This window comes from Dyadobacter sp., assembly GCF_039919315.1.
GTDB lineage: Bacteria > Bacteroidota > Bacteroidia > Cytophagales > Spirosomataceae > Dyadobacter.
Window position 1 is genome coordinate 1 of the sequence record NZ_JBDSFX010000067.1, and the last position, 177,317, is coordinate 177,317.

Below are 177,317 nucleotides of genomic sequence, written 5' to 3' on the forward strand. Positions count from 1 at the left end.
AGATGGTCAATACTTTAAACCCCGTTGCGCTGGTAGGAGATGCAAATGATTTTTTATTGGAATTGCAGATCGACGAATATGATATTACAAGAATAAAGGTGGGGCAAAAAATGCTGCTCACGATGGATAGCTATAAAGGACAAATTTTTCAGGCGGTAGTTAGCAAAGTAATTCCCGTCATGAACGAGCGGTCCAAATCCTTCACTGTTGAAGCCGGATTTATAAAACCGCCTGCGGTTTTGTACCCCAACCTGACCTGTGAAGCCAACATTGTGATCCGCGAAAAAGAGAAAGCTTTGACGATACCAAGAAATTACCTGATGCCTGGCGATTACGTGTTGCTCGAAAACAATAAAAAAAGGAAAATTGTAATCGGACTTAAAGATTATCAAAAGGTCGAAATTATTTCAGGCTTGCAGGGTAGTGATGTCATTATAATGCCTCAGGAATGAACTTCAAACTAATTTTCGATATCGCAAAAGCGCTCCTGCTGGCAAGGTGGAGACAGACTTTGGTTGCGGCTATCGGTGTCACTTTTAGTATCGGCATGTTTATTACCCTGCTTAGTTTCATGAATGGCCTCAATGATATGCTCGACGGCCTGATCCTGAACCGGACACCCCATATCAGGCTATACAATGAAATAAAACCCAATGTGAATCAGCCCATCAATCTGGCTAAATCTTATCATAACCATTACAATTTCATCCGTTCCATCAAAGCTTCCGGGAGCCGGCAGGCCATTTATAATAACGGTGCGGTCATGCAGGCTCTTTCGAATGACAAAAGAGTCCTGGGTTTTTCTCCAAAAATAACCGCCCAGGTGTTCTTTAACGATGGTGTCGTAGATATAACAGGGGCAGTAAACGGAATTGACGTGCAAAAGGAAAATAAACTTTTTCATTTCGGTGAATACATCATAGCGGGTACGGCTACCGATCTGGATAAAATACCCAATAGTATTGTGTTGGGAAAAGATCTGGGTGACAAACTACTCGCTGAGCTGGGGGATGTGGTGCAGGTGACCACTGCAAAAGGCGAAATTTTTCAGTTAAAAGTAGTAGGCTATTTTCAGTCAGGCATTCAGGAACTTGACAAAACACAAAGCTACGCCTCTATCATGACCGCTCAGAAACTCCTTGGTCAATCAGCCAATTACATCACCGACATCCAGATCAAGCTCAAAGACATGAACCAGGCACCTGGTATTGCAAAAGAATACAGGCAGCTTTTTGTATCCGATGCGGAAGACATCCAAACAGCAAACGCGCAGTTTGAGACCGGCAGCTTTGTCCGTACGCTCATTTCCTATGCTGTTGGTGTAACGCTGCTGATCGTCGCCGGATTTGGGATATACAACATTTTGAACATGATGATCTTCGAGAAAATGGATACGATAGCGATCTTAAAGGCCATTGGCTTTTCAGGGAAGGATGTGAAAAGTATATTTCTGGTCATCGCGCTGAGTATCGGCTTCTTTGGCGGATTGCTTGGCCTGATGCTTGGCCTGGGTCTTTCGGCCATCATTGACCAGGTTCCTTTCACAACGGCATCCCTGCCCACGATAAAGACCTATCCGATCAGCTACAGCATTACTTTCTATGTCATCGGCACCGTGTTTTCATTGGTTACCACTTTTTTGGCCGGCTGGTTTCCCTCGCGAAAAGCAAGTCAGGTGGATCCGGTCATCATCATCAGAGGGAAATAAAATGGGAGAAACGATTTTGGAAGCCCGGAAAATCAACAAATATTTCCGTGACCCGGTCACTGTCAAAGTACTGAGCGATATTGAATTTTCTATCAATAAAGGTGAGTTTGTTTCCGTAACCGGCAAGTCCGGGTGTGGCAAATCGACCTTGCTATATATTCTATCGACCATGGATACAGATTTTGAAGGGGATCTGCTGATCGACAACGTTTCGATGAAAAACAAAAAAGAGCCGCAGCTTGCCGCTGTCCGCAATGAGAAAATCGGGTTTGTGTTTCAATTCCACTATTTGCTCAATGAATTCACAGTGTTGAAAAACGTGATGTTGCCCGCCTTGAAACTAAATCAATTCCCTCTGAAAGAAATAGAACAAAAGGCGATGGACAGGTTAAAAATGCTGGGTATCGAGCATTTGGCACAAAAAAGTGCCAATCAGGTTTCGGGAGGTGAAAAACAACGTGTCGCCATTGCACGCGCACTGATCAATGATCCGGATATCATCATGGGTGATGAGCCGACAGGAAACCTCGACAAAAAAAATACCGAAGTGGTATTTGATATTTTTAAACGACTGGCCGAAGAATTTAACCAGACATTACTAATTGTCACCCACGACCAAAGTTTCGCCGAAAGGACGCACAGGATTATCAATATGGAAGATGGTAAAATTATAAGCTAGATCAACTTCATTTTTCAACAGATTAGTTAAGGTAAATTTTCAGAAAGTGACGAACGTCATTAAAACCTGAAACCTCCGTCATCAAAACAGCCTATTGAACGTGTTAGTTTTGATCAGATTATCAATGCCACTTTCATCCATTTAACATCCTGATGCCCATGGATATTTTTCAAATTCCCCTTGCATCGCTTATGATTCGCCATGGGCTTACCAGCCAGCAAAGCCGATCTGCGGTAACAATCCATTAATTTTGACCCTCATTGCATATGCCTAGCTCGGAACGAATTCTTCATGAGGCTTTAAAACACCAAATCATATCGGCTGACAAAGCCGCTTCATTGTTCCAAAACGGAATGGTGGTAGCTTCCAGCGGCTTTACAAAGGCTGGCGACAGCAAGGTCGTATTAGGTGCAATTGCAAAGCGGGCAGCTTTGGAGCCTTTTAAAATCAAGCTGATCACCGGCGCTTCCCTGGGCCACGGAACCGACGGGGCGCTCGCCAGCGCCGACGCAGTCTCTCTCAGGGTCCCATTTCAAACAGACCCGCTGATGAGAAACCGTATCAATGCGGGCGACGTGATGTTTATTGATGAAAACCTGGGAAAAATGGCCGAATTGTTGAAAAACAACCATTTGCCAAAAATTGATATTGCTATCATCGAAGCCGCCCAGATCAGGGCAGACGGAAGCATTGTTCCCACCACATCCGTGGGCAACTCCCCTGTATTCGCTCAGCTGGCAGACAAAATCATTATTGAGGTCAACACAGCCGTGCCGCTTTCGCTGGCCGGATTGCATGATATTTTCCTCACCGGAATTTACCCGGCCCATGCTATTATCCCGATTACCGCCGCCGGTCAGCGGATTGGAACTGATGCCATATCGATTGATATTAGCAAAATCATCGGCATTGTATTGAGTGACATTACCGATAGTCCGGCAGATATTGCGCCTGCGGATGCCAAAACGGAAGCCATCGCCGGACATCTTATGGATTTCTTCAGTATGGAAGTTCAAGCTGGCAGAATGACCAGATCATTGCGGCCGCTTCAGGCAGGTATAGGCAAAGTCGCAAATGCGGTGTTGCAAGGTTTTGTGAATAGTGATTTTGAAAACCTGACCATGTATTCAGAGGTTTTACAGGACAGTGCATTCGATCTTTTCGATTGCGGTAAACTCCGCGCTGCGTCGGCATCGGCCATTACTGTATCCGCTCCCTGTTATCAGCGTATTTTCAACGATTTTGAGCAGTACAAAAACAAGGTCGTCCTGCGGCCGCAGGACATCACCAATGCACCTGAGGTGATCAGGAGGCTCGGCGTCATCGCTATTAACACGGCAGTCGAATGCGATATTTACGGAAATGTAAATTCATCACATATAGGTGGCACAAACATGATAAACGGGATTGGCGGATCGGGTGATTTTGCCCAGAACAGCTCCCTGAGCATCTTTGTAACACCTTCTGCCGGTAAACAGGAGACGATTTCCAGGATCGTGCCGATGGTTTCGCATGTGGACCACACCGAGCATGACGTTGATATCATCGTGACCGAGCAGGGCCTGGCCGATCTCAGGGGACTTGCACCGCGTCAGCGCGCGAAAGTGATCATTGAAAACTGTGCCCACCCGGATTATAAATACTCTTTACTGAAGTACTTCACAGATGCCTGCGAACGAGGTGGACATACCCCCCACATGCTGGAAGAGGCATTTAGCTGGCACGAGCAACTTCGGCTACACGGGACCATGCAATCCTCCCCTGCACTGGTGTGAAATGTGTTCGGTTCGAAATTCAAAAAATGAAAAGCTCCACAATTTAATCCAATAGGTAATGAAAAATATACTTGTAGCGATAGACGCTGAGAATTTCAATGCCGGGCAGATCGAATTTGCCTGCTACCTCGCCAAGCTCACACAGTCCCGGCTCTGCGGGATCATTACGGAAGATCTGTCGCCGGTCAGCGATTTGAACTTGCTTTACCAAATCCCATACTCAGAAACCTTCGGCATAAGCGATTCGTCCGCTTTTCCCGACAGCGCCGCACAAAGGGCTAAAAGTGTTGAAGCTGCCTCAAAAAGTTGTGCAACCGCCCGTACCCCTTTCCATATGCTGACTGCGAACCCTGCAAGCACAGAGGAGATTATCAAGGAGAGCCGTTTTGCAGATTTGTTGATTTTGGGAGTAAACCAAGACGAAAGCGAGCGGGCACTAAGCCAAGCGGTGCAGATGATCGTTTCGAAAGCTGAATGTCCCGTTATCCTGGCCCCCAAAGAGTTCCAGGAAATAGACCAGATTCTCTTTGCCTACGACGAAAGCGCCTCTTGCGTTTATGCCATGAAGCAGTTTACTTATCTGTTCCCTGAGCTTGATGAAAAGAAACTGACGATTATTGAAGTCCGTGACCAGGCCAATGATCCAAAACCTGACATTGAAAAACTGCACCGGCTGATCAAAGCACATTATAATAACATGGACTTCCATGTGCTGAACGGCGACATCGTTGAGGAGCTGTACGCTTTGCTGAATGGCAGAAAAAGAACAATGGTTATCATGGGTTCTTTTGGGCGTGGCCGCTTATCAAGGCTGCTGCTCCCAAGCACTGCCGAGTTGTTACTCAAAAATATTTCACTGCCCATTTTCATAGCCCATACCTAAGCTTCCCGACATAAAAAGGATCGTCGCCGACGATCCTTTTTTTATGTCACAATCATTAAAGAACCTCAATCATTTTCTCGCTGCAATACTGTGAGCGGCCGTCGGACCAGTTGAGCATGGCACGCCAATGCCCTTTTCCAAGTTTTTCCGTTGAGACCACATGTCGCGGTGTATCGCCTGACGATATATGCACCGTGTAATTTTCAGATTTTGAAGCTTGCCTGGTGAATACAATTTCGGCCTTCCAGAAATACAAAGGCAGTACAAAAGTGATTTGATGTGTAGCAGGTTGGTAAGTCATGGGATATCATTTTTAAGCGTGCAGGTCTACCGACTTTCACATTGCTAAACTACCATCCCTTTACAGCACTTAAAATGACTTGGATACGCATTCAATATGATCTTACTCATGATTGAGCGCCAACCACGAATCCGTATAGCTTCTCATCAAATCCAGGTATTTCCGGCATGCTTTAAGTTCCTCGCCATTTTCACTTTCACCGTCTTCCATCGCACTTAAAGCATGCACTTTTGCCCGGATGTTGGCGCGTACGATTTTGTAATAGGTGAAGATCCGCTGATCATCCGGGGACGTCATACAAGGCAGCCGATCTGCATACTGGCCCATAAATAACCCGGAAAGAGCGGACTGGTCCCAGTATTCCAGGTCCATGCAAAAGAAAGCCACTTCACTCAGCACGTCGATCTGTCTGAAATGATCATTGAACTCAATGCAATCAAAAATCACCGGCTCTTTGTAAATGAAAATATTGCCGCTGTGAAGGTCCCCATGCAGGTCTCTCTGGTAACCCAGCCGGACGCGCTCCCGCATCCTTGTCCCATATACATTCAAAAACGAATCGCTGCATTGGATCGAAAGATCAATGATATCGGCGTAGTTGCCGCCCAACTGTTTTTCAACAAACGGCCGGACACTTTGCAGATCATTGAAGTTACTGGCGGCTTCTATTGCATCAAAGGGCCTGTCAATGACGGCTGCATTCTGATGAAATGCAACAATCTGATCAACGAGGCTCAGAATATGGCTGGTTTGAACACGGCCTTGCCTTAGCATTTTGTCCATCCGCTGGGAAGCCGCCATCTTTTTCATCCTGACGGCATAATCCACAATCTTGCCATCGCCTTCCCCGATTTGCCAGCTATGATCGGTTTGTCGTACCGGCAATACATCCAGGTAGATCCCTGAAAAACGTTGATTTAACCGTAACTCCTTCTCACAGAAGCCTTTTCTTTCTTTAAGTCGGGAAAAATCAAGAAAATTGAGGGCGACCGGCTTTTTAATCTTAAAGGCATTTTTGCCAGAGATAATTACCCAGGAAATATGGGTATGCTCCACTTTACCTTTAAGGGGCGTTGCTTTGTACACCCCATTTTCGGCCAGATCCGTAATCTCAGTTTCCGTCATGCGCTTTCGATATATATTCCTTCGCCTGCTTGATCATGTCCTCAATGTTGTCGGTACCCGACTTCAACCTGAGGCAGGGCATATCTATTTTCTCAAACTGTTCCTTCAAGCTCTCGTATACCCCAAAATCAGCTTCGCTGAATTCACGCGGCTTGCTCAGCCGCTCCCGGATCAAGGCTTCGTCGGCTTCCACCAAAATCATAAAAATCGGGGTTTGGTGCATGGCTGCAAGTTCAATAAAAAGGTCCCGCATGGCATGATGGTAAAAAGTGGCGTCGACCACTACATGCTGCCCTTTGTCTACCGCTTTTCCTGTCTGATCAGCGATATATAAATAAATGGAAAGTCGGTCTTTGAATGAGTACTTGCCTTTTGCGTCCCGTTCGGCCCGGATCTTGTCACTGTTGAAATAAAGCGCGTTGGTAACGGCGGCAAGCCGGGAAGCAAAAAAGCTCTTTCCCGATCCTGGGAGTCCTGAAACGATGACAATCATAGCGGTAATCCGTTTACCTGTGCGAAAAAATCAAACCCATGATTTGCATGCACCATTATTGGGCCAGGTACCCGCCGTCGACAGGATAGTAGGATCCTGTAACAAATGATGCCTTGTCACTACTCAGCCATAATACCAGCTCGGCAACTTCTTCCGGCTTTCCCAGCCTTCCTATTGCATGTTTTGTGATCAGCCAGTCAATCGTGGCAGTGTCGAGATCTTTCAATAATGGGGTATCAATAAAAGCCGGGCCGACCGCATTGGCCCTGATCCCTTTCATTCCGTATTCAAGCGCGATATTTTTTGTTAGCCCCACTACACCATGTTTTGCAGCGACATAAGCCGGGCTGCCCGCAAAACCAACATTGCCCAGGATCGACGCCATGTTCACAATCGCCCCGCCCCCAGCTTTAAGCATTTCCGGAATCTGGTACCGCATGCCGTAAAATACACCCGACAAATTGATACCGATCACCTTGTCCCAGGCTTCTACCGGATATTCCCCCGTAGGCGCAGTGACGCCATCGATACCCGCATTATTGCAGGCGATGTGCAATGCCCCAAACGCCTCAACCGCGGCATTAACAAGTTTTTCATTGTCGGCAGGCAATGAAACATCCGCTTTTACATAGATCGCCTTCCCTCCTTTTTCACCGATCATCGCCACGGTTTCCAGCCCAGCTTCGTCCTGAATATCGGATACCACTACGCTGGCCCCCTCTGCCGCATAAATAAGCGCAACACTACGCCCTATCCCCGATCCCGCGCCCGTCACAATGGCTACCTTTTGTTCTAATGATTTCATACGTTTTTATAAATTTCAATTTGTAATGCCCAAAACTTCGCGACCACGGTAATGTGATCGCAGATGCAAAGGTTTTCTTTTAATGCGGTGGGAGGAATGACCGTTGACATGGAAAAGGGTGACGAGCGTCATGGGGCTTGCGGCAGTAAATCTAGTTTCCGGTTGATGCTGCGGATTTGCATTTGTGTGTCGATAGCTCCGCTGGTGAGTTACCAACGACAGGCCCGACCATGGGAACCCCAACGAACTTGAATTTACTGGAAGAGTTTAAGATACCGCTATTGAATAATGCCAGCCGTATGCTAGGTATCTATGAAATTTCCATCTGTGGAATTTCGTACTAATATGGAAATGACAGGTCCGTCAATATATCCTGGTGTATTCTTACCTATTAATTGGTAGATTTAGTTCATATGCCTCTAATATATTTGTTAATTTAAAATGCCGATCGCTATTTCTTAGATGGCAATAAGCTTTAATATATTTTACAAGACGTTCTGTACTTTCTTCAAAATCTTCCCCACTGATTATCTCATATTGACTTATGGTTCTTATGGTAAAATTACCATATTGATCTCTATATTTAATCTTAATATAATTGCGATGCTCACCTTCTGATGCTTTTGTAAATAAGTCTTCCACGCTAGTGGTAATCCTTAAAGTCTTTTTGGCTTTCTTTCCTCTCTTCTTAAATATTGGAGCAAACCTCTTTATTGGATCCTCAATCGTTTCTGGAAGAGCCTTAAAGCTTAAGAATGAAGCAGTCGTATCGGAACACTTGATGTAGTCGAAGAAAGTAATGAAATATAATCCACTTCGATTAGATATCTGTTTGGGTTTTATAATTGTTCCCTCAGAAGTTAAATGGTTGCCGTGCAGGATTGAATCGCTGAAAAGACTTATGAGATTATTTTTTAAATTCGGTAGCTTAGACAACGCATTAATTGCAATATGCCGTTCTGAAAATTTCTCTGATACAGAATTGAACCACTTGCACTTAACAGCCGTTTCTGGATAGGTTTTTTTGGGCTTGACACCAGCGGGCGTGGACTTATCTTTACTTGGATCAAAAGGATCGATGGCCACTACAAGCATCACCGGACTCACAAAACTCAATAAGGCCGTTATAGAATTAGTGCTTTTTGAAAACGTAGAATCTGTTTCAGTTTGTAAAAAACTCCTTCTCTTTCCAAGCTCTATCGGCATAGTCTTTAATGTGACAAGGTCACCCACTGATATGTCAACAGAGCCGACATCAGCCGGGAAATCAAACTGCTTAAGTTCTGGTTCAGGAAAATAGCCGTCCTTAAATGTATTTTCCTTCGTTGAATACCATATACATGCATATTTATCGTGAATGTCTTTTTCTATTAACACAGAATTATCTATGATCTCTGTTATAACCATGAGTGGTGGAATCATCGAATATTCACCGCTGATTAAAACATCCTTTGTAATAATATCAAAAGGATGCGTCTTAAAAGTAACAACATCACCAATAGAAAACTTCGCCATAATGGAAAGTATATACAAATCTTATATCTTTGAGCAGGACTCCGGAAACAGATATGATTAGCACTTGGAATGGACCGCTGTTACTTTGTGTGGATTAGTACACGAAGGCTGTAAATTGTCATAACTGCCCTTGTAAACGGTTTCGATGCAAATCATCTGAAGCTGATTGAAGGTATTGTGAAGCACAGTCACGAGCATGCTCAAGACTTGTACTTCCCCTGTTATACAGTTAACAAATATAGTGATAAATAGCATGAATGTCAATTGTGTAACCATGATTGATGATGTTGTTTGATTAATTACTTTATTATTGGAAAATGTCGCGTGACTCAAGAAATTGGGTAACGGTCTGCCTCAACAGGCGTATGCAATCTGTAATCTGATACGCAACTTACTTCCGGAGTCCTTTATGATGCGGCCAAAAAGAAAGTCAACTTGGTTGAAAAACCGTGGATATTTGCACCTTACCAGACAAATCAATGTCGGGAAGGAAAGAGCCGAAGTATTGGGAAAGGTGAGCAATCCAGTTTTTGTCCAAAAGCATGCCTTCTTTCCATTAATCCACACTAACATAAAGGTTCGCCGGTTTAAAATAGCGGAAGGTAGAGACGTTAGATCGCATTCGTTTGCTGGCAAATCTCATTCGAAATTGCGTCCACTTCATTACGCAACACACATTGATTCAATGATCTTCGGTTATTATGGTGAGCAAATCCAGAAAGCCTACCTGCAAGAACTGGAAAGCACCGAATATTTATGTGATTGTGTCACTGCCTATCGCAGAATCGAAAATGGCGCTAAATCAAAATCCTATAAGAGTACTATCCATTTTGCTCACGAGGTTTTTGAAGAAATCCGAAAGCGATCGGAAGATCATTGTTGGGTGCTTAAGTTTGATATAGAAAAATTTTTTAGTTCTATGGATCATAAGCTTCTTAGGCAAGCATGGATGCAAATATTTGGCTACACAACACTTCCTCAGGATCATTATAACGTTTTTAAAGCAACGACTCAATTTCACTATATTCTTAGAGATGACCTGCGAGTTAGAAAAGGTAGTTTTGGTTTCAGGAGTGGCTTTGATGAAAAAAATCTAGCTGAAATTAGAAAAGATAATGTTTCCGCATTTTTTGACAGTCCCACTTCATTTCGAAAGGCTGTGAAGGATGGAAGATTCAAAATTTATAAAAATCAATTTATAAACTCAACGGGAAAAGTTGTAGGCATTCCCCAAGGTTTGCCAATTAGTGCAACACTTGCGAATTTGTATTTACTTAAATTCGACAAAGATATTGTCGATGAAATTGTTGTAAAAAGGGGTGGTTATTATCGGCGATATTCTGATGATATTATAATCATTTGTAATGACGTGGATAAGGAGTTCATTCTCAAATACATTGAAAATGCCCTTAAGAGTGATAGCAAAGTCGAAATTAGTAAGGATAAAACTGAACAATTTTTTTTCACTACCATAATACAGGCTGATAGCTCAAGAAAGGTAACTTGCAACTTGTTCAAAGATGGAGCTTGGTTGTCCGATCGAGCACTGACCTACTTAGGATTTGAATTTTACGGATACAAAACTCTCATCAAGTCTGCGAATCTCTCTAAATTTTACCGAAGATTGATTCTTGCTGTTAAAAGCAGATCGAAGAGAGCTGCGTTGGCAGCTGAAAAAAATCCAGTATCTCCCAATGCTTTGTTTAAAAGAAGGTTGTACAAGCTATACACAAATATAAATTTGGATAAGATAAAAACGCGAAGGAGGTTCAAAATTTTGACCTATAACCGTTACGGCCGATTTGTATATAGTGGGAAACAGTTAGAAGAGGAATTTAAGAGCAATTATTTTACATACGTGAAAAGAGCGTCGCAAATAATGAACGAGCCAAAGATTCTTAACCAAGTTAGACGTCACCGAACGATCTTCGATCAAGCTGTAAAAAAGTACTTTACGGACAGCGTAAGGCGGTAGGTTGAGTTTACGTTAATTGTCAGTTTTTTCTCCTCCCAATAGATTCGATATGAATTTATCAATTTTATTTGAATCATAACTGATCATTTTTTTAGCAGTTTGGTGACTTGCAAATTGATTAAGAGCGAAGAATTCTATCCGCCCTGCATCAATCAGCATCTGTCTACCGCCCCCCAATCAACCGCTCCAACCTTTCCATCATCTCATCCTTCTCCTTCAACATCCGCTCATACAAAGCAATCTTCTCCTCATGAAGTTGAATCATTTTGTCAATGGGATGGATTGTAGAGTTATTGAAAACTGAGGCTGGTTGAACACAATTATCAAAAGTATTATTCGATATAATGTTGATTGCTTGCTGCTCATCAAAATTCCGAATCGCCTCAGCCGGAATTTTCAAAATCGCCGCTACCTGTTCCAATATGTCGGAATCGATCTTTTCCCTTTGTTCGAGTAGGGATATTTTTTGCTGGTTCCAGTCTTCGCCGAGCTCAAACGCGATCGCGTCTTGTTTGAGGCCGAAAAGTTCTCGAAATCTTTTAAGATTGCGGCCTTCGTGGATCTTCGGGTTGGAGGTAGTATGTGCCATGTGGAAAGGTGTTTGGTTAAAAAAAGCAATTTATATAAATCCGCGGGGAAGTGTCGAGATAATTTACGGGATCGGGATGTAAGTTACCGGGTCGCGGTGCCGGGTACTCTCATACCGCGGGATTTGGACCTGAAAAGATTAGATAATGTCAGAAGATAAAGGGAATCAGCATTTTCGATCGTTGCATATAGGCGGGATATTCATCCGGAAATTGAAGGAGCATCATTTTTTCTTCTTTTTTTGCGCTATAAATAAAAAAAATGGCAGCCAAAAGCAGCCAAATAAGCGTCATGAAACTTCCACCAATGTTGGTCCCCAGGATGGCCGCCAAAAGACCTGTATAAATAGGATGACGAACAAAATGATAGGGACCGGTCGTTATTAAATCTGGTTTTTCCTTCAATGACATCGGCATGCCCCAGTTCTTGCCCAAATGAATTCTTGCCCAGATCGCAAATGCGATTCCGGCAGCGCAGATAAAAACTCCCATGTATTGTATAAATGGAGTAGACGGAAATAAATGATAGGTAATGAGATACTTGAACCTCTCAGTGTGCAATAAAAACGCGACAATTGCAATAACGATGACCGTCCAGACAGTCGGACCGCTGAGGTGTCTTTTCCTGTTTATGTTTTTTTTGGCCAGCCCGCCCATGACAAGCCAGACTAGAATAAATGTGATCCAGCAAGCCGCAATGATCGAAGTGTACATATGTGCGAATATTTAATGATCGAAAGCGTATCCTGTCTGTTTGTCAATTTGCCTGAGGAGCTTTGATTTGCAAAGCAGCCTGTTCTCCCCAGGTATATGCCATTGAAACCGCAACCTCGATGTTGGATTGGTTCATTTTTGATTCATCATTTGGCCTAAGGAGCCATACGGATCGGGAATCCAGCAGTTTCCCTTTATTTTCAACGATCAATTTTTCAAGTATCTGTTGTGAAGCCTCTGTGGATCCTCCTCCCAAAGTAATGGCGACTACTGATTTACCATCCAGTACCACCTCTTTTTCTATAAAATTGCTCACGGCCCAATCTGGCCGCCAATTATAGGTATTGGCACAAAAGATATACAAGTCAACCGGCTGATTGTCCAAATGTCTGGCTGCTGCGACCGTGGCAACGGTCACCTGCATACCCTCATCGGCGAGGGCCTTGCCGAATGAGCGGCTTACCTGCTCGTCCAGGTTATAGAACGGGTCAGGATCATAGATAATCAACGCCCGCTTCTTTGCCGTCTGACTGCCCATTTTCCAGCTTCGTTCTGGCCCGGTACCTTCGGCCCAGAACGTCAGGAATGTCCAGATGGCCCCAATTGCCAGGACGGCGATACCTGTTACTTTGAGTAGTCTTTTCATAGTTATGCAAAGTTCCTCGGATTCAGCGGACAGATTGTTACAGGAAAAATGAAGATGGTTGCATGATTCACTGATTCAGGTTAGGAAATTACGACTTCAAACATCATTTCTCATTGCTGACCCTTTCAAGCCTTAGCGATACTTTGAAGGGAAAAGGACGGGTGATTGTAAATACAAAAACCAGTGAAATTTGCAATTTATAGATCTCAGGATGTAACCTTTCCGTATTAAACAAATTCACCTTTGCAAACAGGGTAATACGCAAAAAGTCGAACCGATTTGACTTTGCAAAAAAAAGGCCCCTTCAACATCAAATATGGAAAACACACTGATCCGTGAAAAAGTAGTTCTGCTCAGAACAGGAAAAATGGTCAAAATCGTGAGCAGACAGCTACAAGACAATGATTTACACAAGACTGATAATCAGGTCGATGTCCTAGTCAGGGAGCAGGATCAGGAAAATTTCAGGCCTTTTCTGAGCATTAGCCACCCCAAATACTGGAAGTTCATAAATCTAAATCCCCGACAGTCGATTATTTTACAATTGAAATATTCCGGTTTATCAAAAAAAGAAATAGCGCTAGTAATTGAGGAGTTTGTTTGAACTTAATTACACAAGTACAAAATGCTTAACTGTCCGGAATTCATTTATTATGAAAAGAATTCTAGTACCGTGTGATTTTTCGAAGTATAGCGAAACAGCCCTGATTTTTGCCTTACAATTGGCTACCCAAATCGAAGGAGAGTTGCTTGTGGTGAACGTAGTCCCTGAATCTTCCAGCACCCCGATAACATCGGAACTTAAAATCCATGCCCTGGAAAGCTTAACCAGGCTGGTTAAATCCTGCCAGAGTCCGGGGGTTATTGTCCAAAAGAAAATTCTAAGTGGAAGGTTCCTGACCTCCGTTCTAAAATCTGTCAAAGACGACAACATCAATCTGATTGTAATGGGAACCCGTGGCTCGCGCGGATGGGGCGAATACTTTATGGGATCAAACATCGAAAAGATCGTCCGGACATCACCCGTTCCGGTCTTCGCAGTAAGAGGCTCAATGAATCCCAAATCAATCAATGACATCGTATTCCCATGCGATATGAAACTTAATCAATTAGAAATGATTGAACAGATTAAACATCTTCAGACGCTTTTTCACGCAAGACTTCAAATCCTGCGCATCAACACCAGCAGTACTTCCAGCGATGGAAAAATCATAGAAAAGCTTGAACAATATGCAAAGCATTACCAGCTTAGCAATTTTCGGATTACCGTTTTAAAGAATAAAAATGTGACAGAGGGTATACTCCATTTTACACGCGAAGCCAATGCAGACATGATTGCGATGATAACCCGTAGAAAACGGGATTTGAAACATCTGTTCACCAATAGCACCACGGCCGATGTTGTAAATCACGCCAACGTATTGGTTTGGACTTGTTGCAGTGACCAATTACCGGCCAAAACTTCTACTAAAAATGACGATCAATGAAACCGGGATTACCTCAATCAAAGATATTGACCTGGCCCCAAAGCCTGGTAAAACTTACTGGAAAAACTCCGGAAGGGAATGGAGAGAGGAATTCATCTACTTTTTGCTGGTTGACCGGTTTCACGATGACCTGAACAGAAAACCTGCTGCAGATAACGCCCGAAGAAGTGGTTTTGGAAGTCCGGAGCAGCTGCAAAAAATATGCGGCGGGACTTTGAAAGGAATCACCAACCATCTGGACTACATCAATGACCTGGGTTGCACCGCGCTTTGGCTGAGCCCCGTTTTCGAAAATAACCCGACTTCCTACCATGGTTACGCGATCCAAAACTTTCTGAACATTGATCCGCGTTTTGGAACAAAGCAGGACCTGGCAGATTTGGTTGATGCTGCCCACGCCTTGGACATAAGGGTATTTATGGATATCGTTTTGCACCACAGCGGAGATAACTGGTCTTATCCCAATGATGAAAATTATTACTATAACCAGGGCGCCATCTTCCCGTTTGGAGCCTGGCGTTATGACCAGAGACCGTTGCCGATCGAGTTTCGAAATCCGGAGATTTATTCGAGAAAAGGGCAGATACGGAACTTCGACAGTTACCCGGAAACAAGGGACGGGGATTTTTTGGCATTGAAAAGCTTCAAAAATGACACTTCTCCCGAAGCACTTTATGTGCAGCAAATGCTGACTAAAATTCACTGTTACTGGGTGAAGGAAGTCGACATTGATGGGTTTCGGATCGATGCCGTCAAGCATATGGGTGAAGACTATGTCAGCCAATTCTGTTCCCATGTGAGAGAATATGCTTACAAACTCGGGAAACGCAATTTTTTTCTGTTTGGCGAGCTTGTCGGTCCGGAAGATATGTACAATAAATACATTGGCTCTAAAACTTCCGTGGTCGTCGAAGATAAAGCCATCTATTTCGGGCTTAATTCTGTGCTGGATTTTCCGCTGTACCACATTCTGGCAGACGTAATCCATGGCGTAGCAACACCCGACAAACTGATCGCCAGATATGAATCGCTCCGAAAAAATGCCATGAACCGAGGTGAATTCGGTGAATTTCTGGTAACATTTATTGACAACCACGACCAGGTTGGGCAGATTTTCAAAAAACGGTTTGGAAATGGTGCTACCGAAAATCAGATCATTGCAGGAATTGGCTTTTTACTTTGTGCCCTGGGAACCCCATGTATCTACTACGGCACCGAACAGGGTTTTGAAGGATCAGGCGAAGGTGATTCCAATGTGAGGGAAGCAATGTTCAGCCTCGAAGACGCTTCTTTAAATGCACTGAATAAATCGGCCCGGATTTATAAAGAGATCGCCTTCATTGCGGCTTTTCGAAAGCATAGCCCGATTTTGAAATTTGGACGGATGTATATGCGTGAACTGTCCGACGATGGCAAAAGTTTTCATTTGCCATCATTCAAAAAATGCTTGCTCGCTTTTTCAAGAGTCCTCTATGACCAGGAAATCATCGTGGCCTACAACAGCTCCCTTACTGATCAGGACGAAGAATATGTATTGGTAGATCCGCTGCTGAACCCAGAGGGAAGCAAGTTCAAATTTATATACGGCCAGTCGGGACACATCAGTGTGCTGCGCAACGAAGAAGGGAACCGGCATTTTATCAAACTAAAACTTGAACCGGCCCAATTTGTCATTTTAACGAATAGTGAAGACCCTAAAATGATGGGTCAATTGGCAGAAAAACAGGAGTAGCCCAAGATGGCAGATACGCGTTGCATATTAGAAATAAGGGAATGCGTAATTCGAAATATAAACTAGCAACATGTCAGAAACACCGCGCCAAAATACCTCCGAGGAGCCTGGCAAGCTCGCTATTACAGATTTAAAAACGGGATTGTCCAATCAGGAAGCATCCTCACGCATTCAGCAATTTGGCCTGAATGCACTGGAACAAGTGAAACCTGAAAGCATCTGGTCCATTCTTTTGCGGCAGGTGAATAGTGTGATCGTCTGGATCTTGGCAGCCGCCGCAGTCGTATCCTTTTTTCTTGGCGATTCGCTTGAAGGCTTTGCGGTGATTGCTGTCATTATCATCAATGCGGCCACCGGTTTTGTGCTCGAATACAATGCAAGGCAGTCCATGGAAGCATTGCGAAAACTAGACACAACGCCTGCAAGAGTCCTTCGCGACAAACTCATTATCGAAATCCCTTCCGAACAGGTGACCATAGGCGATATCCTGATTTTAGAAGCCGGGGATTTGATACCCGCCGATGCATTGATCCTGGAAGTCAACCAGTTGACGATTGACGAATCTGCATTAACAGGCGAATCTGTCCCATCTCAGAAAAATACTGATGCATCTGCCGAAGATGCGCCGCTTGGCGACCGGCACGACCGGCTGTTCAAGGGAACTGCCATCACCAATGGCAATGCCAAAGCAATGGTAACCGGTATCGGGCAAGGAACAGAGCTGGGCAAGATCGCAACCATGGTCAGCGAAGCCAAACGCACGGCTACACCTTTGGAAGCAAAACTGGATGCATTAGGAAAAGTGCTGATCTGGGTCACATTGGGTATGGCGACATTGTTTTTGATCGTCGGCTTTTTAAGAGGACAGGAAATCAAACAACTTATTGAAACCGCCGTTGCGCTGGCTATTGCGGCCATTCCGGAAGGTATGTCGGTAGTGGCAACTGTCGCGCTGGCCTACGGAATGCTCCGCCTGGCTGAGAAAAAAGTGATTGTGAAACGTCTGTCTGCAGTGGAAACACTCGGCGGTACCAATGTTATTTTTACCGATAAAACCGGGACACTCACCCAGAACAAAATTGAAGTCCATGCGCTAAGGGTAGCCGGAAACGACTTTACCGTTCGTCTGAATTCGGACAACAGTGGCGCTGCAACACTTGAAGTCACACAAGGAGACCAACAGCTGATCCATTCACCCGAACTTGAAATGCTTGCCCGAATTGGCGCGTTGGTTAACAATGCACAATTAGACTCAAAGAAATCGGACCGGAAAGAATTGGGCGATCCGGTCGAAGTTGCTTTGCTTTCGTATGGACGTGCGGCAGGTATAGATCTGCACCAATTACATCATGATTACAAGCGGCAGGCCGAACATGCGTTCAGTTCTGAGACGCGTATGATGGCAACGCTGGATCAGGTTGGAGCCGATTATTTTATTGGTGTAAAAGGTGCGGTGGAAGAAGTATCTGCACTTTGCAGTTGGAACAATCAGCAAGACAGGGACAAAGAATTGGAAGTATCCGAGCTCATGGCAGCCGACGGGCTTCGCACCCTGGCCTTCGCCTACCGGCAGACCAATGTAAAACCGGGAGAAAACTTTACACATGAAGGAAATTTGACTTATGCAGGACTGATCGGGTTCCTGGACCCGCCGCGTAAGGAAGTGATCAAATCATTGAATGCGTGCCATGATGCAGGCATCAAGGTCATTATGGTTACGGGAGATCATCCCGCCACTTCGCTGAAAATCGCGAAACAGGTAAATTTGGTCGGGCCGGATGAGCAGCTTGTCCTCACGGGGAAAGACCTGGAATCATTCGATTTTTCATCTGCTGATGACCAAAAAAAGATGATGGAATGCCGTGTATTTGCCAGGGTAAATCCCGCGCAAAAACTGGATATGATCGATTTCTACCAAAAACAGGGAGACATTGCCGGTATGACGGGCGATGGTGTGAATGATGCCCCTGCGCTGAAAAAATCGGACATTGGTATAGCCATGGGACTTCGCGGCACGGCAGTAGCCGCCGAAGCGGCCGATATGGTTTTGAAAAATGATTCCTTCGCATCCATTGTACACGCGATTGAGCAGGGACGGGTGATTTTTGAAAATATCAGGAAATTCATCGTCTTTCTGCTGTCCTGCAATATGAGTGAAATCTTCGTCGTCACCTTTGCCGGTTTTCTCAATGTGGGGAGCCCGCTCCTACCCTTGCAAATCCTTTTTATCAACATCATTACCGACGTGTTCCCGGCGCTCGCACTCGGGGTAGGAAAAGACAACAAAAAACTAATGAAATCTCCGCCCAGGGATCCCAAACAGCCCATTTTACAAAAAGCGGATTGGAAAAGAATTGTATTTTATGCCCTCGTCATGACAGCCTCCGTACTGGGTGTATACTGGTACGCAATCAATCGATTGGGAATGAGCGCGGAAGAAGGAAATACCATCACTTTTTTCGCGCTTTCGCTTGCGCAGCTGCTCCATGTGTTTAATATGTATTCCGGAAAGCTTCGTTTTTTCAACAATGAAATCACCCGTAACAAATTCATCTGGATGGCGCTGGCCTTATGCATCCTGATTATGATCGCCACCTTTTTTATACCATTCCTCCGACAAATATTGTCCCTTCAAATGCTTGATATAGAAACACTGGAACTGATTTTGGCCGCCGGGATTGCGCCTGTTTTGGTGATACAAACTGTCCGTTTACTTTTCCCGATAAAGTAGTACAGGCGTTGATCACACCTGTGATTAATGCAACTTGTAGCGGCAGATCTGTAACAAGTTGCGGTCAAAATAGGCTGACCTTTATTCAAACTTATTCTTCCCCACCAGCCGATCATCCATCAATCATGAAAAAAATACTTGTTACCACCGATTTCTCGTCGGGCTCCAAAGCTGGCCTACGGTTTGCCATTCAATTGGCTTCGCAAAGTAAGTTTGCCCTGACTTTCTTTCATTCCTACAATATTATGTCGCCCACTGCCTGGCCTACAACTAAGATCAAGGAATATGAAAAATCAGAAGCCGCGAAGGTTCAGCAGAAGCTTGACCTGTTTGTTGAAAAGGTTTACCAGGAACTTGCAATCAAACCGGAACACAGCAAATGTGTGATCAAAAGTTCGGTTTTCGCCCAAGGCAATATCATGGAATATGCAGGTGAGCACAACTTTGATTTTATATGCATCAGCACACGCGGAGCAGGCAAATTGCAAAGACTTCTGGGCACGAATACAGCCAATCTGATCAATAATTCCGACATACCCGTGATCGCTGTGCCCTATACGTATAAATCCAGAAAGGTTACGAGTATCCTCTATGCTTCCGATCTTACGAACCTGGATAAAGAATTGGAAACCGTCGCCGCATTTGCCACTCCTATCAAAGCCGAAGTACAACTGCTCCATTTCACCACTTTCCTGCAAACCCACATCGACCCTGAAAAGATCGAGCAGGCAGCCAAAAAGTCGGACCACTTGCACCTGAAACTGGACATTAAGTTTTTTGAACCCGCCGAAAGTCTGGTTTCACATATCGAAGCAGCCATCCTGAGGACCAAGCCATCCATGCTAGTCATGTTCACCGAGCATCACAGGAATTTGTTTGAGAAGATATTTCTGTCCAGCAAATCGGCTGAGTATTCGTACCATCCGGCGGTGCCTTTGTTGGTTTTTGGGAAGAGTTGAGGGGGAGTCGAGACGGTTAATCTTCGCAATCCAGCCATGCGCCATTATTTTCGTCTTTGGTGATGATCCGCCAAACTATCTAAAATCAGCAGCCATAATGTTGCAATATTTGGAAACTTTCTGCATCTTCGCCTGAAAAACGAATGCGATACTTTCAAACCAGGTTTTTAGAAGAAGCTGACAAATTCATTGCCGGGCTTGACCTAAAATCTGCGAGAAAGGTATTTTACAATATAGACCTTGCTGAACAAACTAACGATCCTAAAATAAAAGATGGCAGCGAAAGAAATGAAATCATATTCACTTGCTGAAATGAAAGATAAGTATATCGGTCAGGTCGGTTCAACTGAAAGGGATGAATACGAATATGAACTTCGTATGGACGTTTTGGGGCGAATGATAAAAACAGCACGGCAAGAACGTAACCTGACACAAGAACAATTGGGACAGCTCGTTGGCGTACAAAAATCTCAGATATCCAAATTAGAAAGTAGTACCAATAGTGCGACCATTGACACCATTTTAAAAGTCTTCAAGGCTTTGAAAGCGGATATTCATTTCAATGTGACGTTGGAAAATCAGTATGTTAAATTGGCCTAATGAACAACGGAATGCAAAATAAAAAATCAACCTCCTTCTACTCACATTTGGATGACCAATACGGAAAACGAGGAATGGCTGCGGGAGAGCAATTCGAAGAAGAATTCGAAGCCTTTAAATTGGGGGCTATGATTCAGGAATTGCGCAGGAAACAAGGTTTGACACAAGAACAACTTGCGACAAAATGCGGTACGACGAAAACTTACATTTCGCGCATTGAAAACAACGCGAGCGACATCAGGCTTTCAAGGTTGATGCGGATTGTTAGGGAAGGTTTGGGTGGCAATTTGAAACTGAGTGTGACGGTATGACAAAGAATATTATAAATGTTGCACCATTATTGGCTGACCATTTTGTGGATATCGAAATTGACGCAAATACTTTTGAGGAAAATGAAAAATTGGTTACAGAGAATGCACATAGACTTGGACTCTATTATAAGTACCTGGGGTTGTTACATGACAGTTGGTTTATCGGGACAAAAATTACGGCAAATAAACTCACGATCAAGCTTAACGATTTTACAACTCATGTTTTTTCAGAAGTAATCGTTGACAAGAAAAAGCTAGACATTGACCATGAAAAGCTTGTCTTCCCAATTCTAATTGAATTTGAGATAACGAACCTGACATTTAACACTGTGGACGAAAATGGTGAGATTCAGAAAATCAGATCGACTTCAATTGGCGAATATCTCTATGAGCACATCATTTCAATTGATAATGAGAAAATAGAAATCGGCTTGGTTGTTTGGAAGGATGGCATTGGTAATAAGAGAGGACAGCACATTTTGCTTTTAATAACCGCCAAAAATATAACTGTTACTGAGTTGCAGGATGACGCCTGGAAGGAAATATTTGGAAATGCTTATGACGATTATTATAAGTATTTCAAAGCTCAACTAGCAACTGGGCGATATTTATCCGATCAATCACTCTGCTATGATTTATACGAGGAATATGAACAGCAAATCTTCACACACCCATGAAAACCACCCTCTCCCACCTCCCGGACGACAAGCAAGAAGAATTAAAACCCTTACCGAAATCATCCTATCCAAAGTCCCAGCCGAAATGATCATCCTTTTCGGCAGTCGTGCGCGTGGCGATTGGGTGGAGGATTAAATTTCATTAACACACTGTTTCCCAATTGGGAAATTTCATACCTTTGACAAATTTGCGAATGAGGCCAAACTTTGAGATAGCATTGTTACCCGAAGCCGTCGAGTTTTTAGAAACCCTTGACGAGAAAACAAGAGAGAAAATTTACTATAACATCAAGAAATCTCAATTTGTGAACGACAATGAGCTTTTCAAAAAACTGAATGACTGCATTTGGGTTTAGGACGCTCTACAAAAGCAAGGCTTTTCGGCTTTTTTCGTTTTGGGACAAAATTGATGGTAAAGAAACATTGATCGTGGCGACACACGGCATCCTAAAAAAGACGCAGAAAACACCATCAAAAGAAATTAAGAAAGCCGAAGAAATAAGGAAACAATATTTGGACAATAAGGCAAAAATGAAATGATTATGGATAAATTTAAAACAGTTTCGCTTGACCAAATGATTGACAAACACATTGGCGAGCCTGGAACAGAGAAACGGGAAGCTTTTGAAAATGAACTGAGAATTGATTTGTTGGGGCACGCCATCAAACAAGCAAGACAGGAACGCAATCTGACACAAGAACAATTAGGCGAACTTGTAGGCGTGCAGAAAGCCCAGATTTCTAAAATAGAGAACAGCGTAAAAAATGCAAGGTTTGAAACAATTCTAAAAGTATTTGACGCATTGGGAGCCAAGGTTCACTTTAACGTAGAACTCAATCATAAAAAATTCGCTTGCTGACAATCTCACACACTAACGCCCACACACCACATGAAAACCACCCTATCCCACCTCCCCGAAGACAAACAAACCGAACTAAAAACCCTCACCGAAATCATCCTATCCAAAGTACCCGCCGAAATGATCATTCTTTTTGGCAGTCATGCGCGCGGCGATTGGGTGGAGGATTTTCAGGAGACGTACGAATATGTGAGCGACTATGATATTCTTGTAATTACAAAAGATAGAAAGGCGGCGAGAGGACAAAAAAAGTGGCAGGATTTGGACAAGGACTTGGCGGCTAATCAAGACATTACGAAAACCAACATTATCCAACATAGCGTTTGGTTTGTGAATGATAAGATCGAACGGAACTACTACTTTTTTGTAGATATTTTGAAAGAAGGGATTTTGCTTTTTGACTCCGGAAAATTTAGTTTATCCGAGCCGAAACAGCTGAGTCCTCGGGCAAGACACAAAAAAGCTAGTAATGCATTTAAGCATTGGTTTGAAAGCGCAAGCCGCTTTTTGGAAACCTTCAATTTTGCCTTTCAAAATGGAGAGAACAACTTAGCCTACTATAATGAGGCTGCCTTTTTGTTGCATCAAACCACTGAACGGTTGTACGCTGCAATTCTCCTCGTTTTTACGGATTACAAACCCAGAACGCACGACATTGAGGAATTAGGAAAACAAGTCGAAAAACTTCACCCTGACTTTGTAACTGCTTTTCCTAAAAATACAGCCGAAGAAGCACGGCTGTTTAAACTTCTCAAAAAAGCCTACATCGATGCGCGATATGACATGAATTACAAGATCGAAAAATCGGAATTGGAATATCTGGCCGAGCGCGTGAAAATCTTGAAAGAATTGACCGAACGGATTTGTACTGAGCGGATTGCCCAGTTTGGCACCGATTAAACCTCCCCACATGCCCACCCCTACCACCCTCCATCAAGGCCTCACAACCGACCAAGTCAACCAATCCCGCGCCAATCACGGCGAGAACAAAATAGAAGATACGGGCAAAAACGGCCTTTTAACTGCCGTGCTGGGTTTGGTCAAAGAGCCAATGCTAATCCTTTTGATCGCCGCCTCCGCCATTTATTTTGTGACGGGTTCACTGGGAGAAGGCTTGTTTATGCTCGGGGCCATTATTGTCATTTCTGCAATTTCGATCTACCAGGATATCCGAAGCCGTAATGCGCTTGCGGAGTTGAAAACACTCACACAACCCAAGTGTAAAGTGGTCCGCAATGGTGTCGAAGTCGAAATTCTCAGAGAGGAGCTTGTGATCGGAGACTATCTGATATTGGAGGAAGGCAACAAAAATCCTGCGGATGCATCGATCGTGGAAGCGCATGATTTTTCTGTAAATGAATCTATTCTTACCGGTGAATCGCTTCCGGTTATCAAAAACGATGCAAAAACAGAAGTTTTTCAGGGAACACTCGTAACCAGCGGCAGGGCAATCGCGGAAATCAATGCGATTGGGAACAAAACCCGGCTCGGACTGATCGGAATAAGCCTGGAATCGATTGAGCAGGAACCTACCCCACTGCAGGTACAGATCACCAATTTCGTCAAGAAAATGGCGATCATTGGCGGCGTTGTTTTCCTGATCGTTTGGGGTATCAATTACATTCGCACTGGGCAGTTTTTAGATAGTCTTTTGAAAGCGTTAACGCTTGCGATGAGTATTTTACCCGAAGAGATCCCGGTGGCATTTACTACGTTTATGGCGCTGGGTGCGTGGCGGCTGATGAAAATGGGGATCATCGTCAAACGAACGCAGACCATTGAAACGCTCGGCAGCGCCACAGTCATTTGCACAGACAAAACCGGAACGATCACAGAAAATAAAATGGAGCTGGTCAGTGTATATGTGCAGGCGACAAATTCTATTCAAATACCAGACGAGACATTAAAAACGGAAGGTCAAAAACTGCTGGCCATGGCAATGTGGTCCAGCGAACCAGTGCCTTTCGACCCCATGGAAATTGCGCTGCATGAAGCATATGGAAAACTTTCAGCGGTGGATAGCAGACCGGAATTCAGGCTCGTTCATGAATATCCGCTGGAAGGCAAGCCACCCATGATGACGCATGTATTCGAGAATACGGAGGGCGAACGCATCATCGCAGCCAAAGGTGCGCCGGAAGCATTAATGGCACTTTCGGGATTATCGGATAGCCAGCAGACCGACATACTCGACGCAGTTAATGGGCTGGCAGCCAAAGGTTACCGAATATTAGGTGTGGGTGAAAGTACATTTTCCGGTGATGTATTTCCCGAAAAACAGCAGCAGCTTTCGTTTCAATTTCTGGGTCTGGTTGCTTTTTATGATCCTCCGAAAGCAAATATCCGTTCGGTTTTTGAATCATTTTACAAAGCCGGTATCCAGGTAAAAATCATTACGGGTGACAATGCGGCCACAACGCAAAACATTGCCAGACAAATTGGGTTCGAGGGTGCAGAAAACGTTTTATTAGGCGACGAGCTGGTTGCTATGGACGACAATACCTTGCAGCAGAAAGTGATGCAGACAAGCATTTTTGCAAGAATGTTCCCGGAAGCAAAATTAAAGGTTGTTAATGCACTGAAAGCGCAGGGACAGATTGTCGCCATGACCGGCGACGGCGTTAATGACGGCCCGGCACTGAAAGCCGCACATATCGGAATTGCTATGGGCAAAAAGGGCACGGAAATTGCGAAACAGGCTTCCTCGCTGATTTTAGCAGACGATGATCTGGCCAAAATGGTAGATGCTGTGGCGATGGGCCGCAAAATTTATGTCAGCCTAAAAAACGCAATCCGCTACATCATTTCCATTCACATCCCCATTATCCTCACCGTTTTTATTCCACTAGCATTGGGCTGGATCTATCCGAATATTTTCACGCCGGTCCATATCATATTCTTCGAGCTGATCATGGGCCCGACCTGCTCCATTATTTATGAAAACGAACCCATGGAAAAGGACCTCTTACTACAAAAAACAAGACCCTTTACATCAACTTTTTTCAGTTTAAAAGAGCTGTCAGTCAGCATATTGCAAGGACTGGTAATCACAGCGGGAATGCTGCTGCTATATAACTACGCGGTGATGCAATCCTATGATGAAGCGCTTACCCGATCCATGGTTTTTATCGGACTTTTGGCTGCGAATGTATTTTTGACGCTGGTAAACCGTTCATTCTCCCACTCCATTTTCACGACATTACACTATAAAAACAGCCTGGTGCCGCTGATCATTGGCATCACAATCCTGCTTTCGGTTCTCATTTTTGTGATACCAGGCATTACCCGGTTTTTTAGTCTTGAAATGGTGAGTGTTAGCCAGTTGCTGATCAGTATCAGTGTGGGGTTTGTGTTTACGGTTTGGTATGAAGGGGTTAAGTTTTATGGTCGGAGGCGGGATAAAATTCTCATCGAAAAGTAATCTCCGGACCAAGGTCGCTTTACGATCTCACCTAATTTTAAATTTCATTCCATCTTTGAACTTGTTGCTGGTACCCCTATCACCGAATTAAAGCAGCGGCAAAGAAACCCTGAATTCAGTAGCAGTTTCGTCCACGGTAACTTCACGGGGCTTACGTAACGATAAAATGACTTTAGACTGCTCAAACCCTGCTGGCTGACCGTTAATCAGATTGTGGTATTGGATTTCAGATTTGTCACGCAAATGAATTGGGCCGTCAACTAACTAAGCCTCCAAAACGAACCCACTGTCCGGCTCCATTCCGCCACTGTTCAAGACCTTTGGGAAAATACTGTTGCAGCGAAATCCGAGTTATGGCTTTGATATACAAGTAAATCCAGATTTGTTCATTACCACAGGATAATTCGCCAAATTATTCTGCGGGCTACATTCTAAATTGGGTTTGGCCAGAGACCAGCAACTTATCCTGACTTATCAGCTTACCAAAACATCATCGAACTGATGCGGCGGGAATTTGAGTGTGCTGAATAGAAATCAATGACCGCCTGAAAATCAGGATCAATACGATTACTTACAATTTCAAACCCTTCCAGAATGGCAGGAACGAAACAGAGAAATTCACGTAAGGCGCGCTTGTGCTCTTTGTTTTGATAAAATAATCTGATGAGCTTCCATAGGTGTTCAGTGCTTTCGTCATGGGCGTGGACATGATCCCTGCACTAACGCCCAATACTATACTTTTAGAAAGTAAATGCTCGAACGTAACCCCCGATTTGATGGTGAGTGAAGTACTGATCGCATTGGTAGGCAGATCCGATTGTTTTGGATTAAAAAAGAACATATTCCCTCCCAGTTCACTACCTGCTGATAGGAAACTTTTAGCAGAAAGCTCTTTCCTTACGATAACCCGCGCTGGTAGATCTGCCAAAAGTTCAAGGCCAAGATTGGAAAATTTTCTGCTGTAACTGATCAGCAGGTAACCAGGGACAATTGACGAACGGTCAGCAATCAGCACAGCACCAACAGACAAGCTGGTAACCGGATTTCTGATTAAATTAACTGTTGCAAATCCCATACCTGTCAATCGCATCCGGTTCAATGAAGCATTTGTCACAGCCGAGACAGTCGCACTGTACGTGACGGGTTTACCGAAAACTGAATCCGACCGGCTAAAACTTCCTGAAAAGTTGAATGTGGTAAAATTCGTATCCATGTTTTTAATTCCAAGCAGCGAGTTGGGGTTAACGACATTACTTATGCTGGTATGCTCATTGATCACACCAAATGTCGCAGATACGGTGTTCTTGCCCCAGGATGATATCGGCAGATTAAAATAAGCTTTTACCCGGGTGATTTGGGCCTTTCCCTGAAACAACTCTCCGTCCCTCAGGTTTGAACGCACATTTGCCTCCGATATAATATCAGTCGAAATACCCGCCTGTCGGATCGTGGGATACTTCAATGCGGCCATCCGGTAATAGACGAACCGGATCGAATCCAGGGTTTCAGCGCTGGGCTGGCTGGTGGGAGTTTGGCCGAATCCAGCAAACCCCATTAAGCCAAGCAGGATACAAGCAAGCAATTTTTTCATTTTGAAATTATTTAAAGTTTCGTGGTCAATTTCTAAGGATGAGGTCCGAAAAGATGGCCTCACCTATTGTCCTAAACCAAGACAATAGACATTAGACTTACCCCCACGTCTTTTTAAAAATACTTTCAAAAAGAATTAATATTCACCGTGAACCTGAATTTTACCGGCGGTTACAGTTCCAACTCAGCCAGCCAAACAAGCTCTGCGCGGCGCTGCTGATGGAAAATCGATTCGCGCATCGCAAAATCAATAAGTCTTGATGCGGACTTCTCCCACTTTCAACCCTTCCACCTCTGCCCTAATGACGATTTCACCCGCCACTTTCGTAGGACGGACAATCAACAAACCCCTCCCCTGAAACACTTTTTTCTCCGGTTTCTGAAAGCTCGACATATCCTTTGGATTTCCGTTGCCAACGCCAGCCAGGACGCCATTTCCGGATATTTGATATTTGACTAAAAAATCATCCGAACTCGGCACGACCTGACCCGCTTCGTCCACAATTTCGACGGCGATGTAGGCAAGATCATTCTGGCTGGCTTTGGTTGCTCCTCTTTCTGCCTTTAAACGGATAGCAGCTGGTTTTCCGGTTGTTGAAAGTATTTCAGAAGCGATTTCTTTTTCTCCTTCATAACAGCGGGCCACCAGTTTTCCAGGTGTATACGCAATTTTGAATGTAGCAATAATTGAACCCTCCTGCACGGTCTGTTCTGCAATCACTTTGCCATTCAATTCCAGTTTCACTTTTGGACTTCTTGTAAAAACCCTGATTTCCAGGGAATCATTCTCATGTCCTGGCCAGGTCCAGCATTTCAGTTCATCAGGAAACCCGTAAAAGCCCGGCATATCTTTCATGCCTTTCGGAATTGGCCGGTGAACCATCGTTTCAATGAGGCTCCGTCTCCAGACCACATCCAGATAATACGAGGCAGACTTTTTATTTCCGATCAAATCCAGTTCGCCTGTGTAGGAATTAAAAATTGGCCATTGGGGTGACATAAAAGCTTCGACAAAACCGCCAGGTTTCTCATCCACTGGTTTTAGCCGCGCCAGGCCAATTCCTGCTTCACCCAAATAATCGATCGCTGCCCAGCTGAATGTCCCGATGACATAATCGTTTTTCTCCACAGCATTCCAGTTTTCAAGCGCTTTGGGTGGGAAATATTCGGTTGCCACCATAATCCTGTCTGGATACTTTTTGTGGTCGTCCTCATATTTGCCCATCGTATAATTGTAGCCGCTCACATCCAGGCTCGCAAAAGCTGGCGCTGTCATATTCCAATTTTTTCCTTTGGCCATCGCCAGATAAAATGGCACGGCATTGGTTACGGCCCGGGTCGAATCCAGTTTCCGTACCGTATTTGCCAATAAGGCGGAGGTTTTATAACCCAGCGAGTCGACGATCTCCGGGATTTCATTGCCGATACTCCACATGATGATGGAAGGATGATTTCTGTCCCGAATCACGATGGATTCCAGATCCCTCACCCCCCATTCCTTGAAATATAGCGCATAGTCGTCCGGCGTCTTGGTTTTGTTCCACATATCAAATGCCTCATTCATGACCAAAATTCCGATACTGTCACACGCATCCAAAAACTGTGGCGAAAATGGATTGTGCGCGAGCCTGACCGCATTGTAACCATTCTTTTTCAGCAGCTGCACTTTTCTGATTTCCGCCCGGTCAATGACTGCCGCACCAAGCGGTCCGTTGTCATGATGCACACAGCCGCCCTTGATTTTTAGACTTTGCCCATTCAGCAAGAATCCTGTTTTCGCACCGAAATTGATGCTTCGAATCCCGAACGCTTGTGTATATTCGTCAACCTTTTTACCATTCTGTTTCAAAATGATTTTGGCCTTGTATAAAACAGGATGATCAAGATCCCATAGATCAGGGTTTTTAACCGTGATCTTTTGCTGTATCTGACTTACGGATGTAATTTCAGAATTTTGAGTCGCGATCAATTTACCATCACGCGAATACAATTCTGTGGTGACCAAATAAGGTGTACCGGTTTTTAACCCCACAAAATCCGTCGTAACATGAATTTCGGCTGATTGTTTTGAAACCTTGTCAGAGATGATATTAACACCCCAGTTTTGAATATGCGCCGGGCTCACTACGGACAGCCACACATGGCGGTAAATACCAGAACCTGTATACCAGCGGGAATTGTCCCCTTCATTTTTAACACGCACAGCGATGACATTAGGTTTATCCGCAGGGTTTAAAAACTGGGTAAGATCATAACTAAACGAGGTATATCCGCTGGGATGATTTCCCAAATGATGGCCATTAATCCAGACATCAGCATTCATGTAAACACCGTCAAACTGGATGAAAACATTTTTGCCAAACGCCGATTTATCTAAAACAAAACTTTTCCGGTACCAAGCCGTTCCGCCGACGGTAAAAGCGGTAGCATTCTTGCCAATAGCGCCTTTATAAAACGGCCCGATCGTACTATCAGAGGGACTATTAGTTAAATCTTCAATACTCCAGTCATGCGGCACGTCCAGTTTTCGCCAGTTAGCGTCATTAAAATCAAACCCTTTTGCATCAAGGTCCTTCCCTTTTTTGAATTTCCAGTCCGCATCAAAAGAGATCATTCGTCCCGGAACGATAGGCTTACTTAAATCTTTACCAAAACTGTTTGTAACCAAACCGAACGCAATGATCCCTATTATAAAAATGTATCTTTTCATGATCTAATTTCTGATTTCTAAAATTTTGACAGGTCCTACGAGTCCGTTCGACATGAATTGCCCTTCTGATTTTTGGAACTGTTTGTATTGCTTGTTACCCGCCGTCGCCTGGCCTATGAAATTATTCAGCTGGGTTGGCAATACGCGGATTTCAATTTTGTTCGGACCTTTTTGCAGCAATTTGCCCAGATCCAATATGTATGGGGCAAAAATTCTTTTGCCTCCCAACTTACCGTTGACCTGCACTTCGGCAGTATGATAAACTTTGCCCAGATCCAGTAAGTAGCTGATTTTAGGGTGAATATCCTTTAATTCAAAAGTACTGGTGTAGACAATTTCACTCCCTGCTAACTTAAATTTATCGTTGTTCTTAAAATCAAACAATCCACTGTCGGTAACTTTTACACTATCGGCGACAATGGTCCATTTATCCAGATTTAAAACTGTTGCCGCTTTTGAAGGATCGTAAACAGACTTCGATAATAACGGATTTTCTACCCCTTTTTTCACAGAAGCATAGAGTACCACAGAGCTGTACGGCGGGATTTGGCAAGTTGCCTTTCCTCGTTCCGGATTAGCGGTTCTACTCCCGTCCTCGGCATTGAGCCAATAGCTGTTCACATATTTTTTATCCAATGAAAATGAGATCGTCTGCCATTGATCGCTTTTGTTCCATACAAACTGCACGCGGCTTCCATCAGTCATTTCCCGCTGAACCTGACGGGTAAAAGTGTAGTCTCCGTCGAATTTAACGGTTTGTTTCAGCGAAGAAATCCAGTCGGTTAGTCGCTTGTGATCAGCAACTTGCACGCTGTTTTTTTGCCTTAGCGCGTTTTTCAAAAGATTTCCTACCAGCTTGTCATTTTCTTTCCAATTCAAAAACGAAGGTTGTTTGCCCGGTAAAACACCGGAATTTAAGAGCTTCATTCCTTTGCCGGCCAACAGTTTAATTTGCTGTGCTGTTTTAATTTCCATCGTCACGTTGTCCGACAGGATCAGTGCCTGATACATATTGCCGCGGATATTGATCTGTTTATCAGTTGTTAGCGCCGCTTCCTGTATAGAATTATCATTGACCCATTCCCAGGTAATGCCTTTTGCTTCCAATTGATTGATTAGTTTCCAGGTTTTTTCTGCCCAGATACTTTTATCGCCCGAAATTTCTTTGCGTTTGGCCAGTGGCGGCTCAACGCCAACCATTTCGCCCATCGTCATAATTTCTTCCGGATTGTCAGGCATCTGCTCCACGCTCATGTATGGAAAATAAATCAAAACATCTGTTTTCGGCTTTCCAGATCGCAGCGCATATTGAGTGCGCTGAATGTATTGGTTGATGTCCTTCTGGTATTTCCAGAAAATATCGGTTTCGCCGTACTGCGATGCAAAATTGGCAATGGCCAGAGCTGCACTTGAAAAAGGGTACCAGCCTTCTTTGGCAAAATCTTTCGGCGTATACCGGTAAGGAATGCCGTGATAAATAATTTGCTGAGCCCCGGCTGCGAATAATTTATCCACGGCTATTCTGGTCTTTTGCGGGGTGGTCATATAGGCCCTGTTGGCAAATACGACCGATTCTGATGAAACCAGCGGACGGTTATACAAATGCGCGCCGGATGACACAATTTTCATATTCGCTTCGGATGCCAGCATACTTTCCATTTCGGGAATGGAAGCCAGGCCTGCGATAGACATCATATCCATGTGTAGCCCATAAGCCTGGGTCCGGTGCAGAAGGCCTTTTGGCTCCATGAAATTTTTGCTTGTTTTCAAAAAATGCGCCCCCATAAGCTCGCTTAAAGTCAGGTCATAATCATGGCGTATGCGCTCGTCTGCCTCCGCATCAAATGTAAAATCCTTAGGCGCATTCGGGTTCATAAACTGGACATAATTATAGCCCCGCTGCATGTTGGCCGCCAGATAAGGCGTTGGATCATACCCTCTTCTTTTTTTGAAAAAAGGAATAAAATCTGCGGAGTAATGCCTGTCGGCTTTAAACTCGTAGCTATCATTAAAAATCGCCCGCATGGGATTTCCAAAATACGGCTTCAAACCCGTGCGCTCTCCGAACAAATGGGTATAAAGTTTCAGCACTTTTGTCGAATCAAAATGATCTACCACGTAACCTTGTTTGGGTTCTGCGGCCATTGGCATTTCACCGCTCGGCAAACTCCAGTATGCAATGATTTTCCAGTTGCCTTCCGGTAAATTGCATTTGATGGAGTCGTTCTTCACCTGATCCGTAAGAATCACAGTGGCATTAATGTCCAACGGAACGGTTCTGAGCGATACCGCTTCCTTTGTCCCAACCACTTTTGAAGCCACAACTGCCTGCAATACAGCACTGCCAATTTTGCTTACTACTTTGGGTAATGCAATCGTCAATGCTTTCCCGCCTTCGACGTTGACCGCGGCAAATTTCAGATTTCGAAAACCATCATTTGCCTCTAAAATAACGCTACCAGCAGGCCAGCCGCTGCCGTTGGTCATGTCCACGATCAGTCCTCTTTTGCGCGACTGCTCCATCACCGTTTTTAAATTTTCATAATACTGCGGCGTATCCCAGCTCAGCACCTTATCCCGGTTTTCGTCTGACAAGGGTATGCCCAATTTCAGCGGCTGTATCTCAACACCGGCAAAGGTATTGTCAGCAAAAAGATCAATTTCCCGTTGCAACTCTTTCGTCTCCACGTCATTTCCCGGCCACCACCAACGCGCCATCGGCCCGAATTCCTGAGACGGGTTTTGGAATTTTTCGGGATCGAAATCGTACTTCGGAAACCATTTTGAGGGCTGCTCGGTGACAGGTTTAAAGGCGAGTGTTGCCAGCAGAACTGCCAAAACAGCCATTGTTTTTTTGGTCATTTTAATTTTGATTCTTTTAGCCACGAATACACCAATTATCACGAATTGATTAGTCGCCGCTGATTCGTGTAAATTCGTGTATTCGTGGCTGAAATTTTTGGTAGCTAAAGCTGTAACCGTTGATAACGAGGTTATTTGCTATTCTAGATATCTCCAAGTTCCTGTCTTCACGTCGAGCGTCCAGGGTTTTGGTTCCGGCACCCAAAGTTTACCGTCCCCGATCTCAACCGGCATCCACAGATAACGGGAATCCCACTGCGTTTTTGGTTTCCATATATCTGCTAGAAATATCACCGTGGTGTCTTTTTTCCCGACGACCTTTACAAACATCGTTGATTGTGAGCCATACGTTTTGGCTTTTTCAGGAGCAATGTCCACGAATTCACTCCACGGCCCTGACAGACTTTTGGAAGTAGCCACCTTATTCCGGTTAGGCGCCCAGCCAGTCAATCCCGAACCTACTGCATAATAAAGTCCCTTGTAATGGACAATCGCGCCACCTTCCAAGGGGGATTTTATAAAACAAATCTCCTTTTCCACATTCAGATAGTCATCCGAAAGCTTAGCGATGTAAAAGCCTTTTTCTGGTCTGGATTCAAAAATCAAATAAGCACTGCCGTCGTCATCAATAAACTGCCCGATATCCCGGCTTTCCCTATCCAGTGGCCTGAAAGTTTTTACCAGCTTAAACGGACCGGTGGCCTTATCGCTGATCGCAACGCCCACCCTTGCATAATCGTAACTGAAATTATAACGTGAATCTTTTAGCGCGCCATCGATGTGCATGTACATCACAAATTTCCTGGTTTTGCCATTGTAGTAGACTTTCGGCCGTTCTAAAACCCACTTGTTATTGACCAGTGCAGTATCCGGTTTTGCCAGCGCAATGACATCGCCCTGATTTTTCCAGTTGGTCAGATCCTTTGAGGAGTAGCAACTGACGTACCGGAAATTTGTATCCAAATCCTTTCTTCGCTGTTCACCATACCAGTAATACGTTTTTTGCACCTTGATGATCCCACCGCCATGTGCCTGAATGTGGTTTCCATCGCTATCAGGCCAAATTTCACCGGGGAGAATGGCGGCCTGTTTTTGCGCAATGGCAAATGAGCCAACCAGTAGGCTGAAAAACGCAATCATCAGATGCCTTAAGAGTGTTGCCATTTTTTTGACTACCGGATAGTTACGACAGAATTTTTCATATCACTCCTGATAAAACCGGTCACGTTTTCAGCATGACCGGTTTCTTTGTTCATTTCTGACCCAGGGAAAATCAGCAGGTTTATTCTTTGATCCTTTTCGCCTTCGCGTCAAACATGCTCATCATCGAACCTTTAAGATTCTCGTCATCCACTTTGTTTAGTTCGAGGGTGATATCGTAACCGGATGCTGAAAATGCAATGTCTATTTTACCTTCACTTTCTTCAATGGAGGTGATAGGGATCGCTGGTTTTCCAGCACCCGTACCATCTAACAGCTCCCCGGTCAGTTTGCCATCTTTGCGGACCAGATTGGTGATCATTTTGCTGTCACCGTCGGGCGTTCCCATGATGGTTATTTCCCATTTACCTGCAAAAAAATCAGCTGGGGTGCTGGTTTGGCAAAACCCGTTGATTGTCAGACCGATCAACATGGCGAAAAGAAATACACTTAATTTTTTCATTTTTTGTTTGTTTAAAATTTGATTCATTGTTTTTCTTGATTTCAATCGAACCATGGCCGATATACTTTTCCAGTTATACCAGTGGTAAAAAGCGACTTTATAGGTTCGCTCAATTCCCAAAACGGACAATTTGCGATCAAATATAAAGCAAATTTTTTTTAATGTCTCATTTTAAGACAATAAAGTAATTTTTAATTTTATATTTGAATAGTCATGTTATAAAAACAGCATTTGGATGCTTATAGCGTAACTTTGCCAGCAGGATTTACTAAAATTTAATAATGAGCTTATTTAACGGACAAGACTTAATTGCCCAGGTTGCCATCGATTGTGTGATATTTGGATATCAGGACAAGCAGTTAAAAGTCCTGATCAACAAGCTAAATTTTAAAGGGGATTTCTTTTCGTTACCCGGTGGGCTCATTTTCCAGAATGAGAGTGTAACGACGGCCGCATACCGAATTTTAGAGGAAAGAACCAGTCTGTCCGAAATCTACCTGGACCAGTTTTACGTGTTTGGGGACGCGGAAAGAACGAATGCGGATGTTTTTAATCAATTGGTCGCCATGAACCCTGAGAGTTTTGGTGTCGACAAACTATCCAAGTCTGACATGGATTGGATCACCAGCCGGTTTATATCAATCGGTTATTATGCCCTGGTAGATATCAACAAGGTGAAACCTAAAAAAACAGCACTAGATCAATCCGTTGAGTGGTACAACATCAAGGATTTACCATTGATGATCGTTGATCACAATGAAATAGTAAAAAAAGGCCTGGATGCACTCAGGTCCCATCTGGATGAAAAAATATTGGCATCCAACCTTCTTCCGGATACTTTTACGATCAAAGACCTCCAGCAACTTTACGAAGCTATTTTTGATAAAACTTTTGCCCGGAATAATTTTCAAAGAAAAATCCTTGACCTGGATATCCTCGAACGTCTGGAGAAAAAATTTACCGGTGCCCAAAACAAAGCCCCCTACTTATACCGGTTCAAAAAAAGAGAAGGGTATTAACCTCATTACTTTTTGTGATTCCATGCTCAGTCCAATACTGACATGCATGCGTCAGTGGTCGCTACTTGATAAAACTTATACCCTGATTTTTTGATACTTCTGGTTATTGTTCGCAATTTTGACAGTGTGTAATAATTATAGGCCGCTGCAAAAGTCAATATCATCATAGGTTAATGTGACCCAATTGACAAGTAAAATAATTTAAATCAACCGGTTATAACAAAAATATCCTTTGGCATTCGCCCTGCCAGGGCGGGTGAAAAGCAGATAAACAACAATGGAAGCTAACAAAGACATAAAATCGATTGAGAATATTGAGCTGGTTTTTCTAAAACCGGAAGATTACGAAGAGATCAAGGAAATGATGATTGAGACGTATTCCAGCATGGCAAATGCCTATTGGAAAGAACATCACATCAAAAGACTGACCTCGATTTTTCACGAGGGGCAAGTAGGAATAAGAGTAGATAATGAACTGGCTGGCTGCGCTTTATCAATTATTGTTGACTACGAAAAAGTTGAATTTAAGCATACGTATAGAGAAATAACGGGCAACTATAGTTTTAATACGCACACCAGCAAAGGGGATGTTTTATACGGAATTGATGTATTCATACGCCCCAAATTTCGAGGCCTGCGATTAGGAAGGCGTCTGTATGATTACAGAAAAGAGCTTTGTGAGAGATTGAACCTGAAAGGAATCGTATTTGGTGGCCGTATCCCCAATTACCATCAATATTCCGATACCTTCTCCCCAAAAGAGTACATTGAAAAAGTAAGAAATAAGGACATACACGATCCTGTTTTGAATTTTCAATTATCCAACGACTTTCACCCTGCCCGAATACTGCAAGGGTATCTTGAAGGCGATACAGATTCAAATGAATATGCAGTACTGCTTGAATGGGACAATGTATATTATGAGAAAATTTCAGATCAGGCTGCTTTTAAAAAGTCGATCATCAGATTAGGGCTCATACAATGGCAAATGAGGTTATACAGCGACTTGGATGAACTGATGCAGCAGGTTGAATATTTTGTGGATGCGGTGTCGGGTTACAGATGTGATTTTGCACTGTTTCCTGAATTTTTTAATGCGCCACTCATGTCTGAGTACAATCACCTCTCAGAACCGGACGCAATTCGGAAGTTAGCAGAATATACAGAGAAAATTGTTGATCGCTTCTCGGAGCTTGCCATCTCCTACAATATCAACATTATTACCGGAAGTATGCCGGAAGTGGTGGACAACACGCTGTACAATGTGGGCTATTTATGCAAAAGGGACGGGGGCATTGAACGATTCGAAAAGTTGCATGTAACGCCGGATGAAGCAAAGGTATGGGGCATGCAGGGAGGTACCACAATCAAAACCTTCGATACGGACTGTGGAAAAATAGGAATTCTTATTTGCTATGATGTTGAGTTTCCAGAGTTAGGCCGCATTTTAGCCGATGAAGGGATGAATATCTTATTTGTACCCTTTCTGACGGATACCCAAAATGGTTATTCAAGGGTACGAAACTGCGCACAGGCAAGAGCCATTGAAAATGAATGTTATGTTGCCATCGCCGGCAGTGTTGGTAACTTACCGAAAGTTCACAATATGGATATCCAATATGCCCAATCAATGGTCTTTACCCCCTGTGATTTTTCGTTCCCCACTAACGGAATAAAAGCCGAAGCCACCCCGAATACAGAAATGATTTTAATTGCCGATGTTGATATCGATATGTTACGGGAATTAAATCAATTTGGAAGTGTTCGCAATCTCAAAGGAAGAAGGACCGATATTTATTCGATCATACGTAATAATAGCAAGGAGAGCTAATAACCAGCAGTTCAGGATGTGGCGAAAGTTTCCTGGGCCTGGCCCAGGAAACCGCATCGAACGTTCACTTAACACCTGATTTAAAACTTTTCTTTCTTACTTCGATCTTTTTTTTCATCCACTCGGGATATTCCGAATGGTCTTCCGCAGAATAAACACGCAGATTTTGGCTGCCGTCCTTTTTCAGTAGGTCTCCTTGTGAGCAACCCAGGATTTTCGCGGCCGTTTGCACGCCGGAGTAAGTCGCTCCCGCCACACCATTGGATAGGATGCTCGCACCGCACAAGTAAAGATCAAGGATCTCGCTCTCAGCTTTAAACCCCAAAGCCCCTATTTGCCAAAAACTCTTTTCGGTGCCATAAACACATCCATTGGTCGCATTGATGTAATGCATGTTCGTCATGGGCGTACCCAGTTCCTTCTGCACAATTTTTGTGCGAATGCCCGGTAGTACTCGTTCCACACTTCTGAGCATTTTTTCCATCAGATCCTCTTTGAAGTCCAGGTACTCTTTTGAACCACGGCCACTTCCCGCCTTAAAACGGTTGAACGACTCGTGGCCAACGAAGGTCACCACTTCCAGATTATGGTATCTCCCATCAAAGCTGGTAGGGTCTTTCAGGGTAGTGCAGCTGATGAAAAGCCCCGAAAAAGTATCCACAGAGTCCAGGTATCCCTCTTCGAGGACTTCATTAAAAACTTCGTCAGGGTCTCGGTCGGGCATAACCCAGATGTTACCTGAGTCCAGTCCGGCAAGTCTGACATCCATATCAACGGTTATAAAAAGCATCAGCGATGAGCAGGAGTATTTTGTTTTTTGAAGCTGTTTTAACAATCGCCTGCTCAGGTTTTGCACGCCCACCAGGTCGAGGTAGGTTTTGCCAGGATCTGCATTCGAAATGACCCGTTTCGCAAAAATCTGCTCGCCGGTAACAAGCTCCACGCCAGCCGCCCGTTTTTTGACGTTTTGTTCCAGGAGAATTTGCTTGACTGCCGCGCCTGTCCGTACAATCCCACCATTCTTTTTAAGCGCATTTGTCATCGCTTTTACAATCGCGCCACCGCCGCCCATCGGGTAAAAAGCGCCACCGGAATAATGGTCCGTCACCGCACAATGAAATGGGAAACTTGCTTTGCCGGGCGGTAAGCCATGGTCACCGCATTGAACGCTGAGTACTTTTTTCAGCAACGGATCTTTGATATGCCAGTCCATTACCCTTTTAAGGCTGAATAAGCCATACTTACCCAAATGTCTTGTCCGCCATGGGATCGAAACATGGTCCCAAAAGCCCTGCATCTGTGGAATGAGTGCTAACTGGCCGCTGACATTTTGCACCGCCCGGAAATAGCTTGCTATCCCCTTTTTCTCGGCTGGAAAACGCGCAGCAAGTACCTTCTCAAATGCGTCAGCATCACCCGGGATGTCTATCAACTGCCCTCCGATCCGGCAATGTTCATAGGCCGCCGGGTTCATGGTAAAAAAGACCAGGTCGTTGGCAATATGAAGACCCTCATACAACGTTCTGGTAGACTGCCCCTCCCCCAGCCTACCGATGTAATGTACACCTGGCGAAAAACGCTGACCGTCCAGATAAAAACTATGGCACCAGCCTCCCGGGACCTCATGCTGTTCCAAAACTAAGACGCTCTGACCTGCGCGTGCCAGACAAATAGCCGCAGCGAGTCCGCCCGCACCGGACCCAATAATGATATTATCTACCTCCATTTTTTAAAATCGCCATGCCTAGCAGCCATACCGTTAGTCGGGGGCACGCATAGCAACCCCGCGTCGGGAATTAACGTCCCGTAAGTTCGAGCCGTTTTCGGAGGAATCCAAAAAATCGTACCTCGGTCACACCACCGTCGACAACTTGGAGGTAGCCGTTGTATACAAATCACATACCTGGAACATCTTTAGGTCCGAATTAAAGGTGAGCCCTACCGGTATTCCGGTCAAAGTCCTCAGATGTTTTTTGAACTAGAAAAAAAATTTGAAAGACCAAGTGTAAACATTTTTGATACTGATTCTGACACCATGAACAAACTAGAAACAAATCTGCCAAAGGAAAACTTCATTTTTATCAATCGCCCGGATTTCTAAAAATTGGCGTATCTGTACTATACAAGCTCTTCCTTAAACAATAATTTTGGATTGTTTTAAATCACGATCCGCCATGCATGCAACCCCGACCGATACTAATACTAATTTGTTATTTGCTCCCTCTTACACAGCATCAGGTGAAAATGCCCACAACGCTCCATCCGCACACGGGCAGTAATTGATCATCACAAATCTGCGCAGCTTCACTAAAGCAGATAGGTCTTATCATGAAAATCTGAATACCGACTAAACCCGCCAAATATCACACAATCTTGAATTGCTAATTGTATGGAAACTATATACAGAAAAAGTCATTATTTGTTTCTGATCTTGACAATTATTTGCTTTGCTGGCTTTTATAAAACATATTTTGGGTCAATCAAAGCATTTAGCAATGTAAACTTTCTTGTTCATTTACACGCTATTGCCGTGATAATATGGCTAATTCTTTTAATTATTCAACCAATATTAATCAACCAAAAAAAGCTATCCTTACACCGAACAATTGGAAAAGCTACTTACTTCTTTGTCCCGTTGGTTATCATTCTCATGTTGCTCATGGAAAGAAGCTTGTATCAAAAACTTGAATTACAGAACACACAACACAATGCAAACCTGGCAGGTTTGTTTGGTCCATTTACCAATACTTTCCCCTTTCTCATTTTCTATATACTTGCGATAAAAAACAAGAAATTCACATCAACACATGCTAAATATATGATTGGAACTGGTTTTGCATTGTTGAGTTCGGCCGTCTGGCGGTTATTCCATCACTTGTTTGGTTTAAATTTGTTTCTATCTTTTACATACGCTATTTTGTTGACAATATTAATAATAGTCATATTCGGTGTCTACGATTTTTTTAAAGGCAATAGGAAAATAACTAGCCCTTTCGTCATTATTTTTCTGGTATACTTTATACCTAATTTACTTTCCTTATTTGTACCAAACACAGCTTATTGGCAAAACTTTGCGCAATGGCTAGTAGGCTTCTTTTGATTACATCAAGCTTCTGATCATATCGTGCCCAACCGGGCTTTTTCGGCTGCCCAATTTGATTTTTTTAAGAAGATAATTCAATCGGGCGCAAACCTGAAATCAAGTTTCAAGTCCCATCCATGGCCGCCTGAGCACCCCCGGGGCTCATTATTAGGCTACTGATTATGATGGGGTCAATTATTATTATGAAAGTTTCAACAACAGGGTATTCCGTTTATACATCATTGGATTACCAGCCTACATATCGATTTACGCTTTTTTCTTTTTGTCATAGACGCCGATCCATGCAGGGCATTCTGGTGGATGTTCTTTTGAAAACTGACCTAAACACTCATATCATGAAACGCATTAAACTAATGCTCGTAGGCCTGCTGGTCCAGGTATCATTTTTGAGTTTTTCACAATCCGCCGATGAAAAAGCGGTGATGAAATTGAGCGCGCTGGAAACAGAAGCATTTTTAAAAAGCGATACCATCGCACTCGAAAAGTTGTGGTCACCGGCGTACGTGGTGATGAACCCGTTCAATAAGATTGTGACGGTAAGGGAAATTAAGGCGCTAATCCGAAATTCGAAGATCAATCAGGTACGATTCCAGCGCGTCATAGAACGCATAACGATCCATCAGGATATAGCAACTGAAATGGGACAGGAAATCCCGGACGAAAAAACAGCAGTAGAAGGCGTTGCAAAACAAGTGCTCCCAAAAAGACGTTTTACAAATATCTGGTTGCGGAACGGTGATAGTTGGCATATTGTATCTCGCCAGGCCACCAATGTTTGTCCTTAGTTGTTTTGAGCCAAATCTGAAACATGCGTACTATCTGAATTTAACATTGCGCGGACAAATCCATGATTATCGTTGATTTCAAACCACCAATCCCAGCACTGTGCGAATACATCAGACTGTTTTCCAACCCGGCGCCCTGTACAGTCAGGTACGTATCGGCACAAGGTTGATCATCGAGTAAGGCTAAGAGAAATCTGTATTGTAGCTTGCTGGAACCAGATTTGAAGACCAACAATAATTTCTGGCCGTTCTGCATATTCTTTCAGGATAATGTTGGGTGTCACGCTGGCAAACTGTTTGAAGTCCTTTGCCAGGCGTTTGATGGTCGCCATGTCCAAGTAGGTCAATCGCTAAGACCCGATTGCCTTTAAAGGTAGCTCCATATTCTACTACGTTTTTGGCTTTTAAACCGGTTATACAAAAAGCATAAGGGATAAAAAGTCAGGACCACCAATATCCATGCTAAGTATGTCATTTCCAGAGATAAGCCCTGGCCTGGTTCAACACCGCCCAAACCGTTCTGAAAATTAATTTCCGGCCAGGGCACACCTGTCCCTAATAAATAGCCGACGGATAGCAGGTGAATCAGGTAGAAATGCAGTACATAGTAAAAAAGCGGGACACGTCCATATACGGCCAGGAAATTCAATCCCCTCGCGTGCTTGCCTTCCAGCCAGCGGAGCACAAGCAGGGTAGCCCCCAGGGTAACCAGTACATACGATAGCGAAGCCGGGTACTTGGAAACGTTTAGAAACGACATCACCGAATACAAGGTTTTTTTTTGCATGGTCCAGCGCACGGGATCACCATAACCATTCGCGATGCGGAGGGCTACGAACCCGACAAGAGCTGCCATCCCAAGCCAAAACAGCATTTTTTTTCGCTGTTCGGTGCGAAAGCCATGACTGTACAATTCCCCGAAGCAATAACCCAGGGCCATTATGCCCACCCAGGGCAGCACCGGATAGAGAACAGACAACTGGAAGTGAGCAGTAAGCGGTACGATCTGCCGCTGGTGTAATAACAACCAGCCCAGAGAAGATAACCCGCTTTCGGTTATCGAGAAACTATCCAGCAGGTTATGGCCAAAAACAATGCACAACCCAATTCCAAGAATCAGCTGCTTCGGCAGAACCAGGAGCCCGCTGAGCACCACCATACTGACGCCAATGGCCCAGATGACCTGTAATTCGATGGTCATGAACGTAATGTCGAACCAGAAGGAGAAGTTGATGACCGTAATTTCCAGAAAAATTAGCCACAGGCCGCGTGTAAGCAAAAACGAGCTGAGTTGCCGAGGTGTTTTCTTCCGGCCAGACAGGTAAGCTGCTGTTCCGGCCAGAAAAACAAAAGCGGGAGCGCAAAAGTGGGTGATCCAGCGGGTAAAAAATAGCTCTGGAGTTGTTAGTTCCAGGTCTGTTGGCTGGTATAGAAGGGCGTCTTTGTGAAGAAATTCACGTGTGTGGTCCAGGGCCATCAGTACCATCACCAATCCCCGCAGCACATCGATGCTGGAGACACGGGGATTGGTTTTAATAAGCGGAAGTGTTGCGACAGATTCCATACTATTTCGCGATAACCAATTTTTTGGTGGCCACGCTTCTTCCGTTTATCAGCAGGTGGTACACATAGACTCCCGATGGCAATAAACTGGTGTTTAGGGTCAAGTTACCTTCTCCTTTGTCACGAATATCGACCTGTTGCACTTGCTGCCCATTCAGGCTGAAAAGCCTCAGCTGGGCGGTCGTTGCTTCACTGGGAATGTGGTAACGGACGACGGTCAAGCCACCGGTCGGGTTGGGTTCGTTCTGCGATAGACGGGCGAAGGCCGCTTCCTCCGTGTTGAACGCAACCGCCGATTTTCCAATGAGTTGCTCCAGTTGGCTGATTCTCGACTCCAGATTTACAATAGTGGCTTCTTTGTCTGCTAACTGCCGGGCGTACTTGTCGTCCATTTCGCGAACGGCATTGACCAACATATAGGGCAAAGCGCCGGCGTCGTAATCCAGGTAATCGGCTTTTTGTCCGGTGGAATCCTGGCTGGTAAACCGGCCAATGGTGTAAGGCGCTATTTTCTCCATCTCCTGTGCAATCACGCCCACATACTGCTTGTTTTTGGGCATTCCGGCCAGACCGTTGTAATTGAACCGGACAGGTTTGATCTGCTTGATTACGTCCAGGCCGTCGGTAAATGAGGTAACGTTTTGCTTGAGCCTGCTATCGGAAGCCACTACCCAGGCACTGCTGCCGGGCTTGGCCGCCTCACCACTGCCCAGATGAAGGCGATACGCTGGTGACGTAGTACCAATGCCTACGTTCGCATCAGCCTTCGCCCCATTTATACCGTTAATGGAGCCCAGCACGAAACCGTTGTTGACAGTAACCTGGGCGCGGAAACCAATGGCAACAGCGTTAGTCAACGGACCTGAATTGACAGGCTTGAAGTAGGTGCTGGCACCCGCGTAATTACCCAGAAAAATATTTGAATTTCCCTCCGTGTGGATTTCACCCGCTCTCAGGCCAATAATGATGTTGTCGATACCAATCGTGTTGCGACTGCCTGCATGTGTTCCAAGAAAAAGGTTACTATGACCTGTGGTATTGGCTATACCAGCCTGAACGCCTAAGAAGGCATTATCATACCCGGTCGTGTTCTTACTTCCCGCCTCAGTCCCGATAAAAGAATTATTATAGCCGGTTGTATTTAGGCGCCCGGCACTCATCCCCAAAAAAGTGTTCCAGCCACCGGTCGTATTGGCACGACCTGCTGAAGTCCCTACAAAAACATTGATTACCCCTTCTGTATTGCTATAGCCTGCCGAGCTTCCGATAAATATGTTATGAGAGCCAGAGGTGTTGGCTTTGCCTGCCGAGTTACCAATAAATACATTATTCGCTCCTGAAGCGTTAAAATCGCCGGCATAAGACCCTAAAAAAGTATTATAGGAGCCATCAATAGTAGAACGACCAGATCGGTGGCCAATAAAGGTGTTTTGCTCGCCGGTAGTATTAGCCATACCGGCATCAATTCCTACAAAAGCGTTATGAATCCCGGTCGAATTGCTGGCACCAGCATTGGCACCCGCAAAATAGTTTTTTTGGGCAAAACTCCGCTGCACAGTTACTGTCAGCAGGATGTGGATAGCGAAAATGAGTACGTGATTGGTTTTCATTCAGATAGAATTTTAGATGTGGAAATAATTGTTATTGTTTTGTTGGTCCGCATGGGTTGAATCTGTCCATACGTCAGTGAACGCCAGAGCCATTCTGCGGGGCCGAACCGGAAGTGCCGGAGCCACCAGGTGCTGAAAAAGAGTTGTCCGGCAAAGAGGGTGAGCCCCAGTAGCAGCGCAAGCGCCGGCCCGATCTGGCCCATCCATCCCAGGCCCAGTCCATAACCGTAAAAAAGCCACGACCATACCAGTGTTTGGGTCAGGTAATTGGTCAGCGACAGGCGTCCAACCGGTGCGAGCTTGTCCAGCCAGGTTTTCCAACGTGCCGATTGGTATAGCAATACAATTGCCGATACGTAAAAGGCTGTCATGGCCGGTATGCCAAGAAAAGCCAGGGATTTCAAGCCGCAATATAGAAGTGAATCGACAGGGATCTGGCCTCTGAACAACCGATTGATCAACAGGGCGATACCTCCTGTTACCCCAATCGCCAACCCGCCCCAAAACAGTCGACGGAACAACGGCAGATGATCCTGCCAGTTGTGAAACAGACGTTGGCGGCCGGCCCAAACACCCAGCAGCATCGTACCGAGCGTGATGACCCAGAAGAGCAGCATAAAGGGAGACCACATTTCGTAACGATAAAACGCCCAGTTGCTTTGCAGTACATTTAAGTAAGTCCCGTGAGCAAAAACGGGCAATACCGTGGCTTCCAGGCCGGGCTGTTGGGTTGTCGGATGACTGGCAGCAGGCGTCGAAAAATAGGCACCCAGGTTCACAAATCCCACCGGTACGATCAGCGCGAGGCCGACACCCCAAATAAGGATTGTTTTGTTTTTCAGACGGTTAAATACCAGTAAAACCATCCCAAGCAGCGCGTACCAATGCAGGATATCGCCCCACCACAGCAACAAGGCGTGCAAGGAACCGATGATGAACAGGACACCAAATCGCCTTAGGTAGACTGGCCAGGCCGTTGCATTCCGCTTCTCGGCCTGGCCCAACTGCACCGCAACACCTAGGCCAAACAGAAAGGCAAACAGGGTCACGAATTTGCGGCTGATCAGGAAATCCATTCCTAACTGTACCAGTCTATCAGATAAGTTGGGCGATAAGCCACCAGGTTCTGCGGCCAGGGCCAGCGCACTTCCGGAGAACCACGGTATCAGGTTGGCCAACAGAACGCCAAACAAAGCGAAGCCACGCAGCACATCCAGCAAGGGTAACCGTTCATACTCCTTATGCGGAGCGAGGATTGGTTGATGAGTCATTTTCATTCAAATTGAGATGGAGTTGTCACTGTTCGCCGGTAATTCCAGCGACAATGCAAACGTAGCCTTGAGCAGGCTGGCCATCCAATTTTTACAGGTATACGAAAGGTAAAATGCAGCCAGGACCCAGGTGTACGAAAGGTAACAGGCTCATCTGTTGTTCAAAAAACTGTCTTTCCAGGTGATTAGAGGGGCTTTCTGAACTATTGGGCAACCCAATAGGATGAAGATTACAGAAATTCATCTTGATGCCCGTTGCCCCCTCTTTTGTGGTCCGGCATGTTATACGTTGTCAGGAAAAGAAAATAGTATTCCAATGCCATCGGGTGAGCTGCTTTGTTTATTCGGCCTGACCGCATACCGTTATACGTATTGCTGGTACGCTGGATGTTCCCGCGCTCTTTATCTGTTTTAGATTGGCTTTCCGTTGAACTAACTTCACTATCTGTGGGGAGAGTAAGCAAGGGAAAAGAGTGTAAGGCAGAAGTTGAAGGAATCAGAGGTACGTCAGGCTTGACCAGGGTCTCGCGGAGAGCGGTCGACGCAGTGGTCTATGGGGGCTACCTTTCGGGATAAGGGCAGTTTGCCTTCGAATAAAACGGGAGTTGGAGTATTTTGGACCCTGGCTTCGGACAGCTCAGGGTTCCACTGATCTTAAAAGCAGAAAACAAAGACTGGATTTTGTTTTTCGTTAATCTCGTCAATTTTCCTATTTCATTGCATTATTCACCGGTTGACTGTCCACAAACTGTTCAAAACGTACGATTTTACCGTCTTTCAGTTTCCAAACATGCGCAACCCTTGCTTCGAATGGTTTGCCCGTCATTTTGTAGGTACCCGTATAGGTTCCATAGGCTACCACCTTATCTTCTGCTGCTACGTAATCTTCCGGCGTGAACTTGTAGCCGATCCATTCACTTCCCAGTCGTTTGAAAACGTTTTGAATCACATTTTCTAAACCTGCGTAAGTGCCTGCACACGGAAAACCTGCGGCTTCTGTCCAGGAAACATCTTCGGCTACATACTTTGCCAGGTTTTTACCATTCTCCTCTGAAGTCTTTCCTTCATAGGTGCTTTTCACAATTTCGAGATTTGTCATGTTTTCCATGTTACCATTTCATTTCACCCGTGTTTACTTTTGCTCCAATCTGGAGGGCGGTTTCGAAAGTAAGGGAAGGATATTTTAATTTTATCGCTTTCATTAATGCCTCGGAAGTCGTATTCGATTTGAGCGCCTCCTCGTAGAATTGAATATAGCTTTTTGTATGCTGTACTGCCGATAGGTCGAATCGACTTTCTGAATTAGCGTGTGCAGGAATTACTATTGACGGGTTCAAACTTTCGATTTTGTCTAAAACAGCTATCCACTGCTGACGGGCTTCGGCTGTTTGAGCATCGGCCATCCACAGATTGAATGTGGTTCCGAAAACATTGATTCCGCCCACGACCGCTTTCATGGAGGGTATCCAGACAAAGGTTTTGGTAGGAAATTCTTCCAATCCCACAATTTCCAGTTTATGACCTTCCAGATCAAAGCTATTTTCTTTCAAAACCTGTGGCAGTACAACATTGGAGGTAATGCTTTGCCCCAACCGTGCGCCCCATACATCCAGCTTTTTCTGGGCTGAGGCCTTAATCGACTCGACCGTAGCCGGGGAAGCGTAAGCCGTAACATCCGGGAAATATCTTTTGAACACCTCTAACCCAAAATAGAAGTCTGGGTCCGCGTGGGAAACATAAATCGCTGTTAATTTTTTTCCCAATTTTTTAACCTCCTGCGCTACCTTTTCAGCGTCGGCCAGTGTAAACTGGGCATCAATTAAAATCGCATCTGTTTTCCCTGATAGGATGACGGATGCAACTCCAAAACTATTTTCAGATGCGTTGAAAACTTCCAGTTTCAGGCCGTTTTCCTGAATTGTTTTAAAACCTTGTGCTTGTGATTCCATACTTAATAATGTTGAAACTGTTAAAAAGGCTGTTAAAATGATTTTCTTCATCAATTTGCTCATTAAATGATGATGCAAAGTTGATGTTACCCAGCCGCGAAAACTTTAAAGTAGTTTAATAAATCACCGTAGCGTTTACGATCCCAGGGAAATTTTTTTTCGGATGTTGCTTAAGAAAACATTTGTAATACCCAGATAAGCAGCAATTTGTATGTTCGACAGGCGCTGTATCAGTTGTGGCTGCTTTTCCATGAATTCCATATAGCGCTGCTCGGCATTCTTGCTCAGGTTATCAATCATCCGCCGTTGCAGTGCCACGTGGGTTTTTTGCGTCATAATTCTAAACAACCTTTCAATTTTTGGAATATGTTCGTAGGCATAGTCTTTGTCGCCCCTGTTTATGATCAGTACTTCGCTATCCTCAAGTGCTTCTATAAAAAGCCGGGAAGAGCTTTGGTTGGTGAAACTGTCAATATCCGTGATCCACCAGTTTTCCTTTGCAAAATAAAGTATTTGCTCAAAGCCATTCTGATCCACGTGATAGACGCGGAAAAGACCCCTGGTAACAAATCCTTCAAACCGGCACACCTCTCCCTCTCGCAGTAAAAATTTCTTTTTTTTGATTTGAACGGCCTTAAATAAGCCGCAAAATTTTTCCATATCCTTTTCAGAAATGGAAATGTGGTTGGAAATATTATTTCGGAGTTCTATCATAGCCATCATTGAAGTGACAATTACTTCCAGCGAGTAGGATTCCGACAAATGTCAGCAAATATATGTTCCGCCATGGAATAAAATCTTTGTAAAACTGCAAAAGGTGTTCGAGGAAATTATTTTTTTTCTATTTATTGGAGGAGAGTCAGACCTGTTACCGGCCGTTGCCAGCCTTATCATTACTTCCGGATATAGTTATGAATTGCCAATTCCGCCTTGTTCGGATCCTTGAAACCCAGTTGCATCCTGTCCTCCTTGAGGTTGATGACATATGCCTTCGACCAAACCTGGTCCCTCCCCGTATTAAGCGGGACGACATCAATGAAAGATATGGTCTTTGTTTTGACATCAAAAAAGTAACTGCCCTGGAATGTCCCACTTTTGGTTATCCCTTTTTGGTTCACCTTTGCGACAGGCTCGGCTGTCCCGCTTCTTAGGCCTAATGTCATCGTGCCGTAATCCTGGGCCGCACCCATCCAACTTTCATAATTTGGATCGTACAGCCAGCAATCCCCTCCTGTTTTGGTACATTGATTATCCCAGCCATAATCGACACCCGAGAAATACAATGGGCCTTTGAATTTCGTTGAAGCACCTTTTGCGTCAATATCCAGCACCCAGGTTTTTTCTTTACCAATTCCCCCGGTGAGTAAGGTAAATATGGGGTCTTTATAATATACCAGGATTGCCGGGTCAAAAATGCGGATGGAATAATTGATGGTGTCGACTGCTGTGCCATAAGTGATTTTATTCGCCAGCAAAGGATCCGCGCCGGAAAAATTGCCGGGAACCTTCACGATTACACTCGAATCGGTGTAAACAGCTCCGGCCAAATCGGCATTGACTCCCTGAAATGCTATTTTGAGGGCGTTTTTGAGATTATATCCAACGATGTTGATCGACTGACCGGGTACAATGATGCTGGTAGCCGTATCCTTCGGTGCAGTAGCATAATTCCTCACACGGGAAATAATAGGCGGACCGGTAATGTTGATGGTGAACGAAGTTGAACCAGCGCTATTCACTACTGTCACCACATTCACTTTTTCCCGTGCCACAGAATCAAACGGAATCGAAGGAACCTGCACCACAATGCTTTGGTCTGTAATTAAAGTCGCATTAATGGTGGCCGGTCTGCTGCCGAAGTTGACCTGTGAAATCTCTCCCAGATTCTTCCCGAGCACCACCACCCATTGTCCAGCCCTGAGTGTCTCCACCAGGCTGTCGCTGGGCGATGCTGCATAATTTCGTATTTCAGTGATAACCGGAGGTGCACCCACTTCATCCTTCTCACATGCAGACAGTAGCAGTGAAGCCGCAGCAATGCTGCAAAACAGAAGAAAACAAATTCTGTTATATATGATTTTTTTCATTTCTCTAAGTTTTTAAAACGAGTAAGGTACGGGAGCTTCTAACAATTTGGGATTAGCCGTCACCTCCGGTGAGGGTATCGGTAATTTGAATGTAGTGGTGTTGGCAGGTGTAACACTGGCGAGTGTACTACCTTTTGTTACCACGGCACCATCGTAGTTAAACAGGATCCGTTCCTGTTCATTAAGCCTTTTGATAGCCTTTGGTTCGTTGTAATAAGAAAGCCTAACCAAATCTCCCCAAAAATGCCCTTCGGCTGCCAATTCAACTCTTCTTTCCTTGAACAAGGTTTCAGCATCCAGGGATGTTACCGGAACAAGACCGGCCCTGACACGCACTTTGTTGAAATAGAGCAGCGCATCCGCATTGGTTGTCGAGGCATTGTTGCCCATCACAGCTTCTGCATAGGTTAAATACACTTCGGCAAGCCTTAACAATGCATTGTGCTCAATAGAAGATGTCAATGTCATCGTAGGCGCACTGTTGTCTACCCTTGTACCAATGATGTGCTTTTTCAAACCTGCGTTACCGGTAAATTTGTAACCTCCTCCTGCCGCATTCAGCTCAGCGTAATAGTCGCCTTTAAGCATCATAGTGGCCTTACGTCTGATTGAGTCTTCCGCCGCATACTGCTTATAGAGATCGTAAGTAGGAGCTATCCCATACCAACCCGACTGACCAGCGGCCGAAATCTCATTACCACCCGGTGAATAAATTTGCAACATGTTTCCTTCCAGCCACCCAGTTCCCGCAGCCCATTGCAGTGCAAATAAGGATTCCTGATTATCGTTAAACTTCGTTTTGAAAAGATCTGCATAGTTGGGCAGCAACGACAACCCGCTTTGTTTGCAGACGTTACCAGCATGGAGTTTGGCACTGTCAAGAAGTGCCTGGTTGCGTGGGCCATTGCCTTTTGCCTCCAACCCTGCCCAGGTCAGATATACTTTGCCCAACATACCTTGTGCAGACCATGTCGACACCCTTCCGGCGTCTTTCAGGGGAAGGTTTTTCGCTGCAAAAAGGAGATCATTCACAACAAACTGGAAAACGTCATTGACCGTATTGCGGGGCACTAACGGAGAATTGATAAGCTCTGTATTATCTTCTATAATGGGTACATCTCTCCAAAGCAGGGCCAGATTATAATAAGCAAATGCCCGTAAGAACTTTGCTTCCGCAATCGCTGCATTCCGGTCTTTTTCAGGAATGGAAGCTGGTGCCTTTTCCTGAATTGCTTTAATGGTAACATTGCAATGTGCAATGATCTTGTACATGGCTTTCCAGTTCGCAATCATAATTTCATTGCTTCCAGTGACCGAAAAAGTATGCAGCTGGACAGCGTCCCCCCAATAATTCAGGGCCATATTACCGCTGAGCACTTCACCAATAGGCAAGTAGCAGTTATAATTCCATTCAGCCCACGGCTTACCACCGTATAGGGCAGCCGTTGCCAGTCTCAGGTCGTTGGTAGTCTGATAGAAGTTATCAGCGCTTATCTGCGACAAAGGAGGACGATCCAGAAAGTCATCACTGCATCCGGTTGTGAAAACGGCAACGAAAAGCAGGGCTGTCGCTATTTTGTTCTTTATTTTCATTTCTCAATATTTTTAAATGTATATCACATGAAGTATGATCACCGGACAAGTATTAGCCAGCTTTGCATATATTCTGAAAGCATTACTTGGTTAACTGCAGACTTGCGCCTACGGTAAACACACGCGGTTGCGGATAAAAACCACTGTCATACCCTGCATTCAGCGGGTTCCACGAGCCAATTTCCGGATCCATTCCTTTGTACTTGGTGATCAGGAATGCATTGGATACGTTTACATAAACCCGCAGTGAGTGAATGTGCGCTTTTTCCAGCAGTTTGTCTGAAAGCGAATACCCTAGCGAAATGGTCTTAAATCTGATAAAGGATCCATCCTCGACGTATTTGTCGGAGGCCCTGTTATTTCCGTTGGTATTGTCATTTCTGATGCCTGGAATATCAGTTTCAGGATTAACCACATATACGTTGTTGATGTCAGAATCCGGTTTGGTGGGATCAATCAAAGCAAGTTTCGCGTAGTTGCTAAGCGCTTTAAGATAGCCGAAGCTTGTCCCCGGGTACTCGCCCGTCATGCGCATTTGATTGAATACTTTATTACCGTAATTGCCGGTTAAAAATACGTTCAGATCAAATTTCTTGTAGGATAATGAATTATTCAAACCCAATTGCAGCTTTGGAATGGGCGATCCGAGATAGGTTTGATCGCGCTCATCGATCGTCCCATCGCCATTGATGTCCTTAAATTTGAGGTCGCCATACCAGATGCTACCTCCCGCCGCGGCGACGGGTAAAGGGGCCCCGTTCTTAGTCGGCAACGCGTGGGTTTCAAAATCCTCCTTTTTTGCAAAAACGCCGTCTGCTTTGTATCCATAGAATTGTCCGATCGAGTTTCCTACAACTGTCTGGCTATATGGCCATCCTACTAATGATGCGCCATCGGTGTTCAGCTTTAATACTTTATTGATGTTACGTGATACCGTCAGATCGGTTTTCCACGTAAATGACTTCCCCTGAATGTTTGTAGAGCTTATTTTAAAGTCAAATCCTTTGTTACTGATCGTTCCTACGTTTACGTAAGGCGCATCCAATGCTCCGGGAGACCAGCCGACAGCTGTTCCTGAGTAAAATGGCAATGGAATTTGCATTAAAAGCCCATCTGTTTTTCGATTATAAAAATCGACGGAGAAGTTGATACGCCATGAAAACAATGCACCGTCGAGACCGATATTGCTGTATTTCGTTTTTTCCCATTCCACATAGGGGTTTCCAATGTTTTCAGTGAGCTGGGAAATACCCGACAAACCGGTAGCAACAGTGGCTAACGTAGAGGTATATGCGTAGTCCCTGACGTTTTGATTATTCGTTAGACCATAACCTATCCGCAGCTTCAATTCATTGATATCTTTGAAGTTTTTCATAAAATCCTCATTTTGAATCTTCCAGGCTACCGCACCCGAATAGGTAGTTACCCACTGGTTTCCGGCAGCAAATCTGGAAGAACCGTCGGCCCGGACGTTTGCGGTTATCAGGTATTTATCAAACAATCCCAGGTTCAACCGGCCAAAGTACGATTCCTGCGCGTTCTGACTTTTCGAACCTAAGTTAGTAGCAGAAGTTGGATCACCGCTGCTGATAACCTGCACATTGTTGGACGGAAAATTATTGCGGCCTGCCTCTACGCTTTCACCTTTGCTTAGCTGGGCCTCGTGTCCCACCATTAGATTTGTATTGTATTTATCACTGAACAAATGTGAGTAGGTAAGGTAGTTTCTTACCGTGGTATAAATGTTTTGATTGTACTTATAGGATCCGCTATTGCTATTGTTTTTCACGAGCCCCATGGTGTAGCTTGGATTAAATTTATCCTCTGTACCCATTGAGAGGCTTCCTGTTACCTCATTTCTCAATGTCAACGATTTGCTGAATGTTATCTCAGCATAGGCATTTCCAAACAACTGATTTCTGTTTGCCTGATCTTTGTTGATCGTCGCCACAGCAAATGGGTTAATGGTACTGTTCACCCAACCGTTAGGGTTATACGCACCGCCCCAGCTGCCGTCCGCATTCCTCACCGCGATGTCGGGAGTTTGGCTGAGTGCCGAATTAATTACGTTTGAACTGGTTGCATTTACATTCTCCCGGATATTCGCGAGTTGCAGACTGGTACCAATCTTCAACCAACTGGTCGTCTTGTTGTCGAGGTTCAATCTAACGGATATTCTTCTGAAATTAGAGCCCGTAGCAATCCCTTCCTGCTTGAAATACGAACCTGAGAACAGGTACTGCGTTCTGACATCACCGCCGTTGATAGTAACGGTGTGGTTAGTCATCGGCGCATTTTTAAATAGCTCCTTCTGCCAGTTGGTACCCTCGCCGAGGTATTGAGGATTAGCCAATTCAGGCCGTTTATCAAATCCCCAGCCCAAACCGGCATTTCTGTCATTGATAAAAGTGGCGTATTCCCGCAAATTCATAGTAGGAATTCGCTTGGGCAACTGTTGGAAACCTGTATAGAAGTCGTAGGAGATGCGTGGAGGTGTTACTGCGCCTCGTTTTGTGGTAATGATAACTACTCCATTCGTAGCCTGTGAGCCGTAAATAGCGGTAGCGGATGCGTCTTTCAACACGTCCACCGATTCAATTTCTGACGGATTAATCGCCGCCAACGGATTAGTACCTGCACCCATCGAACTTGCGCCGCTTAAAATCACACCGTCGATCACATATAACGGTCCTCCGCCCCCAAAGGAAGATATCCCTCTGATCTGCACCGAAACGCCTCCGCCAGGTTGCCCCGATACCTGCTGCACTACCATACCTGCCACTTTCCCCTGTAATGCCTGATCGAAGGTGACAGGGTTCGTTTTCCGGATTTCAGCACCGGAGACGGAAGAAATGGAACCAGTAACATCTTTTCTTTTTGATTCACCATACCCGATCACCACGACTTCTGAAAGCGTGGCAATGTCCGGCTGAATTGTGATGTCAAAACGGGTCTTATTTCCCACAGTAATTTGATCCGGCAGATACCCGATAAAGGATATTTTAAGAACATCCTCAGGCGCTGCCTGAATAACAAACTTTCCGTCCGGATCCGTGGAGACTCCCATCGTTGTTCCTTTCAATAGAATGGTCACGCCGGGCATGGGGCTTCCCGTTTCACTTTTAACCGTTCCTGACACCTGTTGCCGTTGCGCATAAGCCATGATGCACGAAAACAAAATAAGCGCAGTAACACAGAAGCATCTGTAAATTTTTTTCATCATTGATTTTGTCTTAATTCGGTACACTGTGCGATTTAAAAACGGATTCCTTTATCCTATGACAGACCTGCGCTGGCACGCGCTTACCTTTACAGCGCCTTACATAGGGGAATCACTTGGCCCCAAAGGTATGCGGTCAGCGTGCTTTGGGATGGTACGAATTAGTCCTAATTAAAGTGATAAAAAGTCCGCAAATGATCCAAATGAACAAAATCAGTACATATTTTATCTCAATTAAACTTGATTTTGTAATACGGAGATGACGACCCATTGCGATCATCAGCGTTGCGCGATGCGATGTTCGCTAAGGCAGAGATCATGTAACGGCGGGGTCAAAACAGCATTTAGAAAAAACGTAAAGGCAAGCACCTCGCCTCAAAATAAGTTGCAGAGTAAAGCGGTCAGCCAACTGATCAATGCAGAAAGCAATACATAGGAAAACACTTCGAGGCAGAGAAGTATTGTTAGTTTTCTTTTCATGGGGCATCAAAGAATGAGTGGCCCAAAAGTAGGGAAACTGATTCTTGGGAAACGGGATAAAACATCCCAAATGATGGTGAAAATTGTCCTGATCGGTACGTTGCCGGTTTACGCTGTTCCTCGTTTACCACCGGCATAGGCGGAAGGTAGGGTGTGATACTCTTCCTTGAAGTAGCGTGTAAAATATTTAGGATTGTTAAAGCCGACTTGGTAGGCAATTTCAGAAACGGAAAGCTGACTTTTTTCCAGGAGTTGGGCCGCATGCTGCAGCCTGATCAACCGCATTACTTCCAGTGGGGATTTACCTGTGAGCGTCTGAACCCTTTTGAAAAATTGCGAACGGCTCACACCCAATTCACGCGCCAGATCAGTAACACTGAATTCGGCATTTGAAATGTGTTTCTCAATTACCTGAACCATTTCCTTAAGAAACAGTTGATCCAATGAGGTGATCTGAATTTCACTTGCCTTAATTCCATTCTTCGGCGCAAAAAGGGCGTGCAGGTCCTGCCGAGACGAAATAAGGTTTTTAATCCTGGATTCCAGCACTTGAAAGTTGAATGGCTTGCTAATATATTCATCGGCCCCCGCTTCAAATCCTTCCAGACGCTGTTCATCTTCGGATCGCGCGGTGAGTAAAATAACGGGTGTATGGGCCACTCGCTCGTCTGATTTTACCATTTTACAAAAGTCGAGGCCATTCAGCCCGGGCATCATAATGTCTGTCACGATCAGGCGGGGTTTTTGATCCAGTGTCTTGTTCCAGCCTTCCTCGCCCGTAGAAGCTTCAATCACCGAATACGAATGTTTCAGATTGTCTTTCAGATAGAACCGAAAATCTTCATTATCCTCAACGATCAAAATAAGTGGTTTACCTGTCAATCCATGATCGGTTTGAATTCTGATATCGGACACAGCAGCCGCGACTGGTTCGTTCACTACTTCATACAACGTCCTACCCGGCGTCTTCAATGACAGCATCACAATAAAACAGCTACCCTGCCCGACTTCACTTTCTACGCGAATCGAGCCACCATGAATCCGGATGAATTCCTTGGTAATGGCAAGTCCAATACCACTCCCTTGGTTAATGATCGAATTCGGCAAATCATTCTGAAAAAATCGCTCGAAGATCAACTCGTGTTTTTCAGAGGGAATCCCAATACCCGTGTCCTTGACCCTGATCTCTACCATCTTGTCTTCCCTGGTCTGCTGAACGTCCACCGTTACGGATACCTCACCAGGTCCCAGCGTAAATTTAATGGCGTTTGATAGCAGGTTAAACAAGATCTTTTCAAGCTTATCGTGATCAAAGATCGTTTCCAGCGCCAGGACATTGGAATTAAAGGTTAGCCTGATTTCTTTTTTATCAGAAAGATCGGAGAATGAGTAGACCGTATCTTTAATGAACAGGATAATGTCGCCGTCCGAAGGCTGAAACCGGATTTCCTTCTCTTCAAGCTTCCGAAAGTCGAGCAACTGATTGACTAGGTTCAGTAATCTCCGACCATTTCTTTGAATCAGATCAAACTGTCTGCGTTCGTGAATATCGGTGGCTTTTTCACTGAGCTTTTCAACCGGGGCGAGGATAAGGGAAAGAGGTGTTCGCAGCTCGTGGCTCACATTCGTGAAAAACTTCGTCTTCAAGATATCTAGCTCCCGCGAACGCTTTGCCTCTTCATTCGTCTGCCTGATTGCGAATTTCATCCTTTCCCTTTCCTGTATCAGCTTACGAATGACCAGCATAAGCAAGACTATGGCCAGCACATACAAAAAATACGCGGTCGGCGATTTCCAGAAAGGCGGAAGCACTTTGACCTGCAACGCTATTCCATCTTCATTCCAAACCCCATCGTTGTTTGACGCAATCACACGAAAAACATAGTCGCCCGCATCAAGATTGGTGAAGGTAACTCTCCGGTTGCCTGCATTAGTGACCAGCCAATCTTCATTAAACCCTTCCAGTTTGTACTTGTATTGATTCTTGGAAGGCTGGATAAAGCTCAGTGCAGCAAATTCAATGGAAAAGACATTGTCACTCGCTCGGAGCATAATGGGCGGATTTGTTGTGATCGAGGCAGCCAAACTGAACTTGCCTTCGGCCGGATGCGCGGGAATAATGCTGCGATTAAACAGTTGAAAATCAGTGAGTGCCAGCCGGGGGACAATCCGGTTCTTACCCAAATCGCCTGGCCTGAATATGTTAAACCCATTGGCACCGCCAAATATCAGCTCGCCACTGCGCGTCCGAAGCGCAGCATCTTCGTTGAATTGCTTGCCTTGTAACCCATCGATTTCAGAATAATTACTGAAACTCACCTTCAAACCATTTTTGTCTGATGAAATGGTTGCGGATGAAAGTCCGTTAGGCGTGCCCAGCCAGAGCCGTCCGTCTGTGTCTTCCACCATCGACAGAATGGCATTGTGAGGAAGGCCCTGCTTTTCGGTATAGTTGCTAAATGTATTCGATTTCCTTTCCAATACACTTAGCCCACCGCGGGTCCCGATCCAGATCCGTCCTTTTGAATCTTCCAGAATACCTAAAATGTCGTTGCTGCCAATGGATTTGGGATTGTTCTTTTCTGTTTCATAGTGGACGATCTCCCCGGACGTTTTTATCAGTACATCTATTCCATTGGGTGTTCCAAACCAAATATTAGCGCGGGAATCCTCGAAGATGGTAGGGATATAAGCCGAGTAAAGCGCACGTTGCGCCGGGTGAGTGTACTTCGTGAAGTTTTTTGTATTTCGATCAAACAGGCAAAGTCCGCCGTCGAGGGTGCCGATCCAAAGTCGCTGTTGCGAATCCTCAAATATTTCCCACACGCTTCTTCCTGACAGGCTTTGGGGTTGTGCAGGAGCATGCTGGTACCGGGTAAACTTTTGTCCGTCAAAACAATTCAATCCTCCCAAAAAAGTACCTATCCATAATTGATTTTGATGGTCGAGGCACAAACTGACGATCACATCGTTAGCCAGGCTCTGCGAATTGCTGGGATCGTGCCGGTAAGTTGTGAATTTCCCGGTACGCCGGTCGAAGTATATCAGTCCTCCGCCATTTGTTCCAAGCCAGAGATTACCCTTGCGATCCTCAACAAACGCGTTGATATCATCAAATGGCAGCCCGTATGGCTTCGAATACCGGTTGAGGAGCGGAAAGCGCATGATGTCTTTGTGAAAATAATTCAACCCGCCTTTGTAGGTCCCGGCCCAGATTATCCCATCGCTGTCTTTGAGCATGGTGGTAACTGCGTTATGGCTCAGCGTATGGTCGTTCTCCGCAGAATGCGACATATTCGTCACCGACAGCTTTTTCTTATCCAGTACGTCGATACCGTTTTGGCCGTTAGAAATCCAAATATCTCCCCTATTATCCCCAACCACACGAGTGATCATGTTAGAACTGAGCCTAGGGCTCCCAAAAGTCTTCCCAAGATGGTTTATCTTGCTTTGCCCCCAATTCAAATAAGCCACCCCCATGTCGTAATTCGTGGGATACACCCAGATATCCCCGTCACTATCACACGTGAGCTCACACTGCAAATAATCGTTCTTAGTAAGCCTGCGGTCATTAAAAAAATTCAGCCTTTTGATCACCTTCACAGATTGCTTTCCAAGCGTGATATTTTCGACCATCCCATTGGAATGGGCCACCCAATACGTACCATCTGCATGTGGCACAATCGATGTGACATTGTTACTGACAATGGAAGTACTGTCGCGATCTGAATGTTTTATAAAAATCGCCTTTCTGCTTTTTTCATTGTAGCAGATCAGTCCTTCGTTGTGAATGATAAACCAAAAGTTTCCCTTATTATCCGTTACAACGGTTTTAAGATTGGAAGGGTTACTAATTGAATAAGCCATAAAACCCTGAGAAGGGCCCGAAAAGGTTTCCTTTGCAGGATCATACAGGCAGGGGCCTACGGAAGTAATAACGCCCATTTTGCCATCTGGCATTTTAAACAACCCTGCAATGTAATCGTAAAATAGTGATGTAGAGTCAGATGCATCGTTACGGAAGACCTTAATGTTGTAGCCATCAAAACGGTTGAGGCCTGATTCCGTGCCGACCCAGAGGAAGCCTGTTTCATCGCGGTATATGGCCGTTACATGGCCATGCGACAGACCATTGCGGGCATCGATATGGACAAACCGATGCTCCTGCCCCACTGATATGAAAGGGGCATGCATCAGTAAAATCAGCATGATCGACCTTAAGCACTCCGGTAACCTCAATCGTCTCACCATTCTAGATAGTTAGCGCGTGATCACATCCAGCTCTCCATAGCCGGCTCCATCATTCTCCTGCGTATTCTGCGTGGCTTGCAACTTGATATAGCGAGCCTTTTGCTCTTCAAAACTTTTTGTCTGCCACAATGGATTATTTTTAATGTTGGAAAATTCCCCTTCCGACACTATATGCCACTGCTTGCCATCATTGGAAACAAAGAACCGAAAATGCGAAATAATCCCCGCAGTGCTTTCCTGTCCTGGAAGATATCTGAAACCGGTCAACGTCTCCTCTCTACCCAGATCGATGACCAGATCCAGAGGCATCTTCTGATCCCGCGGCTGGTACCACGCAGTACCCGGATCTCCATCAATGACAGCCGACACTTTTTCATCGGTCACACCAAGAACTTTCCAGGTTTTGCGAATAACGTCAAATATCTCAGTTGATACGGGACTGCTCTGTTTTGATTGCCGGTCATAAGCAATCGCCTGCAAATGCACTTTTCCCTTAGTTGGAACCGGAGCGCTGTAATGTAAAGACTCTTTGGTGGGCAAACTACCATCAATGGTGTAAAAGATATCAGATTCGCTATCGGCCGCTTTAATGGTCACCTCGCCGGCCACATTCCTGGTCACGGATGGTGCAGTAAGCACCTGTGGCGCATTGTAGACGCCAATATTGGAAATCAGCGGGCAGCTTTTGGCATCATTGACCGTGAAGCGCAGCTGTGTTGCTTGTGTAGTAGGCAGGACCAGGATCCGCTTGTAGCCTATCGTCGTCTGACTAGCCAGCATCTTCCACTGATCTCCTATTTTTGCTTCAACGCTAAAAGCTTTTACACGCTGTCCGAGCGCAATGTATTCCTGCACCAGGAAGCGGTTAAACGTCGTAGGTTGACCAAAATCAATAGTCAGTGAGGCCGACCTGACCGACTCATCCGTAGCCCAGTAAGTATCTTTTTTGCCATCCAGGGCTTTGTCTGCCCCAAATTCTTTGGCATTACCACGCGTGTTGGACGCACTCACTCTCTTACTTGACGCGAGGTTTACCGCAAAAGCCTTTTTAACGGCATCAGCCAGTTCCACTACTGCCTTTTCATCGGTTTCGTGAATTAAACCCCTTCTGTCGACCGGAAAATTCAGTAACAGTGTTCCGTTCCGGCCAAAGGAACTATAATAAGTTTTCAGTAAGTGCGGCAGCGTCTTTACCCGGCTGTCTTCCGATTCATGGTAAAACCACCCCGGACGGATCGATGTATTGACCTCGCCAGGCACCCAGGAATTACCGTTTTCCAAACCATGATGCAACATATCCCAGCTCACATCGCCGGTCGCATTCAATAAACTCCAATTCTTCTCTCCCACATAACCACCTTCTGTCCCTACCCAGCGAAGATCGGCCCGATCGCCCCCATCATTCCAGATGACGATATTGGGCTGCAGTTTACGGATCAGCTTGTAGGTATTCGACCAGTCATAGTAGGTTTTAGCATCAATCTTGCGTATTTCTTTCGCCCCTCCATAGTAGCCCGAACCACCATTGGCACCATCAAACCAAACTTCAAAAACGTCGCCATAGTTGGTGAGTAATTCAGTAAGCTGGTTCCGGAAATAGGTGATGTACTCAGGTTTTCCGTAATCGGCATAGTTACGGTCCCAAGGCGACAGGTATAAACCCATTTTCAATCCATATTCCCTGCATGCGTCTGCCAGCTCACGCACGATGTCCCCTTTTCCGCCTTTCCACAGCGAATTCTTAACCGAGTACTCCGTGTATTTCGACGGCCACAAACAGAACCCGGAATGGTGTTTGGCCGTCAGTATAATCCCCTTCATGCCAGCCGCTTTACAAACGCGCGCCCATTGACGGCAATCCAGCTTTGCCGGGTTGAAAATTTTCGAATCATCTTCCCCGTAACCCCATTCCTGATCAGTGAATGTGTTGGTTGACAAGTGAATGAAGGCATAATACTCCATTTCCTGCCATTTTAACTGATTTTTGCTGGGTACCGGTCCAAATGGTTTGGGTGCGTTGGACTGCGCAAGGCAGCTACCTGCCCATTGCATCGCTAGCATTATAATCAACAATCCTGTTCTGCTAGCCTTCGTTTGAAATCCGATCATGCTTTTAAACCTATTCTGTTTCATTGTTTTACTTTTATTCCATTTTGTAAATCTGCTCCATCAGATGCCATTTCTGATCGGCCGTCGCTTGCGTACTGGTCGCTTGAAATTGGGCTACATATTGCTCCCATTCACTTTGTCGCGGTTTTTTAGAGAGTTCGGCCATGGCATTTTCATGGTCAAAATCCTCTATGGTGTCCATGATCATAAATAGTTGGGTTCCCAACAGATATATTTCCATATCCAGAATCCCAACCTCTTTCATTCCCTGAGTAATCTCACGCCAGGCAGCCCCTTTTTCGTGTACCTTTTTGTAGGATTCTATCAACGCCAGGTCATTACGAAGCTCCATTGTTTTACAAAAACGCCTGAAACCGGCCTTACCTCTTTGCTCCATCTGTTAAACTGTTACCTTTTTCCATTGAACTCCAGGCCCCCTCATATCCGCCATCCTTCAAAATTAGTAGCGTCAAGTTTCACTAAAATGACCATAGAAAAACATGGTCAAAACTAGTCTCCTCTGTTTTCAAAAATTGGACTAAAACAGACTTTTTTTTGCCTAAAACAGATTTTTACTATTTTTAGCTACATTTTCTCATGAATAATGAATAAACGGTTTCTTAAGCATACCCTATCGCTGCTCAATACCGACTACGTCAAACTGGATTCGAGATGGAATTACAAAAACGTAATTAGCCCATACCATCGCATCTACTACATTGATGCGGGTGAAGGGAAGATTTCTGACATATCCAAAACCTTGAAGCTCGAAGCGGACTACCTCTACATTATACCTGCTTACACCCTTTGCAATCTGGTTTGTGAAAGTCATTTGAGCCAATACTTTGTACAGTTTTTTGAAGAATCTGCCGACGGCACGTCTTTATTTTCAAATGTTCGTCTGATCCACAAGGTAAAAGCCAGCGTGATCGATCTGGTAAACTTCCGGCGGCTGGTCGACATCAATCCAGGCCGGGGGATCAATCGTTCCGATAATCCCCAGGTCTACGAGAAAAATATCTACTATAAAGAATATCAGGAACTTAACAACTATCAGAAAATTTCCGACTTTCTGGAAACCCAGGGCATACTTTTTCAGCTTTTGTCCCGCTTTACCGTTCCTGAAATATTTCAGGCCAGGGAAGAAAGGATCATTCCTGCCAAAATCCTTGAAGCCATGCGATTTGTGTATGTCAACCTGCATTTACCCCTGAATGTAAAATTGCTGGCAGAAAGGGCGAATCTGAACTCAGAGTATTTCTCCCGTTTGTTTGAAAAGCATACCGGTATGCGACCGCTATCGTTCATTTCCGAAACACGCATAGAACGGGCCGTCCATGTGATGGCAACCAGCCGCGCCTCCATCTCTGAAATTGCTGTTTTGACGGGATTTGAAAGCTTGTCGCATTTTACACGGACATTTAAAAAGGTGACCGGCCGTACGCCAGGTATTTACAGGAAGCAGATACCTCACTCCGCTACCGAAGAGTAAGCTATCATTCAGACATCGAGCTTCAAAAACTTGCCCCTTCCTGGAAAGCCTGCTTTAAGCAACCTGAATTGCGGGTCGGCGTCAATAACCTCCTGGCTGATGCTGAACTCATGCAAGCCATAACATCACAAATAAGCATGGCACTGGCCTATATCGTAAGCCAAGAAATTGAAATGCAGGCCGCACAAATTCAAAACCTAAAAAAAGAACTGCTTGAAGGTCGCTCGCTGCCAGGTAAAAAAAAGAAGCAAAAAAATGCGGCAGCATTGCAATACCTGGGGCGACCAATACGTAATGTGGCAATTCACCAATTTAAAAACCTGATCGATTCAACATGCACTGGTTACCAGAATAAAGTATATAACAGGATGAGGAGCATCAGTATGATCGCGGCTCCAATTACAAAACCTGTATGTGCCTTAAACATCGTTGAATCAATTATAAGACCCTTTTTCTCGTCGGGCAAAATGATGCTTAATACAAACATACCCACAATGCAGATCACAAACACCCAACCCATCCTGTCCAGAAACGGAACCTGCGTCCAGTCGGCAAAGGGAAGCCAGTTGTTGTGCATGCAAAGTGCCACAATAAATCCGCCAACAATCGCAAACAATGCTCCTGCCGAATTGCTTCGCTTCCAGAAGAACCCCATGATAAAGGATGCAAAAATTCCGGGTGAGAGCAGGCCCGTCATCTGTTGGATGAACTGAAAACCGCCCGCCTTATCGATACCCATGTAGGGTGAGACCAGAATAGCCAAAATCATAGAAATCACAATGACGATCCTGCCAAGGGTGACAAGCTGCGCCTCCGTTTTATTCTTTCCGATATATATCTTAAAAATATCGAGGGTAAAAATCGTCGAGATACTATTGGCCTTGCCAGCCAGCGATGCAACAATTGCCGCGGTAAGTGCCGCAAAAGACAGCCCTTTTAATCCTGCTGGCAATAAATTTAATAGAACGGGATAGGCTTTGTCAGCTACGATAACGCCATTTTCGGTCATTTCCTGCTGAAAAAGCCCCTGGTTGTAAAGTGCATAGGCGGCAATACCTGGCAAAACGACAATAACCGGCATCAGTAATTTCAAAAATGCGGCAAACAAAAGTCCGTTACGTGCAGTTTTGAGATCAGCTCCCAGTGCACGCTGCGTAATATACTGGTTGCAGCCCCAATAATTCAGATTTACGATCCACATTCCACCGAGAAGGACCGTCAGTCCGGGCAGCTCCATGTAATGTGTGCTTCCCTCTTTGAAGATCATGTGGAAATGATCATCGTGTTGCTGTCTCATCGCATTCAGGCCATTGACCAGACCTGACACATCAAAATTATCTGAAACCAGGTTGATAGCGATATAACTGGTGGCAAGACCACCGATGATCAGGAAAAATACCTGGATCACATCCGTAAAGCCGATTACTTTCATGCCGCCAATGGTAATTACGATCGAAAAAATGGCTAATCCCCACATACACAGATTGAAATCCAGCCCTGAGATACCGGATACTGCCAGCGCGCCCAGGTAGAGAATAGAAGTGAGATTCACCAGAATATATAACCCCAGCCAAAATATCGCCATAATCAGACTCACGGTCGGATTGTAGCGTTGGCTGAGAAACTGAGGCATGGTAAAAATGTTGTTTTTCAGGTAGATTGGCATGAAAAACAGCGCCACGATCACGAGCGTCGCAGCGGCCATCCACTCGTAACTGGATATGGCAAGACCCATTGAAAAACCGTTTCCCGACATGCCGATAAATTGCTCCGCAGAAATGTTGGAAGCGATCAGAGAAGCGCCAATCGCCCACCACGTGAGTGAACCCTCGGCCAGAAAGAAATCTTTGGTCGAAGCAGATTCACTTTTTTTACGGTGATAAATCCAGTATCCATAAACGGATACAATGATGAAATAAACAAAGAAGATAACGTAATCCAGTAACTGTAACTGCTTCATTGAAAAGTGTTTTTGGCAATAAAATAGAAATGAATAAATGCTTCGCCTATCTGATCAGATAGACATTAACAGACTTCTTGAGATCTTCCAGTGTCTGCTTAGTTGGTTCAAAACCCGAAGGAATGGGCTGTTTGGCAAAAGTTTGTAAATACAACACCCAAGCATCCCTCCACCAGATCGCCTCCCGCCGCTGAACCTTTAAGCGATCCGAAACATCGGCATAAACCTGCGGATCAAGACTCGCTTTGGCAAGATCCCATTGCTGCTGCATCCACACGACTGAATCTGAACCCGTGTAAAGGCGGGTGCAAAGTTCCTCCCAAAGCGATCGTCCGGTAACCAGCTTTTTGTCCCAGCGTACATGATGGAACCATAGCAGATACGGCAGAGGCGTTTTGTCGGCGTTGTTCCATTTTTGCTGAGCCTGCGGCCGATATTGCGTCAGTGCATTGCTTCCGGAAGCAGTTCTGTCGAAACCAAGGCCCACAGAATCGGCCCGGTGGTAGTATACTGCGGTCCAGTCGGGACGTGAACCTTTGTTTTGCCAGGGTTCCGGCGCAAAGTGAACGCCCATCCATGGACGCGAAAGTCCGAGCGGTGTGTTGTAATCAACATAAATCTCCCGCGATCTCAGCATGAATGCTGTAATGTGCTCACTTGCTTTTTGATTTCGTGTTAAAGTCAGCGCAATCCACTCACGCGCAATCTGTTCTGAACTCAGCTGATGGTCCCAGCTCAGTCTTCCGAATGCATACCAGTTTGCCTGCGCCAGCGGATGTCCCGTCCAGTTCCGGCTGTTTCCCGTATTGGCCACCCCTGCCATGAGCGTGCGCGTATATCCGTGTAAACTTCCGTCCACCACCTTTGCTACCGTCGATCCCGCACCGTTCACATAGGTGTCCGAATCCAGACATTCTTTGAAAATCGGCGCTTCATACACAGCGTGCGTAGCAAATCCCAGATATTCCTGAGTGATCTGAAATTCAATTCCTAGCGGTGTTTTCGGCATATTTCCAAAAAGCGGCGAAAAGGGCTCGCGTGGCTGAAAATCAATGGGCCCATTCTTGACCTGCACGATTACTTTGGGATCAAATTTTCCATCCAGCGGCACAAATTCCTCATACGCTGCTTTGAAGCGGTCTGCACTGGGATCGGCTTTGTATACAAATGCCCGCCAAACCACAATGCCGTCATAAGGTTTGAATGCTTCGGCCAGCATGTTCGCGCCATCGGCATGCGTGCGGCCGTAATCCTGCGGCCCGGGTTCTCCTTCTGAATTCGCTTTTACCAAAAATCCGCCGAAATCAGGGATTTCTTTATAAATCTGCGCAACCTTCTCTTTCCACCACGCGCGCACCTGCGGGTCCAGCGGATCGGAAGTAGTGAGTCCGCCCAGGGTTTTTGGGGCGGCAAAATATACCGACAAATAGGTTTTGATCCCATATCTCCGCATTACACTGGCAATGGCGGCCACTTTCACAATGTATTCCTGCGACATAAACCTTGCGCTGGCATTGACATTATTGAGCACAGTTCCGTTAATGCCCAAAGACGCATTGGCACGGGCATAATCGGTGTAGCGAGGGTCTACGCGCTCGGGCAGTTCGTACCATTTCCAGAGCGATTGTCCCGCGTACCCGCGCTCGATCGTGCCATCCGGATTATCCCAGTGGTTCAGCATCCGGTAACGTACTTTCGGATTGCTTGCAATGCTCAAACCTTTGATCGTCTGCTGTATTTGTATGTGTCTCAGCAAGGCAAATGTCCCATACAGAATCCCATTTTCTGATTTTGAACTAACCACAATATTCCCCCCCGAAAGCTGGATCTTATAGCCTTCGGCAAGCTGCGCAGTATCTGCACCCGTCTCAATTTTAAAAACAATTCCGCCGGACCGACCTGCAAAAGAGCTGGTCACACTTATCGATTTCCCCAAAAGCTGTTTCAATCCAAGTTGTAGCTCCCGGGACGCACTCTGCGCAATCTCACCCTTCGTTGGCTGACCGATGAATGTTGTGTATTTCAAATATTCCGATTTTAGAGAAACATTGGTAACTGGCTCGTATTTAAGCCATAACCTGTACCCATCGTCTCCATCAGAGGCCAACGGATCAGCCGCAAACGATTTTGGGCCTATCAAAATGCAGGTGAAAAATAAGAGTAAACAGCGTCTGGTCATTTTGGGTGTTTTGACAAAAATTATTTCTGCATGCGCTGAATATGCTCCGCGACATTGCGCATTGTGTCCACGTAAATCTCCTTTTCATTTTCCTTCAAATAATGCAGCAACTCGCTGTGCGCCTGGCTGGAAACATTCAATGCATGCTCCCCGCCTACCCCGTGGAACAGAAAAACAAGCAACGTCCCGCTCTGCTGCGCCTGCTTCACCAGCTCGATCATCTCCTGCCCTGACTGTTCCACCATGGAATAGCAGTCAATATCCATCAGTTTTTGCTCGTCAAACCTGCGCATTTCGTGTCTTACCGCTCTCGCGGCTATGAATTCATCCGAAAGCGTTTGTATAAACTCCCCCTCGGCCACCTTTTTATGTCCGCAAGTGAATGCAAATGTGCGTTTATCCAAACCATCTATCGATTTCAAAAACGCATTACACATCCTGATCTCATCCTGTATCCTCCCCAAGCTATACTTGCTGAGATCATATTCAGGTTTCACCCAGCTCATGCCTGGTCCGGTTGCATCGCAGGGATGATAAAGCGTGTGATTGCCCAGTTCATGGCCATTGGCAGCGGCCACGCGCCAGTCTTTAATCCGGTTACGGGCGGCATCGGATGAAGCGGTTAGGTAAAACGAGCCTTTCAAGCTGAGCGAATCCAGCGCCGGGATTACATTGTCCAGATGAACATGCAATGCATCATCGTAAGTCAAGACAACTGCGGATTTTTTCCCTTTCCAGGGTTTGGTGTCATCAAGCTGTTCGCCATCGGTGCGAAATGGCGATGCGGGAAGGTTGGCTGAATTGTAAAAATTGATTCCTTCGGGATTGTCCTGCCAGGCGTAGCGGATGTATTTGGGCGTTCTCACCGTTTCGCTACTCAGTTCAACCTGATCTTTTCCCACGATTTTTGCATTTGCCCAAACGAAATTTCGATCATCATCCGCGATTGCAAACCAGCGCAATGCTTCGCCATCCGTGGATTTAATGCCATCGGCCACATTGTCAAACGTTAGCAAAGTCTTATCCCCGACAATGCTTTGCGATTTAAGCGTCGGCCCGCTGTGAGTTACACTTTTGTCACGATATGCGATGTTTCTGGCAGAAAGTGCGAGTCTTTTTCCAATATCTTTTTTGTTCAACGGGTGAATATCGTTCCACTCGCCCAGATCCAATGTTACAATTACAGCGGTGTTTTTTAATGTTAATGCACTATTCTGCGCTTCCCGGACCAATGCCATATTGCTCTCGGCGGGCGTGTAATCAATGTCTTGAAAATTGGGAAGCTGAACCACCAGAAAAGGCAAATCCTCGTCTTTCCAAAGCCTGCGGCGGTCGTGGATCAGTGCGGGCAACAGCGTTTTGTACGCATCCGGATGATCCACATTAGATTCACCCTGATACCAAAGAAAACCTTTCAGTTTCATCGGCATCGCTGGGGCGATCATTGCGTTATAAAGTGCGGCAGGCTGGTTTTGGGCGACAAAGGGAGCTTGTTTAGTTTCCGTCATTTTCGCTGGCTGAAAAACCTGGCCCACCTTATACTGCCAGGTTCCTTTCAAGTCAATCTGCTGATCATTATTTGCCATGAAATAAGGCTTATCCGGCACAAAGCCTCCTTTGCCAGCAGTATTGGTAACCCTGATCACAAATGTATTTTTGCCCGCTTTCAACAAATCAGCCGGAATTTCATAGCGTCGGGGTGGATATTGATACGTAACCCGGCCAATGCTTTTTCCATTGACAAACATTTCATCTGCATCCACAATGCGTCCCATATAAAGTTTCACCAGCTTCCCGACCCAGCTTTCGGGCACTTCAAATTCCCTGCGAAACCATACGACGCCGTCCAGGTTTTTTAATCCCTGATCTTCCCAGTAACCCGGAATGCTGAAGTTCCGCCATCCTTTCGGCTGATAGGCTTCGCTTTCCCAATGCTCCGATAATCCCAAATCGGTTGACTTAGGCTGCTTTGGTGCGTTGTCCAAAGTGCTTTGCTTCCTGGCTGCGACGTGAGAAGTGTCTTTATTTTGATTGATAACCTTTTGAATGTCAGCAAAATCTTTGTAACCACCTTCGCTGATCCAGGCTTCAATGGGCGTACCTCCTACTGAGCTGTTGATGATGCCGATCGGCACTTTGTATTGATCGTAAAGGTCTCTGGCAAAAAAGTAGGACACTGCGCCAAAATTGAGCACCTCGCCGGGACTCACTGCCTTCCATTCCGCGTTGGGGAAATCTTGTTGCGGGCCGTTTAGATCGGTTGATGTGGGGATGAAAAAATTGCGGATATCGGGATAGCTGGCGTTGGCAATATCGTCTGGAAACCGTTCCTTCACCCGCTCCATTTTAATAACCATATTGCTCTGACCATTGCATAGCCAAACATCACCAAAAGCAATATTTTTTATCTTAATCTGATTTTTGCCCTTAACCAGCATCTCAAAACCCGTCCCGGAAGGTTGCGCAGGCAGCAGGATTTCCCATTTGCCATCCGCACCCGTCACGGCATTTCGACTTTTGCCTTTGAATGTGAGGGTTACTTTTTCCTTCGGCCCGGCCCATCCCCAAATCGTTACTGGCTGATCGCGCTGCAACACCATATTGTCCGAGACCAGCCTGGGCAAATGGACTTGGGCGGAGACCTGGCCGGAAAAGAAGATCAGTAACAATAAAAACTTTACAATGCGCATCCGTTTGCAGGTAAAAAGACCCTCGTTTTTTTAAAATTTACTTTAAGAAAGATATTGGTCCAGCATTTATTGGTTGTTTCTGCTATCCTAAGGCATTTTGAAAGAATCTTCCGGGCGCAGACTCTGCGTCACAGCTGTTGGGAAATTGGAAGGAACCGGGAACGTTACTTTGCCTGTCGCCAGCCACTCTGCTGCTCTGATAACCGTCGTCTGATAACCAATGCAGCGATAAGCAGGAGGGTAACTTTCACCTTTCCAAAGATGCCCCAAACTCGAATTGTAAACCCGTCCCTTACCGTATTGCACAACCCATTCCACCGGCCAGGTCCTTTTAGTACTCGTGCTATCAAAAGCGCACGAAAGCACGGTAATGTTTTCTGCCGGTCCGCGAGGGAAATAGTAAACTTCCGTATTAGCCGTCTGCCACTGATTGGGAAATCCTTTATTGATCGGGTGTGGTGTCATGACTTGGATCAATGCGTTGAACCTGTCGCCATGGCCCGTCCCTTTTCCTTCGTCCGGTGCAATCCGGGTGATGCTTTTTGCTGCGTCAATTTCCAACGCATATCCCTCGGAAGCACGTCGCCAACCCAGTCCGATCATTTTGTCGTATTCTTTCCAATGAGGAAATGCATTGTTAGCTGAATGAAGAATGTACAAACCGCCGCCGTTCTTCACATATTCCTCCAATTGCTTTTCGGCTTGCCTTGACCAGCGCAGACTGGGATTTTGAATGTTGTTGGTATTCTGAACAATCAATGCATACTTGGTGAAATCCGGGTTCCATGCACTCCTTTCCAAACTATCCGCGGGAACCGTGCTCACCTCCACTAGGAACCGCCCGCTTTCTTCCAGTATCCATTTTGTTACGGCAGTGGTTTGTTTCCAGTCGTGGTTACTGAACCCATCCACGATCAAAACGCGTATCGGTTTCGCTTTTTGTGCCAAGACACCGAGGGAAACGCATGCGGAAAGAATAAAGACAAGACAATTTCTAAGCATACTTGTATCATTTAATTGATCTGCAAAACACCTAAACCAGCTGTTGGCTATCTGTTAATAGCGAAAAGCGCTACTTTCCTATTCCGTGGGCCCGATCAGTTCTAAATGTTCAGATTCTTAAATTGGCTTTTGCATAACATACTTACTTGTTTTTGAACATAGGATCATTGCCGCTGTATTTCAGATATTTAAAAGAAGCAGCATTGGTTGTCGGCACGCCGGAGGAAGTAGCATACATGCCAAACAGGCACCCAATGAAACCGCCTGCCACCTCTGTACTCAGGAATTTGGCATCGACTTTGTCTTTAAGTAATTCCCAGGAAGCGCCTTTGGAAAAATAAAAACTGTAAAAACCACCCGCCGCAACAATGCGCAGTTTGACTGATTTTGAAGCATCTGCAACCGGCTGTTTAGCAAGTAGCTCCATACTTTGTCCATCCGCACCGCTTTTGAGAAGCTGCACAAAAGGTTTTCCATTTTCAACTGATTTGCTCAAAAAGTAAAAGTGAGATTCGTCTTGGAAAATCGTCAAACCTGCCTTTTCCTTTTCTGATTTTGGAGAAAAATCGAGTTCCGTTTCGGCGGTGCAGTATAAATGCTGCTGGCGCTTTCCAATGAATGAAGGATTGCCCAATTCCATGATGGTTTCAGGCTTCAACTTCATGGTTAAGCCGTTTTGCTTTGACAATGAAAAGGAACTACTGTCAATGTTGCGCATGAAAAGTAAAGCCGGGTCCAACTTTTTGTCAAATGTTAATGTGTATTCAAAATTGCCGGCCTGCGGAAGTGCGTCTTTTTGTTTTACTTCTTTGTAATTGACAGTAAATTCATATTCAGCATTGTTTTTTGGCGGATTGATTACCGGCCAGTCGTTTTTCCATTCCACGGGCGCGATGAATGTTTCGCGGCCGGTATTGTAATAATTGCCTTCATAGGGACGCACAGCCAGGAAAATGGCGTAGGTTTTCCCGTCAGGACCATCCACAAACTGCGCATGACCAGCGGAAGTGATCGGGTCTTTACGGTCATCTTGCAACCCTTTTTGGGTTAAAATGGGATTGTTTTCATAAGGAATAAATGGGCCCCAAACCGACTTGCTGCGAAAAACAACTTCCGTATGGTTCACCGAAGTTCCGCCTTCTGCCGCATACAAATAATACCAGCCATTCCGCTTCATAATGTGTGGCGCTTCGATCCAGACAGGCTTTTTGCTCAAATCAACGCCGCCATTCACCAATTGTTTTTCCTCCCCAATGACTTTCAATGTGGCCGGATCCAATTCATAAATGCGGATTGTTCGGTGACCGGAATATAACGGTTTCCTGTCGGGCGCGTCGCTGTTGTAAATGATGTAAGCTTTATTATCCTCATCAAAAAACAGCGACGGATCAATGCCACGCGCTTGCGGAACTCGAATAGGGTTACTCCACGGACCGGCTGGATTTTTGGCGGTGACTACAAAATTTCCATCATGATCAATGTCCGTGCAAGTGACGTAAAAAGTGCCCTTATGATAGCTGATAGCAGGCGCAAAAAGGCCTCTTGTCAATTTCTCGCCCATAAAATCCATTTGTGAAGACCGATCGATCACGTTCCCGATCTGCTTCCAGTTTTTCAGATCCTTGCTGTGAAAAACCGGAATGCCGGGAAAGTAGGAAAATGTCGAGTTAACCAAATAGTAATCGGTTCCAACCTGCACTACGCTCGGATCAGGATAAAAACCCGTTAAAATCGGATTCACCAGCTTGGTCGTCTGGGCAGACACGGACTCTGAAAAGCATAAAAATGCAACTAATGTTGCGGAGAGAAAATGTTTGATCATATAAATTGACCTTAATCTATGATTGATATTAACTTATTGACCAACAAATACATACGTCTTGCCAGCTTGTGTTGGAATGTCATAAAGAAATGTTTGCTTCAGATTCAATGCAGTGGGATTCACTTTCGAAGAAATGACCGCATTAGCCACGGCTTCATTTTGGTAAAATGCATTTGCATTCACACCAGAAGCAATTCTCACCGACTTACCATCAGCCGATTTCAGCTCACCAGGCGTGCGCAACCTTAAATTTCCGCCAAGTTTTGATCTGACTTCAATCTTGGTCAGCTTCCCTGCTTTCCATTCCATATTCACCAGTTCAAAACCACCCTGCGCAAGCAATCCGCCGATGTTTCCAGCTTGCCAAACATCTGGCAATGCAGGTAACAAATGCACAGATCCATCCGCACTTTGCATGAGCATTTCCGTAATTCCCGATGTGCAGCCGAAGTTGCCGTCAATCTGAAATGGCGGGTGTGCATCGAAGAGGTTGTTGTAAGTTCCTCCTCCTTCCTTGGATGTTCCTAATGGCGAAAGCTGGCTTTTGATCAATGTAAATGCATGGTTACCGTCTTGCAATCTGGCCCACCAATTCACTTTCCAGCCCATGCTCCAACCCGTGGAAACGTCGCCGCGGTGCAGCAATGTGGTGCGAGCTGCGGAAAACAATTCCGGCGTGCGGTAAGCTGAGATTTGATCCGAAGGGAACAAGCCGTATAAATGCGAGACGTGGCGGTGATGGTCATTTGGATCGTCCACGTCGTCGAGCCATTCTTGCAACTGTCCATGCTGGCCTACGTGCATCGGAGGCAGGCTTTTGCGCATTTGTTTGAGCGAATCCGTGAATGCTGCATCTTTTTTCAAAATTTCGGCCGCGCGGATTGTGCTGCTAAAAACGTCAAATGCGATCTGGTTATCCATCGTCGTTCCGGCGTCCAGTGAGGAGCCTTCGTGCGCTGCCGGGGCATTTTCGGGAGAGCTTCCCGGGTTTACAACTAACCATTTATATTTGGGGTGTTCCACTAAAAAGTCAGCATAGAATGTGGCTGCACCTTTTAGGATCGGGTAAATTTTGGCCAGATACGCTTTGTCGCCATGATAGAGATAGTGCTGCCACAAATGCTGGCTCGTCCAGCCGCCGCCTGCAATCCACATTCCCCAGAATGCGCCGTCGATGGCGCCCGTTGCCCGCCAGATGTCTGTGTTATGATGCGCCATCCAGCCTCTGGCGCCGTACATGGTTTTGGCCGTCTCTTTTCCGGTTTGCGAAAGTTCTTCAACCATTTTCAAAAAAGGCTCATGCAGCTCGCTGAGATTTGTGCGTTCTGCGGGCCAGTAATTCATCTGTGCATTAATGTTGATCGTGTATTTGCTATCCCAGGGTGGCATCATTTTATTATTCCAAATCCCTTGCAAATTAGCAGGCTGACCGCCGGGTTGCGAGCTGGAAATCAATAGATAGCGACCATATTGATAATATAGCGTAACCAATTCAGGGTCATTGACATTACGGAAGTTTTTCAGCCTTTCGTCCGTGGGTAAGTTGCCAAGGGCTGTGGTGCCAAGATCAAATTTGACCCTTTTAAAATATTTCTGATAAGCTGCAATGTGCGAATTTAGAATGGCAGTGTAAGATTTTGAAAATGCTTTATCCAAATAGGAGGCAGCAAGCGCATTTTCATCTCCGCTTACATCATTGTAGTTTTTGAAATTGGTTGCAATAGAAATGTAAATGGTCGCTGCATTGGCTCCTCTGACAGTCAATAATGTATCATTAGCAGTCAAAGTGCCCCCTTCTGTTTTTATTTTGGCAATTCCCTTGAAGCGAACCATTCCTTTTACACCTTCATGATCCGCAGCCGTTCCGGAAATAGTAAGTTCTTTCGAGGCTGTTGTTTTAATGGATTTATTTTTGTGCAAAGACACATAGGAAGCGTCAAACGAGAGCTTACCCGGCTTATCGCCTGTCAATCGGATGATGATCACACGGTCCGGAAAGGACGCGAGGACTTCGCGGGTGTAATTGACGCCGTCGACTTGGTAAGTGGTTTTGGCAACTGCGCGTTCAATGTCGAGCTCGCGGTAATAGTTGGAAAAATTTTCGTGTCCCTGGAAGTTAAGCCGCAAGTCACCGAGTGGCTGAAACATTTGTCCGTGCGACTTTTTAGTGATAATGGCTTTGTTAGCGAGCTTTTCAGCTTCCTTTTGCTTTCCATCAAAAATCAATTTCCGGATTTCAGGCAAAGCGGTCAGCGACTCCGGGTTATCATTGCGATTCGGGCCGCCTGACCATAATGTATGCTCATTGAGCTGGATCGTCTCATTCACCACATTACCATACACCATCCCTCCGAGCCTGCCGTTTCCCACAGGCAATGCGTTCTCCCAGGTTTTGCCGGAAGGTTGGTTATACCAAAGTTTTTGTGTCCGCGATGTTTGTGCGTGACCTGTAATCGTAACTGCCAGAAATAACAGGCAAAAAATTTTCCTCATATAAAAACTGAAATTAATTTTCCTTAATGTGTCAGTATGACACTTTAAGAAATACAATGCTATGAGGTTTTTTAGAAAAAACAAAATTATTTCTTGATTAAAGTCAAGAAAATTGCGTTACAGCAACCCATCGTGCTGCTGTAACGCGATTCCTTTTATGGATTAATCGTTTTGATATTGCCATTGCTGTCCCAAAGCAGTTCCCTGACCCTCACTTTGCGTCAATGGGTTTTCCTGGAAAGTGCCGCGTCGTGTCATCATTTCATTATTTATCAATATCCGGAATTTTGCGGAAACTTCGGCCCATCTACGACCCGGTCGATTTGCGATTGCGGAATGGGGCGGAGCATATGGAAATCTTTCACGTACTGCGCAGCCTCCTGGTTCCATTCCTGTACGCGGCGCACCAGCGAGCGCGTCCGAACGAGATCATGCCAGCGCTGCCATTCTCCAAAGAATTCGCGGCTGCGTTCGTCGAGGATAAAATCCAGGGTTACCTGGGTTGCGGTGATGGTCAGGGCTGTTGCTGCAGCAGCATTTTCAGCGGTAGAATTGGTTTTTTTGAAGGCGGCGCGCTGCCTTACCACATTGATCAATGCGGCTGCTTTTGCATTGTTGCCAGCTTTAAAATAAGCCTCAGCGCCCGTCATATACACATCCGAGAACCGATATAGAACCGCAGGACGCGTGGAAGGATCATTGAAATTAGCGCCACGGCTTGGGTCCATGAATTTTTTCAAAGCCGGGAAAATACCATTGTTCCAAAGACTTGGCGGCACCACAATGCCCTTGAACGGCCGTTTACCTACAAATTGCGGTGCGCCTGGCACTTCATAATCAGGCAGCCAAACGGCAGTATCCGCGCCGGGCACCGTTGTATAGGCAATCCCGCGGAGGTTATTGGTAGTATTTGCCTCATTTTTTACAGCAGTATTGGAAATATACACGGTGTAAAACGAATTGGCATAACGCGAATCCACATTGCGGTTGGTAAATGCCTGATCCAGGAAATAGTTTTTGCCGGCACGCGGTCCATTTGCGATCTTGTCAGAATTCGGACGCATCCGCACATATGGACGGCCGTAATACGAATCACGGAGCATGCCGGAAGTTCCGCTATTGACAAACGCACCAGCTGCATTTTTAATCGAGTTAATCCCGCTGTTATTGGGGTAATTCCAGTTGGTAAACCAAGGACTCAGGTTTTGCGCCGCACCTCCCCCAGCCTGTCCGCCTACCTGATAATAGCCATATTTCGGGTCCAGCACGTGGTCACTTACGAACATAGTTTCTTTGCCATTATCATTTGCGGGCACAAAAGCATCACCATAATCCTGCCATAAGTCCAGTGCATAATCTGCTTTTTTTGCAATAATGTCGTCGCAAATGGTTGCTGCCTGAGTAAAATCGGCAGCTGTATTGTTTAGCCAGCCACGCGTCAAATATGCTTTGGCGAGCAACAGCTGCGCCACGGGCTTGGTTGCCGCTTTGCCCAGGAATGGAGCAGTAGGTTGATTCGGCAGATCGGCTGCCGCTTCTGTTAAGTCTTGAATGATAAGCGCATACACGTCCGCTGCTGGCTGGCGCGATGCAGCCTGCGAAGGCACTGTGATGAATTCTGTGTGAAGCGGCACATCACCCCAGGTTTGCACGAGATAGAAGTACCAGAATGCTCTTAAAAACTTAGCTTGCGCCAGATATTGCTTTCGCGTGGCTTCCGGCAAATCAATGGTCGCGCCGTATTGCAGCACGCCGTTTAATGTATTGATGTCCTGAAATGCTACACCCCAGGCAGAACCGAAGTTACTGCTATTGAGACCATTATAAGTATAAGCGGAACCTCCGCCACCATTAACACCCTGGATAAACTCATCGGTCCCGGCCTGCATTTCCACAGTAAAACCTTCGGTTCCCCATTGGCCGCGGATGTCGTTATAAACCCCGGCTATCCCGCCAAGCACACCTGCCGGGCTGTTGAAATAGGATGGAACGATTTGTGATTGCGGATGTTCTTCGAGCACTTTTTCGCAACCTGTACTCAGGGAAGCGATTAAGGCTGCTGTGATCAGATTTTTTATAGATTTCATAGTCGGATTAGAATTTAAGGTTAACGCCCACAGTGAATTGTCTTACCGGCGGAGAATTCAGGTTTACCGAAATCTGACGCTCCGGCGCGCCGCGGTCGCTGGCACCTTGCGGGTTCAGCGTAGACTGACCCGTGGCATAGCTGTTCCCTTCGGGGTCAACGGCCAGGTCGTCTTTCACCAATGGTGAGTAAATGATAAATGGATTGGTTAGGTTGACGTAGATCCGTGCCGAAGCAGCGCCGATTTTTTTAATCAAATTACTTTCAAATGTGTAGCCCAGGTTAATGCTTCGGCATTTGATAAATGAGCCGTCGTAGTAACCCAATGTTGAACCAAAGTTGGCCACAGCGCCGCTGGCATCGGGAGCAGGGAATGCATTGGTTGGGTTGGTGTCGGTCCAGTAATCTGTTTTTACCTGATTTACCCGGCTTTGATTAAAGAATGCAAAACCTCCTGAACCTGTGGAGTTACCCGTCAGATAAGGCACAAGCACTTTCATACCCATCCGTGCATAGGTCACCACGGACGCATCGAAATTTTTGAAGCTAAAACGGCTTGTCAATCCTCCCTCCCATTTTGGCTGGAAATTGCCCAGGATCTGGCGGTCGTTTGCGTCGATCTTATTATCCCCATTCAAATCTTCCACACGGATTTGTCCTGCGAACTGAACCGGCGAAGTTTGCTTTGCCAGAGTCCCGTTTTCTGCATCGGCGGTTTGCCAGATTCCTAATTTTTTGTAATCAAAAATCACTGAAAGCGGCTGTCCTACAAACCATCCCGCGCCCAGGTTCGATTTTTCATCCGGTGTGGTCAGCTGCGTGATTTTTTCTCGGTTAAAGAAATAAGTCGCGTCAATGCTCCAATTGAATCCTTTCGGTTTTCTCACAATTTCAAAAGTCGCGGCCACTTCTAACCCTTTACCTTCTGTTCTACCCAGGTTTTTCAGAGTCGAACCGGCACCATTGCTGGGAGGAAGCGGCACGGATAGCAGAATGTCCTTGGTTTTTTGATGATACCAATCCACCGAAGCAGTAATGCGGTTGTTCAGCAGACCAAAATCAACTCCAATATCCACCTGCGAAGTTGATTGCCAGCTCAGGTCGCTCGATGGCAAACTGGTAACCGTGTAAGCAAGTTGCTGCCCGGCTGTGCCCAATCCGAAGTTGTAGTAACCTGCTGATAAAGCACCCAAAGTTGAATAAGCCCCTACATTTCGGTTTCCGGAAATCCCCCATCCACCGCGCAGTTTGAGGTTAGAAATGAATGGAGCAGATTTCATAAAACCTTCTTCCACGACATTCCAGCCTAAGCCGATCGCAGGATAATTGAAATATTGATTAGCCGGAGACAATGTCGAAGAACCATCCCGACGCAATGTCAATGTCAGCAAATATTTGTCAGCATAGCTATAATTAAGCCTTCCCATGTAAGATAGCAGCCCCGTTTCCGAAAATGAGTTACCAAAATCAGACGGCGCGACTGGCTGGCCCGATGCGAGGGAGAAATTGGAAGTTTTGATATAATCGGCAGGCACACCCGTTACTGTAAAGCGGCTTCCCAGTGAGTGATTTTTTGTGTATTCGTAAAGCGCGGTAACACCGAGTTTGTGCTTGCCTGCAAATGTTTTATCAAAATAAAGCAGATGTTGCAGGTTCACGTCCCAATATTCGGTGTTGCTGATCTCGGCTGTGGATCCGGCCTGCGTGGTGGCCGTGTTGAAATAAGTCAGCGGGCCATTGTAACCATTGTAATTGGACTGGCTGAAATTCAAACCCGCATTGAAACGGTATTTCAATCCCGGCAGAATATTGACCTCCGCATAAAGGCTATTGAATGTCCTCAGCGACCGTGTGCGTCCCAGATACGAGTCTTCTTTGGACATAATCGTCAACGGACTCACGCCTGCCGCATCAATGGAACCTTCGGATGGGAAAACATTAACCGTTCCGTCTGCATTGTAAGGTGATGCCAGCGGGGTCAGCCGCACCAATCCTCCCGGGACGCCGCCACCACCTGGCGTATTCGTGTAGGCTAGCGTATTCAGTGTATTAAGCCCGATTTTGATATTTTTACCAATCTTCTGGTCAATGGTGGCCCGAAGGTTGAAACGCTGAAAACTCTGGTTTGGAATGATCCCTGTTTCATTGAAATAACCCAGACCCAGCGAGTATTGCGTGTTTTCAACACCGCCCTGCAAGCCCAGCTGGTGATTGGTCATGAAACCCGGCTTGTAAATCAAATCCTGCCAATCCGTGGACACGCCTTTGTCAAGCGCCTCCTGCTCTTTTTGGGTTAACAAATAGCCCGATGTGCCCGGCGCTGTCCGGTTGTATTTCGCTGCATCGGCTTTGAACTGTGCATATTCCTGCCCATTCATGACATTGAATTTGCCCATTACCTGCGTTTGTCCGTGATAGCCGTCGTAACTGAAAACGGGCTTGCCTATTTTTCCTCTCTTGGTTGTTACGAGGATCACGCCGCCAGCTCCGCGAGAGCCGTATATCGCTGTCGCGGAGGCGTCTTTCAAAACTTCCAAACTTAAAATATCGTCCGGGTTAATGTCATTTAAACCGCCAAATGGAATCCCGTCCACCACCACGAGCGGACCATCCAGCCCGTCGCTCGATCCTGAACTGGTTGTCAATGTACGGTTACCGCGGATCCTGATCTGCCCTTGCGAACCGGGCGTGCTTCCGTTACTGATGATCGAGACGCCAGCCGCGCGGCCTTTCAACTGATTGACCAGGTTCGGCGCGGGCACTTCTTTCAATGTGCTCTCACTGACCGAAACAACTGAACCCGTCACATCCCGCTTCCGCTGCGTTCCATAACCCACCACAACCACCTCTTCAAGCGTCTTACTATCAACGGCCAATGTTACGTTGATGATCTGCTGCGTGCCTACGAGCACTTCTTTCGGCGCGTAACCTACAAGCGAAAAAACCAGAACTGCATTTGCATCCTGAACGGTCAGCCGGAAATTCCCATTCTGATCCGCGCTCGTGCCTCTTGTTGTTGATTTGATGAGGACACTGGCGCCAGGTAGCGGTTCACCATCCGGGCCGGTGACTTTGCCGGAAACCTCAATTTCAGCCGCTGGTGCTGACCTGTGCCTGGTGCCGTAATCGGCCCATGCCGCGCTGCCGGCAACTGCATCCATCGAAGCGCCTCCGAGCAGCAGAATAGGAAGACCAGAAAGTCCCAGAATCCTGGCCAGCGTATTTTTGGTTAATAAACGTTCATGCATTGTCTGTATGATTTGATGTTTGAATTAGATTTAATCATGAGATCCTAGTTGGTTTGTTTTCTAAGTGTCAATTTGACAAGATTTAATTTGGGCGTAACTTTACCTCCTCTTGCGAGAATCGCTTCATCACTTTTTCCAGATATTATTTAATTAATTGTCGACAAAAGTAGCGCAGCGGGACAGCCCGCTGTGAGCACTTTTGTTCATTTTAAGGAGAAACTTGTTTAAATGGGTCAAAAAAATGCCCAATTCTGGGACAAACTTGCATTTTTGAGATAACTTTCGTCTTGGGCTACATCTTAAACCCACCATTTTCAATGCGTTTAAAAATTTTGCTCACTTTCCGTTTGCTCTGTCTGATGGTTGCCTGTCACGCGGCGATGATCACAGGATGGGCTCAACCTGCCGAACCGAAATTCACCTCGCTGACTTCGACCGATGGATTATCGTCCAACACGGTGACCGCAATCCTGAAAGATCGCTACGGTTTCATGTGGTTTGGCACTGACGACGGGTTGAACCGGTTCGACGGCACGGATGTGATTGTATACCGGCATAATAAAAAGGATTCGACATCGCTCGGGTCCAGTGATATCTCGTGTTTGCATCAGGATCGAAAAGGTCGGATTTGGGTAGGAACTATCGAAGGCGGGCTGCACCTGTATGATAGGCGAAAAGATGCATTTGTCAGCATTCCATCACCACACAGTGTCATCAATATGACTAGCGATGCTTCGGGTAAACTGTGGGTGGGCACAACGGCGGGATTAATTCAGGTAGATCCGGAAACCTATCAGATCCGTACCTTCACCTCGGTAGCTAACATGCCAGATCAGATTTCCAAAGGAATGATCCTCAGCATTGCAGTTGATAGCAAAAAAAGGGTTTGGATAGGAACGCGGACCGGTTTGTTCAAAATTGACCCATCGGATAAAAGTGGGGAATACATTAATTACCTACAATCATTGCCTGATGAAGTTAGTGCTCGTCCTGTGAAGTCTATTGTGGAAGACCAGCAAGGTAACATTTGGGCTGGCACATTCAGCGGTGTGTTCAAGCTGAATGCGAATGGGCAGATTATCAAGCATTTCAAATACGAGCCCGATAATAAGAGTTCGCTGAGTACAAATATGGTCTTTGCTGTGACCTGGGAAAATGCGTACCGACTTTGGATCTGCACAGATGCCGGCCTGAACATGCTTGATACGCGCACAGGCATCATCACGCGCTATGGCCCGGATGCGCGGACACAATTTAGTTTAAGCAACAAATCGGTGCGGAGTATTTTATTTGATAATGAGGGCATTTGCTGGCTGGGCACCTACAAAAGCGGCGTCAATAAGTATGATAAGAACCTCGCCATTTTTGGATTAAAGCGTTCCGATGTGAATGATCCGTACGGTCTGAGCGGCCCATTTGTGACCTCCTTTGCTGAGACTGAATCGGGTGAGCTGTTTGTGGGCACGGACGGCGGGGGGCTGAATTTGTACAATCGCCGGACCAACCTTTTCAAGAAATTCCCCATTAACCCCAAAAATAAAAATGCCGCTTCCGGGCTCGCCATTTTAACATTGGAACTGACGGCCAGCAATGAACTCTGGATCGGAACATTTCAGGATGGGTTATTCCAGTTTAACCCAAAAACTGGCAGTTACTTGCAGTTTTTAAGAGGCAAAGACTCGACGAGCCTGAGTAATAACGAGATTTTTTGTCTCGAAAAAGACAAGTCGGGCAAGTTGTGGGTGGGCACGAATGGCGGCGGCGTGCATTTGTACGATCCGGCGACCAGAGGTTTCAAAAGATTGTATGATCCAGGCATTCCGATTACCCAACGGAGCATTCCTTTGAATGGCTATGTCAGGGATTTGCTGCTGGATCGTAAAGGGAAGCTCTGGATTGCTTCGCACGGAACGGGAATTGCTGTTTTCGACCCGGTAACACAAAAATCGCAGCTGCTCGACAGGCAAAGCAGTGAGCTTGCCAGTAACATTGTTTTTTCGCTTCTGGAAGATAGCAAAGGGAACATCTGGGCTGGCACATCAGGTGAAGGATTGGCGTTGTATGATACGCGATCTAAAAAGTTTATCAATTACGGGGCGAAAGAAGGTTTGGCCAGCAACATTGTCAATAAAGTACTGGAAGATGCGCAGGGGCGGATTTGGGTGAGTACCAACCAGGGAATCAGCCATTTTGATCTTAAAAACAAAAAATTCATCAACTATACCTCCTATAATGGCATTCAGGACAGGACTTTTGTCCTGGGCTCCGGCATCCGCGCTCGCGATAACACGCTTTTCTTCGGTGGCATTGCAGGATTTAATTACATTGATTCACGCAGCCTGCCGAACAGCAAGCGCGTTCCGCCGATCATTTTAAAAGACCTGAAAATCGGTAACCGCAGCATTACGTCCGCCGATCCCAACTTTATTGACGCTGATATCGCCGTTGCCAAAACCATTAGCTTGGATTACAAACAAAATTTTTCGATCGGTTACGCGGCGCTGGATTACACCAATCCTAAGCAGATGCATTATCGGCATAGATTGGTAGGGATGGAATCCGAATGGAATATAACGGGCCTTACCAACTTTGCGAGTTATACCAATTTAAGTCCGGGCGAATATGTTTTTGAAGTGCAAACCAGCGGTGACGGCATTAACTGGAGTCCGCAAACTAAGTCGGTGGCTGTGATTGTAAAACCACCTTTTTACCTGACCATTTACGCTTACATTTTTTACATTCTCACGCCATTTGCGATTGTATATTATATGAGACGCCGCGGCATTCAGAAGCTGCAGAGGCAGTTCAAAGAGCAACAGCAACGCGCAGAAGTGGAGCAGGCGCAGGAATTGGACCGGATGAAGATCAAGTTTCTAACCAATTTGAGCCACGAGTTCAGGACACCGATTTCTCTCATTTTGGCTCCGGTTGATAACCTGCTCGTTAAGACCAAATCGACCGAGCTGCATCCGCCTGTTAATGCCATTAAGCGGAATGCCAAAAGACTGTTGAACCTGGTAGATCAGCTGCTTGATTTCAAAAATATGCAGGAGCAGGAAGTGAAACTGGACTTGAAACGGCGGGACATTATTCTGTTTATCAAAGACACCTGCGATCAGTTCAGCGACCTTTCGATCCGGAAAGGGATTCAGTTTCGGATCGAGAGTAAGCTGGATCAACTGTATATGGATTTTGACGCGGAAAAGCTTGAAAGGGTTTTGTTCAACCTGCTTTCGAATGCATTTAAATTCACCCCGAAAGGCGGCGAAGTGGCCCTGCATGTGCAGCCGCAACTGGATCCGGAAGGAAAACACTGGCTACAAATCTACATTGCCGATAACGGAATTGGCATTGCGGAAGACCAGCATGAAAAGATTTTCGACCGGTTTTTCCAAAGCGATACGGACCTGACCGTGCTGAACCAGGGAAGCGGCATTGGCCTGTCGATTGTACGGGAATTTGTGCAGCTGCATCAGGGAAGGATCCATGTGACCAGTCAGCCTGGTGCGGGAAGCACATTTACTGTTGAACTGCCGTTTGCCGAGTCGCATCTTCCCGTCATTGACCAACCCGCAACAGCGCCTTGGACACGTTCCGGGGAAACGGAAAATGGATTCAATAAGGTGGAAAAAGCCAATCCGGAAGATCCCTCCAATGTACTGATCATTGAGGACAATGACGAATTCAGACATTATCTAAAAGAAAGTCTGGCGCCATTTTACCACGTCATCGAAGCGAGCAATGGCAAAGAAGGATGGCAAAAAACGCTCAGCCATCATCCCGAGCTGATTGTCAGTGACGTGGCGATGCCTGAAATGGACGGCATTACGCTGAGCCAGAAAATCAAATCGGACAAGCGCACGAAACACATTCCGATCATTCTCTTGACCGCCAGCACCGGCGAGCAGCAACAACTCGAAGGCCTCAGCTCAGGCGCCAATGATTATTTGACCAAACCGTTCAACTTCGACATCCTGAACGCGAAAATCAACAATCTGATCTTGCTAAACCGTCTGTTAAAAGGCGTTTACTCCCGGCATATCCAAGTATCTGGACAAGCTCCGCAGATGGAATCAAGCCAGGAAAAGTTGCTGAAAGATATGTTGTCCTACATTGAAGGAAACCTGCACACTTCGCAACTTAGCGTCGAAAATTTGAGCAAACACGTGGGCATGAGCCGGGGAACATTGTACAGCAAAGTCCTGGAAATGAGCGGACAAACCCCCATTCAGTTCATTCGTTCCATTAAACTCGAAAAGGCCGCGTTACTTTTAGAAAATGGTGATTTAAGCGTTTCGCAGATCTCCTATATGACCGGATTTACTGCGCCGAATTATTTTGCGAAGTCATTCAAAGCCAAGTTCAACATACTTCCCACAGAATACAAGTCTAGGAAGCGAAGACATCCCTAAGGGAATTTCAACTCTTTCGAAGGACAAAAAGTAGTTTGCTCCGGACTCTGGCCTAGTATTTCATAGAGGTTGTTCAAGCCTATCCCAACTCGAATGACATACTTTCCTACACCATTAAGCTAACGGTTCACATTCATGGAACTTCTTCAAATTTATATCTAATTTGGGCTAATTCGCCCACCAGGTAACGGATAAGGGCGCCTTTACTTCTCGGGGAAGCGAACTGGCATATTATACCAGACAGCGACTGCGTGGCCGTTTTGCTTGCCTGGAATCCAGGCTGGCATATTTTTAATTGCCCTGAGCACTACGGCATCCACTAGCTCGTTATGACTTTTTACAACCTGGGCACTATCAATCTCGCCTGTCTCGGTAACAATAAACTTAGTAAATACCGTTCGCCTCCTGAACTTGTTGTCGGCCCCTTCGGGATAAGTCAAATTATCCAAAAGATATTCTTCAATCGCCTTGGTTCCGCCTACAAACTCCGGAGGTTGTTCCACTTTCGTAAATATGAGGCGCCTAGGCAGTGAACCGGATTCGTTGGCTGATTTTTGCGCCGATGCTGAAATAGATAATCCCAGAATGAGTATATATAGAATTGGGTAGCATAGCCAGCCACTAATCCTGTTCATCTTCTTAATTTTAAGCATCGCTTTGAGTTAATTATCACCAATTATAGCCGTCTTCAAGCAAAAAACCGCTACCGGTAAATAAAGAGCAATACCGATAAGCCTTGGATTTTCTATGGAGGACTTATTATGCTATCCTTCGATTGCGGCTCGTCCCCTTTTCAGTTTCATTGGTTTCAGGTGGAAACTGTTGCCTTTTGATTATATCTTCAATAGCAAAGCCTAAGACGATTATTGAGGTGCGTTTATCTTTTTGACAAACTTTTTCGATACGATACGATTTCCATTCCTCACCTTCAAAATAAACACGCCTGAAGGGAGTGAACTGATATCAAACCGCTCTTCAAAAAGGTCTTTTCCGTTCGTGAATTCCTTTGATAACACTTTACCCCCGGATACGTTATAAATCGCAACGGATACAGGTGATTGAGCATCCAATTGAGTTGTAACGGTAATCATATCAGCACTAGGATTCGGATAGATCACCATTGCCCTTACCTCGTCAGAAAATTCTTCTTGTGATAAAGATGAGGCCGCATGTCTGGCCGATGCGCCGGATCGTGGCCCCTGATCTGCAAGATTCCACTTGAAGGAAGAGTAAGTCGTGTTCAATGGATTTTGAACAATATTTATAAGATCGTCGATCGAGCCTCCGGCCGGACGAATGTACAATCCTGATTTCCTGTTTTTAATCCAGTAGTATGGAGATTCATTTGAAGCTTCGATCACCCAGTGAAGTTCAGTATTGCCAGCATTTGAAGTTGTTAATGCTACCTGAGATAATGTCGCATTATCAGCAACAGAACCATTGGTGGGTTGAATAGCATAACCGGTATATTTATTGACAATATGATAATAGCCAGCAGTCGGAGCTGCTATGAACTCCCATTGAAAAGAACTTAATGCCGGGACCGTAGCTTCGGCATCCTGCACAATCAGTGAAGTTGCCAAGCCATCTTTTGGCCTCAGGTAGTCAGCACTCCATTTATTGACCACATGAAAATAGGACAACGTTAAGGGATCACTTGCTGCGGACGTTACAGTAATCGATATCGCCGTAGAAGTTGTAAAGGCTCCTCCATTGTCTGTGGCCCGGGCGGTAACATTGTGCATTCCTACGCTGGCGTTGGCCCAATTAAAGGTGTACGGACTCGTAGTAGCTGTACCCAGCAAGGTGGCCCCATCATAGTAAGAAACAGAAGAAACCGTACCCGGTGCCGTATCGGTGGCATTCGCAGTGAGCGCAATTGGTGTACCATAAGTAACGTTGGTGGCACTTGCGAGCAGCGATACACTCGGTGCTGGGTTCGCTACGGGATAGTTTGTCGTAACCGGTGCCGTATAACCGCTTCTGTACTCGATCTTCTTCAACATATTGCCGGCCGCATCAAAACTAAACAACAACGTAGCGTTTTTGTAAAGTATCAAGTTTGAAAAATCAATGTTCTTACTTGCGTTAAATCTAAATTTCAAAGGCGTATTGGCCGCTGAATAGCTACCGTTTGTCGTAGAGAACTTCACCGAAAACGGATAGTCAGTCGAAGACTTATTCATCAGCATAATGGTGTATCCGTTCGCATCCTGCATACCAAACTCCATGATATTATAGGTATTATTATCATTGATCTGGCCCTGCATATAAGTACCCCGTTTGTTCTGACTTAACATCTTCATGTGATGGGCCGTGGAACGAAGGGTACCGTTGCTTTCCAGCATTCTGAATTTATTCCCTTCTTCAACCGACCATGGCGTAAAATAAACGGCGCCATTTGCCAGCGCTTGTTTCGCCATGATCGCCATGTACTGACCGGCCGAAAAAATGCCCGGGTCAACGCTTACCTCTGTGTTGTATTCTCCGACTGCAATTTTCAGTGGTTGATTTGCCGGACGCTGTGCGTTGGTGGCGTCAATCATTGATTTCAGGATCGCATATCGTCCGATCATGGTTCCCTCATTGGCATCACCGTAAAAGTGAAAAGCAAAAATATCGACAATCGGATCGCCATTGTAGGTGTCTGTCCCTACGCCCGATGCACCATAAAGGAAATCTTTATACCATTGCCCCAATGGGCCGGTTGTAGCCGTTCCCCACCAATGCCGGAAGTCGGGACCACAGACAATACTATTGGCGTCTTTTGCCTTGATAGCCTTTGCTATGGTACGGAATTGCCCTTTCCAGCCCGTGTAATTATACCCGTCCTGATAAGCAGTACCGGCATACCACCCATCCCAGTTACTCGAAGGATCGGGTTCATTACCAATGCCCCAATACACGATACCTAAGTTTTTGGTGACATTAAAATAGTCCATCCACTGGGCTGTTTCGGTGGCCGTCAGATCAATCGGCAACTGGACGAGTGGAATGAGGTTCATTGATTTGATATTGTTAATAGCCGTTACATACCAATCCCTGTCAGCCGCGGTATTCTTTGAAACATTGGGAAAATTACCGCCAACCCTCACAATCGAGCAGTTCCAGGTGCTGGTTTCAGCCATATTTTCTGCAAACTTATCGACTGTTACGCCATTCGTATAGGTTTGGTACTCCCAGTAGTTCATGCCAAAAAACTTGTCGGTACTTTGTGCAAAAGCAATCGAAAAAGAACACCATAAAAAGGCTAGCATAAAGAGTTTTTGACAACCATTGTGGCTTGCAAACTGGCGTTTTAAATAGGAAGTAAATTTTGCGTTTTTCATAAATCATTTTGTTTTTTTGTTTGAGACATGATATGGTCACAACCGGGTTCATTATACCAACCCGGTTGTGATTGAAGATACTTGCACTAATTTTTGATTACTTTTCCAGACTTGATATTATCCCCGGTTTGGACCTTCAAAACAAATTCACCGGACGGGAAAGCACTGATATCGAGGTTCTTTTCGAAATGACCTTTTACGCCTTTAAATTCTTTTGACAGGACTCGCTTCCCGGAGATATCATAGATCGATATGAAAACGGAAGACCGATCCTCAACTTCGGTCACAACGGTGATTCTGCCGCGTGTCGGGTTTGGATAGACAACGGCTGTTTTCTCTTCTGAGAATTTCTCCATCGCAGATGCCACTGCAAGTCTTGCCGAATTTGTTGAGGTAACATTTACATAATTGATGTTCTGGTCGGCAGTATCCATCACTATTCTAAACACTTTCTGTCCCTGGGTCAGAGGAATGTTTGAAATGGTGACGCTTTTAAAATCCTGCCACGAGGCACCGACCGGAATGGCAATGGCGCCTGTGATGTTGACACCGTTAACTTCCAGGTGCATTGATTTCCCTGCGGCAATTGCAACGACCCGAAACTCAAAGTTGTAGTTACCACCGGCAGTTACATTCACCGTATATTCCGTCCACTCTCCAGCCGCGGCATATCCAATGTTATAACCACCTTCCGTAGCTGCCTGAACATCCACATCATCCGTCCGATATGCCGAACCACTATTGCCGGAAGTAACATCCGCATAGGCAATGTTCGGGCCGCCGAGATCATAATTTTCTGCTTCAATTTTACCAGGCAGTGCAACAGCTGTACCGCCGAAGGGAGATTGTGTGGCAGGCAGATTGGTTATAACAAGCTGTGGCGCATTCGCTCCTTCTTTCGAACTCCAGACTGTTTGCGGTCCGCTGGTAACTGTGTTCTTCATATTGAACGCAAGCTGATTTCTACCGGCAGCCTTTTCTGCCTTCACATAACCGGTTACGTCCCATGAATAGTATTTCCCGGCTACATCATTGATGTCCGTTGTAGCTAATGCCGTTGCACTTGCCGCTGGCTTGTTGTTCCAGTTGATAGCTGACTCCGTCCAGGCCACATTAGAAACTGAATGCATACCCACCGGAATTAAACCGGCGCCACCAAGATTTCCGTGCACGCGTATTTGTGCAGATGTGATGCTGCCACTTATGGTAGCAAGATCAAAACCTAAAAAACCTTCTCTGTTATAACCGCTATTCGGCGTGCCATCTAATTTAGTTTCCATTTTTGGCGGATCAGTAGCTCCGTAATTAGTGCCCGCGTTGGCCCCATCGCGTACATACGCATCTTTATTAGCAGTTAGTGTCGTATTTACTACGGTGGACGGAACAAATACCGCCGTATAGGTTACATCATTTACAGGAATCGTAAAATTCTGATTCATCGTGCCGCCATGTTGCCAAGCGGAGAATTCATAGGTGGCCCCGTTCAATGTTTGAAATTGATCCGTACCCAATGTGAATGGAAATTTCTCAACGGCCAATGCAGAATAAGGCGCAACATTGGGTGATCCGTTCAGACTAACGTTTAACCCCGAAGGTTCTGTAACGAGACTCACTGTCGAAGTTTTTGGGTACACATTCACAATTGCCGTATCCGCCAGACCTTGTGAATCTTTTACGATAAGCGAAAGCCTGTACCAGACGTTCGCTGCTGGTTCGCCGTAACTGCATTCAAAAGAACCCGTCCTGGTTCCCGTTGTGCCTACGCTCGGATGCGAATGGGTGTTATGATGGAAATCGACATTCCAGGTAAAGGCTGACGCGGGCAAAGTTCCGTCCTCAGCATCCGTGGCATTACCGGAATAGGAAATGACATCTCCATAAGAATAGGTCGCAGTCGTTGATGGGGTTAGTATCTGAGCTACAGGTGGAGCATTATACGCTAACACGGTAAGGGTGGCATAGGTGCTGAAAGCAGTTCCAGAGCTGTTGGTCACCTTTGCCCGGTACTGCCCTGCCTGTGCTGCCGATACGCTGGGTATCGTATAGGTCAGAGCATTAGCACCCGGAATATCTACCCCACTTTTTTGCCATTGTACCGTTAAAGGGCTCGCCCCGGAGGCGCTGATCGTAAATGAAGCGGGTTGTCCCTGGGCAACTGCGACGCTTAACGGATTATTCGTAATGGCAGGCGCACTGGTATTGGTATAGATAATTTTGTAGACCACCCCATTTTGAAGATAGTACAAGTTACCATCTATCCCTTCGTCGATTCCGATCAGATCAGCGCCGAGATTGCTGCCAAATGTTGATTTCACTTTGGTTACCGGATCAATATAATTAATCCAGTTGTTGCACCAGTCAAGGTAAAAGTACTTCCCCTTATGCGAGGCCGGATAATTACTTGCCGCTGCATCAACGAACACACCACCTGAGATCGCGCAGCCCTGGTCTGTGTTGCCACTGACTGGTGTAAATGAATTGAGGTAGGAAAATATCGCCCCGACATAACCGCTCCCGGAACTTCCGTGTGTCACGTTCGGCCATCCGTAGTTACCACCAGCGGTTGTTGCGTCATTAATCTCCTCCCGGGATGACGGGCCAACATCATTGACATAAATAGCTCCCGTTTCAGAAATATCAAAAGTAAACGGATTCCGATGGCCCATAGTCCAAATACTTTTGCGTGCATTGTTAGCACCGGCATCGTTAAAAAAAGGATTGCCCGTGGCGGGAGTACCGTTTGAATTAAGGCGTAAAATTTTTCCATAGTACACATCCTTGCTCTGCGCATTCGAGGAAACGCCATGGTCACCAACGGCTACGTAGAGGTAACCACCCTTAAATTTCATCGCGCCGCCATTGTGTATGGTAAATCCTGTTGTGGGAATATCCAGAAGATTTACCTGACTGTTGGCCAACATCACGTCACCATTCGCAGTAACCCTGCTAATGCGATTGGCTGAACCATTTGAAACGGTATAGTATAGATAAACATAACCGTTCGTTGCAAAATTAGGATCAAGCACAATCCCCCCAAGGCCTCTTTCATCGGTTTGGTTAACCGACATGGTGGCAAAGCTGGCTGCCAAAAGCGACCCATTTTTAATTATTCTAACTCTGCCATCTTTCTGGACAACAAAAATTCGTCCGTCAGGTGTAAAGTCCATAGCGGTGGCTGTACTGTTCGCCATACCGTTAGTCACGGTGACCCGACTGAATCCCGAAGGAAAAGTCTGCGCGTTCGTTTGCGCATGAACCACAGTTAATAAAAATAACAGAAAGCTTAAAAGCAACCTTGGCAGGTTGAACATGGTAATTTTTGATTCATCGTCATTCATTTACAAGTTGAAAAATTGTGTTAAACAAATTATTTATTGCATTTGACGGAGTAAATATTGGAGTCTCTGGTAATAGTGAGGGGATAAAAATGTCTGAACTTGGGGAGAGAAATGTCCTAATTGAAAAGAGCCCGTAGTAAGTCCCTGAAAGCGTTGTCGAGTGCAGAACCGAAACAGCAAAAAAGAAATTGCCCGCCAGAAGAAACCTTCTAACGGGCAACCAAAACTTAAATCTCAGACCTGCTCCACGAGAGCAGAAAATCCTGGATTATTCTTGAATCAAGACCCTAATATCCTCGGCCAATCGCTGCATTTCGAGCGGAAGCGTACCGTTGTAAATACCCCGAATTCTTCGCTCCCGATCGATCAACAGGCAATGTTCAGTGTGAACAAACCCGGCAGAGTCTTTTGTAAGACCCAGTTCTTCTTCTGCGAAATAAGATCGGCGTGCTAACATGTTAATTTCTTCTTTTCTCCCGGTCACAAGATGCCATTGGGATGAACGAATTTTATACCGGGAAGCAAATTGATTTAACCGTGCGACCGAGTCGATCCAGGGTGTCACAGAATGTGAAATAAAGAAAATGTCTGGGCTATTCTTAAATTGGTCTGCTACAAATTTCAGATTAGTCGTCATTTTAGGACAAATGCTGGGGCAAGATGTAAAGAAGAAGTTCGCGACATAAATCTTCCCGTCAAACATTGCATTGGAAATGAGTTGATTGTCCTGATCAATCAATGAAAATTCAGCGATTCGATGCACCGGACTTTTGACTGTATCCATATCCCACAGAGGCGTAAAGTCCGCAGTGTTGTAGTAGGGTAATCTTTCTTTATTTTCACAGCTGCCGAGCAAAAACGTTAGTAAAATAAAGAGCAAAAAATTACACCTTCCGAAGACTTCTACATTGTTTCCTACCCGACAAACCATAGATCCGATTATTTTTCACAACGTAATTAGCGTAGATACTTCCATCCAGGTTCCACATTCTTTGTGGACCGTCCTCATGTCCGTCTTTATACTTAAAATCTTTGTAAGGCATTCCGCTTACGTACCAGTCCTTTACGTGTCCGTTATACTCATCACCTTTAAACGCGTATTGAAACTTCATTTTCCCGTTGGACCACCAGCCCTGATGAACGCCTTCTTTATGTCCGTTTTCATACCAACGTTCTTGCATCAGTTTTCCTGAGGGAAACCAGGATCTGCTAAGACCATGAAGTTTTCCTTGATGGTAAAAATCAATTGCCACCGTATCCTGCCGGGTATTCAATGTAAATGCCTTACCATTAAATGGTTGTGTATTATAATACGTAACTCCCCTGCTCACTTTCAAATGCATTCCCTCAACAATTTCGTTCGATGCGGGCAACGATTTGTGGCTATTTGTGCAGGATGTCAAGATCAAACAACATGGAAGCGAAATAAAGAGGATTAAACCAAATAAAGTCGCCTTTATCATCATTTTTATTAGTTACTGACAGTACCAGCGGTTCCGTAGAAACCACTTCCATTTATATAAGGATCATTTGATGTGATATGGTAATGGTAAATACCATTCGAAAAATCAGCAGTAACATGAGTGTGGCCATGATAGTCGTCAAGATCGGAATTGAGAACCGTGGCGCCATTTTCTGTTGGTCCGTAAACCGGAAATCCATCAAGCAAAAAACCCAGCAAGGAATCTTTTCCTTTTGTGGAAGTCAGGTAGTAGGGCTCGGCGTGATAATGATACTGACTTGTTGCGGTGGGATGTCCTAACTGCTGATCAAAAGAATTGATTTCAAATGTTAAAGGTTGATTAGGGCCGGCATACTGATTAAAAAATGGAACACCATTCAAAGAAACACCTATCGCACCCAAAGGTGTAGCGCTGTGAGACTTACTGACGGCAGGATTGAGTGGTATTTTGAAGGTAAAATTCTGATTTGCTATTTCGTTAGGATTTAAAGCAAAGTCGGGATTATCCCCATTGTATGCTTCGTACAGGGTACTCTCCCATTGCGTCCCCTTATAGTATGGACTCTTATGATCCGGACGCCCATTCGTCTTAATAACAACAAAGTCACCCTCAACATACATGTCAGTGGCACCGTATATCTTTTTATACACTTCCGGCACTTCGGCCAAATTAAGTACTGCTTCGTCATTACTGCTGCAACAACTCAGTATGATTACGATTAAGAAATTAAATAGTATCATTGGGATTTTTGATAATTCCATAAAACTGCGCGTGTTTATTTTTCTTTACTTTATTTGCAGAAACCTGGCCATTCTGATTCGTTTGACGCCTGTAAATACCGGAGATTTAATAAGGCCGGTTAATTTTCAAACAACTATCCTGAAAACAAGCCGCACTTGGTCAGTTGAGTTACTAATCATTATTTAAAATTGAATTGATTCTTTGCAGTTCTTTTGACGTAAACTCATAATTCTGCAGACATTTAATGCTGTCTAATACCTGCTCTGGTTTACTTGCACCAATCAGTACGGAGCTTACCCGCGGGTCTTTTAAGATCCAGGCAAGTGCCATTTGTGCTAAATTTTGTCCACGTTCTTCTGCGAGTTGATTAAGCAGGCCAACCTTGTTTATTTTTTCGTCCGTGATTGCTTGCTCATCAACAGCTCCATTACCTCTGTGGCTTGCGGCTCTTGAGGCAGCTGGAATACCTTTCAGGTATTTATTCGTTAGTAAGCCTTGTGCCAAAGGTGAAAACGGAATACAGCCTACGCCATTTTCTTCTAAAACATCCAACAACCCATTTTCAACCCAGCGATCAAACATGGAATATTTTGGCTGATGGATCAGACATGGCGTTCCCAGTCGTTTCAGGATGGCAAACGCTCTCGCGGCTTCCTCTGGCTGATAACTTGATATGCCCACATAAAGAGCTTTTCCTTGCCTTACCATTAGGTCTAATGTTCCCATTGTTTCCTCTAATGGGGTATCAGGGTCTGGACGGTGATGATAGAAAATATCAACGTAGTCTAAACCCATGCGTTTTAGACTTTGGTCAAGACTGGCTACTAAATATTTTTTAGAGCCAAAATCTCCATAAGGCCCTGGCCACATACCCCACCCTGCCTTCGTTGAAATTATCAACTCATCACGATAAGGAATAAAATTATCCTTATATATTTTCCCGAAATTTTCTTCCGCGGAACCTACCGGCGGACCATAATTATTGGCTAAATCAAAATGATTAATTCCATTGTCAAATGCTACTTTTAATATATTAGCCGCGTTTTCCAGCACATCAATATGTCCAAAGTTATGCCATAGGCCTAAGGATAGTGCGGGTAACTTTAATCCACTGTTCCCGCATCTCCGATACTCCATATTCTGGTATCTATTTTCACTTGCTCGAAATTCTCTGTTGTACATGAAATATTTTTCTTCAAATCATTAATAGCTTTGTTTTTCCTAATCCACTTGTTTGAAATTCAAAAAATCATAGTTCATATCGCCTATCTCAACCGTATGAATCGTGATGGTTTGTATTCCTTTTTCCAGGTGAATTTTAGCAATATTATCCAGGTAATTCCAATGATGCCACTGACGCCATGGCACTGTGTCTGCGGCTGTAAAAGTGGATGGAATGGTAATTGGCCCGGTGGCGAACTTATCATTGACAGCTAATCTGATAACCCCATTTTTGTTTGAAGTAAACATTAATCCAATTTGATAATGACCGGTTTGCTCTACCATTACGGTATACTTTGTCCATTCACCGGCTTTTGTCCAGCCAACGTACAACTGGTCTTTTTGCGGCTCTGATAAATTATAATCACTGTTGTCAATCGGTGGATCTCTAAACTTGGTGTAAGAAATATCAACCGGCTCATTTATTCTAAAATCATTCAAATAAGTACCGTCTGGTTTGTTTAATCTGCCGCTTCCTGAGTTTATCGAATCTAAATCATGAAAAGCAATCCCTTCTCCGCCAAAGTCATAGTATTCACATTGCAATTTCCCAGGGATAGTTTGCGGACCATTATTATATTGACTGTCATAATAAACTTTGCCCCAATATTTTGAAGTTTGATTTTGTGCATCGCTTGTATTGATAAACATCAAAGAGGCACTTGTCAAACAGAAACGCAACAATATTTTTACCAGCGCTATTTTCATATTCAATTTTCCTTATTTCAAGAATATATCACCAACCTGATCCTTTAAAACGCAACATACCATCGACCTATTTTTTGGCACTGGGAATCAATGCATCCCGAATCGGCATTACCCATTGATCCTGATCCAAATCATATAAAATAAAATCGGAATTAAACTGCCAGTAACTCCAGCTCCATTTTCTAGCCTCTGCCTGCCTGGCAATGTAGTTGGTCCATCGTATACGGGAAGGCAAATCTGCTTTTTCGTACGCGCCAAACTCACCCAGGGTTAATGGCCGGTTGTGTTTCTTTGACCATTCCTGCGCCAAATCAAAATCCAGCCTGACAGCCGCTTCTTCTTCCTTCGTTTGTTTCCATTCAATGCCACTCAGATCTTTGTTCTTTACAGACCACGGAGCGCCCTGATGTGTAAATTGAATAGGACTATAATAATGAATGGCCACGATAATATTCCTGTCCGCTTCGGGTAATGTCAAATCCGGCAGAAACTTAATTTGGTTACCATTGATCGTTCCGATAATAATAGTGCGCTTAGGATTTGATGCTCGTAAAATCTGGTAGGCTGCTGTTTGTATTTCATTCCAAACCTCCGGCTTCATATTGGGTTCATTGGCAATTTCAAACAACACATCGTCAGAATAGCCTTTGCAATGATCCGCGATTTGTTTCCACATCACAAGCAGTTTTGGCTTTGTACCCAGCGGATCTTTTTGCATCGCATTATGCTCATGAAAATCAACGATAACCATAAGCTTATTTTTTAATGATTCTTTGATTGCCCAATCCAGTGTCTGGAAAAACTCAGGTTTGATGGTATAAACGGAATCATTCATTGAAAACTTGAACGGACTGATGACGATTCGGACATTGTCAAAACCCGCCTCCTTGATAAGCTTGAAATGCTTTTCTTTCATCCGGGCTTTCAATGGGTCTTTCCACAGCGGATCATAACCAATGATGTTCACTCCACGGCCCAGTTTTTCATTTTGCCCGAATGCGTACCCTTTGCCCAATTCATCCTGCGCGGACAGATCAACAGAAATAGCGAGGCTGAGCAATAAAAAGAAGCAAAGAATTTTCTGTCTGAATGTATTTTTCATTAGCATTTGCTCAATCGGTTGATAAATTATTTTAAATCAAGATCACTTGTACACTTCGTCGATGGCCTTGTTGATTTCTGTCAGCATTTGAGGAACCAACGCAAAGGGATCGTAGGTCTTACCGCGTATCGAAAGCGTTTCGATAGGTAAGTAGCCCCGGTATCCACCATTTTTTACGATTTGGATCAAGCGCTTGTAATCGGTTGGCACTTCACTGCCCAAGCCAAAAACACTTTCCTTGACCTGCCAGTTAATGGCATAGGGAATTACCGTCTCGATGTCTTTGTAAGGATCTTTGGTTTTAAAATTTCCCGTATCCACAATTAATCCCGCCCACTTGGAATTTACACCTTTCAGTACATAGATACATTGCTCTGCTGTCTGAAGCATATCACCATGATTTTGTACGCCGATCTGAACGCCATACTTTTCGGCATGAGCCGCACACTCTTTGTAACAGTCAATCATCCATCCTGCCACTTCCTCCCATTTATCTTCATAACCTTTCGGAACATCTCCTGAGAACAACCGCACCATGGGCGCGCCCATTTTCGAGGCCGCAACGATCCAGTCTTTTGCGAGCTGAACTCCCTCTGCACGAACTTTGGGATCTGGCGATGCAAAATTATTCCGTATTCCGGTACCGGTGATCGTGATCCCAAGTTCGGCAGCTCTGTCTCTGAACTTTCTTAAATATTCGTCAGAAGGAACCTCGGGATAGGTAGGAAAAAAATACGCGGTTGGATCAAGTGCCTTGATGTGATTGGCAACACACCAGTCGAGCAAATTAAACAAAGTATAGACCTGCTCTTTATTTCTCGGATCGCGTGCGGTTAACAGATCACTGAAAGAATACGCATTGAGAGAGGCTGTGAGCGGGGCACTCTCTTTTTTATTTTTCTTCTTTTGCGCTATCGAAGGAATAGCGACAAGATTTAAAAAAATGAATGTCGCGAATAGAGCGACAGGGAATACCATTTTATTTCGATTCATTTTGTTGATTTGAACTTGCGGTGTTAAAATAATGGATCAGATTAAAGACATTGTCATTCAACATTTTCATCTCTTTTAAGAGCGGTTGGTATTGATTAAACTCCGAGTCCACAATTCCTTTATTGGAGTCCCGGTTTGATTCATCAACATTCATATTTTCAGGATCGTTATCCTGGTAGGTGAACCAATGCCAGCCTACACAATTTTTACTTTTAATGAGTTCGATGGCAAAGTTTTGATAGAAATAACCTCGGTCTTGCTGCGTTTTGACCAACCATCCGGCACCGCCATTATTCGGCAATCCGGAGTCAACACCTTTGGTATACCACTCCGTGATCAGAAACGGTTTACCGGACCATTTTTCCCAGTTTTTTAGCAGGACCGGATCGGGCTGCCACATTCTGTAGTGATTGATAGAGACAATGTCCATATACTTGCCCGCCACCTTAAAAATTTCAGGATTCGTTAATTCCTGTCGATTCATCTGATTAAACCGACAACCGAGATACATGTGATTGGGATCGTATTTTTTGATTGCAGCCGCCACTTTGCTGAGGTATGTTTCGAAGTAAAAACCAGAAAAAGCAAGACGATCGTCCTCGGTAATATCCTCTATGTTAGCCTGTTTTCCTTTACGATTATCAAACCATTTTCTCGCAGCGATATAACCTGGTTCATCCTCGGCAAGAGACGATAAATGAATATCCAGGGCATCTGTTTTCCAGGGAAGTTCATTGTCGGTATAATAACCAAGTAAAAATTTATCATCCCTGTATTGCGCTATCTCCCCGATCGTTTTTTCAACATGCCGATCAAATTCCGGATCAAATACCATCGTAAGATCAAAGCGAAAGCCTTGCCATCCTGCTACTTTATATTTCCCGCCAAAACGTTTCAAATGTTCGGCTTTATAGCTTTGCATTGGGTTGATGATGACCGTGTAAACAAGCGGTGCATCGGATGCTCTGATCAAATCGACCGCTGACCAGGCGCCGGTTCCATTAAAACCGTTCTCTCGCAGCAATGCACTTTCTTTTTTTATCCAGCCTTTTTCATCGTTGTACTTTTCCTGCATCTTTTTCTTCTGGATTTCCGACGCACCCGGACGATATACAGCCACACCTTTATGGATGAAAGGATATCCATCCGGATCAATAATCCACCATCGTTCGTTTATTTTTTCAATGCGAAAAAATCCCGTCGCATTCACCGGATCGATTTGCCAGCTTCCATATTTATTCAATGCAGGCTCTTTTTTGAATTTAAATTCTGGCAGCTGATCAACCGTTCGAGCGGGATAGTTAACCCACATGGTGTCAGCATTTGATTTTCGTGCAGCCACCGTATGAGATGTCGTTTTCTGAGCACTGACGTTCTGAAAAACTGAGATGACAAGGCAATAGATGCCGATCCCTATTTTTAATCGCATGAAATGATTTTAAAAGTTTGAAGGCAAAATTTGATTCTGAGCAAAGGTTGCCACGATTGCCGAAACCGAGGGAGAAAAACATCCTGAAAAGGGGGCTAATTCGTCCTTTTTGGCATCAAAAGGGGCTTTTCAGAAGTGAGCTCGGACGATTGAGGGTATTTATAAATTCAGACGGAGACAAGTTGAATTGTCTTTTAAATTCCTTGCTGAAGTATTTCCTGTCGTTGAAACCCACCGCGAACGCTACGTCGGCGATAGACATAGAGGTTTGCCTGAAAAGTTCAGCTGCCTTTTTAAGTCGAATCTCTTTGATAAGATCAGCGACAGAATAATTAGTCAAGGTTTGCACCTTTTTATACAGCACAGAGCGGCTCATCCCTATTTCAACAACCAGTTCACTCACATCGAAGTCAGGATTCTCTATCTTCGACTCTATAATGCTCATCAGCTTGGCAATAAATTTCTCTTCTGGTGAATCTGATGGAATATTAAATGGTGTTTGCAAAACCATCTGCTGCGAGAACTTCTCCCGCATAATCTCTTTTGCAGTCAAGAAGTTTTTGATGGTAAGTTCGAGAATTTTCGTATTGAAAGGTTTTGAAATATAAGCATCCGCTCCAGTGGACATCCCTTCTACCTGATGCGACTCCGATGCACGAGCGGTGAGCAGAATGACGGGAATATGGTTGGTGCTTTCCTTTGACTTCACGTGAGCGCATAAATCCAGCCCACTCATTCCGGGCATCATGATATCGCTCACGATCAGGTCGGGGATCTCATGCTCCATGGACAGCAGCGCATCCGCCCCGTTTGAAAATTCAATGATATCATAGTTTGATTTAAGCGTATCCACCAAAAACGAGCGCACATCAGCATTGTCCTCGGCAAGCAAGATTGTGAACTTCTTCTTTTTGTTACCTTTTAATGTTTCAGCATCGTTCTCCCCGGAATCAACGGGCTCGGCGACCACAAAATGTTCATATAGATACGAAGGTGAAGCTTCAATATAACATTCTTCCAAGTGTCCTTTTCCCTTTCTTAGTGAAATAGTAAATGCTGTACATCCCGGCTCATCCACTTCCGAAGTCTTACTTTTGAAATCAAGGGTGCCCTTATGTAATTCAATAATGCTTTTTGAAAAAGCCAAACCGACACCACTTCCGATATTTTGTCTCGCTGAATCATCGACCTGAAAAAAGTTCTTGAACACTTGGGCATGATAGATTTCGGGAATCCCTCTTCCGTTATCCCTGACATGTATATCAACCCATTCACTGTTCCCCTGTCGACTTTCGATTTGCAATACAATCTTTCCACGATCAGGCGTAAACTTAAAAGCATTGGAGAGGAGATTAAAAATGACCTTCTCAAGCTGGTTTGCATCAAAATACAAAAGGGTCGATTCTTCATCGCTCGCAAATTCGTAAGTCATATTCTTTTCAACGCCCAGACCCTCAAAGTAGTTAAATATCCCCCTTGCAAATGAAACAACATCCTGCGGGGAGCAATGTATTTTCATCTGTCCATCTTCAGCCTTTCTGAAATCCATCAGTTCGGTAACCAGCTTCATCAAACGCGAAGCATTATTCTTTATCAAATGAAGTTGCCGACTGTCATACGTTTTATTTGCAGAACTATCGATCAATTTTTCCACAGGCCCGAGAATGAGGGTAAGAGGCGTTCTGATTTCGTGCGAAATATTCGTGAAAAAATTGAGCTTCATCTTATATATTTCCTGCTGCTGTTCATTCTGACGATGCTCCCTATCCAGGTCAGCCTGCATCTGCCTTCGGTATTCGCGCAGGCGTGAGATGGCGAAAATAAACCCTGCCAAAAACAAAAAATAGATCGTATAAGCCCACCACGTTTTCCACCAAGGCGGCAGTATCACCAGCTTAATACTTCTTACATATGAACTCCAGATACCGTTGTCGTTGGACGCTTTAATGTTCAGGGTATATGATCCCGGCAAAAGACTTGTAAAATTCACCAGCCTTTGGTTGCCTATTTCCTGCCATTCATTGCTATTGGACAATCCGTCGATCTGGTAGGCGTACTGGTTCTTTTCAGCATTAATGTAATTGAGTGCTGCAAACTTGAAAGTCACCAGTCCCTGATCATGATTTAAAACGATTTTATCAACCATCGTGGGCGACCGTTGTATCGATGACTCTGCAGAAATCGGAACGCGTTTGTTGTTGATCAGAATTTCAGTCACAGCAACAGTCGACTCATTGGTATTGCCAACGAGCTTATCGGGTGAAAAAATGGATAAGCCATTGATCCCGCCGAATGCTAATTCCCCGGTTTTGAGCCTTAGGCCGCAGGTGTTCGAAAACTGATTACTGGCCAGACCGTCTCTCGCACTGTAGACGGAAACTTGCAGATCGTCTGCGGTAAACGGAACTTCAAATTTCTTAAACGTTAATTTAACAAGGCCCTGGTCGGTGCTGAACCAGAGGTTCTGATCTTTATCCTCCGTGATCGCGTGGATAAAAGTATCGGCTAGTCCCAGTACGCTCGTGAGGGTGTAAAACCGCTGGGTCTTTACATCAAAATAATTGAGGCCGTCCTCAGTACCGATCCACAATCTCGCTTTTGAATCTTTGAAAAAATAGGTAACATGATTATGGCTTATCTGATATTGCGCCTTCCTGCCCCTCCTGTACAGATGCGTAAACGATTGGGTTGAAGTATTAAAGTAATTCAAACCATTCTGTGTACCAACCCATAGCCCCTCTTTGCTATCTTTGAGTAGCGCGGTTACAAAATTATCAGCCAGCGCGTAGCCGTGATTCAGATTCAAATAGGTAGCGATGGTTTTGCCATTCTTAAAAAATTTCAACCCCCCGCCATTGCTTCCGATCCACGCACCACCATCATCCGGTAATATCGAATTAATAATCTTTTCACTCAGCTTACCTTCCCGGATGGGAATGTTGTAGTGTGTAAATGATTTTGTTTTTTTACTAAAAACGCTCAACCCTTCCAGCGCACCGATCCATAAATTGCCTTTTCCATCATCCGCCATCGATTTGATTCCATTGATACTGCGCCCGGCTTGCTGCGACCTGAGCGAATAATGAGTAGATGAATGTTGTGCTCTGTCAATACTGGTCAGCCCGCCGCCATATGTGCCTACCCATAGCGAACCAGCTGCTTCTTCTGTGACCGCGTTCACCAGCGGATGCAACAAACCGTTGCTACCACCAACACTTTCACCAATGTTGATAAAATTCGAGTTTCCCTTATAATAAAAATCAATCCCTCCTGAAAATGTCCCTACCCATACACAGGAGGCCCGATCCTTCATTAAGCATCGAACTGCATTGTCGCTGAGACTATTGGGATTTCTTGCATCGTGATAATCATTGCTAAATACATGGCTGGCGGTGTTCAGTTGATTTATTCCATTCTGAGTCGCTATCCAAATTTTATTTGCATCATAGATCAGGATATCTTTTATCCAATTGGACGAAATACTGTTCGGTTGCGATTCCGAAAAAACGTATGCCCGAAGGAGATGATCATTCTGACTATACCGGAACAACCCGGAGGTTTCAGTTCCAAACCACACATCGCCAGCGATATCTTGTCTGATGACAACAATTTTAGATGCGATGATGACCGTATTCCGTTCGAAGGCTTTATCCATTGGAATTACCTTTTGATCCTGCGGGTCAAACTTGTGCAGTCCTGCCTTCGAGCCGATCCAAATTTTATTGTCACGATCTACCAACAGGGAAAAAACTGCATCTTTTTTTAATGCGGCATCAGGATCAAGAACCACATCTTCCAGCTTTCTGGTTGTTTTATTTAGCTTTTTAAGTCCCGCAAAGGTTCCCACCCATATATTTTTCTGTTGGTCTTCTGCAATGCAGGAAATGTAATTTCTTCCGCCCTTCACTTCCTGAATATCAATGGATTCAAATGTTTCCTGCTCCCGGTTGAAATGATTTAATCCATGCGCGGTTGCAATCCAGATCGATTTTTCGCTATCCATAAAAACCGTATTGACACGATCATTGCTGATACTGCCAGGGTCCCCCGGCACATGATTGAATGTCTTGAATTCGTATCCGTCGTATCGGGTCAGACCTTTGAGATTGCCAAACCAGATAAAGCCCTGATCGTCCTGCAGAAAAGCAGCGATCGGGCTTTGTACAAGTCCGTCGCGATAGGAAAAGTGTTTATAATTAACTGCGTCATCTTGCGCCCACACGAACTGTGTGCCAGGCAGCAGGACCTGTAGTGAAAAAATTAAGCAAAATAAATAGTGCGGCTTCAAGTCGTTTCCAATTGATGGGAGCAACTAAAGTAAAAAATAATCAATTATCTCAACCTAAGATCCTATTTTTTATCAAATGCAGCAAAAGACGCTGATCGAGGGTGGTATTGATCCTTTTCGACCCAGTTCGGCAGCGACACAAACAGCCTTATACACCTCTACAACAGCAACTTACACTTGTCGTATACATTTAAAAACCGGTATTGTTGAAGAATTTCCGGAACAAGGTTATATAAAAATATTTATCCTTAAACTCCTATTCAGGACAATTCAGCCCCCTTTTACAGACATTTTTAGCCCTTCTGAACTACCGCAGACAATCATCTTTACACCATCGAAATTCGTGTTAAAAAATGTGCTTCGATGCATGTAGAAACTCAAAATGTAAACCTAAAAATGTTCAAAAAATGACGCAAAAACCTTTACCTGTTTTAAGAAATACACTGGTTAAATTTTTAATAGGGCTGTTTCTTCTGGGTTCGATACAAGCGAATGCTGAGAAAATGCTTTCAATTAAATTAACAGGTATTGTGGTTGATCAGGCCGATCAACCCCTCGTCGGAGTTAATGTGATCGAGAAAGGTACCATAAATGGTACGGTTACGGATGGTGACGGAAAATTCACGCTGGCGGTAGAAAATGAAAAGTCAGTATTAGTGATCAGTTACATTGGCTATACCGTGCAGGAAAAAACGGTGGACAATCTCACAAAAATCGATATTAAACTGATTCCCGAAACCGCAACATTGGGTGAGATCGTTGTGGTAGGTTACGGAACTTCCCGGAAGCAGGATGTGATCACTTCCATCGCTTCTGTCAAGCCAGAAGCCCTCACGAGAAATGCTTCGCTGGATATCGGGGAAATGATGCGCGGCAAAGTGGCTGGTGTTTACATTACCACGAATGATGCCGGGCCGGGAGGTTCGTCGAAAATACAGATCCGGGGGCAGAGTTCGCTTTCGGCAGGAAGTGATCCGCTGGTCATTGCTGATGGGATACAAATTGGTTCGATCAATGACATTAACCCTGCCGATATCGAATCGATGGACATCTTAAAAGACGCTGCGGCACAGGCTATTTATGGTGCGAGAGCTGCCAATGGTGTCGTTTTGATCACAACGAAAAGAGGGAAAACAGGTAAGTTAACTGTCAACTATGATGGCTATTTTGGAACCCAGACAGCTAAAAGAAATTTTGACGTTTACACGGGTCAGGAGTTCGCGCAGCTAAAAAGAGAGGCGGACAGAGCGGTCAACGGAAATATCATGCGGGCTGATGCGCTCATTTTTAGTGCCGACGAACTGGGAGCCATTGCTGAAAATCGCAGCATAGACTGGTCCGACGAAGTACTTAAATCAGCTACCATCCAAAACCATAACATCAGCTTTTCTGCCGGCAGCGAAAAAACAAAGTTGTACTTCGGGACCAATTACCAGAACATGACGGGTATCGTTCCTACTACCAAGATTAACAGAACAACAGTACGGCTAAACCTTGATCAGACGCTGACCAAATGGTTGAAAGTAGGTGTAAACACATCTTTTCAGCTGGCAATATCAAGCGACCCGGATGTTGCGGGGATTGTGCGTCAGGTCGTTACCGCTTCTCCTTTGGGCAATATCTACAATCCCGACGGATCATACAATGTCCGGCCAGGCGGGAATCAGGAGAGCTTTAACCCGCTGTTGAACTTAAATGAAATCGACAATTCAAAAAATGCCCGAAACGATATTGTCAACGTATTTGCAGACATCAGTCCGATGAAGGGATTCAACAACCGGATTAACTTAAGTCGCAGGTCCTGGAATAACAAAGAGCTGAATTACAATTCGAGACTATCAGAAAGCGGGGTAGTCAATGGAGCCGCGAACGGCTCTATCTATTTCCAGGAAAATGCAGAATGGCAGTTGGAAAATATCACTTCTTATAAGACGAGTGTTCGCGACCACAATCTGAATTTCACCCTCGTTGAAAGCGCGATCGAATCCAACTATTATGACTTCCGGAACTCGTCATCGCAGATTCCAAATGATATTCTCGGAATCTATGGTCTTTCATCTGCATTAGTCAATGTTCCAACCATCGGGGGAAGTCAACGAAGATTATTGTCCATTGCGGCTCGGGCTGAGTATGATTACCAATCCAAGTACTCCATAGGCATCACCGCCCGGGCCGATGGTTCGTCGGTTTTTGGGTCAGAAAACAAATGGGGATATTTCCCGGCAGTGGCATTGGGCTGGACCCTCAGCAAAGAGAATTTCCTCGCCAATGTCAAGGCAATCTCCTTTTTGAAATTAAGAGCAAGCTATGGTAGTGTCGGCAATCAGGCCATTGCACCTTATGGAAGTTTAGCGCTTTCCAATCAGGTAGACTACTTATTTGGTGCCGATCGGGTATCCGGTTTCTCACCAGGAAGTCAATTGGCCAATCCAACCCTAAAATGGGAGACTTCCACCACTTTCAATGCAGGAGCAGACTTCGAGCTCTTTAACGGACGTCTGAATGGAAGTGTCGACGTGTACGACAAGCGGACTACCGATATGCTGGTATACCGGCAGTTGAATTCCTCCATTGGATATTCCAATCAGCCCGACAACATAGGCGAAGTTCAAAACAAAGGAATCGAATTGGGTCTGGACGGGGTTTTGCTTAGAAAAAACGACTTGGTGATAAAGGCCGCTACCACGTTTACCATGAACAAAAATGCGATCATAAGTCTCTATGGCGATTTGAACAATGATGGGATACAGGATGACGATGTTGCCAACAACTGGTTCGTTGGTCAACCCATTTCGATTTACCGGCAACCCAAATACCTTGGTGTGTGGCAGGGCACAGAAGTGTATCCGGGATCAACCTTCAATCCTGCAACAGGTAAATGGGAGATTGACGGAGTACAGGCACCCGTTGCCGTGAATGAGGCTACGGCGCAGCCACTCAAAGATCCTTTTACAAACGCAGCACCAAAACCGGGAACACCTAAAATAGAAGACGTCAATAATGACGGAAAAATCGATGCCGCCGATTCCCGCATCACCTCTCAAAATCCAAAGTGGATCGGATCATTTAATTTGAATGCCAGCTACAAAGGTTTTGATTTTTCTATGGACGTATACACTGTACAGGGAATTATCCGAAACAATCAGTTCTTATACGATTACACGGCGGGTGGCGACCTGAGAGGAAATAGAAATGGTATTAAGGTAGACTACTGGACACCGGAAAATCCTGCATCTCTTTATCCGCAACCCAATGCAGGTACGTCTCCTCCCGGTATGTTTAATATCGGATTACAGGATGCCTCTTTCTGGAGACTGCAAAATATTACCATTGGGTACAAGCTGCCGTCAAACCTGATCTCCAAGATAAAACTAAGCAAGGCAAGAGTTTATGTAACGGGTCAAAACCTGATTACCAAAACCAATTATCAGGCCTACAGCCCTGAGCAAGACTTATATGCCTATCCAATGACCCGAAACTTGATTTTCGGATTGAGCCTTAGCTTGTAGAAAAGATGGTATCAGGGAATAAAAATAAAATTCAGGGACACTTTATGCTCTTCCTATTAAAAAAAATACAAATGAAAAATATTGGTACAACGCTTTTTGGAATCCTCGGACTTATGTTCCTTGCTTCCTCCTGCACCGATTGGCTGCAAGAAGAAAATTTCACAAGAATTAGCTCTGACGTTATTTATAAAGATGAGGCCGGCCTGAAAGTAGCGCTTGGCGGCCTATATAACTTACAACGCACCTATGAAAGAGTGAGTGATGCAAATGGAACAACTCAAAATAATCTTTGGCTCTACTGCGCAGATGATTTGGGAAGTACGCGGACATTTAACGATGCCCAACTTTACAAAGCCAGCATGAACGCCATCAACTTCCCCAGAGGTAAATGGCCGGCAGGTTATCAGTTGATCGACAGAGCGAGCGCCGTGATCAGCAGTGCCCGTGACGTAAACTTTACCATGCCGGCCAGTAAAAACACCTTGATCGCAGAAGCCAAAGTCATCCGAGCGATGACCTACTTCAAACTTTGGCAATTGTATGACAACATCCTGATCGATACCATCCCGACCACGGCGGCTAATGCATTCGCCCCAACCGTTTACGAGCCCGCAACGAAAGAAGCGGTTTTAGGGTTGATAAAATTTGATTTGGATTATGCGCTAGCCAATTTGTCATACACAGCAAAACCAGGCCAGGTTAACCTTGGGCTGGCCCGTCACCTTCGCGCCCAGGTAGCTGCCTGGGAAAATGACTGGGTAACCGCGGCAACGCAATGCGAAGAAGTCATTACAAAAGGTGGCTATCAACTGCAGGCAATAGAAAATGTTTTCGGTGCGAATGTGAATCATGCGGAAGCGATCTATACCTCTCAGCTGGATCAGGTTCTAGGAGGAAATGACGCGTTGGCAGGAGGTAGTAATACGGTGATCGGAGCCGTGTTTCAATGCCGTTATTATGAGATGCCGGGTGGTCACGTCATTGAAGATAATATCTACGGTGGAAACAGTTATGGCTGGACTACTCCCAACAATTATTTAAAGAGCCTGATGAGCTGGGATCCTGCTACGGGTCATTCTCCCGACAAACGTTTCTCTGCCTATTTTTATCCGGACAGCATCATAGGCAACAAACCTGGCTCACCCTTTTTTGGTAAAAAATTACCAAAATCGTCCTATCCCGACAACTTCCGGCAATACCATTGGAGTGTGAAAAAATATCAGGATTTTGTAAAGGCGCCAGGTACGGCTGCGAGCTTCAAGGATATTATTTTGGTACGCTATGCAGAGACCCTTCTGTTGGCTGCCGAGGCGAATTGGAGGTTGACAAACAATTCAACCGATCCAAAAGCACTTAGCTATATCAATCAGGTTCGTTTCAGAGCTTTTGGCGACCACGCTTATGACTTAAAAACGATTGATCAGAATGCAATTTTGGACGAACATGCCAGGGAACTGGCCTTTGAAGGAGGCCGTTGGTTCCTTCTTAAAAGAATGGGAGTACTTGTCGAGCGGGTGAGCCTTTATAAAAAATTTGGTAGTGCCAAATCTAATGAAGTTGGTATAGTGATGCAACCACATATGGTACGCTGGCCAATTTCGCAGGACCAGATCGATTTAATGGGTGGAACGTTTCCTCAGAATCCCGGGTATTAAAATTATTTCACCGAAAACAGGACCGATCCCAACTGCTGGGTCGGTCCTGTTTTCCATAATTTGCCAAAGCTTCTATTCTTTATAGTTCGTTTGGCCGCAAGGATTCACACGTTTCAATTGGCCGGACAGATATTTTGCCCCTGCCCAGAATAATCTGCACCAAAAATTTTACATTTTTTTTAAAAAAAATCCTGAATTGATTAAGGGGTATTTTTCTAAAAGTTGTCTTGTATATAGTTGACCGATTCAAAGAATTAATTGTCCGTCTCTTATGACTGAAAACCTGCTAGAAGATAATCCCGGGGAAAGCGACGAGCCAGACAAAGTGCTGAACCTCGGGCGGACGCCAGCTCAGCCGGATGGTCCGATCGACAGTGAATGGATGATTAGGAACGGTTTCAACCAAAGTCCGAAACATGGCTTCGAATTGTTGTTCAAGCGTTACCATAAAGTGCTTTGCAGCCACGCAGCGCGTTTCGTATATTCAGATACGGTAGCTCAGGACATTGTCAGCGAGGTGTTTTGTAAATTGTGGAAATCCAAGGCTTATGCGAATATCACTTCCTCCTACCGGTTCTATTTGTTCCGCTCGGTGCGTAATGAGGCTTACAACTACATCCGGCTGGAATTCCGGCCTATGGAACAATTGGACGCCGCGGCAGCTCATGTATCCGGTAATGGTCAACTACCTGACATGATCACCCAGTACGAAGAGGTTTTAAACCAGGTTCAGCAACTCGTGCAAAGCCTTCCTCCTCAATGTCGTAAGATATTCTTAATGAGCCGATTTGAAGAAAAGAAATACCAGGAGATCGCCGATGAACTGGGGATATCCATCAAAACTGTTGAAGTACACATCAGTCGGGCGCTGCTGTCTATGCGCCATGGCCTAAAAGAACATTGGATCTGATATGAAACCAACGATCAGCAAGAGGCTTATATTCGACCATTTTGCAAACAAAACATCCCCGCTACAAAGGACAGCCATTGAAAACTGGCTGGCTGACGTGGCAAACGAAGAGCTCTACTATCAATGGCTGGAAGAATGGGAACGAAACCATCTCCAGTACGACGCGCAAAGCGAAGTTGCGCTCGAACATTTTTTTTCTATCATTGAACAAGAAGAAGCCGTAGAATCCATAGAACAGTCCAGCTTCCGTGCACAATTGGCGCAATGGACCAGAAACCACGCTGGCAAGATCGCCGCAGTGATTGCGGTTACATTGGGGCTCACCTGGTATAACTGGGATACGATTAACTACATTTCCTATCAAACCGGCTACGGAGAGATTGAGACATTTAAGCTCAGTGACGGCAGTAAAGTGAAGCTGAATGCAAATTCAATCCTGAAATTATCCCGTTGGAATTTTGGGGAAATAGAAAGGAAAGTATACCTGAAAGGCGATGCAAGTTTCGACGTTGAACACCTGAAAAATCATCAGAAATTCATCGTCAACACGCCTGAAAACTTCACCGTGGAGGTATTGGGGACTGAGTTTACCATGTCGGCCCGAAAATTCGGCTCCAAAGTGGTGCTTACCAACGGGAAAGTGAAACTGCATTACGTGGAAGCTGCCGACGAGAAAGAGCTTATCATGAAACCCGGCGACGTGGTGAAGCTCAAAAAGGACCGACCCATGGAAATGACCCGCACGGAAGCACCGGAAGCCTATTCGGAGTGGGAAAACAAAAGGTTTGTGTTCGACGAAACAACTTTGGAAGAAATGGCTTACCAGCTCCACGAAACCTACGGACTTGATGTGACATTCAGCAGCCAGACGATCGCTAACCGGCAATTAATGGGCTCTTTTAAAGGACGGACCATCGACGAATTTTTACAATCAATCGCAGAAGTTCTCGACCTCTCGGTAAGTCGCGAAAACAACAAAGTGCTTTTTACAGACCATTAAAATACCGGCTGATATCAGCATTCCCGGCCGCTACCCTATCAAACTGTTCCTAATCAACTTAACCCGACCATGTCTAGACATTTCTACCTGGCTACCATTTGGGGAGCTACATTCTTTCTCCATCTGCTCATTTCCTTCCCTGCAAGTGCCCAGGCGCTGGCCATTAACCAAAGGAAGCAAGAGAATACCAATACGCAGCGTCCGGTAAAACAATTGCTACTAAAAGACGCGCTCAACGAGCTGAAACACTATTTCCGGATCGATATCCTGTTCGATTCGCAGGCAACAAATGGTGTGCAGGTCTCCAACTTTCGGATTAATAAGCAATGGAACGTTGAAAAAAACCTCGATGAAATGCTCGCTCCGCTGGGCCTGACCTATAAAAAGGTCAACAAAAGCTCCTATCTGATCGTCGACCGGAGCAGCAGTGCCAACAACCTGGCACCGGGAGCCATTAAAACCGCAAGCATTGACAATGCAGCTGATCCGCAAACTGGAACAGGAAGGCCCAACAGTAATGAACCACTTGCAGCCACGTCGCAGGCTCAGGCACGCGCGGACGTTGCTATTTCAGGCAAGGTAACCGACGAAGCGGGAGAGCCGCTTCCAGGTGTAAGTGTAATGGTAAAAGGTACCCAGCAAGGTACAGCTACCGACGCCACCGGGGAATACAAGCTGACATTGAACAGCTTACCGGTATCATTGGTGTTTTCATTTGTGGGATACATTTCAAAAGAAATGGAGGTGACCAACCAGTCCCATTTGTCGATTAAGCTGGCGACTGATACTAAGGCGCTGGAAGAGATAGTAGTAGTGGGATATGGTACGGTTAAAAAGAGCGATTTGACGGGTTCGGTCTCCAAGATCGGGGAAGGAAACATTAAAGCAACGCCCATTGTCTCGCTCGACCGTGCCATGCAGGGAAGAGCGGCAGGTGTGCAGGTGGTGAGCAACTCCGCAAGGCCCGGTGGTAGCTCTACGATTCGGATCCGTGGCTCAGGTTCGGTCAATGCCAGCAATGACCCACTCTACGTTGTGGACGGTTTCCCGACCGATAACCTGAACTCGATCAATCCAAACGATATCGAATCCATTGAAATTCTGAAAGACGCTTCTGCAACTGCTATCTATGGTTCAAGGGGATCGAATGGCGTGGTGATGGTTACTACCAAACATGGCAAAGCCGGGAAAACGGTTGTGAGCTATGAAGGATATTACGGGGTTCAGTCGGTTCGTCGCAAGATACCATTGCTCAACGGACAGGAATTTGCTGAGTTTGTCAATGAGGCACAGGTAAACAACGGCGGCAAGCCCTATTTTGACGGTTCAAACGCTGACCGGCCACTACCCTCAACGATCGGAAAAGGAACCGACTGGCAGGACGCCATTCTTCAAAATGCGCCGATGCAGAATCACCAGCTAGGCATTTCAGGCGGCTCAGACAAATCGAGGTATGCAATATCTTTTGGCTACTACGACCAGGGCGGTGTCATCAAAAACTCCGACTTCAAACGGTACTCATTGCGTGCGAACATTGATTCAGACATATCCTCGCGGGTTAAGGTAGGCCTCACTTTTCAGGGAGCTTATACTGAGAACAACGATGCACAGACGGAACCTACCGGCAACCTCTCCTACACAGGTGTGATCAGCGCGGCCATGAACTATTCACCGACTTTCAAGCAGTACAATGACGACGGCACCTACTACAAAAACCAGGGACAACTCAATGGTCTCGGAGCCGACAATCCGCTGGCGCTTTTGAATGAATTTACCAACAAAACCTCAGCAATCAGGTTACTGGCCAACTCATTTGTCGACATTAAGATCATGGAAGGCCTGAATCTCAGAAGCAGCCTTGGAGCCGATGTGCAAACTTCCCGGCTCAACTATTACGTCACCCGGAATGCGATCCTGGGCGCAAGCGTGCTGGGAAGCGCGGCGATCACCAGCACGCAACGGCTCAACTGGCTTAATGAGAACACATTAAACTATACCAAAACTTTTAACCCGAAAAATTCATTTAGCGCCCTGATCGGTTATACAATCCAGGAGATCAAAGCTGAAAATGCAGTGGCGAAAGCCAACACGTTTTCCGATGATTTTGCAGAATATAACAACCTGTCAGCAGGATCTACATTGATCGCCCCTACTTCCACAGCCAGTGAATGGGCGCTGATCTCTTACCTGGCCCGCGTGAACTACGGCTATGACGACCGTTTTTTACTAACTCTGACCGGCCGCCGCGACGGTTCGTCACGATTTGGCCCTAACCGCAAGCAGGGTTTTTTCCCATCGGGAGCGCTGGCCTGGAAGCTTCATAATGAAAAATGGTTCAGTAACATTCCCTCAGTCACAGAGGCTAAGCTGCGTACCAGCTACGGATTGTCGGGTAATCAGGAGATCGGTAATTACAGATATCTGGCTAACATAAGCTCAGCGCCCTACGTGATCGGAGGTGTGTTGAACACAGGTTCGGCCACAGGGGGCATTGCCAATCCGGATTTGAGGTGGGAAAAGAATGCGCAATTTGACATTGGTCTTGACCTGGGCATGTTCCGTAACCGGATCACCATTTCCGCCGATTACTATTACAAAAAAACATCCGACCTGCTTTTCGACGTGAGCGTACCTACTTCCTCAGGATTTTCGACGACGCTTAAAAACATTGGTAGCGTGCAAAATAAGGGCGTGGAACTGGCGCTCAATACCATTAATATAGATAAAGGTGGTTTAAGATGGAGCTCGGAATTCAATGTAACATTCAACCGGAACAAAATCCTGACACTCGACGGTCGGCAGGAATTCCGGACCGGCTCGGACGCGACGATCTCGAACACCTCTCAGAATCCGATCCTACTCCGCGTTGGCAGCGAGCTCGGCAACTACTTTGGACTGGTCATGGACGGAATTTTCCAGAACCAATCGGATATAGACAACTCTGCCCAGAAAACAGCCAAGCCTGGCGACATTCGCTACGTTGACCGCGACGGTAACGGCGCAATCAACGACAGCGACCGCGACATTCTTGGCAGCGCCAATCCCGACTTTTTCGGAGGAATCAATAACACAGTTGCTTTTAAAGGATTTGAGTTTAACCTGTTCGTTCAAGGCTCATATGGCAATGAAATCTTAAATTACGGGTCTTTCGATCAGCTTAATTTCACAGGCGGGAACAACCAGTCGGCCAGAGTTCTGGACCGCTGGACTTCTACTAACCCTAGCAATACCATTCCCCGCGCCAACGCAGCGGGCGGCTCGCGACTACTGTCTACCCTGCATGTGGAGGATGGTTCTTACCTGAGGTTCAAGAACATTTCGCTTGGATATAACCTGCCGCAGAGCTTGCGCGGCAAACTTCACGCGCAGGCAGCGAAGATTTACATTGCCGCCCAGAACCTGTTCACGCTGACCAAATACACGGGTTACGATCCCGAAGTGAACCGTTACGGAAGTTCTTCACTGAGCCAAGGTATCGACTACGGCGGGTATCCTGCTGCTAAAACCATTCTTGTAGGATTAAATCTGACATTCTAAAATTACTCCCATGAAACGTTACCTCATATATCTGCTTCCGGCTATACTGACAATGTCCTGCGAAAGCAAACTCGACCTGACACCCGTCACCAACCTGACGAATGCTACCTATTATAAGACAGCGGAGGATGCGAAAGCGGCTCTGGGCGCCTGCTACGCCGCAATCGGAAACACCGATCCTTTTGCCGATCTGGTGACAACCGACGATGCGATTCCGTTCCTCACGGGTGCGGCAGACAGGCCGCAGCTCTGGCGCTATGAGATCACAACGGCAAACTCATTTATCACCCAATACGCCGGTGGCTTCCGGGGCATCAACCGGTCGAACATTGTGATTGACAGGCTGCCCGGGATCACCATGGACGAAGCATTGAAAACCCGCTACATTGCAGAGGCGCGTTTTCTGCGGGCAGTGCATTACTTCAATCTGGTGAGATGGTACGGCGGTGTACCCATTGTGACTTCCGAAACCACATCGCTTGACGGTCTCGAAGTTGAAAAAGCTTCTGTTGATGAGGTTTATAAATTGATTATGGAAGATTTGGCCAGTGCGGAAGCAGTCCTGCCCGCCACCTACCCTGCCACCGACGTTGGCCGGGCAACAAAAGGCGCTGCGATGGGAATGCTTGCCAAAGTATATGTGACAATGGCAGGTACCGACCGCCAATCGCCCTACTGGGCTCAGGCTGTCGCGAAACTCAAACAGGTGATCGATTTAGGTGTTTACGATTTGTACGCCAATTTTGCCGATGCATTTGCGCTTTCAGCCAGAGGTGGAAAAGAAAATATATTTGAGATCCAGTACCTGACAGATGTCCGCGGGCACGGCCATGGTAGAGGATATGGGGTAAGAGGTGCCCTCATTTTTCCAAGCGGCGGGAGCGGCATTGCTCGTCCTACCAAAAGTTTGTACGATCTATATTCAGCTCAGGATACAAGAAAGCCGGTTACTTTCCTGACATCCTACACTTATAATGGCACTACTACCGAGCTTTCAATAACTGATCCGGATTTTACAAAAGCAGTTTCATTCCAAAAATTGTGGGATAAAACAGCGAAAACCAGTGGTGGCGAAGGTACCAGTATTCCGATACTTCGTTATTCCGATCTGTTGCTGCTGTTCGCAGAAGCATTAAATGAAGTTAACAACGGACCTACTGCCGAAGCCTATGCCGCATTGAACAAAGTACGGACTCGTGCCAAACTTGCTGCGCTGACCAATTTGACCTATCAGTCTTTTAAAGAAGCCGTTTGGCTGGAACGACGCCTCGAACTGACTTTCGAAAACCACCGTCGTTTCGACCTGCTGCGTACAGGAAAGCTCATTGAGGCAGTAAAAGCGGAGACTACCTTCAACCGGAACCCACAGATTCAGCCATTCCACGTACTATTCCCCTTCCCGCAATCCGACACGGATGCGAATCCGAAGCTGGTACAAAATCCAGGTTACTAGCCTGTTTGACCGACATTAACTATGAAAAACTTTTTGATCATCACATTGATCTGCTTGCTGGGAGCCGCGTTTTCCGGAATGGTACTCCCAGAGCAAAATCTGGCGGGCGGAGCTGCCGACATTCCGATCCGCAAGGTGGCCTCCGGCAAGATCATCCACCGCTTTCACGACACCTCGCCTATCAGCCCGTCGGGCAAATACATCGCTTTATTCCGCATCCCGTTCGAAGACCATTACCCGGAAGCAGGCGACGTAGGAGAAGTCGTGCTGATTGATCTGGCCACTAATAAAGAAACCGTTATTGAACGTTCATTCGGCTGGGAAATGCAGGTAGGAGCCAATGTACAATGGGGTGCTTCCGATCATGAACTATTTTACAATCAGGTAGATACCAGCAGTTGGAAGGCATATACAATCCTACACGACCCGATCCGTAAAACATCCCGAAAATGGGAAGGTGCTACATTCATGGTCACGCAAGACGGAAACCAGGCCGCAAGTCATAATATGATCAATTCGGTCTATGCCCAATCAGGCTATGGCGTGATCCTGCCGGAAAAGTTTCGCACCAAGAATTCCGGAGTCGTAAGCAATGATGGACTTTTTGTAACGAATGTCGCCACGGGCAAAACTAAAATGATCACCTCGATCAAAAGGATTTTTGACGAAGCCAAACCGAAAATAGGGATTGACGATCCGGAAAATTACGAGATATATACATTCAAAGCAATGTGGAATGCGCAGGGTACAAGGCTGATGACCTGTCTGATCATTAAACCCAAAGCAGGCGGACCGAGAAAGGTGGCGCTCATTACGATCAAACCTGACGGCACCGACATTCGTACTGCCATCACCACCAAACAATACGCCAAAGGCGGGCACCACATGGCCTGGATGCCCGACGGCGACCATTTTTCCATGAACCTGGAAGTGGACAGTACTCGTAACGGGCTGGAACTGATCACCGCCAAATACGACGGTTCGGAGATGAAAACCGTTTTTTCTCCCGGTTCCGGCCACCCCAGTTTTCACCCGAAAGGCTTGCCGCTGATCATTACCGACTCCTATAACCACGAAACAAGCGTAGCCAAAGGCGACGGAATTGTGCCGATCCGGCTAATGAATACCAGCACTGGAAAAGAGATTATTCTTGCAAAAGTGAAGGTACCGGACGTGAAGGACAATTCATTCCGGATGGACGCCCACCCTACCTGGGACCGCACCGGCCGATATGTGATCTTTAATGGTTACGACGACAATAACAGGGGAGTATACATCGCCGACCTGAAAAAAATAATTGAAGAAACTCAACCTCAAACACTTGTAAAAGACAAGTAAAACGAGCCCAACTATGGACAGGCGTAAATTTTTGCATTTGACCCTACCTGCCACCGGCGCAGTATTCCTGACCAGCTCCATGCTCAGCGAACAGGCGATGGCCGAGATCGGTCAACAGTTCGACGGCAAGAATGCGGTCGGACATTACGATATCGTGGTGAATGGAGCGGGACTTTCGGGTTACTTTGCTGCGCTGCATGCTTCGTCGAAAGGGAAGAAAGTATTGATCGTGGAGAAACGGTCAAGCCCTGGTTTCGAGCTGGCTGCTAAAAGTCGGCTCTGGCTCAGTGCACAGGGATTCGACACGCTACGTCCGGATTTGCAGGAGCTTTTGCTGCCTGAGCAGGAACAGCCCGAAATCAAGAATACAAAATCTGCCGGGAAAGGGAAAAGCCAGCTTGGCGATCACGTTGCGCTCTTCAAAGGGAGTATTCGAAAAGGAATGGTGCGAAACCTGCTGCTCGGAAAGGTGGATATCCTCCTGATGACCGATACCTGCGGTTTGTTTGAAAGCAAAGGCCAAGTGAGTGGCGTGTTAGTAGCGACAAAACAGGGTGTATTTTCAGTTCCGTGTAAAACCTTCATTGATGCCTCGGACCAGCTGATATTCAGTAGGAGACTTGCTGGAAAGTCGCTAAAAGTGCAGAAAGCGGGTTTTGTGATAGAAGTAAATAAAGTAGGTAAACCGACCTTCAAAGAAATTAAAACTGATGCTTCATTGGGTCTGGAAGGTAACAAACTAACAATGTATCCCGGCAAACTTTCTGATGATCAGGCATTCCTGGCATTCGAATATCCGGTAGACACAGATAAACTTGAAGAAATAGAGCACAAAGGCCGCCAGATCGCGGCGCAGCTTGGTACTAAAATAAAAACACTCGGCTCCGGCTTCGCCCCCGCTCAGATACAACAGTATGCGCTTGAAGCTTCTCTGACAATGGCCGACAATGCGGCTCCTACAACCTCATTGAGCGGACATTATATCTTGGACAGTTTCTCAACCGAGCTTTCAGCCTCGTCGCTGCTGGCTCAGGAGAAAAAAGCGCAGGAATTGGTCGACCGGATAAAAATCCCGGCGCAAACCGGCGCTCCGCAAAATCTAATTCTGCCTGGTAAGAAACTGGATATCAGGAAAGTAAAGTTCGAAGAAGTCGAAGAACCCGGCTTTAATGTTCCACTCCAAGCCGTACATCTCGATTGGACGGATGCAGTTGTCGCCAAACGTCGAACGCAAGTAGTTGTCGCGGGCGGCGGTACGGCCGGGGCGCTGGCGGCAGCTGGCTCGGTGGACAAAGGTGCGGATACCATCGTGATCGACTACTTCAACGACCTGGGCGGCACCAAAACAATGGGCGGCGTAATGGGCTACTATCACGGCGTGAAGGATAATGTTTTTTTCAAAAAGCAAAATGACGAAGCCGAAAGATTGGCGCTGGAAGTCAATATGAACAAAAAGGTTGGCCGGCAGATTTACCATCTCCGGGCGGTTTTGGATAAAGGCGGCCAATTCATTTCGTCGGCGATTCTGTGCGGGGCTGTTACTCATGGTAATGTTGTAAAAGGCGTGGTCATATGCCGTCACGGTCAGCTTGAACTGGTGCTTGGCGACGCTACGATCGACGCTACCGGCGACGGCGATGTCGCTGCGATGGCGGGTGCTACCTTTGAGATCGGCGATTCCAGGATTGGATTTACTCAAAATTACAGTCAGTGGGACATTGCCGGCTCAGGAAAATTACCCTCGGCGACTAATCGGGACTACGACATTCTGGATAACAGAAAAGTGTCCGAACAGCAGCGTGGACTTTTCATATCGCATTACGAAGCACATTGCTACGATTTCCATCCTTTTATGACAGTAAGGGAATCGCGTCGAATCGACGGCATTCACAATCTTGACCTGATTGATTGTGTTGAAAAAAGGCATTTCGAAGACGTACTTGCCCTGGCGAGCAGCGATTTTGACCCGCATAATGTCGCATCTTCCGAGTTCAGTAAATGCGGGTTTCTTCTGCCCCATTCCAACGACATTACCGTCGAAGTTCCTTACCGGTCGATTGTTCCCAAAAAGCTCGACGGCCTGCTGATTTCCGGTCGTGGGTTTGGACAAAGCCGTAATGCGCTGCAATTCACACGCATGACCGCAGACCTGCTCGTACTCGGTTACTTGACCGGACAGATTGCCGCGGATGTTGCCTGGAAAAAGATTCGTCCGAGAGACTACGACGTGAGTACATTACAAAAAGAATGGGTTTCGCTGGGATACCTGCCGGCCGAGTTAATGCGTAAAAAACCAGGCGACCTGCGCGCCGATGCTGCGGAAATAGAACGCCGCGTGCAACAGCTGGAATCGGGTGCGGCTGAGTATCTGTATGAATGCAGCCGGATCGAAAAATCTCTAATCCTGCCGTTGATCAAGGAACGTTTTGAAAAAACGGACCGCCAAGACGGAAAGCTCCTGCTGGCCAAAATGCTGGCATGGTTTGGAGATGCCGGTGGCAATGCGCTGATCGGCGAAGAGTTAGTTAATCTTTTCGAGCTGGAACAGGAAGATGGTTATCCAAAAGGCTATATCGACGATTACGACAGTATTAGGGGCCGTGAAAAGAACAAATTGGAAGGGCTTTTCTGGAAGATCAATCAGAACATTGGATTACTGGGTATGTCGGGCAACGGGTCGGAAATGAAGTCCATCCGATATATTCTTGAAAAAACCGGTTCCGGTGGCGGAATGGTACCCCGCACCAATGACTACTATAACGAGCGCATCGACATTAAAATAGTGCCTTTTCACAACCGTATCGTCAGCCTGGCCATGTACGCTGAGCGCATTCCCGATCCGTCGCTGATCAGTGGGTTTGAGAACCTGCTGAAAGACACGAATATCAGCGGCTATGTAACTTCACAGTATGATAAAGTGCGTTGGAAAGTGCATGGTGGCGCGTTGGAAATCAGCATTGCAGCTGCTATGGCACGTTGCGGAAGCCAGAAAGGATACGAACTTCTGCACGCATATCTTGACGATTTGCATTACAATTATAAATCATTTGCACTCAGTGAGCTGCATGAACTTACCGGAAAAGATTGGGGCTACAAACCTCAAAGCTGGCAGAAACATTTGGCGGGGCTCTCCTACCCACAGCCTGCGAAAGCATTGAAAAAAGAGATTGAGATCTAGGTACCTATGCTTGGAATACGCCTGTTACTGCTGTTTTTATCGCTTTCCGCGACCCTAAGCTTTGGACAAATGTCGGAAAGGACGTATTACCGTACCCCTGAGCTGGAACAGCTGGCTTTGAGTACGGATGGGCTTTCTTTTAGCATGAATGATGACCACATGGAACCGTTTTCCGTGCGGGAATATACCAGTTCGGATGGCATGATGTACTGGTACCGGCGCATTGCCACGGAGGTTTGCCTCACCGGCGACTGCCGCCCGATCGATGTGGGTATTTACTGGGATTTCAAGGGAGATTTTACCGGTCTTGAAGTTTTTAAGGAGCCGCTGACCAAAACCGATCACAGCGACTTCAAGGCCTGGGACTACCGCAAGTTAATGTCGATCCTAAAAGACGATTGGTCGCCATTGCGGGAGTACTCATTGAGTGAGCTGGTCGATGAAAAACCCGCAGACAGCAGCGTCGATGCAGTGTCCGGGGCAACAAAACATGAAATTGCGGAGGCGGCTGTTGAAAAGGCCGTGTACACCACGCATACCCTCTGGCACCTGATCCATGTGGGCGAAAAGGAGCAGCTCGCAAAACTGACCGCCCAGCGACTAACGCAAAACCACCAGCTGAAAAAAACATTGCAGACCAATCGAGCAAAGTTTCTTCCCTTTCTGCTTGATATGTTTGGGCAGGGCCACATTCCGCAGGATGCTTTCACAGAATCCATTGTGCTCGACGGCCTTACTGATTCCACCGATCCAACCCTGCGGACGGTAGCATTGAATGCATTACAACAGCTGGATCTGACAAAACCAGGAATACAGGATCGGTTAGCGGTTATTTATAAAGCAAAAAAACAGCCGGAAAAGGTAGAGATACTGACCCGGCTGAAACCAGTGTCCGAATTATCGAAGCAATGGTACGATACTGTTGCAGAAGATCTGAATGCTGAGAATCCCTGGATGGCCGTCAAGATTCTTAATGCGCTGAAAAGTAGCAGCCAGCATCCGCCGGAGGTTATCGACATTGTCAAGAAATTATCACAAAGCGATATACCAGTTGTCAGGAAAGCAGTGAAAGAATTTGAACAAGCCCGGCAAAACGGCCAAACGATACTAATCAAATGATGAACAGACGAGCATTTATAAAAGATACTCCGCTACTGATGGGATTGGTGATGGGCGCACTGGAAAACGTTTCCGCCGCCCCGGCCAAAGTGATTATACTTCGCTCCTCATGGCAGACGGTTAACATCGGCGACATTGGGCACACGCCCGGCGTACTGACGCTTTTAGAAAAACACATTCCTCAGGCCGAGGTGCGTTTGTGGCCTTCTGACGTCGGAGACGGCGTGGAAGAAATGCTGTCTAAAAGATTCCCCAAAGTAAAAATCATTAAAAGCGATGAAGACAAGCAGAAAGCGTTGAAGGAAGGCGATTTTATGCTGCATGGATCAGGGCCTTCCCTGGTGGCACGTAAGGATCTGGATGTGTGGCGGAAAGAAACCGGTAAACCTTTTGGTATTTATGGCATTACCTTCCCTGGTAGTTATGTGTTTAAAGAGCAGGAAGGGAAGTTTGATCCGCTGGATATTGAGCTCATGAACCAGGCACGGTTCTGCTACTTCCGCGACTCGGTTTCCTATGATTTTGCCAAATCCAATGGACTGACCTGCAAGGTTACAGGCTTCTCTCCCGACGGGGCGTTTGCGGTAGACCTGCGGAATGATGCGCCCGCGATCGCATTTTTGAAAGAGCATAACCTGAAAGACGGGGAATTTGTGTGTGTGATCCCCCAGTACCGTTTCACTCCCTGGTGGGAGCTCAAAAGCAAGAACCGGCCTGTGGACAAAGCGAAGGAGGCTTATAATGATAAAATGAAGGAGCAGGATAACAAGCCGATCCGCGAGGCGATCATCGCAGTGGTGCGGCAGACATCGAAAAAAGTCCTGATCGTGCCCGAAAACGAAACACAGGTGCGAATTGGAAAAGAAATGCTGTACGACCCGCTGCCCGACGATGTGAAGGCGAAAGTGGTGTGGCGCAGCACCTACTGGCTTACCGACGAGGCCATCAGTACCTATGTTCGCTCCGCCGGTCTTTTTGGTATTGAAATGCATTCTCCCATTATGTGCGTGGCGAATGGTATACCTGCGATCGTTTGTCGTTTCAGGGAACAAACCAGCAAAGGTTTCATGTGGCGGGATGTCGGGCTGGGCGAATGGCTGTTCGATCTGGACACTCCTGCCGACGTAGCCCGACTTACACCAGCGGTGCTCGATATGATCCGGAATCCAGCAAAGTCACAGGCGAAAGTCAAAAAAGCGATGAACCTGGTCGACGGGATTTTCAAGAAAACAATGGGTGTTTTAAAAGAAAATGTATATTCCTGAACATTAAAGCCAACATTGAAAAAGCTAAAAAAATAACTAACGACATGATAATCCAGACCAGCCGCCGCAATTTTCTACGAACTTCCAGCCTGGCGCTGGCCACATTGCTCAGCCAGAACCTGGGTGCGACTCCGGCAAAGAAAAAAGTAGTGATCCTTCGCTCTTCCTGGCAAACCGTCAACATTGGCGACATCGGCCACACGCCGGGTGTGCTCACCATTCTTGAAAAACACCTTCCCGATGTAGAAATCCGGCTCTGGCCGAGCAGTATCGGTAATGGTGTAAAAGAAATTCTTGAACAGCGATTCCCCAATGTTAAGATCGTAAATACCCCTGAGCTCATTAAGCAGGCTTTTGCCGAGGGCGATTTCCTCCTCCACGGATCGGGGCCTTTTCTGGTGGCGCGGGCTGATGTGAAAAGATGGCGCGAGGAAACCGGTAAACCTTATGGTATCTATGGCATTACGTTTCCAGGCTTTTACGGGGCACCTACCGAGCAGCAAATCGCTTCGCTCAAAACGGATACGGAACTACTTACGAATGCAGCGTTCACTTTTTTCAGAGATTCGCCGTCGCTTGAATATGCCCGTAAAAACGGCGTAAAATGCCCGATCATGGAATTCGGACCTGACGGAGCATTTGCAGTAGACCTTCGAAATGATAAATTAGCCGACGCGTTTTTGAAAACCAATGGATTGACCCCGGGAAAATTCCTTTGCGTGATCCCACGACAGCGCTATACTCCTTATTGGGAGGTAAAATCCCGGAATACACCTTTCGACGCCTTCAAAGATGGGAAAAACAAGGAAATGCAGGAACACGATAATGCTCCAATCCGGGAGGCAATGATGGCTGTGCTGGACAAAACGGATTTGAAGATCCTGATCTGTCCGGAGGACGAAACGCATGTCAAACTGGGTAAAGAAGTGCTGCTTGACAAGCTACCCAAGAAATACCTGGACCGCGTGGTATGGCGCGACCGCTACTGGCTGACGGACGAAGCGCTGAGTACTTACCTGAAATCCGCAGGATTATTCGGACTTGAAATGCACTCGCCCATCATGTGCGTCGGTCATGGCATTCCCGCTGTCGTTTGCCGGTTCACCGAACAAACTACCAAAGGCTTTATGTGGCACGACATTGGGCTCGACGACTGGCTTTTTGATATGGACAAGCCCGAAGAAGTGGCGCGTATTGTCCCCACTGTACTGGCTATTGCCCAAAAGCCCGCACAGGCAAAGCAAAAGGCATTGAAGGCTAAACAAATTGTTGAGGGCCGTCAGAAGGCGACAATGGAAATTTTGGGAAATACGATGAAGTGAGCGGAAGTTCTTTGCTTTTGTTTGATATTGAACAATTTGGATTCGCGTTATAAATCGTACAAAAGCCACAAAGCAATGATTTTACGGGCTTTTGTACGGTTTGAAACATGTTGACGTGGAGATGCAGTGAGTCGAACTATGTCTGATTTCGTAAGATAGGAGCTCCCCAACTTCAAGAGGAAAGTATAACTATACTACTATTATGATTGTAGCTCGGGATGCAAGTTCGGTTCAATGCCGAATTTTTGATGGAAAAGCATATCGAACTCCAAGAATCAATGCGTTTGCCAACCTTATCTATCAGAAAATGAAGGACTTAGAGGTAATAAAAAAACGAGACAAATCCAGAAAATCTGGCTTTGTCTCGTATGGTGCACCGAACGATTGCAGAACCTTAGCTATAACTAATTCATATTGAGCGAGTTAATTTTCGATTTTAAACGAACTCTCGATTAGCTCACCAAGACTTTATGCTATTGCTTAAAATAGTGCTTCGATACTCCCATTCCAGGACGGTGCCATCTTCTTCATCCCAAACTGTACCGACACATTTAAAACCATTCTTCTTCAAAATCCGTGTTGAATAATTCTCTTGCTCGAGTGTTCGGGCTGTAATTTTAATAGCCGGATTGTTATGCAAGGCAATCACTACCAATAGCCTACACATTTCGCTACCAATACCTTGACGTTGATAGGCAGGAAATGTGCTATAGGCAATTTCTACTTTACCATCTTTTGGCCCTCCTTTAAAAGCGGCGCCCCCTACAATTTTATCATTGATCCTGGCAAAATAACCTATCCATGGCGGTGTATAACCAATTCTATTAAAGAACTCAATCGTCATGGGTAGGCTTGTCTGGCAGTCAGGATGATCAGCAAACGACTTGTTTTCTTCTATGGTTGCTCCAATCGGTGATAGTTCCATGATTTTGTTTTACAACTAGGGTTTTTTAAGCTTAGTGGGCGGCGATGAACCATTTGTTACGAACTAACCCTCAGCACCCGCTCAACGTCTTTTTGATAAAACCGCCCGATGGGAAACTCTTGCCGTGCTACCTCAACGTGCCGGGGCGTATAGGTGGAAACATGGGCCGCTGCTACAATAAATGACCGGTGTACCCGTACGAACTGATCGGAGGGCAACATGGCTTCGAGAGCGCTGATGGTTTGTTTCACAACCAAGGGCTTGGCGGTTGTCGTGAAAATCTGGACATAGTCTTTCCGGCTTTCTATATATTGAATGTCGCAAGTCATCACCTTCACTAATTTACGGTCGGCCCGGAAAAACAGAAACCCGGCTTCGGTCGATCGACTCGGTTCCTTTTCGGGAAGGGGTGCCGTTAATGGAGTGTCCACCGTTTTCAGAACTTTGCCAGCCGCCCGCAGAAACCGGTCGAAGGGGATGGGTTTGATCAAATAATCGACCACGTCTAAGTCGTAGCCATCAAGGGCATATTCCCGATAAGCCGTGGTGATAATAACCGGGGGCGGGTTACGCAGCGTTCGCAAAAAATCGGTGCCGATCAGTTTAGGCATTGAAATGTCTAAAAACATCAGGTCGATAGGTTGCTGTTGTAATACCTGAAAGGCTTGCAGGGCATTTTCGCAACGGGCGGCTACGGTTAACCCCTCCACCAATCCGATGTAGAGTTCCAGCACATCTAAGGCGGGTGGCTCGTCGTCAACGAGCAGGCAGCGTAGTTTCATAGTAGGGCGAGGGCTGGGACGTTGACGGTTGGCTAAATGGAGATATCGCTGATACAACAAAAGGCAGGGTCAGTGTTACGATGTAAGCGTCGGGTTCTGCGTGTACCTGAAGGTCATATCTATCACGGTAATGGAAGTACAATTGTTTCTGTATATCAGCAAGTTGTTTTGAGTTATTGGTCAGCTTACTCATCTGCCCGTTAATGACTTTCAGTATTAACTGTGTTTCGGTCACGGCCAGATCGATGCATATCCAGGCTGGTTCGCCAGATTCTCCAACCGGTAGTTGCTGAAATGCGTTTTCAACAAGGATGAACAGCGATAAAGGTGCAATAAAGTGGTTTTCAGTAGCCCTTCGGACCGTGAACGATATCTCCATGTCAGTGGGATGTATGGCCCGTTGCAGAAAAACGTATTGATTAATCAAATCAATCTCCCTCACCAGCATCACCCATTCAGCCTTACTCTCATATAAGATATAGCGTAGCAAATGGGCCAATTTTAGAACCAGTTCGGGGGCCTGCTTGGACTTTTGCAGTATCAGCCGATCTAATTCATCAAGCGAGCGGATCACGAAGTCAGGGTTTATCTGGCTTTTTATCAGTTGAATTTCGGTGCTGATTCTTTTCCGTTCCAGGCGGCTGGCTTCCTGCTGTTTTTGCCGCCAGTTAGTAAAGAATTTGTAAACAGCCAGAACCAGAATAATGGTGCTATATTCATACATATACACCTGATCGAAGAAATAATCATTAAAATACCGGATCTCAAATGGGCGTAACGGTTTGCCTTGCAGGAGTGGATCTATTACAGACATATGTAATCCTTTGGTGATCCGTGCTACGTAACAAACCACAACCGTGATGAGCAGATATAGCCCAAGGCCCTTTCCATAGCGGCCACTCAGCAGCGGGGGCATCGCCCACTGCAGGAACGCATAAGCATAGAATATACCAATGGCTAACCCATAGAGGAACAGAATAGTCAGAAAATAGGGCGAATGCTGATAATCGAACGGTCTGCCGTTGCCGTCGACATAGTAATGCGTAACCGTGTCAATGTAATCATGATAAATCCATTGAGGTATAAAAAAATACGCTGCCACGACCAGCCAGAACAGCGCGTGGCGATAGAAACGATTTTTGGGTAGAAACGGGAACATAAGCTTAATTCAGTTGAATCTTTAATTCGACTAGATACCGGGTGCTTTCCGAACGAATAGCCAGTTGATGGCGATCCGGGTAGATTAAGGCCAGCCGCTTCCTGACATTTGCCAGACCTAACCCACTGTGCGGCGTTTGTGGCTGGGTAAGATCGGCACTTTGGCTATTTTCTATCCTGAAATTCAGTTCATTATCCATCATACACAAGCAAAGTTCAATAATGGCTTGGTCGGTTTGCTGCGAGGCACCATGCTTAAAAGCGTTTTCTACGAACGGAATTAGTAATAGAGGAGCAATTTTCTTACCGGTCAGGTCGCCCCGAACGGTCAGGTCCATATTCAGGCGATTGCCATAGCGGATTTGTTCGAGTTGGGTGTAGTTTCGGAGCAGTTCGATTTCTTTACTCAGAGGTATTTCCAGGGCATTGCATTCGCGAAACATGTACCGGAGCAAACCTGATAGTTTCTGCACGATTTCTGATGCGTTGACGGACTGCTGCAATGTCAATGAGTAAATGTTGTTGAGCGTATTAAAGAGAAAATGCGGATGAACCTGGGCCTTCAACACCTGCAATTCCATGAGCAGTGTTTCCTGCTCTAGCTGCTGATTATCGCGTTCTTTCCGATACCAATACCGAAACATCTTCATCGAAGCCGCCAGGAATACGAAACAATTATTCATCATAAATCCTGTATCAAACATGATCTGAAACGGATTGCGGGAAAAATTAGTCAGTGACAGGCCCGTCGGCAATTCTGCCATGATGAGGAACTGCCGAAACAACAGAAAAGTCAGCATCCACAGTAACAGCCGCCATAGAAACTGACGGTATTGCATCCGCAATAATGCTGGTTGCACAAAATAAAGAAAAAGGTACGTGCCTGGCACACATTGCGGGAGACCCATGAACACGCTCTGAAGTGCTTCCGGAAAGCTGCTAAACAAGTTAATATTCGCAACCGACAACCCAACCATAAACACCACCCAATACAGACTGTGCCGCAGGAGCCAATTCTGGGGAGTATTGTCGGCTTCGAGTAATTGCCTGAACCAGTTCATGCGACGGCTGTTGAGAGAATATCCGGAAACTTCATCAAAAGATAGCGATTAATTCTGTACCTAATTAGTTCATAATCAATATTATCGTCCGATAACACTGTTTCAGCGATGCATGTCGGTTATCGCCGACGAACGACATGCATCTTTGTGACTACGCTATCTGACAACCCATTTGTTTTTCTGGTCGAATAAGCCAGCAGGACCTTTTCAGACGTACTATTTTTCGACCAAATCTAACAATTAACCATTCAATGAACCGATCCATACACTCCCCACGCTTCATGCGATCCGCAATCAGGCTGTTTGTTTGTACACTGCTAACAGTTTCCTGCCAAGACCACCCCTCGCCAGCTGATCCGATATTCTCTGCTGATGTAGCCCATGCGTGGATGCAGATGCATATCAGGCTGACCCGCAGCACCGCCGGTTACAATTCCGTCGTTTCAGACCGGTCATTTGGCTATGCGGGTATTACCATGTATGAAGCAGTTCTGCCCGTCATCGAAGGCAACACGTCACTACTGGCCCAGATTGGTGGGAGTTCACTTACGCCCGACAAAAGTGGCGATCAGTACTATTGGCCAGAAAGCCTTAATGCAGCCATGGCCCGCATCACAAGACAGTTCTTTGAAAGTACATCAGCGGCCAACCTGAAAACCATCGACTCACTGGAAACGGTTTATAAAAATCAATTTCTGGCCTTGACCAGTCCTGACAAACTGACGAATGCCGAGACTTATGGTCGGCAGGTTGCCGATGCGATCTTTGAATGGTCGAAAACGGATGGCGGCCATCAAGCCTATAAAAATGTGACCGACCCTACCTACACGCCCCCGGTCGGACTCGGATTATGGGTGCCTACACCTACCGGAGTCCCCATTTTACCGCGCTGGGGCAACTCCCGGACGTTTATAGCAAACAGTGCTGTCAGTTCGCAGCCTGGGCCACCGACTCCTTACTCCGAAGACCCCGGATCGGCTTTCTATGCGATGGCAAACGAGGTCTACACGACGTCACAATCGCTCACCAAAACGGATACGACCACAGCGAGGTTTTGGGCTGATACGCCTGGGAATTTGAACGTCCCGGCGCACGCCACCAACATCCTTACCCAACTTCTGGTTACTACCAAGCAGGACCTGTTAAAAGCTGCAGCGGCCTATGCGCTGCACGGCATTGCCCTTAGCGATGCAGCTGTCTCGACCTTCAAAACAAAGTATAACTATAATCTGCTTCGGCCCTTTACCTACATTCGCACGGTGATGAATAAGAGCACCTGGAACCCTGTCATTCCTACGCCGCCCCATCCAGAATACTCGGCAGCTCACGCGGTTGTATCCGCAGCTAGCGCAGCTGTCCTGGAAAAGCTCTTTGGTGTCGGCTTCAAGTTTAGTGACAAAACCTATGAGTCAAGCTATGGTGTTCGGTCTTACAACACATTTCAGGAGTATGCCCGGGAAGCGGGACGGTCGCGGCTGCTGGGCGGTATTCACTACGGATTATCCATAAGCGCTGGACTGACCCAGGGAGCCAAAGTAGGTACGCTCGTTAATCAGTTAACGATTAAGTAGGCCGATCAGGCTATCACTCCCAGGAGGCCATTGCTGGGGGACCTTCGCGACTATTGCCGTTGGGTGCCTGCTATATATTCGGATTTAAAAAATGACTGGCCAAATAAATTTTATTGTCTGACATTGAATATGTTAGACCGAATAAAAGACCGGCCTTTGATTGTTTCGGTCGCTAGGCCTTGCTGCTGTCCCATATATCCCAGGTACTGATCCTGGCATATATGGAATGGAGAGACAGGCGCCTGCTGCTCGACCAGACACCCAAGCATCTTGAACCACTCGGTAGCATCCACTATGCAATTTTTCAGCAAACCGTGCTCTTCCGGGCAATTCGATCAGGTATTGAAAGACTGTTGTCTAAAACGGACTTCACCGGGCCTATATCTCCGAAATAGACAACTGTAAAATGAGTTCTGTCTAAAAGTTAAAACTTTAAGACAGAACGTTAAAAAAACGGAATTTGAAAAGATGGACGACAAGCTACTATTTACTTAAACGGTCGTTTTTGTAAATAGCAACAAATTCCTCTATTGGCTACTCATGGCCATGAAATAAATGGACAGCTATTATATTTGCAATATCGATAGCGCATTGGAAATGGGGTTCGCAGATGAAATTATGCAGGAATTCTTGGCTGCCCATCCAGAGGCGGCATTAGGGCGGCTGTCACAGCAAGAGCTCAACCAAAACCTTCAGGCTTTTATGCAAGCACGCAACAAAAAAGAATTGGTAAGTTTTGATGGTCCGCTGAGCAAATGCATGTACTGCTCAATAACCCCATTGGCCAGGTATCAATCATCCGCCGCCAGGCAACTCTTCCGGACAATATTATTGACCAGATTCCATTCTTTCGCCTTATCGATGTTCTTTATAGCATTTTGCAAAAGGCACCAATCAAGCTGACATCAAAGGGAAATCTACCTCTCAACGTTTGTAGCCATTTATATGAACAAAAGTTTTTGCTGCAAGACGACATCGAAAAAGGCTACACTAAAAAAATATCCGAGGATAACGTTGTTTTCATACAGGCCCTAAAAGCATGCCTCTTGGTAGGCCCTGATGTCAAAAAGCGGGGTAATGGTGGATTTCGACCCTCATTGCGGCCCAGAGTTGGAACGGTTCTAAAAACAATGATAAATGGCAGATAAAATCCGATATAAGACAAAGATTGTAGTCATAGGTGCTGGTCAAGCCGGGCTATCCGAGCGGTTTTATATTGATTCGTCCGAAACTCTATTTTCTGCATTAGGCATTATTAATGCCACCGGTACCTGGGAAAATTTCTACATCCCTAATTACCTGGGAGCAGATCTCTTTACTGGTGAACAGCTGCACACACGGGATTTTAAAACTGCCGATTACTTCAAGGGAAAGCATGTCGTCGTGGTCGGTGAGGGCATATCTGATTCTTTTCAAAATGCTCTGGAAAAGGCAGGAAAATTACTCGAATAGTTGATATCGGTACCGTTAACGGACTTCGGAGCTTCTAGTGCTCCGCTTTTGAGAATCTTTCTTTTAATTAATTTAAGATATTTTTTAAGGTTGAAGCAGCACACGCTTCGCCTTGATGGCAGCAGCTACAATTCGTTTCCGTCTGGCCATACCACGCAGACCTTTGCGGCAGCCACTTTTTTGAATGAAGAGTACAAAGACCGCTACCCATGGATACCCTATGCTTCCTACACAGCGGCTTCATCTGTTGGGTTGCTCCGCGTGGCCAACAACCGGCATTACATCAGCGACGTGCTCGTAGGCGCAGGTATTGGATATTTATCAATGAAGGCGGCATACTGGACGCATCAGTACAAATGGGGAAAGGCAGCTCGGAAACAGCAGCTGGTTTATTGATCTTCTTTGGAACCAGCTTGTATCCGGGCTTCCAATTGCCTGAGATTCTCTTGCTTCTGAGCAGCAAGTTTGTCCTGACAATAGGGAGTGCTGAACTGGTGAGACCGTAATAGCTTTGCGGATCCGGCCAGCCAACTGCCGGCAGAGATATCCTTTTTTAATCTGCGGCTGGTTTCCTCTCGCATTAAAGCATCTTTTTTAGCAAATTCTGATGTGCCAAAATGATAAAGGTCTGCATCGCAGACAATTGATTCCAAGAGATTTGTCGGATTTTGTGGTAGCGTAGTAGCCAAAATGCAGCCAGTGACATGCTCTATGAGATCACCCTCAATGAATAAACTATTTGCGAATTCATGGAAAATCGAAGCGCCGCGTTGCTCGTGACCGGCAGGATCTCCGCTGATATAACCCAGGTCATGAAACCAACTGGCAGCGAGAACCACAAACCGCTCGGAATCAGTTAGCTCGTAGTAATCTGCAATCTTTGAAGCATTTCCTACCACGCTTAATGTGTGGTTTAGATTATGATAGATTAGCTCGTCACCACAGACAGATAATTGAGCCGATACAAAAGCCTCAATTAGATCCAACAGGGAAGCAGTTTTCATTAAGTTAGCATATTTGAAGGTGTCGCCAGCGGGTATTCCAAGCCCATTTAAGCGATAAACCTATCTGCGAATTTTGAATTCTTTTTGAATTCCGTTATGCAGTTGAATTTTATACATCAATATTCTTCCTTCTTATCCAAGCTCAATTATGTGGAAATATTATGCTTTGCATTCTGCCATGTTTGCGATCGCAACGTCCATTTTAGCAAAAGTGGGAGTCAAAGGCATTGGTGGCAACCTAGCTATGGCTGTCAGGACAGTCGTAATACTTGTTATCGCTTGGGGAATTGTTCTTTTTAGCGGACAAACCAAGGAAGTGAAAGACATCAGCCGGACCAACCTCATTTTCCTTGTCCTGTCGGGAATTGCCACAGGCCTTTCGTGGATATTTTACTTCAAAGCGTTGGAAACAGGCGATGTACCGGTGTGCGGCCACCGCCGAGTTTTACTTCCGGTTTTGAAGGTTCAGCCATATAAATGTCCAGCTGCCGCCTCCGGATTCCAAATGGTTATTAGAATGGCCTGACATGAAAATAAAGCAAGTGGTAATGGCGATTAGGAATTTCAACAACATCATATTTTAGCTTAAATCCAGAACGTTCTGCACATATCCTAAAAGGCGTAAACCCTACAATTTACCTTCACAATCCGCCGATTCCATAATTATGCAATATGGCATAGTAATTATGTAGAAAATAACTGGAAACAAACCGCAATCTTTGTATTGCGTAAAACCGTATATTTCAATATGAGGGGTTGTGTATTCTTACTGCTGATGATAATTTGCCTACTGGTACCAGTGGGAGTGAGTCAGGCATGTGGTAGCAAACACAGTCCGGTGAAAAAAGAAGTAAAGCATGTGGCTACCCATAAAAAAGCTTGCTGTGCCAGGCATCGAAACCATAAATCCGATGATAGTAATACGAAATGCAGCCATAGCTGTAATGAATCCGGCTGTGATTGCGCCCACTCTGTTCCCATTTTTGCCTTAAAAGTTCAGCCGGCAGGGCTCTTACAAAAACCCGTTGCCGAGTTTGATAATACTACCTCCTGGTTCTTTCAACAGGCTTCTCCCAAGCCGGTGTACCTTTCACTCTGGATACCCCCAAACATAAGTTGCTAAGCTGCTTGTAGCCACAGGTGCGCCCTTCCGAAGCACTTTCTCCTTCGGACAAAACTTATTATTTAAAGCTCAAAATTCTATTCTGATGAAATCAATTAAAATATTGATGGCAACATTGCTATTGCTGTCCACTTTCCTGTCCTATGCAGATATTAAAAATGTCACTACCGAGAATGTAAAAATTGCCGGGTCATGCGCCCAGTGCAAGGAGGGGATTGAAGCAGCTGCATTTGAGAAAAATATTTCCAAGGCAAGCTGGGATAAAGAAACGAAGGTTGCCGCTGTGACTTTCGATAGTAAAAAGACCTCTCTGGATGCGATCCTGAAAAAGATCGCATTAGCTGGATATGATAATAACAGCTATCTGGCACCCGATGATGCTTATGCTAAACTGGAAGAATGCTGCCGTTATGGGCGCATTGGAAAGAATGAAGTGGTAGCTGAAAAGAAAATGACCGGGCATGAGCACGGTGCCGCGTCAATAGAAGCAGCTGCGAGGTCTCAGTCAGCTGATGCTGACCCGTTGAAGCCTGTTTTGGATGCCTATTATGCAGTAAAGGATGCCTTAGTTAGCTCAGACGGAAATGCGACTTCCGCGAAAGCAACAAGCCTTGTAAAGGCACTTAAAGCTGTTAAGATGGACGAGCTTGGGAGCGAGCAGCATATGGTTTGGATGAAAGTCGTGAAAGATCTGAATTTTGATGCCGAACACATTGAGGAAACCAAAGATCTAGGTCACCAAAGAGACCATTTCTCTTCTCTTTCTGAGAATATGTATAAACTCATCAAGTCGGCAAAGCCTGCACAGACGGTTTATTATCAGCATTGCCCAATGGCCAAAGACGGAAAAGGTGCCAACTGGCTAAGCCAGGTGTCGGCGATTAAAAACCCTTATTATGGCGCACAGATGTTGAACTGTGGCAAAACCACTGAAACACTCAAATAGCAACGACTGCCCTGATGGCAACGTAAGCATTACCTGCAATAGGTTAATGATTTATCGCCATCAGGGCAGCGTTCTCTTCTTAATTTAAATTATTATATATGATGGATTTTCTTAAAATCCCTATTTATAAAGCTCTTGCCGCAGTAGCAATCCTCTTTTTTATCTCGGGGCAGGTTTACAGCCAAAAAATAGTCCGGTATGATCTATACGTAAAAGACACAACTGTAAATTTTACCGGGACACCTAAGCGTGCCATTGCAGTAAACGGGCAAATCCCGATGCCTACATTAACGTTTACAGAGGGGGACACTGCCGAAATATATGTACACAATGAGCTGGACGAAGAAACGTCCCTGCACTGGCATGGACTGTTCTTGCCCAATAAGTATGACGGGGTACCCAACCTTACCCAAATGCCGATTAAGCCCCATACCACGCACTTGTACCGGTTCGCCATCATTCAGAATGGCACCCACTGGTACCATAGCCATACCGAGTTGCAGGAACAGATCGGCATGTACGGATCGATGATCCTGAACAAGAAAAAAGAGCCAGCGATACCCACTGTGCCTATCATACTCAGTGAGTGGACAGATATGAACCCGCATAATGTGCACCGGATGCTGCATAATGCTAATGATTGGTTTGCCATCAAAAAGGGCGCGACCCAAAGTTATTCTGAGGCAATCAGTCAGGGCTACTTTAAGACCAAAGTAGGTAACGAATTCAAGCGGATGACTGCTATGGACGTTAGCGACGTATACTATGACCGGTTTCTTATTAATGGAAAAAATGAAAGCCAGCTCTCCCAATTCAAGCCAGGAGATAAGGTGCGTTTAAGGATTTCGAACGGTGGCGCTTCTACATATTTCTGGCTTACTTATGCAGGTGGTAAAATGACTGTTGTCGCTAATGATGGAAACGATGTCGAGCCAGTAGAAGTAGACAGGCTAATCATAGCAGTTTCGGAAACCTATGATGTGATTGTTACTATCCCGGCTGTTAAACCCGGATCTGCGCCCACTGCCTATGAGTTTCTTGCTACATCAGAAGACCGGACCAAATCTGCTTCCCTATACCTGGGTGAAGGAGTAAAACAACTGGCATCACCCCTGCCCCGGCTTAAATATTTTGAGGGCATGAAGATGATGAACGGCATGATGAAAATGAATGGTGATTTGGACGACATGGGCATGAATATGAGCCTGAACCAGATGGATATGAACGTGGTCATGTATCCTGAAATCACCGGGGCTTTAAAAAGCAAAAAGAAGGATACAGGCAAAGCAATGGATATGGAAAGCATGAAAATGGATGATCCCAAGAAGGCTGGTGAAAACGAGCATGCTGATCATAACATGTACAATAGCAATGCATTGTCCTCGATTACGACCCTGAACTATGCCATGCTAAAATCACCCGGCAACACCTCTTTGCCAAAAAACGCACCGGTAAAAGAGCTCCGCTTTGTATTGACTGGCAACATGAACCGCTACGTGTGGAGCATGGACAATAAAGTGGTCTCAGAACGCGACAAGATCCTGATCAAAAAAGGTGAAAATGTCCGTATGGTCATTTACAACAATTCCATGATGCGGCATCCAATGCACCTTCATGGACATGATTTCCGGGTGCTCAATGGGCAGGGCCTTAATGCGCCACTGAAAAATATCATTGATATTATGCCCATGGAAACTGACACGCTTGAATTTGCCGCAACTGAAAGTGGTGACTGGTTTTTTCATTGCCATATCCTTTACCACATGATGAGCGGTATGGGCGCGGTTTTCTCCTATGAGAATTCCCCCGCTAACCCCGAGATCCCTAACCCCAGGTTAGCACAACGTAAATTGTTTGCCGATGACCGCCAGTTTCATTTCATGGCCGAGAACGATATTGCGACCAACGGTAACGATGGTGAAGCGATGATACAAAATACACGTTGGAGCATTGGTTCCGAATGGAGGCTGGGCTATAACGACCACCACGGATATGAGGTAGAAACGCACCTGGGACGCTACATTGGGAAGATGCAGTGGCTAATGCCATTCATTGGTTTTGACTGGCGGTACCGAAAAATGGAAATGGGCGAAGTAGAAACCAATCTTTTTGGCCAGCGCAGTACTAAAGACCAGAGATCCGTCTTTAGTGCAGGTGTTAACTACATGTTGCCTATGCTGGTTACGGCACAAGCTGAGATTTTCACCGATGGTGTTTTGCGTTTTCAACTGGAACGAATGGATATACCCGTTTCAAAGCGGCTGAGAATGAACCTGATGGTCAATACCGATAAGGAGTATATGGCCGCGCTTCGGTATATTTTTACCAGGTATGTGGGTGCCACAGCGCATTACGATAGCGATATGGGGTTTGGTGTTGGATTGACTTTGAATTATTGACCCATAAAATAGCTTGCCTTTTTCACATAAGTCAAATAAAATGGAAAATCACCACAGTCATCACCACATGCAAAAAGATGATTCGATGCATGAGCATCATGATGTTGGAAAGCAAATGGATGAGCATCAAGGCCATGACAAGCATGCGGGGCATCATACAGAAGATTTCCTTAAACGCTTCTGGATATGTATAGTACTTACAGTTCCTGTGTTACTGCTCTCGCATATGATCCAGCAAATGGCCGGGTTTGACTTTGCATTTACCGGGGACAAATACGTGCTTTTGATCCTGAGTAGTGTCATCTACTTTTATGGAGGCTGGCCTTTCTTGACTGGGCTTGTGAGTGAAATCAAGAATAAAAACCTGGGGATGATGACGCTGGTGGCCGTTGCAATTACGACTGCCTATGTGTATAGTGTAGCAGTAGTTTTCGGACTGGAAGGCATGGATTTCTTTTGGGAGCTGGCCACCCTGATCGATATCATGCTGGTGGGGCATTGGCTAGAAATGAAATCCCAGATGGCCGCATCACGGGCATTAGAATCACTGGTGGCTTTACTTCCCGCTGTGGTGCATGTGGAAAGGGATAATCAGGTAATTGATATCGCTCTGAAAGATCTTCGCTCTGGTGATATATTACTTGTTAAGCCTGGCGAGAAAATACCGGCTGACGGAATGGTACAGGAAGGAAGCTCCTATGTCAATGAAAGTATGCTGACTGGAGAAAGTGTTCCGGTCCAAAAAAAGAAAGATGACAAAGTCATAGCAGGTGCTATAAATAGCGACGGTGTCTTGAAAATTCATGTTACCGGTGCGGGGGACGACACGTATCTGCAAAAGGTGATCAGTATGGTCAAAACGGCGCAGGGTGCTAAATCCAGTACACAGAATCTGGCTGATAAGGTTGCCAAATGGCTGACACTGGTTTCTATCACTGTAGGCGTAGTGACTTTTATAGTCTGGTTTTCAGGCGGGCAAAGCTTGTCTTTTGCTTTGGAAAGAATGGTAACTGTTATGGTAACTTCTTGCCCCCATGCATTGGGCGTAGCCATTCCACTTGTGATTGCCATTTCAACAACGCTTTCAGCAACCCACGGACTGTTAATCCGTAACCGCACCGCTTTCGAAAATGCACGTAATCTTACTACAATTATTTTCGACAAGACAGGTACACTTACCAAAGGTTCGCATGAAATCCAGCAAATTATCATCCAGGACAACCAGTTTTCAGCCGATCAGATTCTGCAATATGCCGCGGCTATTCAGCAGAACTCTGAACACCATATCGCCCACGGGGTTATCCGGAAATTAAAAGAGAAAGGATTGGAGCTCTGGCCATCAGCTGATTTTAACTACATGCCTGGTATTGGCGTGATGGGAACTGTGAACGGGAAAAAAGTGGTAGCCGCCGGACCGAATTACTATAATCAGGAAAACATTCCGGTTCCTGCAATTCCTGACCAAATTGACCAGGCTACCGATACCGTAAATTTTATACTGGTAGATGGGAAGCTGGCCGGCATGATTACCTTCGCTGATTCGATAAGGGAAAGTGCTTCTGATGCGATTGCCGCATTAAAAAAGATGAATATTAAGACTTTTCTTCTTACCGGGGATAATGAAAAAATTGCAGAAGCCGTAAGCAAAAAGCTGAACATGGATGGTTATCTGGCTAATGTACTGCCGCACCAGAAGCAGGACAAGGTCAAAGAATTTCAAAGTAAAGGGGAAATTGTTGCCATGACCGGTGATGGTGTCAATGACGCACCGGCTTTGGCTCAGGCCGATGTGGGTATTGCGATCGGTTCGGGGACTGATGTTGCAGCCGAAACTGCCGACATCATCCTGGTTAACAGTGACCCGATGGATGTAGTACAAATGATAACATTTGGTAGGGCTACATACAGAAAAATGGTGCAGAACCTTGCCTGGGCAATAGGTTACAATGTGATAGCCATTCCGCTGGCTGCCGGTGTCTTGTACCCTTCCTTTATGTTAAGCCCGGCAATGGGGGCAGTCCTGATGAGTGCATCTACGATTGTGGTTGCCATCAACGCCAAGCTACTCAAAGTGAAATAGCTACGTAGATCCCGCAAACCTGAAATGACCCGGCTTCACCTGACTGGAAGCAGCTGGATATGTGATCTTTATCATCTTTGTTGTGCGTTAGTGAAGGTAAATTTGATAAACTATAAAATCGGTTATCAAATGAAAAAGCACCAACTTATCTTCCTTTTGGCATTTCTTGTATTTGCAGTTGGAAATGTATATTCACAAACTTACAAACAACCAATACCGTCTATTGATGCGCAGGGTAAGGTGACTGATGCAAAAGGAAAGCACATTGGCTGGGTTACCAGTGAGGGAACCATAAAAGATGCTGCAGGAGTAAAAATTGCCCACATCGATGACCAGGGAAACGCTGTTGATGCCGCCACCGGTAAAATCATGGGTAAAGCCGCAAAAAATGGCACATACCTTTATCATGTCCAAAGCGGGGCAGTAGATAGCTTAACGGTATCCAATCCTATGAATGGAACTTGTGAAGTCAAAGACAAAAATAGCAACACTGTTCTTTCAGTTCATGAAAATTACAAGCAGTACGGTGCTTGCGCCCTACATTGCCTTCAAATGAAAAACGAGCATAAGGGTATGAAAATGAAATAAGGGTAAAACTTATCTAATCCCTGCTATTTGCGACAGACTTACCTTGGCCTGTGCTTGTGAAAATCTTTTCAACTTACACGGTTCCAGTGCTACTTTATAGACTTTCTCAGTACAATTTAACGTACCAGAAAGAATATTAACTGTACTATTATTGCGTCTCATTGATCAATAAGCTGCCGTAGCCACTATATCCAAAGCTTATGTTCTCGCGAAGTAAATGACCCATCATCAGTGTACAGGATGCATAAGTTGATGCCACTCAAACTATCACTCTTGCACCACATCCCGTTTTTACAATAGGTCTTTTTTTGATCAGTTTCTAATTTGGATTTAGCAACTTACGAAATGCGGCGGGCGACAGGCCAGTTTTCTGCTTGAATAATTTGTTGAAAGATTGCGGATGCTCGAAGCCCAGTGCATATGCCACATCTGCCGTGGTCAGTGAATCGCTCCCAAACATTTCCTTGGCTTTCTCAATCATCTTCAAATGAATGTGTTGCTGGGTAGTCTTTCCGGTAAGCGATTTCAACATATCGGACAAGTAGCGCGGGGAAACTTTCAATCTCTCAGCTATCTCCTGGTGCGTTGGCAAACCACTTACCAGCGCATCTTTTTTCTCGAAGCGCTCAATTAAAAACGCATTCATCTGATCAATCAGATCGTGATGCACCTCATTACGGGTCAGGAATTGCCGGTTATAAAATCGATTGCAATGATGCAGCAGCAGTTCGATCTGTGAAACCAGCACATCCAGGCTAAAATGGTCAGTTTGTGTTTTTAGCTCCGTGGCTATCGATTCGAAAACAGATTGGATTACATATTTCTCCTTTTCGGAAAGGAACAATGCTTCCTGAACCGAATAGGAGAAAAAGCCATATCCGTGAATGCGGGAGGAAAGCGGATGTTTGTAAAGGAGATCCGGGTGGAAGTATAAGGCATAACCCTCATGCTCCTCCAAATCATCAGATAGTTCGACAATCTGATTTGGCCCTACGAAAGCAAGCCCGCCATCGCGAAAGTCATAAGATCCCGGTCCATATTTGGCCTTGCCATTGAACCGTAACTTGAATGCTATTTTATAAAAATGCAGTAAATACTGGCTCCCCGCATCGGCTAAATGGGGCTTGTTTTCATCATAATTGACCACTGTGACCAGCGGATGCAGGGGCGACCGCAAGCCAACACGCTCCATTAAAGCTGAAATATTGTCGAAAACCACTGGTTGCCCCCGCATAGCTATTTAATGCTTTTTGAAATACTAATTTACAACATGATCTCTTTAATCCTGAATAGCCGGGCGGATTACAATGTCGCCAATATCCACCTGATCCGGCTGGGCGATCGCGTAGGCAACTGCCTCCGCAATGGCCGCGGCAGGAATAGCAATCTGGCTCGCTCGCTGGGTCAGAACATCCCGGATGGATTCATTCTTGATTTTGCCCGCGAATGGCGTATCTACAAACCCCGGAGAAATCCCTGTCACCCGCCAACGGCCTTTTGACTCTTGCCGCAAACCTTCGCTGATCGTGCGAACTGCATTTTTGGTAGCCGCATAAACGCCCATTGTGGGCACAATACTAATGCCAGCTGTCGAAATGATATTGATAATATGCCCCGAACCCTGTAATTTGAAAACCGGCAACGCGGCGGCAATGCCATAAAGCGCGCCTTTCAAGTTCACGTTGATCATCTGCTCCCAACCTTCTACATCAATATCCTCCAATAGTTGTAGCTGGCTGATGCCTGCATTGTTGATGATCACATCTAGCCTTCCAAATTTAGTCAAAGCCAATTGTATCAGCGAGGCGACTTCTGTCCGCTTAGTAACATCCATTTGCAGGTAAACCGCCTGCCCGCCTGCTTTCTTAATGCGTTCTGTTAACGTTGCTAAAAGGTCTGACCTGCGGGCACCCAGCACCACCCTCGCTCCTTTTGCAGCCAGCAGCTCAGCCGTGGCTTCACCGATGCCACTGCTCGCCCCGGTGATAACGACTACTTTATTTTCAATTCCTGATATCATATCGTATGGTTGATTGTTACGATACAAAATTCCGGAATTGAAAAGCCCAAAGTGTAGCCGGAACCGCCGAATGTGTAGCCGGTAATTGCGATTAAATTCTATAACCGCATCAGCAATATCAAGCATGCTTTCAGGATTCAACGGATTGCACCTATGACTACGTGACAAGTCATCGAAATTGACCGTATAGAAAGCCAAGGTAATCGGAAAATATCTTGACCACCTCGCCAACTGTACACTGATAAAATATTAATGCAAAATCGACAAGATTCCCACCGCTTCCGATGCCGAAATCAAACCATCGATTAAGATTTCGATTGACCTTAAATGAGGCAGTCCGCTCATTTCTAAAAGGTGACAAATACCAATTGTCAACGTTTCGGATTTTGTTCGGCTCATATCCGAGCTCCAACAGATAGTCGGCAATGTCTAATTCTTTAATCTGGGCCAACGTCAGTAAGCCGTCATTTCCCCTCGCTCTCTCCCTCATTCCGCTTGCTTGTTTTGATTTGTAATGGCGAAAGTAAAGAGGTTAAAATTCAGTCACCTGTTCTAGGTAAATTCTCCTTAGGATCGTTTGGAGGGGTTTTGGTAAATTTGTACAGTTCCAATTTTAACTGAATATGACATGATGAACGTGAAAGATTTGACCAGTGTGTATGATACCATCATGAGTCTCCCAGGAATGAATGACCAGATCAAAATCAATTTGAAAATCAGCTATTGACTTTGTCCGCCGATTGTCTGCAAAAGTCTGGTCTGGTGGACCTAAATGACCGGCTCGCAAAGTTGTAAGAAATTTTTGCGTCTTCATGTCTACTCAATCAGAGGATAACATTTCGGACCAATATTTAGGCATGCATAATTTCTCTCAGCTACTTGAATTTAAGAAGCTATTTAGATATTTTGAGATCATTGATTTGATACTTTAAATATCTCAACTGTTCATTCATCAACAAACTGACGTTTCGTTATGGCTACCAAATCCCCAATGACTACGCGAGAACTTTATCATAGCGTGGGACTGTCATCCTCTGACATTGCCAAGATTGACAATTCAACTTTTGTATGGGTAATTGCTGCATTCGCTAACAGGTTCGACGAACCAGCAGCCGCATTCTCCGATTTCGGTTGTGCTCTCAATTTAGTCAAGCGCCTGAATGCGTTTGTAGAGGGAGGCGTTGGGCTCAAGCCAGTTCTGAAATCCTCAAATAAGCTCGAAACTGACCGGTACAAACGTCTGGTCGATGTTGGCTTGACACCATACTTCATTCACTTTAACAATAATCGAAACGGCATAGAACTTGTGCACGACCTTGGCGATGACCCTGACGAATTAAGTGTCGACAAGTTGATGCATAATTTAAATAGGATTGGCGAGACTGCTATCACGGAATCTGTATCCAGCACCGGATAGATTGTGATCACAATGCCAGCCTGGGCGGCAGCGATCCGGGCTAAGGTCGAAGGCAAAAGTTTCTGATTGAATGCAAACGGGCCATCACCACAATATTACGCAATGTCAAAATTACGTTCGGTACAAGTTTACCAAATGCTTTTTCCATGATGATCCAGCGCTTCAATGGCTGTGAGCATTACGTCAACCTCCGAATCAGGATCCGGCAATGAGTCTGAGCAAGTAAAGCGGGCGAACCACGAGCCGTCCTTCAACTGTACAACAGGATATGATGCAATCCCAGCTCAACCAATTGGTTGGCAAGTGACGTCAAATCTACTGGTGCCACAGGTTCCAGATCCGTCGTGGCGTAGGTAATTTCGTGTTTCATGTCAAGAGGTATTGTGTTAATTGATCAACTTGACTTTACAAACGACCCACGGAACGGGCTCAAACGTGGCGTATTCATTTGCATATTTCATGACCGTTTCCCAGTCCTCGTAATCATCAAACAATCCATACTGATTGATCCGCAGATCGAAATCCCCGATGCGATACCCGTCCCCACCGTGACAGTAAAATGTATGAAACGCGCCACCCGGCTCAATGCCAATCATGTCGAACCCTAAAAGCGTTTCTTGATCGTGCTTCTGCTCGGGTACCCACCTCTTTGCGAGTTGATAAATGCCGCTCATCTGGTATTGCGCGGCCGGCTCGGCTGCCGCGATGAGGCTGGTTAAAAATGGCTTTGTGAGGTATATAGCAACTATTTTCAGATCAGGCAGATGCGAAAAGAATTTGCTTTTATATTTCTGTAAGGTTTCCAGATCAAAAAAAACGTTGTGCACGCCAAGCAATTCTGCATTGCGGGCATGCTCTACCCAATTTCTGATTTTGTCGATTTTACCAGGACCAAGCATAAGACTCTGCTCAATTTCAGCTTCTTCCTCTTCGCTTCTCAGGTAAAAGCACCAGCTTGCCAGCAGGTGTTCATTAAAACATGAACTAGCCGTGTTGATTGTTCTCAATTGCTCACCGAAGTAAAGAACCGGTTCTTGCCGGATCAGAAAGTAACCTGCCAGGTAATATTGCATCAAATCTCAGATTAATTGAAACTAATAATAGTGAATGGCTCTGTAAAACAAATTACCTCTCAGTAAGTTCGCTAGTACAAACCTGCCAATATGCATGTAGGCCGCAACTTAATCGGAATTGCTACTTCTTTCTTTAACCCGGTAAGTAAGTTGAATACCGGACGTTCTAAATTAAAAGTATATTTGATTAAGAACTGATTATCAAATATTTGAATGGTTACAAACTACCTGATGTTGCCTCACCCGGCCCTCCGGCCTTTTGTGAAAGATTATGTGCTGGCAACTTCCTGCGGCAAACAGGTTGCCTACGCAAGCCAGTGGCCAGCCAGCGATGATATAACCCTGATGTTCTATTTGAGGGATGAACCTACGCATGATCAAGGCGGAACGGATTGTTCACTCGCGGGTAAACGAAGCTACATCACCGGCCTGGTCACGCAGTATAATGGCATAGTGCATTTCCGAGGCGACTACCTGATGTTTCTGATCAAATTTAAGCCGGATGGTTTTCAAAAATTAACACGTATCCCCACTTCCGATATCACAAACCGGATGGTATGGGCGGAAGATGTGTTCGGCAACTTTTCAAAAACGCTTTGTGAGCAACTGATCAATGCCGCGGACACACATGAAATGGCCTCGGTTTGCGACCGGCTTTTTCTCTCATTGCTTAACCGACAAAAAAATGCCAATCTCATCGCAAACAATATCAGTTTTATTTCCAATGAATTAAACCAAACAACTCAATTTCTGACAGTCGAAGAATATGCCCGAAAGGCAAACATGAGTGTTCGGAATTTCGAAAGGCGGTTTTCCGAACAGGCCGGACTTTCGCCGCGACCATACATTCAGCTTTTACGGTTTAATAATGTGTTGAAAATGAAAATGTTGCATCCCAAAAAGTCGTGGGCGGCAATTTCCGGCGACTGTGGGTACTTTGATCAAATGCACATGATCCGGGCGTTTAAACGGTATTCCAATCAAAACCCGGTCGCTTTTTTTGAGCAGGAAAAAAAATTTGAACGACCAAGTGTGAACGTATTTGAATCGGACTCCATAACGCTTGGCAAACTGGAAACGAACATGCAAAAGGAAAACTTCAAATTCGTAAAACGCGATGAAGCCTAAAATTGGCAGGTTTGTACTATACCCGGGATTTTTCGATCGATAGTTTTGCGATCAGCTATATCAAACTATTCACATTCTAAGCTTCTTCACATGGAACCATTATCGACCCAGGCAAGTGCTGACCCAGTATTTGTACCAGCTTACACACCACCAGGCCAGAATGCTTACAATGCACCATCACTGAATGTGCTGGGAATGACCGTTCACGTAAAACTAGAGCATGAGCAGACGTACGGCCAGTTTTCCTGCATTGAAACAGAATTAAACCCTTTTCAGATGGGACCTCCTCCTCATGTTCACTATGAATTGGACGAGATTATGTATGTCCTGGAAGGAACAATCTCCGTTCTGCTCGGCGACCAGGTGCACCAAATCCCAAAGGGAGGTTATCATTTCAGGCCCCGCGGGATCGTCCATACTTTTTGGAACGGTCATGACCAACCCGCAAAATTTATCGATATGTATCCCAGCGCACAAAACTTCGCGGGATACCTTAAAGAACTGGCTCAACTTGGAAATGACCTCTATAATGAACAGGCTGATCCATTTGCACCGGAAAGCATTGCACGTTTCAAGGCGCTGGATGTACGGTATAATCATGAGGTTTTTTATGAGCAAATGCCTTCGTTCATGCAGAAATACGCCCGCAGCAATTGAGCTTGTCCAGGTAATCAAACGACATCATGGAAAAAGTTTACCGTAATAGTCATTACCTGTTTATCGCCGTGTTGCTGATGATTTTTGTAGGTTTTCACAAAACCTACTTCAGCAAATTTCCTGATTTTCAAGACATCACCACATTGATGCATCTTCATGCATTTACAATTTTACTGTGGTTCGCCATGTTGATCACCCAGCCATTGTTAATCCGTGCCAAAAGAACGGATTTGCACCGGATGGTTGGCAAATTATCCTATGTGTTGGTGCCAGCCGTCCTACTCCGTCCTACTCTTCATTATCCTGATCGAGCGCTTTGTATTCATCAGAAATAGCCCGGTTCCGGCTGGTCAGCCAGATATACGGCTTATCGGCATTGCTGACATGACGTTCTTTGCAGGTGCTTACATCCTGGCTGTTTATTACCGGCACAATGTGAGATATCACGCGCGTTACATGGTCTTGTGTGTCCTTCCCTTCATTAATCCTTCTCTGGGGCGTTTAGGCTTTCCGGGTCTGGTCGTGGGACTGCTGATCATGATCGGATTGATCGTTTATGAGCGAATGAACAACCAAATATACCGGCCATATCTGATCGGATTACCTGCTTACATTGTCTTATATACGTTTTTTCTTGTCATCATCGATGCTGATCAATGGCGGGCGTTCTGGTGGATGTTTTTTTAAGTTTTTGTTAAAAGAAAGGCTACTCCACATGAAAAGCTCCAAGTTTAGTTTCATAAATCCTAGGAGGTTCCGATTTCTACGGATAACTGTGATAATGCTGTCGAGGCATATCACAGTAAGATTATGATCACTTTTACATAAATCCATCATCCGCAAACGAGCAGAACCCTTCCGCCGTCACAATCAAATGATCCAGAACGCGGATATTCAATAACTCTCCGACCTTTCTCATATTCTCAGTAATATACCTATCAGCATCACTCGGTACGAGCTGCCCGGAAGGGTGACGAGGCAATTTCTGGCCAGCGGATACCGGTTAGGGCACATTTCAATCTGCTGGTTTTGACTGAGAAGGAAGAGCTTAATGAACTAAACAACAAAGTCTCGGCTGCACTTGCCCAAATGGAAGCTGTCGCAAAAAAGGAGACAACTGGGGCGCCCCAGATTTTCTGGGCGGGAATCCCGGGCAATGCGGCAGATTTCCCGATGAATGAGACCTTTGACTGTTTTGCCGAACAAGCCTCATGTTTTCTGAACCTGGGAACGGGTTACCGTTCCTCGATCAGTCCGGTCGGTTTGCGACTTGGGGACAGGCTTACAGGCAAACCGGTCCATGTGGACATTAGCGATGAGCCGATCACGAAGGGGATTTGCACGAACCGGAACAAATTCATTCTTGGCCCTTCGGGAAGCAGCAAGGCGTTTTTTACCAACCACATGGTCAGAAGCTACTACGAGCAAGGTTCGCACATTGTATTGTCGATGTTAGGCATTCTTATAAAGGACTATGTGATCTGGTCGGCGGATACTATTTCACCTACCAGGAAACAAATCCAATCAAGTTCAATCCCTTCCACATCGGCGAAAGTGACGCGCTGGACACCAAAAAAAGGGAAGCATCAAGACGCTGATCCTGGCACTTTGGAAAAAGGATAATGAGGTATTCAAGCGAAGTGAGTATGTGGCTTTGTCCAATGCGCTGACACTTTTCTATGCGCATATCGCACAGTCCGGCAAATTCGCTTGTTTTAATTCCTTCTATGAATTCCTGCGGAACAAGTTTGTTGCAATCCTGGATGAGGACAAAGTTAAAGACCGGGATTTTGATGTGGCTAACCTGCTTTATGTTTTGCGGCCATATTACCGAGGCTGGGAATTTGATTATCTGCTGAATGCGACCGAAATCGTCGACCTGATAGCTTTTGGCGGCTTTCAAAAGTCTCGGAACATAGGCCCACTTATTTAGCTGCCCTTTTGTCGAGTTTGTTTGTTAATCTTCAATGACTCTAATTGATTTGCTTCAAGTCTCGTTCTCAGCGCTTCCATGTCATTACTCACCTTCCTGTCTGTAATCTTTGCGTAATGCTGAGTTGTTCTCAAATCTTTATGCTCTAACATCTTGGATACAGTTTCAATTGGCACATTGTTCGACAGTGTGACGGTAGTTGTAAAGGTGTGCCTCGCAAGATGGAACGTGATATTCCGCTCTATTCCGCAAACATCTGCAATTTCTTTTAGGTAAGAATTCATTCGCTGATTAGTCATTACAGGCAAGAGCTTGTCTTGATTAATGCAATCTAAGCCTCTCATTTGGAAAGCGTTTCAATTCGATGGCGTTTAGCTCCTCTTCATCGAGTGGCCGCCGGTCGACGTCAACTTTGGTCATGCTGAATGCGAAAAATGGGTCACGTAATATCCAGCCGTTTTTGACACACAAAAGCACAATTTTTTTGAAGTACAAGAGATACCTCATCGTTGTGTTATGGGATATATTCCTTTGCCCTTTTAATATCATTTTGGGACGATCCTCAATACCAAGAATCTTATCCTTAATCTTCTCAGAGGTAATTTCTTTTCCTGAATTAAGTAATTCTTGATAAATTGATAAACCCTTCCTCTAACCGAATCCAAATAGGAGTTCTAGTCCTTTGCATCTTGCTTTGAGCCAATCATCTTGCTCGCCTTGGCATTCCATTTTTGTGGATCGCAATCTCTTTTCAAAGCAATTTCCGATCTTTCGTTGTTGATGGTCAACCGCATGTAAACTGACATTTCGCCGCTGATGTAGGTGTTTCTCTTTTTTAAATAAAAAAGAATTGAGAATGCTTTACTGCATAACATACCTTATTAAGTGAAAAAAAGTAGGTTTGCAGCTTTTGAAAGTCAAGATGTTTATTTCATTAACTATTTGAATAACAAATACTTAAATCAATTCTGGTGAGCACTTTCGTTCGTCATCTTCAAGTCTCGAATTGCTCACCAGAATATTGCAAATATTTGCATATTTTGACTAATCTTGAAAAATAAAAAAGCCCACAAATCAATGATTTGCAGGCTTTTAGCTAATTTTGGTAGGTTATTTTGTGCACCCAACGGTACAAAACTCGAACTTTTTGTTGGAGGATTTGAGGAAGTTGGCAGCATTGTTTTCAGTATAGTAAGCACAGAGAATTGTAGACGGTTGGGATTTGTCGTCGCATCATGCCCTTACTAATTAAAAGACTTAGCCAAGTGTATCTGGATCTGTAGTTAATCGATAGATTTCGAGTCTCTTCCTCTTTGCAATATCTAGGCGATATGAGACAACCTTGACCATACAAAAACATTCATAGAATGTAAATACAAGATGTCCGATGTGAGTAATCAGGCACTTGAAAATGAATTCTTACCTAAATGAAATTCTTGATGTTTGCCGTATAAACAAAGTGATAACTTTCCATTTGGCCAGGCACACATTATCAGTCCTATTTCACAACCACCCGGACACGGTCCAGATTTTGGATTCGTGTGTAAGGAGTTTTGTCATCACCCAGTCGTTGAGAAGCTACGCGCAGCGACGGAAAATAGGTACCTGGTTTGGAAAATGTGTAGGTCATCTCAATGGTTACCCGAGCCCCTGTCTTATCTATCGGACTAAATTTGGCAGCAACTGGAAAAATATCTGAACCAGCAAAATCCCATCCCGCCGATGGCTCGATTTCCTTTGTCAATCCCTCAAAATTCCAGGCAGCCGCAACGACTTTACCCTGATTAGCAGGCACTTCCACTTCGGCTGTAAACGTAACAGACTGGCCTGTCCTTATGTCGGCCCGTTTGCTGCCGTTAGCCTTAAGATCCACTACTGGCTGTATACCACGGCGTTGGTTCGCCTTGGCAGGTATGATGACCTGACCATCCACAATTTTATATTCAGTAGTAGCTGCCGGATCAATACCCTTTTCAACCCATGCACTTAAATCAAGTAGCGCCTGCTGGAGTATTCCCAAATAACCAACCGTGCGGGTAGGGTCATCCTCAATGGAAACATCTCCATGCAGGGCATGATCTGTGTACCAAAGTCGGTAATGACTATCCGTACTATCACCCAGATTCTCCTTCACTTTTCTCCTATACCAGTCCGCCTGCCAGGCAAAAGCTTCCCGGTCCATCAGTGATTCGAGCATGATCATCTTACCTTTGAACTTACCGGTAGGTAAAACGCCTGCGGCACCTATTGTAAAACGCGGCCCTAATAGCGTTGGGCGCTGCGGATAAATCGGTTTACCGTCTGTATCCCGGAACTGGTCATACACGGGGTACTCCTTTCCGGGAACCTGATGCCGGTGATAGGTTTGTACCGCTAAAAAATTAGAATTGTCCACCTGAACCTGATCACCCGGCTTCAACATGAGAAGCACCGCAGCGTCAACAGGCCCCACCACCACCTTGTCGCCCGAAATTTTGGTTAGCTGTATCACTTTACCAGCAGCGGCACCTGTTTTGATGATTAAGTCACCCCCCAAAAAAGGAATATCGGGAAGCACATCCTCCAGCTGAAATGCCACCGGTTTAGCCCCTTCCACGCCGCCGATACTTTTCCAGGCGGCATCGGCAGTACCCCTGTCCTGAGATGAAAGTGGTGCTGTCAATTTCAACTGTACTGCCTGATCGGCAGAAATCCCTGCTTTTATTTTACTGATGTACTGAATTCTGGCTTTGAGCAGCGAGGTGGTTGGATTCGCTCCCAGGTAGCCGGATTTATTCCAGAAGTCTTCCTCAAAGTACTTTCTGTCCGAACCGACCACTCCTTGGTAAAGCACCAGAAATCCATGAATTCCCATGCGCTTATAACCGAACCAAGAACTCGCTGGAAATCCCATTTTTGTGACTTCCCGCAAGGCTTCACTCTCCTCTGTATTAAGACCCGCATACATATTACCGCTTCCGCCCGGTTCGAGTGCATCAATGATCTGGGGGAACTTATCATTAAGTATTCTCATCGCGTGCATACGAACGGTAAAGCCATTTGGGATCGCCATAGGCGAGCCCGAAACATACGGCACCACCCCATCCCATACACCTTCGGTATTCTCCATTCCTCCAATTGTCCGGTAAGAACCGCCGCTACCTCCAAATGCATAGCCATAAGGCCGCTGCCCACCGTAGAGCTTTAAGGCTACCACCCGTGAATATTGTGCCGATGCTGCATTAGCCCGATAGGCACCAATGGAAGGACTTGAATTAGGGCTCGGCTTACTAAAGTCAATACTGCCTCCTCCATTCGTTTCAATAAAATACGCGCCGCTGCTGACCGAAAATCCAATTTTATCGGCCTCCCCCTTAGCACCTTGCGAAAGCGTTTCGTTATCAGGAAAAGGGGTAATATATTGAAAGAAACGTCCCTGATAGTGTTCCCTGGCTGGAAAATAAAATGAGAACTTCGTGTTGGTATTTTTAAACCCGCCATGCACATAGCGGTGACGGACGGGAACATCGCGCCACTCATCCAAATCTACATAAGGCTCCTTAAACAAGGTATCCTTCGTGGTGAACTGCCTCATAAGTTCACCATTTAACTGAGTCAGATCGGTTTGTGCCCGAAGCCCAGTCGCAAAGAAGAATGGCAGAAAAAGCATCGAGAATCGAGCCTTTATAAGTCGCATAGCGTATTTATATAAACGTAAACTTTGTGTTTGGGTTGATCGGGTAAAGCCGGAAAGATAAACGGGAAGCTTACTATTTAATACCGTGCTAATTTCAGGCATAGACTGTGTGAATGGTTATCAGGCATACCAAAATACCTATCTTAACACGCCTGGAACTCCGGTAGGCAATCCTTTGGCCAGGTCAACTTCAACATTGCGCTTATCGAGTTGAGCTTTAATAATTCCCGATGACATGGTGGTAATTCCGAGTTTTACATCTTTTGCAAGTAAAAACCCTGTGTGCTTACCACTTACTTTTATGTCGGCATCCCATGATACGGGCTTGTCATATCCTCCTGCTCTTAACGTGGAAGATTCTGTGCCATTTAGAACGTATTCACCATCATCGGTAAAGTTTACATACTTGATAACGCGCCTGGGCTCATCGGAAGATCCTTCTGCGGGTTTCATCGTAGTTATCTCAGCATAGCCAGAAACTTTTCCTTTAAGCGTTCCTTGTTCAGGATAAGTTGCGCTTGTCCATTTAAAATCTTTCAGGTCAGGCGCCCATTTCATATCAGGAAATACCGACGGAAGCGGCTTGGTTGGCTTTCTGGAGGTAAATTCAATGAATCGTAGTCTTCCCGTGAGTTCGCCCTCTTTTACCGTTTCAGGATCTTTTTGTTCCCAGAAAAAGCCACGGGTACTCGACGGATGCCAGGCAAAGTTTCCCAAATGGTTATACAAGTTAGAGTCTTCTTTATCGGTCATTATATTGATACCGGTGTAGCCGTCTTCCGGTAATCTTGCTCTGTCCCCGTAGCTATCAGCCATGGTCAGGCCATAGAAGCGCGTTGCTTTATAGTTTTCTTCAAACTCTGCATTTCGCTGCATGGAAACACCGGCTGCCTGTGGCAAACCTGCTATAAGAGGACGTGGAATTAGCCCGAAAACATCCATACGAGGGGTATGTCTATGTGTTTGAAATATCAGCCATTTTCCGTCCGGTGATGGATAGGTCCCTTCGTCATAGCTAAAATGCTTCGTTACTCGGCTAATCTCACCTGTTGTAAGGTCAATCTTTGCCAAATCGTAGTTACTGCTCTCAAACAGTGCAAGGTTAATAAGCGATTTGCCACCGTCGGCAAAACTTTTCACTTCACCACCTCCGTCTATTTTAGGCCTGAATGCAGCAAAATCTGCCTCATTGGGGCTGCTTGCAACGACCTTTGCATTTCGCAATTCGTAGCGGTCTCCTTTTTCATCTGAGACTCTAATCAGTTCACTTACGATTACAAGATACCCTCTGCTTGTTACCAATCCCGTTGCAACATGCTTTCCATTGGGCGACATATTTGTCGCTATTCGCCTTACAATTTTGCCACCGGGAATCTCCGGATATACCAGTGGAAGTATTCGGGATTCCCTGCAATCTATTATTGAAGGGCTGCATTCCAGGACACCGCGGGGAGAGTAAATGGTTTTGCCATCTGGCAGAGGCACCGGCATTTCATCGCCAATTTCTTCTTTCAAATCGCAGGTAAGACATTTGAAATCACTACCATCTTCGTTCATCACAGCCAGATCGCTCTTTTTCTTACCCGCAAAATGAGCTTCCAAAATGATGTGTTTTCCATCAGGCAGGTAGTTGATCAAATCTGTCTCAATAACATTTTTTGGCGTCGGGATCGTTTTGACAACGAACGGTTCTGTTTTTGGAGCTGGCGGAAGCTTTTCAATAATGGAAAAATTATTGTTTTTTTGAGAAAATCCGCATAACGGTATCCATGATACCACCGTAAATGTTAATATTTTTCTTAAAATCTGATGTTTCATTTTTGAATGAATATTAATTGTAAATGAAAAAAAGTCTTTGCTGAATTTCTATTGTTTTGCCATCATTCTGCCCCTAAGCGGGGAGCATCCGCTCGTGGTGGGTTATCAAGATTAATATCCGGCATTTTGGATGATTACATTGTTGGACAGATCTATATCTGTTTGCGGGATCGGCAACAGATCAAATTTGCTATCCATGACAGGAATATTTTTGGCAGCAGCCATTCTTGCTCCGAGCCGCCCCGTACGCACAAGGTACTCCCTGCGAAGCCCTTCCAACGCCAGTTCTACCCGTTGCTCGTGCCATATTGCCGTGCGCAAACCCGCCTGATTTGTCATTGTGACATCAGGTAACAGGCTACCTGTATACGTCAGATCATAGCTGGTCGAGATACGCTGTGGATCGTTGGCGGGTGTATTACGGGCACGTTGACGTACCAGATTGACCCATTTAAGCGCCTCGGAGGATTTTCCGTTTTCGTTTAACGCTTCTGCATATAAGAGCAGCACCTCGGCATACCGGATCAGGTGATTACTTTTTGCTTCATCAAATATGGTGGGCGATGTCCTTTCAGCTGGTACGACAAAATATTTACGGTTTGAGCGTCCACTGGCAGACCCATTGTTATTCTGCGTATAGGTAGATGCGCCACTTGGGTAAACATCTCCTCTGAACGAGATCGTATAAATTGCTCTTGGATCTCCCTTTTCAAATTCCTTTACAAGGTCATCCGTCGCCTCATTATATCCGGTGCCACCAATGGCTACATCATTAGGCATAAGAAAATAGTAAAGTGTAGAACCTTCACCGGGTGTATTACCAGTATTGGTCTTGTGTTTGATGTCAAAAATTGATTCGGGGTTGTTATTGTCTCCCGATGCTTTTCGGAAAATGGATCCATAATCGGTCGCTAAAGAATACGTCCCCTCGTCAATCACCTTTTTAAAGGACGCTTCCGCCTGTACATATTTTTTCTGAAACATGTAGGCCTTTCCCAGCAGCGCCAGCGCAGCACCGGATGTTGCGCGTCCGTCGTTTGCTAGGCCCCACTGGGTTTTTGTTGGCAGCTCAGAGGCATCCAATAAGTCTTTTTCTATCTGCGCCCATACATCGGCTTTGGGTGATTTGACTAAGGTTACGCCCGCCGGATCCAGATAAATCAGCGGCATTGGGACATCACCGAAATTGGTCACAAGGGCGTAGTACCCGTAAGCACGCAGGAATTTGGCTTGGTTAACGATTTTCTTGATCTCATTGGCATCTCCGCTCACAACAGCTTGCTTTTCAATGACAAGGTTGCAGGCTGCAATTCGGGCATAAAGATTAGACCAATACAGGCTAATGATACTATTAATTGATTTCTGCTGACCAAGTGATAGATCATATATGCCCGGTTGATTTGTCGAAGCCCCGCCTCCTTTATTGGCATCGTCGGAAGCGACATCACCAATGGCCCAAAACGCCGCTTCAGGAGGTGGAAAACCCGATGCATTTAGATAACTATAAGCTGCTGTTAAAGTTTTATTTAGATCATCTGATGTTTTAAAGAAGCTATCATCAGTCTGCACGCCAAAGGGTGGTTTGTCCAGCAAATCTTCTTTACAGGAACTGGCCGCTAGTAGCGCAATGGTCAAAACCATCACACTTAAAATATTTTTTTTCATACGAAAGAATGTTATCAGATAAGTGATCTAAAACTTAAAAAGTCAGGTTAATTCCCAGGCTATATCGTTTCATCTTGGGATAAGGCGAAAACTCCCATCCACCTTGTAGTGGAGTAGCTGACAAGCCCGCTTCCGGATCGTTACCGCTATATTTTGTGAAAGTCAGAAGATCTGTCCCTCCCACCCAGATACGCGTGCTGCTTATACCCAGCTTTTCAACCCAGGCCCCCTGTAGTTTATAGCCAATCTGAAGATTTTTTAGTCTCATGTAAGAACCATCTTCCACATACCAGTCCGAAACCCTGAAGTTGTCGTTACGTTCTACGGTAGAGATGATGGGCTGAGAATTAGATGTTCCCTCGCCTCTCCAGGCGGCCTCGTATGCATTCAGGCTTGCCGCAGTAGCTCCACTTAAGGTATTAAAGTATTTTTTGTTGACATTAACCAGCTTGTTTCCGTAGGCACCCTGAAAAAGTAAGGCGATATCAAAATTCTGATAGCTCACGTTCACGTTGAAACCATAGGTGAATTTAGGCAGCGGGTTACCAATAAAGCCCCGGTCACTGGCATTGATTACACCATCCCCGTTCAGGTCCTTAAAACGAAAATCACCAGCCTGCGCATTGGGTTGAATCAATTTACCTTCTTTTGAATGCGCATTCACCTCAGCCATATTCTGGAAAATACCATCGGTTACCCAGCCATAAAATTCTCCGATCGATCGTCCAACTTCAGTACGGTTGATACTCAGACTGGTCAACGGGTCCATAATTGTTATCGGCGCGTTACCGGTACCCAAACTAATCACCTTATTTACAAAGCGGGATGCGTTTGCCGAAAGGCTGTAGTTTAGCTTACCTACCTTACCCGCATAACTCATAACGAGCTCAACACCTTTGTTTTCAATGTTACCTGCGTTGGTGTAGGGTATACTGGGAAATCCGGAATAGGAAGGTAATCCGACCTGAAGCAACATATCTTTCGTATGTTTTATAAAATAATCCGCTGAAACCGTCAATCGGTTACGAAAAAGGCCAAAGTCCAGCCCGAAATTCGTTTGTTCGGAAGTTTCCCAGCTTATCGAGGGTGTACCCAGCGACGTCAGGTAGTTACCGTTTGTAACACCATCACCAAAAACGTAGCGGTAACCATTAGCCCCCTCAACCAGCGACAAGTATGGATTATTGTTTCCGCCAGGCAGACTTTGGTTTCCGATACGCCCCCAACCTGCTCTCAGTTTAAGATCGCTAATGAATTCAGCATTTAGCTTTTGAAAGAATTTTTCATTGCTGATGTGCCATCCTGTTGACAGCGAAGGGAATGTCCCCCACTGATTGCCAGAGGAAAACTTTGAAGATCCGTCTCGGCGCACCGTCGCTGTCAGTAAGTACTTGTCTGCATATACGTAATTGATACGACCGAAATACGACTGGTTCGCATAGTGGGTTTTGTTTCCGAGCAGTGAAATCGCGCCCGTTGCGGCATTCAATACCTGCAGCGCCGGGTCATTGTTGGCGGTTCCCTGCCGGGTGGCTTCGGTCAATTTACCCTGATATAACTCTTCGGTGTACCCTAAAAGAGCAGTCACGGAGTGATTGTTCACTTTCGTATTGTAAGTCAGCGTATTTTCCCAAAGCTGACCGAAGAACGAGCTCATATTCTGCGTCACAGCGCTGGTCGGGTTTTGTTCCGCAGTTGAAATTAAGAACCTTGGATTGTAAGAAGAAAAATCGACCGTGGTGTAATCGTAGCCCAGGCTGGTACGAAATTTCAGGTTACTCAGCACATCCAGCTCTGCATACACATTGCCAACAATTTTAAGTTGGTTGGTAAGATCATTGATTCGTTCAATAGAAGCCGCCGGATTGGGTGATCCGGTAACTGACGAAGCATATTTATTGTACCGGTAATCAGCATCATTGACATTGGCATTGGGGTTCAAAATAAGTGACATCGGATCCGCCCCTAAAACCTGAACGACCGGATTGTTAGACCTTCCTTCTGCAAATCCACCTTTACCTAGTGTAGACGAATAGGTGATGTTTAAGTTTTCACCTACAACCAGGCGCTTGCCAAGATTATAATCGGTGTTGAGCCTGAAGGTGTATCGTTTAAAGGCGCTGTTGTCCAGAATTCCTTTCTGATCAAAATAACCCGCACTCGCAGCGTAACGAACCGTATTGGACCCGCCACGAATACCCAGATCATAGGACTGAATAACTGCCGTTTTCAGCAGCGCATCTACCCAGTTCGTAGAAGTCCCTTTGTCATACTGCGCCTTAATCAGTTTGAGTTGATTGAAAAAGGGATTGGCGCTCGTGAACGGATCAATGGAGGGATCAGCATTAGGGGTTGAGCGCAAATATCCATTTAGAAAAGCTGTTTTCTGATAATCGAGAAATTGTTCTCTGCTCAGTGTTGGCATCAAATTAGTCACCCTGCTGATGGAAGTATTTGCATTGAAAGAAACTACAGGCTTGCCGCTCGCTCCCTTGTGCGTAGTAATTAACACAACACCGTTAGCACCTCTTGATCCGTAAATGGCTGTGGCCGATGCGTCTTTGAGAACTTCAAGCCTGGCAATATCAGAAGGACTTAAAAAGTTAATGCTACTGACAAACATACCATCGACAATATACAACGGATCATTATTATTTACCGTACCGATCCCCCTTATACGTATAGTTCCTTCACTGCCGGGCGATCCGGAATTGGTTGAAACCATTACCCCTGCAGCTCTGCCCTGCAAAGCTTCTGTGGTATTTATCGGCGTTGCTTTGGCAAGATCTTTTGCACTGACCGAAGAAATAGCGCCGGTCAGATCAGACTTTCTTTGGGTACCGTACCCAACCACAATTACCTCTTCGAGCGCTTTTGATTCAAGTTTCAACTGAGCCGTAATACTAGAACGACCATTAACGGCTAATTCCAACTTAGTGTACCCAATAAAGGAGAAAACAAGAACGGCTCCCTCCTCAACATCCAGGCGAAATTTACCATCCGTGTCAGTAACAGTCCCTTGCGTCGTTCCTTTGATCTGAACGGTAACACCTGGTAACGGGCTATCAGTCTCATCTGTTACTAACCCAGTAATGGGACTTTTTGCAAAAACAGTCGCAGGGTTTATACTTTCTGCGTAAACAGAGCTGGCAAACATCATTGTCAAGGTTAGTATTCCCAGCGCCAGCCCTGAGCTCAACCTGATTCTTTTAATAAAGCTGCATTTCATATGAGATGTATGTAACGGGGTTTTAACAGTCTTCCTGAAGGGGGAAGCCTGGGTGAAAAATGGAAAAGCTCTTTTCACAAAGCTAAAAATCTGACCGTCAGAACAATGGATATTATCTTTTGAACCAATCGCTGTAATGATAAACCAAAGTAAAAGAAAAAATTTGTTATTATCTAAATAAATAGATAATAAATTTTATTCAATATTATATCCATCTAATACCATTACCTCACAAAGGTAAAATGAATTTTTTATTATTATCTAATAAAATAGATAATAAATTAATTCAATAATTTATCTTTGAAGTGCAATGCGGCCAGGAAGACATTCTGCCTACATTAATCCCATTATGACTACAGAATTCCTGATCCCTGTTTGGGAGCTTCTGTGGGCAACCCTGTGCCGGTCTTAGCCGACCAGCCAGACACATGAGTGGTCACGCTGGCGAAATCAAAACACCCACTAGAGAAATGTTGCTTTTTGCTTGTATCGATTTAATACCGGTAGGTTGTTGTTATTTTCTTTATTATTCTTGCTGATGTACTACGGCAAACCGTAGCGCTTCGGATCTTTACACATATTTTATTATACCTATGCATATTCCAAGTGAAGAAGGCTATATAGATCAGGTCTCGATTCATTGCGTCATTTTTGGTTATCACAACAAGCAGCTCATGGTGCTCATTCCTAAGCTCAATTATAAAGGAGATTTCTGGGCGTTGCCCAGTGGATTTGTTTATCAGGACGAAGATACGGACGAGGCAGCCAGGCGCATACTACAAGACCGAACTGGTTTGAAGAACATCTATCTGGAATCGTTTAAAACCATGGGGAAATCGAGCAGAAACAGTAAGGATTTTATTAGACAACTTACTGAACTTAATCCAAATTCGTTGGACGATCAAACCAAGCGCAGGGAAGATGAATGGTTTACCCGTCGATTTATAGGGATTGGCTATTACGCCCTGGTTGATATCAACAGAGTTGTCGCTCAAAAACATGAGATCGATCAGTCTATCAAATGGTATCCAATCAAAGCAGTGCCCCAGATGATCATGGATCACAATCTACTGGTTGATGAGGCTTTGGAGAGTATTTGCGCCGATCTTGACCGCAAACAACTCGCCTTTCATCTGCTTCCGGAAACCTTTACCATGAGTGAGGTAAAAGAACTTTACGAAACGATTCTGGAAAAATCATTTGCGGCCAACAACTTTCCAAAAAAGATTCTGGAGTTAAATGCACTCGAGCGCCTGGAAAAAAAATTCACCGGCGCTGCCAATAAGGCTCCTTATCTTTACCGTTTTCCAAAACAAAGTAATCCAAGTTAAAACACTAAGTTAATGTGAACCGATTGATGCTGATTTGTTTTTATCAGCATTGCGGAGTAATAACTTGTCTTTTTTCAAAGATGCTCACCTTCCTTGAATCATTCCTATATCCTTCAAAAAGCCTAAAAAACTTTCAGGCCAATACCTTAGAGTTTCTCCTTTCGTAAAATCCATTGCAAATCCATGAGAGCCTTTGTTGTAAATATGCATTTCGGCCGTAACACCGGCTTTCAGCAACGATGTATAAAACTCAACACTTTTGGTGGCCGTAGTCAACTTATCGTCGTGGGCATTGATGATAAAAACCGGCGGGCAACTTTCCTTTCTAACAGGATAATTTTTTAAAAATGCAGCATAAAAAAGACCTGCGAAATTGGGTTTCCAGCTAACCTTGCCGGGGCCTTCATTTATTTCGTCGGTTGCTGCGAGTTCTACCGCCAATGTTCCACCAGCCGAAAAACCTGCTATGCCAATTTTATTGGGATCAATTTTAAGTTTAGATGCATCGTTTCGTAAAGTGATGATGGCCTGCTTTGCATCGTCGAATGCAGCTGCGAAATAGGTATCTCTGGGAATTACAAAATTTTTGCTGCTATCTCTGGTATTCAAGCGATATTTTAACACCAACGATGCCACGCCCTGTTCTTTTAGCCAAAGTGCAAGGTCGGTACCTTCACGATCGAACCAATTATCTACAAAACCGCCTCCGGGACATATCACTACGGCGACCCCCGTTTCTTTTCCGGGCGGTGGCAGATGCAGAACGTAAGTAGGTACGGACACTTTGCGAAAGACACGGTTCTTTTTTGAAAGAGACTGGGGATTTACATCGAAATCTACCACCTCTTCGGCAGTAGTATATTTCACGGGATTATCTTTGATACCCGATGGCCACAGTGGTTTTTCTTCGGATGTCTGGGCATCAACGGTAAACCGCAGGGTAAGCGAAAGACCAAGTGTTAAAAGAGCTATCGATATGTTTTTCAGGTTCATAGGGCAAGATTTATATTTAAACATTATTTCCTACTCATCATTAAATCAATCTTTAAAAATTTCCTGTAAGGTCGTCGTGAGGTATTGCTTGCAGTTTATCCAGTTATGTCCTCCCGGGACGATATAACTTTTTACACGAATTTTCTTCTCTTCAAACATGGCAATGTTCTTTTTCACGCTTTCGAATAAAAAATCCTCTGTACCAACACTAATCGTAAACAACTTCAACTGGCTGTTGATTTTGTTAGCATCCGGCGAATAATTCGAAAAGTTTTTTTGGAATTCTTCCGTTGCAGTATAAGGCGCGTACGAGCATATAAAGGCAAACTTGTCGGTGTTGGTCAATCCGATATTAAGTGTTTGCCCTCCACCAACAGAAAATCCTGCAACGGCCCGATGCTTGCTGTCTACCAGAGCCGGGTAGTTTGATTCAACAAAAGGAATTATGTCGTTCATTACATCTTTGGTAAAATCGGGCATCGGGGCTGGCCGTACGTTTCCGTAAGGCATCACAATAATCATTGGAACGGCCTTGCCTTGCGCAATCAGGTTATCCGCAATCAAATTGGCACGTCCTACTTTGGTCCATGTTTCTTCCGTATCCGACCCTCCATGAATTAAATACAGGACAGGATATTTTTTTGTACCGTTTGGATTAAATCCCGGAGGTGTATATACCAGTATCTGGCGGGTCGTTCCAAGCGTTTTTGATTTATAATAACGATAGCTGATCTTTCCATGCGGAACATTTTGTAAGGAATGAACTAATGGCGTTTTGCCTGGAATCTCCAAAATACTGCGCTTAAAGCGTTCATTAGCAAAAAGATAGGTGTTATTTGGATCTGAAATCTGTACACTATCCACCAGAAAGGAATAGGGATAAATTTCAGGCCTAACAGGACCAATCGTAATGCTCCAAATACCCGAGGTATCTTTGGTCATGGCCTGTGGAGCATCCAGGAACTCTCCACTCACCATCACTTTTTTAGCATTTTTGGAATAATATTTGAATGTTACCGTGTTATCAGCATGTATTTGCGGTGAAGCGATAGAAGGTGGCCGTTGGGCAAAAGAGCCGATTGACCCCAAAAATGTCAGGATTATTATAGAAATGTAATATTTCATCGCTGTCTGGTTGTTCATTTAAAAAGCAATTGAGCAGTTTCCGTCAAATAAGTCCTAACGTTAATCCATGTATGACCTCCCCCTGTGATCAGGCTTTTATAGTTGATCTTTTTTGCGGTGAGATAGTTCAAAAATGGCGCAACGTCCTGGTACATGAAATCTTCGTTTCCTACACTTACCCACAGCAGTTTTAATTGCTTATTGGTGTTCTCCGCATTTGAAGTAATGGCTGAATAGGCACCGTCCAACTCACTCGTAGGTAGGTTTGCAGCGTAGGCACATATCCACGCAAATTTATCAATGTTCCAAAAAGAAGTTCGTAACGTTTGCCCGCCACCCCGGGAAAAACCACCGATGGCACGACTGTCCCGGTTAGCAATGGTGCGATAGGTTTTGTCCACAAAAGGAATCAGGTTTTTTGTCAGATCATCTGAAAATCGGCGCATCCTCACAATGCCATCCGGGCTGTCTCTTACCGGGTCTGCTGGTTTAGGGCCGCCTTTCTGTTCAGCTATCCTTGCTTCCATGTTGCCATAAGGCATGACAACAATCATGGGCTTTGCTTTGCCTTCTGCAATCAAATTATCCAGTATGAAGTTGGTACGCGCAACCTTAAAAAAAGACTCCTCCGTATCTGTTGTGCCGCTTATCAAATAAAAAACCGGGTATTTTTTTGCAGGATCTTTATCATATCCAGGAGGCGTGTAAACCACTACGGTACCGGTTGTGCCTTCGACAGAAGGATAATATTCATAGTTCACGGAACCATGCGGCACATCACGAACCGAAGATATCGTTGGTGTAAAGCCTGGAACTTCAAACAGGCTTGACTTGAACCGTTCATTGGGAAAAAAATCTTCATTGGCCGGATCCATCACATTGACCCCATCTACTACGAAATTATAAGAATAAATATCGGGTCTTACAGGGCCAACGGTAACGCTCCAGATACCGATGCTATCTTTTATCATCGGAACATTTGAAGCCCCAAACAGGCCTCCGGAAAGCTTAACTTCTTTTGCCGATGGCGCCAGGTAGCTAAACGTTACTTTCTTGTCGGGCAATACCTTAGGTGATACAACGAAAGGCCCTCGTGGTGGCTGGCTGAGAGCAAAAAAGGATATGCAAGCAGCTGCGAGCGTAAATAAACTCTTTACTATTTTGAAACCTTTCATAAGTATGTTTTAAACAACCTGATATCTATTTAAATATTTTCTGAGAAAAATTATAAAGATCATGGCGCCACACGTACATGCTATGCCCTCCCTCCATTTTTGATAACTCAGACTTAAGACCATATTTTTCAAATACTGCTCTTGTAAGGTCGTTGTTTTTGTCTGCAATATCTGATGCGCCCCCTGTTGTGAAGATGAAATATTTTACGGTTTGCTTTATTCGGGCAGCTGCCGCTTTCACCAATGGATCATACTTTTCAAAGATACCGGGTCTATTTGCAAACCATCCGGAACTCATCACGTTCACATATGCAAACTTATCGGGAAATTTCAGCAGTGTTTCCAGGGTTTGTAATCCACCCATCGAAAGTCCTGCAATTGCACGATGCGGTGTATCGGTGAAAGCTCTGAAATTTTGCTCTATATAACGAATAATGTTGTTTCCTAAATCTTCTGCAAAGGTTTCAGTTGGAATGCTTCCATCGGGCATGACCACGATCATCGGAACAATTTTACCCTCAGCAAACAAATTGTCAAGGATCCAGCCTGCTTTTCCTTGCCCAGGCCAGTTGGTGTCATTATCGCCGCCACCATGCATCAGGTATAAAACAGGAAGCTTTTTATTGTCTGCAAAATAGTTTGGAGGCGTCCAGACAAACATGCGACGGGTTGTATTCGTAGCTTTGGAAGGATAGTATACAATAGAAAGCAAACCGTGCGGCACGTCTTTTTGCTGCCAGAAAAGTGCTTTATTTTTTGGTACTACCTCCACCATCGGGCGAAAATCAGCAACCATCGGATTTTTGGGATCATTTACCTTATTTCCATCCACCAAAAAATGATAGCGATAGACACTTGGGTTCAGCCCGGGAGATGTAGTTATTGTCCACACGCTATCAGCGCCCATCTCAGATTTTACGGCTTTAAGATCTCCACCGAGTGTAACTGTTTTTGCATTGGGTGCATAAAAACGAAATGTAGCGCTGCTGTCAGCATTCACTTCAAACGGTATATATTTTAAAGTTTGAGCTGGCGTACCTGGCGGTTGCGCGTAGTTAGCTGCCACGCTACAACAAAATAATAGTAATAAGGTAAAATGTCTCATTTCACGTATCAGTTGTAAGCGTTTATGTTTGCTCTACAAAGGCGATGGGTTCAAATAACTATTTGATTTATAATTATAAACTCTTCAAAAACTCATTTAATACTTCCACGGTTTTATCCAGCTTATCGTGATGCAGATTGTGCCCTGCTCCATCAATGTGAATCAATTTCCCCTTTTGCATGACGCGCGCCGCTTCCTCGTTAGCTTTTCGCATTTCCGGCTTTGCATCGGCTTTTAAGATAAGTGCCGGTACCGTAATTTTTGCAAGGGCATCTGCAGTACTCATGGTACCTGTCATTGACTGTGCTTGCTCGGGTGTATAAGGTCCATGGTACTGCTTTTTTGAAAATGCCCAATAGTATATATCCACCTTATCCCATAACGGGTTTCCGCGATGGCCTGCCGCTACGACCTGATCAAAGGGAGTGTTGTTCCCCATCACAAGCGAATCCGGACTTTTAAACATGTTCGGCCGCCGTGCTGGCGCTGCTGCCGGCTGACCTCCTGATGCGGCAGTTGATGCAGCGGCCACGGGTGGACGATTTCCCAAACCCGGATCGAGCATGATAATGGCTTTTGCCAAATCGGGATAGGATGCACCGACCCGCATTACCGTAGCGGCGCCCATTGAATGGCCCATTAGAATTGGCTTTTCAAACTTCATTGCCTTTACAAAATCTACGGCATCTTTGATCATTGTTTGTCCATTATCTGTTGGCGTAAACGGATCGGTCAGACCATGCCCCCGGGAATCAATCATATATATATCGTAAGCGTCCTGTAATTTCAGGGTCAATGTGGTCCAGCTAAGCCCGATATCGGTATAGCCATGCACCATGACTATGACAGGTTTGCCTGGTGCGGGTTTGGCGTGATAATAATGCATGCGAATACCATTTGTATAGGCATAAGCGTCCGACCAACCATCTGGAAGTGTCGGAAATTGGGCCTTTACCACCATCGCTGGCAAGAGCATTAGCAGGATCAGGATTGATACATAAATTTTGGCTTGCGGCTTACCGGTTGATTTGTTTACTTGTTTCATTTGTAGCTGTATTAAAGTTAATTGACAATAAATGATCACATATTTTGCACACTGCCCTCGGCTTTCATACTTTGCAGATACGACGTTCTTCTTTTGAAGCATTCCTGGAAAATTCTTTTTTATGTCAGAAAAAAAGACCCTGGTTAGAGCACGAAGATTGACTTACAGAATTTGAATGACGATACTTTCCTTTTGCATCTCAACTCTAATATCGTATTCGATAAAGCCAATTTCTTTGTCATAGATAACCCGTAACCGGTCAGGCTGTCGACCCAGTTCTGAAAGCCACCGGGCATAAAGCTGTACAAATGCACGTTTATGATTGATCACAATTTCAGTCAATGCCCCCATCGACAGGAGGAAGCTATGAAAATCGCTTTTGATATTCGGGTCCTTCGAGTTATGATTATTACTAATATCAAGAACAAGCGTTCCTTTCCAGGGTGTGTGCTGACGGATTGACAGATATAGCCGTCTGAACAAAAGGTTACTGAGTGTTTGCTGCGGGTGAATCTTAGCGTGCCCCAGGGACGATTTACCTAGTATTGGAATAATATCAAGTACGTTCATAACGGAGTTAGCAAAAGATTATAATTCGGACAGTTCTGAACAGATCACCTCTTCGATTTTGTATTGGATACATAAGCATGGTTATCTATTTCAAAGGGTACCTTCAAGGGCAGTCGCTACATTGCCTCGATCTCGACCACCACACTCGTCCTTCTCGCATTCACAACCGGATTAAAACCAGCCGTCATCAAGTATTCTCCAGAATAAATCTGATCTTCCTTCAATGCAGATTTTGTTTCAGGATATAGATTCAATTCTTTCACTTTGTAGTTTTTGGAAGCGTCCAGTCCTTGCAGGCGAATCGGCGAATCGGAGCCGTCGCCGTTCCTGTTTCCTACCATATAAGCAAATAGAACAGCTTTCGATTTGCTCTTGGTAGCATACATCAATGCTGCATAATCATTTTTCTTAGGATCAACCAATCGGAAAAGGTCACCCTGGAAAATGACGTCTTTCACCGCATTGTAATTGGTAACCGCCTGCTGACTGAATTGAAGATCCTTTTCATTTAAATGACTTACCACAATGTCATAGCCCAACCTGCCCATCATGGCTACATCCGTGCGAAATTTTAAAGGTTGTTTTCCCCAATCCGTAACGTGCGCGCTTATTGTAATTGCAGGGAAGAAATAAGAATATTCCCATTGCATAAACACTCTTTCCAAAGGATCGGTATTGTCGCTGGGCCAGAATTCTGTGAAATATTTTAGCGCTTCATAATCGACGCGACCGCCTCCGCCGGAGCAAAGCATCATCGGCACTTTTGGATATTTCGCCCGCAGTTTTTCCAAAACCTTATACAACCCCTTCACGTAATCCACATAAAGTTGGGACTGACTTTGCTTGCTCTTTTCAAGGTAGGCGGAATAGGGATTAAACATTGTAGCATTGCAGTCCCATTTGATGTAGGCTATCTCCGGATTTTCGGTAAAAAGTTTATCGAGAATGCCGTAAACAAAATCCTGAACCTCCGGATTTGACAAATCCAGGGGAAGCTGATTTCGCATGTAATGCTCCGGGCGCTGCGGTTGTTTGATCACCCAGTCCGGATGTTTTTCATACAACTCACTTTTTGGATTTACCATTTCAGGTTCAACCCAGATCCCGAATTTAATCCCCGTTTTCTGTGCTTCTTTCACCAGATAGCCGATCCCATTGGGCAACTTCTTTACATTTTCCTGCCAATCTCCCAAACCGGCTCCGTCACTGTTCCTTGGATATTTATTGGCAAACCAGCCGTCGTCCAACAGAAATAAATCAACACCCAGCTTCTTGCCATCTTTGAAAAGCTCAGAAAGTTTTTCCTGATTAAAATCGAAATAAGTGGCTTCCCAATTATTCAACAGTGTCATTCTGGTGCCTTCACCGTCCAAAATTCGATATTTTCTGGCCCAATTATGCAAGTTGCGGCTTGCTTCTCCTTTCCCGTTTTCTGAGAAAGTGTAGATGAAAGACGGCGTTTTAAATTCCTGTTTTGAAGCGAGCGGATATTCTGAAGCGTAAGGATTTATTCCGGCGATTAATCGCAAATTATGATACGAATCAACCTCAAATTCCATTTTGAAATTTCCCGACCAGGCCAATGTTCCCAGTAAAACTTTTCCTTCCGTTTCTGTTGCAGGTTTATCAAATGACAGTGAAAAACTGGGTGGCTGATAAAGATTGGCGCGTGTTCCGAGTTAGAATCCAATACCCGAATTCCAGCTGTCAATAATTCTTCTTCCGGGTTCATTTCTTTGGCCCAGGTTCCGTTGTAATGCGTCAGATAATAATCCTTTGCTATGAAGTAGAGGTTGGCAGAAGCATATTTTTGAAGCGTAATGGGTTTCTTCTCTTCGCTTTTAATCACACTCCATTGCTCCACCACATTTTCCTGAAAATAGGTTTTGTAAAAAAGTGTCACTTCCACTGCGTAAACCGGATCTTTCAAGAAAATGCTCGTAAGACTTACATTGTCATTTTCCTTTGCGGTATTGTGGCTCACATAAACAAGATCCAATGATTTGTTTCCGTCGCCATGCGTAAGTTGCAGCGCTGGTTCGGAGACATTCCATGTGCCCGCCGGCGTATAAGCCGAGTTGTAAATCCCCGCATTTCCGTCGCGTTGGCGGCTCTGCGATGGAATGAGTTTGTACTCTGCTGCCTGACTTAATTTCTTTCCGAAATAGGTTATGCCAAGATGGTTTTCCTTGTCTGTTTGCAGCACCAGAACATTTTGTCTGGTTTCAATCGGAATGATGGTTGGCGCTTGCTGGGCAAAGGAACTGGTTCCTACCATCGCAAGGAAAACACCGTTAAAAATATGCTTATACACAACTATGAAATTTGATATGGATTGATTTAGTCACCTGCGACAAACCGGATTGCTTTAATTCCGATTGGAGCTCCGGTAAAGACAAAATAAACATCTTTCACACCTGATCCTGCCTCGGCAGCAATGTCGAAGACCATTTTATCACTGTATTCACCGGAAAACTTACCTAACAGCATTCCATCTGCGCCGCCTGCATGCGCCTCAATCGTTCCGGAAGGAGGTGTCGGCGCCTTCCGGCCGAAAGCACGGATAATCTCAATTTGTTTGATGCCAGTCAGATCAGTTCCTTTGAGCCTGAAAGACGCGCCGGAATTTCTGACAAATGCCATTGTACTATCATTGTTAAAACCTATTTCTTTGACCTGGTCGGCAAGTGCTACCGGCACGACCGGATTTCGAAGGATAACCGTTGCTTCCGACGATTGCGAGGGAGCTGTTTTTGTACCACGGTCGGCGTAGGCAGCACGGAATATGAAGCTGCCTTCCGTATCACCCTTTGGTGCAACCGTTGTATAAGTGCCTTTTACAGGTAATGTTTTGGCCGGTTTCGGTGCATCCGACAAGCTCATTATGTAGCGGACAATTCCTTTCACATCGCTGTCCGCCATGGTCGGGTGCGCGGGCATGAATGCGTCTCCCCAAACACCTGAACCACCATTTAATATCTTCTTGGACAAACCTGCTACTGCGGCGGGATCACCCTTGTATTTGGCAGAAATAGCTGTAAAAGAAGGCCCTAGCACCTTTTCTTTAATCGCATGACAAGCCTTGCAATCGCCATTATTGATCAGCGAAATCGCGGTTGCATATTGCGCCGAAGCATCCACACTTAATTGCTTTTGTGCGATCCGGGTTAAGTTAAAACCCTCTGAAAGATAGTTGGTGCTGACAGAAACCTGAGAAGGCAATATTTTTTTGTTTGCAAGACTGCCATCTTCCTTGTCACTCACGCGCACTTCATACTGAATGCTTTTTCCAGGAAAATAGAAGGTGGAGTTTCCTTTGGTAATTTCAAATTCTACCACCGGAGGCTCATTGCCCGCTTTTATTTCAACCGATTTGGTATTCTTCTCCCCGGCTTTGTCTGTTACGGTCAGGGTTGCCCGATAAGTGCCGGCTGTTGTAAAAGTAATGGTTGGATTAGCCTCTTTCATTGTTTTAAAAACCGCATTGTTCTTCCTGACAACCCATTCATATTGCAGCGCGTCGCCTTCATCAAAGTCTTTCGTTCCTTCCGATGACAACGTGACTTGCATCGGAAGCGCACCTGCCGTTTTACTTGCTGACGCTTCTACCAATGGTTTTCTGTTTCCGCTGTTGTACTCGATCCGGATCAGCTCGGCCTCCGGGTTATCTTTAAAGTATCCATTCCCGTATTCAAGTACATACAGATCACCGTCCGGCCCGAATTTCATGTCGATCGGCCCTTTTAATTTCAAATCGGGCAGAAAACGCTCCATAGATTTGTACTCGCCGTTTTCATCCATTTCCACCACATTCATCCATCCGCGGACCCAGTCGGTAATGAACCATTTTCCTTCATAGTATTCAGGAAATAATCGCGATGCGTTTTTGAAATCATCTTTTCTAAATACCGGCCCGCCGACTGCGCTGTTACCCCCACTTTCCATCAGCGGAAATTCCTGGCTTTGCGCTTTTGAATACCAGATAAATGCAGGCTGCGCAGCGGGGAGCTCCTTTAAGCCTGTGCTGTTGGGAGAATTGTTGAACGGATGGGAAGGGTCAAAAGGCTCGCCGGAAACTTTGGTGGCGAAGTCATATTTGACGTAAGCTTTGTTGTTGGCCACGAAATAGGGCCATCCGTAAAATCCTGGCCCTTTGGCCCGGTTGAATTCGTCATAGGATTGCGGTCCGCGTTTTTCCAGATCGTCGCGGGAACCATCCGGGCCTACTTCTCCCCAGTAAAGCCATCCGGTTTTCGAATCGATCGTTGGGCGCCAAGGGTTTCTATTACCCATCGTGTAAATCTCGGGTTTGGTCTGCGGCGTTCCCACAGGAAAAAGGTTGCCCTTTGGAATGGTGTAAGGGGCGGCCCCCGCCGTACCGTCTGGTTCTGGATGGATACGGAGGATTTTACCTCTTAAATCATTCGTATTCGGAGATGATTTCTGGGAGTCGCGGGGTGATTCTCCTGGTCTTTCATCAAGCGGGGCAAAACCGTCGGAAGCACGGGAAAATGTATTATCCCCCGTAGTCAGATAGAGGTTTTTGTCCTTGTCGAAAAGCATCCCTCCACCTACGTGGCAACATTCTTCGCGCTGCACCAGCACTTCCAAAACCACCTTTCGCGAGCTTTCCAGTAACTCCTTACCATGCCATTCATAGCGAACCAGCACGTTTTTCGCTTCTTCACCAGCAAGGGAATAATAAATGTAAATCCAGTGGTTTTTGTCATAATCCGGATCCAGGATTACTCCCTGCAACCCATCTTCCCCTTCGGTGACTTCTCCAGCTTTATTTACATATTTTGTACTGACCGCAAACTCAGCCACCGTTTCCATGGCTTGTGACTTTGGATCATATACCTTCAACTTACCTTTCCGCTCCGCATAAAGTACCCTACCATCTTTCAGGACCTGAAACTGCATGGGCTCTTCAAGCCTTTGCGCAAGAACCACTTTGGTGAAACGGTTACTCTCCGGCTTTTTAGGTGTTTGTGCAAAGGAAGTCTCAGTATATAACAGCAAGCTTAGCAATGCAGAAAAAAATAGCATGCGCTTCATTATCACATTGCTATAATGAAAATCGGGTGTTTTTGACATTAGAAAAAGGCTTGAATAATTTGGCAATGTTGAAAATTTAATGGCTGACACGACTATTTGAAGAGCTGATAGGCTTTGCTGAGAAATGGCTTATACATCGGCTCGTGCTTGGGCATATTCAGGTAAAACAGGACAATCATATTGTTTTCGGGATCAATGATGTAATCTGTGCCGTACAGTCCTCCCCAGGCAAATGCGGTGTTGGAAACCTCGGGAACCGGTTTCTTTTCTGTATTATAGAGTTCAAATCCAAGTCCAAACTGAAACCCTTTTCCGCCGGAGTTCTCTGCTGGTAAGCGGTTCACCTTGGTCATCAGCTCAATCGTTTCGGGTTTGAGGATGCGCTTGCCATTGTATTCACCTTTGTTAAGCAGCATTTGGCAAAATTTGGCATAGTCGCCTATAGGTCCGTTCAGGCCGATAGCTCCCTCTGCATAAGTTTGGACGGGGCTGATCGTGGTCTCGCTAAACTTGTTGGATTGCGGCACCAGTTTGCCATCAATGTCACTGTAAGCCTTCACAAACCGGCTGAGTTTCGAGGGTTCATAGTACCAGTCTGTTTCAGTCATCCCCAAAGGATCAAGTAACGTTGATTTGACATATTCGCGAAGGCTTTTGCCCGATATGAGCTCGACCATATAAGCCAGCATATTCGTGCTGATATGATAACTCCATTCGCTGCCAGGATCAAAGCCCAGCGGGTATTTTGCAAGTGCGATCATTTCGTCTTTAAGATATTTCGCCGTGCCAGCTCCGCCGGTTCGCTGTCCCGGCCCTGCCGCTGTTGTTGTTGCTGAGGTTGCAGCCGCATTTTTTTTCTCCATTTCGGCGCGACGTGCCTTTCCTACCAGCCCGGCGCTGATTCCCGACGAGTGCGACATCAAATGCGCGAAGGTCATTGGTGTTTTCACCGGCCTTGTCTCAAATGTTCCATCCTCTTTAATGGCAGTCGCAACTTTATCGGAAATCTCGGGGAAATATTTAGAAACCGGATCATCAACCGAAACCAACCCTTTTTCGACCAAGGTCATAAAAGCTACCGTTGTCACTGCTTTGGTTTGAGAAAACAGGATATAGTAATCATCCACAGCGGCCGGAACCTTGTTTTCAACGTCTTTGTATCCAAATGCTTTGTTATACACAACATTTCCGCCCTTGGCGACAAAACCTACAATGCTGCTCGCTTTCTTCTGATCAATAAAACTTTGCAGCAGCGAATCAATGCGTTTTGTTTTGTCCTCGCTGGTTCCGTTGGCTTTGAGATCAGCTTTATAGTTTAATTCCTGCGGTGCTTTTTGCTGGGCAATTGTGCTGGTGAATGCCGCTAAAAGCGCTATGCTTAAATAGATTTTTTTCATAATAACTAAGGGGTTAGGAATAGCAAAGTTTTTCCCAAAAAGACATTTATCAATTTTGGTATAATCAGTATAAAAGCTGTCACTTTTACTGATGCAAAAGCACTATTTGTTATATATATTTTTTAAATCGTTCTCAAATAGCGTGTATTTGTCGTCATAAAACTTCTTAAAATCCGGTACGGCGGAATGGCCAGGAAACGGCGCGTAATAATGGGTTGGACTTTTGGTGTCGTTGCGCCAAACGAGCACATAAGCCAGATTTAACTTGTTCTTTTGGAGTACTTTAAGTAGCACATCCGTATACCAAACCGGATTCACGATGGATTCAAGACCCGTCTCTGTAAAGGCGGCGAGTTTTTTGTTTTCCAGTGCAAAGTCATTTACGATTTTGAGTTTTCTAATAGCCTGCTCTAAGTTGTACTTGCCATCTCGGCCCATGTCTCCGTAGTTATCCATTCCAACCAGGTCCACCCATTCATTGCCGGGATAACGCTCGCTAAATTCTTCTTTGCTATTGAATTTGTTGTCGGGAGAAAACGCGTAAATCAAGTTATGAACGTCCAGACTATCCCTCAAATAACCAGCAGTAAATTGCCACAATGACTTGAATTCGTCCGGTGTGCAATGGGACTTACCCCACCAGAACCAATCGCCGTCAAACTCGTGATACGGCCTGAAAATAAGTGGAATCTGCTCCCCGTTGGCTCCTTTAAGACTTTTGAACCAACCCGCCAACCCCTGCAAAATGAGTTTGTAATCCTGATGGTTTTTACCTTCCGGAACAATGTATTTAACGCCTGGCAACGAAACGGAATCCTTCCAGTAGAAACCGCCGCCGGACACCGGGTTGGAAAAATGCCAGGATATGGTCGTCACTCCGCCACGCGTATAGGTATCAGTAACCAGTTTTCTCAGGCGGTCTTCACTTTTCTTTATGGATTCTGCGGATCTGCCCGTCAGTGGCGCAATGTCCACACCAATTACTGCCGGGTGCGAGCCAACAACTGACTTCACGTCCGATCTTCCCGGTTCGTCACGCCAGCCATGTCCATAATCCGTTGCGTCCTGATGCCCAAATAGTGTATGCTTTTTGGCCAACTCGTGCATATTTTTGTAAAGTGCGGCGGTTTCCTTTGTTGCTTTGGGATCAATTAGTTTTTGAGCCCGAGCCATGGATCCGGACAACAATGTGAGCGCCGCGAAAGCGATTGCTATTTTATTTATTTTGAAATTAATATGCATTTGAAATAAATATTACTGTATTAAGATGAGCTAAAAAAAGGCAATGTAATTTGACATGATCATGCAACATCACAAATGCCTATTGCTTGTTTTAAAGATGCTATGTCATCCTTGCGACTGGGGATAAATTCCTGCGCGACGAATCCCTTGTATCCCGTCTCTACAATGGCCTTCATAATAGCCGGGTAATACAACTCCTGGGTTTCGTCAATTTCGTGTCTTCCCGGCACGCCTCCGGTGTGGTAATGCGAAATGTATTTGCTGTATTTTTTAATAGTTGCAATCACGTCACCTTCCATGATCTGCATGTGGTAAATGTCGTACAGCAATTTGAATTTTTCAGATCCTACCATATCACATAGACTTGCTCCCCAAGCAGTATGGTCGCACATGTAGTCCCTGTGATTGACTTTGCTGTTGAGCAGTTCCATCACCATGGTCACATTGTGTTTTTCGGCAATGGGCATCAGTTTTTTTAAACCAACCGCGCAGTTTCTCATTCCGTCGAGATCGCTCATTCCACGGCGATTTCCGGAAAAGCAAATGATCTGATCATAGCCTGCTTGCTTGACCCTTGGTATAATATCTTCAAATCCTTTGATGAGCTCGTCATGATTGGCGGGATCGCAAAATCCCTTGTCCAGGCTTCTGGTCAAACCTTCACCCCAGGGTAGCGCGCAGGTTAAGCCCATTTTCTTCAAAACCGGCCATTCAGATGGCCCACACAACTCAATAGAGGTGATCCCCAGCTTTTTCACTTCTTCCGCAAAGGTTTCGAAAGGAATTTTGTCGTAACACCACCTGCATACCGAATGCCTGATCTGCCCGTTGAGAACAGGCCCCAGGGCTTTTTCAGTCGCGCCCCACGCATTTGTCAATGTCGGCAACATGCTGAGCAAGCCTGCTCCCGCCGCTACACTTTTTATAACAGCACGTCTGCTTTTTCCGATTTTCATTATTCAAGTTGTTTAATACTATTTTAAATAAACCTCTCCTGCGATCTCATCACAGAAGGAATGGTTGGGAATCGAAAAAATAGAATTTTTTCCTGCAAAAATAGGATGGATCAGCATGCGGACTGGTTAAGGAAAACCCTACTTTTTTAAAACTTAGGGTTTTCCCTTGAAGTCAGTTCAATTGCCTGCGTCTGTTCTCAACACAATCCGACCGGTAACATACATCGCCAAGCCTGTAAGATATCCGAGCACTTCCGGGCAGATTTATATAAATTGCTTTTTTTAACCAAACACCCTTTCCACATGGCACATACTACCTCCAATCCAAAGATCCACGAAGGCCGTAACTTAAAGCGTTTCAGGGAGATGCTCCAAATTAAACAAGATTATTTGGCGTTTGAGCTTGGCGAAGATTGGAACCAGCAAAAAGTCTCTTTACTTGAACAAAGAGAAAAGATCGATTCTGATATTCTGGAGCAAGTTGCAGCAATTCTTAAAATCCCGGCTGAGGCGATTCGGAATTTTGATGAACAACAGGCAATCACTGTAATTTCCAGCACTTTCAACGACAACTCTCAGCTAAGTACCCTGATCAATAACTACAACAACCCTATTGATGCGGTCTTAAAACTTCATGAAGAAAAGATGGCACTCTATGAGCGGATGTTGAAGGAGAAGGATGAGATGATGGGGCGGTTGGAGCGGTTGATTGGGGGTAACTAATTAAAGTAGAACTGACTGAAATAAAAACTTTTATGGATATACCGGTATTACTAGACTACTTTAAAAAAGTAGTTTTCGAAGGCGATTTAGATAAGTTAATTCAGATCGGCAGGGCTAGTGAAAAGGAAGTTGAAAGAAGAAAATTAAATGCTAGAATGTCAACGCAATCAATAACTACGGATTCTTCAACAACTACGACTTCTTCAACTCTCACAACCACAGTGAATATTCAACGTTCATATTACGATTTCGATTCCACTCTGGCGCGATGTGCAATACCCATGGCTGTTACCCTAATCTCCACGGCTCAATTTTTCGGAATATTACTGAACTCGACTGGAACATACTCAGAAAACTTCGATAAAAATGTCAAAGACTTTTTTGATTATGGAGCACTCAGCTTGCATACGACGGAAAAGGAGTTACTTCGGGCCGTCTATCGTAATGGAATGATGCATAGTTTTTTCCCAAAAGGAAACAACGTGGAAATCGAGTTCGACTCGTCTGCTGAACGGTCGCTCTTTAAAAAGAAGGGAGCGATAGTAAGTATGAATGTTGTGGCTCTACATGATGTTGTTAAATCAATATTTGAAAAAATTGAGTCTAATGTTGCAAATTTTGAATTGTTAAAGGTGAATTTCAACCTTTGGGAGGCTGTGGATAAGGAAAATCTTTCACGTGTTGTCGAGCAGTTTAAGAATCACGTCTTAAAGAAAGAGGCGATTATAACTGAGTCTAAGAAACAAGCCTGAATTAGGCCAGTCCTTGGGTTTGCAATTCATTTTCTATGTTATTCCATTCTTTACCCTCAATCAGTCCCCCAACAACCACACCTCTTCGAACCCTATTTAACCTGTCATTTGTGGCTTGTAAGGCTGCTTTGTAATATACCGCCTGCGCCAAAGAAGTCCCATTCATTTGTGAGTTTATTCCTCGCATAAATTCATCTATACGCTCGACTATTTCCCCCGGTTGTAATGACATACCCTTAATATTAAGTGCTACATCTAACTCAATAAATAGTGTAAACATATCAGCCTTTCGCCATATCCTAGAATTCGCATCAAACCCGCATTCTTCAATAAAGTCAATAACTAGTTGTATTCTATTTTCAATCATGCCGGCATCGGGAAAATCGTCATTAAAACGTTCTAGAAGATCCTCAAATGATTCATCTCTATTGAAATACCCAATCATCAATGTCGCAACAATTGTGAGACAATAGCGGAGATCCCCCATCCTCTTGTAGTCAGCTGAATTAAATAATCTGTGCTTCTCAAAGAATGAATTTCCAGAAAAACGTTCCACAAATATTTTGAGTGCTCCTGCATACACCGCATTACTGATTTCAATATCTAGCAAGGAATATTTTGTAGCATTAAGTCTTCGGAATACCTCAACTATTTCTTCCTTAGATACCGCGCCGAGATCTCTAACTGCAACATCATATTGCAAAAAGCTTTGTTTTGCATCTTTTTCAAGGTCTAAATAATTTGGTACCGAAATTAATTTTAAGTCTTTATCACCATTGAAATACTGAAAAATCGTATTTACTCTTTGAAGACCATCAACAAGTAATTGTGTCCCTTCTCCAGTATCCAGATTCACATCTCCGTCCGCTAAGTATATTTCCGGAAAAGGGTATCCTCTTAAAATCGTATCAATGAATTTATTCTTATCCTCACGAGACCAAACAAGTCTCCGTTGAAATTCAGGCCTGGGAATAATTTTACCATCCTTCACCATTGTTATTAATTCTCTAATTTTCTTGTTATTTGGTGCTGTTCTCATTATTCTCCTGCGGTTTCAATATTTACACATTCTCTTAAAGATTTACTCTGGTATAAACTAAGCTGCTCGATACTGAAAAAAAGGGCGGCCCTTATTTTTCTACGACCAAGATACTGTTGGGATGACAAACTACTAAAAAGTCTCCACCAATCGTCACACGCCCGCAACCTTACATTCCTCGGGAAATGATCTGGTCGAAGCCAACCACATACCAAATAATCTCCCAGCCTATCTGATTGTCTTGGATAATACGGTGCCCTAAATGAGTGTTCTGACAACTCATTCCAAATATATTTGAAAATGGGTTGGCAAATAACAGCTATATCGACATCCGAATCCGCACTGAACGGCCTGTATCTAGGAAGTTTTGGCAGATCTTTCCTTTTTTTCTCGACAATCGAAAATCCAAGCTTTGCAGAACCAACCACAATAAGTCGAATAGACTCGATATCAACATGAAATTTTTCAGACAATCTTGTTTTAATATATTGCGTATGCAATGCTTCTACATGTGCTGCATCCTCAGAAAGCAACACCTGATTAAGGACTTCGTCGAAATCAAGAGTACGTACCTGTTCTTTAAATTCTTCAACTGTCATTTTAATTCAAGAAAGGAATCCGAATCCACAAATCTTTGGTTGGTTATCACAAAGAAATCAAGCCCGATTTCTTTAATTTACTAGGTAAAATAGTCATTAGGTAAGAAAGTGGCTTACATTATAAAGCTACTATTCAACTCTGACTAATCAATTTTACGAACCCCAATCAACTCAACCCCCAAAACCTCCTCAATCCTTACAATCGTCTCAATCGTACAATTACTATTTCCTTTCATTCAGGAATTTACAGTCTGCCCCAACTTGAAATTGAGTTACAAAATCCCCTATCTTCGTGTACACAAATTCGTACACCCATGAGAATCATTTCAGCTAGGGAATTTCGGGGGAAGCAGAAGGATTATCTCGATCTTGCAGAGAAAGAACGGGTGATCATTCACCGGGGAAAGAATAAGAAGTCAGTTTTACTCACGCCAATTGATGAAAGTACTGAAACTGATGTCTTTTTTTCGGACCCACAAGTGTTAAATGCCATTAAAGAAGGTATTGAAGACGTGAAGGCTGGAAGAGTGACTTCCATTC

Annotated in this window: 129 protein-coding genes and 2 pseudogenes; 54 read left to right on the plus strand and 77 right to left on the minus strand. The window is 45.2% G+C overall.

The features are described from left to right. The 5 genes from ABIO93_RS18280 to ABIO93_RS18300 all read left to right on the plus strand — a co-directional run. Window positions 1–452: efflux RND transporter periplasmic adaptor subunit (locus tag ABIO93_RS18280; protein ID WP_348070218.1), on the plus strand; the 452-nt coding region annotated here is incomplete at its 5' end. Then, entirely contained in the window at window positions 449–1,708 is a 1,260-nt protein-coding gene (locus ABIO93_RS18285) for an FtsX-like permease family protein (RefSeq protein WP_348070220.1), read from the plus strand. The genes ABIO93_RS18280 and ABIO93_RS18285, both read left to right, overlap by 4 nt. 1 nt (window position 1,709) lies before the next feature. Continuing rightward, complete coding sequence (locus tag ABIO93_RS18290) at window positions 1,710–2,387, plus strand: ABC transporter ATP-binding protein (RefSeq protein ID WP_348070222.1); 678 nt, start codon at window positions 1,710–1,712, stop codon at window positions 2,385–2,387. Between the two features lie 266 nt (window positions 2,388–2,653). Continuing rightward, on the plus strand, window positions 2,654–4,162 hold the full coding sequence (locus ABIO93_RS18295) for a succinate CoA transferase (protein WP_348070224.1): 1,509 nt from the start codon (window positions 2,654–2,656) through the stop codon (window positions 4,160–4,162). A gap of 58 nt (window positions 4,163–4,220) precedes the next feature. Continuing rightward, window positions 4,221–5,045 carry a universal stress protein gene (locus ABIO93_RS18300; RefSeq protein ID WP_348070226.1) on the plus strand — a complete coding sequence of 275 codons (825 nt, stop codon included), beginning with the start codon at window positions 4,221–4,223 and terminating at the stop codon, window positions 5,043–5,045. 55 nt (window positions 5,046–5,100) lie between these two features. Here the strand turns inward: ABIO93_RS18300 and ABIO93_RS18305 are convergent, their stop codons facing one another. The 5 genes from ABIO93_RS18305 to ABIO93_RS18325 all read right to left on the minus strand — a co-directional run bounded on the left by ABIO93_RS18305 (window position 5,101) and on the right by ABIO93_RS18325 (window position 9,284). Next, entirely contained in the window at window positions 5,101–5,346 is a 246-nt protein-coding gene (locus tag ABIO93_RS18305; protein ID WP_348070228.1) for a hypothetical protein, read from the minus strand. 102 nt (window positions 5,347–5,448) lie between these two features. After that, a complete protein-coding gene (locus ABIO93_RS18310; protein WP_348070230.1) occupies window positions 5,449–6,471 on the minus strand; it encodes a hypothetical protein in 1,023 nt (340 codons plus the stop codon). Next, window positions 6,458–6,964, minus strand: coding sequence for an ATP-binding protein (locus tag ABIO93_RS18315; RefSeq protein WP_348070232.1), 507 nt, complete (start codon window positions 6,962–6,964; stop codon window positions 6,458–6,460). Before ABIO93_RS18315 ends, ABIO93_RS18310 begins: the two co-directional genes overlap by 14 nt. Window positions 6,965–7,019: 55 nt before the next feature. Then, window positions 7,020–7,769, minus strand: a complete 750-nt coding sequence (locus ABIO93_RS18320) for a glucose 1-dehydrogenase (protein ID WP_348070234.1) — start codon at window positions 7,767–7,769, stop codon at window positions 7,020–7,022. A gap of 384 nt (window positions 7,770–8,153) precedes the next feature. Further along, on the minus strand, window positions 8,154–9,284 hold the full coding sequence (locus ABIO93_RS18325; protein ID WP_348070236.1) for a hypothetical protein: 1,131 nt from the start codon (window positions 9,282–9,284) through the stop codon (window positions 8,154–8,156). A 439-nt stretch (window positions 9,285–9,723) separates the two neighbouring features. Here ABIO93_RS18325 and ABIO93_RS18330 point away from each other — a divergent pair, with 439 nt between their 5' ends. After that, window positions 9,724–11,259 carry a reverse transcriptase domain-containing protein gene (locus tag ABIO93_RS18330; protein WP_348070238.1) on the plus strand — a complete coding sequence of 512 codons (1,536 nt, stop codon included), beginning with the start codon at window positions 9,724–9,726 and terminating at the stop codon, window positions 11,257–11,259. Between the two features lie 163 nt (window positions 11,260–11,422). Here the strand turns inward: ABIO93_RS18330 and ABIO93_RS18335 are convergent, their stop codons facing one another. The 3 genes from ABIO93_RS18335 to ABIO93_RS18345 all read right to left on the minus strand — a co-directional run bounded on the left by ABIO93_RS18335 (window position 11,423) and on the right by ABIO93_RS18345 (window position 13,206). Further along, a complete protein-coding gene (locus ABIO93_RS18335; protein ID WP_348070240.1) occupies window positions 11,423–11,848 on the minus strand; it encodes a helix-turn-helix transcriptional regulator in 426 nt (141 codons plus the stop codon). A 148-nt stretch (window positions 11,849–11,996) separates the two neighbouring features. Next, window positions 11,997–12,560, minus strand: coding sequence for an isoprenylcysteine carboxylmethyltransferase family protein (locus tag ABIO93_RS18340; protein ID WP_348070242.1), 564 nt, complete (start codon window positions 12,558–12,560; stop codon window positions 11,997–11,999). Window positions 12,561–12,603: 43 nt separating this feature from the next. Continuing rightward, window positions 12,604–13,206, minus strand: coding sequence for a hypothetical protein (locus tag ABIO93_RS18345; protein WP_348070244.1), 603 nt, complete (start codon window positions 13,204–13,206; stop codon window positions 12,604–12,606). Window positions 13,207–13,522: 316 nt separating this feature from the next. Between ABIO93_RS18345 and ABIO93_RS18350 the strand changes: the two genes are divergently transcribed. The 13 genes from ABIO93_RS18350 to ABIO93_RS18410 all read left to right on the plus strand — a co-directional run bounded on the left by ABIO93_RS18350 (window position 13,523) and on the right by ABIO93_RS18410 (window position 25,984). After that, complete coding sequence (locus ABIO93_RS18350; RefSeq protein WP_348070246.1) at window positions 13,523–13,810, plus strand: hypothetical protein; 288 nt, start codon at window positions 13,523–13,525, stop codon at window positions 13,808–13,810. A gap of 49 nt (window positions 13,811–13,859) precedes the next feature. Continuing rightward, complete coding sequence (locus ABIO93_RS18355) at window positions 13,860–14,693, plus strand: universal stress protein (protein ID WP_348070248.1); 834 nt, start codon at window positions 13,860–13,862, stop codon at window positions 14,691–14,693. Further along, entirely contained in the window at window positions 14,680–16,425 is a 1,746-nt protein-coding gene (locus ABIO93_RS18360; RefSeq protein WP_348070250.1) for an alpha-amylase family glycosyl hydrolase, read from the plus strand. Before ABIO93_RS18355 ends, ABIO93_RS18360 begins: the two co-directional genes overlap by 14 nt. A 70-nt stretch (window positions 16,426–16,495) precedes the next feature. Beyond that, window positions 16,496–19,156: a cation-transporting P-type ATPase gene (locus tag ABIO93_RS18365; RefSeq protein WP_348070251.1), complete on the plus strand. Its 2,661-nt coding sequence runs from the start codon at window positions 16,496–16,498 to the stop codon at window positions 19,154–19,156. Between the two features lie 125 nt (window positions 19,157–19,281). Next, the gene (locus tag ABIO93_RS18370) at window positions 19,282–20,115 is read left to right on the plus strand and encodes a universal stress protein (RefSeq protein WP_348070253.1); all 834 of its coding nucleotides are present in this window, start codon (window positions 19,282–19,284) and stop codon (window positions 20,113–20,115) included. Between the two features lie 273 nt (window positions 20,116–20,388). Continuing rightward, window positions 20,389–20,715 carry a helix-turn-helix transcriptional regulator gene (locus tag ABIO93_RS18375; RefSeq protein ID WP_348070255.1) on the plus strand — a complete coding sequence of 109 codons (327 nt, stop codon included), beginning with the start codon at window positions 20,389–20,391 and terminating at the stop codon, window positions 20,713–20,715. Between the two features lie 11 nt (window positions 20,716–20,726). Beyond that, a complete protein-coding gene (locus tag ABIO93_RS18380; RefSeq protein WP_348070257.1) occupies window positions 20,727–21,026 on the plus strand; it encodes a helix-turn-helix transcriptional regulator in 300 nt (99 codons plus the stop codon). Beyond that, window positions 21,023–21,703 carry a hypothetical protein gene (locus ABIO93_RS18385; RefSeq protein WP_348070259.1) on the plus strand — a complete coding sequence of 227 codons (681 nt, stop codon included), beginning with the start codon at window positions 21,023–21,025 and terminating at the stop codon, window positions 21,701–21,703. Before ABIO93_RS18380 ends, ABIO93_RS18385 begins: the two co-directional genes overlap by 4 nt. A gap of 194 nt (window positions 21,704–21,897) precedes the next feature. Then, entirely contained in the window at window positions 21,898–22,059 is a 162-nt protein-coding gene (locus tag ABIO93_RS18390; RefSeq protein WP_348070261.1) for a hypothetical protein, read from the plus strand. Next, window positions 22,040–22,243, plus strand: a complete 204-nt coding sequence (locus ABIO93_RS18395; RefSeq protein WP_348070263.1) for a type II toxin-antitoxin system RelE/ParE family toxin — start codon at window positions 22,040–22,042, stop codon at window positions 22,241–22,243. The genes ABIO93_RS18390 and ABIO93_RS18395 overlap by 20 nt, the downstream gene beginning before the upstream one ends. A gap of 2 nt (window positions 22,244–22,245) precedes the next feature. Further along, window positions 22,246–22,563 (plus strand): helix-turn-helix transcriptional regulator, encoded by a 318-nt coding sequence (locus tag ABIO93_RS18400; protein WP_348070265.1) that lies wholly within the window; start codon window positions 22,246–22,248, stop codon window positions 22,561–22,563. 30 nt (window positions 22,564–22,593) lie between these two features. Continuing rightward, window positions 22,594–23,463, plus strand: a complete 870-nt coding sequence (locus tag ABIO93_RS18405) for a HEPN domain-containing protein (protein ID WP_348070267.1) — start codon at window positions 22,594–22,596, stop codon at window positions 23,461–23,463. Between the two features lie 10 nt (window positions 23,464–23,473). Beyond that, window positions 23,474–25,984 (plus strand): cation-translocating P-type ATPase, encoded by a 2,511-nt coding sequence (locus ABIO93_RS18410; protein ID WP_348070269.1) that lies wholly within the window; start codon window positions 23,474–23,476, stop codon window positions 25,982–25,984. Window positions 25,985–26,555: 571 nt separating this feature from the next. On the opposite strand, the gene ABIO93_RS18415 is transcribed toward ABIO93_RS18410, so the two are convergent. From ABIO93_RS18415 to ABIO93_RS18435, 5 genes are all read right to left on the minus strand, one after another. Then, window positions 26,556–27,575, minus strand: coding sequence for a hypothetical protein (locus ABIO93_RS18415; protein ID WP_348070271.1), 1,020 nt, complete (start codon window positions 27,573–27,575; stop codon window positions 26,556–26,558). Window positions 27,576–27,821: 246 nt separating this feature from the next. Beyond that, on the minus strand, window positions 27,822–30,284 hold the full coding sequence (locus tag ABIO93_RS18420) for a glycoside hydrolase family 2 TIM barrel-domain containing protein (RefSeq protein ID WP_348070273.1): 2,463 nt from the start codon (window positions 30,282–30,284) through the stop codon (window positions 27,822–27,824). A 3-nt stretch (window positions 30,285–30,287) separates the two neighbouring features. Continuing rightward, the gene (locus ABIO93_RS18425; RefSeq protein WP_348070275.1) at window positions 30,288–33,146 is read right to left on the minus strand and encodes a glycosyl hydrolase; all 2,859 of its coding nucleotides are present in this window, start codon (window positions 33,144–33,146) and stop codon (window positions 30,288–30,290) included. A gap of 138 nt (window positions 33,147–33,284) precedes the next feature. Beyond that, the gene (locus ABIO93_RS18430) at window positions 33,285–34,310 is read right to left on the minus strand and encodes a family 43 glycosylhydrolase (protein ID WP_348070277.1); all 1,026 of its coding nucleotides are present in this window, start codon (window positions 34,308–34,310) and stop codon (window positions 33,285–33,287) included. Window positions 34,311–34,428: 118 nt separating this feature from the next. Beyond that, the gene (locus tag ABIO93_RS18435) at window positions 34,429–34,809 is read right to left on the minus strand and encodes a hypothetical protein (RefSeq protein ID WP_348070279.1); all 381 of its coding nucleotides are present in this window, start codon (window positions 34,807–34,809) and stop codon (window positions 34,429–34,431) included. Between the two features lie 281 nt (window positions 34,810–35,090). Between ABIO93_RS18435 and ABIO93_RS18440 the strand changes: the two genes are divergently transcribed. Next, window positions 35,091–35,828 carry an NUDIX domain-containing protein gene (locus ABIO93_RS18440; protein WP_348070281.1) on the plus strand — a complete coding sequence of 246 codons (738 nt, stop codon included), beginning with the start codon at window positions 35,091–35,093 and terminating at the stop codon, window positions 35,826–35,828. Window positions 35,829–36,105: 277 nt separating this feature from the next. Then, window positions 36,106–37,659, plus strand: a complete 1,554-nt coding sequence (locus ABIO93_RS18445) for a bifunctional GNAT family N-acetyltransferase/carbon-nitrogen hydrolase family protein (RefSeq protein WP_348070283.1) — start codon at window positions 36,106–36,108, stop codon at window positions 37,657–37,659. A gap of 64 nt (window positions 37,660–37,723) precedes the next feature. On the opposite strand, the gene ABIO93_RS18450 is transcribed toward ABIO93_RS18445, so the two are convergent. Further along, window positions 37,724–39,385, minus strand: a complete 1,662-nt coding sequence (locus tag ABIO93_RS18450; protein ID WP_348070285.1) for an NAD(P)/FAD-dependent oxidoreductase — start codon at window positions 39,383–39,385, stop codon at window positions 37,724–37,726. 1,712 nt (window positions 39,386–41,097) lie between these two features. On the opposite strand from ABIO93_RS18450, the gene ABIO93_RS18455 reads away from it, so the two are divergent. After that, complete coding sequence (locus tag ABIO93_RS18455; protein ID WP_348070287.1) at window positions 41,098–41,547, plus strand: nuclear transport factor 2 family protein; 450 nt, start codon at window positions 41,098–41,100, stop codon at window positions 41,545–41,547. A gap of 170 nt (window positions 41,548–41,717) precedes the next feature. Here the strand turns inward: ABIO93_RS18455 and ABIO93_RS18460 are convergent, their stop codons facing one another. The 13 genes from ABIO93_RS18460 to ABIO93_RS18520 all read right to left on the minus strand — a co-directional run bounded on the left by ABIO93_RS18460 (window position 41,718) and on the right by ABIO93_RS18520 (window position 62,077). After that, window positions 41,718–41,879: a hypothetical protein gene (locus ABIO93_RS18460; protein ID WP_348070289.1), complete on the minus strand. Its 162-nt coding sequence runs from the start codon at window positions 41,877–41,879 to the stop codon at window positions 41,718–41,720. Window positions 41,880–41,914: 35 nt separating this feature from the next. Then, window positions 41,915–43,111, minus strand: coding sequence for a heparan-alpha-glucosaminide N-acetyltransferase domain-containing protein (locus tag ABIO93_RS18465; RefSeq protein WP_348070291.1), 1,197 nt, complete (start codon window positions 43,109–43,111; stop codon window positions 41,915–41,917). Between the two features lies 1 nt (window position 43,112). Further along, window positions 43,113–44,720 (minus strand): tail fiber domain-containing protein, encoded by a 1,608-nt coding sequence (locus ABIO93_RS18470; RefSeq protein WP_348070293.1) that lies wholly within the window; start codon window positions 44,718–44,720, stop codon window positions 43,113–43,115. Next, window positions 44,717–45,991 carry a DUF418 domain-containing protein gene (locus ABIO93_RS18475; protein ID WP_348070295.1) on the minus strand — a complete coding sequence of 425 codons (1,275 nt, stop codon included), beginning with the start codon at window positions 45,989–45,991 and terminating at the stop codon, window positions 44,717–44,719. The genes ABIO93_RS18470 and ABIO93_RS18475 overlap by 4 nt, the downstream gene beginning before the upstream one ends. 709 nt (window positions 45,992–46,700) lie before the next feature. Next, window positions 46,701–47,099 (minus strand): nuclear transport factor 2 family protein, encoded by a 399-nt coding sequence (locus ABIO93_RS18480; protein WP_348070297.1) that lies wholly within the window; start codon window positions 47,097–47,099, stop codon window positions 46,701–46,703. A gap of 1 nt (window position 47,100) precedes the next feature. Further along, the gene (locus tag ABIO93_RS18485; protein ID WP_348070299.1) at window positions 47,101–47,940 is read right to left on the minus strand and encodes an MBL fold metallo-hydrolase; all 840 of its coding nucleotides are present in this window, start codon (window positions 47,938–47,940) and stop codon (window positions 47,101–47,103) included. 135 nt (window positions 47,941–48,075) lie between these two features. Further along, complete coding sequence (locus ABIO93_RS18490; RefSeq protein WP_348070301.1) at window positions 48,076–48,654, minus strand: Crp/Fnr family transcriptional regulator; 579 nt, start codon at window positions 48,652–48,654, stop codon at window positions 48,076–48,078. A 179-nt stretch (window positions 48,655–48,833) separates the two neighbouring features. Next, window positions 48,834–50,027, minus strand: coding sequence for a hypothetical protein (locus tag ABIO93_RS18495; RefSeq protein WP_348070303.1), 1,194 nt, complete (start codon window positions 50,025–50,027; stop codon window positions 48,834–48,836). 12 nt (window positions 50,028–50,039) lie between these two features. Next, window positions 50,040–51,620: a RagB/SusD family nutrient uptake outer membrane protein gene (locus ABIO93_RS18500; protein ID WP_348070305.1), complete on the minus strand. Its 1,581-nt coding sequence runs from the start codon at window positions 51,618–51,620 to the stop codon at window positions 50,040–50,042. An 82-nt stretch (window positions 51,621–51,702) separates the two neighbouring features. After that, the gene (locus ABIO93_RS18505; RefSeq protein WP_348070307.1) at window positions 51,703–54,843 is read right to left on the minus strand and encodes a TonB-dependent receptor; all 3,141 of its coding nucleotides are present in this window, start codon (window positions 54,841–54,843) and stop codon (window positions 51,703–51,705) included. 585 nt (window positions 54,844–55,428) lie between these two features. Continuing rightward, window positions 55,429–59,529, minus strand: coding sequence for a two-component regulator propeller domain-containing protein (locus ABIO93_RS18510; protein ID WP_348070309.1), 4,101 nt, complete (start codon window positions 59,527–59,529; stop codon window positions 55,429–55,431). Between the two features lie 51 nt (window positions 59,530–59,580). Further along, on the minus strand, window positions 59,581–61,704 hold the full coding sequence (locus ABIO93_RS18515; RefSeq protein ID WP_348070311.1) for an alpha-L-fucosidase: 2,124 nt from the start codon (window positions 61,702–61,704) through the stop codon (window positions 59,581–59,583). Between the two features lie 10 nt (window positions 61,705–61,714). Beyond that, on the minus strand, window positions 61,715–62,077 hold the full coding sequence (locus tag ABIO93_RS18520) for an L-rhamnose mutarotase (protein WP_348070313.1): 363 nt from the start codon (window positions 62,075–62,077) through the stop codon (window positions 61,715–61,717). Between the two features lie 207 nt (window positions 62,078–62,284). Between ABIO93_RS18520 and ABIO93_RS18525 the strand changes: the two genes are divergently transcribed. After that, complete coding sequence (locus ABIO93_RS18525; protein ID WP_348070315.1) at window positions 62,285–63,172, plus strand: AraC family transcriptional regulator; 888 nt, start codon at window positions 62,285–62,287, stop codon at window positions 63,170–63,172. Between the two features lie 343 nt (window positions 63,173–63,515). Here ABIO93_RS18525 and ABIO93_RS18530 read toward each other — a convergent pair whose 3' ends face one another. From ABIO93_RS18530 to ABIO93_RS18565, 8 genes are all read right to left on the minus strand, one after another. After that, window positions 63,516–65,132, minus strand: coding sequence for a sodium/solute symporter (locus ABIO93_RS18530; RefSeq protein WP_348070317.1), 1,617 nt, complete (start codon window positions 65,130–65,132; stop codon window positions 63,516–63,518). 46 nt (window positions 65,133–65,178) lie between these two features. Continuing rightward, entirely contained in the window at window positions 65,179–67,311 is a 2,133-nt protein-coding gene (locus ABIO93_RS18535) for an alpha-glucuronidase family glycosyl hydrolase (RefSeq protein ID WP_348070319.1), read from the minus strand. A gap of 20 nt (window positions 67,312–67,331) precedes the next feature. Further along, window positions 67,332–70,001, minus strand: a complete 2,670-nt coding sequence (locus ABIO93_RS18540) for a sialate O-acetylesterase (RefSeq protein WP_348070321.1) — start codon at window positions 69,999–70,001, stop codon at window positions 67,332–67,334. Between the two features lie 87 nt (window positions 70,002–70,088). Beyond that, window positions 70,089–71,003, minus strand: coding sequence for a ThuA domain-containing protein (locus ABIO93_RS18545; protein ID WP_348070323.1), 915 nt, complete (start codon window positions 71,001–71,003; stop codon window positions 70,089–70,091). 142 nt (window positions 71,004–71,145) lie between these two features. Further along, entirely contained in the window at window positions 71,146–72,825 is a 1,680-nt protein-coding gene (locus ABIO93_RS18550) for a glycoside hydrolase family 43 protein (RefSeq protein WP_348070325.1), read from the minus strand. Between the two features lie 33 nt (window positions 72,826–72,858). Beyond that, entirely contained in the window at window positions 72,859–75,318 is a 2,460-nt protein-coding gene (locus ABIO93_RS18555) for a glycoside hydrolase family 95 protein (protein WP_348070327.1), read from the minus strand. Window positions 75,319–75,590: 272 nt separating this feature from the next. Next, a complete protein-coding gene (locus tag ABIO93_RS18560; protein WP_348070329.1) occupies window positions 75,591–77,405 on the minus strand; it encodes a RagB/SusD family nutrient uptake outer membrane protein in 1,815 nt (604 codons plus the stop codon). Window positions 77,406–77,412: 7 nt separating this feature from the next. Further along, window positions 77,413–80,652, minus strand: coding sequence for a TonB-dependent receptor (locus ABIO93_RS18565; RefSeq protein WP_348070331.1), 3,240 nt, complete (start codon window positions 80,650–80,652; stop codon window positions 77,413–77,415). A 317-nt stretch (window positions 80,653–80,969) separates the two neighbouring features. On the opposite strand from ABIO93_RS18565, the gene ABIO93_RS18570 reads away from it, so the two are divergent. After that, entirely contained in the window at window positions 80,970–85,064 is a 4,095-nt protein-coding gene (locus ABIO93_RS18570) for a two-component regulator propeller domain-containing protein (protein ID WP_348070333.1), read from the plus strand. Between the two features lie 203 nt (window positions 85,065–85,267). Here the strand turns inward: ABIO93_RS18570 and ABIO93_RS18575 are convergent, their stop codons facing one another. The 12 genes from ABIO93_RS18575 to ABIO93_RS18630 form a co-directional block, all read right to left on the minus strand. Further along, window positions 85,268–85,699 (minus strand): energy transducer TonB, encoded by a 432-nt coding sequence (locus ABIO93_RS18575; RefSeq protein WP_348070335.1) that lies wholly within the window; start codon window positions 85,697–85,699, stop codon window positions 85,268–85,270. Between the two features lie 228 nt (window positions 85,700–85,927). Next, the gene (locus ABIO93_RS18580; protein ID WP_348070337.1) at window positions 85,928–88,393 is read right to left on the minus strand and encodes a T9SS type A sorting domain-containing protein; all 2,466 of its coding nucleotides are present in this window, start codon (window positions 88,391–88,393) and stop codon (window positions 85,928–85,930) included. 86 nt (window positions 88,394–88,479) lie between these two features. Then, a complete protein-coding gene (locus tag ABIO93_RS18585) occupies window positions 88,480–91,731 on the minus strand; it encodes a PQQ-dependent sugar dehydrogenase (protein ID WP_348070339.1) in 3,252 nt (1,083 codons plus the stop codon). Window positions 91,732–91,999: 268 nt separating this feature from the next. Next, the gene (locus ABIO93_RS18590) at window positions 92,000–92,515 is read right to left on the minus strand and encodes an SCO family protein (protein WP_348070341.1); all 516 of its coding nucleotides are present in this window, start codon (window positions 92,513–92,515) and stop codon (window positions 92,000–92,002) included. 100 nt (window positions 92,516–92,615) lie between these two features. Continuing rightward, the gene (locus tag ABIO93_RS18595) at window positions 92,616–93,134 is read right to left on the minus strand and encodes a hypothetical protein (RefSeq protein ID WP_348070343.1); all 519 of its coding nucleotides are present in this window, start codon (window positions 93,132–93,134) and stop codon (window positions 92,616–92,618) included. Window positions 93,135–93,202: 68 nt separating this feature from the next. Continuing rightward, complete coding sequence (locus ABIO93_RS18600) at window positions 93,203–93,955, minus strand: YHYH protein (RefSeq protein ID WP_348070345.1); 753 nt, start codon at window positions 93,953–93,955, stop codon at window positions 93,203–93,205. Between the two features lie 151 nt (window positions 93,956–94,106). Continuing rightward, window positions 94,107–95,117 (minus strand): L-glyceraldehyde 3-phosphate reductase, encoded by a 1,011-nt coding sequence (gene mgrA, locus ABIO93_RS18605; protein WP_348070347.1) that lies wholly within the window; start codon window positions 95,115–95,117, stop codon window positions 94,107–94,109. A gap of 39 nt (window positions 95,118–95,156) precedes the next feature. Continuing rightward, a complete protein-coding gene (locus ABIO93_RS18610) occupies window positions 95,157–95,864 on the minus strand; it encodes a hypothetical protein (RefSeq protein WP_348070349.1) in 708 nt (235 codons plus the stop codon). A gap of 67 nt (window positions 95,865–95,931) precedes the next feature. Beyond that, window positions 95,932–96,966, minus strand: coding sequence for a glycoside hydrolase family 5 protein (locus ABIO93_RS18615; protein WP_348070351.1), 1,035 nt, complete (start codon window positions 96,964–96,966; stop codon window positions 95,932–95,934). 42 nt (window positions 96,967–97,008) lie between these two features. Then, a complete protein-coding gene (locus ABIO93_RS18620) occupies window positions 97,009–97,959 on the minus strand; it encodes a sugar phosphate isomerase/epimerase family protein (protein ID WP_348070353.1) in 951 nt (316 codons plus the stop codon). Further along, the gene (locus ABIO93_RS18625) at window positions 97,946–99,388 is read right to left on the minus strand and encodes a hypothetical protein (RefSeq protein ID WP_348070355.1); all 1,443 of its coding nucleotides are present in this window, start codon (window positions 99,386–99,388) and stop codon (window positions 97,946–97,948) included. The genes ABIO93_RS18620 and ABIO93_RS18625 overlap by 14 nt, the downstream gene beginning before the upstream one ends. A 115-nt stretch (window positions 99,389–99,503) precedes the next feature. Beyond that, window positions 99,504–103,610, minus strand: coding sequence for a two-component regulator propeller domain-containing protein (locus ABIO93_RS18630; protein WP_348070357.1), 4,107 nt, complete (start codon window positions 103,608–103,610; stop codon window positions 99,504–99,506). A 473-nt stretch (window positions 103,611–104,083) separates the two neighbouring features. Here ABIO93_RS18630 and ABIO93_RS18635 point away from each other — a divergent pair, with 473 nt between their 5' ends. From ABIO93_RS18635 to ABIO93_RS18685, 11 genes are all read left to right on the plus strand, one after another. Beyond that, entirely contained in the window at window positions 104,084–107,185 is a 3,102-nt protein-coding gene (locus tag ABIO93_RS18635; RefSeq protein ID WP_348070359.1) for a TonB-dependent receptor, read from the plus strand. Window positions 107,186–107,256: 71 nt separating this feature from the next. Further along, a complete protein-coding gene (locus tag ABIO93_RS18640) occupies window positions 107,257–108,840 on the plus strand; it encodes a RagB/SusD family nutrient uptake outer membrane protein (protein ID WP_348070361.1) in 1,584 nt (527 codons plus the stop codon). A 271-nt stretch (window positions 108,841–109,111) separates the two neighbouring features. Next, window positions 109,112–109,750, plus strand: coding sequence for an RNA polymerase sigma-70 factor (locus ABIO93_RS18645; protein WP_348070363.1), 639 nt, complete (start codon window positions 109,112–109,114; stop codon window positions 109,748–109,750). Window position 109,751: 1 nt separating this feature from the next. After that, on the plus strand, window positions 109,752–110,750 hold the full coding sequence (locus ABIO93_RS18650; RefSeq protein ID WP_348070365.1) for a FecR domain-containing protein: 999 nt from the start codon (window positions 109,752–109,754) through the stop codon (window positions 110,748–110,750). A 69-nt stretch (window positions 110,751–110,819) separates the two neighbouring features. Continuing rightward, window positions 110,820–114,287, plus strand: coding sequence for a TonB-dependent receptor (locus ABIO93_RS18655; RefSeq protein WP_348070366.1), 3,468 nt, complete (start codon window positions 110,820–110,822; stop codon window positions 114,285–114,287). A gap of 10 nt (window positions 114,288–114,297) precedes the next feature. Next, the gene (locus tag ABIO93_RS18660) at window positions 114,298–115,740 is read left to right on the plus strand and encodes a RagB/SusD family nutrient uptake outer membrane protein (RefSeq protein WP_348070368.1); all 1,443 of its coding nucleotides are present in this window, start codon (window positions 114,298–114,300) and stop codon (window positions 115,738–115,740) included. Between the two features lie 21 nt (window positions 115,741–115,761). Next, entirely contained in the window at window positions 115,762–117,078 is a 1,317-nt protein-coding gene (locus ABIO93_RS18665) for a hypothetical protein (RefSeq protein ID WP_348070370.1), read from the plus strand. Between the two features lie 13 nt (window positions 117,079–117,091). After that, complete coding sequence (locus tag ABIO93_RS18670; RefSeq protein WP_348070372.1) at window positions 117,092–120,256, plus strand: FAD-dependent oxidoreductase; 3,165 nt, start codon at window positions 117,092–117,094, stop codon at window positions 120,254–120,256. A gap of 6 nt (window positions 120,257–120,262) precedes the next feature. Beyond that, window positions 120,263–121,375, plus strand: a complete 1,113-nt coding sequence (locus ABIO93_RS18675; RefSeq protein WP_348070374.1) for a hypothetical protein — start codon at window positions 120,263–120,265, stop codon at window positions 121,373–121,375. Beyond that, on the plus strand, window positions 121,372–122,640 hold the full coding sequence (locus ABIO93_RS18680; RefSeq protein ID WP_348070376.1) for a polysaccharide pyruvyl transferase family protein: 1,269 nt from the start codon (window positions 121,372–121,374) through the stop codon (window positions 122,638–122,640). The genes ABIO93_RS18675 and ABIO93_RS18680 overlap by 4 nt, the downstream gene beginning before the upstream one ends. A gap of 44 nt (window positions 122,641–122,684) precedes the next feature. Further along, on the plus strand, window positions 122,685–123,962 hold the full coding sequence (locus ABIO93_RS18685) for a polysaccharide pyruvyl transferase family protein (RefSeq protein WP_348070378.1): 1,278 nt from the start codon (window positions 122,685–122,687) through the stop codon (window positions 123,960–123,962). Between the two features lie 457 nt (window positions 123,963–124,419). On the opposite strand, the gene ABIO93_RS18690 is transcribed toward ABIO93_RS18685, so the two are convergent. The 4 genes from ABIO93_RS18690 to ABIO93_RS18705 are packed head-to-tail and all read right to left on the minus strand — an operon-like array spanning window position 124,420 to window position 127,888. Beyond that, window positions 124,420–124,887: a GNAT family protein gene (locus ABIO93_RS18690; protein WP_348070380.1), complete on the minus strand. Its 468-nt coding sequence runs from the start codon at window positions 124,885–124,887 to the stop codon at window positions 124,420–124,422. A 56-nt stretch (window positions 124,888–124,943) separates the two neighbouring features. Then, on the minus strand, window positions 124,944–125,669 hold the full coding sequence (locus ABIO93_RS18695) for a LytTR family DNA-binding domain-containing protein (protein ID WP_348070382.1): 726 nt from the start codon (window positions 125,667–125,669) through the stop codon (window positions 124,944–124,946). Beyond that, the gene (locus ABIO93_RS18700) at window positions 125,644–126,828 is read right to left on the minus strand and encodes a histidine kinase (protein WP_348070384.1); all 1,185 of its coding nucleotides are present in this window, start codon (window positions 126,826–126,828) and stop codon (window positions 125,644–125,646) included. The genes ABIO93_RS18695 and ABIO93_RS18700 overlap by 26 nt, the downstream gene beginning before the upstream one ends. Before the next feature lie 4 nt (window positions 126,829–126,832). Continuing rightward, window positions 126,833–127,888 (minus strand): histidine kinase, encoded by a 1,056-nt coding sequence (locus ABIO93_RS18705; RefSeq protein WP_348070386.1) that lies wholly within the window; start codon window positions 127,886–127,888, stop codon window positions 126,833–126,835. A gap of 251 nt (window positions 127,889–128,139) precedes the next feature. Between ABIO93_RS18705 and ABIO93_RS18710 the strand changes: the two genes are divergently transcribed. The 4 genes from ABIO93_RS18710 (at window position 128,140) to ABIO93_RS18725 (ending at window position 131,307) form a co-directional block, all read left to right on the plus strand. Then, on the plus strand, window positions 128,140–129,459 hold the full coding sequence (locus ABIO93_RS18710; protein ID WP_348070388.1) for a vanadium-dependent haloperoxidase: 1,320 nt from the start codon (window positions 128,140–128,142) through the stop codon (window positions 129,457–129,459). A gap of 755 nt (window positions 129,460–130,214) precedes the next feature. Then, complete coding sequence (locus ABIO93_RS18715; protein ID WP_348070390.1) at window positions 130,215–130,607, plus strand: hypothetical protein; 393 nt, start codon at window positions 130,215–130,217, stop codon at window positions 130,605–130,607. Beyond that, window positions 130,597–130,911 carry a hypothetical protein gene (locus ABIO93_RS18720; protein WP_348070392.1) on the plus strand — a complete coding sequence of 105 codons (315 nt, stop codon included), beginning with the start codon at window positions 130,597–130,599 and terminating at the stop codon, window positions 130,909–130,911. Before ABIO93_RS18715 ends, ABIO93_RS18720 begins: the two co-directional genes overlap by 11 nt. Window positions 130,912–131,001: 90 nt before the next feature. Then, window positions 131,002–131,307 carry a phosphatase PAP2 family protein gene (locus ABIO93_RS18725; RefSeq protein ID WP_348070394.1) on the plus strand — a complete coding sequence of 102 codons (306 nt, stop codon included), beginning with the start codon at window positions 131,002–131,004 and terminating at the stop codon, window positions 131,305–131,307. Here the strand turns inward: ABIO93_RS18725 and ABIO93_RS18730 are convergent. Beyond that, entirely contained in the window at window positions 131,301–131,915 is a 615-nt protein-coding gene (locus ABIO93_RS18730; RefSeq protein WP_348070396.1) for an HD domain-containing protein, read from the minus strand. The two genes, ABIO93_RS18725 and ABIO93_RS18730, sit on opposite strands and share 7 nt — an antisense overlap. 148 nt (window positions 131,916–132,063) lie before the next feature. Between ABIO93_RS18730 and ABIO93_RS18735 the strand changes: the two genes are divergently transcribed. The 5 genes from ABIO93_RS18735 (at window position 132,064) to ABIO93_RS18755 (ending at window position 139,051) form a co-directional block, all read left to right on the plus strand. Continuing rightward, complete coding sequence (locus ABIO93_RS18735; RefSeq protein WP_348070398.1) at window positions 132,064–132,441, plus strand: EamA family transporter; 378 nt, start codon at window positions 132,064–132,066, stop codon at window positions 132,439–132,441. 682 nt (window positions 132,442–133,123) lie between these two features. Next, a complete protein-coding gene (locus ABIO93_RS18740; protein WP_348070400.1) occupies window positions 133,124–133,984 on the plus strand; it encodes a DUF3347 domain-containing protein in 861 nt (286 codons plus the stop codon). 98 nt (window positions 133,985–134,082) lie between these two features. Beyond that, window positions 134,083–136,383 carry a multicopper oxidase domain-containing protein gene (locus tag ABIO93_RS18745; RefSeq protein WP_348070402.1) on the plus strand — a complete coding sequence of 767 codons (2,301 nt, stop codon included), beginning with the start codon at window positions 134,083–134,085 and terminating at the stop codon, window positions 136,381–136,383. A 40-nt stretch (window positions 136,384–136,423) separates the two neighbouring features. Next, window positions 136,424–138,463 carry a copper-translocating P-type ATPase gene (locus ABIO93_RS18750; protein WP_348070404.1) on the plus strand — a complete coding sequence of 680 codons (2,040 nt, stop codon included), beginning with the start codon at window positions 136,424–136,426 and terminating at the stop codon, window positions 138,461–138,463. 129 nt (window positions 138,464–138,592) lie between these two features. Further along, on the plus strand, window positions 138,593–139,051 hold the full coding sequence (locus ABIO93_RS18755) for a hypothetical protein (RefSeq protein WP_348070406.1): 459 nt from the start codon (window positions 138,593–138,595) through the stop codon (window positions 139,049–139,051). 319 nt (window positions 139,052–139,370) lie between these two features. On the opposite strand, the gene ABIO93_RS18760 is transcribed toward ABIO93_RS18755, so the two are convergent. The 3 genes from ABIO93_RS18760 to ABIO93_RS18770 form a co-directional block, all read right to left on the minus strand. Next, window positions 139,371–140,285: a helix-turn-helix domain-containing protein gene (locus tag ABIO93_RS18760; RefSeq protein WP_348070408.1), complete on the minus strand. Its 915-nt coding sequence runs from the start codon at window positions 140,283–140,285 to the stop codon at window positions 139,371–139,373. Window positions 140,286–140,330: 45 nt separating this feature from the next. After that, on the minus strand, window positions 140,331–141,068 hold the full coding sequence (locus ABIO93_RS18765; protein ID WP_348070467.1) for an SDR family oxidoreductase: 738 nt from the start codon (window positions 141,066–141,068) through the stop codon (window positions 140,331–140,333). A gap of 172 nt (window positions 141,069–141,240) precedes the next feature. Then, the gene (locus ABIO93_RS18770; protein ID WP_348070410.1) at window positions 141,241–141,561 is read right to left on the minus strand and encodes a CHC2 zinc finger domain-containing protein; all 321 of its coding nucleotides are present in this window, start codon (window positions 141,559–141,561) and stop codon (window positions 141,241–141,243) included. A 501-nt stretch (window positions 141,562–142,062) separates the two neighbouring features. Here ABIO93_RS18770 and ABIO93_RS18775 point away from each other — a divergent pair. Then, on the plus strand, window positions 142,063–142,488 hold the full coding sequence (locus ABIO93_RS18775; protein WP_348070412.1) for a hypothetical protein: 426 nt from the start codon (window positions 142,063–142,065) through the stop codon (window positions 142,486–142,488). A gap of 386 nt (window positions 142,489–142,874) precedes the next feature. Here the strand turns inward: ABIO93_RS18775 and ABIO93_RS18780 are convergent, their stop codons facing one another. After that, window positions 142,875–143,561: a hypothetical protein gene (locus ABIO93_RS18780; protein WP_348070414.1), complete on the minus strand. Its 687-nt coding sequence runs from the start codon at window positions 143,559–143,561 to the stop codon at window positions 142,875–142,877. Window positions 143,562–143,774: 213 nt separating this feature from the next. Here ABIO93_RS18780 and ABIO93_RS18785 point away from each other — a divergent pair, with 213 nt between their 5' ends. The 5 genes and pseudogenes from ABIO93_RS18785 (at window position 143,775) to ABIO93_RS18805 (ending at window position 147,279) form a co-directional block, all read left to right on the plus strand. Continuing rightward, on the plus strand, window positions 143,775–144,689 hold the full coding sequence (locus tag ABIO93_RS18785; protein WP_348070416.1) for an AraC family transcriptional regulator: 915 nt from the start codon (window positions 143,775–143,777) through the stop codon (window positions 144,687–144,689). 90 nt (window positions 144,690–144,779) lie between these two features. Next, window positions 144,780–145,346 (plus strand): cupin domain-containing protein, encoded by a 567-nt coding sequence (locus ABIO93_RS18790; RefSeq protein WP_348070418.1) that lies wholly within the window; start codon window positions 144,780–144,782, stop codon window positions 145,344–145,346. Between the two features lie 258 nt (window positions 145,347–145,604). After that, a complete protein-coding gene (locus tag ABIO93_RS18795; RefSeq protein ID WP_348070420.1) occupies window positions 145,605–146,033 on the plus strand; it encodes a hypothetical protein in 429 nt (142 codons plus the stop codon). A 486-nt stretch (window positions 146,034–146,519) separates the two neighbouring features. Next, window positions 146,520–146,714: pseudogene (locus ABIO93_RS18800) on the plus strand (TraG family conjugative transposon ATPase); the annotation flags it as partial. Continuing rightward, a pseudogene (locus tag ABIO93_RS18805) lies at window positions 146,684–147,279 on the plus strand (hypothetical protein). The pseudogenes ABIO93_RS18800 and ABIO93_RS18805, both read left to right, overlap by 31 nt. Here the strand turns inward: ABIO93_RS18805 and ABIO93_RS18810 are convergent. The 7 genes from ABIO93_RS18810 to ABIO93_RS18840 all read right to left on the minus strand — a co-directional run bounded on the left by ABIO93_RS18810 (window position 147,276) and on the right by ABIO93_RS18840 (window position 157,667). Next, the gene (locus ABIO93_RS18810) at window positions 147,276–147,623 is read right to left on the minus strand and encodes a tyrosine-type recombinase/integrase (RefSeq protein ID WP_348070422.1); all 348 of its coding nucleotides are present in this window, start codon (window positions 147,621–147,623) and stop codon (window positions 147,276–147,278) included. The pseudogene ABIO93_RS18805 and the gene ABIO93_RS18810 sit on opposite strands and share 4 nt — an antisense overlap. Next, a complete protein-coding gene (locus ABIO93_RS18815; protein ID WP_348070424.1) occupies window positions 147,601–147,828 on the minus strand; it encodes a phage integrase SAM-like domain-containing protein in 228 nt (75 codons plus the stop codon). Before ABIO93_RS18815 ends, ABIO93_RS18810 begins: the two co-directional genes overlap by 23 nt. A 125-nt stretch (window positions 147,829–147,953) precedes the next feature. Then, on the minus strand, window positions 147,954–148,154 hold the full coding sequence (locus tag ABIO93_RS18820; protein ID WP_348070426.1) for an Arm DNA-binding domain-containing protein: 201 nt from the start codon (window positions 148,152–148,154) through the stop codon (window positions 147,954–147,956). A gap of 623 nt (window positions 148,155–148,777) precedes the next feature. After that, window positions 148,778–150,853 carry a hypothetical protein gene (locus ABIO93_RS18825; RefSeq protein WP_348070428.1) on the minus strand — a complete coding sequence of 692 codons (2,076 nt, stop codon included), beginning with the start codon at window positions 150,851–150,853 and terminating at the stop codon, window positions 148,778–148,780. Between the two features lie 240 nt (window positions 150,854–151,093). Then, the gene (locus ABIO93_RS18830; RefSeq protein ID WP_348070430.1) at window positions 151,094–152,773 is read right to left on the minus strand and encodes a hypothetical protein; all 1,680 of its coding nucleotides are present in this window, start codon (window positions 152,771–152,773) and stop codon (window positions 151,094–151,096) included. A gap of 111 nt (window positions 152,774–152,884) precedes the next feature. Next, window positions 152,885–154,438, minus strand: a complete 1,554-nt coding sequence (locus tag ABIO93_RS18835) for a RagB/SusD family nutrient uptake outer membrane protein (RefSeq protein WP_348070432.1) — start codon at window positions 154,436–154,438, stop codon at window positions 152,885–152,887. Between the two features lie 34 nt (window positions 154,439–154,472). Then, window positions 154,473–157,667, minus strand: coding sequence for a TonB-dependent receptor (locus ABIO93_RS18840; protein ID WP_348070434.1), 3,195 nt, complete (start codon window positions 157,665–157,667; stop codon window positions 154,473–154,475). Between the two features lie 593 nt (window positions 157,668–158,260). Between ABIO93_RS18840 and ABIO93_RS18845 the strand changes: the two genes are divergently transcribed. After that, the gene (locus ABIO93_RS18845) at window positions 158,261–158,998 is read left to right on the plus strand and encodes an NUDIX domain-containing protein (RefSeq protein WP_348070436.1); all 738 of its coding nucleotides are present in this window, start codon (window positions 158,261–158,263) and stop codon (window positions 158,996–158,998) included. Window positions 158,999–159,082: 84 nt separating this feature from the next. Here the strand turns inward: ABIO93_RS18845 and ABIO93_RS18850 are convergent, their stop codons facing one another. The 12 genes from ABIO93_RS18850 to ABIO93_RS18905 all read right to left on the minus strand — a co-directional run bounded on the left by ABIO93_RS18850 (window position 159,083) and on the right by ABIO93_RS18905 (window position 173,664). After that, window positions 159,083–159,991: an alpha/beta hydrolase gene (locus ABIO93_RS18850; protein ID WP_348070438.1), complete on the minus strand. Its 909-nt coding sequence runs from the start codon at window positions 159,989–159,991 to the stop codon at window positions 159,083–159,085. Between the two features lie 45 nt (window positions 159,992–160,036). After that, window positions 160,037–161,116, minus strand: a complete 1,080-nt coding sequence (locus ABIO93_RS18855) for an alpha/beta hydrolase-fold protein (RefSeq protein WP_348070469.1) — start codon at window positions 161,114–161,116, stop codon at window positions 160,037–160,039. A gap of 14 nt (window positions 161,117–161,130) precedes the next feature. Beyond that, on the minus strand, window positions 161,131–162,291 hold the full coding sequence (locus ABIO93_RS18860) for an alpha/beta hydrolase-fold protein (protein WP_348070440.1): 1,161 nt from the start codon (window positions 162,289–162,291) through the stop codon (window positions 161,131–161,133). A gap of 25 nt (window positions 162,292–162,316) precedes the next feature. After that, on the minus strand, window positions 162,317–163,357 hold the full coding sequence (locus ABIO93_RS18865) for an alpha/beta hydrolase-fold protein (RefSeq protein ID WP_348070442.1): 1,041 nt from the start codon (window positions 163,355–163,357) through the stop codon (window positions 162,317–162,319). 112 nt (window positions 163,358–163,469) lie between these two features. Beyond that, on the minus strand, window positions 163,470–164,543 hold the full coding sequence (locus ABIO93_RS18870; protein WP_348070444.1) for an alpha/beta hydrolase: 1,074 nt from the start codon (window positions 164,541–164,543) through the stop codon (window positions 163,470–163,472). Window positions 164,544–164,603: 60 nt separating this feature from the next. Further along, on the minus strand, window positions 164,604–165,011 hold the full coding sequence (locus tag ABIO93_RS18875; protein ID WP_348070446.1) for a hypothetical protein: 408 nt from the start codon (window positions 165,009–165,011) through the stop codon (window positions 164,604–164,606). Between the two features lie 116 nt (window positions 165,012–165,127). Beyond that, window positions 165,128–166,648, minus strand: coding sequence for an alpha-galactosidase (locus ABIO93_RS18880; protein ID WP_348070471.1), 1,521 nt, complete (start codon window positions 166,646–166,648; stop codon window positions 165,128–165,130). Then, window positions 166,531–167,325 (minus strand): glycoside hydrolase family 36 N-terminal domain-containing protein, encoded by a 795-nt coding sequence (locus ABIO93_RS18885; RefSeq protein WP_348070448.1) that lies wholly within the window; start codon window positions 167,323–167,325, stop codon window positions 166,531–166,533. Before ABIO93_RS18885 ends, ABIO93_RS18880 begins: the two co-directional genes overlap by 118 nt. A gap of 26 nt (window positions 167,326–167,351) precedes the next feature. Continuing rightward, entirely contained in the window at window positions 167,352–170,108 is a 2,757-nt protein-coding gene (locus ABIO93_RS18890; RefSeq protein ID WP_348070450.1) for a PQQ-dependent sugar dehydrogenase, read from the minus strand. Between the two features lie 53 nt (window positions 170,109–170,161). Beyond that, window positions 170,162–171,466, minus strand: a complete 1,305-nt coding sequence (locus ABIO93_RS18895; RefSeq protein ID WP_348070452.1) for a serine hydrolase domain-containing protein — start codon at window positions 171,464–171,466, stop codon at window positions 170,162–170,164. Between the two features lie 102 nt (window positions 171,467–171,568). Then, on the minus strand, window positions 171,569–172,708 hold the full coding sequence (locus ABIO93_RS18900) for a glycosyl hydrolase (protein WP_348070454.1): 1,140 nt from the start codon (window positions 172,706–172,708) through the stop codon (window positions 171,569–171,571). Window positions 172,709–172,767: 59 nt separating this feature from the next. Further along, complete coding sequence (locus ABIO93_RS18905) at window positions 172,768–173,664, minus strand: TIM barrel protein (RefSeq protein ID WP_348070455.1); 897 nt, start codon at window positions 173,662–173,664, stop codon at window positions 172,768–172,770. A 303-nt stretch (window positions 173,665–173,967) separates the two neighbouring features. On the opposite strand from ABIO93_RS18905, the gene ABIO93_RS18910 reads away from it, so the two are divergent. Together ABIO93_RS18910 and ABIO93_RS18915 are read left to right on the plus strand one after the other, a co-directional pair. Next, window positions 173,968–174,387, plus strand: a complete 420-nt coding sequence (locus ABIO93_RS18910) for a helix-turn-helix transcriptional regulator (RefSeq protein WP_348070457.1) — start codon at window positions 173,968–173,970, stop codon at window positions 174,385–174,387. A gap of 32 nt (window positions 174,388–174,419) precedes the next feature. Beyond that, window positions 174,420–175,139 carry a hypothetical protein gene (locus ABIO93_RS18915; protein WP_348070459.1) on the plus strand — a complete coding sequence of 240 codons (720 nt, stop codon included), beginning with the start codon at window positions 174,420–174,422 and terminating at the stop codon, window positions 175,137–175,139. Window position 175,140: 1 nt separating this feature from the next. On the opposite strand, the gene ABIO93_RS18920 is transcribed toward ABIO93_RS18915, so the two are convergent. Further along, the gene (locus ABIO93_RS18920; RefSeq protein ID WP_348070461.1) at window positions 175,141–176,178 is read right to left on the minus strand and encodes a DUF262 domain-containing protein; all 1,038 of its coding nucleotides are present in this window, start codon (window positions 176,176–176,178) and stop codon (window positions 175,141–175,143) included. Beyond that, window positions 176,178–176,777 carry a hypothetical protein gene (locus ABIO93_RS18925; RefSeq protein WP_348070463.1) on the minus strand — a complete coding sequence of 200 codons (600 nt, stop codon included), beginning with the start codon at window positions 176,775–176,777 and terminating at the stop codon, window positions 176,178–176,180. Before ABIO93_RS18925 ends, ABIO93_RS18920 begins: the two co-directional genes overlap by 1 nt. A gap of 314 nt (window positions 176,778–177,091) precedes the next feature. On the opposite strand from ABIO93_RS18925, the gene ABIO93_RS18930 reads away from it, so the two are divergent. Beyond that, window positions 177,092–177,317: type II toxin-antitoxin system Phd/YefM family antitoxin (locus ABIO93_RS18930; protein WP_348070465.1), on the plus strand; the 226-nt coding region annotated here is incomplete at its 3' end.

What these genes read in the sequence shown, in the direction of transcription:
- ABIO93_RS18285 (WP_348070220.1), top strand. Translation starts at nt 449, where the DNA reads ATGAACTTCAAACTAATTTTCGATATCGCAAAAGCGCTCCTGCTGGCA.
- ABIO93_RS18290 (WP_348070222.1), top strand. Translation starts at nt 1,710, where the DNA reads ATGGGAGAAACGATTTTGGAAGCCCGGAAAATCAACAAATATTTCCGT.
- ABIO93_RS18295 (WP_348070224.1), top strand. Translation starts at nt 2,654, where the DNA reads ATGCCTAGCTCGGAACGAATTCTTCATGAGGCTTTAAAACACCAAATC.
- ABIO93_RS18300 (WP_348070226.1), top strand. Translation starts at nt 4,221, where the DNA reads ATGAAAAATATACTTGTAGCGATAGACGCTGAGAATTTCAATGCCGGG.
- ABIO93_RS18305 (WP_348070228.1), bottom strand. Translation starts at nt 5,346, where the DNA reads ATGACTTACCAACCTGCTACACATCAAATCACTTTTGTACTGCCTTTG.
- ABIO93_RS18310 (WP_348070230.1), bottom strand. Translation starts at nt 6,471, where the DNA reads ATGACGGAAACTGAGATTACGGATCTGGCCGAAAATGGGGTGTACAAA.
- ABIO93_RS18315 (WP_348070232.1), bottom strand. Translation starts at nt 6,964, where the DNA reads ATGATTGTCATCGTTTCAGGACTCCCAGGATCGGGAAAGAGCTTTTTT.
- ABIO93_RS18320 (WP_348070234.1), bottom strand. Translation starts at nt 7,769, where the DNA reads ATGAAATCATTAGAACAAAAGGTAGCCATTGTGACGGGCGCGGGATCG.
- ABIO93_RS18325 (WP_348070236.1), bottom strand. Translation starts at nt 9,284, where the DNA reads ATGGCGAAGTTTTCTATTGGTGATGTTGTTACTTTTAAGACGCATCCT.
- ABIO93_RS18335 (WP_348070240.1), bottom strand. Translation starts at nt 11,848, where the DNA reads ATGGCACATACTACCTCCAACCCGAAGATCCACGAAGGCCGCAATCTT.
- ABIO93_RS18340 (WP_348070242.1), bottom strand. Translation starts at nt 12,560, where the DNA reads ATGTACACTTCGATCATTGCGGCTTGCTGGATCACATTTATTCTAGTC.
- ABIO93_RS18345 (WP_348070244.1), bottom strand. Translation starts at nt 13,206, where the DNA reads ATGAAAAGACTACTCAAAGTAACAGGTATCGCCGTCCTGGCAATTGGG.
- ABIO93_RS18350 (WP_348070246.1), top strand. Translation starts at nt 13,523, where the DNA reads ATGGAAAACACACTGATCCGTGAAAAAGTAGTTCTGCTCAGAACAGGA.
- ABIO93_RS18355 (WP_348070248.1), top strand. Translation starts at nt 13,860, where the DNA reads ATGAAAAGAATTCTAGTACCGTGTGATTTTTCGAAGTATAGCGAAACA.
- ABIO93_RS18360 (WP_348070250.1), top strand. Translation starts at nt 14,680, where the DNA reads ATGACGATCAATGAAACCGGGATTACCTCAATCAAAGATATTGACCTG.
- ABIO93_RS18365 (WP_348070251.1), top strand. Translation starts at nt 16,496, where the DNA reads ATGTCAGAAACACCGCGCCAAAATACCTCCGAGGAGCCTGGCAAGCTC.
- ABIO93_RS18370 (WP_348070253.1), top strand. Translation starts at nt 19,282, where the DNA reads ATGAAAAAAATACTTGTTACCACCGATTTCTCGTCGGGCTCCAAAGCT.
- ABIO93_RS18375 (WP_348070255.1), top strand. Translation starts at nt 20,389, where the DNA reads ATGGCAGCGAAAGAAATGAAATCATATTCACTTGCTGAAATGAAAGAT.
- ABIO93_RS18380 (WP_348070257.1), top strand. Translation starts at nt 20,727, where the DNA reads ATGCAAAATAAAAAATCAACCTCCTTCTACTCACATTTGGATGACCAA.
- ABIO93_RS18385 (WP_348070259.1), top strand. Translation starts at nt 21,023, where the DNA reads ATGACAAAGAATATTATAAATGTTGCACCATTATTGGCTGACCATTTT.
- ABIO93_RS18390 (WP_348070261.1), top strand. Translation starts at nt 21,898, where the DNA reads ATGAGGCCAAACTTTGAGATAGCATTGTTACCCGAAGCCGTCGAGTTT.
- ABIO93_RS18395 (WP_348070263.1), top strand. Translation starts at nt 22,040, where the DNA reads ATGACTGCATTTGGGTTTAGGACGCTCTACAAAAGCAAGGCTTTTCGG.
- ABIO93_RS18400 (WP_348070265.1), top strand. Translation starts at nt 22,246, where the DNA reads ATGGATAAATTTAAAACAGTTTCGCTTGACCAAATGATTGACAAACAC.
- ABIO93_RS18405 (WP_348070267.1), top strand. Translation starts at nt 22,594, where the DNA reads ATGAAAACCACCCTATCCCACCTCCCCGAAGACAAACAAACCGAACTA.
- ABIO93_RS18410 (WP_348070269.1), top strand. Translation starts at nt 23,474, where the DNA reads ATGCCCACCCCTACCACCCTCCATCAAGGCCTCACAACCGACCAAGTC.
- ABIO93_RS18415 (WP_348070271.1), bottom strand. Translation starts at nt 27,575, where the DNA reads ATGAAAAAATTGCTTGCTTGTATCCTGCTTGGCTTAATGGGGTTTGCT.
- ABIO93_RS18420 (WP_348070273.1), bottom strand. Translation starts at nt 30,284, where the DNA reads ATGAAAAGATACATTTTTATAATAGGGATCATTGCGTTCGGTTTGGTT.
- ABIO93_RS18425 (WP_348070275.1), bottom strand. Translation starts at nt 33,146, where the DNA reads ATGACCAAAAAAACAATGGCTGTTTTGGCAGTTCTGCTGGCAACACTC.
- ABIO93_RS18430 (WP_348070277.1), bottom strand. Translation starts at nt 34,310, where the DNA reads ATGGCAACACTCTTAAGGCATCTGATGATTGCGTTTTTCAGCCTACTG.
- ABIO93_RS18435 (WP_348070279.1), bottom strand. Translation starts at nt 34,809, where the DNA reads ATGAAAAAATTAAGTGTATTTCTTTTCGCCATGTTGATCGGTCTGACA.
- ABIO93_RS18440 (WP_348070281.1), top strand. Translation starts at nt 35,091, where the DNA reads ATGAGCTTATTTAACGGACAAGACTTAATTGCCCAGGTTGCCATCGAT.
- ABIO93_RS18445 (WP_348070283.1), top strand. Translation starts at nt 36,106, where the DNA reads ATGGAAGCTAACAAAGACATAAAATCGATTGAGAATATTGAGCTGGTT.
- ABIO93_RS18450 (WP_348070285.1), bottom strand. Translation starts at nt 39,385, where the DNA reads ATGGAGGTAGATAATATCATTATTGGGTCCGGTGCGGGCGGACTCGCT.
- ABIO93_RS18455 (WP_348070287.1), top strand. Translation starts at nt 41,098, where the DNA reads ATGAAACGCATTAAACTAATGCTCGTAGGCCTGCTGGTCCAGGTATCA.
- ABIO93_RS18460 (WP_348070289.1), bottom strand. Translation starts at nt 41,879, where the DNA reads ATGGCGACCATCAAACGCCTGGCAAAGGACTTCAAACAGTTTGCCAGC.
- ABIO93_RS18465 (WP_348070291.1), bottom strand. Translation starts at nt 43,111, where the DNA reads ATGGAATCTGTCGCAACACTTCCGCTTATTAAAACCAATCCCCGTGTC.
- ABIO93_RS18470 (WP_348070293.1), bottom strand. Translation starts at nt 44,720, where the DNA reads ATGAAAACCAATCACGTACTCATTTTCGCTATCCACATCCTGCTGACA.
- ABIO93_RS18475 (WP_348070295.1), bottom strand. Translation starts at nt 45,991, where the DNA reads ATGACTCATCAACCAATCCTCGCTCCGCATAAGGAGTATGAACGGTTA.
- ABIO93_RS18480 (WP_348070297.1), bottom strand. Translation starts at nt 47,099, where the DNA reads ATGGAAAACATGACAAATCTCGAAATTGTGAAAAGCACCTATGAAGGA.
- ABIO93_RS18485 (WP_348070299.1), bottom strand. Translation starts at nt 47,940, where the DNA reads ATGGAATCACAAGCACAAGGTTTTAAAACAATTCAGGAAAACGGCCTG.
- ABIO93_RS18490 (WP_348070301.1), bottom strand. Translation starts at nt 48,654, where the DNA reads ATGATAGAACTCCGAAATAATATTTCCAACCACATTTCCATTTCTGAA.
- ABIO93_RS18495 (WP_348070303.1), bottom strand. Translation starts at nt 50,027, where the DNA reads ATGAAAAAAATCATATATAACAGAATTTGTTTTCTTCTGTTTTGCAGC.
- ABIO93_RS18500 (WP_348070305.1), bottom strand. Translation starts at nt 51,620, where the DNA reads ATGAAAATAAAGAACAAAATAGCGACAGCCCTGCTTTTCGTTGCCGTT.
- ABIO93_RS18505 (WP_348070307.1), bottom strand. Translation starts at nt 54,843, where the DNA reads ATGATGAAAAAAATTTACAGATGCTTCTGTGTTACTGCGCTTATTTTG.
- ABIO93_RS18510 (WP_348070309.1), bottom strand. Translation starts at nt 59,529, where the DNA reads ATGCTGATTTTACTGATGCATGCCCCTTTCATATCAGTGGGGCAGGAG.
- ABIO93_RS18515 (WP_348070311.1), bottom strand. Translation starts at nt 61,704, where the DNA reads ATGAAACAGAATAGGTTTAAAAGCATGATCGGATTTCAAACGAAGGCT.
- ABIO93_RS18520 (WP_348070313.1), bottom strand. Translation starts at nt 62,077, where the DNA reads ATGGAGCAAAGAGGTAAGGCCGGTTTCAGGCGTTTTTGTAAAACAATG.
- ABIO93_RS18525 (WP_348070315.1), top strand. Translation starts at nt 62,285, where the DNA reads ATGAATAAACGGTTTCTTAAGCATACCCTATCGCTGCTCAATACCGAC.
- ABIO93_RS18530 (WP_348070317.1), bottom strand. Translation starts at nt 65,132, where the DNA reads ATGAAGCAGTTACAGTTACTGGATTACGTTATCTTCTTTGTTTATTTC.
- ABIO93_RS18535 (WP_348070319.1), bottom strand. Translation starts at nt 67,311, where the DNA reads ATGACCAGACGCTGTTTACTCTTATTTTTCACCTGCATTTTGATAGGC.
- ABIO93_RS18540 (WP_348070321.1), bottom strand. Translation starts at nt 70,001, where the DNA reads ATGCGCATTGTAAAGTTTTTATTGTTACTGATCTTCTTTTCCGGCCAG.
- ABIO93_RS18545 (WP_348070323.1), bottom strand. Translation starts at nt 71,003, where the DNA reads ATGCTTAGAAATTGTCTTGTCTTTATTCTTTCCGCATGCGTTTCCCTC.
- ABIO93_RS18550 (WP_348070325.1), bottom strand. Translation starts at nt 72,825, where the DNA reads ATGATCAAACATTTTCTCTCCGCAACATTAGTTGCATTTTTATGCTTT.
- ABIO93_RS18555 (WP_348070327.1), bottom strand. Translation starts at nt 75,318, where the DNA reads ATGAGGAAAATTTTTTGCCTGTTATTTCTGGCAGTTACGATTACAGGT.
- ABIO93_RS18560 (WP_348070329.1), bottom strand. Translation starts at nt 77,405, where the DNA reads ATGAAATCTATAAAAAATCTGATCACAGCAGCCTTAATCGCTTCCCTG.
- ABIO93_RS18565 (WP_348070331.1), bottom strand. Translation starts at nt 80,652, where the DNA reads ATGCATGAACGTTTATTAACCAAAAATACGCTGGCCAGGATTCTGGGA.
- ABIO93_RS18570 (WP_348070333.1), top strand. Translation starts at nt 80,970, where the DNA reads ATGCGTTTAAAAATTTTGCTCACTTTCCGTTTGCTCTGTCTGATGGTT.
- ABIO93_RS18575 (WP_348070335.1), bottom strand. Translation starts at nt 85,699, where the DNA reads ATGAACAGGATTAGTGGCTGGCTATGCTACCCAATTCTATATATACTC.
- ABIO93_RS18580 (WP_348070337.1), bottom strand. Translation starts at nt 88,393, where the DNA reads ATGAAAAACGCAAAATTTACTTCCTATTTAAAACGCCAGTTTGCAAGC.
- ABIO93_RS18585 (WP_348070339.1), bottom strand. Translation starts at nt 91,731, where the DNA reads ATGAATGACGATGAATCAAAAATTACCATGTTCAACCTGCCAAGGTTG.
- ABIO93_RS18590 (WP_348070341.1), bottom strand. Translation starts at nt 92,515, where the DNA reads ATGGATACAGTCAAAAGTCCGGTGCATCGAATCGCTGAATTTTCATTG.
- ABIO93_RS18600 (WP_348070345.1), bottom strand. Translation starts at nt 93,955, where the DNA reads ATGGAATTATCAAAAATCCCAATGATACTATTTAATTTCTTAATCGTA.
- mgrA (WP_348070347.1), bottom strand. Translation starts at nt 95,117, where the DNA reads ATGTACAACAGAGAATTTCGAGCAAGTGAAAATAGATACCAGAATATG.
- ABIO93_RS18610 (WP_348070349.1), bottom strand. Translation starts at nt 95,864, where the DNA reads ATGAAAATAGCGCTGGTAAAAATATTGTTGCGTTTCTGTTTGACAAGT.
- ABIO93_RS18615 (WP_348070351.1), bottom strand. Translation starts at nt 96,966, where the DNA reads ATGAAAAATACATTCAGACAGAAAATTCTTTGCTTCTTTTTATTGCTC.
- ABIO93_RS18620 (WP_348070353.1), bottom strand. Translation starts at nt 97,959, where the DNA reads ATGAATCGAAATAAAATGGTATTCCCTGTCGCTCTATTCGCGACATTC.
- ABIO93_RS18625 (WP_348070355.1), bottom strand. Translation starts at nt 99,388, where the DNA reads ATGCGATTAAAAATAGGGATCGGCATCTATTGCCTTGTCATCTCAGTT.
- ABIO93_RS18635 (WP_348070359.1), top strand. Translation starts at nt 104,084, where the DNA reads ATGACGCAAAAACCTTTACCTGTTTTAAGAAATACACTGGTTAAATTT.
- ABIO93_RS18640 (WP_348070361.1), top strand. Translation starts at nt 107,257, where the DNA reads ATGAAAAATATTGGTACAACGCTTTTTGGAATCCTCGGACTTATGTTC.
- ABIO93_RS18645 (WP_348070363.1), top strand. Translation starts at nt 109,112, where the DNA reads ATGACTGAAAACCTGCTAGAAGATAATCCCGGGGAAAGCGACGAGCCA.
- ABIO93_RS18650 (WP_348070365.1), top strand. Translation starts at nt 109,752, where the DNA reads ATGAAACCAACGATCAGCAAGAGGCTTATATTCGACCATTTTGCAAAC.
- ABIO93_RS18655 (WP_348070366.1), top strand. Translation starts at nt 110,820, where the DNA reads ATGTCTAGACATTTCTACCTGGCTACCATTTGGGGAGCTACATTCTTT.
- ABIO93_RS18660 (WP_348070368.1), top strand. Translation starts at nt 114,298, where the DNA reads ATGAAACGTTACCTCATATATCTGCTTCCGGCTATACTGACAATGTCC.
- ABIO93_RS18665 (WP_348070370.1), top strand. Translation starts at nt 115,762, where the DNA reads ATGAAAAACTTTTTGATCATCACATTGATCTGCTTGCTGGGAGCCGCG.
- ABIO93_RS18670 (WP_348070372.1), top strand. Translation starts at nt 117,092, where the DNA reads ATGGACAGGCGTAAATTTTTGCATTTGACCCTACCTGCCACCGGCGCA.
- ABIO93_RS18675 (WP_348070374.1), top strand. Translation starts at nt 120,263, where the DNA reads ATGCTTGGAATACGCCTGTTACTGCTGTTTTTATCGCTTTCCGCGACC.
- ABIO93_RS18680 (WP_348070376.1), top strand. Translation starts at nt 121,372, where the DNA reads ATGATGAACAGACGAGCATTTATAAAAGATACTCCGCTACTGATGGGA.
- ABIO93_RS18685 (WP_348070378.1), top strand. Translation starts at nt 122,685, where the DNA reads ATGATAATCCAGACCAGCCGCCGCAATTTTCTACGAACTTCCAGCCTG.
- ABIO93_RS18690 (WP_348070380.1), bottom strand. Translation starts at nt 124,887, where the DNA reads ATGGAACTATCACCGATTGGAGCAACCATAGAAGAAAACAAGTCGTTT.
- ABIO93_RS18695 (WP_348070382.1), bottom strand. Translation starts at nt 125,669, where the DNA reads ATGAAACTACGCTGCCTGCTCGTTGACGACGAGCCACCCGCCTTAGAT.
- ABIO93_RS18700 (WP_348070384.1), bottom strand. Translation starts at nt 126,828, where the DNA reads ATGTTCCCGTTTCTACCCAAAAATCGTTTCTATCGCCACGCGCTGTTC.
- ABIO93_RS18705 (WP_348070386.1), bottom strand. Translation starts at nt 127,888, where the DNA reads ATGAACTGGTTCAGGCAATTACTCGAAGCCGACAATACTCCCCAGAAT.
- ABIO93_RS18710 (WP_348070388.1), top strand. Translation starts at nt 128,140, where the DNA reads ATGAACCGATCCATACACTCCCCACGCTTCATGCGATCCGCAATCAGG.
- ABIO93_RS18715 (WP_348070390.1), top strand. Translation starts at nt 130,215, where the DNA reads ATGCATGTACTGCTCAATAACCCCATTGGCCAGGTATCAATCATCCGC.
- ABIO93_RS18720 (WP_348070392.1), top strand. Translation starts at nt 130,597, where the DNA reads ATGGCAGATAAAATCCGATATAAGACAAAGATTGTAGTCATAGGTGCT.
- ABIO93_RS18730 (WP_348070396.1), bottom strand. Translation starts at nt 131,915, where the DNA reads ATGAAAACTGCTTCCCTGTTGGATCTAATTGAGGCTTTTGTATCGGCT.
- ABIO93_RS18735 (WP_348070398.1), top strand. Translation starts at nt 132,064, where the DNA reads ATGTGGAAATATTATGCTTTGCATTCTGCCATGTTTGCGATCGCAACG.
- ABIO93_RS18740 (WP_348070400.1), top strand. Translation starts at nt 133,124, where the DNA reads ATGAAATCAATTAAAATATTGATGGCAACATTGCTATTGCTGTCCACT.
- ABIO93_RS18745 (WP_348070402.1), top strand. Translation starts at nt 134,083, where the DNA reads ATGATGGATTTTCTTAAAATCCCTATTTATAAAGCTCTTGCCGCAGTA.
- ABIO93_RS18750 (WP_348070404.1), top strand. Translation starts at nt 136,424, where the DNA reads ATGGAAAATCACCACAGTCATCACCACATGCAAAAAGATGATTCGATG.
- ABIO93_RS18755 (WP_348070406.1), top strand. Translation starts at nt 138,593, where the DNA reads ATGAAAAAGCACCAACTTATCTTCCTTTTGGCATTTCTTGTATTTGCA.
- ABIO93_RS18760 (WP_348070408.1), bottom strand. Translation starts at nt 140,285, where the DNA reads ATGCGGGGGCAACCAGTGGTTTTCGACAATATTTCAGCTTTAATGGAG.
- ABIO93_RS18770 (WP_348070410.1), bottom strand. Translation starts at nt 141,561, where the DNA reads ATGAGGGAGAGAGCGAGGGGAAATGACGGCTTACTGACGTTGGCCCAG.
- ABIO93_RS18775 (WP_348070412.1), top strand. Translation starts at nt 142,063, where the DNA reads ATGACTACGCGAGAACTTTATCATAGCGTGGGACTGTCATCCTCTGAC.
- ABIO93_RS18780 (WP_348070414.1), bottom strand. Translation starts at nt 143,561, where the DNA reads ATGCAATATTACCTGGCAGGTTACTTTCTGATCCGGCAAGAACCGGTT.
- ABIO93_RS18785 (WP_348070416.1), top strand. Translation starts at nt 143,775, where the DNA reads ATGGTTACAAACTACCTGATGTTGCCTCACCCGGCCCTCCGGCCTTTT.
- ABIO93_RS18790 (WP_348070418.1), top strand. Translation starts at nt 144,780, where the DNA reads ATGGAACCATTATCGACCCAGGCAAGTGCTGACCCAGTATTTGTACCA.
- ABIO93_RS18795 (WP_348070420.1), top strand. Translation starts at nt 145,605, where the DNA reads ATGTGTTGGTGCCAGCCGTCCTACTCCGTCCTACTCTTCATTATCCTG.
- ABIO93_RS18810 (WP_348070422.1), bottom strand. Translation starts at nt 147,623, where the DNA reads ATGAGAGGCTTAGATTGCATTAATCAAGACAAGCTCTTGCCTGTAATG.
- ABIO93_RS18815 (WP_348070424.1), bottom strand. Translation starts at nt 147,828, where the DNA reads ATGATATTAAAAGGGCAAAGGAATATATCCCATAACACAACGATGAGG.
- ABIO93_RS18820 (WP_348070426.1), bottom strand. Translation starts at nt 148,154, where the DNA reads ATGTTATGCAGTAAAGCATTCTCAATTCTTTTTTATTTAAAAAAGAGA.
- ABIO93_RS18825 (WP_348070428.1), bottom strand. Translation starts at nt 150,853, where the DNA reads ATGAGGCAGTTCACCACGAAGGATACCTTGTTTAAGGAGCCTTATGTA.
- ABIO93_RS18830 (WP_348070430.1), bottom strand. Translation starts at nt 152,773, where the DNA reads ATGAAACATCAGATTTTAAGAAAAATATTAACATTTACGGTGGTATCA.
- ABIO93_RS18835 (WP_348070432.1), bottom strand. Translation starts at nt 154,438, where the DNA reads ATGAAAAAAAATATTTTAAGTGTGATGGTTTTGACCATTGCGCTACTA.
- ABIO93_RS18840 (WP_348070434.1), bottom strand. Translation starts at nt 157,667, where the DNA reads ATGAAATGCAGCTTTATTAAAAGAATCAGGTTGAGCTCAGGGCTGGCG.
- ABIO93_RS18845 (WP_348070436.1), top strand. Translation starts at nt 158,261, where the DNA reads ATGCATATTCCAAGTGAAGAAGGCTATATAGATCAGGTCTCGATTCAT.
- ABIO93_RS18850 (WP_348070438.1), bottom strand. Translation starts at nt 159,991, where the DNA reads ATGAACCTGAAAAACATATCGATAGCTCTTTTAACACTTGGTCTTTCG.
- ABIO93_RS18855 (WP_348070469.1), bottom strand. Translation starts at nt 161,116, where the DNA reads ATGAAATATTACATTTCTATAATAATCCTGACATTTTTGGGGTCAATC.
- ABIO93_RS18860 (WP_348070440.1), bottom strand. Translation starts at nt 162,291, where the DNA reads ATGAAAGGTTTCAAAATAGTAAAGAGTTTATTTACGCTCGCAGCTGCT.
- ABIO93_RS18870 (WP_348070444.1), bottom strand. Translation starts at nt 164,543, where the DNA reads ATGCTTCAAAAGAAGAACGTCGTATCTGCAAAGTATGAAAGCCGAGGG.
- ABIO93_RS18875 (WP_348070446.1), bottom strand. Translation starts at nt 165,011, where the DNA reads ATGAACGTACTTGATATTATTCCAATACTAGGTAAATCGTCCCTGGGG.
- ABIO93_RS18890 (WP_348070450.1), bottom strand. Translation starts at nt 170,108, where the DNA reads ATGTCAAAAACACCCGATTTTCATTATAGCAATGTGATAATGAAGCGC.
- ABIO93_RS18895 (WP_348070452.1), bottom strand. Translation starts at nt 171,466, where the DNA reads ATGAAAAAAATCTATTTAAGCATAGCGCTTTTAGCGGCATTCACCAGC.
- ABIO93_RS18900 (WP_348070454.1), bottom strand. Translation starts at nt 172,708, where the DNA reads ATGCATATTAATTTCAAAATAAATAAAATAGCAATCGCTTTCGCGGCG.
- ABIO93_RS18905 (WP_348070455.1), bottom strand. Translation starts at nt 173,664, where the DNA reads ATGAAAATCGGAAAAAGCAGACGTGCTGTTATAAAAAGTGTAGCGGCG.
- ABIO93_RS18910 (WP_348070457.1), top strand. Translation starts at nt 173,968, where the DNA reads ATGGCACATACTACCTCCAATCCAAAGATCCACGAAGGCCGTAACTTA.
- ABIO93_RS18915 (WP_348070459.1), top strand. Translation starts at nt 174,420, where the DNA reads ATGGATATACCGGTATTACTAGACTACTTTAAAAAAGTAGTTTTCGAA.
- ABIO93_RS18920 (WP_348070461.1), bottom strand. Translation starts at nt 176,178, where the DNA reads ATGAGAACAGCACCAAATAACAAGAAAATTAGAGAATTAATAACAATG.
- ABIO93_RS18925 (WP_348070463.1), bottom strand. Translation starts at nt 176,777, where the DNA reads ATGACAGTTGAAGAATTTAAAGAACAGGTACGTACTCTTGATTTCGAC.